General features: G+C 62.4%; 181 protein-coding genes, 1 tRNA gene, 1 other RNA gene and 3 pseudogenes. 112 read left to right on the top strand and 74 right to left on the bottom strand.

Annotated features, from left to right (window positions below; translation table 11 throughout):
- A partial coding sequence (locus ACESWY_RS01965) for a sensor histidine kinase (RefSeq protein ID WP_373092627.1) occupies window positions 1–1,074 on the top strand: 1,074 nt, incomplete at its 5' end.
- 87 nt (window positions 1,075–1,161) lie between these two features.
- Here ACESWY_RS01965 and ACESWY_RS01960 read toward each other — a convergent pair.
- Entirely contained in the window at window positions 1,162–1,413 is a 252-nt protein-coding gene (locus ACESWY_RS01960; RefSeq protein WP_373092625.1) for a histidine kinase dimerization/phospho-acceptor domain-containing protein, read from the bottom strand.
- A 45-nt stretch (window positions 1,414–1,458) separates the two neighbouring features.
- Complete coding sequence (locus tag ACESWY_RS01955) at window positions 1,459–2,094, bottom strand: GyrI-like domain-containing protein (protein WP_373092623.1); 636 nt, start codon at window positions 2,092–2,094, stop codon at window positions 1,459–1,461.
- Window positions 2,095–2,870: 776 nt separating this feature from the next.
- On the opposite strand from ACESWY_RS01955, the gene ACESWY_RS01950 reads away from it, so the two are divergent.
- Window positions 2,871–4,385, top strand: coding sequence for a serine/threonine-protein kinase (locus ACESWY_RS01950; protein ID WP_373092621.1), 1,515 nt, complete (start codon window positions 2,871–2,873; stop codon window positions 4,383–4,385).
- A gap of 682 nt (window positions 4,386–5,067) precedes the next feature.
- Here the strand turns inward: ACESWY_RS01950 and ACESWY_RS01945 are convergent.
- From ACESWY_RS01945 to ACESWY_RS01930, 4 genes are read right to left on the bottom strand one after another with little or no spacing between them, the layout of a single operon-like run.
- Entirely contained in the window at window positions 5,068–5,886 is an 819-nt protein-coding gene (locus ACESWY_RS01945; RefSeq protein WP_373092619.1) for an N-acetylmuramoyl-L-alanine amidase, read from the bottom strand.
- Window positions 5,876–6,013, bottom strand: coding sequence for a hypothetical protein (locus ACESWY_RS01940; protein WP_373092617.1), 138 nt, complete (start codon window positions 6,011–6,013; stop codon window positions 5,876–5,878). Before ACESWY_RS01940 ends, ACESWY_RS01945 begins: the two co-directional genes overlap by 11 nt.
- Window positions 6,006–6,218, bottom strand: coding sequence for a hypothetical protein (locus ACESWY_RS01935; RefSeq protein ID WP_373092615.1), 213 nt, complete (start codon window positions 6,216–6,218; stop codon window positions 6,006–6,008). Before ACESWY_RS01935 ends, ACESWY_RS01940 begins: the two co-directional genes overlap by 8 nt.
- Window positions 6,215–6,433 carry a hypothetical protein gene (locus ACESWY_RS01930; protein ID WP_250787836.1) on the bottom strand — a complete coding sequence of 73 codons (219 nt, stop codon included), beginning with the start codon at window positions 6,431–6,433 and terminating at the stop codon, window positions 6,215–6,217. The genes ACESWY_RS01935 and ACESWY_RS01930 overlap by 4 nt, the downstream gene beginning before the upstream one ends.
- 157 nt (window positions 6,434–6,590) lie before the next feature.
- Between ACESWY_RS01930 and ACESWY_RS01925 the strand changes: the two genes are divergently transcribed.
- Window positions 6,591–6,977, top strand: a complete 387-nt coding sequence (locus tag ACESWY_RS01925; RefSeq protein ID WP_373092613.1) for a hypothetical protein — start codon at window positions 6,591–6,593, stop codon at window positions 6,975–6,977.
- Between the two features lie 135 nt (window positions 6,978–7,112).
- On the opposite strand, the gene ACESWY_RS01920 is transcribed toward ACESWY_RS01925, so the two are convergent.
- Window positions 7,113–7,811, bottom strand: a complete 699-nt coding sequence (locus ACESWY_RS01920) for a hypothetical protein (protein WP_373092611.1) — start codon at window positions 7,809–7,811, stop codon at window positions 7,113–7,115.
- Between the two features lie 867 nt (window positions 7,812–8,678).
- Between ACESWY_RS01920 and ACESWY_RS01915 the strand changes: the two genes are divergently transcribed.
- A complete protein-coding gene (locus ACESWY_RS01915) occupies window positions 8,679–9,350 on the top strand; it encodes a DUF3800 domain-containing protein (protein WP_373092609.1) in 672 nt (223 codons plus the stop codon).
- Between the two features lie 1,430 nt (window positions 9,351–10,780).
- Here ACESWY_RS01915 and ACESWY_RS01910 read toward each other — a convergent pair.
- The gene (locus ACESWY_RS01910; RefSeq protein ID WP_022183977.1) at window positions 10,781–11,233 is read right to left on the bottom strand and encodes a MerR family transcriptional regulator; all 453 of its coding nucleotides are present in this window, start codon (window positions 11,231–11,233) and stop codon (window positions 10,781–10,783) included.
- Window positions 11,234–11,370: 137 nt separating this feature from the next.
- On the opposite strand from ACESWY_RS01910, the gene ACESWY_RS01905 reads away from it, so the two are divergent.
- Both ACESWY_RS01905 and ACESWY_RS01900 read left to right on the top strand, forming a co-directional pair.
- Window positions 11,371–12,270, top strand: a complete 900-nt coding sequence (locus tag ACESWY_RS01905) for an aldo/keto reductase (protein ID WP_220240923.1) — start codon at window positions 11,371–11,373, stop codon at window positions 12,268–12,270.
- Between the two features lie 17 nt (window positions 12,271–12,287).
- Window positions 12,288–12,980, top strand: a complete 693-nt coding sequence (locus ACESWY_RS01900; RefSeq protein WP_373092606.1) for a flavodoxin — start codon at window positions 12,288–12,290, stop codon at window positions 12,978–12,980.
- 576 nt (window positions 12,981–13,556) lie between these two features.
- Here ACESWY_RS01900 and ACESWY_RS01895 read toward each other — a convergent pair.
- Window positions 13,557–14,702, bottom strand: a complete 1,146-nt coding sequence (locus ACESWY_RS01895) for an SAP domain-containing protein (protein WP_373092604.1) — start codon at window positions 14,700–14,702, stop codon at window positions 13,557–13,559.
- 46 nt (window positions 14,703–14,748) lie between these two features.
- On the bottom strand, window positions 14,749–15,234 hold the full coding sequence (locus ACESWY_RS01890; RefSeq protein WP_329934019.1) for a helix-turn-helix domain-containing protein: 486 nt from the start codon (window positions 15,232–15,234) through the stop codon (window positions 14,749–14,751).
- A gap of 212 nt (window positions 15,235–15,446) precedes the next feature.
- Here ACESWY_RS01890 and ACESWY_RS01885 point away from each other — a divergent pair, with 212 nt between their 5' ends.
- From ACESWY_RS01885 to ACESWY_RS01855, 7 genes are all read left to right on the top strand, one after another.
- A complete protein-coding gene (locus tag ACESWY_RS01885; protein ID WP_302855259.1) occupies window positions 15,447–15,683 on the top strand; it encodes a DNA-binding protein in 237 nt (78 codons plus the stop codon).
- Entirely contained in the window at window positions 15,673–16,797 is a 1,125-nt protein-coding gene (locus ACESWY_RS01880) for a site-specific integrase (RefSeq protein ID WP_373092601.1), read from the top strand. The genes ACESWY_RS01885 and ACESWY_RS01880 overlap by 11 nt, the downstream gene beginning before the upstream one ends.
- Window positions 16,790–17,170: a plasmid mobilization protein gene (locus ACESWY_RS01875; protein ID WP_373092599.1), complete on the top strand. Its 381-nt coding sequence runs from the start codon at window positions 16,790–16,792 to the stop codon at window positions 17,168–17,170. Before ACESWY_RS01880 ends, ACESWY_RS01875 begins: the two co-directional genes overlap by 8 nt.
- 2 nt (window positions 17,171–17,172) lie before the next feature.
- On the top strand, window positions 17,173–17,391 hold the full coding sequence (locus tag ACESWY_RS01870; protein WP_373092597.1) for a hypothetical protein: 219 nt from the start codon (window positions 17,173–17,175) through the stop codon (window positions 17,389–17,391).
- A complete protein-coding gene (locus ACESWY_RS01865; RefSeq protein ID WP_373202136.1) occupies window positions 17,379–18,386 on the top strand; it encodes an AAA family ATPase in 1,008 nt (335 codons plus the stop codon). The genes ACESWY_RS01870 and ACESWY_RS01865 overlap by 13 nt, the downstream gene beginning before the upstream one ends.
- A gap of 739 nt (window positions 18,387–19,125) precedes the next feature.
- A complete protein-coding gene (locus tag ACESWY_RS01860; protein WP_129583900.1) occupies window positions 19,126–19,404 on the top strand; it encodes a hypothetical protein in 279 nt (92 codons plus the stop codon).
- 113 nt (window positions 19,405–19,517) lie between these two features.
- On the top strand, window positions 19,518–20,480 hold the full coding sequence (locus tag ACESWY_RS01855; RefSeq protein ID WP_373092592.1) for an Abi family protein: 963 nt from the start codon (window positions 19,518–19,520) through the stop codon (window positions 20,478–20,480).
- Between the two features lie 399 nt (window positions 20,481–20,879).
- On the opposite strand, the gene ACESWY_RS01850 is transcribed toward ACESWY_RS01855, so the two are convergent.
- Both ACESWY_RS01850 and ACESWY_RS01845 read right to left on the bottom strand, forming a co-directional pair.
- Window positions 20,880–21,995, bottom strand: coding sequence for an IS110 family RNA-guided transposase (locus tag ACESWY_RS01850; RefSeq protein ID WP_373092590.1), 1,116 nt, complete (start codon window positions 21,993–21,995; stop codon window positions 20,880–20,882).
- A gap of 636 nt (window positions 21,996–22,631) precedes the next feature.
- Window positions 22,632–23,744 (bottom strand): IS110 family RNA-guided transposase, encoded by a 1,113-nt coding sequence (locus tag ACESWY_RS01845; protein WP_123220200.1) that lies wholly within the window; start codon window positions 23,742–23,744, stop codon window positions 22,632–22,634.
- Between the two features lie 287 nt (window positions 23,745–24,031).
- On the opposite strand from ACESWY_RS01845, the gene rlmN reads away from it, so the two are divergent.
- The 26 genes and pseudogenes from rlmN (at window position 24,032) to ACESWY_RS01715 (ending at window position 48,797) form a co-directional block, all read left to right on the top strand.
- Window positions 24,032–25,021 (top strand): 23S rRNA (adenine(2503)-C(2))-methyltransferase RlmN, encoded by a 990-nt coding sequence (rlmN, locus tag ACESWY_RS01840; RefSeq protein WP_130811360.1) that lies wholly within the window; start codon window positions 24,032–24,034, stop codon window positions 25,019–25,021.
- 537 nt (window positions 25,022–25,558) lie between these two features.
- Complete coding sequence (locus ACESWY_RS01835) at window positions 25,559–26,077, top strand: hypothetical protein (RefSeq protein WP_130811361.1); 519 nt, start codon at window positions 25,559–25,561, stop codon at window positions 26,075–26,077.
- A 2-nt stretch (window positions 26,078–26,079) separates the two neighbouring features.
- Window positions 26,080–26,826, top strand: a complete 747-nt coding sequence (locus tag ACESWY_RS01830) for a hypothetical protein (protein WP_101677790.1) — start codon at window positions 26,080–26,082, stop codon at window positions 26,824–26,826.
- Between the two features lie 581 nt (window positions 26,827–27,407).
- Window positions 27,408–27,626, top strand: a complete 219-nt coding sequence (locus ACESWY_RS01825; RefSeq protein ID WP_101677789.1) for a helix-turn-helix domain-containing protein — start codon at window positions 27,408–27,410, stop codon at window positions 27,624–27,626.
- A gap of 78 nt (window positions 27,627–27,704) precedes the next feature.
- Window positions 27,705–27,953, top strand: a complete 249-nt coding sequence (locus ACESWY_RS01820) for a helix-turn-helix transcriptional regulator (RefSeq protein ID WP_071129839.1) — start codon at window positions 27,705–27,707, stop codon at window positions 27,951–27,953.
- Window positions 27,954–27,958: 5 nt separating this feature from the next.
- Window positions 27,959–28,474: a hypothetical protein gene (locus ACESWY_RS01815; protein WP_075279313.1), complete on the top strand. Its 516-nt coding sequence runs from the start codon at window positions 27,959–27,961 to the stop codon at window positions 28,472–28,474.
- Window positions 28,475–28,488: 14 nt separating this feature from the next.
- Window positions 28,489–29,277: an ATP-binding protein gene (locus ACESWY_RS01810; RefSeq protein WP_073293320.1), complete on the top strand. Its 789-nt coding sequence runs from the start codon at window positions 28,489–28,491 to the stop codon at window positions 29,275–29,277.
- A gap of 201 nt (window positions 29,278–29,478) precedes the next feature.
- The gene (locus ACESWY_RS01805; protein WP_373092585.1) at window positions 29,479–30,012 is read left to right on the top strand and encodes a peptide ABC transporter substrate-binding protein; all 534 of its coding nucleotides are present in this window, start codon (window positions 29,479–29,481) and stop codon (window positions 30,010–30,012) included.
- A gap of 57 nt (window positions 30,013–30,069) precedes the next feature.
- On the top strand, window positions 30,070–30,621 hold the full coding sequence (locus ACESWY_RS01800) for a hypothetical protein (RefSeq protein ID WP_075279311.1): 552 nt from the start codon (window positions 30,070–30,072) through the stop codon (window positions 30,619–30,621).
- Complete coding sequence (locus ACESWY_RS01795) at window positions 30,618–32,435, top strand: VirD4-like conjugal transfer protein, CD1115 family (RefSeq protein WP_373092583.1); 1,818 nt, start codon at window positions 30,618–30,620, stop codon at window positions 32,433–32,435. Before ACESWY_RS01800 ends, ACESWY_RS01795 begins: the two co-directional genes overlap by 4 nt.
- A gap of 83 nt (window positions 32,436–32,518) precedes the next feature.
- Entirely contained in the window at window positions 32,519–32,734 is a 216-nt protein-coding gene (locus ACESWY_RS01790; RefSeq protein ID WP_006234636.1) for a hypothetical protein, read from the top strand.
- A 12-nt stretch (window positions 32,735–32,746) separates the two neighbouring features.
- The gene (locus tag ACESWY_RS01785) at window positions 32,747–33,172 is read left to right on the top strand and encodes a PrgI family protein (RefSeq protein WP_073293314.1); all 426 of its coding nucleotides are present in this window, start codon (window positions 32,747–32,749) and stop codon (window positions 33,170–33,172) included.
- Entirely contained in the window at window positions 33,141–35,618 is a 2,478-nt protein-coding gene (locus ACESWY_RS01780; RefSeq protein WP_373092579.1) for a VirB4-like conjugal transfer ATPase, CD1110 family, read from the top strand. Before ACESWY_RS01785 ends, ACESWY_RS01780 begins: the two co-directional genes overlap by 32 nt.
- Before the next feature lie 2 nt (window positions 35,619–35,620).
- Window positions 35,621–37,222, top strand: a complete 1,602-nt coding sequence (locus ACESWY_RS01775) for an NlpC/P60 family protein (protein WP_373092576.1) — start codon at window positions 35,621–35,623, stop codon at window positions 37,220–37,222.
- 30 nt (window positions 37,223–37,252) lie between these two features.
- Window positions 37,253–37,951 carry a hypothetical protein gene (locus ACESWY_RS01770; RefSeq protein ID WP_373092574.1) on the top strand — a complete coding sequence of 233 codons (699 nt, stop codon included), beginning with the start codon at window positions 37,253–37,255 and terminating at the stop codon, window positions 37,949–37,951.
- Between the two features lie 2 nt (window positions 37,952–37,953).
- Window positions 37,954–38,955 (top strand): VirB6/TrbL-like conjugal transfer protein, CD1112 family, encoded by a 1,002-nt coding sequence (locus ACESWY_RS01765; RefSeq protein WP_373092572.1) that lies wholly within the window; start codon window positions 37,954–37,956, stop codon window positions 38,953–38,955.
- 109 nt (window positions 38,956–39,064) lie between these two features.
- Complete coding sequence (locus ACESWY_RS01760; RefSeq protein WP_373092570.1) at window positions 39,065–39,523, top strand: DNA gyrase; 459 nt, start codon at window positions 39,065–39,067, stop codon at window positions 39,521–39,523.
- Window positions 39,524–39,535: 12 nt separating this feature from the next.
- Window positions 39,536–39,931 (top strand): annotated as a pseudogene (locus ACESWY_RS01755) (thioester domain-containing protein); the annotation flags it as partial.
- 186 nt (window positions 39,932–40,117) lie between these two features.
- Entirely contained in the window at window positions 40,118–42,265 is a 2,148-nt protein-coding gene (locus ACESWY_RS01750; protein WP_373092634.1) for a VaFE repeat-containing surface-anchored protein, read from the top strand.
- A gap of 72 nt (window positions 42,266–42,337) precedes the next feature.
- Entirely contained in the window at window positions 42,338–43,069 is a 732-nt protein-coding gene (locus ACESWY_RS01745) for a class B sortase (protein WP_373092568.1), read from the top strand.
- 238 nt (window positions 43,070–43,307) lie between these two features.
- Window positions 43,308–43,949, top strand: coding sequence for a hypothetical protein (locus ACESWY_RS01740; protein ID WP_199408229.1), 642 nt, complete (start codon window positions 43,308–43,310; stop codon window positions 43,947–43,949).
- A gap of 11 nt (window positions 43,950–43,960) precedes the next feature.
- Window positions 43,961–44,215, top strand: coding sequence for a hypothetical protein (locus ACESWY_RS01735; RefSeq protein ID WP_197736875.1), 255 nt, complete (start codon window positions 43,961–43,963; stop codon window positions 44,213–44,215).
- A 128-nt stretch (window positions 44,216–44,343) separates the two neighbouring features.
- Window positions 44,344–44,940, top strand: coding sequence for a hypothetical protein (locus ACESWY_RS01730; protein WP_199408227.1), 597 nt, complete (start codon window positions 44,344–44,346; stop codon window positions 44,938–44,940).
- Between the two features lie 343 nt (window positions 44,941–45,283).
- Window positions 45,284–46,570 (top strand): MFS transporter, encoded by a 1,287-nt coding sequence (locus ACESWY_RS01725; RefSeq protein ID WP_373092565.1) that lies wholly within the window; start codon window positions 45,284–45,286, stop codon window positions 46,568–46,570.
- A 261-nt stretch (window positions 46,571–46,831) separates the two neighbouring features.
- Window positions 46,832–48,301 (top strand): ribosomal protection-like ABC-F family protein, encoded by a 1,470-nt coding sequence (abc-f, locus tag ACESWY_RS01720; protein WP_346976427.1) that lies wholly within the window; start codon window positions 46,832–46,834, stop codon window positions 48,299–48,301.
- A 28-nt stretch (window positions 48,302–48,329) separates the two neighbouring features.
- Window positions 48,330–48,797: a hypothetical protein gene (locus ACESWY_RS01715; RefSeq protein WP_373202135.1), complete on the top strand. Its 468-nt coding sequence runs from the start codon at window positions 48,330–48,332 to the stop codon at window positions 48,795–48,797.
- A gap of 117 nt (window positions 48,798–48,914) precedes the next feature.
- Here ACESWY_RS01715 and ACESWY_RS01710 read toward each other — a convergent pair whose 3' ends face one another.
- From ACESWY_RS01710 to ACESWY_RS01685, 6 genes are all read right to left on the bottom strand, one after another.
- On the bottom strand, window positions 48,915–49,469 hold the full coding sequence (locus tag ACESWY_RS01710; protein ID WP_373092561.1) for a hypothetical protein: 555 nt from the start codon (window positions 49,467–49,469) through the stop codon (window positions 48,915–48,917).
- Entirely contained in the window at window positions 49,466–50,737 is a 1,272-nt protein-coding gene (locus tag ACESWY_RS01705) for a relaxase/mobilization nuclease domain-containing protein (protein ID WP_373092559.1), read from the bottom strand. The genes ACESWY_RS01710 and ACESWY_RS01705 overlap by 4 nt, the downstream gene beginning before the upstream one ends.
- Entirely contained in the window at window positions 50,725–51,171 is a 447-nt protein-coding gene (locus ACESWY_RS01700) for a CopG family transcriptional regulator (RefSeq protein ID WP_373092557.1), read from the bottom strand. Before ACESWY_RS01700 ends, ACESWY_RS01705 begins: the two co-directional genes overlap by 13 nt.
- A 211-nt stretch (window positions 51,172–51,382) precedes the next feature.
- Complete coding sequence (locus ACESWY_RS01695) at window positions 51,383–52,351, bottom strand: ParB/RepB/Spo0J family partition protein (RefSeq protein ID WP_373092555.1); 969 nt, start codon at window positions 52,349–52,351, stop codon at window positions 51,383–51,385.
- Complete coding sequence (locus ACESWY_RS01690; RefSeq protein ID WP_373092553.1) at window positions 52,326–53,090, bottom strand: ParA family protein; 765 nt, start codon at window positions 53,088–53,090, stop codon at window positions 52,326–52,328. Before ACESWY_RS01690 ends, ACESWY_RS01695 begins: the two co-directional genes overlap by 26 nt.
- Before the next feature lie 203 nt (window positions 53,091–53,293).
- Window positions 53,294–53,665, bottom strand: coding sequence for a YraN family protein (locus ACESWY_RS01685; protein ID WP_152068635.1), 372 nt, complete (start codon window positions 53,663–53,665; stop codon window positions 53,294–53,296).
- Window positions 53,666–54,209: 544 nt separating this feature from the next.
- Between ACESWY_RS01685 and ACESWY_RS01680 the strand changes: the two genes are divergently transcribed.
- A complete protein-coding gene (locus tag ACESWY_RS01680) occupies window positions 54,210–54,602 on the top strand; it encodes a hypothetical protein (protein ID WP_373092550.1) in 393 nt (130 codons plus the stop codon).
- Here ACESWY_RS01680 and ACESWY_RS01675 read toward each other — a convergent pair.
- The 5 genes from ACESWY_RS01675 to ACESWY_RS01655 all read right to left on the bottom strand — a co-directional run bounded on the left by ACESWY_RS01675 (window position 54,560) and on the right by ACESWY_RS01655 (window position 57,974).
- Window positions 54,560–55,555, bottom strand: a complete 996-nt coding sequence (locus ACESWY_RS01675; RefSeq protein WP_373092548.1) for a nucleotidyl transferase AbiEii/AbiGii toxin family protein — start codon at window positions 55,553–55,555, stop codon at window positions 54,560–54,562. The genes ACESWY_RS01680 and ACESWY_RS01675 overlap by 43 nt on opposite strands.
- Window positions 55,539–56,156: a DUF6088 family protein gene (locus ACESWY_RS01670; RefSeq protein WP_288169030.1), complete on the bottom strand. Its 618-nt coding sequence runs from the start codon at window positions 56,154–56,156 to the stop codon at window positions 55,539–55,541. The genes ACESWY_RS01675 and ACESWY_RS01670 overlap by 17 nt, the downstream gene beginning before the upstream one ends.
- A gap of 156 nt (window positions 56,157–56,312) precedes the next feature.
- Entirely contained in the window at window positions 56,313–56,693 is a 381-nt protein-coding gene (locus tag ACESWY_RS01665; RefSeq protein WP_373092545.1) for a plasmid mobilization protein, read from the bottom strand.
- 5 nt (window positions 56,694–56,698) lie between these two features.
- Window positions 56,699–57,769: a site-specific integrase gene (locus tag ACESWY_RS01660; RefSeq protein ID WP_117205508.1), complete on the bottom strand. Its 1,071-nt coding sequence runs from the start codon at window positions 57,767–57,769 to the stop codon at window positions 56,699–56,701.
- 1 nt (window position 57,770) lies between these two features.
- Window positions 57,771–57,974, bottom strand: coding sequence for a hypothetical protein (locus ACESWY_RS01655; protein ID WP_006681531.1), 204 nt, complete (start codon window positions 57,972–57,974; stop codon window positions 57,771–57,773).
- Window positions 57,975–58,114: 140 nt separating this feature from the next.
- Between ACESWY_RS01655 and ACESWY_RS01650 the strand changes: the two genes are divergently transcribed.
- Window positions 58,115–58,528: a helix-turn-helix domain-containing protein gene (locus tag ACESWY_RS01650; RefSeq protein ID WP_117205509.1), complete on the top strand. Its 414-nt coding sequence runs from the start codon at window positions 58,115–58,117 to the stop codon at window positions 58,526–58,528.
- A gap of 617 nt (window positions 58,529–59,145) precedes the next feature.
- Here ACESWY_RS01650 and guaA read toward each other — a convergent pair.
- Window positions 59,146–60,744 carry a glutamine-hydrolyzing GMP synthase gene (gene guaA, locus ACESWY_RS01645; RefSeq protein ID WP_373092541.1) on the bottom strand — a complete coding sequence of 533 codons (1,599 nt, stop codon included), beginning with the start codon at window positions 60,742–60,744 and terminating at the stop codon, window positions 59,146–59,148.
- Window positions 60,745–61,012: 268 nt separating this feature from the next.
- Between guaA and ACESWY_RS01640 the strand changes: the two genes are divergently transcribed.
- The gene (locus ACESWY_RS01640) at window positions 61,013–62,026 is read left to right on the top strand and encodes an asparaginase (RefSeq protein WP_117848079.1); all 1,014 of its coding nucleotides are present in this window, start codon (window positions 61,013–61,015) and stop codon (window positions 62,024–62,026) included.
- 22 nt (window positions 62,027–62,048) lie between these two features.
- Here ACESWY_RS01640 and ACESWY_RS01635 read toward each other — a convergent pair whose 3' ends face one another.
- Window positions 62,049–62,267: a helix-turn-helix domain-containing protein gene (locus ACESWY_RS01635; protein WP_035136926.1), complete on the bottom strand. Its 219-nt coding sequence runs from the start codon at window positions 62,265–62,267 to the stop codon at window positions 62,049–62,051.
- A 76-nt stretch (window positions 62,268–62,343) separates the two neighbouring features.
- Here ACESWY_RS01635 and ACESWY_RS01630 point away from each other — a divergent pair, with 76 nt between their 5' ends.
- A complete protein-coding gene (locus tag ACESWY_RS01630; protein WP_373092538.1) occupies window positions 62,344–62,733 on the top strand; it encodes a hypothetical protein in 390 nt (129 codons plus the stop codon).
- A 9-nt stretch (window positions 62,734–62,742) separates the two neighbouring features.
- On the opposite strand, the gene ACESWY_RS01625 is transcribed toward ACESWY_RS01630, so the two are convergent.
- The 4 genes from ACESWY_RS01625 to ACESWY_RS01610 form a co-directional block, all read right to left on the bottom strand.
- Window positions 62,743–63,126: a DUF1648 domain-containing protein gene (locus ACESWY_RS01625; protein WP_373092536.1), complete on the bottom strand. Its 384-nt coding sequence runs from the start codon at window positions 63,124–63,126 to the stop codon at window positions 62,743–62,745.
- A gap of 11 nt (window positions 63,127–63,137) precedes the next feature.
- Entirely contained in the window at window positions 63,138–64,214 is a 1,077-nt protein-coding gene (gene ychF, locus ACESWY_RS01620; protein ID WP_035136922.1) for a redox-regulated ATPase YchF, read from the bottom strand.
- Window positions 64,215–64,341: 127 nt separating this feature from the next.
- Complete coding sequence (locus ACESWY_RS01615; RefSeq protein ID WP_117848085.1) at window positions 64,342–65,685, bottom strand: 6-phospho-alpha-glucosidase; 1,344 nt, start codon at window positions 65,683–65,685, stop codon at window positions 64,342–64,344.
- 155 nt (window positions 65,686–65,840) lie between these two features.
- Window positions 65,841–67,445 carry an alpha-glucoside-specific PTS transporter subunit IIBC gene (locus ACESWY_RS01610; protein WP_373092632.1) on the bottom strand — a complete coding sequence of 535 codons (1,605 nt, stop codon included), beginning with the start codon at window positions 67,443–67,445 and terminating at the stop codon, window positions 65,841–65,843.
- Between the two features lie 358 nt (window positions 67,446–67,803).
- Between ACESWY_RS01610 and ACESWY_RS01605 the strand changes: the two genes are divergently transcribed.
- A complete protein-coding gene (locus ACESWY_RS01605; protein ID WP_373092533.1) occupies window positions 67,804–68,829 on the top strand; it encodes a zinc-dependent alcohol dehydrogenase family protein in 1,026 nt (341 codons plus the stop codon).
- A 65-nt stretch (window positions 68,830–68,894) separates the two neighbouring features.
- Window positions 68,895–69,650: a GntR family transcriptional regulator gene (locus ACESWY_RS01600; protein WP_347478148.1), complete on the top strand. Its 756-nt coding sequence runs from the start codon at window positions 68,895–68,897 to the stop codon at window positions 69,648–69,650.
- Window positions 69,651–69,781: 131 nt separating this feature from the next.
- On the opposite strand, the gene ACESWY_RS01595 is transcribed toward ACESWY_RS01600, so the two are convergent.
- From ACESWY_RS01595 to ACESWY_RS01580, 4 genes are all read right to left on the bottom strand, one after another.
- Window positions 69,782–71,035 carry a 4Fe-4S binding protein gene (locus ACESWY_RS01595; protein ID WP_347478147.1) on the bottom strand — a complete coding sequence of 418 codons (1,254 nt, stop codon included), beginning with the start codon at window positions 71,033–71,035 and terminating at the stop codon, window positions 69,782–69,784.
- Between the two features lie 151 nt (window positions 71,036–71,186).
- Window positions 71,187–71,693 (bottom strand): iron-containing alcohol dehydrogenase, encoded by a 507-nt coding sequence (locus tag ACESWY_RS01590; RefSeq protein ID WP_373092530.1) that lies wholly within the window; start codon window positions 71,691–71,693, stop codon window positions 71,187–71,189.
- 147 nt (window positions 71,694–71,840) lie between these two features.
- A complete protein-coding gene (locus ACESWY_RS01585) occupies window positions 71,841–72,941 on the bottom strand; it encodes a glycerol dehydrogenase (protein ID WP_373092528.1) in 1,101 nt (366 codons plus the stop codon).
- 78 nt (window positions 72,942–73,019) lie between these two features.
- Complete coding sequence (locus tag ACESWY_RS01580; protein ID WP_006234677.1) at window positions 73,020–74,243, bottom strand: iron-containing alcohol dehydrogenase; 1,224 nt, start codon at window positions 74,241–74,243, stop codon at window positions 73,020–73,022.
- A 500-nt stretch (window positions 74,244–74,743) separates the two neighbouring features.
- Here ACESWY_RS01580 and ACESWY_RS01575 point away from each other — a divergent pair, with 500 nt between their 5' ends.
- The 4 genes from ACESWY_RS01575 (at window position 74,744) to ACESWY_RS01560 (ending at window position 79,263) form a co-directional block, all read left to right on the top strand.
- A complete protein-coding gene (locus ACESWY_RS01575) occupies window positions 74,744–75,820 on the top strand; it encodes a tetratricopeptide repeat protein (RefSeq protein WP_373092525.1) in 1,077 nt (358 codons plus the stop codon).
- Window positions 75,820–76,863, top strand: coding sequence for a hypothetical protein (locus ACESWY_RS01570; RefSeq protein WP_373092523.1), 1,044 nt, complete (start codon window positions 75,820–75,822; stop codon window positions 76,861–76,863). The genes ACESWY_RS01575 and ACESWY_RS01570 overlap by 1 nt, the downstream gene beginning before the upstream one ends.
- Before the next feature lie 45 nt (window positions 76,864–76,908).
- The gene (locus ACESWY_RS01565) at window positions 76,909–79,086 is read left to right on the top strand and encodes a MurT ligase domain-containing protein (RefSeq protein ID WP_373092521.1); all 2,178 of its coding nucleotides are present in this window, start codon (window positions 76,909–76,911) and stop codon (window positions 79,084–79,086) included.
- 100 nt (window positions 79,087–79,186) lie between these two features.
- Window positions 79,187–79,263, top strand: a tRNA-Glu gene (locus tag ACESWY_RS01560).
- Between the two features lie 634 nt (window positions 79,264–79,897).
- Here the strand turns inward: ACESWY_RS01560 and ACESWY_RS01555 are convergent.
- Window positions 79,898–81,985, bottom strand: coding sequence for a glutamine synthetase III family protein (locus ACESWY_RS01555; RefSeq protein WP_373092519.1), 2,088 nt, complete (start codon window positions 81,983–81,985; stop codon window positions 79,898–79,900).
- A 425-nt stretch (window positions 81,986–82,410) separates the two neighbouring features.
- On the opposite strand from ACESWY_RS01555, the gene ACESWY_RS01550 reads away from it, so the two are divergent.
- The 6 genes from ACESWY_RS01550 (at window position 82,411) to ACESWY_RS01525 (ending at window position 89,775) form a co-directional block, all read left to right on the top strand.
- Window positions 82,411–83,283 carry a methylenetetrahydrofolate reductase gene (locus ACESWY_RS01550; protein WP_373092517.1) on the top strand — a complete coding sequence of 291 codons (873 nt, stop codon included), beginning with the start codon at window positions 82,411–82,413 and terminating at the stop codon, window positions 83,281–83,283.
- Complete coding sequence (locus tag ACESWY_RS01545) at window positions 83,283–84,071, top strand: hypothetical protein (RefSeq protein WP_373092515.1); 789 nt, start codon at window positions 83,283–83,285, stop codon at window positions 84,069–84,071. The genes ACESWY_RS01550 and ACESWY_RS01545 overlap by 1 nt, the downstream gene beginning before the upstream one ends.
- Window positions 84,072–84,080: 9 nt before the next feature.
- Window positions 84,081–86,639, top strand: coding sequence for a homocysteine S-methyltransferase family protein (locus ACESWY_RS01540; RefSeq protein ID WP_373092513.1), 2,559 nt, complete (start codon window positions 84,081–84,083; stop codon window positions 86,637–86,639).
- Between the two features lie 108 nt (window positions 86,640–86,747).
- Window positions 86,748–88,112 (top strand): PFL family protein, encoded by a 1,365-nt coding sequence (locus ACESWY_RS01535; protein WP_118205271.1) that lies wholly within the window; start codon window positions 86,748–86,750, stop codon window positions 88,110–88,112.
- Between the two features lie 479 nt (window positions 88,113–88,591).
- Complete coding sequence (locus ACESWY_RS01530; protein ID WP_138111637.1) at window positions 88,592–89,317, top strand: methyltransferase domain-containing protein; 726 nt, start codon at window positions 88,592–88,594, stop codon at window positions 89,315–89,317.
- 158 nt (window positions 89,318–89,475) lie between these two features.
- A complete protein-coding gene (locus ACESWY_RS01525) occupies window positions 89,476–89,775 on the top strand; it encodes a YhbY family RNA-binding protein (RefSeq protein WP_006234690.1) in 300 nt (99 codons plus the stop codon).
- Window positions 89,776–89,844: 69 nt separating this feature from the next.
- Here the strand turns inward: ACESWY_RS01525 and ACESWY_RS01520 are convergent, their stop codons facing one another.
- The 10 genes from ACESWY_RS01520 to ACESWY_RS01475 all read right to left on the bottom strand — a co-directional run bounded on the left by ACESWY_RS01520 (window position 89,845) and on the right by ACESWY_RS01475 (window position 101,715).
- Complete coding sequence (locus ACESWY_RS01520) at window positions 89,845–92,841, bottom strand: AfsR/SARP family transcriptional regulator (protein WP_138111634.1); 2,997 nt, start codon at window positions 92,839–92,841, stop codon at window positions 89,845–89,847.
- 449 nt (window positions 92,842–93,290) lie between these two features.
- Window positions 93,291–94,019, bottom strand: coding sequence for a glucosamine-6-phosphate deaminase (gene nagB, locus ACESWY_RS01515; RefSeq protein WP_373092510.1), 729 nt, complete (start codon window positions 94,017–94,019; stop codon window positions 93,291–93,293).
- 272 nt (window positions 94,020–94,291) lie between these two features.
- Window positions 94,292–94,759 carry a PTS sugar transporter subunit IIA gene (locus tag ACESWY_RS01510; protein ID WP_320676340.1) on the bottom strand — a complete coding sequence of 156 codons (468 nt, stop codon included), beginning with the start codon at window positions 94,757–94,759 and terminating at the stop codon, window positions 94,292–94,294.
- Window positions 94,760–94,860: 101 nt separating this feature from the next.
- Window positions 94,861–96,198 (bottom strand): phosphoglucosamine mutase, encoded by a 1,338-nt coding sequence (gene glmM, locus ACESWY_RS01505; RefSeq protein WP_006234694.1) that lies wholly within the window; start codon window positions 96,196–96,198, stop codon window positions 94,861–94,863.
- A gap of 123 nt (window positions 96,199–96,321) precedes the next feature.
- Window positions 96,322–96,717: a 30S ribosomal protein S9 gene (rpsI, locus tag ACESWY_RS01500; RefSeq protein ID WP_022094634.1), complete on the bottom strand. Its 396-nt coding sequence runs from the start codon at window positions 96,715–96,717 to the stop codon at window positions 96,322–96,324.
- A 2-nt stretch (window positions 96,718–96,719) separates the two neighbouring features.
- Complete coding sequence (gene rplM / locus ACESWY_RS01495; protein ID WP_022094635.1) at window positions 96,720–97,163, bottom strand: 50S ribosomal protein L13; 444 nt, start codon at window positions 97,161–97,163, stop codon at window positions 96,720–96,722.
- Window positions 97,164–97,356: 193 nt separating this feature from the next.
- Window positions 97,357–98,235: a patatin-like phospholipase family protein gene (locus tag ACESWY_RS01490; RefSeq protein ID WP_161115996.1), complete on the bottom strand. Its 879-nt coding sequence runs from the start codon at window positions 98,233–98,235 to the stop codon at window positions 97,357–97,359.
- Between the two features lie 629 nt (window positions 98,236–98,864).
- A complete protein-coding gene (locus ACESWY_RS01485; protein ID WP_373092505.1) occupies window positions 98,865–100,376 on the bottom strand; it encodes a recombinase family protein in 1,512 nt (503 codons plus the stop codon).
- A gap of 2 nt (window positions 100,377–100,378) precedes the next feature.
- Complete coding sequence (locus ACESWY_RS01480; protein WP_373092503.1) at window positions 100,379–101,068, bottom strand: hypothetical protein; 690 nt, start codon at window positions 101,066–101,068, stop codon at window positions 100,379–100,381.
- Between the two features lie 2 nt (window positions 101,069–101,070).
- Entirely contained in the window at window positions 101,071–101,715 is a 645-nt protein-coding gene (locus ACESWY_RS01475) for a LexA family protein (protein WP_373092501.1), read from the bottom strand.
- A 114-nt stretch (window positions 101,716–101,829) separates the two neighbouring features.
- On the opposite strand from ACESWY_RS01475, the gene ACESWY_RS01470 reads away from it, so the two are divergent.
- The 52 genes and pseudogenes from ACESWY_RS01470 to ACESWY_RS01215 all read left to right on the top strand — a co-directional run bounded on the left by ACESWY_RS01470 (window position 101,830) and on the right by ACESWY_RS01215 (window position 134,731).
- Window positions 101,830–102,024: a helix-turn-helix transcriptional regulator gene (locus ACESWY_RS01470; RefSeq protein WP_373092499.1), complete on the top strand. Its 195-nt coding sequence runs from the start codon at window positions 101,830–101,832 to the stop codon at window positions 102,022–102,024.
- 24 nt (window positions 102,025–102,048) lie between these two features.
- On the top strand, window positions 102,049–102,387 hold the full coding sequence (locus ACESWY_RS01465; protein ID WP_373092496.1) for a hypothetical protein: 339 nt from the start codon (window positions 102,049–102,051) through the stop codon (window positions 102,385–102,387).
- Between the two features lie 49 nt (window positions 102,388–102,436).
- Window positions 102,437–102,637 carry a hypothetical protein gene (locus tag ACESWY_RS01460; protein ID WP_117637853.1) on the top strand — a complete coding sequence of 67 codons (201 nt, stop codon included), beginning with the start codon at window positions 102,437–102,439 and terminating at the stop codon, window positions 102,635–102,637.
- Window positions 102,638–102,725: 88 nt separating this feature from the next.
- A complete protein-coding gene (locus ACESWY_RS01455) occupies window positions 102,726–102,926 on the top strand; it encodes a hypothetical protein (protein ID WP_117637854.1) in 201 nt (66 codons plus the stop codon).
- Window positions 102,914–103,312, top strand: a complete 399-nt coding sequence (locus tag ACESWY_RS01450) for a hypothetical protein (RefSeq protein WP_158551308.1) — start codon at window positions 102,914–102,916, stop codon at window positions 103,310–103,312. The genes ACESWY_RS01455 and ACESWY_RS01450 overlap by 13 nt, the downstream gene beginning before the upstream one ends.
- The gene (locus ACESWY_RS01445; protein ID WP_158551309.1) at window positions 103,309–103,674 is read left to right on the top strand and encodes a RusA family crossover junction endodeoxyribonuclease; all 366 of its coding nucleotides are present in this window, start codon (window positions 103,309–103,311) and stop codon (window positions 103,672–103,674) included. Before ACESWY_RS01450 ends, ACESWY_RS01445 begins: the two co-directional genes overlap by 4 nt.
- Window positions 103,671–104,228, top strand: coding sequence for a hypothetical protein (locus ACESWY_RS01440; RefSeq protein ID WP_373092492.1), 558 nt, complete (start codon window positions 103,671–103,673; stop codon window positions 104,226–104,228). Before ACESWY_RS01445 ends, ACESWY_RS01440 begins: the two co-directional genes overlap by 4 nt.
- Before the next feature lie 42 nt (window positions 104,229–104,270).
- On the top strand, window positions 104,271–104,567 hold the full coding sequence (locus tag ACESWY_RS01435; RefSeq protein WP_373092490.1) for a hypothetical protein: 297 nt from the start codon (window positions 104,271–104,273) through the stop codon (window positions 104,565–104,567).
- Window positions 104,555–105,838: a ParB/RepB/Spo0J family partition protein gene (locus ACESWY_RS01430; RefSeq protein WP_373092488.1), complete on the top strand. Its 1,284-nt coding sequence runs from the start codon at window positions 104,555–104,557 to the stop codon at window positions 105,836–105,838. Before ACESWY_RS01435 ends, ACESWY_RS01430 begins: the two co-directional genes overlap by 13 nt.
- Window positions 105,839–106,849 carry a DUF1351 domain-containing protein gene (locus ACESWY_RS01425; protein WP_373092486.1) on the top strand — a complete coding sequence of 337 codons (1,011 nt, stop codon included), beginning with the start codon at window positions 105,839–105,841 and terminating at the stop codon, window positions 106,847–106,849.
- A 1-nt stretch (window position 106,850) separates the two neighbouring features.
- Window positions 106,851–107,423, top strand: coding sequence for an ERF family protein (locus ACESWY_RS01420; protein ID WP_373092484.1), 573 nt, complete (start codon window positions 106,851–106,853; stop codon window positions 107,421–107,423).
- Complete coding sequence (locus ACESWY_RS01415) at window positions 107,424–107,777, top strand: hypothetical protein (RefSeq protein ID WP_117637860.1); 354 nt, start codon at window positions 107,424–107,426, stop codon at window positions 107,775–107,777.
- Window positions 107,774–108,328, top strand: coding sequence for a single-stranded DNA-binding protein (locus tag ACESWY_RS01410; protein ID WP_373092482.1), 555 nt, complete (start codon window positions 107,774–107,776; stop codon window positions 108,326–108,328). Before ACESWY_RS01415 ends, ACESWY_RS01410 begins: the two co-directional genes overlap by 4 nt.
- A 19-nt stretch (window positions 108,329–108,347) precedes the next feature.
- Window positions 108,348–109,049 (top strand): conserved phage C-terminal domain-containing protein, encoded by a 702-nt coding sequence (locus tag ACESWY_RS01405; protein ID WP_117637862.1) that lies wholly within the window; start codon window positions 108,348–108,350, stop codon window positions 109,047–109,049.
- Window positions 109,033–109,761, top strand: coding sequence for an ATP-binding protein (locus ACESWY_RS01400; RefSeq protein WP_373092479.1), 729 nt, complete (start codon window positions 109,033–109,035; stop codon window positions 109,759–109,761). Before ACESWY_RS01405 ends, ACESWY_RS01400 begins: the two co-directional genes overlap by 17 nt.
- Window positions 109,748–110,143, top strand: a complete 396-nt coding sequence (locus ACESWY_RS01395; protein WP_118349165.1) for a hypothetical protein — start codon at window positions 109,748–109,750, stop codon at window positions 110,141–110,143. Before ACESWY_RS01400 ends, ACESWY_RS01395 begins: the two co-directional genes overlap by 14 nt.
- The gene (locus ACESWY_RS01390; protein ID WP_373092477.1) at window positions 110,140–110,388 is read left to right on the top strand and encodes a hypothetical protein; all 249 of its coding nucleotides are present in this window, start codon (window positions 110,140–110,142) and stop codon (window positions 110,386–110,388) included. The genes ACESWY_RS01395 and ACESWY_RS01390 overlap by 4 nt, the downstream gene beginning before the upstream one ends.
- A gap of 11 nt (window positions 110,389–110,399) precedes the next feature.
- Window positions 110,400–110,603: a DUF3110 domain-containing protein gene (locus tag ACESWY_RS01385; protein WP_373092475.1), complete on the top strand. Its 204-nt coding sequence runs from the start codon at window positions 110,400–110,402 to the stop codon at window positions 110,601–110,603.
- Window positions 110,604–110,605: 2 nt separating this feature from the next.
- On the top strand, window positions 110,606–110,797 hold the full coding sequence (locus ACESWY_RS01380) for a hypothetical protein (RefSeq protein WP_373092473.1): 192 nt from the start codon (window positions 110,606–110,608) through the stop codon (window positions 110,795–110,797).
- 2 nt (window positions 110,798–110,799) lie between these two features.
- On the top strand, window positions 110,800–111,306 hold the full coding sequence (locus ACESWY_RS01375; RefSeq protein WP_373092471.1) for a hypothetical protein: 507 nt from the start codon (window positions 110,800–110,802) through the stop codon (window positions 111,304–111,306).
- Window positions 111,307–111,308: 2 nt separating this feature from the next.
- The gene (locus tag ACESWY_RS01370) at window positions 111,309–111,494 is read left to right on the top strand and encodes a hypothetical protein (protein WP_373092469.1); all 186 of its coding nucleotides are present in this window, start codon (window positions 111,309–111,311) and stop codon (window positions 111,492–111,494) included.
- Window positions 111,491–111,712 (top strand): hypothetical protein, encoded by a 222-nt coding sequence (locus ACESWY_RS01365; RefSeq protein WP_373092467.1) that lies wholly within the window; start codon window positions 111,491–111,493, stop codon window positions 111,710–111,712. Before ACESWY_RS01370 ends, ACESWY_RS01365 begins: the two co-directional genes overlap by 4 nt.
- Window positions 111,709–111,843 carry a hypothetical protein gene (locus tag ACESWY_RS01360; RefSeq protein ID WP_264297873.1) on the top strand — a complete coding sequence of 45 codons (135 nt, stop codon included), beginning with the start codon at window positions 111,709–111,711 and terminating at the stop codon, window positions 111,841–111,843. The genes ACESWY_RS01365 and ACESWY_RS01360 overlap by 4 nt, the downstream gene beginning before the upstream one ends.
- Before the next feature lie 112 nt (window positions 111,844–111,955).
- Window positions 111,956–112,387 (top strand): hypothetical protein, encoded by a 432-nt coding sequence (locus ACESWY_RS01355; RefSeq protein WP_117765325.1) that lies wholly within the window; start codon window positions 111,956–111,958, stop codon window positions 112,385–112,387.
- Complete coding sequence (locus ACESWY_RS01350; RefSeq protein ID WP_373092464.1) at window positions 112,371–113,654, top strand: PBSX family phage terminase large subunit; 1,284 nt, start codon at window positions 112,371–112,373, stop codon at window positions 113,652–113,654. The genes ACESWY_RS01355 and ACESWY_RS01350 overlap by 17 nt, the downstream gene beginning before the upstream one ends.
- Before the next feature lie 47 nt (window positions 113,655–113,701).
- The gene (locus ACESWY_RS01345) at window positions 113,702–115,168 is read left to right on the top strand and encodes a phage portal protein (RefSeq protein ID WP_373092462.1); all 1,467 of its coding nucleotides are present in this window, start codon (window positions 113,702–113,704) and stop codon (window positions 115,166–115,168) included.
- A gap of 50 nt (window positions 115,169–115,218) precedes the next feature.
- A complete protein-coding gene (locus ACESWY_RS01340; protein WP_373092460.1) occupies window positions 115,219–116,844 on the top strand; it encodes a phage minor capsid protein in 1,626 nt (541 codons plus the stop codon).
- A complete protein-coding gene (locus ACESWY_RS01335) occupies window positions 116,841–117,041 on the top strand; it encodes a hypothetical protein (protein ID WP_349127273.1) in 201 nt (66 codons plus the stop codon). Before ACESWY_RS01340 ends, ACESWY_RS01335 begins: the two co-directional genes overlap by 4 nt.
- A gap of 202 nt (window positions 117,042–117,243) precedes the next feature.
- On the top strand, window positions 117,244–117,801 hold the full coding sequence (locus tag ACESWY_RS01330) for a phage scaffolding protein (protein WP_373092457.1): 558 nt from the start codon (window positions 117,244–117,246) through the stop codon (window positions 117,799–117,801).
- Window positions 117,802–117,804: 3 nt separating this feature from the next.
- Window positions 117,805–118,686: a hypothetical protein gene (locus ACESWY_RS01325; RefSeq protein WP_373092455.1), complete on the top strand. Its 882-nt coding sequence runs from the start codon at window positions 117,805–117,807 to the stop codon at window positions 118,684–118,686.
- A 14-nt stretch (window positions 118,687–118,700) separates the two neighbouring features.
- Window positions 118,701–118,856, top strand: a complete 156-nt coding sequence (locus tag ACESWY_RS01320) for a hypothetical protein (protein WP_158559642.1) — start codon at window positions 118,701–118,703, stop codon at window positions 118,854–118,856.
- Window positions 118,846–119,205: a hypothetical protein gene (locus ACESWY_RS01315; protein ID WP_117637878.1), complete on the top strand. Its 360-nt coding sequence runs from the start codon at window positions 118,846–118,848 to the stop codon at window positions 119,203–119,205. Before ACESWY_RS01320 ends, ACESWY_RS01315 begins: the two co-directional genes overlap by 11 nt.
- Before the next feature lie 32 nt (window positions 119,206–119,237).
- Complete coding sequence (locus tag ACESWY_RS01310; protein WP_147336073.1) at window positions 119,238–119,531, top strand: putative minor capsid protein; 294 nt, start codon at window positions 119,238–119,240, stop codon at window positions 119,529–119,531.
- Window positions 119,532–119,533: 2 nt separating this feature from the next.
- Window positions 119,534–119,884, top strand: coding sequence for a minor capsid protein (locus tag ACESWY_RS01305; protein ID WP_118349157.1), 351 nt, complete (start codon window positions 119,534–119,536; stop codon window positions 119,882–119,884).
- Between the two features lies 1 nt (window position 119,885).
- Window positions 119,886–120,284 carry a phage tail terminator protein gene (locus tag ACESWY_RS01300; protein WP_161160593.1) on the top strand — a complete coding sequence of 133 codons (399 nt, stop codon included), beginning with the start codon at window positions 119,886–119,888 and terminating at the stop codon, window positions 120,282–120,284.
- A gap of 2 nt (window positions 120,285–120,286) precedes the next feature.
- Window positions 120,287–121,003, top strand: a complete 717-nt coding sequence (locus tag ACESWY_RS01295) for a phage tail tube protein (protein WP_117637882.1) — start codon at window positions 120,287–120,289, stop codon at window positions 121,001–121,003.
- 108 nt (window positions 121,004–121,111) lie between these two features.
- Window positions 121,112–121,615 (top strand): hypothetical protein, encoded by a 504-nt coding sequence (locus tag ACESWY_RS01290; RefSeq protein ID WP_158573936.1) that lies wholly within the window; start codon window positions 121,112–121,114, stop codon window positions 121,613–121,615.
- Window positions 121,615–122,271: a Gp15 family bacteriophage protein gene (locus ACESWY_RS01285; protein ID WP_161160595.1), complete on the top strand. Its 657-nt coding sequence runs from the start codon at window positions 121,615–121,617 to the stop codon at window positions 122,269–122,271. The genes ACESWY_RS01290 and ACESWY_RS01285 overlap by 1 nt, the downstream gene beginning before the upstream one ends.
- 2 nt (window positions 122,272–122,273) lie before the next feature.
- The gene (locus tag ACESWY_RS01280; RefSeq protein WP_373092450.1) at window positions 122,274–124,964 is read left to right on the top strand and encodes a phage tail tape measure protein; all 2,691 of its coding nucleotides are present in this window, start codon (window positions 122,274–122,276) and stop codon (window positions 124,962–124,964) included.
- Complete coding sequence (locus tag ACESWY_RS01275) at window positions 124,961–125,674, top strand: distal tail protein Dit (RefSeq protein ID WP_117637885.1); 714 nt, start codon at window positions 124,961–124,963, stop codon at window positions 125,672–125,674. The genes ACESWY_RS01280 and ACESWY_RS01275 overlap by 4 nt, the downstream gene beginning before the upstream one ends.
- Window positions 125,674–128,226, top strand: a complete 2,553-nt coding sequence (locus ACESWY_RS01270; RefSeq protein WP_373092446.1) for a phage tail spike protein — start codon at window positions 125,674–125,676, stop codon at window positions 128,224–128,226. Before ACESWY_RS01275 ends, ACESWY_RS01270 begins: the two co-directional genes overlap by 1 nt.
- A gap of 21 nt (window positions 128,227–128,247) precedes the next feature.
- Window positions 128,248–128,568, top strand: a complete 321-nt coding sequence (locus ACESWY_RS01265) for a hypothetical protein (RefSeq protein WP_117637887.1) — start codon at window positions 128,248–128,250, stop codon at window positions 128,566–128,568.
- Between the two features lie 3 nt (window positions 128,569–128,571).
- The gene (locus ACESWY_RS01260) at window positions 128,572–129,474 is read left to right on the top strand and encodes a BppU family phage baseplate upper protein (RefSeq protein WP_373092443.1); all 903 of its coding nucleotides are present in this window, start codon (window positions 128,572–128,574) and stop codon (window positions 129,472–129,474) included.
- Window positions 129,475–129,486: 12 nt separating this feature from the next.
- On the top strand, window positions 129,487–130,395 hold the full coding sequence (locus ACESWY_RS01255) for a DUF6273 domain-containing protein (protein ID WP_373202134.1): 909 nt from the start codon (window positions 129,487–129,489) through the stop codon (window positions 130,393–130,395).
- A gap of 105 nt (window positions 130,396–130,500) precedes the next feature.
- Window positions 130,501–130,971: a hypothetical protein gene (locus tag ACESWY_RS01250; protein ID WP_373092439.1), complete on the top strand. Its 471-nt coding sequence runs from the start codon at window positions 130,501–130,503 to the stop codon at window positions 130,969–130,971.
- A gap of 31 nt (window positions 130,972–131,002) precedes the next feature.
- Window positions 131,003–131,143: pseudogene (locus ACESWY_RS01245) on the top strand (DUF6273 domain-containing protein); the annotation flags it as partial.
- Window positions 131,144–131,335: 192 nt separating this feature from the next.
- Window positions 131,336–132,517 (top strand): RNA-directed DNA polymerase, encoded by a 1,182-nt coding sequence (locus tag ACESWY_RS01240; RefSeq protein WP_373092437.1) that lies wholly within the window; start codon window positions 131,336–131,338, stop codon window positions 132,515–132,517.
- An 18-nt stretch (window positions 132,518–132,535) separates the two neighbouring features.
- Window positions 132,536–132,781: a hypothetical protein gene (locus tag ACESWY_RS01235; RefSeq protein WP_117637890.1), complete on the top strand. Its 246-nt coding sequence runs from the start codon at window positions 132,536–132,538 to the stop codon at window positions 132,779–132,781.
- Window positions 132,782–132,867: 86 nt separating this feature from the next.
- A complete protein-coding gene (locus tag ACESWY_RS01230; RefSeq protein WP_117765361.1) occupies window positions 132,868–133,281 on the top strand; it encodes a hypothetical protein in 414 nt (137 codons plus the stop codon).
- Window positions 133,282–133,294: 13 nt separating this feature from the next.
- Complete coding sequence (locus ACESWY_RS01225; RefSeq protein WP_117637892.1) at window positions 133,295–133,600, top strand: hypothetical protein; 306 nt, start codon at window positions 133,295–133,297, stop codon at window positions 133,598–133,600.
- A 3-nt stretch (window positions 133,601–133,603) separates the two neighbouring features.
- Complete coding sequence (locus ACESWY_RS01220; RefSeq protein ID WP_373092434.1) at window positions 133,604–134,416, top strand: N-acetylmuramoyl-L-alanine amidase; 813 nt, start codon at window positions 133,604–133,606, stop codon at window positions 134,414–134,416.
- Window positions 134,417–134,419: 3 nt separating this feature from the next.
- The gene (locus ACESWY_RS01215; RefSeq protein ID WP_117637894.1) at window positions 134,420–134,731 is read left to right on the top strand and encodes a hypothetical protein; all 312 of its coding nucleotides are present in this window, start codon (window positions 134,420–134,422) and stop codon (window positions 134,729–134,731) included.
- Window positions 134,732–134,836: 105 nt separating this feature from the next.
- On the opposite strand, the gene ssrA is transcribed toward ACESWY_RS01215, so the two are convergent.
- Window positions 134,837–135,200, bottom strand: a transfer-messenger RNA (tmRNA) gene (gene ssrA / locus ACESWY_RS01210).
- 237 nt (window positions 135,201–135,437) lie between these two features.
- On the opposite strand from ssrA, the gene ACESWY_RS01205 reads away from it, so the two are divergent.
- Complete coding sequence (locus tag ACESWY_RS01205) at window positions 135,438–135,872, top strand: hypothetical protein (RefSeq protein ID WP_195246026.1); 435 nt, start codon at window positions 135,438–135,440, stop codon at window positions 135,870–135,872.
- Between the two features lie 58 nt (window positions 135,873–135,930).
- Here ACESWY_RS01205 and ACESWY_RS01200 read toward each other — a convergent pair whose 3' ends face one another.
- The 6 genes and pseudogenes from ACESWY_RS01200 to ACESWY_RS01170 form a co-directional block, all read right to left on the bottom strand.
- Window positions 135,931–136,446 carry a type II toxin-antitoxin system VapC family toxin gene (locus ACESWY_RS01200; RefSeq protein WP_373092431.1) on the bottom strand — a complete coding sequence of 172 codons (516 nt, stop codon included), beginning with the start codon at window positions 136,444–136,446 and terminating at the stop codon, window positions 135,931–135,933.
- Window positions 136,443–136,796 carry a hypothetical protein gene (locus ACESWY_RS01195; protein WP_138114193.1) on the bottom strand — a complete coding sequence of 118 codons (354 nt, stop codon included), beginning with the start codon at window positions 136,794–136,796 and terminating at the stop codon, window positions 136,443–136,445. The genes ACESWY_RS01200 and ACESWY_RS01195 overlap by 4 nt, the downstream gene beginning before the upstream one ends.
- 139 nt (window positions 136,797–136,935) lie before the next feature.
- Window positions 136,936–138,951, bottom strand: coding sequence for a heavy metal translocating P-type ATPase (locus tag ACESWY_RS01190; protein ID WP_254668683.1), 2,016 nt, complete (start codon window positions 138,949–138,951; stop codon window positions 136,936–136,938).
- Window positions 138,952–139,029: 78 nt separating this feature from the next.
- Complete coding sequence (locus tag ACESWY_RS01185; RefSeq protein WP_022094642.1) at window positions 139,030–139,275, bottom strand: DUF6110 family protein; 246 nt, start codon at window positions 139,273–139,275, stop codon at window positions 139,030–139,032.
- 187 nt (window positions 139,276–139,462) lie between these two features.
- Window positions 139,463–141,220: pseudogene (locus ACESWY_RS10285) on the bottom strand (ABC transporter ATP-binding protein).
- Entirely contained in the window at window positions 141,221–143,047 is a 1,827-nt protein-coding gene (locus ACESWY_RS01170; RefSeq protein ID WP_373092423.1) for an ABC transporter ATP-binding protein, read from the bottom strand.
- Between the two features lie 114 nt (window positions 143,048–143,161).
- Here ACESWY_RS01170 and ACESWY_RS01165 point away from each other — a divergent pair, with 114 nt between their 5' ends.
- Complete coding sequence (locus ACESWY_RS01165; protein ID WP_373092421.1) at window positions 143,162–144,166, top strand: helix-turn-helix domain-containing protein; 1,005 nt, start codon at window positions 143,162–143,164, stop codon at window positions 144,164–144,166.
- Between the two features lie 222 nt (window positions 144,167–144,388).
- Here the strand turns inward: ACESWY_RS01165 and gatB are convergent, their stop codons facing one another.
- From gatB to ACESWY_RS01095, 14 genes are all read right to left on the bottom strand, one after another.
- Window positions 144,389–146,065, bottom strand: a complete 1,677-nt coding sequence (gene gatB / locus ACESWY_RS01160) for an Asp-tRNA(Asn)/Glu-tRNA(Gln) amidotransferase subunit GatB (RefSeq protein WP_373092629.1) — start codon at window positions 146,063–146,065, stop codon at window positions 144,389–144,391.
- Window positions 146,065–147,579 (bottom strand): Asp-tRNA(Asn)/Glu-tRNA(Gln) amidotransferase subunit GatA, encoded by a 1,515-nt coding sequence (gatA, locus tag ACESWY_RS01155; protein ID WP_373092419.1) that lies wholly within the window; start codon window positions 147,577–147,579, stop codon window positions 146,065–146,067. Before gatA ends, gatB begins: the two co-directional genes overlap by 1 nt.
- Window positions 147,579–147,890: an Asp-tRNA(Asn)/Glu-tRNA(Gln) amidotransferase subunit GatC gene (gene gatC / locus ACESWY_RS01150; RefSeq protein WP_055287082.1), complete on the bottom strand. Its 312-nt coding sequence runs from the start codon at window positions 147,888–147,890 to the stop codon at window positions 147,579–147,581. Before gatC ends, gatA begins: the two co-directional genes overlap by 1 nt.
- A 324-nt stretch (window positions 147,891–148,214) precedes the next feature.
- Window positions 148,215–149,132 (bottom strand): class C sortase, encoded by a 918-nt coding sequence (locus ACESWY_RS01145; protein ID WP_373092417.1) that lies wholly within the window; start codon window positions 149,130–149,132, stop codon window positions 148,215–148,217.
- 564 nt (window positions 149,133–149,696) lie between these two features.
- Window positions 149,697–151,451 (bottom strand): SpaA isopeptide-forming pilin-related protein, encoded by a 1,755-nt coding sequence (locus ACESWY_RS01140; protein ID WP_373092415.1) that lies wholly within the window; start codon window positions 151,449–151,451, stop codon window positions 149,697–149,699.
- 114 nt (window positions 151,452–151,565) lie between these two features.
- The gene (locus ACESWY_RS01135) at window positions 151,566–153,230 is read right to left on the bottom strand and encodes a SpaA isopeptide-forming pilin-related protein (RefSeq protein WP_373092413.1); all 1,665 of its coding nucleotides are present in this window, start codon (window positions 153,228–153,230) and stop codon (window positions 151,566–151,568) included.
- Window positions 153,223–156,528 (bottom strand): SpaA isopeptide-forming pilin-related protein, encoded by a 3,306-nt coding sequence (locus ACESWY_RS01130; RefSeq protein WP_271760632.1) that lies wholly within the window; start codon window positions 156,526–156,528, stop codon window positions 153,223–153,225. The genes ACESWY_RS01135 and ACESWY_RS01130 overlap by 8 nt, the downstream gene beginning before the upstream one ends.
- Window positions 156,529–157,035: 507 nt before the next feature.
- The gene (locus ACESWY_RS01125) at window positions 157,036–157,857 is read right to left on the bottom strand and encodes an HAD family hydrolase (RefSeq protein ID WP_373092410.1); all 822 of its coding nucleotides are present in this window, start codon (window positions 157,855–157,857) and stop codon (window positions 157,036–157,038) included.
- A 225-nt stretch (window positions 157,858–158,082) separates the two neighbouring features.
- Window positions 158,083–159,363: an MFS transporter gene (locus ACESWY_RS01120; RefSeq protein ID WP_373092408.1), complete on the bottom strand. Its 1,281-nt coding sequence runs from the start codon at window positions 159,361–159,363 to the stop codon at window positions 158,083–158,085.
- Between the two features lie 288 nt (window positions 159,364–159,651).
- A complete protein-coding gene (mobB, locus tag ACESWY_RS01115; protein WP_138114143.1) occupies window positions 159,652–160,953 on the bottom strand; it encodes a molybdopterin-guanine dinucleotide biosynthesis protein B in 1,302 nt (433 codons plus the stop codon).
- Window positions 160,954–160,957: 4 nt separating this feature from the next.
- The gene (moaA, locus tag ACESWY_RS01110; RefSeq protein WP_271760628.1) at window positions 160,958–162,013 is read right to left on the bottom strand and encodes a GTP 3',8-cyclase MoaA; all 1,056 of its coding nucleotides are present in this window, start codon (window positions 162,011–162,013) and stop codon (window positions 160,958–160,960) included.
- Window positions 162,014–162,248: 235 nt separating this feature from the next.
- Entirely contained in the window at window positions 162,249–163,286 is a 1,038-nt protein-coding gene (locus tag ACESWY_RS01105) for a putative endonuclease domain-containing protein (protein WP_373092405.1), read from the bottom strand.
- 213 nt (window positions 163,287–163,499) lie between these two features.
- Window positions 163,500–165,398, bottom strand: coding sequence for an ABC transporter ATP-binding protein (locus tag ACESWY_RS01100; protein WP_138114137.1), 1,899 nt, complete (start codon window positions 165,396–165,398; stop codon window positions 163,500–163,502).
- Window positions 165,391–167,220 carry an ABC transporter ATP-binding protein gene (locus ACESWY_RS01095; protein WP_138114134.1) on the bottom strand — a complete coding sequence of 610 codons (1,830 nt, stop codon included), beginning with the start codon at window positions 167,218–167,220 and terminating at the stop codon, window positions 165,391–165,393. The genes ACESWY_RS01100 and ACESWY_RS01095 overlap by 8 nt, the downstream gene beginning before the upstream one ends.
- 259 nt (window positions 167,221–167,479) lie before the next feature.
- Here ACESWY_RS01095 and ACESWY_RS01090 point away from each other — a divergent pair, with 259 nt between their 5' ends.
- Complete coding sequence (locus ACESWY_RS01090) at window positions 167,480–168,826, top strand: MATE family efflux transporter (protein ID WP_195246041.1); 1,347 nt, start codon at window positions 167,480–167,482, stop codon at window positions 168,824–168,826.
- Window positions 168,827–168,966: 140 nt separating this feature from the next.
- Here ACESWY_RS01090 and ACESWY_RS01085 read toward each other — a convergent pair whose 3' ends face one another.
- The 8 genes from ACESWY_RS01085 to ACESWY_RS01050 form a co-directional block, all read right to left on the bottom strand.
- Complete coding sequence (locus ACESWY_RS01085) at window positions 168,967–169,158, bottom strand: hypothetical protein (protein ID WP_050766097.1); 192 nt, start codon at window positions 169,156–169,158, stop codon at window positions 168,967–168,969.
- A gap of 61 nt (window positions 169,159–169,219) precedes the next feature.
- On the bottom strand, window positions 169,220–169,642 hold the full coding sequence (locus ACESWY_RS01080; protein ID WP_373092401.1) for a type II toxin-antitoxin system VapC family toxin: 423 nt from the start codon (window positions 169,640–169,642) through the stop codon (window positions 169,220–169,222).
- Window positions 169,639–170,031, bottom strand: a complete 393-nt coding sequence (locus ACESWY_RS01075; RefSeq protein ID WP_373092399.1) for a type II toxin-antitoxin system Phd/YefM family antitoxin — start codon at window positions 170,029–170,031, stop codon at window positions 169,639–169,641. The genes ACESWY_RS01080 and ACESWY_RS01075 overlap by 4 nt, the downstream gene beginning before the upstream one ends.
- 294 nt (window positions 170,032–170,325) lie before the next feature.
- On the bottom strand, window positions 170,326–172,554 hold the full coding sequence (ligA, locus tag ACESWY_RS01070; RefSeq protein WP_373092397.1) for an NAD-dependent DNA ligase LigA: 2,229 nt from the start codon (window positions 172,552–172,554) through the stop codon (window positions 170,326–170,328).
- Window positions 172,555–173,002: 448 nt separating this feature from the next.
- Window positions 173,003–174,463, bottom strand: coding sequence for a S1C family serine protease (locus ACESWY_RS01065; protein ID WP_373092395.1), 1,461 nt, complete (start codon window positions 174,461–174,463; stop codon window positions 173,003–173,005).
- Between the two features lie 206 nt (window positions 174,464–174,669).
- On the bottom strand, window positions 174,670–175,332 hold the full coding sequence (locus ACESWY_RS01060) for a response regulator transcription factor (RefSeq protein WP_006234733.1): 663 nt from the start codon (window positions 175,330–175,332) through the stop codon (window positions 174,670–174,672).
- Between the two features lie 50 nt (window positions 175,333–175,382).
- Window positions 175,383–176,720 carry a glutamine synthetase family protein gene (locus tag ACESWY_RS01055; RefSeq protein WP_117745685.1) on the bottom strand — a complete coding sequence of 446 codons (1,338 nt, stop codon included), beginning with the start codon at window positions 176,718–176,720 and terminating at the stop codon, window positions 175,383–175,385.
- A 134-nt stretch (window positions 176,721–176,854) separates the two neighbouring features.
- The gene (locus tag ACESWY_RS01050) at window positions 176,855–177,877 is read right to left on the bottom strand and encodes a LacI family DNA-binding transcriptional regulator (RefSeq protein ID WP_373092391.1); all 1,023 of its coding nucleotides are present in this window, start codon (window positions 177,875–177,877) and stop codon (window positions 176,855–176,857) included.
- Window positions 177,878–178,111: 234 nt separating this feature from the next.
- Between ACESWY_RS01050 and ACESWY_RS01045 the strand changes: the two genes are divergently transcribed.
- Both ACESWY_RS01045 and eda read left to right on the top strand, forming a co-directional pair.
- Window positions 178,112–179,146: a PfkB family carbohydrate kinase gene (locus ACESWY_RS01045; RefSeq protein WP_373092389.1), complete on the top strand. Its 1,035-nt coding sequence runs from the start codon at window positions 178,112–178,114 to the stop codon at window positions 179,144–179,146.
- Window positions 179,147–179,400: 254 nt separating this feature from the next.
- A complete protein-coding gene (gene eda / locus ACESWY_RS01040; RefSeq protein ID WP_373092387.1) occupies window positions 179,401–180,048 on the top strand; it encodes a bifunctional 4-hydroxy-2-oxoglutarate aldolase/2-dehydro-3-deoxy-phosphogluconate aldolase in 648 nt (215 codons plus the stop codon).
- A 386-nt stretch (window positions 180,049–180,434) separates the two neighbouring features.
- Here eda and ACESWY_RS01035 read toward each other — a convergent pair whose 3' ends face one another.
- A complete protein-coding gene (locus ACESWY_RS01035) occupies window positions 180,435–181,127 on the bottom strand; it encodes a GntR family transcriptional regulator (RefSeq protein ID WP_195246050.1) in 693 nt (230 codons plus the stop codon).
- Window positions 181,128–181,402 lie beyond the last annotated feature (275 nt).

Here is a 181,402-nt window from a genome sequence, read left to right as displayed (position 1 = left end):
CCGGGCACAGTGGAGATCGAGGGCGGGGGCTCGGGCCTCACCTACGCCGCGTTCCCGCTCAAGGGCGGCGGGGCCTGCGCACTCGTCAGCGAGTACCTGCCGCAGTGGGTCTCGCGCGACCTCGCCGGCATGCTTCCCAACCCGCAGAGCCTCATGCTCGTCGGCGCCGTTGCGGGAAGCGCGCTCGCGCTCGCGCTCGTGGCGCGCCGCGCGAGCCGCGTGATCTCGCGCAAGATGGCGCCGCTCGCGGAGGCGGCGGGGCGCGTCGGCGCGGGGGAGCTCGACTTCGCGGTCGGCAGCACCAACGTGCGCGAGGTGAACGACGTCCTCGCAGCGATGGACGCCATGCGGGCCTCCCTCGCCGAGTCGCTCGAGGCCCGCTGGGCCGCGGAGCGGGGGCAGCGCGAGCAGGTGGCGTCGCTCGCCCACGACCTCAAGACGCCGCTCACCGTGCTGCGCGCCAACGCCGACTTCGTGGCGGAGGAGCTGGAAGACGAGAAAGACGCCGACCTCGCGGCCGCCGCGCGCGACATAGCCGGCGGTGTCGAAAGGCTCGACGGCTACGTGCGCCTGCTCATCGAGGCCTCGCGCGGGTCCGGCGGGGCGGAAAGGGCCCCCATGCGGCCGGCCGAGCTCTGCGAGCAGGTCCTCGCCGAGGCCGCCCAGATCGCCCGGGCGCGAGGCGTGACGCTCGACGCGGCCACGGGCCCTGCCGTCGCGGGCGCGCCCGAGGCCCCGCTCGACCGAACCGCCCTGGCGCGAGCCGCCGCGAACCTCGTGGCCAACGCCGCCGAGCACGCGCGCTCGCGCGTGGCGGTCTCCTGCGACGTCGAGGGCGGCCACCTCGTCATCGAGGTGGCCGACGACGGACCGGGCTTCTCTCCCGCCGCCCTCGAACGCGGCTGCGAGCGCCTCTTCACAGACGACTCCTCCCGCTCCTCGCGCGACGGAGGCCGCCACTACGGGCTCGGCCTCCATGCCGCCTCCGAGGCCGCGAGCGCCCACGGGGGCTCCGTCTCGCTCGCCAACAGTCCCTCGGGCGGCGCGGTGGCCACCATCGCGGTCCCCCTGTGAGGGCCTGACGACTCAGGCCCTCACACCGGCGTGCCTCGCAATCAAACGCTTCCCGGATAATAATGCCCGTTGCAGGGATCGCCCTGGCTAGTCGCCGCCCATGTGCATGAGCATGTCAGCGATGCGAGTCGCCATCTCGTCCGCCGCTGCACGGATGTTGACGACCCAGGATGCAAGGCCGGCCTGATCGGATGCCTCCGCTTCAAGCACGTCGCAGTTCGCGGTCACCGCCATGAGCGGGGTGACAAGGTCGTGCGAGGCGGTGCAAACGAACGCGCGCTCCCGCGCCTCGGCCTCCGCCACCGGTCGCAGGGCGCGTCCCGTTGCCGTCCACGCCACGTTGAGCCCCCCAAAAAGCCGAAGCGATCGGCGTCACTCGCTTCGCTAAATCAACTTTATGGGATGACGGATCACGGTCTTGAGCTTCTCCGGCGCGCACTTGCGCGGGTCGGAGAGGTAAATCTCGTGATGCAGACGGGCTTCGGAGAAGTCGGGGGCGTAGCCCCGTTCCGCCACGAATGCGCGCATGGCGTCTATGGTCGCCGGCTCGTCGTCGTAAGGCCCGGTATGCATGCACTGAACGCAAAGGCCCTCGTCGACCCTCAGCAGCTCGACCGCCGAGAAGTCCAGCTTCTTCTTGGCGGCAGCTTCCGAAACTGCCCAGTCGAAGTCCTCGCGAGTGACGAAATCGGGCAGACGGATGCACGAGATGAAGTTGAAGTCATCCTTCCGCGCATAATCAATCTCGCCATCGGTGCGGTCTTGCCACCAGAAGCCCTCGAGCGGAGGCACGACGAAGTCGAAATAGCCTTCGATCTCTCGCGGGCCCCTCTTCGACATCTTGATGGTATAAGCGACGCCGTAGAGCAGCGGCAACACGTTCTGGTACTCGCCGCCTTCGGCATTGGGATTGCCCTTGCCCCGCACGGCGACGTAGCTCATAGGCGGAACGGTTACGACGCTCGGCTTGCCGGACGGCCTGTAGAGCTCCCTGAACTCCTTCTTGAAATCGTATGCCATCGCAACAAACCTCCCTGAGCTTGGGCTTCCGTCGATATCCGACCAAATATAGCAATGGGCGCGGCTTCGGAAGAGGCCGCGCCCATTGCAGGATATTATAACACAGAATCGAACGTCTGTTCTATTCCCATTCGATGATCCCAGTTCCGCCGTCCCATCATTCCAGTTACGCCCAGTTTTCGGTGCCGTCTCGAGCCAAGTGCCGCCAGGTGACACCATGTCGTGCTTCGTCAACTTCGGGGACAAAAGCTGGAACAGCCTCAAATACTTTTTTCAAACTCAGGACTTTGATTTTTGTTTTGTCCCAAAGAGCGCAGCGGGGCGCCTTAGGAGGCTCGATAGCGCTGAAAACGTCCGTTTTGAAACTCAACCGACCTTTAGCGTGCAAGCCGCCAGCTACAATCGTAGGTGAATTAACGCAGGTGGCTTGCGCGACATTCGCAAAACCCCAGGTCGCAGGTCTTCGCCATCGGCGGGAAAGGTGAGTAGTCTCGGGTGGCTTGCTTATAAGTTAGTGAAATCCTGAAACGTGACAAGACTTATTACACGAATGATGTCGCCAGCTTCGGGATTGCCTCGTCGTCATAATATCCTTTGAGCTAACGAGGATGCCAGCCACGGGGTTGTCGATTTTCTGATGCATTAATAACCAGGCAAAGTCGGATAATCATATGAGCGGAGAGCACAAAAAGATAGCAGCTCATTAAGACAAATATCCTTGGCAGAATGCACTCCGGTGACTAGGATGACGACAGAGGAACGAGGAGGACAGAACGATGCCATCACTCAGCGAGCGGTCGCTCGAATCTATTGCAAAGATGTTCGTGGGCGACGAAGGAGAGCTGTTCCGCTACTTGTCGGGCCCTCAAATAGTGACATTCTTCAATGACCATTTTGACTTCCGGGACATCTACCAAGGTGGCAACGCTCCTACCAGATGGAGATACGCCGCCGGAAAGATAGCCAGTGTTGCATCGAGCGGCCGTCTCGATCGTTTTTTCTCAATCGTTCTTGGATTCAAGTATATGGTCAGTACTTTTGGCTGCGATGAAATCGAAGCCCGAGAAAGGGCGGACAAAGCGAAGAAACGGTTCAACCAAGTACTAATCTCCGACGAGCTTGAGATAGTCGGAACAGACGGCGAGATGAAGCTTGTGGTGATTGATTCGGATCTAATCCCGATCGGGAAAGGCGGCTTTGCCGAGGCGTTCAGGCAAAAGTCAACAGGCAGAGTCCTGAAAAAGCTCATGCCCGAAGTAGCCCTTGATGCAAGAAACCGCCATCGCTTCAAGCGCGAATACGAGATAATGAATGATCTTTCGGAGCTGCCAGGGGTTCTCCGTGTCTTTGATTTCGACGAGAGCAATTGCTCCTACACGATGGAGGCCGGCGAGACCACGCTACTAGAGTTCATGGACAATCCTCTATCCGAGCAAGTCAAGATGTCCATAATCGAACAGATAGTTGGCACCATGGCTGCCATTCACTCGCGCGGATACATTCACCGAGATCTAAGCCCCACGAATATTTTTCTACTGAGCGGCCAACTGAAGATTGCCGATTTCGGGCTTGGAAAGAACTTGAACACACTTTCATCCTACCAAACCACCAACACAAACAATTATGGACAGTGGTTCTACTGTTCACCTGAACAGCTTGTCTATCTAAAAGATGGAGACAAAAGGAGCGATGTCTTTTCCCTGGGCAGGATTATCAACTTCGTGCTCGCCGGACATCCGACAAAAACGAATCATCGTCTTCGACCGCTGGTAGAAAAAGCAACCGCAGACGATCCGTCGAAAAGATACCAGGATGCGGCAGAGTTTTTGAGCGCGATAAAGCGAAGGTTGTCTTCGATAGCAGATGCGGACCGGGAAACGAAACTTGCGGAAAAGGCAGCACGGGGAATCCTCGACGGAGAGGTTGCCGAATGGATTCTCGAAATGACCGATGAGCAGCTGTGCTCACGGGTAGCGTCAAACCCCGCGTTCGCTAAAACGGTTGTCAAATTTACGGAAATCGACAACGGCAATGCGGCCTTTGTCATGGATGCTATCGACCAGGGCATGACGCAAGTCTGCAAGACATGGGAAGACCACGATCCATTTGCCGACATCGCAAAGTCGATTGTTTTAAGCAAGGCGCCATACGACATCAAGGAGCGTGCCTGCCAAACGCTTTCATATGTAGCATGGCAAATCAACCGTTTCCATGCCCAGCATCTGATTGAGGATATTATCACCAGCGGAATAGACCCGATGCTGGAAGACCTTCTCAACGACTCCGTGTAGATTCATTAATGCAGCGCAGGCCTGCGTTCGTCTAGGGAAAACGATACGATAGACGGCATCTTGGTTGCACCCTAGGCCGTTCACCCTTCCGCTCGCTCCCATACAGTTCGATTTCGATAAGCTGAGTCCCAACCGATAGGTACCATTTATCCGGGTGCACCTGGGGGCAACGGGCCGGTAGGCCTGCGCAAGGTCGCTCGCAGAACGCGCAACATCAAACACGACAGAAGAGGCGAACGACAGATGCCGAACTCCGGACGACAGCACCGCGGAAGACGAGCATTCCGACCACAACCGAACGAATCTCAATCCTAGGCAGGCGCCCGCACGGGCGCCTTTTACTTTTCAGGGACTTAGCCGCGAGCTAATCGGAGACCATAGAGCACTTCAAAACGGTTCAGAACGATAATCAACAAAACCGCAGGTAGAATATGCTGTTTTGAAAATCGTCTCTTACACTCCGCAACGCTCGGAAGCGCTCCGTTCAGGATTGTTCGTAACCCCCCGACCGTCCAAACAAAGAGGCGCAGTCCAAACTTGACCTGCGCCTCTCATCAAAAAGTATTATTAGTTGTATATCAATCCAAGCATCCAAGCGATTGGCATGAGAACGGCCGCCGCCAGCAACACAGGGATACAAGCCACGATTGCCAGCCCTCCGCCAGCTCCTCGCGAAACCGCCTCACGAAAGCATCTGGCTCACACAGCGCTGCACGGCGGCGGAGTTGGAGCCCAACCGTCGCTTGCGCTCCTCGCCGTTGCCGTAGTCGCCGTTGATGACGGTGCGTGCCAGCGCGTCGATGTCGACCTCGCCACTGCCGGACGAAGAAGAACCGCCGGAACCACCGCCGGAGAGAATCCGGTTCACCTCGGCCTGCACCTCGAGGTAGCGCGAGCTCAGGGCCCGTTTACGCGCCTCGCCGTTGCCGAACTCCTCGTTGATGACGCGCCACGCCAGGCTCGCCACGTCACCCGAGGGCGCAGAGCCGCCACTGCCGGAAGACCCCGCAGCCACGGTGTCCGAAGACCCGGCGCCTCGGCAGATGCGCGGGCGCAGGGCGGCCCTGCGCCCGGCGGCGATGTAGGGCGCGGGACAGATCTTGCCGGTCACGTCGTAGCGGCGGATGACGCCGCCCTCGGAGATGCCGTAGCGCTTCATGAGGGTCTGCACGAGCCAGGCGAGCTTGCCCGCCTCGACCTCGCTGTAGTCCTCGCTAGCGCTCACGGCCTCGATGCCGACGCTGCGGCAGTTCATGAGCCAGTTGCCGGCGTGCCAGGCGGTGTCGCCCTCGGCCACGCTCTGGTAGATCTCGTCGGTGATGTCGCCCACGAAGTAGCGGGCGGACGACCCCTGCCGCTCGTTGTGCGAGAAGTAGATCGCGTTGTTGCGGGCCGACGCCAGAGTCGCCGTGTAGTGGATCACGATGCGGTCGATGGCGTGCGAGCGCCTGCGCGTCATGCGATCGCTGCCGCACTGCTTGAACAGGATGCTATGCCCCATTGGCGCTGACCTCCTTGAATCCCGCGTCCTCGCCCTCCTCGGGCTTGAAGTCGCTGGGCGTGGCGGGCTCGTAGCCGGGCTCGCGCAACTCCTCCCAGCGCTCCTCCTCGCTTGCGTACTCACTCATCGGAATCGCTCGCCTTTCCCAGCTCGGCAATAACGGGCGAGAGCACGGCCATCACCATGGCCACGCACAGCGCGCGCCGCGTGGGGTCGAGCACGACCACGCCCATGAGCAGGTCGACGTTGGCCACTACGACGCCCAGGACGCCCTGGACGACCGTGCGCATAAAGCGCCACTGCCGCTCGTTGCTCGTCAGAAAACGGTTCATCTGCCGCTCCTCTCCTCAAGCGCGTCAACGTCGCGCCTGACCACGGCCATGTCCTGCTCGAGCTTGTAGGTGCGCTCGATGAGGCAGTTGTGCTTCTCAACGCGCCGCGCGAGCTCGTCAATCTTGAGCTCCATCACCGCGCGGCTTCGCGAGTTCGACGCGATCACCCCGACCTGCGTCACGACGCCGATGAGCGCCACCGCAATAGACTCCACAAGGACCTCCCAGCAGAACATGGACCAACTTCAACGGCCCCATCATCCGCTGCGGTCACAAATCAGCTGGTAGCTGAATCGCTGCTATAAAAAGCGAGGTAAAATAAGAAAAAGCACAGTAACGAATGTTCGAAAGAGTCGCTAACGGGAGGTAGAAATGGAAAGCCGGCTTTACGAGGAGGGGTACAACGAAAGTCTCTTGAGAGCTGTAGCGGCTCTTAACGAAACTCCTGCATCCACGGAAGCAATCCTGGGCCTGTTGCAAAAACACTGGGATTTGCCTCGAGGAGAAGCGGAGCAGCTGTTGTCGCAGGAACGCTACGAAGGATTCTTCCAGCGTGATTTCGCAAGATACCTGACGATGTACGAAGGCTTTTCCGAAGAAAAGGCAAGGGCATATACGACTAGCCACATGAACCTTCTGGCTCTGCGAAAAATCGAAAGGCCGTGGGCTATCGAGTACAACAGGCTTTATCGCCAGATCGAAAAGCAGAAGTCTCAAATAAAGGGGAAGGTTCACCTATCTTCCGAAATCGAGGAGTAAAGCAGTTCTCGCTACACGCCGCCGCATCCCATCGCCTAACCCACACCACGGGGGCGGCGCGCTCACCCCTGGCAGCAGTGCAGGAAGGGCGCCTGCGCAGCCGCCAGGGGTGCCATTATGCTCAGTCCCAAGCCGCTACCCGGCAGTGAGGTAGCCCGTCTGCCCCTCGTGGTCGATGTGGCACATCGCGTACGTCGTCTGCTTAGAGTCGTAGGTCGTGCCGTTGCCACCCACGATGGCCTTGCAGTTGTAGAACGTGGAAGAGCCCGTGCACCCGCTCGGCAGCCCCCAGTCGGCATCGACCAGGATGCGCTCAAGGGCGGTGCAGGCACCGAACGTGTAGAGCATGCTAGAAAGCGACGCCGGACTCATGCCCCGCAGATCGAGCTCGGTGAGCGCGGAGCACGAGTTGAACGTACGGTTCATGTAGGCCACGCCGCACAGGTTCGCCATGCCAGAGACCGAGGTCAGGGCGTTGCAGCTGTAGAACCAGTAGTTCAGGTTCACGTTGGCGACCCTCGATGTGTCGGCGGCGATGGTCACGCGCTTCACGCTCTTGCCGAACGAAGCCCAGGGCGTCGCCTGGATCGCGGTGTACTTGGCGTTGGCGCAAAGCGTGTCGGAGGCCAGCACCTCGCGGCCTGTCGCATCGGCCTTGGCGAACCCGATCTTGAGCTCGCCGTCGGAGAACAGCGTGGCGTTGAGCCAGGTGCGGACTTCGTACTCGGGGTCGGTCAGAACGCCGCCCGCCCCCAGCTTGAGGACGGAGGCGCCGGAGGTCTGGAACGGCACGAAGCCGTCGGTGCCGCCCATTGAGTTCGATTTGAGTTTCACGGGCCCCGAAACGTCCCCGTTTCGGGGCCCGGAGACAAAAATCGCACGTCTACTCACTTGGGATAAATCCTTACTCCCATTCCTCCGAATACCGCCCAGTGCTTTGCCATCTTGAAACACTGGGAGTAAATAGCGAAATAGCAGGTGAAAGGGAGTAAAAGACCAAAGAAAAAGCCTCCGTCCCAACGCGGGAACGGAGGCTAGGAAATCGTTTTTACTCACCGCCGTCGCTGGTGGCTTTGCCATGACTGTCGTACGAAACGAAACTCAGCGGCACGGTGCGGCACTCAAAAATGCAGGTCAGAACCCTATCGGGCTACTCCCACTCGATGGTTTTGGTTCTGCCGTCCCGTCACACCAGTTGCACCCAGTTGTCGGTGCCGTCTCGAGCCGAGTGCCGCCGAATGACGCGACGTCGCGTTTCGTCGACTTCGGGGACAAAAGCTGGGACAACTCCAAAAACTTTTTTCAAACTCAGGACTTTGAGTTTTTGTTTTTGTCCCAAAGGGCACGGCGGGCCGCCTTTGGAGGCTCGATAGCACCCAAAAACGCCCTTTTTGAAACTCAACCGCGCTTTCGCGCGAAAGCCGCCAGCTGCAATCGTAAGTGAATTAACGCGGGTGGCTTACGCACTGTTTGCAAAACCCCAGGTCGCAGGTCTTTGCCATCGGTGGGCAAAGTGAGTAGTCTCGGGTGGCTTGCCCATGAGTCGACGAACGGGCTTTGAGATTCCGCCAACGTCCGGAAACGCTCCGAGTTTCCTTGAATTTTTAGACAGCCCATGGTATAAGGTAATTGGTTTTCCGTTAGGAAGGCTTCCAAGTGCCGGGGACGTTTTCCCCGGCTTTTTTCTTATCCAGGAGAACAATGCGAGAACTCAGCATCTTCGTCGACGAGTCGGGAAGCGACGGCCTCTCCGACCGCCACTACCTGCTCACCGTCGTCATGCACGACCAATCCGAAAACATCGCGGACTCGATCGCGGCATACGAGGGAGCCCTCCGCGCCAAGGGGCTCCCCGACATACCCTTCCATGCGTCGCCGCTCATGAACGGAAAGGACCAGTACTCGGGACTCGATCTGAGGGCGCGCAAGATGCTGCTCGGCTCGTTCCGCGTATTCTTCCGCCACATGCCCGTGAGATACCATACCTTCGCATACGCGACCAAGGAGTTCGCCTCGCTCGAGAAGCTCGCGGGGACGATGCGCAGGGACCTCGTGAACTTCCTGTTCGACAACCTCGCGGAACTTCAGTCCTACGACGCGGTCAAGGTCTACTACGACAACGGCCAGCACTCCATCGCCGAGTCACTCCACCGCGCAATCGAGTACGCGCTGTCGAAGGATGCGGTCGTCTACCGCTCGGCGCAGCCCTCCGAGTACCGCCTCTCGCAGGCGGCGGACTACATCTGCACCATGGAGCTCACCGCGATCAAGTACGCCGAGCATACCGTCACCGCGACGGACGAGAAGTTCTTCGGCAAGTGGTCCGACTTCAAGAAGGGCATTCTTAAGGAGACACGCAGGAAGCTCATCTGACAAGCGCCGTTCGGCTTGTCGCGTTCACAGACGGCGCCCATCAATGCTCATGCGCGGGGTTGTTAGAAGGCCATTTAGCTGCATAATATTGATCAGTTAGAAACCATCTGGTTTGCGGGGCGGGATCGTGAGAGCGATTCTGCCCTTTTTGCTCATACTTTCTTTCTCTCTTGGTCCAATGGATCGGGAACGGCCTGTGAGCACCTGGCTTCGCATCCCTGTCCATCGTTTGCCATCGGCCAAAGCGGGGCGAGTCAACCGCGCCCGTTGCCATTTGTCCCTTCCGAATAACCAATTCCGCTACCGCCCATCGCTATGCCGCTTCCTCCATCCCAAACGCGGACGTCTTCACGGTGAGCCGTCGGCGCGGCTGACGAACTCGATTGCGGACGAAAAGAGGGTTCAAATAAAGAAATCAAACGTTTGAAAATTGCGTATCTACATGCACAAACGCACAATATGGTACATCCCGTGAGCTGACGATACGAGAAAGGAACACCATGGCGAACAACAGCGACAAACAAGGGAGGGCGCTCTTAATTGGCTCATGTATGGAAATAAATGCTGGCAATCCGTTTTCCCAGTTAAGAGACTTGTTTCACCTCAAAACCTATTACGATTGTCATGGAATCAACTGTCATATTGTCGCTAGGAAAGGCGTAATACGCTTTGTTTGATCCGTGCTAAAGACATAAGAAAAGCCCCCTGAACTGGTGTTTTCAGGGGGCGTCGCTTTGTCACGAACTGATACGAATTTGTATCGGTTACTACTCCCACTCGACTGGAAATTCGAGGACTGCTGCAGCTTACTGTATCTCTACTTACTCTTTCATGTTCTGTTGCCTACGCAGTATCCAATTTGTTTGCACTCATTCCGTACTCACGAACAGGATTACTCCCAATGCACTTAAGAGGAAGCTTTCCCGGTGTTTGGGCCTAGGGTTTTAACCAGGTTGCCAGCCAAATCTTAGAGCGAATTCTTACCCTGATCGTTGCCAGCGAAATCTTCAATGATCTCGTCACTTTCCTGACGAACTCGTTGTCCAGTTTCTGCTCCTTGAAGTCGCGAATCGCATCAACGTCCTTCGCGCTCATTTCGCCCAGACACACCTTCTCGAAGGCAAACGCCGAGCCTTCGCCAATGGCTGCGACGATGGCTGCCGCGACGATGGCGTTTATAACTTCTCCTGCAAGGTTGACGCCGGGTATCGCTTTCAGTGCGCTGATCGCGGCCTTGGCCGCAATGCTTTTGTTTGGCTCCGATATAGACCGCGCTTGTCCCAGATGCTCAGCTCACGGCCGCTTATTTGGCAAGCAGACCTATAGCTGCGTTGAAATATTGGTCGAACCATGGTCACGACGATTCCGACATCGAGCCCGCAGTAGCCATAGTACGAAAAGGCGCCCGTGGGTTTTAAAAGGTTGCTATCTCATTTTTCGGGCAGCAAGTTACTGAAGTACTCGGTGCGGCCTGCCAGTACGTCGTCGTAGAAGCCCTGCTTCCAATCGATGTATTCCACGCTGGCCTCTAATTCGGCAATTTGCTCGACAAGCCTGCTGCGTTTTTCGGCCAGCATCGTTTTTCGTTGAGGAATCGATGTCTCACCTTGCAGGCATAGTGCTAGGTATTCCTTCATTTCTTCGATGCTCATGCCGCATCTCTTTAGGCAAATCAGGCTTTTCACCCATTCGACGTCGTGCTTGTCGAACACGCGACGATTGTTTTTATCGCGTTTCACGTTGGGCACGAGCCCCTGGTTACAGTAGAACTTCAGCGTTTGGTACGTCATGTCGGCTTCGCGACATACTTGCATCATCGTGAACAGGTCGCCTGTTGCTTTTGCTCGCTTGGGCGCGTGTTCGTTTTCGCTCGCGTTCGCCATCTTCACGATTCCTTCAAGTTCCAAATAACAATGCTTGACCGTTAGTAACTATCGGTTGTTATAACAGCGTCAGATCAATAAAGCAAGGGGGTTGTGGTAAGGAGTCGCCGCTCCCGATACGCGAGGAAGGAATCAATATGGCAAACGACATGATGTACGTGACGCTTTCGAACGGCGTGAAGATGCCCCAGCTGGGCTACGGCGTGTACCAGGTGACGCAAGACGAGTGCGAGCGCTGCGTGCGCGACGCGCTCGAGGTAGGGTATCGCCATATCGATACGGCGCAAAGCTATTTCAACGAAGAGCAGGTGGGCTCGGCCATCGCTGCCTCGGGCATCGACCGCGGCGATATCTTCCTTACCACCAAGGTGTGGATCGAGCATTTTGGCGAGGGCTCCACGCGCGCGTCGGTCGAGGATTCGCTGCGCAAGCTGAAGACCGACTACATCGACTTGCTGCTGCTCCACCAGCCGTTCGGCGATGTGTTCGGCGCGTGGCGCGATATGGTGAAGCTCTATCAGGAAGGCAAGGTGCGCGCAATCGGCATCTCGAACTTTTACGTTGACCGCATGGTGGAGTTCTGCGAGTTCAACGAAGCGAAGCCGATGGTGAACCAAATGGAGCGCCATCCGCTGAACCAGAATGTCGAGCTGCAGAAATGGGAGACCGAGTACGGCATCGTGCCGGAAGCCTGGGCTCCCTTCGGCGAGGGTCGCGGCGGGTTGTTCGAGAACCCCGTGCTGGTTGAAATCGGCCAGGCTCATGGCAAGACCGCGGCGCAGGTGATGCTTCGTTGGAACCTGCAACGCGGTGTGGTGGTCATTCCGAAGTCGGTTCATCGTGAGCGCATGGAGCAGAACCTCGACGTGTTCGACTTCGAGCTTTCCGCCGAGGAGATGGCGCGCATCGCCGCGCTCGACACTAAAACTTCCAGCTTCTTCAGCCATGCCGACCCCGCTATGGTGCAGTGGTTTGCAAAGATGGTCGAGGAGCGCAAGCATCAGCACGATAGCGCCAAGGAGAAGAAGAGTTGGTAGGAATTACGGGAGGTTTTATGATGAATCGGATTGTTGCACGGCGCGATTTCGTGAAGATGGGCCTGTTGGCGGGTGCGACTATGACGACGGGCGGTCTTCTTTCAGCATGCGCTTCGAATGGAGAGGGCGCAGCGTCGCAGTCGGCAGATGGGCTTGGCGTTGGGTCATCGAGCGGGGCAAACCAGGCGGTGCAGGCCGACCCCGCCACGCCACCGCAACCCGTCGGGGGCAAGGTTCTTGTGGCGTACTACTCGGCGCAGGGCCATACACGTGCTGCAGCTGAGCGCATCGCGGCGGCGACGGGCGGTGACATTTTCGAGATCACGCCCGAGAATCCCTATTCGGACGCCGATTTGGATTGGCGTGACGACAACAGCCGCGTGACGCGCGAACACGACGATCAAAGCCTGCGCGACATTGTGCTGTCTCAGGTCGCACCCGACGCGTTTGAGGAATACGAAACGGTGTTCGTTGGTTATCCCGCCTGGTGGCAGATGGCTGCATGGCCAGTTAACCGTTTCGTGCGCGACAACGACTTCGTGCGTAAGACGGTTATCCCGTTTTGCACCTCGACCTCGTCATCGATGGGCTCAACCCGTCAGACGCTCGAGCAGCTTGCCGGTTCGGGTGAGTGGCTTGATGGTCAGCGTTTTGGCGAAAACCCGCAAGATGGCATGGTTGAAGACTGGGTCGAATCGCTGAACATTTGATAGAGACGTTGCGTCGATTTATTATCGGATACGGAAAAGACGAAGGCAGGGCAGTTTTCTTTTGCCCAGTGATTCGCGATTGATTCGAATCACCTTCGAACAGCGCGACAATCGCCAAAACACTCGTCGCAGGTGGTTTGGCGATTGTCTCTTTTTCGCCATGCTGTCGCATGGTCGCCATAGGGTGTGATGAATGCCGAATCCGCAGAATGACGACGAATTAAAATACCTGTTCAAAGGCATAAAATACCCCGGAAGCATATGCTTCCGGGGTGGAATCATTCTCGTGTTTTGCAAGTGGCTTGATTGGCTATGACCTTCAATGGAACTTTATGAGCCATGGTGAATCATTGCAGGTGGCTTTGCAAAATTAGCCTAGGGTCACTCCCACTCGACTGAGAATTCGTGCGCTGTCGTGGGTTGTGATGCTAGCTGCGCTTTCGTAGCGCCTTATCTTAGCAATGCCCAAATTGCCTGTACCCATACGGTACTCATATGAGCGAAATTACTCGCATACCGCCTTACGGCCGAGGGGAGTGACGCTCTCGGTCTCATCCTTAAATCAAGCATGAGCACCTAATTCGACACAAGCTCCTTGGCTTTCTCCAAGCGAGTATTTAGGTCTTGCCAGTGCTTTTCATTTAGCTTCGGAACGTTCTTTACGCCCAGCTTTAAAATACGGATTTCCTCATCGTACATTTTGTACTTGTGAAACAGTATGGCTGCTTCTTTGTATAGAGCAGGAGCGTCAAAACCCCGTCCTGCAGCAATGCAAAACTGAACAAGCGCCTCATCGTCACGTCCAGCTTTCTTCAACGCAATGCCGTTGAGCTCGGCATCAAGTCCGTCGGCATCTGCTGAGATTTGCTGCTCGATGTAATCCTTGTGCTGGCGCAGAAATTGCACGATGTCTTCTTTGGTTAACGACTTCGGAGGCTCGGCGTCATGCTTAGCCATATTCATGTCAAAACGTTCAAGTTCCAGGTTGCCGACAACCTTCTTCCAATTTCGGGCGTTACCGTCTGGGAAGAGCCGATTCACCGACCAAACGTTAAACTCTCGATCGGACGTCGTGTGCTCGATGGTTTTCCTATCGTGCTTGTGCATGTAGGGTACGTAGCCGTTCGCTTCGAGTTCGTCTCTCCCCAACTCCGTGAGTTGGTATTTGGGGGTATAGGACGGTATGCAAATTTGATCTTCTGGAATATTAGATACGATTCGATCGACAAGATCTGCCTTTTTGCCAGTTGTGGGCAGGCCAGAGTTTTCGAGAATGCCTCTCAACTCTGCAACCTTCAAAGAGCTAAGCGAATGGGCTTTTGGCGCCCATTCCAAGAAGCCGTTGGCCGCGAGGTTTTCTAAAGCGTGCCCAACGTCGCGGATTCCGTACTCGAACCACCAAAAACCAGGGTAGCCACCATTTGGCTTGGGATAGCGGCCGGTCTCGCAATAGCTAAGCAGCATGATTTGAGCAGGGTAAAGCCCTCTTGCGGAGGGTATGGCCGTTCCTTTTCGCTCCTCGAAAGTGATTACTTTGGTTTGCATCATGGAATCGGGATAGGAGTAAAGGGTGCAATAACTATCTTCGCGATAATAAGGAACTTCATCGGAAGAGACAGTACTCGAATCCGCGTAAACCGTTTTTCCCCTAGAGTTACTAGCGCTTCTGTTTGTCGCCGTTGCAGTTTTCCCAAACTTGGATAGAACGTTTAACAATCCCATTATTACCTCAGTGACTGAATCTTTAGCCAACACTCTAATGGTTCAATTACAGCTCTCCGCGAGCCCTTAGATCCATTATGTTGATGCCATTGTCCCAAGTTATTTTCCACTCTTCGTATTCTTCCTGGGTGATTTCCTGGCTCTTGAGCTTGTCGCGCATTTCGCCCCAATCCCTAATGAACTCGGAAAGGTTCTCGCTGTTGGGTTCGCAGCTTATGAAGTATCTGCCATGCTCTTCGTCTTTATACGGCTTCAGCCGCATGCTCTCTTCATTTTGCAAGATGACGTAACAGAACTCGTACTCATTGAGCAGCTCCGGCGCGGTTAGGTACTCGCTGCGGACGCCGAACGCCTTGGCTATGCGGTCGACAATCTCGCGCTTGGGCACGCGGTCGCCCAGCTCGTAGCTGCGGAACGCGCTCTCGGTCACAAATGACTTCTCGGCAGCTTCGCGCTGCGTCCAGCACCGCTTCAATCGCAGGTCGCGGATTCGCCTGCCTAGCAAGGACGAAGGTTCTTTCTTCTTGAGCACGGTTGAGGCCCCTCTCGCGGACTCGTAGGCCAAACGTACGCTGCGGCACCCGGCAACAGCCCGAGGTGCGCAGCGGCAATGGCGCAATTCTAACACCTCACAAGAACGTGAGCAATTTTCTGAGAATCTGTTGACATCACATAAACGTGAGGTTATGTTGACAACATCAAAGCTCACAGATATGTGAGGTCAACTTAGAGATAGGAGCAGAGATGAACGCAAAGCTTATAGGCGTGGACGAGGTGTGCGAGCAGCTGAACGTTTCCCGGGCGTACGCCTACAAGGTGATCCGAAAGCTCAACGCCGAGATGCAGGGGAACGGTTGCCTGGTGGTGCCGGGAAAGGTCAGCCGGAGCTTCTTCGAGGAGCGCTTCTTCGGCGCGGAGGGCCGCGATGCCAGCAGCAAGGCCGAGCCCGAGGCAGGCAAGGGAGGTCGAAATGTCGGTTAGCAAGGACAAAGCCCGAGGCACCTATTACGTGCAGTGCCGGTACCGCGACTGGCAGGGCAAGCAGTGCAAGAAGACCAAACGCGGTTTCACCAGCGAGCGCGCCGCCCGAAAGTGGGAGCACGAGTTCCTGCTGCGTATCGAGGGGGCGCCGACCATGACCTTCGCGGACTTCTACCGAGTCTACCGGGAGGACGTCTCCCCGCGCCTGCGCCGAAGCACCTGGAACACCAAGGCCGCGATGATAGAGACGAAAATCCTGCCCTATTTCGAGGCCAAGCCCATCAACGAGATCGCCTCGACGGACGTCATCGCCTGGGAAAACGAGCTGATGGAGCTGCGGACCAGCAACGGCCTGCCGTTCAGCCCGACCTACCTGCACAGCATCTGCAACCAGTTCTCCGCCATCATGAACCACGCGGTGAAGCACTACGGCCTTGCCTCCAACCCCATGCACAAGGTCGGCAAGATCGGCGAGAAGAACGCCGAAGAGATGCACTTCTGGACCAAGGACGAGTACCTGCGCTTCAGCCGCGGGCTTCGAGACAAGCCCGCATCCCACATGGCGTTCGAGATCCTGTACTGGTGCGGCCTGCGCGTTGGCGAGCTACTGGCGCTCACGCCCCGGGACTTCGATTTCGCGCGCCGCACGGTGTCGGTAACGAAGTCGTACCAGCGCATCGGCCGCGAAGACGTGATTACCGCCCCGAAGACCAAGAAATCGGTGAGGACCATCGTGATGCCCGAGTTCCTGGCCGAGGAGACGCGCGACTACCTTGCCTGCCTTCGCGGCATCGCCGAGGACGAGCGGATATTCCGCCACACCAAGAGCTTCCTGCGCGAGGAGATGCGCCGCGGCTGCAAAGCGTGCGGCATGGAGCCCATCCGCATCCACGACCTGCGCCACAGCCACGTGAGCCTGCTCATCGAGCTCGGCTACTCGGCGCTGGCCATCGCCGACCGCATGGGGCACGAGAGCACCGAGGTGACCATGCGCTACGCGCACCTGTTCCCGAACAAGCAGCAGGAAATGGCTGCCGACCTTGATATACAGCGCGCGGCAAGCGCCGGATACAACCCGATGAGAGCCCTGAAGGAGGCGAAAGACGATGAGTAGGAAGAACCTGGACGAGCACGGGCGCCTGCGCAGCAAGACGGTGTCGTTTCGCGTGTCCCCCGAAGAAGGTCAGAGGCTGGACGCGATCGTGGCCATGAGCGGCCTGACGAAGCAGGACTACATCGTGGCGCGGCTTCTGTGCCAGGAGGTGACCGTGGTGCCCAGCAGCCGCGTGCAGAAGGGCATGGAAGAGGGCATGCAGATGGTCTACTGCGAGCTTTTGCGCTTGGGAGAAGGCTACGAAGTGCAGCCCGAGGTGCTTGACGTGATTCGAATGCTCGCGGCGCTTTTCGAGGGCTTCGGCGGCGAAGGCGCCCACATCGCGCAGTGCTCGCCGCGGAACGCGCTCATTCGCATGGAGCGGGGCGATTAGCGATGTCCTACTTTGAGCGGATGGAGGAGCGGAGGCGCAGGCTGCGCAACCACGGCTTCGAGGGAGAGCCGAGCGGCGAGCAGCTCGTCGACTACGCGCTCTCGCTGGAAGACCGCCTCAACGCCGTATGCGCTGCAACGGGCCTGCGGCTTCGCCAAGATGCCCGCGGCAGATGGTTCGCCGCGGCCGAGCAGGAGGGGTCGGGGCGATGGCCGCGCTAGAGGTGCGCCTTGCAAGCGAGCTCATCCAGGAGCCGCCCGTCGAGGCCGATTGGATAATCGAGGATCTTCTGCGCCTAGGCGGGCACGTCATCGCGGGCTCGCCGAAATGCGGGAAGAGCTGGCTGTGCCTGTCCATCGGCCTGGCTGTAAGCTCGGGAAGCCCGTTCTGGGGCTTCGCCACCAAGAAGTGCGGCGTGCTCTACTTGTGCCTGGAAGACACCTACGAGCGCGTGAAGAAGCGCCTTTGGGCGCTTTCCGACGTGGCGAGCGAGCGCTTCTTCCTAAGCAACGCAGCACCGTGCCTGGGCGAAGGCCTAGTGGAGCAGGTCGGCGGATTCCTGGACGAGAACCCCGACGTGCGCCTGGTGATAGTGGACACCTTCCAGAAGGTGCGCAGGCCGAGCAGCGACAGCCTGTATGCGGCGGACTACCGCGATTTCGGGGCGCTGAAGAAGCTGGCAGATGACCATGCCGCGTGCCTTATCGCCGTGCACCACACGCGCAAGCAGGCCGACAGCGACGTGATGAACACGGTTTCCGGCACCAACGGGATCACGGGGAGCGCCGACAGCACCTGGGTTCTGTCGAGGCCCAACAGGGGCGCCGCCGACGCAACGCTTTCCATTACGGGGCGCGACGTGCAGTTCCAAGAACTGAAGCTGCGGCTTAAGGACTGCATCTGGGAGATGGTGGGCAAAACCAGCGAGGAGGAGCTCGAGGAGCGCGATATCCCCGATTGCGTCATGCGCACGCTCGACTTCATGTCGCGCGGCGTGAGCATCTGGCAGGGAACCATGAGCAACCTCATGGATGCTGCGGGGGTCGAGGGCGTGACGGTCCCCGTGCTGGGCAAGCACCTCGCACAGAACAGCGGCTTCATGCTCTCAAGGGGCGTGCGCTACGCCAAGAAGCACACGAGCGCGGGCCAGCTGGTGACGCTTCAGCGCATAGAGGGTGAAGGCGGTGAAGGCAGTGAAGGGAAACCGGCTATATAGGAATCTGCCGTCATTGCCGTCATTGCCGTCACGGGGCCGTTCGCAAGAGCGGCCCCGTTTTGCATTGCGCGACGGCGGCGGAGCCGCGACTGGCGAGTGCATTGGTGCGACACTGGCAAGCGGTGATTTTTGAGCGGATATGAGCTGATCGATTAATTCAGCAAGTAGCCTATGCCGTCGGACAAATCCTCGGCATAGGAGGACGGCGGCGTCCATTGAGCACCCGTTTGCGGGGGTCCCGCGCCCCTAGGCTCGCTTCCCGTGCGTTTCGCACAAGCCGCAATAACCGGAGCGTCACCTGTATGGTTTAGATTTCTGAATTGGCGTTTGGCGGTTGCTATTTCCGTGAGTGCATTATGAGTGCACAATAAAGAGTGCCAGCAATCTAAGGTATCCTTGTGAGTACGGATTTTAGAGATAGTTGGTAAAAGCGCTGGTGAACCGCACGTTATCGTGCGCTTTGGCAACAAAGCTAATCGCTTGGCTATTATAATTTCGCTCAAACCGCAGTTCAGACAATAAGTCGAAAGGCCTTCGGAACTCTATCCGAAGGCCTTTCGCGTTACATGAGAATCATTGGCTTAGAGGTATTTCAGCGAATCCAGAAGCATCAAAATGCATCAAAACTCACGCCAAAACAACCTCACGATAATGTGCGTAACTATTCCCACTCGATGGCGTCGGTTCTGCCGTCCCGTCACTCCAGTTACACCCAGTTTTCGGCATCGACACGGAACGCGTGCCGCCGAATGACGCGATGTCGCGTTTCGTCGGCTTCGGGGACAAAAGCTGGGACAACCTCAAAAACTTTTTTCAAACTCAGGGCTTTGAGTTTTTGTTTTTGTCCCAAAGTGCGCGGCGGGTCGCCTTTGGAGGCTCGATGGCGCCGAAAACGCCCGTTTTGAAACTCAACCGCCCTTTTGCCCGCAAGCCGCCAGCTGCAATCGCAAGTGAATTAACGCGGGTGGCTTGCGCGCCATTTGCAAAACCCCAGGTCGCAGGTCTTCGCCATTCGTGAACAAAGTGAGTAGTCTCAGGTGGCTTGCTTATGAGTTGGCGAACGGGCCTTCAGGATTCAGGGCAAACATGCTGGTAGAATAGGATTCTCAAATCAATGACAGGAGACCGAGCATGGCCGAACCCCACGATAGGAAGCCGATCCTCACGATCGAGCAGCAGATAGAGCACCTCAAGCAGAAGGGCGTAGCCTTCGAACTGTGTTCCGAGGAAGAGGCCGCGGACTACCTGCGCGACAAGTGCAACTTCTTCAAGCTCGCATCCTACCGCAAACTCTTCTCGAAATACGAGGGAGGCCCGCGCGACGGCCGCTACGTAGACCTCGACTTCGGCCAGCTGCGCCTGCTCGCGGCGCTCGACCAGGAGCTGCGCCACGCCCTGCTCGGCATGACGCTCGACATCGAGCATTTCCAGAAGGTGACACTGCTTCGCGAGATGGAGGACCGTGGAGAGGACGGCTACGCCATCGTGGCCGACTACATGGCATCGCTTACCACTGCAAACAGGGAGTACCGCCTGCGCGAGCTCAAGATGAGCGGCCGCAGCCCCTACAGCTCGAGCCTCTACGCGAAGTACTCCGGCGACATGCCTGCCTGGGCCTTCCTTGAGCTCACCTCGTTCGGCACCCTCATCGACTTCGTGCGCTTCTGCGCCAGGCGATGGGGCGACAGGCGCCTCGAGGCCTCCCACTACGACCTCAAGCGCGTGAAGTCCGTCCGCAACTGCGCCGCGCACGGCTCGTGCCTGATCAACTGCTTCGCCGAGAGGGGCGCCGCCCGGGGCTCGGCGTCCAGCGGCGTCTCCCGAAGGGTCGCCGCCGTGGGGATTCCCAAGGCGACCAGGAGGAAGTGGATGGGGAATACGGCCATGCAGGAGGTCGCGACCGTGCTCGTGGCGCACTCCGGCTTGGTACCCGAGGGCTCCTCGCGCTCGCGCGCCGCATCCGAGCTCGCCGAGATGTTCGCCAGGGCCGACGGCGAAACCGAGGCGCTGCCCGACAAGAGGCCCGACGCCGCAGCTCGCTCCGCGCTCGAGTTCCTTCGCAGGTTGACAGAATCGCTCGGGTTGGTAGAATAGCCTGCAGATAGCAAAACCTTCACGGTTTTAGGGGCGGACTTGCGCAAGCGACTCTGCCCTATTTTTAATATGAGCAGGACAATGTCAAGAGGCAAAATCGGGCCTGCCCCAGCTTTTTGAACTGGAGTCAGGCCCTTTTCTCTATATCGACCCATGCTGCGGCGACTTCGGCGTGTCTTTCCGACGCTCGTCTTTGCAGTTTAATATCCGCCCGTGGCGACTACTCGCTGGGCAATCCGTTGCTACGGCTGAGGCTACCTCGTCGAAACGACAGTCTATGGACGCGGGTGGCGCCTGCGGCGCTCGCAAAAAAAGAGACTGGGGTTCGCCTCAACGGCCTCGGATCGAACCGCGGCATGGGAAGATGGCGCTATGTGTCTTCGTTGGGCTTTCTGCGTCCTATCGCGCCCCCTCGGCCATCGAGCCCACGGCCCAGCACCAGCACGCGAGCTCGCGCGCGGTGGCGACGTTCGCCTTGTTCTTGTGGACCCCGCGCTCCAGCAGGGCAGCGCGCCTCCCGACGAGCCGCCGCACCCCCTTCGACGCATGCCGCCTGGCAGCCGGTTCGGGAGCTTGGCCCGGGGCCGGGTCCTTCGAATGGGGCGAGGCGTTCAGGTAGTGCCACGCCGCCTCCACCATCACTCTCCTCAGATGCTTGTTGCCGGCCTTGGTGATGCCGCCCTGGGCGACCTTTTCCCCGCTGGAGTGCTCGGAGGGGGTGAGCCCGAGCCACGCGGCGAACGACCTCGCGTTCCGGAACCTCGCGAACTCGCCGGCCTCGAAGACGATGTCGGCCGCGGTCATGACGTCGATGCCCTTCAGGCACCGCAGGGAGTCGACCCTCTTCTTCCACCTGGGCCTGGACGCCTCGTCGGCCACCAGCTTCTCCAAGCGCCTCTTGTCTTCCTCGGCCTGCCTCACCGCGTCGACGTAGAAGGCAAGCGTGTCGTTGTCCGCCTTCTCCCTGAAGGATATCCCCTTGATCCAGATCCAGTAGGCCCCCGTCCAGTTGCTCTTGCGCTGGCCGGACGGTGTCTTCTCGTCGAAGACGAGCCCGTGCCGCAGCAGGAACTTGGAGAGCCTCTGCTTTTGGCGCCTCAGGTCCTCCCGGGCGTCGTCCAGGGCGCGCGCCAGGTCGCGGGCGGCCTCGCACTCGTCGTCTGGCACCCACACCTCGACGATGTTGCCCACCGAGAGCATCCTGGCCAGGAACTCCGCGTCGTTGCGGTCGTTCTTCCTGCGCCTGTCGGCGGCGGGCTTTATCATCTTTGACACCGCGCCGATGACGCAGTCGACGCCCAGGGAGGAGAGCTTCTTCTGCAGGTCGAACCCGGTCACGCCCGACTCGTATACGCATCTGGCCCCGGGGTCGATGGACCGGATCCACTCGGCCACGGCGCAGGCATCGTAGCCGAAGGTCGCGGATCTGACCTCTCCGGTCACGACGTCGAGCGCGACCGCCTTGATCGAGCGCGCATGCACGTCCAGGCCTGCAAAAGTGGTAACATTCATCATGAGAGCCCCTTCCATGAGTGTGGCGTGGCCGCCACGGTCGACTAGACACCTTCCATTGTCGGCCTAATCCACGAAAAGTCATGCAGCAGGGGCTCTCAATTTATTGTGTCCTGCTCATATCGTCTATATTCACTCGCTATAGGAGACGGATGATACCTGGGTCAATGACAGAACTGAGAAGCCCGGAATAATGGAGCCAGTTAGAAACCCTCGGGTTTGCGGGGCGGGATCATGAGAGCGATTCTGCCCTATTTTTTTCCTCCGTCTGCCCCAACCAAGTAGTTCGAAGATAGCCTGTAGGTGTCCTCGTGGGCGCCTTTTATAATATGAGCAGGACATTGTCAATAGGCAATGAAGGGCCAAGGGCGATTTCGTTCGCCCTTGGCCCAATCTATCTCCTCCGCAATCCCCGTTGACAGCGCGTGTCGGATCGACGCCCGTCTGGCAGTTTAATATTCGCCCATCGCGCAGAATGCGCCGGTGCATCTCGTTGCTACGGCCGGCCCCTCCGTCTCGTCTGTCTTTTGGCGTGCGTGGCGGCTTCGCCGCCGCACGAAAAAAATCCGAGGATGGAGGCCGACGCCCGTCGAGCCCGGGAATTCCGGGAAAGACCCGGATATGTGCGCGGCGCTCCCGCTAGGCGCCTTCCGCCATTCGGCCCACGGCCCAGCACCAGCAGGCCAGCTCGCGCGCCACCGCGACGTTGGCCACGCTGCTCTGCTTGCCCGCATCGTCCATGGAGCGGCGCCTGTCGACGAGCCGCCTCACGCCCGCGTTGGCGTGTCGCCTGGTCGCTGCGTCGACTACCTGCCCCTTGGCCAGGTCTTTCGGCGACCTCGACGCTCCCTTGTAGTGCCAGGCGGCCTCGACGAGCAGCTTTCTCAGGTGCTTGTTGCCGGCCTTGGTTATCCCGCCGCGGAATCGGGACTCGCCGCTGGAGTGCTCGGAGGGCACCAGGCCCACCCACGCCGCGAAGCCCGACGCCGTGGCGAACCTCGCGAAGCCGTCGGCCTCGCACGCGATCGAAGCCGCGGTGACCGCGTCTATACCCTTGAGGCATTTGAGCGCGTCGCAGGTCGGCTTCCATCTAGGCTGCTGGGCCAGCGACTTGACCTTCGCCTCGAGCGCGGCCTTGGCGGCGTCGGCCTCGCGCACGCGCTCGCAGTAGTGGTCCAGCGTCGCCATGGCGGCGGCGTCCCCGAGGTCGATGCGGCCCACCCACGCCCAGAAATCCCCGGTCCAGCGGTTGCGCCTCTGGCCGGCGGCGTTCCTCTCGTCGTAGACGAGCCCGTGCCTGAGCAGGAACTTCGAAAGCCTCTGCTTGGCGCGCACGGCGTCGTCGCGCGCGTCGGCCAGCGCCCGCGCCAAATCCCGCGCGCCCTCGCACTCGGCATCGGGCACGTGCACCTCGGTGACCACGCCCAGCGCCAGCTGCACCGCGAGGAACTGCGCGTCGCGCCTGTCGGTCTTGCGGCCGCGGTCCGCGGCGGGCTTGTGCATCTTGGAAACGGCTCCGATCACGCAGGCGGCGCCCATCGCGTTCAGCTCGCGGCAAAGGTGGAAGCCCGTCACTCCCGACTCGTAGACGCATCTGGCGGACTGGGGCAGCGAGGACACCCATGAGGCGATCTCGCCGGGCTCGTAGCCGAACGATTTCCTGATCGTCTCGCCCGTTTCCGGGACGAACGCGCAGGCCTTCACCGGCCTGGCATGCACGTCTAGCCCTACGAAAGTGGTAGCATTGCTCATCGGAAGCCCCTTCCATGAATGCGGCGTGGCCGCTGGCGGTTTGGACACCTCTATTGTCGGCCTAATCCGCGGATATGCATGCAGGAGGGGCTTCCAACTTTTTTATGTCCTGCTCATATCGTCTTGTATAGTATTATTAAAAGGGGGAAATGTTTATGTTACATAGCATGCGTATTCGATAAGCATTGAAATCAAAAAAGATTTTTCCCATTTTCAATATGGGCTTTTTTTTTGAAAAATTAGAAATCATAATCAAAAACTCTGAAAAACAAAAGGAAGGATATTAAATGAAACACTTACCTAAAAGTACACTTACGGAAATATTGAATGACCCATACGGATTTACTTACAAAGAAATGTCGGAAGTAATTGGAGAGGATAAAGCAAGAGCCTTATATGCGGAATTGTATAAACAGCCATTTCACAAAAAAAATCTATCAATATCAACAAAAAAAGTCTATAAAAGTAGCGATACTGAAAAGTATGTTTATGAATTGAAAGACAACAGGTATATCGAAACGGTTTTTATTAAACGGCGAGATGGTGGGACTGTTTGCGTAAGTACGCAAGTTGGTTGTTCTGTTGGCTGTATTTTTTGTGAGTCCGGACGCAATGGTTTCGTTCGTAATCTAACACCATCTGAAATTGTGCAGCAGGTCATATTGATACGTCAAAAAGTAAATCGTATCGTTTTTATGGGAATGGGAGAACCTTTATTCAATTACGACAACTTGATTGCAGCAATCCATATTCTTCGAGATAGAAATGGACTTAACTTTCCAACCGACGGCATTACCGTATCAACAGTTGGTCCAGTTAATCAATTAAAAAAATTGCGCGAAGAACATCTAAAAATTCAGTTGACAATATCTTTACATGCAGCAACACAGGCTGCGAGAAACTGCATCATTCCTCATATGCACATGTACGCTATTGAAGATGTTGTTAAGCAAGCATTGTCCTATTCACAAAGGCATAATCGAAAAGTGGTATTTGCGTATTTGCTTTTACCAGGTATAAATGACCGTTCCTCAGATATAAAGCAACTTGCAAAATGGTTTAAGGGCAAAAATGTTATGATTAACGTGCTGCAATACAACCCGACGAGTAATTCAAAAATTAGAGCACCACAAAAACAAGAAATGGTTGCGTTCAAACATCAATTAGAGCAAACAGGACTTGAAGTTACCATGAGAGTTTCTCATGGTAGAAAGATTAAAGCAGCTTGTGGACAGTTAGCTAATACATATAATAAAGCCAAAAAACAACAAAAATAATTTAATTAAAAGAGCCAGACGCACAGACGCAGAGCCGATAATATGCAGTTTGAAATACTGCTGTTATCGGCTCTTTTTTGATTTAATTTGTGCCCCCAATAACCATATTGGAGCAAAATCAGAACTGTTGCTTGTCGTTCTTTGATTTCCGCAGCAGCTTTGAAAAACCAAAGCCGCCGTTTCTTTTTATCTTCTAATGAAATGACGCGGTATCACTGTTAAAAGCGGCGGCTAAAAGGAGGTAGCCGCCATGAAGCACATACCCTATCGACAAAATCCGACGGTCATTGACATATCAAAAAAAGCCCGACCACCGCCGGGGAAATTTCTACCCATGAATATGAACTGTATAATCATATAAATACATTTTTTAATTCCTTTGCGTCCGTTTGCATTTTGCAGACGGGCGCATTTTGCTGTCCTCAAAAAAATTTGAAAAAAGTTTGCTGTTTGAGTTGGCAAAATTTCGGTGCTTCCGTGGAGGGCAGCCGAAAGGGGAACACCAACCCGCCCCCGGGAACGAAAGGGGGTGAGAAAATGAACCCTGCACAATTTGAATGGCAAACGAGATGTGAGTTTAATGCGTACTATAAGGAAGAAGGGCTGCCGTTCGTCCTCGACTACGACGTCTGGCACCGCAAAGACGCCGCTGCAAACGGGATGTTCGACGACGAGGCCTCACCGGAGAACCGCGACTGGCGAGACGAGCACGATGGTATCATCGCCGACACCATTGCCGGCATCCTCTTCAAGGCGCTGCCGGCACATACCATCCCGCCGAAGCTCAGGTTCAGCTATGAGAACGTACCCGCCCTCGACGCCGAGATTCTAAGCGTATACTGCGGGTTCGAAGCCGCGGGGCTCTCGTTCTCCCTGGATTTCGAGCTCAATACCGGCAGGGGCGGCAACCGAGTTCTCCTCGAGCTGGAGCCTGAACCCTCCGCAGGGAACGTAAGCCTCACCTGCGAGGGAATGGACGACGATTTCACAGCCGCTTGGAATCCCGATACCGCAAAGTGGGACAAGCCCCTCCCCGCCAAGCAACAGGGAAAATAGCCATGGGCGCGTATCTGGGCCTGCGCGACAGCTGGTTTTGGGAAGACGACGCAATCCTCGACGCAATCGAGACGCTTCAGGACCAGGCAGACGGCACGTTCTACCCGGCCGAATACGGGCCGGAGGGCCACACGGACATCGCCTGCCCCAACCTTTGGGGCTATCTGATCCCGCAGGAGGAGTCGGAACCGTTCGAGCGCCTTTTCGCGGCACGCGAAGACGAGCAGGTCGCAAAGCTCTACGGGACCCGCTTCGCCTACGCCCGATGGTACAACGGTGCCGACGGCGAACCCAAGGTGGGCTTTCTCCCCGCGCCCGTCTCCCGTGAGGAGCCCCTTGCGGGAGGCGTCGGCAAGAAGGCGACGTGGGCGCGGTTCTGGACGTGGGGACCTGCCCTCGAGGACAACATAGACATGAGCTGCGATCTGGTCACGGGTTGGTGCGAAATCGAGTACGTCTCCAGGAAACGCGACCTTCCCGCCGCCAGATTCAGGGTTGCCGCGGCCAAGCTCGCGCCCTATGCCACCATCGGCGAAGGCGTCCACTATGGCGAGCGCGGGGAAAGCCCGTGGATGATCTACGACGGTTTCTACTGGAGCTACATCCTCGGGACTGACGATGCCGTCCTGCTTAGGGGGACGAGAAGCGGCTCTTCCGAGAAGAGCTACGAGCCCATTCTTTCTCTGTTCCGCTCGATAAGAAGGTCCGCTCGCGGCGTGACGCGCCGGCTTTGGGGATTCGCCATCTAGCAATGGCGGAGAAGAACCCAGCCTAGCAAGGGAATTCTTGTATTGCAGATGGGTTCCAAAAAAGCAACGCAAAGGCCACCGAGCCTTACGGGGCGTCCTTGCGCATACCTTCGCCGTTCGTCTGCTCCCGCTCAGCCGAATCGCCAACCGCAACAGGCCATGTCCCAACGGATGGGTACCATTTATCCGGGTGCACCTGGGGCAACGGGCCGGCAGGCCCGCGCAAGGTCGCTCGCAGAACACGCAACATCAAACACGACAGAAGAGGCGAACGACAGATGCCGGACCCCGGACGACAGCACCGCGGAAGACGAGCATTCCGACCACAACCGAACAATCTTCGATCCTAGGCAGGCGCCCGCATGGGCGCCTTTTTCTTTTCAGGGACTTAGCTGAGAGCTAAGGCACGTGGCTCATGGCCGTTTCGTGGAGGCCCGACCAGCTCGACCCACCTCGACCCGTCTCCGTTCCCGTCGGGCGCGCAGATCGCCATCAGGCGGTTCAATCGTCGCGCAGACGAAGAGGCACACGGTGTCGCGCGGCGTGCCCGCGCGGTGCCGCACGGGAAGATTGGAGGAACCATGGCACGCGCAGCCGAATGCGCCGCGCCCGAGGGAAGCCAGGACCGCGACGAATGGATGACGGTGATCGAGATGCAGGAGTACATGAGGGCGAGCAGAAACAAGGCGTACGACCTCATCTGGTCGGGAGAGATCGACTCGTACAGGCTCGGAAGGAAGCTCCTGGTTTCGAGGGCGTCCGTGGACGCCTACATCGAATCGAGGAGCGGCAGGAAATGACGGCGGCGACCGCCCCGGGAGCCGCCCGCGGCCGGGCACGCGAGGGAGCCTCGAGACGAAAGGAGCTCGAGGACGACCATGACCAAGAGCACTAGCAGGAGCCAGGTGAGGCTCATCGCATCGACCAACGCGATATTCGGCGCCGACGAGGCGTGCGCGATGCTGCGCATCAGCCGCGACGCCATGTACCGGCTCGCAAAAGACCCCGACGACCCGTTCCCAATCCGCTACATCGGCGGCAAGACGCGCGACGGCATCGTGCTGCACGACGAGCTCGTCGCATGGGTCGAGCGCAACAGCGTCGTCGGCTCGCCCAGAAGGGGCTAGCGCCGATGGCGGCCGCAGGCCCGAGGGGGCGCGACGGCCCCTCCCCGCGCGAGTTCACGACGGTACGGCACTTCATGATGGCGGACCTGGGCCTCTCCGGCCTTCCCCTGCTCGTCTACGCGCGCATCTTCGGCTTCTGCGATGCCGGGTGCGGCTACTTCGAGAGCAAGGGCGGCCTGGCCCGGTTCCTCAACGTGCAGGAGCGCAGCGCATACCGCGCCATCCGCGACCTGCTCGAGCAGGGCCTCATCGAGGAATGCGGCGTGCACGCCCCGGCGCGCGGGCACGCAACCAAGCGGTACCGCATCGTGCGCGAGAGGCTGCCGCCCGGAGCGCTGGCAACCCCTGACGATTCGTCAGGGTTCCCGGCGCGAAAGGGTGACGAGATGACAGGGTTCACCGCGAACAAGGATGACGAACCGTCAGGGTTCGCAGCCCGAACCCCTGACGAGATGACAGGGAAACCCCTGACGATATGCCACCCAATAAGCAAAAGGGACAACAAGGACTTCAGAAGATAAGGAAGGGGCGCCCGATGGACCGAGCGGGACTCATCACCCTGGAGCAGGCCCGGGCCGCCGGGCTCTCCTTCGACGAGCCGGAGCCGAGGGCGTGCCCGCACTGCGGCGCCGCCCTCGAGCCGCTCGGCGCAGCGCTGGCGGGCAGGGTCGCCTGGGTCTCCAGCGCCCCCTGCCCGTGCGAGGGCGCAACCAGCGAGCGGGAGGCCGAGGCGCGAAGGCGCGCGGCCCTCGCCGCCAAGGAGGAGGCCGCCCGCCGGGAGAAGGCGCTCGCGCGCGCGGGCATCCCCAGGCGCTACTGGGCCGCCGAGGCCGACCGCCCCGAGTTCGCCGAGTACATCGCCTCGTTCGCCGGCAACGGAGGCGCCGGGCTCTACATACACGGGGGCGTCGGCGCCGGAAAGACGCACGCCGCCTCCGCCATGGCCAGGCTGTTCGCCGAGGCCGGCTACGACGTCGCCTTCACGACGGCCAAGGGCATGCTCGAGCGCGTGAAGGCCACGTTCGACGAGGGCGGCACCGAGGCGGCCGTCGCGCGGTACGCCAAGTGCGACGTCCTCGTGCTCGACGACCTCGGCAAGGAGGACGCGACGGAATGGTCCGTCGGCACCGTGTTCAGCGTGCTCGACGCGCGCTACGAGGACATGCGCCCGACCATCGTCACGTCGAACTATGCGCCGGGCGCGCTGGCGGACAGGCTCGCGAGGCGCGGCGAGCGCGTAACGGCAGAGGCGATCGCGAGCAGGATCTCCCAGACCTGCAGGCCCGTCTACCTGGGCGGAAGGGACAGGCGCCGGCTCGGCTAGCTTGTGCGCTTCCCGTGGAGGCGCGGACGGCTCGACCCAGCTCGACCCATCGCGGGCGGCCCCGCCCTCCGACGCAATTGAAATCGCTATACACGTCTTGGGCGGCGCCGACGCGCCGGCACGCACGCCTGCTCCGACTCGCACCGTGCCCCCATCGCGAGGACGCCGCCCGCCAAGCAACAAACGAAAGGCGGAGGGCCCATGGACGGCTTCGAGAGGATAACCGGCCGCGAGCACGACGGGCTCGTGGAGAAGTGCCAGGAGAACGGCTGGCTCAAGGTCGGCGGCTTCGACTGGCAGGACGACCCGTTCCTCGAGGAGTACCCCTACGAGTTCTCCCGCACGGACAGCGTCGACAGGCTCCGCGAGGCGCTGGGCTCGGGCAACTGGGCCATACGCCAGGGGTTCTGCTACCGCGACCTCGCGTTCATCCAGCAGGTGAACGGCGGCGACGAGTGGTGGGCGCTCAAGCGCGACGGCGACGCGTGGACCGGCTTCGAGAGCTGGAGCTTCGGCGCCATCGCCCAGGAGCCCGAGCGGTTCGAGCGCGCCATGCGCGACATGTGCGAGGCGACGCCGGAGCAGTGCCGCAGCGGCGAGTGGGCCCATCTGCACGAGAAGTCTCCCGAGCCGCTGGCGCAGCGCGCCGCGTCCGCCCGCGAGGCGAGCCGCGCGCACGCCGGGCAGGAAGCCCGCGCCCCAATGGCGCGCGAGAGGGCCGTCGGGGCCGAATAGGGACGACCGGGGCGCGAAGGCGCCCCTTTTTCATCTCGACTGGAAGGGAGGCGCGGGATGGCGAGCGACTACGGGGACGAGGCGGGCGGCAAGCTGCTCGACTGGATGCTGAGGATCGGCCAGGAGGCCGGCGCCGAGGCAATGGCGCGCAGCGCGAGGGAGCTCTCCGAGCGCCTCGCGGGAATCCGCGGGACCATCGCCGGCGGGCGCGCCGAGGCCATCGCGGCCGACGGCGTGCCGACCTACGCGAAGCTCAGCCTCGAGGAGCTCTCTGGGCTTCCCGAGTACGCGACGATCAAGGAGGTCGTCTCCGACAAGCTGCGCGCCGCGTCGGTCGAGCACCACATCATCCCCGGCGAGGGCCGCGACTGGCTGCTCTTCAAGGTGGAGGACGCCCCCGAGGTCGACGAGGCCTTCCGCCAGCTGGAGCAAGAGACGGGCAAGGCCGCTGACCGCGCGAGGGAGCGGCTAGCCGAGATCGCCGAGAGGCGCCAGGAGCCCGAGCGGCTGGCGGAGCGCGCGGAGCGTGCGCGCGAGGCGTCGAGGGCCCACAGCCAGGACATCGGCCGGGACCGCGGCCCGCGCCAGATCGAGGGGCCCGAGAGATGAGGTGGCAGGCGGCGGCCGCGCTGGCCGCGGCCGCGTTCGCCATGGGAGACGCAGCGGCCGCGGCAATAGCGGCGTCGGGCGCGAACCCGATCCTCGACCCGGAGGCCGCCATGGCGGCGATCCCGGCAGCGCTCCGCGCGGGACACGTCTTCTCCGCGGAGGCGCTTCCCCTGTGCGCCGGGACCGCCTGCGCGTGCGGCGCACTTTTCGCCTGGGCCCGCTCACTGGGGACCAAGGGGGCCCGGCGCGACGGCGAGGAGCACGGTAGCTCCAGGTGGGCCACGCGCAAGGACATCGCGCCCTTCGGCGACCCCAAGGACCCCGACAACAACATCATCCTCACCGACAGCGCGCGCATCCGCCTCGTGAGCCGCAGGTTCGACCTCTCCACCGACACCAACGACAACGTGCTCGTGGTTGGAGGACCCGGCACCGGCAAGACGCGCTACTACGTCAAGCCGAACCTCCTGCAGGCCAACGCCAGCTTCTTCGTGACCGACCCGAAGGGCACGCTCATCCGCGAGATGGGCGGCGCGCTGGCGGAGCTCGGCTACGAGATCCGCGCGTTCGACACCATCGACTTCACGCGCTCCATGCGCTTCAACCCCATAGCCTACATAAGCGACGAGGCGGGAGTCATCCGCTTCGCCCGCGGCATCGTCGCCAACACCGAGGGCGAGGCCGACCACAAGGGCGACCCCTACTGGGAGAAGGCCGAGCGCCTGGTCTACACCGCGCTCACGGCCTACCTCGTCATGCACTGCGAGCCCGCCGACCGGAACCTCGACGGGCTGCTCACGCTGCTCTCGCTCGCCGACGCCCGCGACGACCCGGGCTACATGAGCCCGCTCGACATGGTGTTCCGCGAGCTGGAGACCGGCGAGCGCTACGTCAGGCGCGGCGGCGCCTCGGCGGAGGGCGGTTCGCTGCGCGGCTTCGCCGAGGAGGACGGCGCGTGGGAGTGGGTCAAGGTCCGCGAGCCCGCGCCCCCCGACGACTTCGCGCTCGCGAGCTACCGCGAGTTCCGCGTGGCCGCCGGCGACACCATGAAGTCGATGCTCTCGAGCTGCAACGTCCGCCTGAAGCCGCTTTCCATCCGCGCCGTCCGCGACCTCACCTCCAAAGACGAGCTCGACCTCGCCCACATGGGCGACGAGGGCGCGAAGGTCGCGCTCTTCGCGTCTATGAGCGACACCGACTCGACCTTCGACTTCCTGTTCGCCCTGCTCATGGACACAGCCGTGAGCGCGCTTTGCGCCGAGGCGCTCGAGGCGCACGGCGGCTCGCTGCCCACGACGGTGCACTTCGTCTTCGACGAGTTCGCCAACATCGGGCGCATACCAGACTTCGAGCGGACCATCGCCGTCACCCGCAGCAGGAACATCGCCGTCTCGATGATCGTCCAGTCGCTCTCGCAGCTGAAGGAGACCTACGGCGACAACAACGCCGAGACCATCGTGAACGCCTGCGACACGCTGCTCTACCTGGGCGGCAAGGCGAACGAGACCAACGAGGAGATCAGCAAGATGGCCGGCAAGCAGACGGTGGCGAGCGAGACGCAGAGCGACTCGCGGGGCGCCGGCTGGACCCGGACCGTGAACCGCGGCATCTCCGAGCGCGACCTCATACAGCCCGCCGAGGTGGCGCGCATGCCGCGCGAGGACGCGCTCGTGCTCGTGAACGGGTGCATGCCGCTCATGGACCGGAAGTACCGGCTCGAGCGCCACCCGCGCTCGAGCCTGCTCGAGGAGGCCGCGCGCCGCGGCCCGTTTGACTTCGCGGAGTACCGCAGGCGGAAGGACGGCGCCTCGTGACGGGGCCGCGACGGCGCGGGCCTCCCCCGCCGCGGGGGAGGAACAGCAAGGAACATCGTCAACCGAAAGCAAAGGAGAGCAGCATGCTCGCAAACGTCATCAAGCTCGTGTCGGGCTGCGTGACCTTCCTCGGCGGCTTCCTGGTCGTGTGGGGAGCGGTCTCGCTCGGCCTGGCCATCAGGGAGCAGCAGGGCGGCCCGCAGATCGCGACCGCCATTTCCACCATCGCCGGCGGCGCGATCATCATCGCCGCGTCGGTCTACTTCGGGCAGCTGGACACGTCCTGGCTGCCGGCATAGGGGGCGTCGCGGATGGCGCTCCGGATACCGGTGCAGAAGGACATCGGCGAGTACGAGGAGAAGATCGTCGGGAAGATGAGCCTGCGCACGCTCGCATGCGTGTCGCTCGGCTTCGGCAGCGCGGTCGGGGCGGCGGCCTTCGTCCACCTGGGCCTGCACGCCGACGTCGCGGACGCGGCCTTCCCGATCATGCTCTGCAGCATGCCGTTCTGGCTCGCCGGGTTCTGGCGGCCCTTCGGCATGCGCGCCGAGGAGCTGCTGCCGCTTTTGGCGGCACACGAGCTCTCCCCGCAGCTGCTCGCGTACGAGCCCTGCCTCGCCGGGAGCCTCCCCGAGGGCTCGCCGCGCCCGGGCCGCCCGGGACGTCGCGCGAGGCGCAGGGCAAGGAAGAAAGGAGCCGAGCTCTATGAGCCGAGCAAGAAGCAACAAGGAGAATAGGCCGAAGCGCCCGAGCACCCTCGGGCTGCTCCTCGGCGGCACGGGCGGGCGCAAGGACGCCTCGAAGGGCGCGGAGGCCGAGCGGCAGAGGCGCCGCCGGGAGCGCGACCGCTCGCGCGAGATGGCCGCCTACGTCGGCTACGACGCCATGTACAGGGACGGCATCGCCCAGGTGATGCCCGGGGTGTTCAGCCAGACGGTCGAGTTCTCCGACATCAGCTACCAGTCCGCGCGCAAGGAGGCGCGCGAGACGGCCTTCACCGTGATGAGCTCGCTGTTCAACTACTTCCCGGCGGACTCCCACGTGCAGCTCCAGGTAGTGAACGCGCCCATCCCCGCCGACGAGGTCGGCCGCAAGGTCTTCTTCGAGCCCGGGGAGCGCGCCACCGCCGGGCTCGCCGAAGAGTACAACCGGATCCTCAACGACAAGATGCGCGAGGGCGTCTCGAACCTCGTGCGCCACCGCTACCTGACCTACGCCGTGGGCGCCGACGACGTCGACGCCGCGGTGCCCAAGCTCGCGCGCATCCGGGGCGACGTGGAGCAGACGCTCGCGCGCATACGCTGCTCGTCGCGCGCCCTCGACGGCGTCGAGAGGCTCGAGCTTTTGCAGGGGCAGCTGCGCCCGGGGTCGCGCTTCGAGTTCTCCTGGGACAAATTGTCCCCGACGTCGGGAGCGCGCACGAAGGACTTCGTCATGCCCTCCACGCTCGACTTCAAGCCCGAGGGCAGGTCCGACTGCTTCCGCAGCGACGGGCGCTACGGCGCGGTGCTCGCGGTGCGCAGCTTCGGGTCGGTCATCGAGGAGACCTACCTCGCCTCCATCATCGACCTGCCGCTGCCGCTCAACGTGACGCTGCACGTGCAGCCCATCGCGCAGAGCGAGGCGCTCGCGCTCGTGAAGCGCCAGATCGACTGGATGGACAAGGAGATCATCGACGAGCAGATGAGCGCCGTGAAGAAGGGCTACGACTACCAGATCCTGCCGCCCGAGCTGCGCTTCTCGAAGGAGGAGGCCGAGGAGCTGCTCGACTTCCTGCGCAACAAGTCCGAGCGCCTGTTCGTCTACACGGGCCTCGTCTACACCTGGGCCGACAGCCTCGAGGAGCTCGACCGCCGCGTCCAGCAGGTGACGAGCGTCGCGCAGGGCTGCACGATCGGCCTCGAGCCGCTCCACTTCCGGCAGCGCCAGGCTCTCAACTCGGTGCTCCCGCTCGGGGACAACCACGTCACCGTGAGCCGCTACCTCACCACGGGGCAGGTGGCCATGCAGATGCCCTTCGCCAGCCAGAGCCTCGACGAGGCGGGCGGAGGCTACTACGGGCAGTCCAAGGAGAGCGGGAACCTGGTGCTGTGCGACCGCAAGCGCCTGGCGAGCCCCATGGGCTTCGTGTGCGGCAAGCCCGGCTCGGGCAAGAGCTTCTCGGTGAAGCGCGAGATAACCAACACCGTTCTCGCGCACCCCGAGGACGAGGTCGTGATCTTCGACCCGGCCGGCGAGTACGGCAACCTCGTCGGCGCGCTCGGCGGCGCGAACGTCGAGCTCGCCCCGGGATGCTCGGCGGTCCTCAACCCCCTCGACACCGCCGACGTCGCGGACCGCGCCGACGCCGCCAAGCTCGCGTACAAGACCGACGCGGTGCTCGCGCTCTCGAGCGCGCTCATGGCCGAGGGCCGCGAGGGCCTGCCTGAGCGCGACCGCTCGATCATCGCCCGCTGCGTCGGCGAGGCGTACAGGGAGTGCGCGAGGGACGGCCGCCTGCCCACGCTCGGCGACTTCCACGCGGCGCTGCTCGCTCAGCCCGAGCCCGAGGCCGCCGACATCGCGCTGCGCTACGAGCGCTACGTGAAGGGCGCGTTCTCCTTCTTCAACGGCCAGAGCAACGTGGCGCTCGACAACCGCATCACCAACATCGACATGCACGGCCTCGGCCAGAACATGCGCGTGTTCGGCATGATCACGGCGCTCGAGATGGTGCGCAACCGCGTGATGGTAACGCCGCCGCGCCCCAACTACACCTGGCTCTACATCGACGAGGTGCAGAGCCTCTTCGCGCACCCGACGGTGGTCGAGTACTTCGCCCGCCTGTGGCGCGAGGGGCGCAAGTTCGGCCTCATCTGCACCGGCATCAGCCAGAACACGAGCCACATGCTGGCCAACGCCGAGGCCCGCGACATGGTGCTCAACTCCGAGTTCTTCCTGCTGCACAAGCAGTCCACCGCCGACCTCGACGCATGGGCGGAGATGCTCCAGCTCTCCGCCACGGAGCGCGGCTACATCGGCGACGCCGTCAAGCCCGGCGAGGGCCTGCTCATCAGCGCCGGGATCCGCGTGCCCATCACCGACGACTTCCCGAAAGGCCCGCTCTACGACCTGTGGAACACCAAGCCCGCAGAGGTCGCCGAGCGCGAGATGCGCCGGGCGGCGCGAGAGGCGGAGGAATAGGAATGGCCGGCCCGAGCGAGGGCGGCGGGATGCTCGAGGTGGTCGGGGCGCGGCGCCGCGACGTGCTCACCGCGGGCGACGTCGCGGAGACCGAGCGCGACGCCCTGGGAAACGTCTCGGAGGGCGCCGGCCCGCTCGACGAGGCGGGAGGCCCCGCCGCAACGGCGAAGGGGCGCCCTTCCAGGCCCGACGCGCCGGAAGGCGGGCTCGGGGACAAATTGTCCCAACCAGCCGGCGACCGGCGCGCGGCGGCCGCGATGCGCTCGCGCGTCGATGCGGCGAAGCTGGCGATCGCCCGGGAGGCCGTCTCCCAGCTCGACGACTCGGAGGAGCTCGAGGGCGCCTCGGGCATGTACGACGCGGGGCGTGCGGCCAAGAAGGCCGCGGGAGGGCTGCGGCGGAGGAAGGCGAAGAAAGCAGCCCAAGGCAGCCGCAAGGCGGCGACCGCGCTCGGCGCCCCAAAGGGAGGCGCGCGCGGCCCCGAGGCAGCCGGCGCGACCGCCCCGGCCAAGCACCAGGCGGCCCAGGCGGCCGCGCAGGCGTCGGGCGAGGCGGCCCGAGCCGCGGGGTCGAAGGGCGCCGCCTCCGCGATCGCGGGCGCGGTCTCGGGCGCGGCGCCCGCCCTGCTCGGGGCGGTGGCCGGCATCGTGGCCTTCGTCGCCTGCGCGCTCGCCGTCGCGCAGCTGCTGAGCGCGCTGTTCGGCTTCTGGGACGACGCGGCCTCCAAGCGGGGCCTCGAGGGGCTGCCGCCCTACATCACCTACGAGATGGTCGAGGCGGCGCTCGAGTGCCAGGAGGAGTACGGGCACCCGGCGGGCTGCACCATCGCGCAGATCATCCAGGAGTCCGGCCAGGGCGACCGCATGAGCCAGCTCGCAGAGCGCGACCACAACCTCTTCGGCATGAAGTGGTGGTCGGGCTACGCGGGCTGCCCCGAGGTGGCCGGCAAGGCGAACTGGGCCACCAGCGAGGAGTACGTGCCCGGCGAGCACACCCAGATCACGGCGAGCTTCATCCGCTTCACCGGCGACGCCGAGTGCATCCACTTCCGCAGCAGGGTCTTCCTGCAGGCGGAGCGCTACTCGGGCAACGCCCTCATCCGGGAGGCGATCGAGGGGCGCGACTCGGACAGGATGGCCGAGGGGCTCAAGGACGCCGGCTGGGCGACCGACTCGTCCTACGTCGAGTCCCTGAAGTCGATCATGGCGCAATGGGGCCTCTACCGGCTCGACTCCATGACGGTCGAGGACCTGAAGTACCCGGCCGCGAACGGGAACGCGATCGTCGAGGCGGCGTACAGCCAGCTCGGCGTGCCCTACGTGTGGGGAGGCTCGACCCCCGGCAAGGCGCTCGACTGCAGCGGGCTCACGCAGTACTGCTACGCGCAGGCGGGCATCCGCATAAGCCACTACACGGGTTCCCAGTACGAGGAGCTCAGGCGCATACCGCTCTCGGAGGCGAAGCCCGGCGACATCCTCTACCGCTCGGGCCACGTGGCCATCTACATCGGCGACGACAGGTACATACACGAGCCGCGAACGGGCGACGTGTGCCGCATAGCGAGCGGCATCGGCAGCTTCAGCTGCGCGCTCACCGCGAGATAGGAGAAACCAATGCAGGGAAAGTCAAGGGTCATGGCCGCCGTCGCGGCAGGCGCGCTCACCGTGGCGCTCGGCGCGGGCGCGGCGCGCTGCGCCATCGCCCCGCAGGAAGGCGCGCAGGATAGTCCCCAGGAGCAAGAGCAGCCCGCGGCTGCAGGCGCCGACGCGGCAACCGGGAAGGCCGCCTCGGGCGCCGGGGCGCTCTGGAACACCGCATGGACGGGCGCCGACGACCCGACAGCCACGCTGCGGATCGTCGAGGGCGCCATGGTGGAGAGCGCGGGCGGCACCGAGCGCGCCTGGTTCTTCTCGGCCGAGGAGCCCTCCGAGGCCGGCGGCGTGCTCAGCGTGCCCATCGAGGTCAAGGGGACCGGCGACAAGGCGGGAGGGCTCTCGCTCATCCAGGTCTCGGGCGACGGGGACGCCCGCACCCTGGCATGCGACCTCCTGACGCAGGCCTACGCGCTCCAGAAGGCGCAAGACGGAGCGTTCTCCGTGACCGGCACCGACGGCCGCCTCTCCGAGGCGCTGGGCGCGGATGCCGCCGCCATCGAGGAGGCCGTCGCCGGGAAGGCGGCGGAGGTGTCCCCGCAGGCGGCGGGAGCCACCTGGGACAAGGAGGTGTGGCTCGACTACGCCGGGAACGTCGCGTCGACGACCTTCACGCTCGACGACCCCGCCTCGACGGTGGTCACCGTGGTCTCGCGCGGCGGCTCGCTGGAGGCGATGTAGCCGTGCGGGCGCTCGAGGCGCAGCGCCGCAGGGCGTTCGCCGTCTCCGCCGCGGCGGCGTTCGCCCTCTGCGCGCTCCTGCTCGTCCCCGCGCAGCCGGCATACGCCGACATAGCCGGGGACGTCAACGATTGGCTGTGCGGCCTCCTGCGAGACTGCTGCAACTGGATGTTCAAGGCTCAGACGGGCGTGCTCGGGTCGATCGGCGCGAACGGGATCCTCTCGGCCGACTTCGCGCACATGCTCACGAGCTCGAGCGACCTGACCATGCACGACGTCGCCCGGGGCGTATGGCAGGTTGCCATCCTGCCGATCGGGTGCGGGGTGCTCGGCCTGGTCTTCACCCTGAAGCTCATCGAGATCTCCCAGCGCATGGACGGCAGCCAGAGCCTTCCCGGCGTCAAGGAGGTCGTTTTCCTCCTCGTGTTCTTCGCCGTGTTCCTGTTCCTCATGCAGAACAGCTTCGACCTGATGGCGTCGATCTACGAGGTCTGCGGGCTCGCCATCGACCGAGTCGAGGCGCTCTTCGGCGCCGGAGGCGCGCTCGACCTGCCCGAGGCGTCCGTCGTCACCACCGACGACGACATCCCGTCGCTCATCGCCATGCTCGTCGTGAGCCTCATCAGCTGGGTCGTGGTGCTGGCGGCCTACGTCGTCGCCCTCGTGGTCTGCTGGGCCCGCGCGCTCCAGCTCTACATCATGGCCGCGTTCGCCCCGATCCCGCTGGCGTTCCTCGGCATGGACGCCACGCGCCAGATAGGCCTTGGCTACCTGAAGAGCTTCGGGGCGGTCTGCATCGCCGGCGTCATCATCCTCGTGCTGCTCATATCGTTCCCGCTCGTGCTCGGCGGGCTCACCGGGGCGAACCCCGGGACGGGCACCCCGGCCGACGCGGTCGCGAACGGGCTCACCTACGCGCTGCAGTACCTGGCCATGTGCGTGCTGCTCATCCTGGCCCTCGTGAAGAGCGGCTCCTGGGCGCGCGACATCGTGAGCGGCTTCTAGCGGAAAAGCGAGGAAGGGGGCGGTCGCCATGAGATAGGGGCACCGCGCCGGGGCACGCGTCCCGGCGGATGAAGACAAGGACCGATTGAAAACGAAAAGGAGGAAAGACATGGAAGAGAGGAAGAACGTGTACCTCTCGCTGCACAAGAGCTTCGTGCGCGAGGGCATCGAGTACACCGACCGCGCGACCGGCGAGGCCAGGACCTTCAACTCGGCGACCCTTCCCAAGGGCACCGTCGTCGACGGCGTGGACGTGGGAGGCTACGAGTTCAGCCCCATGTTCGTGAACGAGAGCCGCTTCAAGGGGGCCGACTTCCGGGACATACCGCTGCTCGCGAACCGCGAGGTGTGGCTGAGGAAGACGGTGATGGGCCCGGACGGCCGGCCCGAGCTCGACGAGGACGGCCGCGCGGTCAAGGACACCGTGAAGGTCATGCCCGCGCAGCTCAAGGAGGCCGTTGACGCAGGGCGCTCGCGCTACCTCGCGGAGCGCGCCGAGCACGCCCGCCAGGCGAGCCGCGCCGCCGAGCACGAGGCGCCCCGCGCACAGCGAAGCGTCGAGAGATAGGGAGGCGGAAAGATGAACGCAGCGAAAGACTGCACCCTGCAGGAAAAGCTCCTCCGATGCGCCATGGCGCTCATCCTGGCGGCGGGGGCGCTGCTCGCCTCCGTGGCGGCCTCGCCCGCCTACGCCGCGCCGAGCACGGTAGACGTGTCCGTCGGCGGCAAGATCCCCTACGGCGGCTTCGCCACCACGTGGATGAGCGCCGACGGGAACATCGCCTACTGCGCCGAGCCCTCGTCCCCGACGCCCGCGCCGGGCTCCTACTCGACGAGCCCCGTGCCGAGCGGCGACGTGACAGCGGCGATCTGGTACTCGTTCGGCTCTCCCGGCTTCGACGCGTCGATGTTCCCGGGCAGCTGGTACGACGGCGGCGGCTGGGACGACGCGAAGTACGCCGCGGCGAGCCACGTGCTCATCGCCTACGCCTACTCTGGGTCCGAGTCGGCTGCCACGCACGGCACGAGCGCCGAGTTCGCCTCCTGGGCGAAATCCGAGCTGATCGGCGGGACCTTCGCCAAGATGAAGGCGGGCGCCGGCAAGGTATCCGCCGGGTTCGAGGCGTTCTGCGTCAGGACCGGCGGCGGCTCCCAGACGCTCGTGAGCTTCAGCTGGTCCACGGGCGGAGTCAAGGTCGCCAAAACGGACTCCGAGGCGGGCGCGGAGCCCCAGGGCGACGCCTCGCTCGACGGCGCGAGCTTCTCCGTCGTTAACGAGACCGGCCGCTACGTGCTGGTCGGCGGCAAGTACTACGCCGACGGCGAGGTATGCGCCACGATAAAGACCGCGCCCGAGGACGGGTCGCACGTCGCCGCGACCGGCGCCGACGCGCTTCCCGCGGGCAATTACCGCATCGTCGAGTCCGGCGCGCCCGAGGGCTACGACGCCAGCGACGCCTCCGTCGCGTTCGCCGTGAAGGCCGGCGAGATGCGCGACCTCACGGGCGACCCCGTGACCGACGAGGTCTTCCGCGGCGGCGTGCAGGTGACCAAGTCCGACAAGGAGCTGCAGGCGTCCGAGGCGCTCGCGGGCAGCGGCCACAAGGAGGCGCCTGGCGAGCACCCCGGCCTCGACGGGATCGAGTTCACCGTCACGAACCGCTCGGCGCACAAGGTCCTCGTTGACGGCGAGTGGCGCGAGCCGGGCGAGGCCGTGGCCACGCTGACCACCGCATGGAACGACGAGGCCGGCGCCTACACCGCGCAGACCGCGGCCGACGCACTGCCGTACGGGACCTACGACGTGCGGGAGACGGCGACGAACGGGAGCTACCTGCTGACCGACGGCGAGCCCCGCACCTTCGAGGTCCGCACCGGCGGCGAGATCGTGAGCGCCTCCGCGGACGGCGCCGCGCTCGGGTTCCGCGACCAGGTGGTGCGCAACGACCTCGAGCTCTCCAAGAAGAGCGAGTCCGACAACGCCGGCCTCATGGTTCCGTTCGCCATCGAGAACGCGGCCACCGGCGAGACTCACGTGCTGGTCACGGACCGCAACGGCGACGCGTCGACCGCGAGCAGCTGGAACAGGCACTCGAGGGACACCAACGCCAACGACGCCCTGCTCGGCCATGAGGGTCCGATCGAGCCCGCCGAAATGGACCCGAAGGCCGGCATCTGGTTCTCGCTCGGCGAGGACGGCTCCTCGGCGCCGGTCGACGACTCGCTGGCGGCCCTGCCGTACGGCGCCTACACCATGACCGAGCTGCGCTGCGATGCCAACGAGGGCCTCGAGCTCATCACGAGGAGCTTCTGGGTCGATCGCGACTCGACGGTCGCGAAGGCCGTGTGGATGGGCCTCGACGACCAGGAGGGCCCGCGCATCTCCACCACGGCAAAGGACGGGGCGGACGGCGACAAGGACGTCTCGGCCGACGCCGAGGCCAAGGTCGTCGACACCGTCGCCTACGAGGGCCTGAAGGCCGGCGAGGAGTACGAGCTCTCGGCCACCCTCGTCGACAAGGCGACCGGCGAGCCCGTGGCCGACGCCTCGGGCGTGCCCGTGGAGGCCAAGGCCGAGTTCGCCCCCGCGCTCTCGACCGGCAGCCAGGACGTCGAGATCGCCTTCGACGCGAGCCTGCTCGGCGGCCGCGACCTGGTCGCGTTCGAGAGCCTACGCAAGGACGAGGCCGAGGTGGCGTCGCACGCGGACCTCTCCGACGAGGGCCAGACAGTCCACGTCGCCGTCGAGGTGGGCACGCAGGCGGCCGACGCCGCCGACGGCGACCAGGTCATCGAGGCCGGCAAGGCCAAGGTCATCGACACGGTGGCCTACAAGGGCCTCGTCCCCGGCGAGACCTACATCGCCGTGGGCACGCTCATGGACAAGGGCACCGGAGAGCCGTTCCTCGACAAGGACGGCAACGAGGTGACCGCGCGCACGCCCTTCGAGCCCGAGGCACCCTCCGGCACCGTCGAGGTGACCTTCGAGTTCGACACCGAGGGCCTGGCCGAGGGAGACGAGCTCGTCGTCTTCGAGAAGGTCCTGGACTCCGCCGGCAACGTCGTGGCGGCCCACGAGGACATCGACTCCGCCGAGCAGAGCGTCGTCGTGGACAACCCCGGCACGCCCGAGGTCCCCGAGGAGCCCTACGCCAAGACCGGGGCCGACGCCCCCGACGGCACCGGCTACGCCGTGGCCGCGGGCATCGCTCTGGCAGCTGCGGCGGGTGCGGGCGGGGCGCTCGCGTACCGCAAGCGCAAGACGGCCGGCGCAAGCAAGGACGCGGCAGACGAAGAGCCGGAAGAGTAGCGGCGCCGCATCGATACCGAACCGGAGGCCCTGGGCGCTCGCCCGGGGCCTCCCCTGCGAACGGGGGAGGACATGAACAAAGGGAAAGCCGCCACGGCGCTCGCCATTGCCGTGGCGTTGCTGGCGATGGGGGCGCTCGCCGTCCTGCCGCTGTCCGAGAGGAACCCTTACGAGGTGCACGAGGTGCCTACTGCGGAAGAGGACGCGACAATGGAGGCTCAAGAGACGGGAGGCGGCATCGACTGGGACGCCCTTCCCGCCTCCGTCGTCGCTTGGGTGCGCGTGCCGGGCACGACCGTCGACTACCCGATCGTCCAGGGCCGGCCCGAATCGCCCGACTTCTACCTCACGCACGACGCCGGCGGCGAAAGATCCGCGTGGGGCGCTCCCTACATCGACGCCGGGTGCGCGCAGGGTGCCGAGAGCCCGCTCGTCATCGTCTACGGGCACCACATGTCCGACGGCACCATGTTCGCGCCGCTCGCGCAGTACTCGTCGCGCGACTTCGCCGAGGGGCACCGCACCATCCGGGTCTACACCCGCGAGAAGGCGATCGAGCTCGAGGTCTTCGCGGCCGACGTGGTCGACGCGAGCTCGGAGGGCAAGCGGACCGACTTCGCCGACGCGGCGGAGCTCGCCGCCTACCTCGGGGACAAATTGTCCCGGTGCGAGGTCGTCCTGGAAGATTCGGCGGACATCGCGCATGCCTGGGCCTTCGTGACGTGCAGCTACCAGACGAGCAACTCCCGCACCGTGGTCTACGCGAAGGAGGTGGAAACATGGGATTCGCGCCCTTCGGAATAGGGCTCCTCATGGGGCTCCTCACGCTCACGGCCTACGCCTGCTGCGCAGCCGGCGACGACGACCGAGACTAGGACTTGCAGATCGAAACTACAACCGAATATGGCCCTTCGACCCCTTGCCGCTATATCTCGGCAAGGGGTCTTGCATGTGGTGAGATAATTTACGCACTTGATAGAAACAAGACGCTGCCGGCTGCTTCTCGATAAGCTTCCGGTTGTCCATGAATAGAGGTACGCAATTGGGAAAGATTAAGCTGCAAGACGTCAAAAGGGCCATCGACATCGGAAAAGACGTTCTGCCCTTCGTTGAGCCCGCTGTGAACAAATACGGGCCCGCTCTGATCGACTGGGGGCAGCAAAGGGGGAAGCAGGCGGCAGATAGCCTGGGAGAAGCCAGGGACTCATTCCTTTCAAAGGGTCGGGCAATCAAAGACAAGAAGGAGCAGCAAAAGTCACTCGAGGCATCCCGCAAGAAGGCCGTGGCAAGCTCGCTTCCGCCGATCTCCGCAAAAGATTTCTTCGAGAACTTCGAGAACAACGTCTCCAGCGAAGCCGACCTCAGCGATGGGTACATGGCGATCGCCGGCTGCTACGCCGTCGTCACGATGAAATCGGCACGAGAGAAAGACCCTTCCGCCTACGAGGACGTCTATGTCGGTTGCGGCAAATCCATGGGCTTCAGCATATACACACAGCTTTGCGGTTTCGGCAACATCGACGTCTACGCTGACTTCAAGTTCAAAAGACCAATGATGATTCTGCTCTTCCCGTGTGAGGAGAAAGACCTCGAGACCCGCTATGAGGCCCTCGTCAGGGATCTTCAGGCCGAGGGCTCGTACAACAAATGGGACGTCCTGGCGCGTTCCGATGAGGCGAGATAGGCGCTAAGAGCATGAGCGACAAAGAACTTGCGCCAATCAGCGTCGAGGTCGTTCCCGTCGAGGACTTGGAGAACATCAGGCTCGTCGCGAACGCCGATGCGGGCAAAGAGAACAACGTCGGCATCGGAGAGCGGGCGGACGCCATTCTCGGCCTCGCCTCGGACGTCATAGACCTCGTCGAGGAAAACAGCTCTACAAAGTCGAGGTTCCCGAAGGCTACAGCTTTAAGGACCTCGTCGCCTCGAAGAAGGATCCGGAAGCGGTAAGGGCCCTCGTCCGAGACCCGAAAGGTCGCCTGAGCGGCGACGTCTCCCTCAAAGCCGCTGGGGTCAGCCCCGCACAGATCGCCAGCGTCGGCCTTGCCGCAGCGGCGATGGTTGTCGGTCAGGCGTACATGACCGAAATCAGCGACAGCCTCCAGTGCATCGACGCCAAGCTGGAATCGATCGCCTCCATGATCGCCGGCGACCAGAGGGCGAAGGTCAAAAACGCCCTGGACATCGCTAGGACCTACGCAGCCCTTCATGACGATTACCTCCAAAAGCCCGCCGAGGCACGACAGGCGGCAAGAAACGAGATCGAGGGCAGGTACAACGACGTCGGTCAGGTAATCGATTGGATTACCGAGCAACTCGCCGGCATCGAAGACAAGGCCAGGGACGCCGCTGAGCGCGAAAAAGACCTCGAACCGTTGCTTAAAGAGGTCCAATCCTACGAGGCTCAGTTGGGGGTGCGGCGTGGAGTATGGACCACCGGTTTCTCGGCGCGCGCCTCATTTCTCGACAGCGTACACACATTGTTCGCGTTCGGCGCCGCATCCCCTTTTTCCCAGGATCTTTGTTCCGAATTGAGATACAGACGATCAGAGGCTATCCTGCTCATCAGGATGCTTGCATACTTTGATGGTGCGAGTTGCGGACACGCAAGAGCTACGCGTTTGGTTCGTTTTCAGCGGTGTTGGAAGTATCGGCTCAATGAAAAGCCAAGTTGACATTTTCGTGGACCGAGGCTTAGAAATGGCTTTTCTCGCTTGCGCAGACATGGTGCATAAAAGCGTTTTGCTTGGGAATTCTAACGAAATAAATAACCACATAACGTAAATGCAGCCATAGATACAAAAGGAATCGAATGGCCAGAGAGGATTGCCCTTTCCGATGGTCGATTCTTGACAGGCAAACTCAAGCCTCGTTAATATTACATGGTTTGCCAGACCGAATTAACAAAGGAGGGGTGTCGTGGTTGGTCTTTTCCGCACGTGGATGAGCGCCTAGAAAGCGGCGCTGTTGTGGCGTCGCGCTGTTTTTCTGCACGCCATTTCACGATTGGACATAACCATGATATTTGAAACCTCTCGAGGCAGGTCTGCTCTGCTGTGCCATTCATGGCAATTCAAGCTTTGTTTCGTATGGGGCGGGGAGCTCGTTTCGACATTGACGAGTTCGATTCTCCAAATGGGTCTTATTTGGCATCTCGCCCTCACGACAGGGTCGTCTTCTCTCCTCTCCTTAGCATCGTTGGCAGGCTTTCTGCCGATTGCTTTGTTCGGAATCCTTGCGGGCGCCGTTGTCGACAGACTGCCTTTGAAACGTGTCCTCATCGGCGCCGACCTCTTCATTGCCGCGGTGGGTGCCGCCTTGGCGATTGCCTCGTTGGCCGGCAGCTTACCTGCATGGCTAATTCTCATCGCCCTGTTTCTCCGCGCAGTTGGTACTTCGTTCTACACGCCGGCCTCCCAATCTCTCACGCCCCATCTCGCCCCGCCAGAGCATCTCGTTCGCCTATCGGGGGTGACTCAGGCGATTCAGTCCGGCGGATACATTCTTGGCGCCGCGCTTGCAGCAGTGATTTATCCCGTGGCGGGCATTACCGCCATGATTGCCCTCGACGTGCTGGGAGCGCTTTTCGCTTCTCTAGCTGTCCTCGCCGCGCGGATAGACGCAGGAGGACTCGACGAAGCCGACCACAGTTCGTCCTTTTCCAATAAAGTTCGAGAGCTTTTCTCTGAGATTTCGGACGGCTACAAGCTGATTAGAGGGCACAGGGGGTTGTTCGCCCTTCTTTGGTGCGGGTTCGTCTTCGCTTTCGCGTTCTCTCCGCTCGCGGCATTGTTCCCAATAATGACCTTGGGACATTTTGGCGGTAGCACGGGGGATGCTGCTTTGGTGGAAATCCTTTTTTCTGCAGGCATGCTGGCTGGGTCCGGCATCTTGGCGGTTACGGGAGGGTTCCGCAATAGGTCGTTCACCATGGTCGCCGCGATTGCCGGCTTCGGCATTGCCGCAATCGTATCCGGATCGCTCGGCTCGTCGTTGTTCGCTGCTTTCCTGCCGGTGAGCTTTCTTATGGGCGCATGCTCCCCGTTGTACGCGGGAACCCAGACTGCCCTTATGCAGGAGCAGATACCTCCTGAGTACCTAGGCCGCGTTTTCGGCCTCTACGGAACCATCATGGCGTGGGCCATGCCCATGGGCCTCGCGGCCCCCTCCGTTTTTGCGGATCTGCTTGGAGCTCCGTTATGGTTTGTCGGCTCTGGAGCGACCATGGTACTGCTTGCGATGGCTATGCTGCTTGCTCCGAGCGTCCGAAACGTGGGGAAAAGAGATACCGGGCGGATTCAATAGCCCAAGTATTCGAAAAAAAGAGGCAGCAGCCATCGGTTCACGCGTCAGCCTTCAAGCCCTTGCGACGACGAGGTATTGCGCCGGCATCCCACATCGCGCTCCTTATTCGTCGCCAACTATCATTTTCGGATTTGCCGGCTTGCGCAAGGTCAAAACGCTCGCGCCGGCAATTGGGCAAAGGCGAAAAATCGACGTGAGCAATCTTTTTTGGCATGGCTGCGCTTCCAGTAAAAGGCTAATACACAAAAGGCGGTTCAACCTATGGAACTCATAGTCAAAGCTAAAGACATCTTTTTGGAATATGCCGGCCGCGATATCCTGGATATCGAAGAGTTGGAAATCTACTCCTACGATCGCATCGGCTTGGTGGGAGACAATGGCGCAGGCAAAACCAGCCTGCTAAAAATCCTGAGCGGTGATCTTACCATTGCGGACGCCGACGTCAGGCGCTTCGGCAGCATTGCCCTCATCGGCCAACTCGATGAACTCGACCTTGATGCGGCTCAGGACAGTGGTGAGATGCTCTCCCGTCTCAACGTCGCCGGAGTGGCGCAAGAGACGATGAGCGGCGGAGAGGAAACACGCGCCAAGATTGCCTCTGCGCTCTCCCGGCATGCAAGCGCGATCTTTGCTGATGAGCCTACGAGCCACCTCGACCAAGACGGCATCAGCCTTCTCGTCGGGCAGCTCAAGGCATTTGATGGAGCCCTTCTCATTGTGAGCCATGACCGTTATTTTCTCGACCAGGTGGTGGACAAGATCTGGGAGCTCAAAGACGGCGGTATTTCCGAATTCTGGGGTGACTACACCGACTATCTGCGACAGAAAGAAGAAGAGCGCAAAGTTCAGGCGGCTCGATACGAAGAGGCGATGCGCGAGCGCGAGCGCCTTGAAGCCGCCATCGAAAAACAGCGGAAAAAAGCACGGCAGGTCGACGCCAAGCGGAAGGGTGCGAAAAAAAGCAACGAGTATGCAGGTCGATTGGGGCATCAGAAAGCAACCGGCACCAAACAGAAGAGGATGTACCAGGCGGCTAAGGACATGGAGAAGCGCCTCGAAGCGCTCGAAGGGATTGAGGCCCCCGACAGCATTCGCACCGTGCGGTTCCGCCAGAGCAAGGCCCTGGAACTGCATAGTAAATTTCCCATCTCGGCAGACGATTTCAGCTTGAGCTTCGACGGCTGCGTGCTCTATGATCGCGCGAAATTCGAGATACCGCTCGGTGCCAAAGTGGCCATCACCGGTGGCAACGGTACGGGAAAGACCAGCTTGCTGAAGGCAATCGCTCGACGCGCCGACGGTATCAACATCTCTCCCAAGGCAGAGATCGGTTACTTCGAGCAAACAGGCTACAAGTTCGACGCCCGTCAGTCTGCGATCTCGTTCATGCAGGATGGTTGCGAGTACAGCATGACCGAAATCCGAAGCGTCCTCGCCTCTATGGGAATCGGACCGCGTGACCTGGCAAAGGACGTTGGCGTTCTCTCGGGAGGCGAAGTCATCAAGCTGCTGCTCGCGAAGATGCTGCTGGGCAGATACAACATCTTGCTCATGGACGAGCCTGGAAATTACCTGGACATCAAGAGCGCCGAAGCCCTCGAGCAGATGATGAGCGCCTATGCCGGAACGATAGTGTTCGTCTCCCACGATAAGAGGCTGGTCGAGAACGTCGCAGACATTATTTACGAAATAAAGGACACCAAGCTAGTCAAAATCTTTCAGCGCGAATAACCCTAAATGAGCAGGATATATTCCCAGAATGGAGACAAAGGGCCTCGAAGGGGGGGGGTGCCTCCAGGCCCTGTCGGCGCTCGCCATGACGCGCATGTACTACGACGGCAGCATGGACGACCGCAGCGCCCTCATCGAAGAACAGCGGATCCTGGACAAATCTCAGGGCTTTCTGAAAAAGAGGCAGGTCCTCGCAGCGCTCATGGAGATGAAGATCGGGGGCATGAAGGGGGCGCCCATCGCGCTTCCTCGCGGCACCCAGGGGAACGCCCTCAAGAGGCTGGTCTCCCAGACGCCCAGAGCCGCCGCAAAGGAGCAGCTCCTCGAGGCTAAGGTCGAGATGCGCACGAGCCTACGCTCGGGAGAGTCGAAGCTGAGGTCCGAAGCCGAAGATCGAAAAGGCGAGATCGAACGCATCGCAGCGGCATCCCGGACAGCCAGGACGCTGCTCACGGACGGAACCGACTGCTGGCTCATCGACGATAAGAAAGATTAGAAGCCAAGAAGAAGAGGCGGGCAATTGCCCGCCTCTTCTCACATCACCCACTTGAACACGGCGCGGAACAGCCAGACGAAAAAGCCCAGCGTGACCTTAAGCGCCGCCATGAGGAACCTACCAAGCCTCTTCATCGACGTCACCCCAATCTTCCTTGACCTTACGCACGCCCTCCTCGGCGCCCTCTTCCTTCTCTTCCGCGAGCAGCCTCGCCAGCTCGTCGGGCACGCCCGGGACCTCCGCCCTCCCCAGCGCGCGCTGCAGCTCCCTTATCTGCGACTTCAGCGGTTTTGAGGGAGGGCCCACGTGCTCGCGGTAGCAGGCACCGATCGCTGCCGCGTCGCACAGGTACCCCTGCACCCGGGCGAACGCCTCGTCCCCGTCGAGCAGGACGCGGCGGGCGCGCCCCAGCTCGGCCTCCGAGGCCAGCATGAAGCGCCAGCCGCGGGACCTGCGCGCCGCCGGGATGCCGTCCGCGGGCGCGTCGGCGCGCCAGTCGTCGCGCACCTGGTGCCAGTTCGCCGTGAGCCAGAGCCCCTTCTCGGGCTCCTCCCGCATCTCGAGCTCGAACTCCGTGAGCATGTTCGCGCCGGAGAACGGCGACCCCTCCGTGAACGAGAGCGTGTCGAACAGCGTCGTCCTGCCGCCCTCGTACTCTATCCTCACCATCATCTCCGGCCCCTCTCCCTGCGCTGGTCCTGCTGGGCCCGCTGCCGCTCGGCGGCGAGGATGCGCTGTTGCTCGTCCGCTCGGTGGCACTGGCGCGAATTGCCGCTGGCATCGTCGCGCCCTTCACCGTCCCCGTAGCGGGTCTTGAGCGGCATGAGCCCGTTCTCGGCCATGTAGGCGCGGGCGGCCTCGAGGCGACGGTATCCCTCGCCGCCCGCCTGGCCGCGCCGCTCGAGCGTCGCCATCCTGAGCCCGAACTCCTCGATGGACTCGACGTCGAACTTCGCGCACGTCTCGAGCGCCGAGGAGAGCCTGCTCAGCTCCGAGAGGTCGTTGAGCTCGAGGGCTCGCTCGGCGGCCTCGCGGATCCGCGCGGCGCTCGCGTCCGTGGGGCGGTAGGCGCCTTCGCGCTCGAAGCGCCGGCGCAGCATCTCCTTGCCGTAGACGAACCCCAGGCGCTCGCCGGTTACCTTCTTGGACGGTTCCTCCGCCAGGCTGAACACCCAGTCGTCCCGCCGCGCCTTGGCCGAGTTGTCGGCGACGTGCACGCCCAGGGCGTCGAGGATGCCGAAGAACTCCGCCTCGTCGCGCGCCGTGGTCTTGGCGAGCGCGACGCGGGCGCGGATGTCGCCGACCCACGAGTAGCCGCCCGAGCGCATGATCTCCTTCTCGGCCCGGCCCAGGTAGACGCTCCTGCGGCTCCTGGGCCCGCCCGCACCTGCCCGCCCGCGCGCCTTCGACGGAGATTCGGGCGCCCGGTCGTTGGAGAGCCCCGACAGCCCGCGCTCGCGCGCCATGTCCTGCAGGTCTCGGTTGAGGTCCTCGGGGTGCTGGGTCTGCATGCGGTAGCCGGTGCGGAGGTTGGCGTTGTTCACGACGATGTGCGCGTGCGGTATGCCGCGGGCGTTGTCGTCGTGGTAGACGATGGCGATCTCGTGGTCGCCGAAGTGCCTGAGCGCCCACGAGCACGCGAGCTCGCGCAGCGTCGCCAGGTCGATGTCGTCGCCGGGGTCCGGCGAGAGCACGAAGTGCTTGAACGTGCGCGCGGGCTTGCCCCTCCAGGGTGCGTCCGTGCCGAACGCGGCGCGCGTGGCGTCCATCTCGGCGTCCCAGGCGCAGGCCTCCTTGGCGTCTTCCCCCAGCGCGCCGGCGTCGCGCTCGTCGTAGCTCAGGTTGAACAGGTCGCGCGCCAGGGCGCGGCCTCCCTTCTCGAGGTAGCGGCGGATGCCGCCCGTCGAGCCGTGGCCGCTTATCGGCTTCAGGATCGGCATGGCGAGCCCTCCACGAGCGAGTCGGCGCCGATGCGACCGAGCTCCGCCGCCATCTCTCGGGCCGCGGCGTTCACGTCGGCGAGCTCGCGCTCGATCGTCGGGATGCTATCCGCGACGAGGTCGCGGTCGACGTGCCCGTGGCGGGCGTGGAAGTTGATGAGGTTCATCGCGTGCACTGCCTGGTTGTAGTGGTAGCCCCACTTCGTGAGCTCCCGAGACATCGACCAAAGGGCCCTGCGGTCCACGAGTATGCGGTGCTCGTCTCCCGCGTTGGCATCCGTCGACAGCGGTATGCGAACGAGGTAGCGCAGGTACTCCGACTTGCTGAGGCCGGCGCGCTCGCACCGCTCGCAGAGCGCGCCGTAGTCGCCTCCCTCCATGCGGAACGTGACGCGGCGCTCCTTGCCCTTGGCGGCGCCGGCTTCCTCTTCCATGGCGGATTCCTTTCCTCGGGCCCGCCGTGCGGCGGGCGCGTCTCTCTAGGGGCGCGGGGGATCCCCCGCAGGCGGCGGCCGAGCCCGGGCGCCGCCTCTGGGACCGGGCCTCGCGAAAGCGGGCTCTTAAACGGCCCGCGGCATGACGGGTCCGAGGCCGCCCGGTCCCCAAGTGCTATGGACGCCCGACCGAAGTGTCGGACGCCATAGGCTACTTGCTGGATTTCGAATGCGAGGCCCTTCTTCGAACCTTCCGGGCTCCTGCGCCCGACTCCGCGTAGGGCGCGGTCATGAGCGCCATCTCCCGCAGCAGCGAGAGGTCGGCCGCGCTCGGGCTCTCGGGCGGGCTCTCAAGGAAGTCGGCCACGAGCCTCGCTGCCTTGGAGATGCGCCCGTCGGGGCCGGCCTTCGTTTTACTCTCGCTCCTCACGTAGTCGGAGAGCTCCCGCTTGGTGCGCCGCCAGGGCTCCATTGCGGCGTGCATCTCCGCCTGGCGCTCCTTCGGCATGCCCGCGAGCGAGCGCACCGCCTCGGCGCTGAGGTTGCCTCGGTCGGCCTCGGCGGCCCACTCGGGCGAGAGATCCTCGGCGATACGGCGGGCCAGCCTCTCCTCGCGCGCGATGGTCTTGCCGGAGACCTTGCGGCCCGTCTGCCGCTCGATGATGGCGGCCTTCACGTCGTCGACGCGCATGCCGGAAAGCAACGGGTCCTCGGAGCGCAGGCGCACGGCGTCGCCCCTGAGCGCCTCCGTCGCGGCTGCGCGCTCGGTCACGGTGAGCGCGCGGGTGAAGTAGTTCGCGGCGTGGAGCAGCGTCACCGCCCGCTCGTCGTCGATGCCCTCGATCACGCGGCAGGGCATCCTCTCGTAGGCGGGGTCGTCCTTCGCGAGGAGCGCATAGGCGGCCTTGCGCCGGTGCCCGGAGACCATCTGCCACGAGCCGTCGCCGACCTTTCGCACGAGCGGCAGGTCGGTGAGGCCGTCCTTGCGTATGGACTCGGCGAGCTCGGCTATGCCGGCCGGGTCCATGGAGTACGCGGCGTTCGCCGGGTGGTCGGCGATATCGGCCACCGCGATCTCGGACACCGGGTAGCGCCCGCGGGTGCGCGACGCGCCGTCGAGAAGCCCCGTGATGGTGAAGCCCGCGGCCACCTGCCTAGGCGAGCTCACGGCACACCTCATCTGCGAGCGCCTCGTAGTCGCGCGCGGGGCGGCTCCCCGGCTCGAAGGCCGCCACCGGCTTCCATTGCCAGCTGCCCTCGCAGACCTTGCTGCTTGCGTGGATGACCGTCTCGAACTGCTCGCCCGGGAAGAACCCGTCGAGCACGGCCGCACCCGTTGCCTCGGCGTTGGTCATGCGGCCGGGCACGCAGGTGCGGAGAATCTTCCAGCGGGGCGTCGGCATGCGGAGCGCGTCGGCGATGGAGCGCGTCGCCTCCACGGTGAGCGCCGTGCCGCGCATCACGGTGGAGTCGAGCTTCACGGGGATGATGACCATGCCGCTCTCCGCTGCGGCGAGGTAGGCGTTGAAGGCGAGCCTGCGCATCACGGGGCTGCAGTCGATGAGGCAGATCTCGTAGGAGTCCGAGGCGTCGTCGAGGGCGAACTTGAGTCGCTGCTCGCGCAGGAGCATCTCGTTCTGGTCGACGAGGTCGATGGTCGAGGCCACCACGTCGAGGTTCTCCCCGGCGGCGTAGGCGACCTCCTCCACAGGCGCACCGTCGTAGAGCAGCTCGACCGATGTGCGCCGCTCGGATGCGGCCCGGTCGTAGAGGCCGAAGAAGTCGGTTGCCGACGCCTGCGGGTCGAGGTCGACGAGCAGGGTCCGAAGGCCCCGGGCGGCGAAGATCGCCGCCAGGTTCACGGCGGTAGTCGTCTTGCCGACGCCGCCCTTGTAGTTGGATATGGCTATCGTGCGCATGGGTCGCGTCCTCTCTAGCGTGGGGCGCGCCTCGCCGCATCCGGTCCGGCGCGCCCCGAGTCTCGGAGCGTCGGGACAAAACCGTACGGATTTGTCCGACAATCGGAGTGTACCACGAAAACGTACGAATATGTACGCTTTCGTGGTACAAGGGGCGGATTCGGGGAAACCCGGCCCCGGGAGCCCGGGGCCGGGCGCGCCGCCTAGGAGAGCGGCTCCATCTCGCCGAAGCAGTTGACGTGGTGGCGCAGGAGCGCTCGGTTCTCCTTGACGACCATCATCGCCACCTCGTCGAAGCGGACCGGGGTGTCGGCGTAGTCGTCGCCGTTGCCGGCGAGCCACGTTGCCGCCAGCGCCTCGCGCAGCCCGCGCGCCCTGTGGGCCTCGGGGAAGCCGTCCGTCCCGATCCGGACCGTGGCGTCGACGAACACCAGGGTCCCGTCCTCGTCCACCGCCACGAGGTCGATCCCGCCGATGCCCTCGGGCCCCTGCCAGGCCTCGTCGACGATCTCGTAGCCCTTGCGCTCGAGGAAGGCCTTGACCGCGCCCATCGCCTTTTCCTTCATGTCGTTCATGTCTTGCTCCTTAGACTCTGAGGCCCGCCCCTGTGGCGTGCCTTGCGCCGCGTGAGTCGCATGCAGCGCGGGCGCGCCGGCAAGGGAGGAAGCGAAGTCGGGCGTGGTTGTAGAAGTCTCCCGACGGCAGTTTTTCGCGTTGTTCGCGCGCGGAGCGCATGGGGCGAAGAACTCGAAAAAGTGTCGCGGCCCTTGCTGGCCGCCCGCCGGCGTGCGACCCTGCGCGTCCAAGGAGCGCCGGGGCGGGTTTCGGGTCGGAGGGGCGGAGGCGTGCGGTATGGAATCGGGCATGGGCGCCGGGGCTTCCGGACATGGGATGCGATCTGTCGGCGATTGCTGGGGCGCTCGCGAGGGTTACGTCGGGACGTCGCGTGGAGGACGGAGGCGCGTTTCCGAGTCGCGGCGCCGCTACTCTAATCGGGACGGCCTCTCCCGTGCCGCTCACGGTCGATATGCTCACGGGGCCGCTGGCGGCGAGGCAGCTCTCCATGCGGAACGGCTACGGTGCTGCGCAGCACGTCCGTCGGAAGAAGGAGGACGGCTGATGATGGGCATCAACGAGAAGGACGAGCGTCGCGAGCTGCTCGACGCGGTGGCAGATGCGGGAAGGCTGGCGAGGGGGCTGGACCAGCTGCTCGAGTCCATGGCGCGCGGCGACCAGCTGGACCCTCTCGACGTCGAGGGCATACTGGTCCTGAGGTCGATAAGCGAGAGATGCGCCGAGCGCATCGAGGACGCCGCGCGCATCCTGGAGGCTGCAGAACGAGGTCTTTTATGCCGAACTCTCAACGCCGCCCGTCGAAAAGGAACGCTCCGCTCTCGGCGGGGAAGCCGTCGCGTTGCCCGCCCCGCCTCTTCGATTCTGGCAGGCGCCCGGAATTGGGGCGCCCTTGGTCAGCTTAGCCCGTTGATGGTCTCCTCGAGCTCCACCATGTAGGCGACTATCTCATCGATGCTCGGGTAGCTGCCGAACAGCATCGGCCTCATCGAGGCGTAATCGGCTGCCAGCTCGTCGAGCCTGCCCTTTGGAGGGGCGAGCCTGAGCGTGCCGGGCCTCGCATCGGCCAGCTTGGCCCACGGCGTGCGGTAGAACTTCTCTTTGAACCTGACGACCTGTTCGAGGAGGCCAGGCTGCGCTACGGCGCGGCCGAGCACGAACGAGTGGCCGAGGCGGTACATGTCGTAGTAATGGCGGGAGTAGCGCCTGGGCATAGCCTTGCCCTCGGGCCTGTTGGCCTCCTGGTGCAGGATGGTGGCCTTCTCCCAAAACGTGCGCTCGGGACTCGCGGTGCGCACCGTGGTCGACAGCTCGGGCCCGAACGGAACCACGTCCGCCGCGTACGGGGTTATCGCCGCCTCCTCGGAGGGCGACCATGCCGCCATGGGTCCTATCTCCAGCTTGATGGTGTCGAGCGTGCCCGCCGACTCGTAGGAGCGCGGGTAGTCGAAGTACACGTTCTCCTCCTCGGCCCCGCACCTGACGGACGCTTCGGTGCCGAGGGACTCGGAGAGCGTGGCCCTGAGCTTCGGGACGAAGGCGTCGGCCAGGAAGGCGTTCGTGCGCTCGATGCTGTCGGCCTTGAACCGCTCCTGCGCCGAGTTGCTGCGCGGCTCCCACGGTTCGTCCTCGCCGTAGCCCAGGAGTCGCCAATCGAGTATGAGGTCGATGTCCTCCGAGAAGCGCTCGATGAGCCCGAAAGCCTTCGACAGGCTCGTGCCGCCCTTGAACACCATGGACTCGGCGAAGCCGCTTCTGTGGAAAAGGTGGTCCAAGGTGTAGCACACCCAGAAGTCCTTCTCGACGACGGCCGGCGCAAGCGCCATCCTCTGCGCGGCGGCCTCGAAGACCAGCCTGCGCTCGCCGGTCGAGGCCCTAGCGATCCTGTCCATGCTTCGCCTCCCATATCTTCTTCGCGGCGTCGGCGACCCAGGAGGTGAGCCCCGCCGACTCTTCCAGGAACGCGCCGGCCTGCTCTTCCGTGAGGTTGCGCGCGAGCGTTCCGATTTCCTCGTCGCCCACGTTCTCGCGTCCGAGCGCCTTGAGGGCCTGCACGATGGTGCAGGTGATCTGCGAGCAGTCGAGCAGGTCGCGGTTGGCGCGGTGCCGGAGCTCGATATCGTACGGCCCGTACTCGTAGCGCTTGTACGGGCCGCTGCTGACGTAGACGAGCTTTGCGGGCACCTGCGTGTCGAGGCCCAGCGCATTGAGCGCCGCGTCGCCGGACGGTGCGACGATCCACTTGTTGGCACGGGCGACGGCGCGCACGACCTCGTCGGCGCTGGCCGGCACCTCGGTGCCCATGAGCGCGCTGCGCTCCGGCGCGTAGTAGACGCCGCGGATGGCGCGGGCGATCCCTCCCTTTGCATGCAAGCGCCCGAGCGCGTTGGCGGCATTGCGCCGGCCTGCGACGTCGGAGAAGTCGGCGGCTGTGAAGGCCCTGCCGGCGCCGAAGCTCTCTATGCGCTCAGCGATGGCCTCTGCTTCTGTCATAGCGTTCCTCCTTTTTGATGAAAATAGTATATACCTTTTTCATCAAATTGCCTCTGATTGCCTTGGTCGCCCACGCATTGCGCCTGCGGCCCCTCGCCGCGCCGGCACGCGCGCGTGCGCCCGGAAGCGGTTGCGCCTCCCAATCGCGGCCCGGGATTAGCACCGAGACATCCCGAAGAGATCGTCGCTGGGCCCCTTCTCGCGCTTTGCGCGCCTTCCGGGCGGCTGGGCCTCGCCGAGCCCGTTGAAGATCTCCATGACCAGGGCGAGCTGCCTTTGGAGGTCTGCATCGAGCTCGTCGGCGTCGCACACGGCGAGGAGCTGCTCCGCCAGGCTCTTCATGGAGTCGCGCAGCGCCCGTTGCGTCCGCGACGACGGCCTCACGGTTACCTCGGTCCCGGTCAGCCTCGCCATGATGTAGTCCTGCCTGCTCATGCCGCTCCAGGCTGCCATCTCGCATATGAGCTTGTGCTCCTCGGGCGTGCAGCGAAACGCCATCGTCTTGCTGCGCTTGCGGGCGCTGTTCTCGCACGGCATCTTGCTTACCCCCTCGCTCCATCGAGCGCGGCGGCCATCTCGTCCTGCTTCGTGGGGAACAGGTGCGCGTAGCGGTAGGTGATGTCCACCGCCTCGTGGCCCATGCGCTCGGCGATGGCCAGCGCGGAGAAGCCCATCTCGATCAGCAGGCTCACGTGGCTGTGGCGTATGTCGTGTATGCGGATGCGCTTCACGCCCGACGCTTTGCACCCGCGCTCCATCTCGTGGGCCAGGAAGTGCTTGGTCACGGCGAACAGGCGCTCGTCGGGGGCGACATCGTCGCGCATCTCGATGAAGTCCGCCATCTCGTCGCGAAGGAAGGCGGGCATGACGATCGTGCGCACGGACTTGGGCGTCTTGGGGTCGGTCACGGTGTCCACGCCGTGGAGGCTCTGGTACGACTTGTTGATGCGCAGCCGCGAGCTATCCAGCATGAAGTCGGACGGCGTGAGCGCCAGGAGCTCGCCGCAGCGTATGCCCGTCCAGTACAGCAGCTCGAAGGCGTGGAACGACAGCGGCTTGTCCATGACCGCCTCGCTGAACCTCAGGTACTCGTCCTTGGTCCAGAACTGCATCTCGCCGCCCTTCTTCGAGCCTATCTTGTCGACCCTGCGCACCGGGTTGTCGGCAAGGCCGTAGTAGCGCTCAGCGTGGTTGAAGATGGCGTTGAGCTGGTTGTTCACCGTGCGCAGGTACGTCGGCGCCCAGGGCTTCCCGTCGGCGTCCCGGTGCTCGGTGAGCTCGTTCTGCCACCTGATGACGTCGATCGGTCTCACGTCGCACATGCGCATGTCCCCGAAGAACGGCACGAGCTTGTCGTTGATGATGTACTCCTTGGTGATCCACGTGTGCTCGCGTATGCGCGGCTTCACCTCGGAGGCGTACACCTCGACGAACTCGGAGAACGTCATGTCCATGGCCCCGCCGTTAAGGCTCTTGAACTGGCCCTCCCACACTGCGGCCTCCACCTCGGAGGAGAAGCCGCGCTTCGTCTTGTGGCGCTTCGAGCCGCGGGCGTCGCGGTAGTAGCACTGCACGTAGAACGTGCCGTTGTTGTCGTCCTTGTACACGGGCATGTCAGTCCACCTCCGGGAAGTACAGGGCGTCGAAGACGTCGCTTCGAACGCGTCCGCGGATAACCACGCGCCCGCGCGCCTCCTGCTCGGCGTTTATCTTCCTGATCACCTCGTAGGCGCTGCCTTTCTTGATCCTCAGCAGCTCCGCGACCTCGTCGGCGTCCAGCATGTGCGGCCTCGGCGTCTTTGCCACCTTCTCGTCCATGGCTCCTCCTATCAATAGCGTACATATACGTACGGTTTACAGATTCAGAGTAAACGTACGTATCTGTACTGTCAATAGAATTGCGTACATTTGCGTACGCTGGTAAGATGTGCTGGTACGTGATTCCAGGAGGAGGACGCATGTCCGTAGGCGAGAACATAAGGCGGTACCGCAAGTTGCGCGGCATGACGCAGGCGCAGCTCGCCGAGTCCGTCGGGCTGACCGAGGGGGCCGTGCGCCACTACGAGAGCGGCATCCGCGCCGTGAGGCCCGAGCTGCTCGAGTCCATCGCCGCAACGCTCGGCGTGTCCGTCAGCGCCCTCAAGGATTACGGCGTCGAGACCGCGGGCGACCTCATGTCACTGCTCGTTCGGCTCGAGGACTCCTTCGGCATCGTGCCCGCAGGCGACGGGCTGGGCCTCTCCCTGAACGCCAAGGCTCCGCACGCGGCCAAAGCGGCGACGGCGATCAAGCTATGGGCCGAGAAGCGCGCGCAGCTCGAGAACGGCGAGATCGACGCCGACGAGTACGAGGACTGGAAAGCCTCGCTGTAGCGGCTCTCCGCATTTCTCAATCAACGCAACCGAATCAGGACGCCAAGCTAGGCGGTGAGCGCCGCTCGCACCTGCGTATGCTGAGTTTTTACTCCCCATTGCATGCAAAGGCATTCTCGGCGCACCTGGGGAGTAAATGATGCGGTGGCTTACATGGCGGCACACGGCGGTACCCCGTGGCATTTCCCCTGATTACTCCCGCTTTCCTTGACGCGGTGAGATTCTTTACTCCCCATTAACCACCTGGGGAAACGCCGTGCGGAGACTGCCGAAAGGCCGATTGAGTTCGATTTGAGTTTCACGGAGCCCGAAACAGCCCCGTTTGGCCCTCGGGGACAAAAATCGAGCGCCTACTCACTTGGGATAAATCCTTACTCCCATTCCTCCGAATGCCGCACCGTACCTTGCTGTCTTGAAACACGGGGAGTAAATGGCGAAATCGCAGGTGAAAGGGAGTAAAACGGCAAAGAAAAAGCCTCCGTCCCAGCACGGGAACGGAGGCCAGATTATCGTATTTACTCACCAATGTCGCTGGTGGCTTTGCCGTGACTATCGTACGAAACGAAACTCAGCAGCACAGTGCGGCACTCAAAAGTGCAGGTCAGAACCCTGTCAACCTACTCCCACTCGATCGTCGCGGGCGGCTTGGACGTGATGTCGTAGCACACGCGGTTGGCGCCGGGAACCTCGGCCACGATGCGGCCGGAGATGCGGGCCAGCACGTCGTAGGGCAGCTTGGCCCAGTCGGCGGTCATGGCATCGCTGGACTCGACGGCGCGCAGGATGATCGGGCGCTGATAAGTGCGCTCGTCGCCCATAACGCCAACGGACTTGATGTCGGGCAGGACCGCGAAATACTGCCAGCAGCTGTGCTCGGAGTTGCGCTCGCCGGTCTGCTCAAACAGACGCTGGTTGTAGGCGTCGAGCTCCTCGCGCACGATAGCGTCGGCGTTCTTGAGAATCTCGAGCTTCTCCTTGTCGACCGCACCGATGATGCGGATGGCCAGACCCGGGCCCGGGAAAGGCTGGCGGAACACGATGTGACCCGGCAGGCCCAGTGCCAGACCAAGCGCGCGGACCTCGTCCTTAAAGAAGTGGTCGAGCGGCTCAATGAGGTCGAAGTGTACGCCCTCGGGGAACGGGATCAGGTTGTGATGGCTCTTGATGGTGGCCGTCTTGCCGCCCGTCTTGCGAGCGCCGGACTCGATGATGTCGGGGTAGATGGTGCCCTGAGCCAGGTACTTGACCGGCTTGCCATCGGTCTCGAGCCGCTGCGCCACGGCGAAGAACTCTTTCCAGAACTGCGTGCCGATGATGCGGCGCTTCTCCTCGGGCTCGGTCACACCGGCCAGAAGCTCGGCATAACGGTCCTCGGCGTGGACGTGGATAAAGTCGACGTCAAACTGCTTGGTGAAGACCTCCTCAACCTGCTCGGGCTCGCCCTTGCGCAGCAGACCGTGGTTGATGAACACGCAGGTCATCTGCTTGCCCACGGCGCGAGCGCCCAACGCAGCCACGACGGAGGAGTCGACGCCACCGGACAGGGCCAGAATCACGCGGTCGTCGCCGACCTTCTCGCGGAACTCGGCCGTCATGGTCTCGACCAGGTTGTCCATGCTCCAGTTGGGCTCCAGGCCACAGATCTCAAACAGGAAGTTGCTCAGCAGCTGCTGACCGTACTCGGAATGCTTGACCTCGGGGTGGAACTGCGTGGTGAAGATCTTGCGCTCGACGCACTCCATGGCGGCAACCGGGCACACGTCGGTGCTGGCGGTAACGGTAAAGCCCTCGGGCACCTCGGAGACGGCATCGCGGTGGCTCATCCACACGGTCTGCTCCATGGGCGTGGAGTTAAAGAGCTTGGCGCCTGCCGTGCGCGTGATGGTGGCGCGGCCATACTCGCCCACCTCGGAGTGGCCGACCTTGCCACCGAGCGTCACGGCCGTGATCTGATGACCGTAGCAGAAGCCCAGGACGGGAAGGCCCAGGTCAAAGATGGCGGGGTCGATGGACGGAGCGTCCTCGGCATACACAGAAGCCGGGCCGCCGGAAAGGATGAGCGCAGAGACGTTCATCTCGCGAATCTCGTCGGCCGAGATGTCGCAGGGAACGATCTCGGAATACACGTTGAGGTCGCGGACGCGACGGGCAATGAGCTGACCGTACTGCGCACCAAAGTCGAGTACGAGGACCTTTGCGGAAGCCTTTTGATCCATGGTTTCCCCCTCTTGTTGGCGGGGAGCCGGTGCCCACCCGCGCGAATAAACGAAAATTGCTTTCATAGTGTACACGTTATATGGGGTTTCTCGTCCCTCGCAGCCATCAGTGCACGGCAAACGCACGACCAGGGCCCCTATTTGACGGCAATTGAAGTGTTACCAAACGTTACAGATGATGTAATACGTTTGAACATTGGACGCCCTGTGCCACAATACTGCCGAACGACTCCGCCTCTGTGGCGGCAAATACGATAGGAATACTAGCATGAAGCGCATCCTTCTCATCGCCACGGGCGGCACCATCGCATCGACCGAGGACGGTAACGGCCTCTCCCCCGCCCTGACCGGTGAGGAACTCGCCCAGAGCGTCCCCGAGATCTCGGGCCTCTGCGAGCTCGACGTCGTGCAGCCCATGAACATCGACAGCACCAATATGCGCCCGAGCGACTGGATGCGCATCCGCGATGTCATCGTCGAAGGCTATGCCGATCACGACGGCTTTGTGGTCCTGCACGGCACCGACACCATGAGCTACACCGCGGCAGCGCTTTCCTATCTGATTCAGGACAGTCCCAAGCCCATCGTACTCACCGGCTCGCAAAAGCCCATGGGTAACCCCTTTACCGATGCCAAGCTCAACCTGTACCAGAGCCTGCTCTATGCGCTCGACGAGCATTCACACGACGTCTCGATCGTGTTTGGCGGCGTCGCCATTGCCGGCACGCGCGCCCGCAAGCAGCGCACCATGAGCTTTAACGCGTTCATTAGTGTCAACTATCCGCCCATTGCCTACATCCGCAACGACCGCATTGTGCGCAACGGGCTTCACGGCACGCATCAGGGCGAAAACCCGGTGCGTTTCTACGACAGCATCGACCCGCGCGTGTTTGTCCTTAAGCTCACGCCCGGCGTGAACCCGGGTATCCTGGACGCCCTGGCCGATAGTTACGACGCCGTAATCCTTGAGACCTTTGGCATTGGCGGTATTCCCGAGTTCGGCGAGTCCGGCGAATCATTCCAGGAGGCGATTTTCCGCTGGGTCGATTCGGGCCGCACCGTCGTTATGACCACGCAGGTCCCCGAAGAGGGCCTCGATCTGGGCGTTTATGAGGTCGGCCGTGCTTACGCCGATCATCCGGGCATTCTGCGCGGCGACGACATGACCACCGAGACGCTCGTGGCCAAGACCATGTGGGCACTCGGCCAGTCACGCGATGCGGCCGAGATCCAGCGCCTGTTCTACAGCCAAGTCAACCACGACCGCATCCCGATGGCGTAATTCAGTTGTCGACGGGTATCCCCTATTCGATACCCTCGAGAAGCTCTGACACCGTCATGCCGAGTGCGGGTGCGATCTTAAATAGAACCTTGAGCGTGAAATTTGCCGTCCCATCTTCGATTCGGTCGAGGTAGGGTCGGCTGATTCCTGTCGCCACACAAAAATCAACCTTGGAGATACCAAGGTCCCTGCGTGTCTCTTCGACCCGCCTGCCAAGAATCTGTTTCGCACGTTCGTCCATGCAGCCGAGTTTGAAATGGAGCCGAACATAAACGTAAACTATAGTTTACGTTTTGCCGAATACACAGGAGTTTTCTATGTCGGGTTCTTCGGTCCGCATGTACCGAGCCACGCTTCGCACAAACAGCGCGCCGCCCAAGCTCGTCGTCGTTGAAGCTGAATGCCTTTCGCCCGATGAGTGCACAGCATTTGCATTGCTATCAAGTCGCGTCGCCACCGTTCTGGCCCCTTGCCCGGCGCAAGGTGAACTTGCCATTCAATGCCAAACGCACAGCTGCTTGCTCAATCAGGCTGCCGTAATCGCAACCAGCCAACGCGGCCTGCCGCTCCTTCTAGAAGCCGGCATCGCACTCGCCCTTCGTGGCGCCGGATACGAAAACGAGGCCGCCGCCGACGTGGTCTTTCAACCACGATCGAGCGGCGGCCTCGCAGCAGCCATCGAATATGCTTGCAGGCTCGTTGCCTAAAGGCGCATGCTAAAAGCCCAGGCCAAAGCCCGTTCCGGTAATCGCCGAGTACATAAAGTAAACGTTGATCACGTTGAGGAACACACCCGTGATGCAACCGTTACGCAGGTAACGCTCGCACACGATGCGCGCCATGGCGGCGGAGTCATCATTGTTCTTTGCCTGGCGTCCTGCCGTAAAGTACGTCGCCACGCTCAGCAGCAGGTTGAGCACCGGCAGTGCCAGCAACTCATAGCTCTTGCCCCAGCGCGTCGCCTCGCCGGCGGCATTAAACTTCGTTGCCACCTCGGGGCCAATGTTGGGGATAACACACGCCGCTACCACCAGCGGAAGCACTGCAAGCACCAGCAGCGCGATGCCCATGTAGCCGGCTTTTTTGCCATATTTAAACATGCGCGTCGTCCTTACACGTTAAAGCGGAAGTGCACGACGTCGCCATCGGCCATGACATAGTCCTTGCCCTCAATACGCAGCTTGCCGGCGGCCTTGGCGCCCTGCTCGCCGCCGAGCTCGATGTAGTCGTCATAGCCAATGACCTCGGCCTTAATAAAGCCGCGCTCAAAGTCGGTGTGGATGACACCGGCGGCCTGCGGGGCGGTCGCGCCCTGACGAACCGTCCAGGCCTTGACCTCCATCTCGCCGGCCGTAAAGAACGACTGCAGGCCGAGCAGCTTGTAGGCAGCCTGAGCGAGCACGTCCAGGCCGGGCTGCTCCAAGCCCAGGCTCTCCAGGTAGTCGGCGGCGTCCTCGGGATCGAGCTCGGAAAGCTCGGCCTCGATCTTGGCGCAGATAGGCAGCGGCTTGACGCCGTCGATGGGGGCCAGATCGTCGTTGAGCATATCCTCGTCCACGTTGGCCACATACAGGATGGGCTTCATGGTGAGCAGGAACAGGCCCTTGGCGGCGGCACGCTCCTCATCGGTCATCTCCATGGACGCGGCGCGCTTGCCTTCGTTGAGCCAGGCAAGCAGGCGCTTGGCCACCTCGAACTTGGGCATGAGCTCCTTGTCGCGCTTGGCCTCCTTCTCGAGCTTGGGCAGCTGCTTCTCGAGCGTGCCCATGTCGGCCAGGATAAGCTCGGTCATGATGGTATCGGCGTCACCGGCGGGGTCGACGAACTCGCCCGTGCGGCCCACCTCACGCATGACGTTGGGGTCCTTAAAGTAGCGCACGACCTCGCAGATAGCGTCGGTCTCTCGAATGTTGGCCAAGAACTGGTTGCCCAGGCCCTCGCCCTCGTTGGCACCCTTCACCAGGCCAGCGATATCGACGAACTCGACCGTAGCCGGCACAATGCGGCCGGGGTTGACGATGTCGGCGAGCTTTTGCAGGCGGCTATCGGGCACATCGACGATGCCCACATTGGGGTCGATCGTGGCAAACGGGTAGTTGGCGGCAAGGCCGGTCTTTTTGGTAAGCGCGGTGAACAGCGTCGACTTGCCCACGTTGGGCAGGCCCACGATACCGATGGAAAGGGACACGACAGCTCCTTTTGGTACAGGTACTTCAAACCGTATAAGTATAGCGCCGCCGCAGCATCCGGGCGAATCCGGACACCGCGGCGGCGCAAATGAAGCAGAGATGCGTGAGGGTTCGAGACAGTAGTCCTTACTTAAGCTCAGGCCAGAAATCCTTGTTGGCCTCGATGAGCTCGTCCAGGATCTGCTTAGCAACGCTCGCCGAAGGAATGGTCTTGGAGAGCGTGAGTGCCTGCCAGAGCTTCTGGTAGCTGCCCTCGACCCAAGCCTGGACAACGAGCTTCTCAACGGAAACCTGCTGCTCCATCAGGCCCTTCTGGAACTGCGGAATCGGGCCCTGGCAGATCTTCTCAAAGCCGTTGGAACCGACGATGCAAGGCACCTCGACCATGGCCGTCGGGTCGAAGTTGGGCACAGCGCCATCGTTGGGGACGATCAGCAGGAAGCGCTCGAGCGTGTTCTCGGCCAGTGCGCAGGCAAGGTCGACGATGTAGTTGGCATGTACATCCGGCTCAAAGCCGCCGTCCTTGGCAGTACCCTTGGCGATGATGTCGCGGCAAGCGCCAAAGACCTTCTTCTCGCGGCCGTCCATAACCTCATTGGCGCGAGTGTAGTTGGGGTCAGACGTCTCGACGACATAGTCCGGGTACAGGTAGTACTTGAGGTAGGTGTTGGGAATCGTCTCGGGATCGACAGCATAGACATCCTTGGCCTTGCCGAAGGTGTGAATCCAGCTCTCCTCGACATGCTGCTCCTTACCGGCCTCGTGCTCGATGCCGTCCAGGTAGCCGTTCTTAGCCATGTGCTCCTTAATCTGCGGCATGAGGTCGTTGCCATCCTTGTCGTAGATTTTGCTCCACCAACCAAAGTGGTTGAGGCCGTAGTAGCTATACTGCAGCTCGCGACGATCCTTGATGCCGCACATACGGCTCATCTTATCCATGAGGTCGATCGGCATGTCGCAGATGTTGATGATGCGGCTGTTGGGGCGCAGCACGCGGCAGGCCTCGGCGACGATGGCCGCGGGGTTGGAGTAGTTGAGCATCCAGGCGTTGGGGCTGTACTTCTCCATGTAGTCGAGGATCTCGATGACGCCACCGATGGAGCGCATGCCGTAGGCGATACCGCCGGCACCGCAGGTCTCTTGGCCAACGCAGCCGTACTTGAGAGGAATCTTCTCGTCGAGCTCACGCATGGCGTACAGGCCGACGCGGATGTGAGCAAGGACGAAATCGGTCCCGGTGAATGCGGTCTCGGGGTCGGTGGTGTAGCTAAACTCAACCTCGGGGGCGTTCTCGTGGAAGTAGATCTCGCAGGCCTTGGCCACGGTCTCCTGGCGCTCGGCGTTGTTATCGTAGAAGGTCACCTTGTTGACCGGAAAGCGGTCGCGCTCCTCAAGCAGCATCAGAGCGATGCCCGGGGTGAAGGTAGAGCCACCGCCGGCAATGGTCACGGCATAGTTTTTCTTGGACATGATGTCCTCCTCATTCTGGCCGCTTGCTCAATCCATCCCCGTACGCGGCCTGCACGGTTTGGAATTGTTACCTAGAAGTGGAGTTTTTTATCTCTAGAATCGGCCTTGCGGTGCATACCGGCTCTGCAAGGCCGATTGTTTCGATGGACGATGGTTTACAGAAGAGTCTCGAACTTCAGAAGACTCTCGAACTTCTCGCGAACCTGCGGGACGCTAAGGCCGACGATGACCTGGATTGACTGACCTTGGACCACCAAGCCATGCGTACCGATCGCCTTGAAGGAAGCCTCGGGTGCAACGACGCTCTTGTCCTTGACGTTAACGCGCAGACGGGTAGCGCAGTTCGTTACATCGATGATGTTATCCGTGCCACCGAGCAGATCGAGGATGTTCTCGGCAAGCACCAAGCGCTCATCATCTTTACTCTGGGCGGCCGATTTGCCAGCAGCACCGCCCTGCTTTTGCTTGTAGTCGGCCTTGGACTTGAGCTCGACCTCAACATCGTCATCCTCGCGACCGGGGGTCTTAAAGTCGAACTTGACGATCAGGAAACGGAAGACCACAACCCAAAGAGCGGTAAAGCACAGACCGACAAGGATGGAGATGGCGTACTGCAGACCGTGTGCGGCCCAAAGGGGCAGCCAGTCCCACGAGAGCATCGAGATGATGCCGCCGTCGAAGATACCCACGACGCCAAGGAGGTTTTGAGCCATGCAGCCAAGCGCTCCGAGCACGCAGTGGACGACGAACAGGCCGGGCGCGATGAACAGGAAGGTGAAGTCAAGCGGCTCGGTAATACCGCAAAGCATAGCGGTAAGGGTGACGGGAATGAGCAGAGCCTTGACGCGCTGCTTGCGCTCGGGTTTGGCGGTCATATAAAACGCAATGGCGACGCCAAGCGAGCCGAAGACCTTAGTCCAACCAGGGCAGGTATAGGCAGCCCAGGGTGCGGCATCCTTAAGAGCAATGCTCGGATCGGCAGCCAGTTGGGGAAGGATGTTGGCCCAAGCAGCAAAGATGCCGCCGTTGACCGCCGCGTTGTCGTAATAGAACGGCGTATAGATAAAGTGGTGCAGGCCTGTAGGGATCAGCACGCGCTCGAAGAAAGCAAAGACACCCACGCCAAACGTACCGGCGGAAAGGATGAATCCCTGGAAGGCAGAGATAGCAGCCTGAACATGCGGCCACACCAGGCAGGCGATAAGAGCGACCGGAACCATAACGAAGAAACCGATCATATAGATGAACACGGAACCCGAGAACACGCCCAGCCACTCAGGAAGTTCGGTGTCGAAGAACTTGTTATGCAGCATCGTGGCGATACCAGAGATAATGAGCGCGCCCATGATGCCCATGTCAAGCGTTTTGATGCTTGCGATAGTGGCAAGACCAGTACCGCTGCCCGCCTCGACAGAATAGTCGACACCAAAGACAGGGCCCCACTGCCCCAAGATTGTGCTTACAAAGTAGTTGAAGGTAAGGTAGATGGCCAAAGCCTCCATGCAGCAGCGAGCGTTCTGCTTGTTCGCGAGCGAGATTGGCAACGCTACGCAAAACAGCAACGGCATCTGGTTAAAGAGCGTCCAACCACCCTGGAGCAGCACATTCCAGCAATCAAACCAAAGATGGCCCGCAGTGGCCATCTCGCCAAAGATCGCCTCGGTGGTAAACAACGTACCCAGGCCGACGACGATTCCGGAAAATGCGAAAAGAATTGCAGGCGTGTACATTGCACCGCCGAAACGTTGTATCTTTTGCATCATGACGGGGAATCCCCCTCTCTTCATTCGGAGCGCTGCGGTTTTGGCTTCACTCGAGACCGCAGACGCGCCGTTTGCGTGTACCTCGTGCAATAGGACGGGTGGGCCCGCTTCCCTGACTTCTTGCACTTACGTTTTATCACATCACTTATCTATACAAGTTAGCATTAATACTACGGTCGGTAAACGGTTGATTATTGGCCGTAAACGGTATATGTCCAGTATTTCGCCTGCTAAATCTGGCATAGCTGATGGCTGCATTTTAAATTTCTTTTCTACTTGTCTAGATGTGCTTGTCTATATCTATAGACATGCCTATACTTCATTACAACATCCACCGCCACGTTAAGGAGTCACCATGAAAAGCGCGGTCTTCTATGGAAAGCACGACCTCAGAGTCGAGGAATCGGCAAAGCCGGCCGTGGGCAGGCGCGACGTTCTGATCAACGTCAAAGCTTGCGGCGTCTGCGGTACCGACGTTCATATCTATGAAGGCGACAAGGGTGCAGCCGACGTTACCCCGCCCACGATCCTTGGTCATGAGTTTGCGGGCGTTGTCGAGGCCGTGGGCAGCGACGTCGCTGGCTTTAAACCGGGCGATCGCGTGTGCATCGACCCAAACCATCCCTGCGGCTGCTGCGAACCCTGCCGCGACGGAATCAACCACTACTGCGAGCATATGACCGGTTACGGCACCACTGTTAACGGCGGCTTTGCCGAGTACTGCTCCGTCGATATGCAGCAAGTCTACAAGTTGGGCGATCACACCAACTTTGAGCAGGGTGCTATGACCGAGCCCGTCGCCTGCTGCCTGCACGGCATCGATATGTGCAACATCAAGCCCGGCAGCACAGTTGTCGTTATCGGCGGTGGCATGATCGGTCTGCTCATGATGCAGCTTGCTAAAAACGCCGGCGCCACCAAGGTTGTCTTGCTCGAGCCCGTCGAAGGCAAGCGCGAGGTTGCGCTCAAACTCGGCGCCGACCTGGCAATTGATTCCATCCACGAGGACGTCCCGGCCCGCCTGAAGCAGGAGGGCGTCGGCAACGTCGATGTCGTTATCGAGTGTGTTGGCAAGCCCGTCACCATCGAGCAGGCCATCCAGATCGCCGGCCACAAGGCTACGGTCATGATGTTCGGCCTCACCAAGCCCGATGAGACAATCACCGTCAAGCCCTTCGAGGTCTTCCAGAAGGAGCTTGTGCTTACCTCGTCCTACATCAACCCTTATACGCAGCGTCGCGCGCTCGAGCTCATCGACTCTGGCAGGCTCGACGTATCCTCGATGGTCGCCAAGGTGGCTTCCCTCGACGAACTCGGCGCCATCCTGTCAGACCCAGCTCTGCGTGCCATGGGTAAATATATAATCGACCCCAGCAAGTAAATCGATCGGCACCTGCGCGAGCGGTCCTCATCCACCGCTCGCGCACTCAGCTCTAGGAGACCGTCATGGCGCGAGCCATCTTCCAAACTATTTACGACAACGTGAAGCAGTCGATTGACGACGGCACATACGCCTATCAGAGTTATCTGCCTTCGGAGACTGAGCTCACGCAGCTGTTTGACTGTTCGCGCATGACGGTCCGTCGCGCCATCTCGATGCTTGCGGCAGATGGTTACGTGCTCCCCCAGCAAGGCAAAGGCATGCGCGTCATTCGCAACATCAGTGACGAGAAGAGTCGTGGTGGCGGCGGACTCGAGACCTTTAAGGAAATCGCGGTCAACCGAGGCTTTGAGCTCAAGACTGTCACCACCGTCTTTGAGCTCCTCATCTGCAGCAAGGCGCTCTCCAAGATTACTGGGTTTCCCGAAGGCTGTGAGCTCACACGCGCCAAACGCATCCGTTATGCAGACGGACAAGCCGTGTGCTCCGACGACTCCTATTACCTAAGCTCACAGGTACCGGGGCTGACACCCGAGATTGTCAACGACTCGATCTATCGTTACCTCGAAGAAGATCTTGGCATTAAGATTGCCACGGGCAAACGCGATGTAACGATTGAGCATCCCACGCCCGAGGATGCACGCGTGCTCGATCTCGACGACTTTAACGCACTCGCCGTTGTACGCGGGCAGACCTACAACGCCGACGGTATCCTTATGGAATACACCGAGACAAAGCAGGTTCCCAGCTTCTTTTTACTCCACGAAACGGTCACCCGCCGCAATAACGGCAGCGAGACCCATCAGAGCAGTATGAGCTAACCATCTATTAGTTGCGGTGGAATAGTTCCTAGAATGGCCAGCTTAAGGGCAAAACAGGAACTATTCCACCGCAACTTTTTTGGCCGGCGGGGCAGTACCTGTCCCACCGGCCATCATTTACGCTCTTTTAACTAGTCCGCGAGCTTTTCCACCTGGTCGAGCATCTTGTCCAGCTTGGCCTTTGCCTCGGCCTTGACCTTCTCAGCTTCTTCGTGAGCCTTCGCCTTCTGGGCGGCCTTTTCCTCGGCTTCGGGATCGACGACGACCAGATTGGACGCGTCGTGTTCAACAAGCTTGAGCGCATGCTCGGGACAAACCTTGACACAGGCGCCGCAGCCTAAACAATACGTAGACTCCAACGCAAAGCGGCCGCTTCCCACCAAATCGCAGGCGAACGTGGGGCACACGTTGACGCACTCGCCGCACGACGTGCACTTGTCAAAATCGCACTCCGGCGTGCTCACCTGTATGTTCTGGGCAAGCTCGGGATGGTTTTGCAGCGTCGAGAGTACCAGTTGGCGCCCGTGCGTGAGCGAACGGCGACGCTTGGTCGTCGTAGTGCCGCACATGGTGTTGAGCGTGCGCTCCAGCTGGGTAATCTGATGGCGATGGGCCTTGAGCTTTTGCGTCACCGAGGCCAGCGCCGCCGTCGCCGGGTTGAGCTTGGTCACCGTCAGGCCCGTGGTGCGGGCAATCTTTTCCATGTACTCCTTGCGCTCGTACTCGCGGCGCTTATGGCACTTGAGGCTCTTGGGGTCGACCTCCAGGCCCATGCCCGTGCCAGTCCACTCTTCGGCCTTCGCAATCGCCTCGCCCAGAATGTCCTCACCGCCGGTGTTGCGGCATTTATCGCACACACCCAACGGCAGGTACACACTCACGTTGGGATAGTCGGCCAGTACCGAGAACCAGGTCTCGGCAGTAATATCGCCCACGCAGGCAACGACGACCTCGTTCTCACGCGGCATGCGCTTGAGGGCGCGCGTGCAGGTGACGTAGGCGGTCTCGTGGCTCGTAGCAGCAGAGACGATATCGTCATACAGGTTTTTGGGCGCCAGGCGCGGCGAGATGATCGCCTCGGTCGGACAGGCAGCGGCGCACAGGCCGCACTTGCGACAGGAGTCGAGGATCTCGATGGAGTCTTCCTCGACCTCGATAGCGTTGACCGGGCACACGTCCATGCACGCGGTGCAGCCGCTCTTTTCGTTTTTGCAGGTCAGGCATGGAATGGTGTTGCCGCGCGGACGCTCCTTGTAGTCGGCAGGATTCCACTGCGGCGCCGACGGATCGAGTGCATTGGTCACGCCGCCAAGCGGATTTTTAAGAAAGTCGAAACCCTTGCTGATCTCGATAATGTCATCAAACAGATCGTGTTCCTGCGCCATGCGCGGCCCCTCCCTGAGCAGTGCAAACAAGCAAGAGATAATGATACGCCATCGGTCCACGCCTCGGGCAAATTACACGCGGCGCATCTTTGCGGCAAATAGCCCATGGCCTATCGCCGCCCCGATTGCACAAGGTCAATCAAGTGCCAAGCTATGCCTCGCACATGAACTGCACGAGCTTTAGTTTGGTCACCTTGGCCTGTTCGTTAGCCATATTGCGCTCGTTTCTAAAGACCGCATCTGCAACACCCTGCAAATCGGCATCGGAAATCTCGCTGCACGGACCGTCCATCGATGCCGCCGTGGGGCATACGCACAACGGCAACTCGGCATAAAACGCAACGGCCTTGGCGATATCGAGCATTTTGCCGCCGCCAATACCCACTACCATGTCGCAATACTCGGCCTGGGCTTCCTTAGCCATTTCGACAACGGCGTCTTCCGTACACGGACCGTCATAAATCTTAAAGAACGGCTCACTTAGGTCTTCGTCCAGAAATCCATCGACGATCTGCTTGCACAGCCGATCCTCGGTGCCCTGGTCAAACAAGACATAGGCAGCGCAGCCCAACCATGACAAATACCTGCCCTGGCGCGAAAGCTCCCCCGGCCCCTGAACATACCGGCCGGGACCGCCGTAAACCATAGGAAGCGCCATACGAGAATCCACCCTTCATCAAACAACGATTGGTGCAAAGTAACCTGGCCCCTTTGCACCAACTTGGTGCGAAGGGGCCAGGTTAGTTTGCACCATAGCAAAAAGGGGCAAAGCCATCTGTTGGCTTTGCCCCTTCCTTAGCTTGATTTACTCATCCATGAGATAGTAGTGGCCCAGCGCGTCGGCACCCAGGATGGCGTTTGCGACCATCTCGGGCGTCACCTCAAAGGGCATGTTGCACATGGTGTCATCGGGTGCGCAGGCGGCCTCGGCAACAATCATGGCCTGCTCGCGCGTAAGCTCGGCAACGCCAAGTTCCTTCATCGTGACCGGCAGGCCAAGCTCAATGCAGAAGCCCAAGACTTCCTCGAGCTTCTCGGTCGGGGCATCCTCGAGTACCAGCTGGACGATAGTGCCAAAGGCGACCTTCTCGCCGTGATACATGCCGTGGCACTCGGGCAGCATCGTCAGGCCATTGTGGATGGCATGAGCAGCGGCAAGGCCCGAGCTCTCAAAGCCAATGCCCGAAAGCAGCGTATTGGCCTCGATGATGTGCTCGACGGCAGGCGTGAGCGCACCCTTCTCCAGCGCAACCTTGGCCTTGACGCCATCGGCCATGAGCGTCTCATAGCAGAGCTTGGCGAGCGCCAGGCCGGCCATTCCGCCCTTGCCGCCGGCGCAGGTGCCGCCGTCGGCATCGTGCGTCGCCTGAGCCTCGAAATAGGTTGCGAGCGCATCGCCCATACCGGAAACCGTCAGGCGCACCGGGCTCGCCGCGATAACCGTCGTATCCATCAGGACAATGTTGGGGTTTGCCTTAAGGAAGAGGTACTTGTCGAACTGGCCGTCATCGGTGTAAAGCACCGAAAGTGCCGAGCACGGTGCATCGGTCGAGGCAATGGTGGGGCAAATGATAACCGGGGACTCCAGGTAATAGGCGACGGCCTTCGCGGTGTCGAGGATCTTGCCGCCACCGACGCCGACGATGATGTCGCAACCGTTGTCGCGAGCGAGCGCAACCAGGCGATCGACCTCGCCCTTGGAGCACTCGCCGTTAAAGTCCTCAAACAGCAGCTCGGCCTTGGTCTCGGCAAAGCCGCCCTCGATCTTGGCACCGACGCGCTTCTTGCCCGAAGGCGTCACGATGACGAGGGCCTTAGCGCCGAGCGGCTCGACATAGGAGCCGAGCTTGGCGAGCTCGTCCGGACCCTGGATGTACTTGCTGGGGCTATTGAAAATTGCAGCCATAACTATCCCATTCTCTAAAAAAGAAAGGGGCTCCGTACGGATACGTGCGGAGCCCCTCGTTACGATAACAAGAGTCGATTAGAAATCGATGTCGGTGTCGTAGTAGCAGGCCTTGAGGATCTTCTCGAAGTCGGCAGCCTTGGTCTCACGCGGGTTCTCGGGCGTGCAGGCGTCCTGCTCGGCGTTCGCGGCGATCTCGGGCAGCTTGGCGAGGAACTCCTCCTCGGAAACCATCTGCGGGTTCTCGGCGTCGACCTTCACGCCACCATTCGCGTAATCCTTGATGGACTGCGGAATGTTGAGCTGGTCGTTGAGGTCGCGGATCTTCTGGACGAGCGCAGCGATGAGCTCCTCGTTGGTCTCGCCGGGAAGGTGCAGGATCTCCTTGGCCACGTAAGCGTAACGCTCGGCAGCACGGGGATCCTTGGAGTTCCACTGGATGACCTTGCCCAGGTACATGGCGTTAGCGGCACCGTGGATGATGTGGCCGTTCTCGAAGGCAGCACCGGTCTTGTGAGCCATGGAGTGAACGATGCCGAGCAGGCCCGAGGAGAAGGCGATACCGGCGATGCACTGAGCCTCGTGCATGTGCTGACGGGCCTCATGGTCGCCAGCATAGGACTTGGGCAGCCACTCGACGATCTCGCGGATGCCGTGCAGAGCGTTGGCGTCGGTGAACATAGAGGCGCAGGTGGAAACGTAGGCCTCCATGCAGTGGGTCAGAGCATCCATGCCGGTGTGAGCGCACAGCTTGGCGGGCATGGTGTAGGTGAGCTCGGGGTCGACGATGGCGACATCAGGGGTGATGTTGAAGTCGGCCAGCGGGTACTTGATGCCCTTGGCGTAGTCGGTAATGACGGAGAACGCGGTGACCTCGGTAGCGGTGCCGGAGGTAGAGGAGATGGCGCAGAAATGAGCCTTCTGACGCAGCTCAGGGAAGCTGAACGGCTGGATGATGTTGTCGAAGGACTCCTCGGGATACTCGTAGAAGACCCACATGGCCTTAGCGGCATCGATGGGCGAGCCGCCACCGATGGCGATAATCCAGTCGGGCTCGAACTCGCGCATGGCCTCGGCGCCCTTCATGACCGTCTCGATGGACGGGTCGGACTCGACGCCCTCGAACAGCTTGACCTCGAAGCCGCCTTCCTTAAGGTCGTTCTCGACGTCCTGCAGGAACCCGCCGCGGCGCATAGAGCTGCCGCCAGAAACGATGATGGCCTTCTTGCCCTTGAGGTTCTTCACCTCATGGCGAGCGCCCTCACCAAAGTACAGATCGCGAGGATTGGTAAAACGTCCCATACTGTGCCTCCTAAACAAGCCCCTCTTAGACTTGCGTATATAACGGAGCACCCAATTGGCTCCGTTAGGACCGGTTTGCGCGTTGCCGGCGATGACAATGCGCGATGTCTAAACGTCTCAACGCTCAGACAAACACTATTTTACCGTTCTGGTTGGTCAGTTATTCACCTAAAGCCGCCAATGATGAAACGTTTTTTCTATCCCTGAAGACCCTTGTGCGGCATTCATACTCCCAAGCTGGGCAAACGTTTTATCAAGGTTGACTACATATCCCGGGCAGGACTGTGCCCCTCCAAAATATGCACCGTTCGCCGCCAAAAATCGACCGTTTGCGGCACCGTGATACCACTCGGCCGTCCATGGTGCCGACATTTGTGCGACATCCGACTTCGTGGTGCAAAGGTGCAAGTCCAAGTGCGGCACCCCCGGTGTGCCACATGCGGGTAAACTAGAACTTTATATAGAAACATCTGAACCCTAACCGCAGCAAAGGAGGCCCCATGGCATTCGATCCCATTCAAGAGGATTGCCATCGCCTCGTTCTTGAGGCCTTGCGCCGCGACAATATCCCGCTCACCGACGGTGCCGCCGTAGAGCGTCTGATGGAGCAATTCACCCGCAACCCCGCACCGCTCATCGTGCACGACCGCGACCGCGCCGGGCATCTGATTGCCAAGGTAGTCGAGGCCGTCGACTACCGCATTCCCTTTATCCCTGACGATGCCCAGGCAGAGCAGGAAGAGGCAGCTGCCGAGAACATGCTCCGCGAGGCGGCCGCACTCGATCCGGCCAACTGGGATGCCCAGCGCATGCTGACGGCACTCACCGCCGAATCCAACGAGGAATACGTGCAGTATCTGGTGTCCAAGTGCGACGAGGTCGAGCACGACCTAGCGCTCAAAATCGCCTCGGCCCAGGACCCCTACGAGCGCGAGGCCGCAGGCGACCTTACGCGCCGTCCCTATCTGCGCTGGCTTGCCGCCTTGGCATCGCGCGCGCTCATTAGCGGACGCTACCGCATGTCGCTCGAAGCCGCGAATCGCAGCTTGGACTTTGCCCCCAACGATCCCGCCGGCGTCCGCCACACCGCGATGCTCGCCATGGCAAAGCTCGAATACCCCGCCGAGGAGCTCAAGCGCTTTCGCTCCGCTCACTCCGTGCCGTACCTCGCGAATACCCCGCTGCGCCGCCGCCCCAAAGATGCGGAGCGTGACTTGGACCCGTGGACGCTCATCGCGCTGATGAGCGCTGCCTGGCGCGAGCTGGACTACGAGGGTGCCGAACACTACCTGCGTATCCTTGTGCGTTCGTGCCCGCACGCAGCCGAGGCGCTCTACTTCCAAACCGAGTTTCCCGATGGCGTCTATGCCCGCGTCAACGTGGGTGCGGGCTCCACCGACGAGCTTGTCCTTGCGCTGTCCGAGGCGACGCCGGTACTGCAGGAGGGCCTGGGCGCCCCCGACAACGCCAGTTTTGCCGCCTGGGTCGCCACCAACGATATCGTGCGTTCCCAAATCGATGAGCGCATACTGCGGGCGGCCGAGCAGGGTTTGCCGTTTAAGGGAGGAGACCTCTAATGGATCCGAGCGTCTACATCCCCGCCTACCTGGAGCGCACCTATCTGGCGTCGCACCCCGAGCTCACCGATGCAGCACGCGAGCTTGTCCATAACGACATTAGCGCGAATCCCCAAAAGTATGCGCAGTCCGAGCATGCCCAGGCGCTGCTGTCCTATGCCGGCGTTCATCGTCACCTGCTCGACGAGCTCCATCGCATCGAGGACATGGGCAGCGATGAGGAGTTTGAGCAGACGCGCAACCGCCTGTTCGACGATATGCGCGATGAGCTGCTCAAGATTGTCCGCGTCGATGCACTGGCCGTCGACGCGCAGCTGCTCGCCATCATCCTGGCCGACACGCCCGTTGACGCCTGCCTGGGCGACCTAATGAAGCTCGAGGCGACCACGGCCGATTACCTGCAGCAAAGCGTGCCCGGGTTCGACATGGAAGCCCCGCACTACTGGGCCAACAAAGTTTTGACGGACGGCGTGACGGCGGCAGAGCTCACCGTGAGCGAGCCGGCTCTTATCGGGTGGCTCCACACGCTCGAGGCCATCTCGCAGCTGTGCATGGCGAGCGCCCGCTACCGTGCTGCCGCCAACTACGCCCGCCGCGTCCTTAAGGCGGAAGGCTACCCCACCCGAGCCGCAGGCACCGTGTTGCTCGCCCTCGCTCGTCTGGAAGACCAGGACGGCTTTTTTGCCCTGGCCCACCAGCTCGAGGAAGAGATCGGGGCTGACGCGCTCGAGAACTCTCCTTGGTATCTGCTCGCCCGCACCATCCTCTTGTTCAAAACGAACAAGATGCGTCCGGCGGTGCGTGCGCTGCGTGAGTTCGCTAACCGCTGCGAGGGCGGCGCGTTCTTCTTGCTGAATCCCATGTACCAGACACCGTACCTTCCCTGCCGGCCCGAGCCACGTGATCCCTGGGATCTTTCGCACCAGGCCGTTTGGGAAGCGGACGGCATTATCTCGGACACTCCAGACTTTGCCCCCTGGGCCAATGCCTGCGAAGACGCGTCGCAGCTTGCCCAGGAATTTGCGCGCCGCTACGGTTTTTAGTGACGCACTCGACCCGACCATGTCGTTTACGTTAGGAACGGTTTCATGAACCTCCGCTCATCTCTTGCCTGCACCTCGAGCGATATCGCTCGCTGGGGACTGCGCTCTGTCCTTAAGCGCCAGGGCGGCGTACTCCCCGGCCGCATCGCCATGAAGATCGACCCCGAGTTGCTGAACGACCTCGCGGGCCTTGTCGACCGCAGCGTGGTGATCACCGGCACCAACGGCAAGACCACCACCTCCAACCTCATCGCCGACGCCGTTGCCGCCAGCGGCGCCACCGTGGTATGCAACCGCGCCGGCAACAACATGGAGCCGGGCGTGGTGGGCGCACTGCTCGAAGCGCGCAGCGGCCTCAAGCGAGCCGGTGGCGGCAAGCGCGTGGGCGTTTTTGAGTGCGATGAGCTTTACACCGTACGCGTCCTGCCCAAGCTCAAGCCGACGTACTTCGTGCTGCTCAACCTGTTCCGCGACCAGCTGGATCGCTATGGCGAGATCGATCACACCCAGGAGGTCATCGCCCATGCGTTGGAGCTCTCTCCAACGACAACGCTCATCTACAACGCCGACGACCCGCTGTGTGCCGCGATCGCCGCACGCGTTCCCAATGCAAGCATCGCCTTTGGCATCGACGGCGCCACCAACACCGAGTCCGACCGTATTAGCGACTCGCGCTTTTGCTCGCAGTGCAACGCCCCGTTGGAGTACGACTATGTGCAGTATGGTCAACTCGGCGCCTACCATTGCCCCTCGTGCGGTTGGGCACGCCCCGCACTGGTCCGCCGTGTGACGGGCGTGGAGCTCGGCTGCGACGGCTACGGCTTTGACCTGGTCTTTGGATCTGCGTCCGACGCGGCTGCCGTACACATCGCCACGCGCTACAACGGCCTGTACATGGTCTACAACGTTGCCGCTGCATTCTTTGCCGCACATGAGTTAGGCGTGGATACGGCGCACCTGCAGCCCACGCTCGATGCCTACGTCCCCGCCGGCGGACGCATGGGCCGCTGGGATATCGCCGGCCGCACCGTCGAGGCCAACCTGGCCAAGAATCCCGTAGGCTTCGATCGACAGATCCAGTCCATTAAGACGGCGGGCGGCAGACTCTGCGCCTTCTTCCTGAACGACAACGACGCCGACGGCCACGATGTATCGTGGATCTACGACGTCGACTTCGAGCGCATCGCCGACACACCGGGTCTTGTCGCCTTTGCCGGAGGCACGCGTGCGCACGACATGCAGGTACGCCTCAAGTACGCCGGCATCGATGCCGCGATTATCTCGGACGTCGCGCAGGCAATTGGCGCCGTGGCAGACGAGGCCGCCGATGACACCTTCTACGCCGTCGCCAACTACACGGCCTTCCCGCCGCTGGTCAAGGAGCTCGACGGGCTGAAAGGCGCCACCGCCGACGCTGTTGCCGGGCGCGCCGTAGCCCGTGCCGACGGCAGCGCTCTTCCTGTCGGCATCGCGCCAGTCGAGCTTTCGCGCCCGCTGCGCATCGTCTACCTGTATCCCGATGCCCTCAACCTCTACGGCGACGGCGGCAACGTTATCGCCCTCGAGCGTCGCTGCGCCTGGCGCGGCATCCCCGTTCGCGTGGACGAGGTCCGCATGGGCGAGTCGCTCGATCTCACCGACACCGACATCGTCATGATGGGTGGTGGCTCCGACCGCGACCAGCTAGCCGTGGCACACGAGCTGCTCGCCCAAAAAGACAAGGTCGCATCCTATGTTGAGGATGGCGGCTCGCTGCTCGCCATCTGTGGCAGCTATCAGCTGCTCGGCCGTTCGTACTATATGGGCGAGGATCGCATTGAGGGTCTGGGGGTCATTGCCGCCGAAACCGTACGCGGCTCCGACCGCCTGATCGGCAACGTAGCCGTCAAAACCGACCTGGCACCTGAGCCCTTTGTGGGATTCGAGAACCATGGCGGCCGCACGCTTTTGGACGCCGATGCCACGCCGCTCGGAACGTCCGTCGTCACGGGCACCGGCAACAACGGCGACGATGGCTTTGAGGGCCTGATCTACAAGGGCGTCATCGGCACGTACCTGCATGGCCCGGCGCTACCCAAGAACCCCGAGCTCGCCGACTGGTTGATCGCCCATGCCCTCGAGCGCCGTGGCGATGCACAGGCCGCCGCCCTGCTGCCGCTCAAGCCCCTCGACGACACCTACGAGCACGCCGCCCACGACGCCGCCATGAAGCTCCTCCCCTAGCACCTCACCACCACAAAGGGGACAGGCACCTTTGTGGTGGTTTTTCAGTTTGCCAACGATATGTGAACGGCTAAAAAAGTCTGCTATACTCTTTCCCGCTGTCCCCATCGTCTAGCGGCCAAGGACGCCACCCTTTCAAGGTGGATATCGCGGGTTCGAATCCCGCTGGGGGCACCATTTGAATTGAAGAGCCCGTTACCCTCGCGGTAGCGGGCTTTTTGCTACCGATATGCCGGGATTCGAACCCGACAGGGTGCGAAGCTGAGGAAACGCGCAAGCGTTTTCCAGCGCAGCACGCAAGGAGCGGAGCGACGCAGCGGAAGCGGGCGGCGCCAGCCGCACGCGGACATCCCGCTGGGGGCACCATTTGAAACTAGAAGCCCGTTACCCCCGCGGTGGGGCTTTTTGCTACCGATATGCCGGGATTCGAACCCGACAGGGTGCGAATCCCGGCATCATCGCAAGGCCTGTGGTCAAAAAATGGCAAATATGAGTACTGTTACCATTTTAGTTACAGCGATTTCATGCCTTCAGAAGGCGATTTAGCCGTCGGGCGTCCTACGGCGGAATAATTGCAGACGTTTATCGGCTAAGTACTTGGACATATGTTGCGTAACACTACATATTTTGCAAATAAATAATGTTACAGGACTTGTGACAGTACTCATATTTGACGTTTTTTGCCCATAGCCCTTTATACCTAGGCACATCGGCGGCAAAACGGGCTTCAAAGCGTCCTTCGCAAACAAAAAGCCGGGGCCCGCATGATGCGGACCCCGGCTCAATACCGTGACGATATGTCAGTTACGCTCTACACGTAGAACAGGATGTCGTCGTAAGTCGGGACCGGCCAGTAGTCGGCAGCCACGATCTCCTCCATGGCATCCACGGCGGCGCGCAGCGTATCCATAGCGGGAACGACCTCGTGCGCGTACACGTTGGCCTGCTCCTGGCCATCGAGGCCCTCGGCCTTCTGATGCACGGCGTCGAGCGCCTTGATGGAGTCGTTGATGGTGGTGATGCCGTTGCAGAGCTTGTTGAGCGTGTTCTGCTCACACTGCATGGCGGCCTCGGCGCCGGCGGCACGAATAGTCTCAAGGCCCTTAGCGACCTTGGTGGCATAGGCAGTAATGACCGGGCGATAGGTACGACGCGCCTCGCGAACCATCGTGGTAGCCTCGATGTTCATGAGCTTGTTGTACTTCTCGAGCTTGCAGTCGTAGCGGCACTGAGCCTCGGCCTTGGTCAGGACACCCGTCTCCTCGAAGAGCGCGATAGCCTTATCGGAAACAAAGGCGGGCAGGGCATCGGCCGTGGTCTTGTTGTTGGCAAGGCCGCGCTTCTCGGCCTCAATGGGCCACTCGTCGGAGTAACCGTCGCCGGAGAACAGGATGCGCTGGTGATCGGTCAACACCTTCTTGCAGTACTCGAGCGCGGCATCCTGGAACTCATCCTCGGGCGTACCCTCAAGCGCGTCGGCGAAGGACTTGAGCGACTTGGCCACGGCGGCATCGAGCACCAGGTTGGAGTCGGAGACGTTCTGCTCGGAGCCGCAGGCACGGAACTCGAACTTGTTGCCGGTGAAGGCGAACGGGGAGGTGCGGTTGCGGTCGGTGTTGTCCTGCATCAGCTTGGGCAGGGTATCGGCGCCCAGGTCGAGCACGCCGCGCGTGGCATGGACGGAAGCCTTGCCATCGATGATCTTCTCGACGACCTCGGTAAGCTGGTCGCCCAGGAAGATGGACATAATCGCCGGAGGAGCCTCGTTGGCGCCCAGACGATGGTCGTTGCCGGCCGAGGCAACAGAGGCACGCAGGAGCTCCTGATAGTTATCGACGGCCTCGATCACCGCGGTGAGGAAGACGATGAACTGCAGGTTGTCGAGCGGGGTGTCGCCCGGATCGAGCAGGTTCTCGGACTCGGTGCCAAGCGACCAGTTGTTGTGCTTGCCCGAACCATTGATGCCCTCAAAGGGCTTCTCGTGCAGCAGGCAGACCAAGTCGTGGCGGGAGGCGATGAGCTTCATCTTCTCCATCATGACCAGGTTCTGGTCGATGGCCTCGTTGACCTCGCCGTAGACGGGGGCGAGCTCATGCTGGCAGGGTGCGACCTCGTTGTGCTTGGTCTTGGCGGGAATGCCAAGCGCCCACAGTTCATCGTCCAGGTCCTTCATATAGGCCGAGACGGTGGGGCGGATAGCGCCAAAGTAGTGCTCCTCGAGCTCCTGGCCCTTGCATGGAGCAGCACCAAAGAGGGTGCGGCCGGTGATGACCAGGTCCTTGCGCTTGCGGTAAGCGTCCTTCTTGATCAGGAAGTACTCCTGCTCGTCGCCCACGGAAGGAACGACCTTCTTGGGGGTCTTGCCAAACAGCGCCAAAACGCGCTTAGACTCACGCGAGAGCGCGGTCATGGAACGCAGCAGCGGGGTCTTCTTGTCCAGGGCCTCGCCCGTGTAGGAGCAGAAAGCCGTGGGGATGCACAGGACATCGTCCTTGATAAAGGCGGGGCTAGTGGGGTCCCAAGCGGTGTAGCCACGGGCCTCGAAGGTAGCACGCAGGCCGCCGTTGGGGAAGCTCGAGGCATCGGGCTCGCCCTGGATGAGGTTCTTGCCCGTAAACTTGGTAATGGCGGTGCCGTCGTGGTTGGGCTCCAGGAAGCTGTCGTGCTTCTCGGAAGTAATGCCCGAAAGCGGCTGGAACCAGTGCGCGTAGTGCGTCGCGCCCTTGGAGATGGCCCAGACCTTCATGGCATGGGCAACGGCGTTGGCCACATCCAGGTCGAGCGGCTCACCGCCCTCGAGGGTTGCAGCAAGACGCTTCCAAATGTCCTTGGGGAGGTAGTCCTTCATGACTTCCTCAGAGAACACCATGGTCCCGAAGCGGTCAGTAAGATCGGCCATACGGAACTCCCTTCGTATCGGCACCGCGTGAGAAGCGGTGTTGATTACTAACGAACGAGTCATAGCTTAGACTCGCCGTGTTTCCGCGACATTACCGTTATGTTGCTGTCGCGAAACCAATCAATGAGGTTACCCTATCGAGGCGGCGTTGCCACCCTCAACAGCCAATCAACTGTATAAATTGCAGACCTCCCCGCACAGTTTACGGGTAGCTCATTTGCCACGGGCTATAAAGACTGGTACTTGATGCGAAATACCAGTCTTTATAGCCCGTGGCAAAATTAGCCGCTCTGCTATAGGGAAAGCCGATAGCAAGGCATCTTTGATTGGTATCCCCGAATAACGAGTGAAACTCCACCGTGACACAGTGGTGCTGTAGAATCCTTACAACACATCACACTATTACGTATCTAGAGGAGCACGATATGCGCGTCGACGAGGTTTTTAAGCAGGCAGCATCCCAGGGCACCGCGCCCGTTTCGTTTGAGATGTTCCCGCCCAAGGGCGAGCTGACCCTCGACACGGCTCGCGAAGTGGCAGGCAATCTGTGCAAGCTTTCGCCGAGCTTTGTCTCGGTCACCTGCTCGGCCGGCGGCTCGGGCAACGGTGCCACCACCGCCCCCATCGCGCATATGATTTCGAGCGAATTCGACACGCCCTCGGTGGCACACCTTACCTGCGTGGGCCGCTCGCATGCCGATATCGCCGCCAAGATCGACGAGTATCGCGCCGCCGGGGTTGAAAACATCCTGGCCCTGCGTGGTGATCTTCCCGCTGGCGCGACCGAGGACGACAAGCCTGCCTCCGACTACGCCTACGCCCGTGACCTCATCCCCGAGCTCGTCGACGCCGGCTTTTGCGTGGGCGCCGCAGCCTACCCCGAGGGCCACATTGCCTGTGAGGATCTCAACCTCTCGGTCGAACACCTCAAGCAAAAACAGGACGCCGGCGCGAGCTTCTTTGTAACGCAGCTCTTCTTTGATAACGAGTGCTTCTACCGTTTTCGCGAGCTTGCCGACAAGGCCGGCATCACCGTGCCCATTACCGCGGGCATCATGCCGTTTATGGGCAAGTCGCAGATCAGCCGCATGGTCTTTATGTGCGGCGCGTCGCTGCCCTCCCCCGTCATCAAGATTCTCGCCAAGTACGAGAACGACCCCGAGAGCCTGCAGGCAGCCGGTGTAGATTATGCCGCCCGTCAGCTTTGCGACCTCAAGGAGCACGGCGCCGACGGCCTGCACCTGTACACTATGAACCGTCCTGTGATCGCCGCGACCATTATGGAGCGCCTGGGGTAATGGAAAAACCGCACATCGATACAACCGCTGTCGAAGTGCCGGCCGACCTTGCGTCGCCGGCGCTTTACCGTGTCGATGCTGCGCACCATCCCCGTGTCGACCGTGCCGAGATGCTGCGGTATCTGGGTTACGGCGGCCAGCAGATCGAGCCCGAGCTGTCACGACGTATTGAGCTTGTCGTTGAACGTCTGGAACTGGACATTGAGCCCCGTGGCGTGCGCCGCGTGTTTGCCGTCGATGCCACGGGCGTGGACGAACAAAGTGAGCCTTGCATTCGCTTGGTCGGCACCAACGTTGAGCTGCGAGGTCGCGATATCTATCGACATCTCAAAGATGCCCGCTTTGCCGCGCTCATGGCATGTACCCTCGGCATGGACGCCGAGCGTCGCCTGCGCACCACGGGAGCCCAACATCCCCTGGAGGGCGCCGTGCTCGACGCCGCGTGCTCCGCTTACGTAGAAGCCGCCGTCGAGCAGATGGACCAGCAGGTCAAGGCTGCGGCCGCCGCACACGGACTCGTCGGCAACTGGCGCTTTAGTCCCGGCTACGGCGACTGCCCGCTCTCGGCCCAGCGCCCGATCGTCAATGCGCTCAACGCCACGCGGCTCATCGGGCTTACCGTCACCCCCACCAGCCTGCTCATGCCCACCAAGAGCGTGACCGCGGTGATCGGCCTGTTTGATGGCGAGGTCCACGACGCCCAGAGCCGCCCTACCTGCAATATCTGCCGCATGCGCGAGCACTGCCGCTTCCGCGCCGCCCACACCACCTGCTATTCCAGCCATTAGGAGCCATCGATGTTTACCCCGCTTATCACTCATGATCTGGACGGTGCCGCGCTGGCGGCGCCTGTTGATGCCGCACGCCGTAATGGCGCTGCATACAAGACGCGCACGTTTGAAGACCTTCGCATTAAGGACGATCGTCTGCGCGCCGCCATCGAGGGCACGGGGCACCTGCTGTTCGACGGCGGCATGGGCACCATGCTGCAGGCTGCCGGCATGAAGGCCGGCGCCCTGCCCGAGTTGCTCAACTTTGAGGAGCCCCAGGTCATTACCGATATTCAGCGTCAGTACGTCGAGGCCGGCTGTGACGTGATCACCGCCAACACCTTTGGCGCCAACGCGCACAAGCTCGATGGCGCCGCCACCGTGGCAGATGTCTTTGCCGCGGCCGTCACCTGCGCCCGCGCGGCCGGTGCCCACTATGTCGCCGGCGACATCGGCCCCATCGGCGCGCTGCTTCGCCCCTTGGGTACCCTCAGCTTCGACGAGGCCTATGACCTCTTTGCCGAGGAGGTGCGCGCTGGCGTCGCCGCGGGCGTGGACCTCTTTATTATCGAGACTATGACCGACCTGGCAGAGATCAAGGCTGCCGTCCTCGCCTGCCGCGAAAACTCCGACCTGCCCGTCTTTGCCACCATGACCTTTGAGGAAGACGGTCGCACGTTCCTGGGCACAAGCCCCGAGGTGGCCGCCATCACGCTCGATGCCATCGGCGCCGACGTCCTGGGCATTAACTGCAGCCAGGGACCGGCCGAGCTCCGAGGGCTTGCCGCACGTATGCTCACCGTTACCGACAAGCCCGTTATGGTGCAGGCTAATGCGGGACTCCCCCACGTGGACGACGACGGTAACACCGTCTTTGATATCCAGGCCCCCGAGTACGCCGAGGCTGTCGCCGGCATGATCGAGGACGGCGTGAGCGTTGTGGGCGGCTGCTGTGGAACCACGCCGGCGCACATGGCCGCCCTGCGCACGCTTATCGACAATCACACGCCCTGCCCGCGCCACCGCAAGCCCAGCATGTCGGTCACGAGCGCCCAGACGGTCGTGGACCTTCCCTGCGACGGCCACAAGATCGCCGTCATCGGCGAGCGCATCAATCCCACCGGCAAAAAGCGCCTGCAGCAGGCCCTGCGCGACGGCGACCTGGACTACGTTGTGAGCCAGGGCATCAGCCAGCAGGAACAGGGCGCCGACATCCTGGACGTCAACGTGGGCCTGCCCGAGATTGACGAGGTCAAGATCATCCAACAGGCGACTGAACAGCTCCAGGGCTCCACGCTGTTGCCGCTGCAGATCGACTCCACCGATCCCGCAGCCGTCGAGGCCGCTGTGCGCCGCTACGCAGGCAAGCCCATCATCAACTCGGTCAATGGCAAACAGCAGATCATGGATGAGATCTTTCCGCTGGTCGCCCACTACGGCACCAACGTCGTCGGCCTCACGCTCGACGAAGGCGGCATCCCCGATACCGCCGAGGCTCGCTTCGCCATCGCCGAGCGCATCGTGGCCGAGGCTGCCCGCTACGGCATCGGCCCGGACCGCATCCTCATCGACTGCCTGGTCATGACCGCCTCGACCAATCAACGCCAGGCCGAGCAGATCCTGCGCGCCATGTCCCTGTGCAAGGAGCGCCTGGGCGTCAAATGCGCACTCGGCGTGTCGAACATCAGCTTTGGCCTGCCCGCCCGCCCGCTGCTGGGCTCGGTCTTTTTGGCCGCCGCCTTTGGTGCAGGTCTGGACGCCCCCATCATGAACCCGGGTTCCAAGCGCTTTATGGATACCGTCTACAGCTATCGCGTGCTGAGCGTTGAGGATGAGGGCTCGACCGGATACATCGAGCGCTACGCCGGCTGGACCGATCCGTATAAGATTGCCGCAAACCCGGCGGCGGCCCAGGCGGTATCGACCGACGCCGCGCCCGCTGCTGGCACCGCCAGCAGCGACGGCAACGACGACCCGATTCGTCGCATGGTCGTCTCGGGCCGCAAAGGCGAGATCGCGGCCGAGACCGAGCGTCTGCTGGCAGACCACGACGCCATGGACCTCATCAACAATCACTTTATCCCCGCCCTCGACGAGGTTGGCGTCCTCTTTGACCAGGGCAAGTTCTTCTTGCCGCAGCTTATGGCCTCGGCCGAGGCCGCGCGCGTGGGCTTCGACACCATCAAGCGCCTGATGCCCGCCGGCGAGATCGCCGACAAGGGCAAGATCTGCGTGGCCACCGTTAAAGGCGACATCCACGACATCGGTAAGAACATCGTCAAAATGCTGCTCGACAACTACGGCTACACCGTCTTTGACCTAGGCCGCGACGTCGACCCGCAAGAGGTGCTCAAGACCGTACAGGAGCGCGACATCAAGCTCGTCGGCCTTTCGGCGCTTATGACCACCACCGTCGTGGCCATGGAAGAGACCATCAAGCTGCTTCATGCCGAGGTGCCGGGCGTCAAGATCATCGTAGGCGGTGCCGTGCTCACCCCCGAATATGCTAAGCAGATCGGCGCGGACTACTACGCCAAGGACGCCGCCGAAAGCGCTCGTATCGCCGAAGAGGTCTTTGGGCAGTAACACAACGGAAACAACCGAGCACCAAAACGTGCCGCACGCGCCACTTGGCACGTGCGGCACGTTAGAATAGATAAGACTATGCTCGTTTTGGCAGATAGGAGCGCAAGGATGGCGATCACGCCCGCAGAAATCGCGGAAACCCGCGGCATGGTTGAGGAGCAGAACCTCGACATCAGGACCATCACCATGGGTGTTTCGCTCATGGGTTGCGGCGACGAGAACCTCGACCGCATGTGCACGAAGATCTACGACCACGTGACGCACACGGCTGAGCACCTGGTCGAGACCGCCGAGAACCTCGAGCGCGAGTACGGTATCCCCATCGTCAACAAGCGCGTTTCCGTCACCCCGGTGGCGCAAATCGCCGCATGCTGCAAGGATGAGGACCTCACCCCCATCGCGCACGCCCTCGACCGCGCGGCCGAGACACTCGGCATCGATTACCTGGGCGGCTTCTCCGCACTCGTCCAGAAGGGCATCGGCGACGCCGACCGCCGCGTTATCCAGTCCATCCCCCAGGCGCTCGCTACCACCAGCCGCGTCTGCTCCAGTGTCAACGTCGCCAGCCTGCGTGCCGGCATCAACATGGACGCCGTGCTCATGGCGGCTCAGACCATCATCGATGCCGCCAAGCTTACGGCAGATGAGGATTCCGTTGGCGCCTCCAAGTTTGTCTGCTTTGCCAACATGGTCGAGGACTCCCCGTTTATGGCGGGCGCCGTCCACGGCGGTGGCGAGGCCGACGCCGTCATCAACGTAGGCGTCTCGGGCCCCGGCGTTATGGCCGCAGCCCTGGAGACGCTGCCCGATTCCGCATCGATGATGGAAGTCGCCGAGAAGATCAAGCAGACCGCCTTTAAGATCACCCGTGCCGGCGAGCTCATGAGCCGCGAGGCCGCCCATCGCCTGGGTGTCGAGAAGGGCATTGTCGACCTGTCGCTGGCTCCCACGCCCGCCATCGGCGACTCCGTCGCACGCATCCTCGAGATCATCGGTGTTGGCACCTGCGGTGGCCCGGGCACGACCTGCGCGCTCGCCATGCTCAACGACGCCGTCAAGAAGGGCGGCGTCATGGCCAGTTCCAGCGTCGGTGGCCTCTCGGGCGCCTTTATCCCCGTGTCCGAAGACGCCGGCATGATCGCCGCCGTCGAGGCCGGCGCGCTTTCGCTCGAGAAGCTCGAGGCCATGACCTGCGTGTGCTCCGTCGGCCTGGACATGATCGCCATCCCCGGCGACACCCCGGTCGAGACCATCGCCGGCATCATCGCCGACGAGATGGCCATCGGCGTCATCAACAATAAGACCACGGCCGTGCGCGTGATTCCCGCCATCGGCAAGGGCGTGGGCGACTGCGTCGAGTACGGCGGCCTGTTTGGCCGTGCGCCCATCATGCCGGTGAACCCCAACGCCGGCACCGTGCTTGCCCACCGTGGTGGACGCTTCCCGGCACCGCTGAACTCGCTGAAGAACTAGCTGAGGGGGACTGGCGAGGAGCCCCGGGGAGGGCAAATATATAAGGTCGCCTGCTCGGACAGTCCTGACTCGCACGGAGAGCACATTAAGTGCTCTCCGGCTCGTGCGGAACTCGCGATCGACCTTATATATTTGCCCTCCCCGGGGCTCCCGCACAACGGGACCTCGGTTGGGCTCTATCCCGGTTGCAGTTGCTTCGCTCCTGCACCACTAGGCTGGTGCGACGGTTTGGCGTTGGATCGGTTCTTTCTGATATATGCTGGTTGCGGCTCTTCTTTTGGGGGGGAGTCGCTTTTTTGTTGCTAGGAGGTTAGCCCGTGGTTGATGGGGATGCTCGCTCTGAGCTTCTTTCTGCTGATTGGAATCAGGAGTGGATGCGTCTGCAGGCCGCTCGGCATCGGGCTGATGATTCTTTTGAATGGGATAAGCGGGCTCGACATTTTCGACCTCTTGAGACTGCTCCGTATGCCCGGGATTTTATGAAATTGCTGGCTCTTGAGCCTGGTGAATCGGTGCTTGATATGGGGTGTGGGGCTGGGTCGATTGCTATTCCGCTTGCGCAAGACGGGCATCCTGTGATTGCGGCTGATTTCTCCCCCGCCATGCTGGGCACGCTTGATGCCGGCATTGAGTATTACGGGCTCGAGGATCTTATTACGCCGCTTGAGCTTGCTTGGGATGATGACTGGAATTTGGTTGGACCGGTCGCGAAAGCGGTAGATGTTGCCTTTGCCAGTCGCTCTGTCACCACGACCAACCTAAAAGGCGCGCTTGCCAAGCTTGATCGTACGGCTCGTCGGCGTTGTGCTGTCACGATGGTCGCCAACTCCAGCCCGCGCTATGACCTGCACCTGATGAACGCTATCGGTGCCTCGGTTACCCGCAGTAATGGCTTTGTGTATGCCTTCAATATCCTCATTCAGATGGGCGCCCTGCCGCAGGTTACGTACTTTGAATCGCCTCGTCGCGATACCTTCGATAGCCTTGAGGCGGGAGTGGCGGACTTCTCCCGCATGCTCGAGCACGGTAACGAGGATAAGATTGACCGTCTACGCGACTACGTCGCTCAGCATATGATTGAGAATCCCCATGCCGGCGAGCCAGGGTCCAAGGGCGTACCGCAGGGGCGTTACATGCTCGACCACGTCCGCAAGGTCCGTTGGGCGTTTATTGCATGGGAGCCGGTCTCCATACCCCGCCCGTAGCCCATCTAAAGCTTGCATCGTCTTCCCGCCCGGCATCCGCATTCTTTGCGAACTGGGCAAACGCGCTCCACACCGCGCCGTTCCTGCGCTATCGTGGGACAGCTCACGTAGATTAAGGCCCCATTGCGGGGCGCCCCATACATAGAAAGCGAGAACCCATGGCACTGACAGGAGCCCAGGTCAAGCAGCTTCGCAGCATGGCCCATCACCTCAACCCCGCCATCATCATCGGTAAGTCCGATGTCAACGAGGGCACCGTCGAGCAGACGGTTGCCTACCTGGAGAAGCACGAGCTCGTTAAGTGCTCCGTGCTGGACGGCTCCAGCCTTTCTGCCCGCGAGGCCGCCGAAGAGCTCGCTGAGCGCTGCCACGCCGAGGTCGTCCAGGTCATCGGCCGCAAGTTCTCGCTGTATCGCGAGTCCTCACGCAAGGACATCGAGAAGATCAAGCTCGTCTAAGAGCCAATGATCCGGCGAGCCAACACATAGCAAGCTTACGGGTGCCCAAGTACTTTGGGCGCCCGTTTTTTATCGCTCGACCAGCACGCGATTGAGCCGCCCCTCCACCAAGCGCTCGTATAGACGCCGCGTCTCGGGCTCGGGCACGCCATTGACCTGCTCCCTCAGATGGTGCATATGCCCGCTGTATAGCTCGACGATATCGCGCCGCCGCCCCGCCGCACTGTAGACGCGCATGGCGCAGCGCACCATATCCTCGCGCGCCGTTTCCTGCCGAAGCCCCGACTCCGCCAGCCAAATCGCCGACTGCAGATCGTTTTCTTCTAGAGCGGCATTGGCCCCCTTAATCATGCAATCGATGTACTTTGACTGCATAATGCGTCGCATACGCAAAAAGTAGGTGGGATTACAGCCATTGGGAACATACAGCGGTCCGGCATAAAGCTGCTCAATCTTAAGGCACAGTTCAACTAAATGGGGCCCGCGCGCACCCGTGCGATTTCCCAAAACCTCGCGGCTTATCTGGTCAAACAGCCGTACATCGGTCTTGACGTAGTCGCCGTTGAGTCCGATGCATTCATTTTGGATGAGCACGCACGACTTGCCGTCTGGCGTCGGCCCCAAGGCCGACCGCAAGCGCGATATCGTCGAGTACAGGTTGTTGCGGGCGCTATTGAACTCGGCATGGGGCCACAGCTCCATGGCCAGCGTCTCACGATCGACGAGCGCATCCATGCCCAGCGCAAGCCGCTCGGCAAGTGTCGCCGCCTTCTTGCGGCGCCACATTTTGTCCGTGATGGGAAACCCGTCGCGCTCGGCGCGAAACGCACCAAACATGCGAATCTCGATATGGTCGATGGTATCAACGGCTTCAACCTCGCCAGCCTGGAACAGACGCTCGCCCTCCCCTTCCAAATCGTCGCGCAGCGAGTACCGCGACAGCTCGCGCACGGGAAGCTTCTTGCGTATCCTGCCCGCCGGCTCGCCCAGACAATGCATGGCAAGGCGCGCAAAGAGCCGATACGATGGCTCTAGAATCCCCGCACGATTCATGGACATCCAGGCCGCAAGGTCGCTGTCTCGGCCCGCACAGGCCAAATGCAGCGCCACGACCCAGGCTTCTGAGCCACCGACCTGCGTCTTGCTAATATCGAGCAGCTCCGCCTCTTCGCGAACCGATACCAGCGACGTATTGCGCAGATACGCCACGCGCTCCAGCAGCAAAGCGTTTTCGCGCATGTACGTAATCGATTCGTCGGCGAGCTTGAGCACCTGGACCGCACGGAACTTTGCGTTGACTGGCCGCCCCTCCGCCAGCGATTGCCAGCCCTCCAGCAATAGCCCAAACAGCTGAATTTGATTGTCGCGAACACGCACCGCAAAGCGGTCGAGCTCGCCAAACGCCACATCGTCGGTCACGGGCAAGCCCGCGAGCAGGCGCCGCGCCGCCAGCACCATACGCAGCCAAATGGATGGCGCCTTAAGCCCGCGGATATCGAGCGCCTCGAGTATCTGCGCCATCTTGTCATCGCGCTCGTCGGGTTTAGCAAACGAGCCGTCGAACAGCTCCACCAGCATATGGTCGGCCTGTATGAGAATCCCCGCGATGTCGAGCTCGCAATCATAGGCTTTGCGCGCCTTGAGCTTCGCGAGAACATTGCCGTCTTTCGCTCGCTCGGTTAGGTGGCGCTTGACCTCGATATGCGCGGACAGCATGTCGAGCACCTCGCAGGATGTCTGTTCTTGCACAACAGGGTTGGCGGGAAGCCCCAGGTCATTGTCGCCGTAAAAGGCGATAGTGAGCGCCTGTGCTATTTTCCAGGTAGCGGGGTCGAGCTCGCGCGCCGCCTGATCGCCCGCACGTTCGATAACGGACGCCATATACCTTGCGAGCTTTGTATTGCACACGCTGACAGCCGCCAGATACACGCCGAGCGCCTCGGCGGGTGCCGGCTCTTTCTCCTGCTTTTCCGCATTGACCATCGCCGTCGCCGCGCGGCAAATGTCCCCTCCGTGCCCGGTCAGGGCAAGATCGGCCCCATACTGCCCGGCAAGTTCCAACACCACATGGCGGTCCAAGAACGCATCGGCCAGGTCCATAGCCAAATCGCATCGGCCCGCCTTAATCAAAATGCGAGCAGCCCGCGATACAAGTTCGGGACGGATCTCGGCAACGAGCTTTCGCAGCCTCAGGCGCGCGTTGTCCTTAGCGCCCAAACACCTAAAGGTGCGATCAGACGGATCCACGCCAAAAAACGGATAATCGCGCACAAAGATGGACTGGTCGATCATCGAAAGCCTTACACCGCACGCCTCTAGCTCCGCAATGCGACCCTCGCCCATCAGCACCATCAAGCAGGCAACGGTAAACAACAGGTTGTTCTCGAGCGATGCGAGATCTGCCAGCGCCGCACCGTACACGTTGACGATTTCGTTCTCGAGCAACCCGGCAACATCGCCCTGTCCATACATTCCCGTCTGCAGGGCAGATACCAGCTCTGGCACACCCTGCGTGAGCCGATAAAAATCGAGCGATGTACTGATCGAAAACGCCGTAGCCCATGACGAATACTCATAGGCGTGCACCTTGAGCATCTGCGCATTGACTTTTACAGAATCGCCCAACCCGTGGATAAGCAATCGGTTGGAGGGGCGGCAAGTAATAAAGACCCCCGTCCCCGTAGCACGTAAGCTGCGGATTCGATCGATGAGGTCCTCTGTTTCGCGCTGCTCGAGATTGGGCACGTTGTCGATCGCAACGAGCGAATGCGGTTTGTCCTTAAGCTCATCGGCGACAACCTCGAGCTGCATAAAGAGCTCGCGTCCAATCGCGCGGTCGGCCTCGATTATCCGAACCGGCCCTCGCGTGGGATCCGATTTAACTTCCTGCACGTATTGCAGCAATACCGACGTCTTACCAAACCCGTCGGGCGCGTAAAGCAGAACGATTCCTGCCTTGCGCCCTTTAACGATGAGCTCGTTCATCAAGCGATCGCGCCGCACCATATAGCCGCCGCCCGTCGGCATCAACTCGAGGTCGTCCGTATTGCCCAGATCGTTTACCATGCCTGCTCCTCAACTCGACCATATGGACACCGTAGCTGCAGGACCATATGAGCCACCCCGTGAATAGCGCGACTTAGAGTTTTTGGTTGTCTGCCGGTACGTGTTTGGCAAGTTTTTGTACAGCGAGGCCCGATGGTAATTTATCCCCCGACCAATAGGTCTTTGCGCAGGTCAATGCGCTTGCCAGCATGTCCCATCCAATTTGCAGTGTAGCGCAGTCGTCTGTTTTTATTTGAGTTGCGCAACTCGCCTATTCCTCGCTACCGCTTGCGACTCTATAGTGGCAAATGTGCATAGAATCTGGTACGGAATGAATCTCATGATTTAGAGCCCACTCGCCAAGCATGTGGCAAGGTTTCCGTCATGCACACATTACGGCCCGCATCCACTAAAAAGGCCCCCGCAAAGCGAGGGCCTTTTGGAAAGCTATGTAAGATCGCTTGGTCGCGTTACTCGCAGAGCGAAAGAGCGGCCTCGTCAGCAACGACGACGCAATTGGTGTGGAGCTGCAGGATCGAAGCGGGGCACTCGGGCGTAACCGGGCCATAGCACATATCGTGCACAGCCTGAGCCTTGGCCTCACCGTTGGCGACAACCAGGATCATGCGGGCATACATGATGGTCTGGGTGCCCATGGTGTAAGCCTGACGGGGCACATCATCGATGCTGTCGAACAGGCGGCTGTTGGCCTGAATGGTGCTCTCGGTCAGATCGACGCAGTGCGTACCCTTGGAGAAGTGGTCATCGGGCTCGTTGAAGCCAATATGACCGTTATTACCAATGCCGAGCAGCTGCAGATCCGGGTAACCGGCGGCAGCGACGATCTTGTCGTACTCGGAGCAGGCAGCAGCGGCATCGGGGTTGGAGCCATCGGGCACGTGCGTGTTGTTCAGATCAATATTGATGTGATCGAAGAAGTTCTTGCGCATAAAGTAGTGATAGCTCTGGGGATCGTCGTGCGAAAGACCGCGATACTCGTCCAGGTTGTAGGTGCTGACCTCGGCAAAGTCGACGTCGCCCTTCTCGTACCAAGCGGCGAGCTGCTTGTAGGCGCCAATCGGGGTGGAGCCGGTGGCAAGACCCAGTACGCAATCGGGCTTGAGGATAACCTGGGCCGAGATGATATTGGCGGCCTTACGGCTCATATCCTCGTAGTCTTTAGCTTTAATGATCTTCATTACGCGTCCTTTCTCGTACAAAAGAGGCAAGGCTCCCCTTACAAGCACTTGCCCGCGGCCCGCGTCGGCCGCAACCAACGTGTGCGGCCACCAGGGCGAGGTCGCGTAATGTATGTGTCTCGTGTCTAGCCGCGTCGAGGCCCCTGCCCGTCCACGGTGACCCAAAGCTGTTTAGCCTCGGACGTTTCCCATCTTGCCACGGAGGGCGCCCTCTTTCAAGGGCGCCCTCCGTAAACGTGTTTGAATTGTAGGCTAAAGGCCGAGCGCGCTCACTAGCGCTCGCGAGCGACGATGAGTTGGTCCATCTCCTCGACGTGCTCTCCAACGGAGCCCTTAATGCTCGAGAACTCAACGGAGTTGCACACCAAGATGGGAACCGTCACATCGTAGCCCTCGGCAGCAATTGCCTCGCGATCGAACTCGATGAGTACATCGCCCTTATGGACGATGTCACCCACTTGCGCATGTACGGTAAAGTGCTTGCCCTCGAGCTGAACAGTGTCCAAACCAACGTGAATAAGCACGTCCAAGCCATCGACCGTGTTAAGCGCAACGGCGTGTCCCGTGGGAAAAATGGCCTCGACCTTGGCGTCTGCCGGCGCAATCACGCGCGTACCCGTAGGCTGAATCGCCACGCCCTGGCCCAAAAGGCCGGTGGCAAATGTCTGGTCATTGACCTCGGACAACGGAATGACGTCGCCCGAGATGGGAGCATCCAGCGTAAGGACTCGACCACGCATACCAAAAGACCTTAGGACTTTAGTGAACATGATCCCCCTCGGACATACCAATCAACCAAAATAGCTTTAACAGTTTACCACTTGGCACCCGTTTTTGACCATTAGGGAAGTTCGCGCTTGACAACCTCGACGATGTCGTCGACAACACGCTGGGTCAGCTCGTGCGTCTCGGCCTCGGCCATCACGCGGACCAGCGGCTCGGTACCGCTCGGGCGCACCAGAATGCGGCCGCGGCCGTCAAGCTCCTTCTCGGCAGCAGCGACGGCATCCCAGATGGGCTGGCAATCGTCCAGACCAGCCTTGTTGTCGGAATGCACGTTGACGAGCACCTGCGGGTACTTCTTCATGATGCCGGCAAGGTCGGTGAGGGTACGACCGGTGCGCTTGAGCACGGCCAGCAGCTGCAGAGCCGTCACCAGGCCGTCACCGGTGGTGTTATGCTCCAGGAAGATGATGTGGCCGGACTGTTCACCGCCGATGACGGCGCCATCCGCGAGCATGCGCTCCAGAACGTAGCGGTCGCCCACGGCGGTCTGAACCATCTCGAAGCCCTGCTCCTTCATAGCGATGGAGAAGCCCAGGTTGCACATGACGGTCGAAACGATCTCGGAGTTGGCGAGCTTGCCACGAGCGGCGAGGTCGGAACCGCAGATAGCCAGGATGTAGTCACCGTCGATCTCGTTGCCCTCGCTGTCCACGAACAGCACGCGGTCGGCGTCGCCGTCGTGGGCCAGACCAATGTCAGCATGGGTGCGCAGCACGAGCTCGCGCAGGGGCTCGAGGTGCGTAGAGCCACACTCGACATTGATGTCGGTGCCGCAATAATCGGTGTTGATGGCATGGACCGTGGCGCCCAGGCGCTGCAGCGCGGCGGGCGTGGTCTGGCAAGAAGCGCCATGGCCGCAGTCGACGGCAACGACCAGGCCGTCGAGTCTCAGGCCATCAAGCGTATCGATGGCGTGGTCGACATATGCCTTGCGAGCATCCTTCATCTTGATAATGTGGCCCACGCCGGCGCCGGTCGGCAGCGTGTCGGCAGCCATGGCTTCCTCGGACATGACCCAGGCGCTGATCTCTTCCTCGACAGCATCAGGAAGCTTCATGCCCTTGCGGCTAAAGAACTTGATGCCGTTGAACTCCGGCGGATTATGCGAAGCAGAGATGACGATGCCGCCGTCGAGCTCGTTCTGAACGGTGAGCAGCGCCACGGCAGGCGTGGGGATGACGCCGCAGCAATGCGGACGGCCGCCCTCGGCCATAATGCCGGCAGTCAGAGCGCTCTCGAGCATGGTGCCCGAAAGGCGCGTGTCACGGCCGATGCAGATGTCCGGACCAAGGAACTTGGTCGCCGCGCGGCCCAGGCGAAACGCGAGGTCGCAAGAAAGATCGGCGTTGGCGACGCCACGGACGCCGTCGGTACCGAAGATGTTCTGGGGCATAGGATCGCTCCTTCCCTAGCAGGCGATATGCAACCGCCCACCCTAGTCGAAAAAGAAAAGCGGGACCCGCCGAGGAATCGGCAGGCCCCGCTTGTACATTGTATCTCGAAAGGAGATAAAACCTTAGCGCTTGGAGAACTGGGGAGCGCGGCGGGCCTTCTTGAGGCCGTACTTCTTGCGCTCGACCACGCGAGCATCGCGCGTAAGGAAACCGGCCTTCTTGAGGTCAGCACGGTAGTCGCCAGCGTTCAGAAGAGCGCGAGCGATGCCCAGGCGCAGAGCGCCGGACTGACCGGAGATGCCGCCGCCATCGCACAGAGCGATAACGTCGAACTGACCGGCGGTGTCGGTCACCTTGAAGGGAGCAAGGGCGTTCTCAACGAGCTGATGACGGCCGAAATACTGCTCGGCGTCACGCTTGTTGATGGTCACCTTGCCGGTGCCGGGGACGAGACGGACGCGGGCGACGGCGTTCTTACGACGGCCGGTACCCTGGTAGACAACGGTGTTCTCAGCCATCTTTAAGCCTCCAGCTCAATCTTCGTGGGGTTCTGGGCAGCATGCGGATGCTCGGCACCAGCGTAGACCTTAAGCTTGGTCATCTGGGCACGGCCGAGGGTGGTCTTGGGCAGCATACCGCGAACGGCGCGCTCGATGACCTTCTCCGGGTGCTTCTCCATAGCCTGGCGGAAGCTCTCAGCCTTGAGGCCGCCGTTGTAGCCGCTGTGGCGATAATAGGTCTTCGTGTCGGCCTTGTTACCGGTAAGCTGGACCTTATCGGCGTTGATGACGACAACGAAGTCGCCGCAGTCGCTGTTGGGCGTGAACTGGGGCTTGTTCTTACCGCGCAGGATCATTGCGATCTGGGTGGCAAGACGGCCCAGGACAGCACCATCGGCGTCGACGAGAACCCAGTTGCGCTGGACCTCGCCCTGCTTGGCGTAGTGAGTCGATTTCGAAATCACTTAGACTCCTCCATGTACAGTACGTGTTGTTACAGAGATTCACGGGGCTCTGCAAGTAACCCGTCCATATTACCCCGCTCGCCGTACGAGTCAACAGGTATTTTGGCTCCGACCAGAGTTTCTGCACATGTCATCCACGAGCCGTGATTTTCCAGCTCTTTAGCTGTTGTCATTTTTTGAAGGTTCGCCGTCGCTAGCGCTCAACGAACTCTTGGATTTCCGCGAGCAGGCGCCTTGCCTCCTGACGGCCCTGGATATACAGGTCCAAAAGCTTTGCCGAATCGTGCTCGACATGGCCGACCTCGACCAGCTTTTGCGGAGCAACGACCAGCGCACGGCCCTCGCGCTCATACTTCCACAGATGCATGCGCTGGATGTTATAGCGGTCGTGGCGCGTCTCGATAGCCTCGAGCAGATAGGGGTAGTCGGCATAACGCGCACGCGCGGCCGGCAAAAACTCGTAGGGCTTTTTCTCGTACGAACGGTCCTGCGTGACGATGACGACCGCGCGATCGAAGCCCGCCTCCTCCAGCACGTGCTCGATGGGGACCGAATCGGCCACGCCGCCGTCGACGTATTTGTGCCCGTCAATCTCGACCGGCGGCGTCACCAGCGGCAACGAGGTCGATGCGCGCACGGCATCGAGATCAAGTACGGCGCTTTTGACCGGGAGGTACGCGGCGGTTCCGAACAGCATGTCCGTCGCAACGGCGTACATCTCGATGGGACTCGCGTCGAACGTCTCGTTGTCAAAGGGATCCAGGCGGTCCTGGACATCGTTGAAAATAAAGTCGTAACCCACAATAGAGCCCGTGGACGCAAACGACGCGGCGCCCATGAAGCGGTTGTCGTTGCAGAAAGCCAGGTTGATGCGGTTGGCACGGCCGATCTGGTGCGACTTGTAGTTCACGCCGTTGAGGGCGCCGGCCGATACACCGTAGACAGCCGGAATCTCGACGCCAGCCTCCATGAGAACGTCGAGCACGCCCGCGGTAAACTGCCCGCGAAAACTACCGCCCTCCAGGACGAGCGCGACCTTTCCGGCGTTCTTTGCCTTATCTTCTGCAGTCATATCGACCTCCTGCGATTGCGTTTTGGCTTTCTTCTACCCAGTTTTGGGATGGCGAGAGCGCAGGTTTTTTGAGGCGGCAAGTGAAGCGGAAAGTGTGTCCCGTTCTCAGAGCAAATTCCGGGTCTCATTTTCCGCTGAGCCCACCATCAGGAAAATGAATCCCATTCCGAGCTTAGATTCCGGGATGCGCTTTCCGCTTGAGCTGCCATTGGGAAAGCATGTCCCACTCTACGGCGGGATTCCGGGTCGCAGTTTCCGCTTGAGGCGCCATCCGGAAACTACGTCCCAGTCTGAGCGCGGATTCCGGGACACGCTTTCCGCCTGGGCCGCCATTGGGAAAGCGCGTCCCGGTCTGCGTTGCCAAGGCGTTTTCTTTACGCTCGCGCCCTGCATAGAGTTCGATTCTCCGCGGGTAGAGATGACGTTGGCGCGGGGGCATTGTCGGCTGTCATCCGATCGACATCGCATCTGTTTTGGGCTGAGGCATTGCGCGGAGAATCCGCGTATTTACTTCGCAAATACGCACCGGCTTCGGCCGCCTACCGGCGTCCTCGCCCGCGGGCTAAAAACGCTTACGCGTTTTCTTTACGCTCGCGCCCTGCACAGAGTTCGATTCTCCGCGGTACGGACTAGAAATAAAAAGACAGGTAGATATGAATATCTACCTGTCTGTTGCTTATGGTGGAGCTGGCGTTCATTCGGTCGAACACCTCGCCACCTGGACCTATAGCGCCAGGCAGCGACGGATTATCGCCCAAGCCGGCAGAATCGTCAAACGTGAACGCCACACGTAGGCCGTCGTCATCGTCGGGGCCGCCCAGCACCACGCGCGCCACGAACGTGCGCAGGAGCTGCGCGTCGTCCACCTCGGCGGCGGCCATGCCCTCAAGCCAGAACAGCGCGCGGTCGTAGTCAAGGCGGGCGGCCTCAAGGGCCTCGGCCGTGCGCAGCTCGTCCTTGAGGAGCGCCTGCCGCTGCTTCAGCGCGTCTATGCGCTCCTTGCCGCCCGGCGGCGCGATGCCCGACTCGATGGCCGCCCATATGTTGGAGAACGTCGTCTCGATCTTGGCCAGCTCGCCCTTTATGGTCTCGCTCAAGGGCTTCTCGTCGGCGCGCTCCTCCTCGGCGTCGGCCAGCATGCGAGCGATGCGCTCGCGGCTGTCGGCGCTGCCCAGGGCCTCGCGCACGGCGTCGGCCACGCGCTTCTCCACGGCATCGCGGCGCACGGTGCGCCCGCAGCTGCGGCAGCGGTAGTAGTGATAGGGCCTGCCCGACTTGCCCGTGCCGCTGGTGCCGGTCATCAGCCCGCCGTCGCGCCCGTCGTAGAGCTTGCCCGTGAGCGGGAAGTCCCACGCCTCGGTCTTGGCGCGGGGCCTGTGCGAGTCCTCAAGCATCCGTATCACCCTCTCCTCGTCATCCATGGGAACGATGGCGGGCATGCCGCCGGGCACGACCACGCCCGCGTAGCGGTACTCCCCGCCGTTCTCCCGCCGCATCAGTATGCGGCGCACCGTCTGGAAGCGCCACTTGCCGCCGCGCTTGGTGCGGTACGGCTCCCAGGCGCGCACCACGTCGGCCACCGACTTGCCCGACAAGACCATGCGCACGCCCAGGCGGATGGCGGCGGCCTCCTCCTCGTTGACCACGTAGCGCCCGTCCACTATGTCCCAGCCGTAGCGCACGCAGCCGTTGGCCATGCACCGCTCGGCGTTCTTCTGTATGCCGTCGCGTATGCGCTCGCCGTCGAGCGCGCTCTCGTACTCCGCCAGCACCTCCAGCATGCCCAGCTGCAGCACGCCCGCCGAGCCGTCCGAAATGTCCTCGCCCGCGTACAGTATCTCGACGCGGCAGCGGCGCAGCATGATGCGCGCCATGGCCATCTCGTCGCGGTTGCGCATGATTCGAGTGACTTTATATATGACCACGAAATCGAACAGCCCTCGCTTGGCGTCGGCCATCATGCGCTGGAACTCGGCGCGGTCGGTGTTGGTGCCCGTCTGCGCGAAGTCGCAGTACGTGGCCACCACGCGCAGGTCGTTCTCCGCGCAGTAGGCGCGGGACTTCTCCACCTGTATCTCTATGGACTCGCCGCGCTGGTTGTGGCTGGAGAAGCGGGCGTATATCGCCGCACGTCCGCCCATGGCTACCTGCCTAATGTGTAAAGAGTTGGCGGAGTATCGCCTGTCGGACTCGTTTCGCTGATTCGGGAGACGACAAGTTCTCCGTTAACGATTCTGGAGGTCACTATCCAATAGTGGCCGAACGCGGCACCACTCTCGAAGAGAGCGTACTCGCTTTCAATCCTTCCCGGATTCCCGTTCGGCATCAAGCTAGCGGTCATCCTGATATGAGCTCTCGGCGCCCTGGGTTTGCGCATCATCCCGGAATCGTATTCAAACCGGAACGGAAACTTCGACACCCGACCGGTTTTTTCCGTAAACGGGATGCACCGAATAGCGCAAAGCGGAAAACGCAACAAGCATTTATAGGAATCCGATAAATCAGGCATAGGAACGGAAAACTCTGGAAAAGTAGCAAGGGAGTGAGCATCAGCAAGCAAGCTGTTGGCCTGACGAACAAGAGCCTCAACTCTCGGAACGTCTTGCGGAGCAATGCTGAACATATCGCGCATACGCTCGGTTAAAGTCGTCCTGATCGCTGGTCTTCCTTTGAACTCATAGGGGAAGTCGGGAAACTGGTCAGCCCATTCCGGCTGAAACTCGTCAAATAGTTCGTCGTAGTTCGACTTCGGGAGTTCCAGACATTCGGGAACATAGGAAACCGGCTCGGCCGTCCTCCTCCCCTTTTGCTTCATAAAACCAAACAGGCCCATGGCTACTCCATCTCGTTGGAGGCTTGGAACCACACCACCGTGCCGATCACGCGCACGGGGCCGTCGTCCATGCCGAAAATCATGTCCTCGTAGTCCTCGAAACTATCGGCCGACAGCATCAGCTTGGTGCTGCCCTTGTACCAGCGGCGCATGACCGCGCGGTAGTCCTCCGTCTCCACCACGGCTATGGAGCCGTTGGAGGGCTGGCGGTCGGGGTCGACCAGCACGTGGCTGCCCTCGGGTATGACTCGGTTCATGCAGTCGCCCTCGACCTCAAGGGCGAACGCGCGCGGGTGCCCAGCACACACCGAAGCGGGCACCTCCACGCGGTGGGCAACCTCCTCCTCGTCGGCGAGCAATCCGGCATGCACGCGCCCGAGCGTGAGCAGGGGCACGGTCGCGCTGCTGGCCACTACGGGGATGGCGCCGGAGGGCAAAACTGCGCCACCGGCTTCCTCGTCAATAACCTCGCCTTTACTGATATTGAAATAATCAGCAATACGCTGAACAGCTCCCATACGAGGCACTGCTCGCCCGTTTTCCCACTGAGATACAGCCATAGCGGAGACGGCAGCAACCTTGCCGAACTCCTCCTGCGTCATGTCGTGCTGCGTTCTAATCCTTCGGATGTTCTCGGCTATGCTCACGTGTCCTCCTCCCGCTGCACCGTTAAAATCTTTTTACAGAATATGACAAATCTTCTTTACAGTCACTATATGTTTGGCTATAGTCTTAGGCATACCAAACGAGGAGGTGATTCGATGGAATTGGTTGATGCGCGCAAGAAGGCACGGTACTCACAGGAAGCCGTTGCTGGCCTTCTCGGCATCTCACGGCCCACGTACGCAAAGATGGAGAGCAATCCCGATAGCGTGACTATCGAGGACGCCAAAAGATTGGCGAAGCTTTTCGGCGTACGTGTAGCCGATATTTTTTTCGGCAGCAACGATAGTTAAACCTATAGCGTAAGGAGAAGCATCATGACCAACGCAAGCCACCAGCCCGAGTTCGTAGCCGGTATCGTCGGCAAAACGCTCGACTGCATCATCGACAACCGCAAGCGCGTGGCCGTCGACTTCGAGCTGGCCGAGAACGGCTGCATGGAGGAGACGCACTGCAGCCTCAAGCGCCGCATCACGGCCATGTGGGGCTTCCAGACGAGCGGCATCGAGCTTCTGGAGGCGAGCACGACCTGGTTCGAGCTCGGCGGCATGCAGTTCAACGTCTACAGCTCCGTGCAGTTCAGCGTGAACGGCAAGGGCTGGAGCACCGACTTCAAGACCATCGTGCGCGACACCGCGTACGACGAGAAGGAGTAGGCCATGCTGAACGAGGTGACCGTACGGGGGGGGGTTCACCGCCCTCAACGTGAAGAGCGGCAAGTGCGTGCTGCAGTTTGAGCTGGACCCGAAGTTCCGTGACTTCATCCCCAAGCTGGTGGAGTTCACGGGGCAGATGCTCAACATCCACGTGTACGACGACCAGGAGGTGATGTTCGTGGATAGGGACACCGGTGAGGTCGCCTACGAGGACGCCCCGCTGCTTCTGCCGGGCGTCGCGGGCGAATGACCCCGATACAGCGCGCCATGTGCGACGAGTGCGCCGCCATGATGCGCGAGTTCTACAAGGACCCAGAGAACGAGAGGAAGTTCCAGGAATGGAAAAGATCAAGGGAAAGAGGGTGCGCGTCGCAGCCGGCAAGCGAAAGACGCGCACCGCAACGGTTCACTTCCGAACCGAGACCAGTGTAACACCCGAGCAGCGCCGCGAGAGGCTGCAGGCCGTTTTCGCCGCCCTGTTCGTCTGCGCGTGCATCGCCGCCACATGGGCGCTGGAGGCAACAGTATGGCCGAGGTAGACGCCAAGGCCCAGGCCCTCGTGGCCAAGGCGTGCGGCTGGGTTGCCTCGAACCCCGATACATGGGCGAAGCTGCGCCGCATCTGCTACCGCCTGATGCTGGAGGGCCACGTCATCCAGCGCGACAACGTGTACACCCTGGCGTGCCAGAACGGCATGACCGTGAGCGAGGCCAGCGAGTTCAAGCGCGACCACAACCTGTGGAGCGTGCTGTCCCGCTACATGGTGCTGCAGCGCCCCTCCATGCTGGCCGCCGTGAGCTTCCGCCGCACGCCGGTGGACTCCGTGGACCTGGTGGGCACGTGGGAGGCCATCGTGGGCCCAGCCGTTTTCGCCGCCTCAACGCTAACCGAGGCGCAGGGCATCTACGACAGGGGCGCTCAATGAGGTGCACCGTCACGGTCGAGGGCCGAATGCCGAGCCTGAACGACTACATCAGCGCCGAGCGCGCCAACCGCTACAAGGCGGCGGCCATGAAGAAGCGCGAGACGGCGCGCGTGAGGGCGGCGGCCATGCAGCAGCGCGCGCCGCGCTTCGAGCGCCGGGTGACCGTGCGCACCACGTTCTACGAGCCCGACATGCGCCGCGACGCCGACAACGTGGGCTTCGCGCGCAAGTTCGTGCTCGACGGCCTGGTGGCGGCGGGCGTAATCAAGGACGACTCCCGCAAGTACGTGGAGCAGTGCCCCGACAGGGTGCTCACCGACAGGGCGCGCCCCCGCGTGGTCGTGGAGGTGAGCGACGAGTGACCCGCCGCGACAAGGGCAAGGCCCACAGGGCGTGGCGCAAGGCCGACCTCGACCGCATAGCCGAGCTGGCGGGCAAGGTTCCCGCCCGCGAGATACGCCGCGAGCTGCGGCTGTCCAAGAACCAGCTGGACAACGCGCGGCGCGTGATCAACGCGAGCGGCGGCCACGTGTCCCTGCGCTGCTACCGCCACCGCCTAGAGCTGTGTCCGTCGTGCGGGTGCCGCAGGGCCACCCTGGGCAAGGACGGCATCTGCGAGCCGTGCCGCCGCCAGCAGCAGCTTGAGGCCATAGAGGCCCGCATAGCCGAGCTGCTGCCCCAGCTGACCCTTGAGGAGCGCCGCATCTACGAGCGCACCGAGTGCGGCCGCGAGAGCCGCGCCGACCCCATGCCGCAGGCCCCGGACACCTCGGGCATGAGCCGCTACGCCGCCGACAAGGCGGCCGAGGGGCACGACGAGGCCATGGAGCGGTGGCTGTGCCGCTACCTGTACCGCAGGGTCAAGGCGGCGCAGAAGCGCAAGGAGCGCATAGAGAAAAAAGTTCCGAAATCTTGAAAAGTTTTTATCACTTTTAGTTTTCCCAGTTAGGAGACGCAAATGCTCACAGAAATCATCGGCAAGGCCGTGGCGGGAAAGACCGTGGACGGCATCATGAGGCGCATCGGGCGCGCCGTCCCCATGCCCGAGCCGGGCGACGGCGGCTTCGACGCCGCCATGCGCCAGGCGTTCAACATGGGGGCCGCCTGCATGGCCGCGCAAATCAAGAACGGCCCCGTGCCCACCAAGCGCATCGCGCTCATGGGCGAGGTCGCCCGCGTGGCGTGCCGCGCCCGCCTGGTCGGCATGGAGTGCCGCGTGGTCGTTGACGAGGAGGGGCGCGCATGCAATCGCTAGAGGAGGTCGCCATCTGCGACGTGTACCCCTACGAGCGCGCCGACGGCGAGCCGATGAACCCGCGCGACTTCACCACCAAGGAGAGCGCCGAGCACATCGCGGGCCTGGCCGCGCAGTTCAAGGCCAACCGCCTCAACCCCGGCCAGCCCGTCATGAAGCCCATCCTGTACAAAGAGGGCGGCATCTACTGGATCATCGACGGCGAATGCCGCGTGCGCGCCATGATGGCCATCGGCACCGAGCGTTTCCTCGCCGAGGTCTACGATGACCTGGACGACGCCGAGCTGGCGCGCGTGGAGGCCGCCAAGGCCATGGTGGAGACCGACGCCAAGCTGGGGCTGACCGCCGAGGAGAAGTCGCGCGGCGTGCAGACCATGCTGGCGCTCGACATTCCCGACGAGGAGGTGGCCGTGGCCGCCCGCACCGACGCGGGCACCGTGGCCAAGGCGCGCCGCGCCGCCCGCAGGGTGCAGGACGCCGCCTACGACATGACGCTCGACCGCCTGGCCGCCATAGCCGAGTTCGAGGGCGATGACGAGGCTGTGGCCGAGCTGCGCGACTGCAAGCAGTCCGAATGGCAGCGCGTGTACGCGAGCCTGAAGTCCAGGGCCGAGCAGAGGCGCAACCGCGCCGAGGTGGTGGCGGTGCTTGCCGACGCGGGCGTCGAGTTCGTCGACGAATGCCCCGAGGGCTTCGCCGCGTGCCGCACGTTTTCCGACTACCGCCCCGACCTGGCGGCGCTGGACGCCTACGTGGCCGACAACGCGGGCGCGGGGCTTCTGGCCGAGGAGACGTCGTTCGGCGTGACCCTGCTGGCGCCGGTGGCCGAGGGGGCCGACGAGGCCGCACAGGCCGCAGCCCAGCGCAAGGCCGACTTCCAGGCCGCCTACGAGGACGGCGCGAAGGCCCGCCGCGAGTGGCTTGCCGCCCACGCGGGCGACCTCAAGTCGATGCGCCGCACGGCTCTGGCGCTGACCGCGTTCGCCATGGAGGCCGAGGCCGTGGAATCGTTCGAGGAGCTGCTGGGCCGACCCATCGACCGCACGCCCACCGAGCTGGCCGCGGCCATGGGCTGGCGGGCAGCGTGGAACATGAGCGGCTGGACGGCCTGGAGCCTCATGGAAGGCGGCAGCTCCGTGTACCTCAACCGAGCGACGGTCGAGAACGTGACCATCATCTACGAGGCCATGAAGGCCGACGGCTACGAGCCGAACGCGGCCGAGACGGAAACCTACGAGGCGTGCATGGCGCGCCTGGGAAGCGAGGAGTAAATGAGCGAAGCAGTTGAGGCCGAGATCATCGAGCCCGAGGAGGCGTCAGAGCTGACCGTGGCGTACTCCCCCGCCGTGATCGAGGCCAACTTCGACGCCCTGGAGGCGCACGTGCGCAGGCTGGTGGCCGACTACGAGGGCGCGACCTACGACATGGGCAAGGACGAGAACGTGAAGGCCGCCAAGCGCGACCGCGCCTACCTCAACGGCATCGCCAAGGAGATAGACGAGCGCCGCAAGGCCGTGAGCCGCGAGTACACGAAGCCCCTGGCCGCATTCGAGGACAGGTGCAAGGCCGTGGCGGGCATCGCGAAGCAGGCAGCCGGCGGCATCAAGGCGCAGCTGGACGAGGCCGAGGAGGAGCGCCAGCTGCGCGCGTACGCCAAGCTGCGGGAGCACTACGAGGAGTTCGCCGGGCTGCTGGCCCCCGTCGTGCCCTATGAGCGTTTCCACGAGAAGCAGTGGACCAACAAGACCTTCGGCGAGGTGAAGGCATTCAAGGCCCTGGAGGCCAAGGTAGAGCGCCTGGCCCAGGACTGGGAAACCCTCAAGGCGCAGTTCCAGGGCGAGCCGTTCTACGACGAGGCCGAGCGCGAGCTGTTCGCCACCCTGGACCTGGGCGCGGCCATAACGGCGGCGCACAAGGCCGAGGAGGAGCGCCGGCGCATCGCCGAGCTGAAGGCGGCCATGGAGCCGGAACCCGTGGAAGAGCCCGAACCCGAACCCGAAGCGGTGCCCGAGCCCGCGGAATGCCAGCCCGCAGAGTTCCCGCAGCCGCTTGAGCAGATGCCCGAGCCGCAGCCCGCGCCCATGCCCGCCCCGGTGCCGCCAGCGCCGCCCGCACCGGCACCCGTGGCCATGGCGGGCGACCCGTGGACGGTCGTGGTGCCGTGCGCCACGCGCGAGCAGATGCAGGGCGTCGCGGCGGCCCTCAAGGCGCAGGGCGTCGTGGGCACCATCATGCACGGCACGGTGGGCCAGGTTTACGAGCGAATGAACGGAGGCTACTAGCATGACCCAGGAACAGCAGTCCATCGACCTCATGGCGGCCGTTGCCCGCGTGCAGCGCGCCGTGGTGGTGCCCAAGGCCAAGTACAACGCTTTCGGCAAGTTCAGCTACCGCAGCTACGAGGACATAGTGGCCGCGCTGAAGGAGCCGTGCGCCAAGGAGGGCCTGGCGTTCTTCATGACCGACGAGCTGGTGCAGATAGGCGACCGCTACTACGTGAAGTCCACGGCGTGCGTGTTCCCCGCCGAGGGCGGCGATGGCCTGCTGCAGGTGAGCGCCTACGCCCGCGAGGACGAGCACAAGAAGGGCTCGGACGACGCCCAGGTGACCGGCATGGCGTCGAGCTACGCCCGCAAGTACGCGCTGTGCGGCGCGTTCGCCATCGACGGGCAGAGCGATCCCGACGCCATGGAGGAGCAGCCCGCGCCCGAGGAGAAGCAGCCGCCCGCAGACGGCCCCTTCACGGCCCACTGCCGCAGCTGCGGGGCGCGCTACCAGTTCGCCAGCATGCCGCAGTACATGGAGTTCGTGGCCAACAGCCCGTGCTGCCCGCGCCCCGATTGGCAGGTGGAGTAGATGCAGGCGCTCACCGAGGAGCTGGACGAGCTGACCGACAGGCTGGAGGCCGAGCTGAAGACCTGCAAGGAGTCGGGCTGCCAGTACGCCGAGAACGAGGCCGAGTACCGCAAGGCCCTGCGCATCGCCATCCTGAACGAGCGCCAGAAGGGCACGCCCGTCACCATCATCGGCGACGTGTGCCGGGGCCAGGAGCAGATAGCGGAGGCCAAGCGCCGCCGCGACTGCTCCGAGGCCATCTACAAGGCCTCGCAGGAGGCCATCAACGTAATCAAGCTGCGTATCCGCATGGTAGACGCGCAGATCACCCGCATCTGGAACAGCGGGGACGTAACCCAAGGAGGGTATCTATGAGCATCAACCGCGTGTGCATATCCGGCAACCTGACCCGCGACCCCGTGCTGCGCTCCACGTCTGGCGGCATGTCCGTGCTGTCCATGGGCGTGGCCGTCAACGACCGCCGCAAGAACCAGCAGACCGGGCAGTGGGAGGACTACCCGAACTTCGTGGACTGCACGCTGTTCGGCACCCGCGGCGAGAAGCTGGCGCAGTACCTCGCCAAAGGCAGCAAGGTGGCCATCGAGGGCAAGCTGCGCTACCGCAGCTGGAACGACCAGCAGACCGGCCAGAAGCGCAGCGCGCTGGAGGTCGTGGTGGACGAGCTGGAGTTCATGAGCGGCCAGCAACATCAGCAGGGCTACGCGCCGCAGCAGTACGCGCCCCAGGCGGCCCCGCAAGCGCCGCAGGCCCGCACGTACGGCCAGGGACGCCCCGCCCCGGCACCTGCGCCGCAGCAGCCCGCCTACGCGCCGCAGCCGGCCACTCAGCAGGCGTACGCGCCGCAGCAGCCCGCGCCGCAGCAGCAGGCCATGCCCGATCTGTACGACGAGGATATCCCGTTTTAGGGAAGGCGACGGCGACACTATGGGCATGGTTATACACGACGACTTCTGGGCGGCCGCGCAGGCCATGCCCGAGAAGCAGCGCGCGCCATTCATCTACGCCATCGTCGAGTACCGGTTCACGGGCAAGGAGCCGCAGGGCAGCCCCGCGTGGCTGCCTACCTTCCTGGTGCTCAAGGGCAGGCTCGACATGGGCGACGAGAAGAGCGAGCGCGCAAGGAAGGCGGCCAACGCCCGCTGGGGCAACAGGCCGGGGAAGGAAGACGCGGTGGACGATGCGGCGGCACGGGCGCAAGCCGATGCGCAAGCACATGCGGGAGCATATGCGGATACAGATGCAGTAGCACATGCGCAAGCAGATGCGGATGCACATGCAGGCGCATCGAGTTGCGGCAATGCAGAGGTTGAGGTTGAGGTTGAGTATATAGATAACCCCTTAATCCCCTTTGACGAAATCGTGCATGCGCTCAACGAGGCAGCCGGCACCCGCTACCGCTCAAGCAGCGCCAAGACCCGCAGGCTGATACACGCCCGCTGGGCCGAGGGCTACCGCCTCCCCGACTTCCTGGCCGTCATCGACACGATGGCAGCCGAGTGGGCGGGCGACCCGAAGATGGCCAAGTACCTGCGGCCCTCCACGCTGTTCTCGCCGAAGTTCGAGGACTACGTGAACCGCGGCCCGAGGACCCGGAAGGAGGCCGACGGCTATGCCGAGTACGACTGAGTGCCCCCACTGCGGGGCGCAGCTGGAGGTCCGCTACGTGGTGCTGGCTGGCCGCCGCACCTTCTGCGGCTGGAAGCCGTGCGGCTGCCCGGGTGCCGTGGCGGAGCGCGACGAGCGTTCGCGCCTTGAGGCCAGGGCCAAGGCCGAGGAGGCCGCAGCCAAACGCCGCCGGGCCTACGAGCGGGCCGGAATCAAGCCCCGCTTCATGACAGCCGCCTCCCCCATGGCCGAGGGCATTGCCGCGAAGGTTGAGCAAGGGCGCGGGGCGTACATCTGCGGCCCCGTGGGAACCGGCAAGACCCACCTGGCGAGCGCCGTGGCGCGGCTCCTGGTGGACGGCGGCACCAGCGTGAGGGTGACCGACATGTTGGGCGTGCTGGCCGCCATCAAGGGCACCTACGGCGGCGACGGCACCGAGGACGGCGTGCTGTCCAAGCTCTCCCGCGTGGGGTGCCTGGTGCTGGACGACCTGGGCAAGGAGTCCCCCACCGACTGGACGCTGGGGCAGGTGTTCCGCGTCGTGAACGACAGGTACGAGAACATGAGGCCGGTCATCGTGACCACGCAGTACGGCAAGGGCGACCTCATACGCCGCCTGGCCAAGAACGGCGACGAGGAGACGGCGGTGGCCATCGTGAGCCGCCTGTCGGAGATGTGCGACAAGTACGAGCTGCAAGGCAAGGACAGGAGGCTATCGAATGGCAAACGTTGACACGCTGCCCGAGATCCTGCGCCCCCTCATGGAGGGGCCGAGCATCGAGACGCCCAGGTGCGCCGTGTGCGGCGCGCCGTGGCCGCTCAACCGCCACCACATCGTGAGGCGCGGGGCGGGCAAGCTGTTCCGCGACGGGCGCGAGGTTCCCAAGCCCACGGTGATGCTGTGCGGCAGCGGCAACGGCAGCGGCTGCCACGGGCTGGCGCACGCCAACCGGCTGCACTTCCGCTGGGTCAGGGCCGAGCAGAGGTTCAACCGCCCCGCCCCGCCGGGCTCGGGGCACTGGGAGTACCTGCTGCTGCCGGAACCGACCAAGTACGCGGACGCCCTGGCCATGGACGGCTGGGGGCGGCTGCCGAGGGGCAGGCGGTGCATGTGAGCGGGTACGAGCCTTCAAGTGGGTGGAACCTCCCGCCCGGGTGCTTCGAGTCCGACCCCAGGGCACCGTGGAACCGGCCCGACCCGTGGGAGGGCCGCACGTGCCGCGAGTGCCGATTCTGCGGGCACGTGCAGGGCGCTGGCGGCGAGGCAGTGTGCACCTGCGACGCCATGACCGGCGGCGGCCCCGACGTGGAGGCGGTAGACGAGACAAGCGAGGCATGCGAGTGCTTCGAGTTCGAATAGGAGACGAAACGATGAAGAAGATCTACGCGGTGGCCACGGAGAGCGACGTGGTGCTGGCGTTCGAGAGCAGATCGGACGCAGACGAGTACGCAGGCGAGCACGACGGCATTGCGGTGCTGCCGGTGCCGTGCGTGGGGGCCTACGAGTACCCCAGCGAGAAGTCGGCCACCGACTGGGACCGAATCGCCGACGCTCTGCCGAAGGGAGGCGAGTAGCCATGAAGGTGTACATGTGCGCATGCGAACGCTGCGGCAAGGAGGTGCCGGTGACCCTGAAGGGTTGCGCCAGGATGGTGCTGAGGAACAGCGCGCGAATCGACGGCAAGGCAAGGGCCCTGTGCCCGGAGTGCGCCGAGAGCCTGCGGGCGTGGTTCCTCGCAGGCGCGGCGAAGCCGGAAGGAAGGGAGTAGCCATGGGCATCATCTGCGAGGCCTGCGGGCGCGATATCGACGCCCTGGGGCAGGACAACATGGGCGTAGACGCGCCGCTGTGCGAGGACTGCTGGGGCGAGCAGCAGAGCTACGCGAACGACATTCGCCGTGAGGTTCGCAACCTGAGGTTCGAGAACGCCCGGTTGCGCGAGAAGCTGGACGCCGCGATGACCGAAGAGACGGCCGTGCAGAACCTGCGCAAGGGCATCGAGACGGCCTACGAGGTGAGCCGCGAGCGCGCCCTGGCGCTCACGAAGCTGGACGAGTGCGAGCTGTGGCTGGGGCGCTGCGTGCCGAAGGAGACGGCGGCGCCGACGCTCAAGGGCGCGGCCCAGGAGGCCGCCATGCCGTGCCTGAAGGACGACGAGGTGCGCGGCTTCGCGATGCCCGGCGTGAACGTGGAGGTGAAGGCCGAGGTAACGGCCGAGGAGCTGGCCAAGAGCCTGCGCGAGGCCATGAAGCCGGCCATGCGGATGGCGGTGGAGTAGCCATGGAACAGCAGACCGAGAAGCCGAAGCGCCGACCCAGTATCGAGGTACGCTGCCCGAAGTGCGGCATGCGCGAGATCTGGCACCACCTGCCCAAGGGCGGCGACCGCTGCCGCTGGTGCGGCCACCTGTTCGAGGACTTCACCTACCGCAAGGTCGGGCAGAGCGCGAAGGAGGGGGCGCGATGACGAACTGGGAGCACCTTTTCGGCACGCCCGAGCGGGCCATCCACACGGAGACGGAGTTCCACTCGTGGCCCTTCTTCATCGCCGTGTATAAGACGAGCCGCATGAGCAGCTGCACTACCAGCAAGCGGCTGCTGGCCAGCTTCTGCGAGGAGGCCGACTACCTGGAATGGCTCAAGGCCGAGTACGACGACGGCACCGTCGAGTGGGAGGAGCGATGAACCGCCCGGGATGCAACTGGGGGTGCCTGCTGTTCATAGCGGCGGCAATCGCCATAGACGCGGCGGCCATCTACGCCATAAGGGCGCTGGCGCTCGGGCTCATGGCCATGGCCGTGGCGGCGTGCGGATAGGGGCAACCGAATACGGAAACAGGCAGAGGGCCGTCCTTCGGGGCGGCCTTTTCCGTGCCCGGCGACACGCTTGCGACCATATAGGCCGAGAGATAAGGGAAGGAGGCCGCAGGTGCCAAAGAAGGACAAGCCGCTCACGGCGAAGCAGGAGGCATTCGCCCGCGAGATGGCCAAGCCCCGCGCCAAGCAGCAGGACGCGTACCGCGCGGCCTACGACTGCAAGCGCATGAACTACAACTCGATAAGCTGCGCCGCCTCCAAGCTGATGCGAGACCCACGAATCGCGCACAGAATCCAGGAAATCCGAGACGCGGCCGCCAAGGACTGCCGCTGGGAGCTGCAGGACGCCGCCGCGCCGCTGTTCGAGGTGCTGGACGGCGCGCTGCCCATCTTCCGCCGCCAGGCGGCCGAGGGCAGCATCAACGGCGACGCGCGCCTGGCCATAACCGAGAGCGTGAAGCTGCTCAACGACATGTTCGGCGTGGACGGCGCGAAGGCCGCCATGGCGGAGGCGGGGGTGACCATCGTTGACGACCTCGGTTAGGCTCTCGGACGTCGTGGCCTCCGTGTTCGCTGCCGTGTGGCGCTCCATCAAGGCGCACGAGTTCACGCACTACTGGTTCAAGGGCGGGCGCAACTCCACCAAGTCGTCGTTCATATCCATCGCCATCGTGCTGCTGATCATGCTCAACCCGGAGGCCAACGCCGTCGTGCTGCGCAAGGTCGGCAACACGCTGCGCACGTCCGTGTACGAGCAGATAGGCTGGGCGTGCGACGTGCTGGGCGTGGCGCACCTGTTCGACTTCGGCCTGTCCCCCATGGAAGTGACGTACCGCCCCACCGGGCAGGTCATACGCTTTGTGGGATGCGACAAGCCGAAGAAGCTGAAGTCCGCGAAGTTCCGCACCGGCTACTGCGCCGTGGTGTGGTTCGAGGAGGTAGACGAGTTCGACGGCATGGACGAGGTGCGCAGCGTGCTGGCCACGTTCCTGCGCGGCGGCGACATGTTCTGGGTGTTCTACAGCTACAACCCTCCCCGCTCGGCTCGCAACTGGGTGAACAAGGAGGCGCGCGACCTGGAGGCCCACCCGGGCGAGGACGGGCGCTTCATATGCCACACCACGTACCTGGACGTCATAGACGAGCACCCCGAGTGGATAAGCGCCGCCGCGCTGGCGGAGGCCGAGCGCAGCCGCCGCAAGACGCCCGAGTCCTACCGCTGGCAATGGCTCGGCGAGGTCATCGGCACGGGCTCCGAGGTGTTCCCCGACAAGCTGCTGGACATACGCCCCATAACGGACGAGGAGCGCGCGTCCATCTCGCTGCGCTCGTTCGGCGTGGACGCGGGCAGCGTCCACCCGTGGGTGTTCATAGAGGCGGGTTACGACGAGAACGAGCGCGTGCTGTACCTGCTGGACGAGGAGAGCCGCCAGGGCACCGAGGCAATCGACGTCAAGACCGCCGAGGTGGTGGCGGCCAAGCTGCAGGCGGCCGAGGACCCCGCCGCCGACGTGTGGTGCGACAGCGCGGCGCGCGGCATGATCCTCTACTACCAGGAGCAGGGCATCGGCGCGCAGAAATCGCTCAAGCAGGGCCTGAACGCGCCCAAGAACCGCATCAGGTGGATGCAGAACCTTACGCGCATAGTCATCGACCCCGACCGCTGTCCGCTCGCCGCCAAGGAGTTCCCCGAGTTCGAGTACGTGTCGAACGGGCAGGGCGACATAACCGAGACACTGCCGAAGGTGAACGACGACGCGATAGACGCGGCGGGCTACGCCGCAGGACTGTGGATAAGGAGCAACCTCTGATGGAGAAGCGAGGCAACACGGGCTACGCCGAGGCGTGGCTGCGCCGCATGGGATACCAGCCGGACACCCGCATGCAGGGCATGGTGGGCGTCTGGTTCGGCTGGTTCGCGGCGAACAACGGCTGGTACCACTACAGCGAGCGGCGCGGCTTCCGCGTGTACAAGCGCGAGCGCGCCAGCCTGCACCCGGCGGCGCTCGTGGCCGACGAGTGGGCCAGTCTGCTCATGAACGAGAGCACGATCATCTCCAGCACGAGCGACGAGCGCCGCGCGTGGATGGCGCGATACTTCGCCAACCCCACGACAACGGGCGGGGACGGCCAGGAGGCGACGGAGGGCAACGCGCCGGCGCAGCAGCCCACGGAGGACAGCGGCGCGCCCTCCTCGTTCGCCATGGACAACGCCGACTTCATAGCACGTGCGTTCGCCATGGGGACCGGCGCGTGGGTCATCGAGCCGCGAGGGGTGACCGACAGCGCCTACACGCCCGACGCCGAGCTGCGCATCGTGCGCTACGACGCCACGCAGATAGTCCCGCTCACGTGGAGCGCCGACGACTGCACGCAGTGCGCGTTCGTGGGCCGCGTGGAGGTCGCCGGGCGCGACTACGACCAGTGCCAGGCCCACGTGCTCAAGGGCGGCACCTATCACATCCTCACGCAGCTGTTCGACACCCGCACGCACAAGCAGGTGACGGTCGAGGGCATCAGCGCCGACATGGACACGCGCTGCACCCGCCCACTTTTCGCGCTGGTGCGCCCCGCCGTGTCGAACCGCTTCTACGACTACTGCGCGATGGGCGCGAGCGTGTACTGCAACGCCGTGGGGGCCATGAAGGTGGTCGACGAGGCCGCCACCTCCCTGCTCGACCACATTCGCGTAGGCCGCCCGCGCACGTTCGTGGACAAGACCCTCATAGAGTCCAAGACCGACAAGGGGCCGGACGGCAGCCTCACGAAGACCTACTACGCCTTCGGCGAGGCCGACGACACCATCTTCAGCATGAACCCCGGCGACGAGGGGTCGGCCAAGATTCAGACCGTTCAGAGCGACCTCAAGGCCGACGAGAACGCCAGCGCCATCAACACGGGCCTGCGCCTGCTGTCGGTGGCGTGCGGCTTCGGCAACGGCTACTTCTCCTGGGAGTCGCACACGGGCCTGAAGACCGCCAAGGAGGTGGCGGCCGACAACTCGCAGCTGATGCGATCCATCCACCGGCACGAGAACGCCCTGCGCAAGTCCATCGTGCGCCTCGTGAACGGCATGGCCGACGCGTGCCGCAGCATCAAGGGCGAGGCCGTGCCCTACGGCGACGTCACCGTGGACTTCGACGACTCCATCATCAGCGACACGCAGAGCGCGCGCGAGATGGCCATGAGCGAGGTCGGCGCGGGCATCATGGCCCCGTGGGAGTACCGCCGCCGCTTCTACGGCGAGACCAGCAACGAGGCCAAGGCCAACGTGCCCGAGCAGCAGGGCGGCGCGTTCGATATGCTGGGCGACGGGCTCGCCTGATGCTGGGGCCGGACTACATAGAGCACTTCACCGACGCAGCGCAGGGGGCCATGGACGAATACGCCCTGCGCCTGGTGTGCATCTACGCCGCGCTCATAGGCTCCATCGACTTCGAGGGCGACAGCGCCTACTCGCAGGCCGCCCGCAAGGCGGCGCTTGCCGCCAAGGACGTGCAGAAGGCCATGAACGAGGAGGGCCGCAGAGCCGCGCGCGAGGCTGCCAAGGCTGCGGCCGAGGCCGTGGCCAAGAGCGCCGAGGCCGACCTGGCCACGCTGGGCACGGCCATGGGCGCGCTGTCCAAGACGATGCAGTGGAGGCTGCACAACTCCGCGCGGGCCACGGCGGCGGGAGTGCAGGACGTCGTGAGCCGCGACAACCTGAAGATGCCCGCCAACGTGCAGCGCGCCTACCTCGAAGTCGTGGCGCAGGCCGTGGCTCGGGTGAACTCGGGCATGGCGGGCTACGAGCAGGCCACCCGCGAGGCCGTGCTGAAGCTGGCGCGGCGCGGCGTGTCCGTCGTGGACTACAAGAGCGGGGCGTGGGCGCAGGCCGACGTGGCCATGCGCCGCCACATCCGCACCCAAGCGGTGCAGGCGGGCAGCCGCAACACGCTGGAGCTGCTTGAGGAGACCGGGCACGACCTCGTGCAGACCTCCTCGCACGGCGGGGCGCGCGAGAGCCACGCCAAGTGGCAGGGCCGCGTGTTCAGCCTGTCGGGCAAGTCCAAGAAGTACCCGCCGTTCTACCGCGAGACGGGCTACGGCTCTGTCGATGGCCTGTGCGGCGCGAACTGCAAGCATGACTTCGGCATCTACGTGGAGGGCCAGCCGCTGCGCTACGAGCGCGACCCCGACGGAGGCGACGAGAAGCGCGAGAAGCGATACCAGGCCAGCCAACAGCAGCGCGCCATCGAGCGCGAGGTGCGCACCACGAGGCGCGAGGCCGCCGCGCTCGAAGCGGCTGGCATCGACAACACCAAGGAGCGCATGAAGCTGAGCAGACTCCAGCAGAAGCGCCGCGACCTCGTGACGAAGTACCCGCACCTGAACGCAGAGCACGGGCGCGAGAACCCCTACGAGACGGGCAGCAAGGTGTACGCCCTCACCCGCCAGAAGGTGAGCCGCACGGCCTACATGGCGCACCCGAACACCAAGGCGCTCATAGCCGAGGCAGGCGTGAGCCAGAAGCGCGTGGGCGAACTGGTCAAGGCCAGCGGCGATGGCTTCGAGCTGAAAACCGCAGCAGAGCGCCGCGCGGCGCTGGACAATGCCATCAAGCGCGCCAAGGCCGAGAAGGAACGCGACCGGCGCGTGGCGAACGCCGCAGCCATGGAGGTGCACGCAGACAAGCAGGCCAAGCACATCGCGGGCAGCCGCCAGCACGAGCAGTACGTTGCGAACCTGAAGCGCAAGGGCGGCGCGTACAAGGAGCCGAGCGGCATCACGGTGACGCTTGAGGAGGTGCGCGACCTCATAGCGAAGCATGCGGGCACGGGCACGGCGCAGACCACCAGAAGCGGCAAATGGAGCGGGCGCGAAACATGCGACGCCGGGCGTGTGATCGGCTACGTGATAGGCGATAATGGGGAGCACATACCGACGACGCGCTTCACCATCCACTACGCCGACGGCGACGTGCACATAGTCCCGACCAAACCAGAGGAGGCACAGCAATGAACCTGAGCGAAACGCTGAAATACTACGGCAAGCAGGTGCGGGTGACGTGCACCGACGGCGAGGAGTACCGGGGCAGGTACGACTGGTACCAAAGCGACGCCGAATCGCTAGACGAGCCCAATGCCATCGGCATAGAGGGCGCGGGCATCATCACCGAGATACCCATCGACGAGGTGGCGAGCATCGCCGCCCTGTAGCGAAGCAACGGCAACCGAACAGCGACACGGCATCAAGGCCGCCCACCACGGGCGGCCTTTTCTTTTGCCTGGCGACACCTCGGGGAAGATGCAGGCACGCGATGGGGCGGCGACAACATGCCCCGCACGCGACCACGGCGACAACGGTGGGCCATCCAAGCGCGCAGGGAAGCGCGACAACCAAACACGGAAGGAGCAAGCGATGGCTGAAGACAACAAGCCCCAGGGAAACGAGGGCGGCGAAGGCCAGCAGGCCGAGCCCCAGAAGGAGGTCGTGTCCTACGCGAAGTACAAGCGCGAGACCGACGAGTACCAGGAGCAGGTGAAGGCCCTCAAGGCCGAGCTGGAGCAGCGCGACAAGCAGATCGAGGAGTTCACCTCCAAGGCGGGCAACGCCGAGGAGCTGCAGGCCGCGCTCGACAAGGCCAAGGCCGACAACGAGGCGTACAAGGCCGACGCCGAGAAGCGCGAGGCCGACATGCGCCGCGACTTCGCCATCGACACCAAGCTGGCGCAGATGGGGGTGCGCAACGCCAAGGCGGCGCGCGCGATCATCCCGAACATCGCTGACGCGAAGCTGGACGAGCAGGGCAACCTCACGGGCATCGACTTCGAGGCCCTGAAGAAGGATAACGCCTACATGTTCACCGACCAGCCCCGCGAGAGCGCGGGCGGCGACCCCAAGGGCGGCGCAGGCTCCGACGGCCTGGCCGACTTCCGCGCAGCTTTCGGACTCACCGACGAATCTTCAAAGGAGTAAATCATGCCAAACAGCATCGAGCTGCCCAAGGGCTACGAGAACGTGCTCATGGAGGCGTACCGCAAGGAATCCCTGACCGCAGTGCTTGAGAGCGCCGCGCCGCAGGGCAATATCGCGCAGATGGAGCAGCTGGGCGAGTTCTACTACCCCGTCTACTCCATGGGCGGCCTGGGCGACGTGCAGGCCAACGGGCGACTGCCGCAGAACAGCGGCGCGTCCCTGACTTGGAAGCCAATCAGCGCCAACTACGACCGCGGCACCATCCTGGAAATCGACCAGAAAGTGGACGCCCAGTCCTTCAACCTGGCGTTCGGCAACGCCGCCGCGCACTTCAACCGCACCAAGGTGGTGCCCGAGGGAGACGCGTTCGTGTTCTCCACGCTGTGCGCAGGCACCGGCATCACCAAGGAGCAGAAGACCTACGCCGACGGCGCGGACATGCTCAAGGGCCTGAACGCCGCCATGTGCGACATGGACGAGAAGGAGGTGCCGGAAGAGGGCCGCGTGCTGTTCATCACCCCAACCCTGCTGGGTATGGTGAAGGACCTGGACACCACCAAGTCCCGAGAGGCGCTGGACGGCTTCTCCTCCATCGTGAAGGTGCCGCAGTCCCGCTTCTACAGCGCCATCGACCTTTTGGACGGCGCCACCAAGGACGAGGAGATCGGCCACTACAAGAAGGGCACCGGCGCGGTGGACATGAACTTCCTCATCGTCCACAAGGACGCCGTGGTGCTGCGCTGGAACTTCGCGCGCGGCAAGGTCATCGACGCCGAAGACAACCAGCAGGGCTTCGGCCACCTGTTCAAGTACCGCAAGTACGGCGTGTGCGGCGTCCGCGAGAACCTGGCGCACTACATCACCGCAGGCATGAAGGCCGCGTAGGAAGGAGGCGCGACATGCGCACAGTTGGACTGGCCTTCGAGAAGGAGGCCCCGAAGAAGGCCAAGCCCGCCAAGGGCAAGGCAGAAAAGCCCGAGGCGAAGGCCGCAGACGAGCAGCCCGCCAAGGGCAAGGCGGAAAAGCCCGAGGCGGCCGAGGACGATGGAAACTAGAGCCCCGACCCACGAGGACTACCTGGCAGCCGGGCGCGGGGAGCTGTCCGCCGAGGAGTTCAAGGCGGCGCTCCCCCACGCCACGGCAGCCGTGCGCGACCTGATCTTCCCCAACGAGCCGGATGGCTCCGAGGAGTGGGCGCGCGCGGTCATGGCGGCCTGCGAGGTCGACGCCGCGTACGGATGCTCGGGCGGCATCATGGAGGGCGGCGGCTTTACCGTCGGCTCGTTCTCGTGGAACCCCGGTACCGAAGGGGCCAGCACCTACCGCAGCGACATGGAGGCCGCCGTCCGCCGCGAGCTGCTTGGAACGCCGCTGCTCTACGCGGGCATCGGGGGTACCAGATGATGCGGGTGCCGCGCTCGGCGCGGCCCTCCACCATGTCCGTCAAGGTGCCCAGGGAGGGCGGCTACGGCGGCGAGTTCGAGCAGCCCGTCGAGGTGCGCCGCGTGCGCTTCGAGCCCGTCTCGGCGTGGCTCGTGCGCGAGTACGCCCTGGGCGACGGCGCGCAGGGCCTCGTGATAGCAGACGGCGCGGACAGCCCCGGCATGTTCGACGTGCCCGTGGGCAGCCGCGTGAGCATCGACGGGGGCGAGTGGATGAACGTGGCGAGGTGCACGCCCCGCCGCGCGTTCGGCACCCGTCCCCACCACTGGGAACTGGAGGTGAGGTAGCCATGCCCGCAGCAGTTACGGTCGACCTGACCAAGCTCATGAAGCGTTTCAGCGCGAAGGAGCTGGAGGCCAAGCAGGTGAAGTTCGCCATGAGCGTGGCCGAGGACATGAACGCGTTCACGCCAGAGGACACCAAGCGCATGCACAACTCCATGCAGGCCGCCTCCGACTTCAGGCAGGGGCTCGTCATATGGGACGCCGACTACGCCGCCTACGTGCGCGACCTGCCCGACAGCTCCATCAAGCACGGCAAGAACCCGAGGGCCAAGGCCGACTGGCCGAAGGCCGCGAAGGAAGCGCACGGCGAGGACTGGGAGCGTCTGGCCGTCGACCTCCTGACCGAGGGGGCGTGACATGGCCCCGGACGTGATGGAGGCGGCGAAGGCCGCCATAGAGGCCCTGGGCTACGGCCCGGTGCTCCTCACCCGCCTGGCAGCATCGCGCGGCCACGACGACGCGGTGGTGCTGAGGCCCATGCCCACGGCCGACGCGGTGCGCCACATGGACGGCACCCGCCGTGTCGGATACGTGCTGCAGGTCATCGTGAAGGACACCTCCGAGGCCAAGGCCATGGGCGACGCCTACGACCTGGCCGACGCGTTGGACGGGGCCGACCTGTCGTCGCCCACCGGCTCCTACGGCTTCACCAGCGCGGCGCTGTACACAGAGCCGCAGGAGATAACGCCGCCGGAGGGCGGGCCGTACCTGTGGGAGTTCCGAATCAAAGCGACCATAACCATAGAGAAGGGATAACGATGGCAAAGAACCAAGACCTGGGCTTCGCGCCCAACTACATGAGCGCGCTGGAGATCGACACTACGCCAGACGCGGCCAGCCCCACGTGGGCCATCTTCTCGCGCGGCATCACCGAGGTGAAGCCGACCACCAACGAGACCACCGAGACCAAGGACTACTACGACGGCTACGGCACTCCCACCGACAAGGTGAAGAGCGTGCAGCCGCAGTACGAGGTCACAGGCGACCGCTGCTACGGCGACCCCGCGCAGGACTTCGTTGCCAGCCTGGCGCTTGAGACCGGCGAGGGCCGCACGGGCCACTTCCGCCACACCGACCCCAACGGCGACGTGGTGGAGGGCGACTGCACCTACCTGGGCCTGACCGTCGGCTCGCAGCAGGGCGCGGCGTCCGACCCCGGCGCGTTCTCCTGCACAATCTCGGGCGCTGGCGCTATGCGCTACATCCCCGCCAACAAGCTCAAGCAGCCCACGGGCGTCACCTGCACCGCGCCGACCGGCCCGGCCGTGGGCAAGTCCATGAAGCTCGCGCCGACCGTCACGCCCGCCGAGGCGAACGCCAAGTGCTTCTTCGCATCGGGCAACACCGACGTGGCCACCGTCGACAGCGACGGCAACGTGACGGGCGTGGCCGCAGGCGAGGCGGTCATCACCGTGCGCTGTGCGTCCAAGCCGAGCATCTGCACGCAGGTGAAGGTCACCGTGGCGGCGAAGTAGCCGCAGGCGACACCAGACATAACCTCCTGGACATGGGGGCGCGGGCTAGTGAGCGGCCCGCGCCCCTTTTCTATGCCCGACGCTCACCGCTCACGAAAGGGGCAACAAATGGAACTTCTGAAAAACATCCGCGCGTACGAGGACGTGTTCTTCGAGGACCCCGAGGAGAACCCCGACACGCCGCGCTTCCGCGTGTGGTTCGACGACAAGCACATCGAGGAGTACCTGGCCAAGGTCGGCAACGCCATCGACCGCGCGCAGGCCAACGAGCAGATGGCCCGCGAGGCCGACACCCCCGAGAAGGCGGCCGAGGCCAACGCCGCGCAGGCCCGCCTCATGAAGCGCACCATCTCGGCGTTCATCGGCACCGAGGGCTGGGAGCAGCTGCTCGCGTGGATGGGCGGCGACGAGGGCCCCATCGCGCCCGAGGAGAACATCCGCATCCTGGGCGAGGTCTTCGCCACGTTCCTCAACATGTTGGCGCGCCACGCGACCAGCGAGCAGCTGATGGCGTGCGGCCTTGCATACAGCGAGCGCGCCGATCAGGTCCAGGCGCTCAACCGCGCCCAGCGCCGCGCCAAGGCCAAGCGCAAGAAGAAGGGCGGCAAGTAATGCTGCCAGCCGCGCTCACGGCCGAGCGGGTGCGGCTGCCCGACGGCACGAGCGCCACGCGCTACCCGTGGAACGGCGAGGAGGTGCTGGTGCGCGACGACGCGCTCACGATCATCCGCGTCATCGAGGTGCTGACCGACGAGGGCAAGTCCGACGACCAGCGCCGGGACGAGTTCCTGGCGCTGTTCTTCGTGGACTGGGCGGACGCGTGGTGCGCATGCGACTACGACGCCGCCGAGTTCGTGCGGATGCGCGACGCGGCGGTATGGGACATGTGCGGGCTCGACCTGACCGGCGACCGCCCGCACGAGACCCCGCTGTGGGACTTGGAGGAGGACGCGGCGCGCATACGCACCAGCTTCCGCCAGGCCTACGGCATCGAGTGGGACGAGGTGCGCGGTCGCATCAGCTTTGCCGAGTTCGTGGCACTCGTGGGCGGCTGCCCGCAGGACACGCCGCTCGGCGCGGCCATCCACTACCGCAACCCGGCGACCAAGCCGAAGCCAACCAAATACAACAGGCAGGAGGTCGAGGCCTGGAACGCCGCCCACAAGGCGTTCGAACTCGGCAAAGGCCGCAGCTCACACGGCTCTGAGGAAGGAAGCGACGCGGCGATGCGCGATGTGTTCGCCGCGCTCAAGAGAGCGACGAGGTGAGCATGGACGGCAACGTCATCATCAAAGCGGTGCTCGACACCGTTGACGTATCCAAGAACATCAAGGCCCTGGAGCGCGACCTCCAGGGCATCTCCTGGAAGAACATAACCGAGGGCGACGAGAAGGCCGCGAAGCTGTCGTCCTCGTTCAAGAAGGCCGGCACGGCCGCCACGGTGACGCTGACCGCGCCCGTGGTGGCCGCCGGCAAGGCCGTATTCGGCGTGGCCAGCGACTACGAGCAGGCCAACGCCCGCATAGCCGCCGCGTTCGGCGTGTCCGGCGAGGAGGCCGAGCGTTTCAGCAGCATAGGCAAGCGCATATACGAGGGTGGCTGGGGCCAGTCCCTGGACGAGGTCAACGATGCGCTGATCCAGTGCAAGTCCACCCTTCGCGACGTGTCCGACGAGGACCTGCAGACCGTCACCACCAACGCACTCATGCTGTCGGACACCTTCGGCGCAGACGTGAACGAGTCCATACGCGGCACCAACGCCCTCATGGAGGGCTTCGGGCTGTCCGCCACCGAGGCCAGCGACCTGCTGACGGCGGGCATGCAGCGCGGCCTGAACTACACCGACGAGCTGGGCGACAACCTGAGCGAATACTCCGTGCGATGGGGCGAGGCGGGAATGAGCGCCAGCGAGTACTTCTCGCTGCTCGAAGCGGGCACGTCCAACGGCGCGTACAACCTGGACAAGGTGGGCGACTACCTCAACGAGTTCCTGACGGCGCTGTCCGACGGCCGCATGGAGGAATCCATCGGCTCGTTCAGCGAGGGCACGCAGGAGGTCTTCGAGAACTTCAAGAACGGCAGCGCCACCGCCGAGGACATGCTGCAGGCGGTGCTGGGCGACCTGACGCAGATGCCCAACGAGTACGACAAGGCCGCGTTGGCCTCCACCCTGTGGTCCTCGCTCGGCGAGGACAACGCCATGGGCATGATCGAGTCCCTGGCGGGCGTGCAGGACAGCTTCGGCGACGTGGCGGGCGCTGCGCAGCAGGCCCAGGAGGCCGCCTCCGACAGCTTCGCCGTGAAATCGCAGGAGGCCATGCGCGAGCTGCAGGGCTCCATCGAGCCGCTTGGCGAGCCACTGCTCAACATCGCCACCAACGTGGCGGGTGTCGTCAAGTCGTTCTCCGAGTGGTTCGCCGGCATCGGCGAGGGCGGCCAGACCGCCGTGCTGGCGATCGCCACGATAGCGGCCGCCATAGGCCCCGTGCTGTCGACGGTCGGCACCGTCGTGGACACCGTGCCGAAAATCGGAGCGGCCTTCCAGGTGGTCGGCAAGCTGGGCACCGGCGCGCTAGGGCTCATAGCCGCGCACCCCGTGGTAGCGGCCATAGCGGCCATCATCGCCGCCGTGGTGCTGCTGTGGAACAACTGCGAGGAGTTCCGCGACGCGGTGACCGCCGTGTGGGATGCCGTGTGCGCCGCGTTCGAGGTGGCCACCCAGGTGGCGGGCGACGTGGCCCAAAGCGTCGGCGAGTTCTTCTCGCAGCTCGGCGAGACGCTGGGCGGCGTGTGGGACGGCATCTGCTCCACGGTGCAGGGGGCCATCGACGCCATAGCCGGGTTCTTCCAAGGCCTGGCCGGCACCGCCTCGTCCATCTGGGACGGCATCTGCAACGTGGTGCAGGTCGCCGTGATGCTGCTGGGCGAGATTCTGAACCTGGCCATCGAGACGCTGCTCATACCCTGGAACTTCATCTGGGAGAACTTCGGCGGGCAGCTGACGGCGGCATGGAACGCAATCTGCAGCGCGGTGGGAAGCTACATCGACGCGGTGAGCCAGGTCATCACCGACGTAGTGACGGCGCTCTCCGAATGGTGGGGCGCGACGTGGGAAGGCATCAGCGGCACCGCCAGCGCCATATGGGAGGCCATCTACGGCGCGGTGAGCGCATACATCCAGTACGTTAGCGACGTGATAGGCGCAGCCCTTTTGGTCATCCAGGGCGTGTGGGACACGGTGTGGGGCGCGGTGAGCTCCACCGCCTCCAGCATATGGGATGCCATCAGCTCGGCGATAGGCGCGGCCATCAATGCCATCAGCTCCACCATATCGGCGGTGCTGTCGGCAATTCAGGCGGTGTGGGACTCCATATGGGGGGCCGTGAGCAGCACGGCGTCGAGCGTGTGGGGCGGCATCAGCTCCACCATATCCAGCATCGTGAACGGCATCCGCGACACGATCTCCAGTGTGTTTAACGCCGCCAAGGACACCGCGAGCAGCGTGTGGAACTCCATCAAGAGCGCCATCGAGACGCCGATACAGAACGCCCGCGACACCGTGCGCAACGTCATCGACTCCATCAAGGGGTTCTTCAACTTCTCGTGGTCGCTGCCCCACCTGAAGCTGCCGCACCTGTCCATCTCCGGCAGCTTCAGCATCGTCCCGCCGAGCGTGCCGCATTTCGGCATCGACTGGTACGCCAAGGGCGGCGTGTTCAACGGCCCCAGCGTCATCGGCGTCGGCGAGGCGGGCCCCGAGGGCGTGGTGCCGTTCAACGAGCGCGGCGCGCGCCCGCTGGCCGAGGGCATCGCCAAGCTGCTCGACGGCAAGGGCGGCGCGGCCCATGGCGACACGAACGTAACAATCAACCTGTACGCGACCGTGCGGGAGGAGGCCGACATCGAGAAAATCTCCCGCCAGATAGCCAAGGAAATCAAACGGCAGGAGTGCTTCGCATGATATACAACGGCTTCGACTTCGCGCCGTGGTTCGACACCCGGCTCGTGACCCGCTCGCTGCTGCCCGAGTACGAAATCGCCACGCGCGACGTGCCCGGGCAGCCCGGCTCGCGCTTCATGCGCGCAGAGCTGAAACCCCTGACGATAGACGTGGCGGCGGCCTGGAGGGCACGCCCCGCCGACGACATGGCGGCCCTTCGCCGCCTCATGGCCTCGCGCCTGCTGTGCCTCAAGGAGGCCGAGCTGTGGCTGGACGACGAGAGGCACCTGGGCCTGCGCTACATGGCCGTGCTGACCTCGCCGGGCGCGCTCGACACGTTGTGGCACACCGGCGAGGCCACGCTGACGTTCACGGCATACGACCCCGTGGCCTACGGGGCCGAGGGGCGCGCAACCGTGTCGGGCACCTCGGGCGTGCAGGTGGGCGGGACGTTCCGCACCTACCCCACCGTGACCGTCAGGCCCGGCGGCAGCACGTCGGCGCTGCGGCTGACGAACATGGGCACGGGCGAGTTCGTGCAGATCGACAAGGCGGTGACGGCATCGAGCGCGGTGGTCATCGACATGGCCGCCCCGCAGGCCACGGTGGACGGCAGCCCCGCGCCCGTGACCTTCGAGAGTGACTTCTTCCCGCTGGAGCCGGGGGCCAACAGCCTCAAGCTGTCCAGCGGCACCGCGACGGTACAGTGGACGGAAAGGTACGTGGGCTGATGATTCTGTGGGCATGCGACCGCTGGGAGGCGTACAAGGGACCCATCAAGACGCTGTTCGAGTGCGAGGACACGCGCGAGGTCAACGGCGAGAACGCCCTGAGCATCACAACGCTGGCGCGCCTGGACAAGGGCGACCGCCTGGTGTGGCGCGACCTCAAGGGCCGCTGGCACGAGAACATCGTGGACGGCGTGGAAGAGGAGCGCGCAAGCGCGGGCATCCTCTACACGTACTACTGCCCGACCTCGGCGCAAATCGAGCTCCTGGGCGACTACCTGGAGGACAAGCGCCCCTACGACGTGAGCGCCTACGCCGCGCTGGCCTCGGCGCTGTCCTCCTCGCGCTGGCAGGTCGGAACCGTGGCCGACCTCGGGCAGGCCGGCACGAACTTCTACCACACCAACGCATGGGCGGCCATCCACGACGTGGCAGACACTTGGGGCGGCGAGCTGTCGTTCGAAATCCAGGTGAGCGGCACCAAGGTGACCGCACGCCGCGTGTGCATGGCCAAGCAGGTCGGCGAGGACAACGGCAAGCGGTTCACCTACGCCAAGGACCTCGTGAGCGTCAAGCGCAGCGTGGACGAGGGCAACGTGTGTACCGCCCTGTACGGCTACGGCAAGTCCCTGCAGGCCGCCGACGAGGACGGCAACCTGACGGGCGGCTACGATCGCAAGCTGACCTTCGGCGACGTGAACGGCGGGCAGAACTGGGTGGGGTCGGCCGACGCGCTGGCGCGCTGGGGACGGCCCGACGGCAAGGGCGGCAAGGCGCACGTGTTCGGCGACGTGGAGTTCTCCGACTGCGAGGACGCCGACGAGCTGAAGAAGCTCACCGAGGCGCAGCTGGCGAAGTCGTGCGTGCCCACCGTGTCCTACACCGTGGACGCCACGGCGCTTGCGCGCGCCGGCGAGGGCTTCGAGGGCGCGGACGAGGGCGACCTGGTGACCGTGGTGGACAAGGTGTACGACCCGCCGCTGCGCGTGCGCACACGCATCACCAAGGTGGTGGAGGACCAGCTGCGCCCCGGCGAGGTCACCTACACGTTCGGCAACTACCAGACCGTGGCCGAGCTGATGGCCGCCCAGAAGTCCAGCGCAAAGAGCACGGCTTCGAGCATCCGCGCCACCGTGGCCGACGCCGTGAACGCGTCGAACAAGGCATCGACCGGCAAATGGGGCGAGAGCCTGGCGGCCTCCGAGGAGCGCCAGAAGGCGTACACCAAGGAGGTAGGCGGCGCGGCCAAGGACTACACCGACGAGGTGAAGGATGCACTAGACAAGGCGCTCAAGGAGTACGCCGACAACGGGGACACCACCCTAGAGGAAGCCCTCAAGAAGTATTCCGACGACGGCAACCTGTCCCTTGAGGAGGTGCTCAAGCTCTACACTGACACCACGGTGGAGCAGAGCGAGAGCGTGCTCAAGAAGATAGACGAGGCCAACAAGGAGTACCTGGAAGGCGTCACCAACTCGCTGGACGAACGCCTGACGAGCGCCGAGGGCGAGGTTGAGGGCCTGCAGAACCAGCTCGACCAGCTGCCGACGGATATCCGCAAGAAGATCGTGGAAATGCTCAACAGCGAGATAAACACCACGGGCGGCTGGGTGTACGAGGAGCCCGGCCAGGGCATCCTGGTGTACGACAAGAAGCCCGAGAGCGCCACCAAGTGCGTCAAGATAGGCGGCGGAATCATCGGCGTGGCCAACTCCAAGTACTCCAGCGGCGCGTGGAAGTGGCGCACGGCCATAACCGGCGACGGCGTGACCGCCGACGAGCTGACCACTGGCCGCATCAAGGGCGGGAACTCCTACTGGGACCTCGACAGCGGGGCCTTCTACCTGCGCGACGGCTCCATCTTCATGACCGACAGCAACGGCAACAAGGTCTACATCAACGCCACCAACGGCTTCCAGATATACGACAAGAACGGTTCCATCATCGCGGGCACCGTGCTGGTGGGCAGCACCTCCATGTTCCGCTGCAACATGGTCGGCACGTCGTCCACCAACTACATCACCACCGGCACGACGACGAACAACCACCCGGGAGCGTCGTTCGTGAACGGCTCGACCGAGTACTGCACCGTCGAGGCCGTCCACGCGAAGGACAGCCACACGGCGAGCTCGACCGATGGCGTGGGCATATCCACCTGCGGCTACGGCTTCCTGGCAGTCAACCGCTACTACCGCCAGACGTGGCTGACGACACCATACTACGCAGGCTATATGAGCCATCCCGACGAGCAGCTGTACATGAGGAGCGGCAACAGCAGCGCGGGCGGCTCGGCGTACGTGAGGCTGCAGGAGAACTCCAGCAACTACGTGTACCTGGATAGCAGCCGCGCAGACATTGGGTCGTCGGGCACCGCCAGGATACTCGCCCCGAAGTTCGCCATAGGAACCAGTCCGAGCAGCGGCGGCACCTACGGGTACACGGGCTCCACGCAGTTCATCGGGTGCATCACCAACAACGGCAACAAATGGACGTGGGGCACCATCAACGTGGTGAACGGAATCATCACCGGCATGAGCAGCATCACGGGAAACTAGACCAGCGAGAGAGGAAACGGAATGTTCTACCACCTTGTGCAGCAGCCCGAAGCGCCGCAGGCGCTCGACGGCGCGCCGAAGCCGCCCGAGGCGCTTCCGGTGTTCGAGTGCATCAGCGACCCGGCCACGGCGCGGGCCATCGTGGAATCGGAAGACGTGTTCGAGTTCGACGGCAAGGGCGGCTTCACGCTCGTGTCCAGCCCAGTGGCCGTCATGGACGCGGAAGGCGGCGAGGCCAACGCCGTGGACTTCTCGGCGCTCACCGACGAGGAGATATGCGGGGTCCACAGAGCGCAGCCCGGCGACATATCGCGGACACTTGCGGCCGAAGGAAAGGAATGAGGCATGGCAACGCACGAGCTTACGCTCAACCTCAAGAAGACCAACATAGCGCCGCCCGTCATCACCGTGCACCAGGGCGACAGCGCCGAGGTCCTGAAGGCCGCCATCTACGACGGCGACAAGAAGGCGGCCCTGACGGGCTGCAAGGTGCACCTCATGGCTGCGAAGCCCGACCACACCTACGTGGAGCAGCAGTTCACTGGCATCAGCGACAACGTGGCCACCGTAACGGTCGACCCCGCCGTCTTCGGCGTGGCCGGGCTGCTCAAGGTGTGCTACGTGCGCGTGCGGAACGCGGCAGGGCTGGACGCCACCACCGAGAACGTCCTGGTGAACGTGCTGCCCTCGGCGAGCGCGTCGGGCGAGATATCCGGCCCGTACGTCGATGCGGTGGAGGCGATCATCGCGAACCTCGAAGGGCAGCTAGCCGACGTGAGCGCGCTGAACGCGCAGATGCAGAAGGCCGAGGCCTCCCGCGCGAGCGCGGAAAACCAGCGCGCCACGAACGAGAAGGCACGCCAGACCGCCGAAACCAAGCGCGCAGAGGCCGAGAAGAAGCGAGCCACGGCGGAAAGCGACCGCGTGACCGAGGCGTCGCAGCTGAAGACGGCCTCGCAAACCGCCACGGCTGCGGCAAACGGCGCGGCCTCGAACGCCGACGCGGCGGCAAACATCGCCCTGCAGATAGCCAACAGCGTGGCGCAGGGCAGCGCGGGCAGCTCGGACATGGCCAAGCAGAAGCAGCAGATAGCCGACCTGTACGGCAAGCTGGCCGACGCCACGGACGCGTTCATCTACGACGACGGCACCGTGTACTGCCCCGCCTCCAAGGCCAGTGCATCTGGCAGCACCATCACGTTCGGGAGCACCTGCACGGCGTCCGGCACAACCCTCAACCTCAAGTAGAAAGGCAACGAAATGGCACAAGCGAAAACCCTGTCGGTGGGCGGCATCGGCTACGAGGTCATCGACGATACCGCGCGCAGCAACGCGCAGACGGCGCTCAACAACGCCGAGTACAACCGCCAGGGCCAAATCGGCAAGTACGGCGGGCAGAACATCGCCACCATCCTGGCGGGAGAGATCGGCAGCGGCAGCGTGTACGACGCGCTGCACAAGCGAGCCGCCAACGGCAACTTCGCGGGCCTGCGCGTGGGCGACTACCTGGACGTGCCGCTTGTGAGCGCATCCGCCGTCACCACACAGCAATCTGTGCGGTTCCTGCTTGCCCACATCGACCCGTACCTTTACTGCGGCGACAACAGCAAGGGGCACCATATCGCGTTCGTGGCGTCCGCTCCCGTGCCCGTAGCCAAGACCGTGACCGGCGCGGCAAACGACAGCTTCCTGATGTGGAACACCACCAACACGAACCAGGGCACCGCCGACCAGAAATGCCCCTACCTCAACAGCAACCTCAAGGCGTGGGAGACGGCCTTCGAGGCGTGCCTGCCCGAGGGACTGACCAAGTACCTGCTTACCCAGCGCGTGCTGCTTGAGGAGCGGTACAGCGCCAGCGGCGCGCTCAACGACTCCAACTCGTGGAGCTGGCAGGACATCGGCAAGGTGTGGTCGCCCTCCGAGATGGAGGTGTACGGCTGCCCGGTGTGGGGCACCAAGGGCTACAGCGTGGGCTTCGACTGCCAGTTCGACCTGTTCCGCGATACCGCGCACCGCTTGAACGGAATTCGGTACGCGTGGTGGCTGCGTTCCGTTGCGTCGGGCTCCGCGTCCTGCGTGTGCTATGTCGGCTACAGCGGCTATGCCAACTACGCCTCGGCGGCGCTCGTCTGGGTTCGCCCCCGCCCCGGCTTCCTCGTCGGCTAGCCAGCCGAGTGCTCTATACTTCTCTTTCGATGCGACCGCCTTGCGCGGTCGCATCCCTGCCCGCGCAGCGGGCCGTTTTTTTCGCCACTATTTCCGGGAGGTGCCATGAGCGGCGTCTACCAGCGCAACCGCGAGGTGTCCGAGTACAAGTTCTTCACGCAGGCCATCGCCATCCGCGTGGAGGTCAACAAGCTGATGGCGTCCTCCTCCGTGGTTCCGAAGGCCTACCGTCTGCTGAACGCGGTGCCGACCGTGGAGACGGCGCGCAGCATCGTGTACAACGTCAACCGCGCCGACTGCTTCTACCCCAACACCTCGTTCAACGCGCTGGAGAGGAAACGCTACCTGACGCTGGCCATAGCTGACTGCGAGCAGCTGATGCTGGACATGCAGTGCCTCATGGATATCGGCCTGCCCGTGAACGCCAACCGCTTCGAAGAGCTGGCGGCCATGGTCGAGGAGGAGATCAAGCTGCTGAAGGGCGCGCGCAAGAACGTGCGCGTGACGGGCAAGAAGTCCACCGAGGAGCGCATAGCCGAGGCCGAGGCCGAGCTAGAGCGCCTGCGTTCGCTATAATGGGCGGCGGTCGCGCCTTGTTTATCGGTACAATTGGTGGCTGCGTTCCGTTGCGTCGGGCTCCGCGTCCTACGTGTGCTATGTCAACAACAACGGCAATGCCAACTACAACTCGGCGACGAACGTCTGGGTTCGCCCCCGCCCCGGATTCCCTTATTGCCAGACCGAGTAGGCCCCAGGGCCGAAAGCAGAGCGCGAAGAGGAAGGAAGGCGCGACCGTCGGGCATGCGCCCGTAAATGCGCACCCCGCGAGGGTGGCCGGACGCTGCTTGCATGGCGCGGCGCTCCGTGGCTTCGCCGCGTTTCATGGCCATACCTCAAGCGGCTTCCAGAGCCACATTGCAAGCCGCGCGGGGTGCCTCCTGTGAACTCCGAGCAAAGGCGGGCGGCGCGCCGCAAGCGCCGCGAGGAGAAGCGCGCGCAGGCCAAGGCCGAGCGCGTCAAGGCGTGCACGCTTGATACCGTGGCCGACCTCAACAGCCTGTGCAAGGCATCGAAGCAGGCCGCGCGGGGCGTCATGTGGAAGTCGTCCACGCAGAGGTACATGAGAAGCTACCTGCGCAACGCCGTCCTGTCCCGCCGCGACCTTTTGGAGGGGCGCGACATATGCCGGGGCTTCATACGGTTCGACCTGTGGGAGCGAGGAAAGCTGCGCCATATCAGCGCCGTACACTTCCCCGAGCGCGTGGTACAGAAGTCCCTGGCACAAAACGCGCTCGTGCCCGCGATCGTGCCCACCCTCATAGCCGCCAACTCCGCGAACATAAAGGGGCGCGGCACCGACTACGCCCTGAAGCTGCTCAAGCGCCACCTGGCCGACCACTGGAGGCGGCACGGCCGCGAGGGCTACATCCTCCTGGGCGACTTCTCCGACTACTTCGCGCGCATAGCGCACCAACCCGTCAAAGACCAGGTGGCCTCCGCGCTGCTAGATCCGCGCGTGGTCGCCTTGGAGCACCGCCTGATAGACGCGCAGGGCGATGTGGGCCTGGGGCTGGGCAGCGAGCCGAACCAGATATGCGCCGTGGCCCACCCCAACCGCATCGACCACTATGTGACCGAGATGCTGCGCCCCGAGTCTTACGGGCGCTACATGGATGACTTCTACCTGATACACGAGTCCAAGGACTACTTGCAGGTGTGCCTGCTGCTGATAGAGGGCAAATGCGCCGAGCTGGGCATCGAGCTGAACCCGCGCAAGACGCGCGTTGTGAAGCTCACGCGCGGGTTCACGTGGCTGAAGAAGCGCATCTTCTACACGGAGACGGGCCGCATAGTCGTGAAGCCGTGCCGAGACTCCATAACGCGGGAGCGCCGCAAGCTCAAGAAGATGGCCCGCATGGTCGCCGATGGCATCATGACCCCCGAGCAGGTGGAGCAGAGCTACCAGAGCTGGCGCGGAGGCATGAAGCGGCTGGACGCGCACCGCAGCGTGCGGGCCATGGACGCGCTGTACCGCAGCCTGTTCGGAAATCCCGCGGGGGGGGGTTGCTCAATGCAATCCAAACCTGGAGGCGACACGGATGGGAACATGCCCCTACCCTAGCAACGGAAGGAGCGACCCATGACGGAACAGGAAATCGCCGGGGAGATCAACGGCTACAAACAGCAGCTTGAGCAGAGCGACTACAAGGTCATGAAGGCGGTGGAGCGCATCTTCTCCGCATCGTCCATCACCGACCTGCTCTCGGCCATCGCCGCAGCTGCCAAGGAGGTGGCCGAGATCATCTCGCAGCGCCAGACGTGGCGCGACCGCATCAACGAGCTGGAAGCCATGGAGCCCGACCAGCCGGAAGCGCCGCAGGAGTAGCGAGCGCCCCTTCGGGGGCGCTTTTCTTTTGCCCGGCGACACCTCGCGGACAATCGCGGCAGCGATTCGAGGAGGTGAGAAAACGAATGACCGACGTGCTGGAAATCTTCGCGCCGTACGGCCCCGGGTCGCTTTTCGGCGCGCTGCTCGTCCTAGTGGTCCTGTACTTCGGCAAGCAGTTCCTTGAAGAGTTCAAGGCCCAGAACGAGCGCAAGGCGAACATCGACCTCAAGCGCGAAGAGCGAAAGCAGGACGAGGTGAACGAGCGGGCGCAGCGCGACCGCGAGCGCAGCCAGATGGAGGGCCGCATCGCCGCGCAGATGGAGCGCAGCAACGCGCTGATGGAGGCTATGAAGGCGCTCATGGAGTCCGTCGTGACCTCCAACGAGGTGCTGCACGCCGACCTGGCGAACAGCCAGGCGCGCAGCCAGGGTATGGCGGCGAAGGTCGACCACATCGCCGACCGCGTTGACCTGCTCTACAAGGAATCGGCTCGATAGAAAGGAATCCGAAATGACAGAAATGCAAGCAATCGCAGCCATCGTGCTGTCTTTCGCCGTGCCGTTCGCGGTGCAGTTGATCAAGACCGAGGCCATGACCGGCAAGGCCGCGCGCATCCTGGCGCTGGGCTGCTCGCTCCTGGCGGGCGTCGTGACCGGCTTCGTGGGCGGCGTGCCCGCAGACCCGGGCGCATGGGTCACGTGCGCCTTCGCCGTGGTAGGCGGCGTGCAGGCGGCCTACACGCTGTTCAAGTCGGTGGGCATCACATCCAAGTGGCTCGACGCCCTGTTGGGCGTGACCGTAGGCGGGAAGGAGTAGGCAATGGCTAAACTGTTCATCATCTGCGGCCACGGCGCTGGCGACCCCGGCTGCTGCGCAGGCGGCTATACCGAGGCCGAGCGCGTTCGCGCCCTGGGCCAGCGAATCAAGGAACTGGGCGGTTCCGAGGTCGAGCTGGGCGATACGTCCCGCAACTGGTACGCCGACGGCGGGCTTAACCGCCTGAGCACCGACGCGCCAGTGGTGGAGCTGCACATGGACGCCAGCGGCATCGCCACGGCCCACGGCGCGCACGTCATCATCAAGGAGGGCTTTGAGCCTGACGAGTACGACAATGCGCTGGCCGACAAGCTGGCGGCGTTCATGCCCGGGCGCTCCGAGAAGCTGGTGCGCCGTTCCGACCTCGCGAACCCGAACCGAGCCGCCGCGCGCGGCATCAACTACCGCCTGTGCGAGAACGGCTTCATCGACAACGACGGCGACCGCGAGAAGTTCAACGGCAACCTGGACGAGCTGGCGCGCATCTACCTGGAATGCTTCGGCATCACTGCTGGAAGCGCCCCCGCAGCCGTCCCGCAGCCGCAGCCTGCGCAGCAGGAAACGACCGAGAACTTCGGCGGCACCTACCGCTGCACTGTGGACTACCTGCGCGTGCGCGACGCCCCCGGCCTGGGCGGCACCGAGGTGGCGCACTATTCCAGCGGCGAGACCGTGACGCTGGATAACTGGTACAAGATCGCCGACGGCTACGTGTGGGGCCGATACACGGGCTACAGCGGCGCAACGCGCTACATCGCCGTGGGCAAGGCCACGGGCAAGCCAGAGGCCGATGACTATCTGGTGAAGGTGGGATAGGCCATGCCGTACCCGAGCCCCGCAGACGAGGAGCGCAACGGCGGGTGCGGCCCCATCCTCGCGGCGGTCGTCCTGCTGTTCATCGTCCTGGCCGCCGCCAGCTGCGCGTCGCAGGCCATGGGAGCGCAAGACGTGACCGTGAGGCAAGCCCGCACGGACGGCCCCATATACGACCTGCCCGAGGGCATCGGCCAGGAAATCGTGTGCGACGAGCACAACCGCGAGTACCTGCTGCTTACCACCGAGCAGGGCGGCGTGTTCCTCATGCCGTACATGGACGAGGACGGCGAGCAGGAGATCATGCCGCAGGCCTAGAACGCAAAGAAGCCGCCCCGTATGGAGCGGCTTCTTTCTATCTGACGAGCAATACGAACGCCCGCCTAACGACGAACACGCGTATGTGTTCGCCTACTGAACAGTTGGTGGAGGCGCGGAGAATCGAACTCCGGTCCACGAAAGCCCCCTGATTGGCATCTCCAAGCTCAGTCGCTGGTTTAGTCTCGGACGCTTTGCGCGCAGCGACACGCTCGCGGCGTCCTAACCGGTTCGGTCTTAGCCTGCGCCATACCGATTACGTGCGCAGGAGCATTCCCCTAAAATGACGTCGCGCCGGTGTCGGGGAAATCACCGGGTTGACGCGCCGCTATAAACTAAGCAGCGAGAGCCATAGGCTCAAAAGAAGAGTTGTTGTCAATTCAATTTGACGGTACCCCTGTTTAACGAGGCGAGGAGACCTCGGCTTGCTTCCTCTCTCAGAGCTATCGTGTCGAAACCAGTCGCCCCCGAATGTCGGGAAAGTCTGGATGGCATTGGGCACGAGCGCCCAACACCCGTCGACTTTTCAAGGAACATGCGGGGCGAGCCCCGCTTGTGGAGTGTTATCTTACCACGTTCTGAAAGCGGACAGCTGTTCTATGCACGAGCTGTGAAGACCCCAATGTGCGCCGCACTTCGCACTTTTGCTACCGATCGCGTCACGTATATTTTCGCCAAGCGAAATTGACCCGTCGAAAGGACCGTTATGGATACCAAGCAGCAACTCGTCAATGCCCTCGCAGGCCTGGGCTCAACCATTACCGAAGCTATGGATGTCATCGAAGGCTTTGTCCCCTGCGGACATCCCGCCCTCACGGTATCGAACGCACTCGTTGCGCTGGACGCCGACGATAATGCAGCTCTCGCCCAGCAGCTTGAGACCGTCGAGAGCTTTATCGACCACGTGAGCGAGAACCGCGGCGTGGCCGCCCACCACGGCATCGAGGTCGAGCTCGCAGGTCCCAAAGCCGATCTGTTCGCAGCAATCCGCGAGGCAGGCACCCTTATGCAGACCGCAGGCGTCAAGAACACCCAGGTCAACGAGTGGGTCTACCGCAGCCTGGCAGCGCTAAACGATTCCGACGAAAAGGCAGCCGAGCAGCTCGCAGAAAGTCCCACCATTAAGGCCGAGCTTTTGTAAATAGCAGACGCGGGCCCCTTGGCGCATCGTCGTCCAAGAGACCCGCAAACAGTTCGCGTCAACCGATAGCCGCGCCGCTGCGTTCGGCCAAAGCAAGAATCGGCATCATTTGACGAGGTGTCTTTGCTGCAAGATCGGCATGTTCGAGCAGTTTGCGATCGTTGGTCACCAAGTAATCAACCTGGGCGCGTTTGCATGCGGCGAGCACCAAGTTGTCCTCGTAATCGCGATGGAGCGTCAGATATTTGTCGGCCAGCCAAAGGTCCGATGCATCAGCGCCCACGGCCGTAGCGTTTTCGGTCATATTCCGAACAAACGCCAACGCCGCATCGCCAATTGCACGGGCAGACGCCTCGTCGAGTGCTCCCCCGCTGGCAAGAACGCTACGCTTCAGCTCGTGTTGGACAACGTACAGTACGTCCTTGGCGATATGGACCGGAAAGAACAGCAACGCCCCCGTCTCCGTCGCCTGCCCAATAAACGCACGCGCGGCAAACGACTCGGCATGGTCGACGCAAAACGAATCAACCCATACGTTGGCGTCCACCATTATTTTGAGGGGAGCCCCGCTCACAGGATCATCCCCTTTTGGCGATAGCGCTCGTCCATGGCTTCGGAATAGATTGTGTCCCAACCGCGATCGTCGGATACGGGCGACGTAGCGATGCCCAAATCTGCATAAAGCCGGTCTGCCGCTGCCCACGACGCGGCGAACGGAGTATCGGGCGCGACGGTCTGCTGCCGGTCGTCGACGGCCGCAAGCACTTCCTCGCACTGCCCGCCACCCTGCGCGACCTTGGCCACGACCTTTTTGATGAGCTCGGGCAGCGAGACGCCCGAAAGCCGCAGCGCTTCCTCGGCGCGCTCTTTAACCGAGCGATCTACGCGAACATTCACCTGTGCCATGCTGCCAACGGTAGCCATCTCAACCTCACCTTCAGCATTTACTAGCATTGCTAGCACGAGCATATATCCGAGCTAACATATCGTCAAACAAAAGAAGGCCTGCACCCTGACGGCTGCGGTGCCGCCCGAATGCAGGCCATATACTCAATCGAAAACGCTAACGCAGGTACGCCTTTGCGTTGCCCAGGCTGTAGGCGATCGTTGAGCCGTTGTGCAGCAGTGACGACGTCTGCGGAGTGATCATGCCGGTAATACCCAATGCCAACAGCGCCGAGTTGGTGAGCATCACCTTGGAATACGAACTCGACAGACGGTCGATAAGCCCCTGACTCATGCGGCGCAGGCGCACGATTGCGGCCAGATCTGTATCGGTCAGGATGATATCGGCGACCTCCTTGGCGATGTCGCTTCCACCGCCCATGGCCAGACCCACATCGGCCAGACCCAGCGCCGGTGAGTCGTTGACGCCGTCGCCCACCATGGCAACGTGGCGCCCCTCGCCCTTAATGCGCTCCACATACGCGTACTTGTCCTCGGGCAGCAGCTCGGCCTTAAACTCGTCGACACCTGCCTCGCGAGCAATGCGCTCGGCCGTGCGCTCCGAGTCGCCCGTGAGCATGACCACGTGCTTAACGCCCAACGCGTGCAAGTCGGCGATGGCCTCGCGGACCCCGGGCTTAAGCGGGTCCTCGATACCGAGCACGCCCACAACGGTGCCGTCGACCGCCAGATACAGCGGCGACAGGCCCTGCATCTGGGACTCGATGCGCTCCTTTATGTCGGACTCGAGCTGCGCGCCCTCATCCTCAAACACAAAGTGTGCCGAGCCGATAATCGCGCGACGTCCTTCGATGGACGAAGCGATGCCGTGTGCCACGATGTACTCGACGGCAGCATGGCGCTCGCGGTGCTCGAGCCCGCGCTCGCGGGCGGCGTTGACCACGGCACGCGCCACCGGATGCGGGAAATGCTCCTCCAAGCAAGCGGAAAGGCGCAGGACCTCATCCTCGCTCCAGCCATCGGTGGTGAGCACGCAGGCAAGACGCGGCTGTGCCTCGGTGAGCGTGCCGGTCTTATCAAACACAATGGTGTCGGCCTTGGCAAACGACTCAAAGTACTTCGCACCCTTGACCATGACGCCCATCTTGGCAGCATCGCTCATGGCAGTCATGACGGCGACGGAACCCGTGAGTTTGAGTGCGCACGAGTAGTCGACCATCAGCGCCGCTGAGGTCTTGATGAGGCTGCGCGTGGTGAGCGCAACCAGGCCCGCGAGCAGGAAGTTCCATGGGACGATCTTGTTGGCGAGGTCCTCCATGTGCGACTGACCCTCGGACTTGAGCGAGTCGGCCGTCTGCACGAGCGAGACGATCGAGCGGAGCTTGGTCTGAGCCGTGTTGGCGCGCACACGCACCAAGATGCTGCCATCTTCCACAACGGTGCCGGCGAACACGTCGTCGCCCACGCTGCGCTCGACGGCCAGCGGTTCGCCGGTCAGGGTCGCCTGGTTGACCATAGCGCTCCCCTGCTCGACCACGCCGTCGATACAGATAGACATGCCGGTGCGCACGGCGACCAAATCGCCGGGTTCAAGCTCGGTGGCGGCAACGCTTACCTCGGTGTCGCCGACGACCTTTTGCGCCTTGTCGGGCACATCGAGCAGCGAGTTGATGAGTTCGTTTTCGCTCATGGCGCGGGTGTAGTCCTCGAGCAGCTCACCCACGTTGAGCAGGAACATCGTCTGGCCCGCGGTGTCGACATCACGTTTGACGAACGAAATGCCGATGGCCGAAGCGTCAAGCACAGGAACGGTTAGGCGCGGCTGCGCCAGCTCATGAAGGGCAGCGCGCAAAAATGCCATGTAACCGGCCACGACAAACACCGCACGCAGAGGCGTCGGCAAGAACCAGCGGCGCGCGTAGTGGGCGCCGATAAGTGTGGCAAGATCCATGACGAGCTTGTGCTTGCGTGGCTCAAGCTGCATCACATAACCCGTCTTTGCGTCGGCAATGGCCTGGGCATCGAGCGCACACAAAGCGTCGAGCACGCCCGCACGACACTGCTCATCATATTCGAGCGCCATCTGGCCAATACGGCCGTAAACGCGCACCTTGTGCACGCCGTCGATGTCGCCGCTGAGCTTAAGAAGCGCATCGAGATCACTCTCTGGCACAGGACCCGCCAACTGAAGGCGGGTCCTGCCGGGGATCTCGCTAATAATCGAGAATCTCATAGCTTGTGCCTGGGAGCGTTACTCGGCTGCCTCGTCAGCAGCGGCCTCGCTCTGGGTGATGTAGGCAGCCTCGGCAACCATGTCATCGACATTGGCCTTGGCCTGCTCGACCATGTCCTGGTAGCAGTTCTTGACGCGCATACCGCACGCGATGCCCTGCACGCAGGCATTCTTGACCGGAGCGCTGGTAAGCAGCTTGATGCCGGCCGTGCCAAGCAGAAAACCGCCACCGACAAGCAGGGTATTGAACGTCGACTTCTTCATGTTGTTTCTCCCTTTTGCCGCATTGGACGCGGCACGGTGCCTCAGCACCCGAGTAAACAAGTTTGCTCGAGCACACTTTTGGAAAATAGTTTAGTTTATCTAACTATTAAGTTCAACAATGGTTAACTTTTTGGAAACTATGGGGGTGAACTCAATATGACAAAGGGACTGCCCCTTTGTCATATTCCTACAGCTGCCAGTCCGCCGCCTCCTTTTGCAGCGCAACCATGCGGGCGAATTCTCCACCTGCCGCCTTGAGCTGCGCCGGGGTGCCCTGTTCGGCAACCACTCCATTCTTGAGCACAACGATTTTGTCGGCATTTTCCACCGTACGCATACGGTGGGCAATAACGATAACCGTCTTACCTGCAAGCAGACGGGAGAGTGCCTGCTGTACCACGGTCTCGTTCTCCACATCCAAGCTTGCCGTCGCCTCGTCCAACAGCACGATGGGTGCGTCTTTGAGCAGCGCGCGGGCGATGGAGATGCGCTGGCGCTCGCCACCGGACAGCTTGGAGCCGTTCTCGCCGATCATGGTGTCGTAGCCCTGCGGCATGCGGCACACAAACTCGTCGCAGTTGGCGGCACGCGCGGCCGCAAGCACTTCCTCATCGGTGGCATCACGACGCCCGAGGCGGATGTTTCCCATCACCGTGTCGTCAAAGAGCAGCACGTCTTGGAACACGATAGCGTAGTCGCGCAGGAGTACCTCGGGATCGACGCCCGCAACATCCACACCGCCCACGGTAACCTTGCCCGCAGTGGCATCCCAAAAGCGCGCGGCCAGGCGGCTCACCGTAGACTTACCGGAACCCGAAGGACCGACCAGCGCCGTAACTTCGCCTTCCTTGGCGGTAAAGCTCACATCGGTAAGAACTTTCTCGCCGGCGCGGCCGTCCTCGCCCGCACCATAGCCAAATGCCACGTGATCGAACACCACATCGTGACCCGCGGGCTCAAATTTCTCGCTGCCCCGCGCCACAGGCTCTTCCATGATGGAACGCATGCGCTTGGCAGACGACTCGGCGGCAAACAGCTCGGACATTAACATTAACGCCTGGTCAAAGGGCGCATAGATACGGCTCACCATAAGCAAGAAGGCAAACATCACCAAATAGTCGACCCGCCCCGAGGCAACCATCGCGGCACCCGTTACCAGCGTGGAAGCGACCCCCAGACGCAAAATGACAAAGGCAGAGTTGACCAAAAGCCCGTTAACGAGTTCTCCCTAAGTGGTCTCGCGCTCCTCGTCATCGATCACGGCACCGAGTCCCTCAAGATAATAGGCCTCCTGGTTGGTAGCGCGGATCTCGCGCACACAATCGAGCGTCTCCTGGATCGCCTCGGTGACTTTGACCTTCTCGGCGCGAACACGGTCGAACACCGGGACCATGGGGCCGCGCGTCAAATACAGCACGGCAAAGGCCACGGGAACGCTCCAGAACGCCGTGATCGCCAACTGCCAGCAAAAGAACAGCGATGCTGCGAACACAATAGCGCTTGCGATAATGGCGCCCCAAAGCTCTCCCAACACGTGGCTGTAGGCATGTTCCATGGTCTGGACATCGCCCATGATGGTCTCGGTTAAATCGGCCAGATCACGACGACCGAAAAACGACAGCGGCAGTTTGCGCAAGCGTTCGGCGATCTCCATACGCTGCTTGCCGCACTCCTCGTAAAAGATGCAGTAGGTGTAGTAATACTGTTGCCAGTTAGCGGCAAAGAGCAACACGAAAAAGACCAGGAGGCCGCCCACGATCGGCAGGGCATCCGGCAGGTCAGCGCCAGTGGCGAGATGTTCGACAAAACCGGCCATGACCAGGAATAAAAAGCCCATGCCGGCCATGGTAATAAGATTGGTGAGCGTGGTCCAGAAAATGCCGCGCTTTACGCCGGCGACGCCTTTATCGGATAGGAAATACTTCTTTTGGAATGAGGCGAACATTTAGGCCTCGCCTCCCTTCGTGACGGCGGCATCCGCGGTCGCTGCAGTGATTTTCCAGCTCGCGGCCTGTTCGTATTCGGCCCACATCTTGGCATACAAACCCTCTTGGGACAGCAACTCGGCATGAGTACCCGACTCCTGCACCCTGCCCTGGTTGAGCACCACGATTTGATCTGCGCCCACTACAGTCGAGAGTCGATGAGCAATCATAATGACCGTGCGACCCGCCGCCAGCTTGCTAAAGGCGCGCTGGATGAGCGCCTCGTTCTCGGGGTCGGCAAACGCCGTGGCCTCATCGAGCATCACGATAGGCGCGTCTTTAAGGATCGCGCGGGCGAGGGCCACGCGCTGGACCTCGCCGCCCGAAAGATATGCTCCGCCGGCACCGAGCATGGTATTGATGCCCTGTGGGAGCTTGGCCACAATGTCGTCGCACTGAGCTGAGGAGAGGGCCGCACGCACTTCGTCGTCAGTGGCCGTAGGCTTGGAGGCGCGTACGTTGTCGGCAAGTGTTTGCCGGAACAGCTGGTTGGTCTGGAACACGAAGGCGACCTGGTCCATAAGCTCGTGCGGATCCATATCGCGAACGTCCACACCACCTACGAGCACTCGACCCGAGGAAACATCCCAAAAACGCGGAATCAGGCTTGCGCAGGTTGACTTACCGCCACCCGAGGGACCCACCAGGGCGAGGGTGCCACCAGCGGGAACGCTGAAACTTACATGGCTAACGGCGGGTGCTTCGGCACCCTCGTACGTAAAGCTCACGTCCTCAAATCGCACGTCGCCGCCGGCAGGGTGCTTGGGTTGGGCGGGCACGGAGAGCTGCTTGGAATCCATGACGCTTCGAATACGAGCCAGCGAATCGGCACTCATCTGAGAGGCCTCGCCCACAAACATGAGCTTGGTCATAGCCGTCGGTACCACGGCCGAAAATATCGCGTAAAACGTGAAGTTGGTCATAAAATGCGCGAAGTCCGTCTCGCCTGGCGCCAACAGCAACGCCATGGGCAATAGGAATGCCACAAGACCATTGAGCGCGGTAAGGTTGAGTACCTGCGGACCTCGGCAGAACGTGCCCGCATAGTTTTGTGCCATGTCGGCGTATTCGGCGATCGCATCGTGGAAGGCCTTAAAGGAGTAGACCGTCTGCTGAAACACCTTGACCACGGGGATGCCACGTACGTATTCGGTTCCGGTCTTGTTCATCTTGACCAGCGCTCCCATGTAGGCCTTCATGAACTCGGCGCCTTTGCCGCTCATCATGGTGGCCATGGCGCCAAACGAAACGACGACCGAGATAAGGCATGCCGCCCCCAAACGCCAATCGAGCGCGAAAAGCAGCACGAGCAGGCCTGCGACCATGGCGGTGGCGCCTGCGATATCGGGCAGCATGTGTGCGAGCAAAGTCTCGGTGGAGGCGGCGCATCCGTCTACAATACGGCGCAGCTCACCGGTGGCGTGCGTGTCAAAGTAGCCAAGCGGCAGCTTAAGCAGGTGCTCGCTCGTAGTCTTGCGGATATTGGACGCGCAGCGAAACGCGGACAGATGCGTGCACATGAGCCCCACGAAATAAGCTACGATGCTTGCCAGCGCAAACCCCACGGCCCACCAGCCATACGTCGCGATGTCGCAGGCTTCGCTCCAGTTAGGTGCCACGGCGATCAGATCGCGCGCGACAAGCCAAATGCACACGTACGGGCCAAAGCTCAGCAGCTGCGAGAGCGCCGAGAGCGCCATGCCCAAATACGTTAGGAATTTACGGTCGCCGGCATATGCAAGCAGCTCGCCGATACCGCCGCCTTCCCTTTTTGATCCCTTTGCCATGAGATTCCTTTCTAACGGCTTGAGAGTTAACCGTAATGAACTTATCATTGATGTGTTAGCCATGGCTCACAATTAAGCCAGGCATGGACGTTTCTGCAAAGGAAAGGGACGCTTTTGCAAATACGGCGGGCAGCGACCGACATAACCGAGCTCTACGCACCGCAATTTGAGCAGTTTGGCCTGGAGCTTACCGGCAAGGGCGCCGTCTTTACCGGCGAGGTGGCAAACGACCGGGCGCACGGCCGCGCATGGATCATGCCTCTCTCCCCCACCTGCATCGTCATGGAGCATTTCATAACCCCGACGCACGATATGTACCTGGCCGAATACACACCCGAGCCATACGCCTGTGTGAGCGAGGTCAGCGCGCCCACACTTACATGCATGCCCGAGGCTGGCATAACGCCCGCGAACCTTAAACCATTGCATGGACCGTGGCCAAACAATGCCGTTTGCAGCTTTATCCAAAACAACTGTGGCGAGGAGTTAAGCCCGCTGTTTGCGGGGCAGCTCTATCACTCGCGCTCGGTGCTCTTTTTGCCTGGATATTTTGACGAACTGGAACACCGCTATCCCACCGAGTTCGTGGGAATCTTTGAGGCGTTTGCCGAGCCATGGCACGAGGAAGCGACGTCTGCCATCTGCCACACGCTGCGCCGGATTAACGAGGACCGCGCCCGCACCGTAGGCGGACACGTCTATATGCAGGGCATCGTGGAGACCATGGTCGCGGAGCTCGCCTGTTCGTGCGCGGCCCACAAGCAGGCGCGGCAGGCGGCAGGCACACGCGTCAGCATAACCATTGCCGAAGAAGCAACGGCAATGATTGAGCGCGCGCTCGACAAAGGCAGACATGTGGGTATCAACGAGGTGGCCGAGAGGCTCTACACAAGCCGCTCCAAACTATGCGCCACCTTTAAGGCCCAAACTGGCGAGTCCCTGGGCGCCTACATTCGCAGACGCCGTATGGAGCGAGCACAGGACCTTTTGGCCGATAGCGCGCTCACAATAGCGCAGGTGGCAGAGCGTCTAGGCTACCCTCAACAGGCCGCCTTCGCCCAAGCCTTCAAGCAACACACCGGCACCACCCCCACCACCTGGCGCTCCCAACATATATAAAGAATGAGGGCGCCAACGGCGACCTCATTCACTCTATTCCATTCAGCCCCACCTGACCCGAACGGCCGAGTCGTCTGGCCGGGGAAGTCCCGAGTCGCCGGGGTGTTTGCTCCAAATGAGTTCCGCATGCAAAGAAGGCCACTTAATGTGGCCTTCGTCTTGCGCAGGACTGTTCGAAATTTTGAGGAAGCACCCGCCCTGCCGGGGCTCCCGGGTTCCCGTTTACGAGAGCGACGTTCTCAGCAACTCGTTGAAGAGCTTCGGGTTGCCCTTGCCGCGGCTCGCCTTCATGCACTGGCCCACCAAAAAGCCGATGACCTTCTGGTTGCCGTCACGATACTGCTGCGCCTGGTCGGCACAGTTTGCCAACACCTCGTCCACAATCGGCTGCAGCGCGCCGGCATCGCTCACCTGACGCATACCGCGCTCGTCGACGATCTTGTTGGGGTCGTCGCCGGTCTGGGCCATAACCTCAAAGACCTCGTGCGCCTGGTTGGAGCTGATGGCATCGGTCGCCAGCAGCTTGGCAAGGGCTGCCACCTGAGCCGGCGCGATGCCGGACTCGGCCAGCGAGACACCCGCACCCTTAAGGTAGGCGATCATCTCGTTCACCAGCAGGTTTGCGACCGTCTGTGCCTCCTTGCCAGCCATACCGGCAGCGGCCGCCTCAAAGAACTCGGCAAACTCGGGGTCGCCGGCGATCTGCTCGGCATCGGCCGCCTTAATGCCAAAGTCGGCCTCAAAACGGGCGCGCTTGGCATCGGGCAGCTCGGGGATCTCGTCACGGCAGCGGTCGATGAACTCTTCGTCCAGATCGAACGGCGCCAGGTCGGGATCGGGGAACAGGCGATAGTCGTCGGCCGTCTCCTTCACACGCATGACCACGGTGCGCTTGCGGCTGGGCTCCCAGTGGCGGGTCTCCTGATAGATGATGCCGCCCTCCTCGAGCACCTCTGCCTGACGGCAGATCTCATAAGCAAGGCCATCGTGCAGGCTCTTAAACGAGTTGAGGTTCTTGAGCTCGGTCTTGGTGCCCAGCTTGGTCTCGCCGCGGCGGCGCAGCGACACGTTGCCGTCGCAGCGCATGGAGCCCTTCTCCATGGAGCAGTCCGAAATGCCCAGCGTCACAAAGATGCGACGGAGCTTTTCCATAAACAGGCGAGCCTCCTCGGGCGTGCGCAAGTCGGGCTCAGTCACGAGCTCAATCAAAGGCGTGCCGCAGCGGTTGTAGTCGACGAGCGACTCAGCCGCGGCGGTAATGCGGCCCTCGGCGCCGCCCACATGGACCATCTTGGCGGCGTCCTCCTCCATGTGAATGCGCAGGATGCGGATGGGCACCGTGTAGGAACCGTCCTCGCGACGCTCAGGCATCTGCAAGTTGGACGCATCGTAGCTGGCCAGGTGGCCGGCGCGCTGGTTGCCCTCGCGCATGGTCGACGTCATGGACGTGGACAGGCCCTCGGCGTTGGCCGAGGCGCTCGCCAGACTCTGCGCCTCGGCCTCACCAAACGCGCAGTCGGGGCGCTCGGCGGCACCGCGACCTGTCACGTCAAGATCCAGGTGACCGTACATGGCAAAGGCGACCGGACCCTGCGTGGTCTGGAAGTTCTTGGCCATGTCGGGATAAAAGTAGTGCTTGCGGTAGAACATCGAGTGGCGCTGGATCTCGCAGCTGGTGGCGAGACCGGCCTTGACGATGCTCTCGATGGCGCGCTTGTTGGGCACCGGCAGGGCACCGGGCAGGCCCAGGCACACCGGGCACACGTTGGCGTTGGGCTCGTCATCGTGGCTGAGCTTGCAGTTGCAGAACATCTTGGTATCGAGTGCGGTGAGCTCGGTATGGATCTCCAGGCCGATCACGGCCTCCCAATCCTGCAGAACCTCGGAAAGCTCCTTCATCACAGCTCGCCTCCCTTCCCGGCAAAATCGGGCGCGACGGAAAGCGCGGGCGCACCCGTGGCGGCATCGGCAAAGCCGCGCTCCAGGGCGCGGGCAAACGTGAGCAGCTGACGGTCCTTAAACGCCGGACCCACCAGCTGGGCAGAAACGGGCAGCTGAGTATCCTCGCCCAGGCCCAGCGGCACCGAGATACCACCGTTGCCGCAGATGTTGAGCGAGATGGTGTACAGGTCGGAGAGGTACATCTGCGTGGGGTCGCTGATCTCGCCAAACTTAAAGGCCGTGCGCGGCGAGGCGGGCATGAGGATGGTGTCCACCTTGGCATACGCGGCGTCGTAGTCCTGCGTGATGAGCGTGCGGGCCTTCTGCGCAGCGTAGTAGTACTTGTCGTACACGCCCGAGCTCAGCAGGTAGGCGCCGAGCATCTGACGGCGCTTGGCCTCAGCGCCAAAGCCGTGAGCGCGCGACAGCGAGCTCTGGTCGGACAGGTTGGCGCAGCCCTCCTCCTGATAGCCGTAGCGAATGCCGTCGAAGCGGGCCAGGTTGGAGAACGCCTCGGCCGGGCCGATGACGTAGTAGGCGGCGATGGCGGCGTCCAGGTGCGGAAGGTCGACCTCGACCAGCTCGGCGCCTTGGTTCTGCAGCTCCTGCGCGGCGCGCTGAACAGCGGCCTTGACCTCGGGCGTTAGGCCCTCGGCCTCCATAAACGCAGGGATGATGCCCACGCGCTTGCCCTCGATGCTGTCGTTGAGGTGCTCGGTAAAGTCGACGGCGCAATCCTGGCTGGTGCAGTCGTACGGATCGTGGCCCGCGCCGGTAAGCGCGTTCATGGCCAGCGCGACATCCTCGACCGTGCGGCCAAAGGGGCCCACTTGGTCGAGCGACGAGCCAAAGGCAACCACGCCGTAACGGCTCACAGCGCCATACGTGGGCTTAAAGCCCACCACGCCGCACAGCGACGCCGGCTGGCGGATGGAGCCGCCGGTATCCGAGCCCAGCGAGAGCGCGACCTCGCCCGCGGCGACGGCGGCAGCGGAGCCACCCGAAGAGCCGCCGGGCACGCGCTCGGTATCCCAGGGGTTGTTGGTGCGGTGGAACGCCGAGCTCTCGGTGGAGCTGCCAAAGGCAAACTCGTCCATGTTGGCCTTGCCCATGGGCAGGCAGCCGGCATCGAGCATGCGCTGGACACAGGTGGCGGTGTAGACGCTCTGGTAGTCCTCGAGCATGCGCGAAGCGCAGGTGGTGCGCGTGCCCACGAGGTTCATGTTGTCCTTAATGGCCAGCGGCACGCCCGCAAGCGGGGGCAGCGGCTTGCCTGCGGCACGGTCGGCATCCACGCGCGCGGCGGCCTCGAGTGCAAGCTCGGGCGCCACCTGCAGGAATGCCTGGACCCCGCCCTCGCGCGCCTCGATGGCGGCAAGGGATGCCTGGGCCACCTCGGTAGCGGTAAAGTCGCCGGCGGCAACGCCCGCGGCGATCTGGGCGGCGGTAAGGGAATCGAAGCTCTGCGCCATTACTCGCTCTCCCCCTCTCCCAAAATGGACGGCACGCGGAAGTAGCGGTCGCGCGCGCTGCCGGCGTTTTCGAGCGCGACGTCGAGCGGCAGGTCGCGCTCGGGCTCGCGCAGGTCATCGCCCATCACGTTGGACAGGCTTCCGATAGGATGGAACGTGGGCTCCACGTCGGGCAAGTCATATTGCAAGACGGGCTCGAGCATCTGGACGGCGTCGTTCAGGTAGGACGTCATCTGGGTGAGCTCGTCGTCGGTCAGTGCGATCTTTGCGTACTCGGCGATGCCGCGCACGTCTTTCTCGCTGAGTGCCATAGGCGCTCCCTTCCGCATAACAGATAAACCGCTCTAGTATACAAGGCAACGCCGCTTGGAGCAGGTGCTTTACCTAAATGCAGCGAAAACGTAACGAGGGCGGCGGTTGACAGGCGGCGGGCCGACGGTTCTGCAGCGAAACCGCACCGTCCATAGCGAAAACCGTCTCGCCCACAACGAAGACCGTCCCGCCCACAGCGAAAACCATCACAACATTCGACGCTTTTCGTCAAAATCGCGATTTTCGTCGAATGTTGTGATGGTTTGGAAGTCCCGACCACCACAAAGGTGCCTGTCCCCTTTGTGGTGGTTCTGAAGAATGTCTTATGCCGAGGCCTTGGCCTTGCGGCGCTTGCGGACCGCGTGGATCACGATGTCCAGCAGCAACAGCACAATGGCAACGACCACGATAAGCACGGCAAACTCGCGCTTGCCCCAGTGGCGACCAGCCAGCGACTTTTGCTTGTCGACGTCCTTCTTGCTGTACTTGGTGCGCACGCAGTGCACCAGCAGGCGATGGTCGTTCACGCCGTAGGGCGTGCAGGTGACGAGCGTCACCTTGTCCGCTCCGGGCTCGATGGTCAGCGACTCCATCTCCTCGGGCAGCACCACCTCGGAGTCCACCATCTTGTAGGCGAGCGTCTTGTTCATGGTGTGCAGCAGCACCAGGTCGCCGGGCTCCAGCGAATGGATGTCGTCGAACATGCTCAAGTTGCGCATGCCCGAGTGCGCGGTGAGCACGCAATGCGTCGAGGTGCCGCCCACTGGCAGGCTCGTGCCCTCCAGGTGGCCGACGCCCGCCATAAGGACTTCCTCACTCGTGCCGTGGTAGATGGGCATGCTCACGTCGATGGAGGGGATTTCGACCCAGCTCATCATGGGGTCGCGGTCAAAGATAAGTTGCTGAGCGTAGGGCTCGATCTGGTCGGCGGGGAGCTCGGTGGCCTCGCCCGCCAGCTGCTCGTTAAAGGAGCGCGCCTGAAGCAGAATGCGCTCGCGCTCTTCGGCAGACAGCGCGTCCACGGTGCTGGACACCGTGCTGATCTGGTTGAACACGCCCGAGGCTTCGAGCCGGTCCAAGATCCACGGCCAGGTCATAAGGCCCACGCCAATAAGGATGATGACGATGGTGATGAGCCGGTCGGCCCAGCGCGGCAACCGCTTGCGACGGCGCTTGGGCTTTTGTTGAGGTTTGGGCTGAGGGCTTGAGCCGCCGTTGTCCGCGGCGTTATTGCTCTTCATATGTTTGGCGCCCTGCACCATCGCCGGTCACTCCTCTACAGCTCAGGTTGTCTAAACAAATAATAGCCGAATTGCGAGCTCATGCGCCGGACAACGCAGCTAAACAGCATTGCGCGGCGCGAGCATGGGCCCGCATTTGCGTTTTCAAAATGTCCCGAATCGGCGGGGCGATTCGGGATACAATGACAATAGGAAACGATGCATCCCGCGTAAGTGTACGAGAGCGCGGGCGGCCTAGTTTTCAGCTTTTGTTAAATGCCCGGGATCCGACCCCCGGGCATTCTTATTTGCGCTTGCTGCGGCGCAAATGCCTTCTACCGTCCGCACCGCGCGTGCGCCTACGGACCTTAAACCGAACCTCATACGAGTCAAGAAACGCGATGACGGATGAGTCCGCATCGGACGGTGGAGGCTGCCTGTGTTGTCCAAAAAACGGGGCAGACTCCAGTGCGGAGTCTGCCCCGAAAAGAGAATGGCAAAGCAAGAACGTGGATGGACGAGAAGAGTGTCCGCAAGTCTCATGGCCATCACATCCCACCTGCCAAAGGGATGGGTGAGCGAGCGTTACTCCTGCTCGGACTCCTCAGTCTGCTTACGGCTGCGGATGAGGTGCGCCACGCCGATGCACAGCACCGCGCCACCAGCGATCCAAGTGAAGGTCACGCCGTTAAGGCCGGTCAGCGGGAGGTTGGAGCCCTTCTTGTCAACGATGGTGAAGCTGAGCTTGCCGACTTCAGCTTTCGCGGAGCCCTCCTGAACAACATCTTGACCTGCCACAATGGCGCTCGTCGTGTCGGGCGTCACATTCGTACCGTCCTGATTGAGCGTGCGGCTGATAGTAAAGGTCACGCCGTTTGCCGCGGAATTGTTGTAGCCAGGCGCAGGCTTAACCTCCGTGAGGATATAGGTGCCCTCATCGAGGCCGACAACGTTGATCTTGCCTTGGGAGGTGGTGGTCAGTATTGCTTCATTCTCATTTGACGTCGTGGTGCCGTCGGCCTTGATAAATTTGCCGGTGCCTTGCTCCTTCAGCGTGAATTCGACGTCTTTGAGAGTCTTGGGGTTGCCGGCCTCATCATTATCGCTGCCAACCTTGGTAACGTCGATACCATAGGTGTAGTCGTAGGCCGGATGGTCAACCGTGGTACCGGTGCCATTGGTGTGCGGGTTGTTGGAATAGGTCAACTTGACATTGTTCACCTGGGCCTTGCCGAGCATATCCGCGTTAATCTTGCCAGCAACCAGTTTTGCCTCATAGTTCACATAGACTGTCGAACCACCGTCAACGTTGATGAGATTGCCAGCCTTATCCTTTGCTTCTTTGAGGTTCTCGAAGGAAACAGTGAGCGTATTCGTGCTTTCCCCCGGGACATAGGTCGCACTGTAGCAAGCGGGATCCACGACTGAATCGTCAATCTTGACCTCAACGACTGGGTTACCACCCTGAAGCTCTGGAACCATCGTGGAGGGGAGCTCGTCAGTGAAAGTGTAGCTGTACTTGACATACGTGTTAATGTTGCTAGCCACAGTGCCGGCAAGCTGATATTCAACAGGCTGTTCAGCAGCGGAGTCGGCAGCCTTGTTGGCTGCGGTAAAAACATCCTTGCTATCGTCCGTAACAAACTTGCCGTTCTTGTCATCCTTTACGGCCTTGGTCACGTTGGGGACGTCCTTCTTGGGGGCCACGTTAACGTCAGAGCCACCGACGATGGTGAAAATCGGCGAGGTATACGCATCAGTATTGCCATTAGCACCGTTGGTCGTACTGGGCGTATCGGTCACGAAAAGCCAGTAGCCATTATCAAGATCCTTAAAGCTACCTTTGGTGGAATCGCTTGGCTTTGTCCACGTGAGGGTCTCGTCCCCTTCCAAGGCCTTGGCAATCAAGTCAAGAGTTGTGCCAGTATCAACCGCCGTAGTCTCTCCAAAATTAGAGCCCTGAGTCGTGCTGATGAACTCCGCCCACGTCTGGGCGTCAGCATCTACTTCAGGTGCTCCAGTAACGTCTTTGAGCGCAGTCGTAACGAGGGTTTTCACATTACCCGGAGCCCACTGAATATCGGAAAGAGTCTTAGCGGCCGAGCCATCCCAGCTCCCATCGCCCTTCTGATCCTGCGTGACCTTCGCGGTGAAGATCTGAATGCCCTTGAATGTCGTGCCGGTGTATGTTTCGTCGGTGATAGCCACCTTACCCTTCTCCGTGGCCACCGTCGGCGTGCCCGCCGCAAACGCCATGGTCACCGGGGCCATGACGCCGCCGAAGCTCAGGGCTGCTGTGAGGCCGGCGGTTACTGCCAGGCGTGCGATGTTCTTACTCATACTCATCTTCTTTTCCTCTGCTTTCTGCTCGAATTCCATTTGATCTAAATCTGTCTGTCTGTGTCTTAGCATCTACTTCGCTACGTCTCGCCCCGCTCTCTGTGGGGCTGCCAGCTACTCTTTATGGCTGCCACCTTCCCGTTTGACCAGGAGCGCGACCACGATGAGCGCGGCTCCGGCGACCGCTGCGGCGGCCGCGGCGTACATTGCCATATCGCCAGTCGAGGGCATAAAGCCTCCGGTGGTAATGCTAGGAGGTGTGCCGGTGGGCGTATTGATGAGCGACGCCTCCAGGCTGCCCGTCGACCCGTCCGCGCTGTCGGCGCGCAGGGGCGACTCGGCCGTGATGGTGAGCTTGGGCTTGGCGGCGGCCACCTGGTCGACGTCCAGGCCCTCGGCCTTGACCGTCACAGAGCGCGTGCCCTCAAAGGCGGTGTAGCCCTTGGGCGCCTTGAGCTCGCGAACCTCCAGCTTGCCCGAGTCCACGCCCGAGACGGCCACGCGGCCGTCCTCGCCCGTGGTGACGGTGGCCTTGCCCTCCGCATCCCACGTGCCGTCGGCCGCTAGCGTGCGACCGCGGTCGTCGGCGATGCTCAGGACCGCCCCGGCAAGCGGCTTGTCGCCGTCGCTGCCGCGCTTGGTGAGCGCGAGATCCCAGGTGTAGGCGCACGCATCGTCGCTCGGCGTGCGGGCAAAGCCCGCGTCGCCGGACTGGTCGGTAAAGGGAGAGCGCGGGTAGCGCAGGTAGACCTCGTTGGGGTTGCCCTTCGCGATGCCGTGGTTGCACGCGCTGTTGAGCGGCGCGTTGTACACGGCGACCACGCGGGCGCCCGCGGCGAAGGCGTCGGCCCCGCCGAGCGCGGCGATCAGGTCGCCGGTGCGCACGGTGAAGGTCTTACCGTCGACCGAGACCCCGCACTGGGCCGTGATGTCGGTCCAGCCCTTCGCGGGCTCGGTGCCGGCGCGGCCGTCCTTGCCGGTCGAGACGGCGTCAAAGCCGCCGTCCGCGCCCGCCGCCACGTACACGCGCACGCTCGCGGCGACCTTGGAGGGGTCGAGCCCCGCGCTCATGGTGTCGACGAACCGCACCGTATAGGTGTCGTAGGCCGTGAGCCCCGCCGGGACCGTGGCCGAGAGGCGCCAGTACAGGTCGTCGGCGACCGTGGCATCGGCGGCCTTCTGCCAGGCGGCGGTGCCGTCCTCCAGCACGTGCTTGGCCACCTTGGGCGTCGCGGCCTTGGGCTTGACACTGACGGCGCTGCCGCCCACCAGAACCATGATCGGAGCGGTGCCGACCTCGTCCTGGCCGATGGCGTCGTCGTCGGCGACGATGAGCCAGTAGCCGCTGGGCAGCTGGGTCGTCGTGCCCGCGTTAAGGGCCACGGACGCGGCGCCAGAGCGCTGAAGGGAACGAGCGAGCTGTGCGCTCAGCGCGCTCGTAAGGTGGGAATCGGTGTTGAGCCACTCGGCAGCTTCCTGCGCGGTGGTCTGGGAATTGGGCATGCCGGCGCTGTGCAGCACAGGCAGTGCGGCGTCGCGCGCGGCGTCGCTTGCCCAGGTGAGGTCGGTGGCGATCTTGGCGTCGCTGTCGCCGTCGACGACGTTGGCGCTAAAGATCTGGTAGGCGTCGTAGCTGCTCGCCACGGTGCCGCTCACCGTGATGGAACCGGTCGAGGTCGGCGCGGCCTGCGCGGAAGCGGGGAACACAACCGCGCAGGTGCCGACCACGAGGGCAAGCAGCGCAAACAAGATCGGGAAGGAGCAAACTTTCTTATTCACGACGCTCACCTCCCTTCGCATTCGCCTTGCGACGAATGTGCATCCAGGCTGCAGCAGCGCAAAGCACCGCCGCGCCGGCAAGGTACGTCAGAGTGACGCCCGACATACCAGAAAGGGGCAAAGAGGTGGAGTAGGTGTTGGTGAAGGTGGAGGCGGGAATGGCGTCGGGCGCGGCGGCGGAGGGTTCAACCACGACGCCCTGCCCGTTCTCGCCAAGGGTGTTGCCCATGTCGTCCTTCATCTGCGTAACGGTGGTAGAGGTGGTAAGACCGGTGTACTTGCCAGTGGTCTCATTCATGACGGCCTTCACCGTGACGGCAACCTGGTACTCGGCCTTGGAGTAGCGGAGCTTATCGATGGCACCGGTGGTAGGCGCGACCTCCTTCACCGTGTAGGTGTAGGTCCTGGCGTAGTCATCCGCCGTACCGGGGGTATCGGACAGGTGCGACTTGTTGAACGTCATGGCGCCAAAGGTCGCCGTGATGTTGTTGGGCTTGGCGGCGTCGGTCTCCCCTGCTGCGGGTGCAATGGAGAGGTCTGCCGGGTTAGGAATGGGCACGTTGGTTGCGTAATCCCCCGTAGCCTCGATGTTGAAGTCGAACGCAACGTATTTCCCGCTGGAATCCTTCGGCCAGTCCGTATTACGGACGGACTTAGTCACCGGGATTTCCACGGACGTGGTGGTGAGAGAATCGGAGATGTACGTAGTGCCCTCAACAATGCTCGGTTTCTTTCCCTCGGTCCACGCAATGGAACCGTCCGCCTTGGACACCGTGAACTCGTAGGTTGTCTGGTTCAGCTCGTAGCCAAACGGCGCCTGGGTCTCCGTGAGCGTGTACGTGCCCGGCAGCAGACCCTCGAGCTTGAACTTGCCATCGGCGGGATCAGAATCTGCCCACTTGTTGCTGACAGCTTCCGCATTCGTATCGTTATCAATCACAGTCAGGGATGCAGCGTCCGGAATTTCGGCACCATCGGCATCCTTTACCTTGGTAAGCGCCCACTCGGAACCAGCCAAAGGAGTGTGTCCCGTGTCGCTCTCCTCAACCTTGGTCCAAGACACCGTACCGGTGATCTTGGTGTTGGAGATGGCGCCCGTGGTGTTGGAATCATCGAATGAAACGAGCTTATTTCCGTTCACCGTGTCCACATGACCCTGAACATAGTTCACCTGCTCGCCGGTGTTGTTCATGGTTGCGTAGTAGATGGTGTCCGACTTCTGATAACCAGCCGGCGCCTTGACCTCGCGAATGTAGTACGTGAAGTAGTCTTTATCGTTGGGATCGCCAATTTTGGCCTTCTGATTCAAATAGTTGAACTGAAGCTCGCCATCATCCGAAGAGTAATCATTGGCACCGCCATCCGTTACCGTAACGATGGGATACGTTTCATTCTTGGCATCATCGACAGTGCCGTATATCGTCCACGAGGAACCAGAAAGCGGCGTCATGCCGTCCGCAGCGTCGACCTTGCTCCACGCAATGGCAGAGCCGTCCGGTGTATACGACCCAGACCACGGGAAGTTGTGACGCTCCTGATCCATATCGATGACGGAAGCCGAGTTACCCTCGAGATTTGTGAAGTTGTACGCGATCTTAGGGTTGTTCATCATGAAATCTTCGCCCACGTACACACGACCGTTGGTGGTCACATGGTCGTCGAAGCTTCCGTTGGGAACGAGAATCGATCCGAGCATAGCAGCGGCGGGGTCATCGTCGGTCCACTTGCCGTCCCCGCCGCCATTGCCCCAGTCGCTTCTACCCTCGCCCGCAATGCCACCACGGATGGTGAGGCTCGTGGTATCGACAAAATTCCACATGATGGACTGGGAGGCCAGCGAGTATTTCGCGCGAAGGTCTTTATCGGCGTTACTCTCATAACCGCGAGATATTTCTGTATCGCCCCACCAGAAGCGCCAGCCATTGTGGAACTCGACAGGACCAGCACCTGTAACGTTCACGACAATGGATGCGCCTTCGGGGACATTGGTGAACTTAAAGTCGACGCCGCGGTAGTAGACGCCATCCTTCAAGTTGGAGAGCTCGGAACCGGCAATGGTGAAGACCTGTTGCATAGAAGTTCCATCGCCGGTAAAGGTGATAAGTCGCTCGGTGTTGCAAATCTTATAGTTCGGGATTCTGGTATCAAGCGCACCGGAAACAGACTTCTCACTACCATCGAAAGTGAGTGTATAGCTTGTTCCCTTGTTATCGTACTTGTTGATTGCGTAGCTGTTGTCGCTAATTGCGGAACCATCCGTAACTGTGCCGGTATTTGCAAACGAGGCGAGCTGTTTCGATAGCTTCGAGAGGTATCCATCTGCACCGTTGTAGCTCGAATAATCGTTACCGTTAACATTAGTCAAATCAACATTTTGATTGAACAGGTCGCTCTTCAGAGCATCCGAGCCCTCGAACCAATTACCTTGCTTTTTCACGACAGACTGGCGCCCGTTGTTAGCATTCGAATCCCAATAGGAATAGGTAATGGGACCGGCGATCTGCGCGGTATAGTCATAGCCAGGGTGGGAGTCAGTCTTTGTCGCCTTGCCGACCCAAGCACCCTTGGTCCAAGCACCAACCGTCGCAGCATCTGAGGTCGTTCCCTGACCGGTATTCATGTTCTCAATCAAGCTGTTTATGCCGGCGACCGCAAGCACCGTGCTTCCCTCCCTGGGACGAAACTGCGATCCAAAACCAACGGTGCCGAAACGGAAGCCCTGGCCGCCCCAACTCTCCTTGATAGGATTCATGGCCAGTTTGCCGTGGACCACGGTAAGGCCCTCCGCCTCAGCGGCATATGAGCCGGTGGGGGCGTTATTCGCATCAAGAGTGCTAATTTTGTTCGGCTTACCACCGATGTACATGTCGCGGCCGACGTAGGTGGCCACGCCGGGATCGGGGGTGGAGATATCGATATTCGTACCGATACCGATAGACGTGGGAACATAAATTCCCTTCTCCACGGTGGCCGTCGCTCTCGCTGAAGCCGCATTCGCACTCTGAGCCTGCTCAACACTATTTGAAGAGCCAGCCTCGCCGCCATCGGTCTCGTTGCTATTCTGGTTTTCGGCATCCTCGCTGGTGTTATCTACAGCAGCGGACTCACTTGAGGAACCCCCCCCCGTTACAGTTTCCTCGGTAGAAACTGTCTGGGTGTCGTTGGCGATGGCCTGCGAGATCGGGGGCATAACGAGCGACAGTACCAGGCTCAAAACGGAAGCTCCGCACAAAACACCTGCTAGTACACGATGTGCCGTTTTATTGTTCTGCTTAGATTTATCTGAATTTGCTGTCATCGATGTCTCCTCCCCAAGAGACTGCGATCTTGCTCTTTCACTATCAAACGTATCTGCGCAATCTGTAATTGCGCACGCTTAGTAACACATAATTGTAACGATTGTTTGAACATCTGAGCAACAAAACCGATAGTTTTGTAGCGAATTCTCAATTCTCTTGACATTTGCTCAGATTTACCTTCGTTTATTCGCTATCTATTTTTTGTTTCTACTGGTAATTTAGTTGCCCATCATTTTTTAATGGCATTAGATTTATTTGCACAACATTTTGCTCAAGAGCAAACGTCCCGCCCACGGTCAAAAATCGACCGTGGGCGGTAGGTCATTTAACCGGAAGGAATACCCCACCAAACTGATGAGAATATCTTTAACCCATCGGTGGTTAGAAGCGTGATGTTCAGACAACTATATTTGAATTTTCGCGCAGATTTCAGGCATTAATTCGCCCAAATCGCCTGAGGCCACCACAAAGGCGCCTGTCCCCATTGCGGTGGTTCTCCCCCTGCGCTACAGCAGATGTTCCTCGATAAAGATCGCGATGCCGTCTTTGTCGTTGCTCGCGGTTACAAAGTCGGCGGCGGCACGGGTGGCGGCGCTGCCGTTTGCCATGGCCACGCCCACGCCGGCGTCAGCCACCATGCAGGTGTCGTTGTCCGCATCGCCAAACACGCAGATGTTCTGGAGCTCCATGTCGTTGAGCTCCGCCACGCGCACAAGGCCGCGCGTCTTAGACACGCGCGGATCCATGAACTCGTAGAGCCGCTGCGTGGTTTGCAGAGCCGCCGCCTTAACGGTGTCGTCGGCAAACGTCGACGCCCGCTCGATGACCCGCGGCATTACCTCGGGCGCCATGGTAAACATCACCTTGGGCTGCGGCTCGCGCAAAAACTCGGCAAAATCGACCACCTGGTAGGGCACGCCGTCGACGCGCGACAGGTGCTCGACGCACGCATTGCTCTCGGGCACATAGAACACGCCGTCTCGGGGGCAGACGGGCGTTGCCGGAAGGTCCGCCATGTGCTTACAGATGCGCGCGATGGTCTCGCCTGGCAGTGGATAGCTCAGCTCGTTGATGTCGTGCGCACGGTCGATGACCTCGGCGCCACCGCAGCCCACGAGCACGTCCACCAGGCCTTCGATGCCCCAGGGCTCGTACATGGCCTCGGTCGCGTGGGCGTCGCGTCCGGTGCACAAGCCAAAAAGCACGCCGCGCTCGCGTAGGGCGCGAATCGCCGCCACGGTGCGCGGGGACACCGTGTGCCCGCTCGTGAGCAGCGTGCCGTCGATATCGCAGAACACGGCTTTGATGTGGGTGAAGGTGGCGTCCATGGGAGGCCTTTCTGGGTTGTGCGGCGGTGCTGAATGTGGTCGGAAATGGTGTACATGGTATACCAAGGCGCAGGCGCGGCCTGCCAAAGCAAAAACCACCACAAAGATGCCTGGCCCCTTTGTGGTGGCCGGACTCGCAGGATGGCCTGGCCCGGGGCGCAAACCATCACAACATTCGACGTTTTTCGGCAAAATCGCGATTTTCATCGAATGTTGTGATGGTTTTTACTGCTTTGCGGCACGATCCAAATGCCGGCGTCCAACCAGCAGCAGCGCCGCGGGAACCGCCGTCACGGCCATGCCCGCCCCCACGAGTGTCTGTTGTACGCCAAATTTTGCCGCCAGCCACGGTGCAACCGCCAGAGGGGCCACGCCGGCGAACATATTGCCAAAGCCCATGACCGAATTGACGCGGCCAAGCTGCTCGAGCGGAGCCGTCGTTTGCACGATGGTGTTGTGGAGCGGGTTGACGACACCCCAAGCTATGCCCAGGGCGATCTGGCCGACGAGGGCCACGCCCACGTACGGCGTCCCCACATAGAGCAGGCTTCCCAGGCCCACGGACATAAGCGCCACGAGCAGCGTTTTAAGGTTGACCAGGTGCGGCGGCAAGCGGAGCGCGAGCACGGCACCCAGCACCGCGCCCACGCCCGAAGCCGACGAGAGCCAGCCCATCCACTCAACGCCGACGCGTAGGACATCGCGATAGAAAAACGACTCGAGCGGATCGAAGGCTCCGTAGCCAAAGTTCGAGAGAAAAATAATGCAGAAAAGTAGCGCGAGGACGCTGTTGGTGAAGACTGTCTTGATGCTGGCTGCGAAGGTGGCGCGGGCGGACGTGCTGGGGTTGGAGCTTTGTCCCGCACGCTCCCCTTCCTCTGTCGAATCGGCATCCGCATGCCCGGCGACATGGCTGGTCTGCGGCCTAAAGCCCCAACCGACGACGAACGCCAGCACGGTAAAGAGCATCATAAGCACGAACACCGCACGCGACGACGCAGCCGCCGCGACAAAGCCGCCCAGCGTGGGACCAACGATGATACTCACGTTTGAAAACATGGCGATGGCGGAGTTGATGTCTTTGAGCTCGACAGGATCGTCGGTGAGGTAAGCCGGATAGGATGTGGCGATGGGCTGGGCGAATCCCATCGTAAAGCCCAGAAACACCGCGCCGAGCAGGACGACGCCGGTCGCGCTACCAAAGGCGATGATTGCCGTGCCAGTTGCGAGCGTGCCGACGATGCTCAGCAAGAAATGGCGGCGCGGACCCCATGCGTCGAGCGCAGCGCCGCCCGCAAAGGATCCCAGGATCACGAAAACGTTCATGAACAGGACGGCCAGCGATGTCGCGACGACCGAGGCATCGTCCGCATAGGTAAGCGTTCCGATGACGCCGATAAAGTAGCTGGTCTGAAACCCGGTGTAGATGAGAAAGCGCATCGCTACCAGGCGCTTGGCCTGCATGGACAGCGAAGGTTGAGGTTTTGAGAGAAGAGATGCGAGCATGGAGACTCCTTGTTTCATACGAATACGGGCGGTGGGTATTCGCCACCGTCTGTCAAATCAATCTATCCGCATGAAACATTAAGGACGCATCAGGACCCTTCTCTCCGTTTTTCGCTCAGTATGAACTACTTGGTAGATTGTAAGGCATGTCCCAACCATCTACCAAAGCAAAACCACCACAAAGGTGCCTGGCCCCCTTTGTGGTGGAAATGACGTTTGCCCAGATAAAACCTGCCAAAACAAACCTGTCCCTTTTTGGCAGGTTATGGCAGCGCAGCGAGCCGGCCCTTAAAGGTGATCTTGGATAAGATCACAGATGGCTCGGGCGTCGTTGATGTTGATGGCTCGGGTCGCAAAGCCGGCGTCGAAGGCCTGACGTGCCAGGGCTTCGTTGCAGGCAAGGGCCAGCGTGTGACCGTCGACCAGGTCGAGCGAGCTCTTGCCGCGCAGACGGTCGACACCGGAGCGCGCGACCACGATGTTGTCGAAGCCCTCGGTCTTGTAGCCCTCGATGATCACCACGTCGACATCGTTGTAGCGCGACAGCAGCTCGCGCGCGGGCATCTCGTCCTCCTCGCGCGTATCGGCGTACTCCGCCCAGCGCGTGGCGCAGATGAGTCCCACGTGCTTGGATCCGGCCTGGTGATGGCGCCACGTATCCTTAGCGGGCACATCGATATCAAAGCCATGATGCCCATGATGCTTGAGCGAACCCACGCGCAGGCCGCGGCGAGTGAGCTCGGCAATGACCTTCTCGACAAGTGTGGTCTTGCCCGAGTTTTGATAGCCGATAAACGCGATCGCAGGGACGGCCGGTGCCGGAGCTGCGGGCGCGACGGCGACGGATGCGCTCGCGGGTGCGGCACCGTCAGCGGCCACGGCCTCAACAGCAGCGGCCTGACGCTCTGCACGATTCCACACGCCCGAGCGGCCACCCTCCTTGTGCAACAGGCGCACGTCGACGATCTCCATGCCGCGATCGATGGCTTTGCACATGTCGTAGATCGTAAGGCATGCAGCGCTCGCTCCGGTCAGGGCCTCCATCTCGATACCCGTCTTGCCCGTCACGCCCGCCGTAACCAGTACGTGAAAGCCAACCTGCCCGTCCGTGCGCGCCGGTGCCCAGCCCTCGGGCACGTCCTCAGCCGGCGTCCCCGCCGGAGCGATGGGCGCAATGTCGCACTTGCTCTTGGTAATGAGCAACGGATGGCACATGGGGATGATGTCACTCGTGCGCTTGATGGCCATGATGCCCGCCACACGCGCGCAGGCAAGCACGTCGCCCTTTTTGGCGCGGTCCTGCAGCACCATGGCCTGCGTCTCGGGGTGCATGAGGATGGTGCCCTCGGCGATAGCAATGCGATGGGTCTCGGCCTTGTCTGACACGTCGACCATGCGCACCTCACCCCTGGCGTCCACGTGCGTCAGCTCGTCGCGACGGGCGTCGCGGGCGGGCTCGGTGGCAGCACTGGCAGTCGGCTGTGCGGACGCGTCGGCGTTACCAGCATTCGCCGCAGCCGTGCCTTTGTGGGCAGACATCGCGGCCCTGCGAGCGGCCTTGGTGGCATCGGCGTACCTGCTCTTGGCCATATGATCATCCTCCGATTTGGGACATAAATCGTTGCGTGCCCTCAATTATCGCGTGTTCCTGCGGTTTGTGGGCCACGGCATCGCGCCAAATCGAAAGTACCTGCATATCATCACCACGGCGCAGGGCGTCGCGCACCGAATACTCGGCATCACTGAACAGGCACGGACGCACGTTGCCATCGGCCGTCAGGCGCAGACGGTTGCAATTCGCACAAAAATGGTTGGACATGGCGCTAATGAAACCGACCGTTCCCGTCGCGCCAGGAAAGTGCCAATAGCGCGCAGGGCCCGCGCCGGCAGGAGCGTCGTTGATGCCGAGCGGCTCGAGCTCGCCCAGCCCCGCCGCGGCTGCCCCGGCATTGATGCGCGCCCGCAACTCGTCACTCGGCACGGTGTCGCTCGCGTCCCACAGCTCGGGATTGAGCGCGGGCGCGTGAGGGTCTACAGCACAATGTGAGCTCGTACGTTCGTCGCCAATGGGCATGTATTCGATAAAGCGCAGGTGGATGGGGCGGTCGACGGTCAGCCGTGCAAGGGCCGCCACATCCTGGTTGAGTCGGCGCACCACAACGCAGTTGACCTTAACGGGTTCAAAGCCCCAAGCCAGCGCCGCGTCGATGCCAGCCATGGTCTGCTCGAGCCGACCCAGGCGCGTGATTTTTCCAAACAGCGTAGGGTCGAGTGTATCGAGCGAAATGTTGACGCGGTTAAGACCGGCGTCTTTGAGCTGCGGCGCCAACTTGGGCAGCAGGGCACCGTTGGTGGTGAGCGAGATGTCCTCGATCTGCGGAATCGCGCGGATGTCACGAATGAGCGGAATGATACGGCGGCTGACCAGCGGCTCGCCGCCCGTCAGGCGCACGCGGCGAATGCCCTCCCCCGCCACCAAGCGCACAAAGCGGGCGATTTCCTCGGCACTGAGCAGCTCGTCGTGTGCACGGGGCGCCACGCCATCGGCCGGCATGCAATAGATGCAGCGGAAATTGCACTTGTCGGTAACGGCAATGCGCAGGTAGTTGATGTCGCGGCCAAAGCCGTCATGTTGCACGTGCCCGTCCACGCGGCCCTCCCCTCACGCGGCGTTTTATTCTTCGGAAAACATAATACCCCACGAGAGAATTATGCCGACACCCGTACGACAGGACAGGTCGCTTCGAGCAAGACCGGCTTCCCAAGCCCATCCTCAGCATACAAACCATCACAACATTCGATGCTTTTCCCGTTTTTGGCGATAAACGTCGAATGTTGTGATGGCTTGCCTGCCCACGGCACCCCGTAGAAGGACCAAAACGCCCCTAAAGGCCGCCGTCCCAGTGTCGAATCACGAATTCTCGCAGGTCGTTTTGACGTTTCTGGAACGCTTCGCTTCGGTCGCACTTAAGGCCCATAGCGAGCGCGATAGCGTTCATCGCCCGGTGCAATTGCAGCTGGTGGGCAAACTGAGTCCCGGTGAGGACGATCATCCTAAAGCCCAGCGCGCTCAGCACGGCCATACGCTCCGCATCCGACGCGCTGCGCTGTTTATCAAGATGGTCCGAGCCGTTGTATTCAATCCCTGTACCGCTCGCAGGCGCATATACGTCGATCTCGAAATACCCGGCCTTTGCGAGATACTTGAACTCGTTGGGAACATCGACCCGATGGTTGAGCTCGATCTTGGCATATCCCAGCCCTCCCTGGGAACGTTTCGCGACGACCATGATTGCGGTGGCCGTCTCCATGGGCGATCGCGCGCCATCGTGCACGCGCTTGAGCACGGCGGCCGCGCGTTTCACGCCTCGACGCGAAGGATTCTGCTCGCAAAAAGCACGCAGGTCGGCGACGGCATATCGCTGCGAGGCCTCGACATAATCATCGCTCGACAGATGGTTAAGGTGATACCGAGCACACACTTCAAATCCGTACTCAAGCTGCTCGAGCTCGCTCATCCACGAGCCCGCCTGGACAAGGCATATGGCCTCATCAACCACCAGAAGACCCTCTGCCACCTCGATAAGATGATCCGAAGGTGTGGGCGCCCCAAACACATGGCGTCGGAGACCCGCCGGCCGAGAGCGTTCAAAATCGAAGCTAACCAGCGTATCAATACGGCCGAGTTCCTCTTGAGGAATACCAAGTGAGACCAGATAGTCGGCGACAATCTCGACCGCTGCAGATATCCTCAATCCCTTGGCATCGAGCCCCAATTTGGGGAGGCTCGCAGTCGGCTCCACCTCGCCAGCAAATGAGCCTTCGTCGTATAGGCTGCTTGCCCGTGAGAGCGGCTCTAACGGGCGCGCCGCGTTGTGGTACAGCCAGGCAGTCTTATGGGACAGGACGATCGGCAAGTCCATGAGCTCTCCAATGGGTCGGATAACCAACCTTATTCCCCTGCTCACGGATTCGCACACTTCCACGTACAAGAAAGCATTCCACCCGTACGAGCGACAGAAAAACCGTCCCAAAAATCGATGCTTTTCTTCAATATCGAGAAAAACATCGATAATTGGGACGGTTTAGGGCGAGGTGAGAGGTCGGAGGGCCAGAGCAAGCCGCACTCCGACGGGTTAATCCAGCTCTTTTAAGCCATGCGCTAGCTGCCAGTACTCGCCGCGCTGGGCGAGCAATTCCTCGTGGGTGCCGCGCTCGATGATGCGGCCATGTTCGAGGACCATGATGGCGTCGGCGTCGCGGACGGTGGACAGGCGGTGCGCAATCATAAATGTGGTGCGGCCGCGCATGATGCGGTCCATGCCGCGCTCGATGAGCTTTTCGGTGCGCGTGTCGATGGAGCTTGTTGCCTCGTCCAGGATAAGCACCGGCGGGTCGGCCACGGCCACGCGCGCGATGGCGAGCAGCTGGCGCTGGCCCTGAGACAAGTTGGCGCCATCGGCCGTGACCGGTGTGTCGTAGCCTTGCGGCAGGCGACGGATAAACGAGTCGGCGCAGGCGGCCTCGGCGGCGGCACGCACCTCCTCGTCGGTCGCGTCGAGCTTGCCAAAGCGGATGTTCTGCGCAATGGTGCCGCTAAACAGGTGCGTATCCTGCAGCACAATGCCGAGCGACCCGCGCAAGCTGGCCTTGGCGATATGCTTGACGTCGATGCCGTCGTACGTAATCTCGCCGTCATCGACCTCATAGAAGCGGTTGATGAGGTTAGTGATGGTCGTCTTTCCGGCGCCCGTCGAGCCAACAAAGGCGATCTTTTGCCCCGGCTTGGCGAACAGGTTGAGATCCGTGAGCACGCGGGTGCCCGGCACGTAAGAAAAGTCCACGGCATGGAAGCGCACGTCGCCGGCGAGCGGGACCAGACCGGTAACAAGCTCGGTACCGTCGGCTGCCACCGCACGACCCGATTCACCAACGGCGGCCACATCGTGCAGATGTCCATACGTGCCCACACCCTGGCCCTCGGGAATCTTCCACGCCCACGCGGCGTCGCCCGTCTGCACCAGCTCCACGCAGCCCTCGTCCACCTCGGGCTTAAGGTCCATGGCGGCAAACAGGCGCTCGGCACCGGCCAGCGCGTTGAGTAAGAAGTTGCCCAGCTGCGTAAACTGGTTGATGGGCATGGCCGCCTGGCGCACAAAGACCAGGTAGCTCGCGAGTGCACCCACGTCGACAAGTCCCTTGATGCAGAGCATGCCGCCCGCCACGGCGACGATGGCGTAGTTGACGTAGCCGATCACCACGGTCATGGGCACCATCGAGTTGGCGTAGGCCTGCGCGGCGCCACCGGTGCGGCGCAGCTCCTGGTTGCGCGCGTCAAAACCTGCCACGTTGGCCTGCTCGTGGTTGAAGACCTTGATGACCTTTTGGCCCGAGACCATCTCCTCGACATATCCATCCAAGTCGCCGAGCGATGCCTGCTGGGCGGCAAAAAAGCGCTTGGAGCGGATACCCGAGTAGCGCGCGTACAGCACGATGGCCGCGTCGCACACGAGCGTGATAATCGTGAGCTGCCAGTTGAGGATGATGAGCATGGCCGTGGTGCCGATCACCTGAATGCTCGCCTGAATCACGTTGGCAAAGCTGTTGTTGAGCGCCTCGGAGACGGTGTCGACGTCGTTGGTGAAAAAGCTCATGATGTCGCCCAAGCGCGTACTGTCGAAATAGCTGAGCGGCAGCGTCTGAATGTGCGCGAACAGGTCGCGACGGATGTCGGACACCACGCGTTGGGCCGCGCGCACCATGATCTGCGAGTAGCCTAGGGCCGAGAGCACGCCCGCGGCGTAGATGATCGCCGTTACGATGACCTGCTTGGTGAGCAGCTCCTCACCGCCCGTGGCCAGGCCGTTGACGATGGGGCGCACCATGTAGGTGCCGGCGAGGCTCGCGATGGCCGCGACGGAGGCAAGCATACCCACCGCCAGCAGCGAGAACTTGGCATGGCCCATGTAAGAGAGCAAACGGCGCACAGTGCGCTTGAGGTCGGCCGGGCGCGCTTGGGCTGCGGTCTTAGGCATGGCGCTCGCCCCCTTCCAAGGGTAATCTGCTGGGGACGGAGGAAAACGGATTATTCGCGCAGCCATCGTCGCTGCCGTCGCCGGCGTCTACGTTCCCCGCAAACTCCATCTGCGAGGCGTAAATCTCCTGGTAGATGTTGTCGCCCGCTAGCAGTTCCTCGTGCGTGCCCACGCCGTGGACACGACCGTCGTCCAGCACCACAATGCGATCGGCATCCATAACGCTCGCGATGCGCTGGGCGATGATGAGCACGGTCGTATCGGGGATCCGAGCGATGTGCTCGCGAATCTTAGCGTCGGTCGCCATATCGACCGCGCTGGTGGAGTCATCAAAAATGAGCACGCGCGGATGCTTGAGCAGCGTGCGCGCGATGCACAGACGTTGCTTCTGACCACCCGAGACACCGGCGCCGCCTTGGCCCAACTCGCCGTCCAGCCCGCCGATGCGATCAAGGAACTCGTCCACGCACGCTGCGCGGCAAGCCGCGAGGAGCTCATCGTCCGACGCCTGCGGATTGCCCCACTGCAGGTTCTCGCGCACGGTGCCCGTGAACAACACGTTCTTTTGCAGCACAATGCCCACGGCGTCGCGCAAGGCGACCAGGTCGTAGTCGCGCACGTCGTGTCCGCCCACAAGTACGACGCCCTCGGTGGCGTCGTACAGACGCGCAATCAGCTGCACAATCGAGCTCTTACCCGAGCCCGTGCCGCCGAGGATGCCCACCGTCGAGCCGCTCTCGACGCGAAGGTCGATATGCTCGAGCACATCCTCGGCTGCATCCGCGCGGTATTTAAAGGAAACGTCGCGAAACTCGACACTGCCGTCCGCTGGCGCCGCAGTCGCGAGGTCTCCCGCAGGGTTGGCGATAAAGGGCTCCTCATCGAGCACCCCTGCGATACGGCCCACACTCGTGAGAGCGCGCGTGAGCAGCAAAAACACGTTGGAAATCATCATGAGCGAGTTCATGATCAGCAGCACGTAGCTCATAAAGCCCGTGAGAGAGCCCACGCCCAGCTTGCCGGCGAGAATCATGCGGCCGCCAATCCACAGGATGGAGAGCGCAGCCACGTACATCGACAGCTGAAACACCGGCAGGTTGAGCACGGCGGTGCCGAAGGTCTTGGTCGCCGTGCCGGCGAGCTCGGTATTGACGGTGTCAAACTTGTCGCACTCGTGCTCGGCGCGCACGTAAGCCTTCACGGCGCGCACGGCGGTAAGGTCCTCTTGCACCACGCCGTTAAGGTGGTCCATCGAGGTCTGGAGTTGGCGGTAGAGCGGACTGACGCGATAGGTGATGACACCCAGCACGATTGCCAGCACGGGCAAGATGATCGCAAAGACGGTGGCGAGCGGGCGCGACAGCATCAGCGCGTAGATAAGGCCGACGATAAGCGTCACCGGGCCGCGCACCATAGGGCGAAAGCCGTTGCTCACAGCATTTTGGATAACGGTGATGTCCGTGGTCATGCGAGTGACGAGCGAGCTGGCGTCGTAGTTGTCCAGGTTACCAAAAGCGAGCGTCTGAATCTTTTTGTACTCGGCCTCGCGCAGGTTAGCGCCTAGGCCCGAGGCAACGCGGGCGGACGTGTGTGCATAACCCAAGCCCAGTACCAGCGAAAGCGCAGCGCACACCAACATGTACGCGCCCTGCAGCAGCATGTAGTTGATATCACCCGCAGGCACGCCCACATCGATGATGTTGGCCATGATGACCGGGATAAACAGCTCGAGCACCGTCTCGACCGACACAAAGAACACGCCGAGAATGGCATCGCGACGGTATGCCCCTAGATAAGAAAACAGTATTTTGAGATTGCGCACGCAGGTTCAACCCCCATCAAACGTTGTTCGCAAACGCACGTATTATTGCGCGCCGAATAATGGTGTCAAGTATTCCGAAATCGTTTTCTGCAAGGTTAGCGCCGGCGGCGAGTTCTCGTGATGTGTGTCCATATTCACTCGGAATAATGGTGCGCGAGACTTTTTTCGCTCCGGCGTCAACACAAACCTTGACTCTACAATCGTTGTAGGGTTTTCACTACACTGGTAGCTAAACGAACCAAGCCAGAAAGCCCCGCCCATGGAACACGACCTCACACGCGGCAATGTCCTTAAGACCATCGCGGTCTTTGCCCTGCCCTATATGCTCTCGTACTTTTTGCAGATGCTCTACGGCATGGCCGACCTGTACATGATGGGGCAGTTTAGCGGCGCCGCCGGCATCACCGCCGTGGGTAATGGCGCGCAGACGCTCTATATCATTACCGTGACGCTCGTGGGCCTGGCCATGGGAACGACGGTCATCGTCGGCCACGCCGTGGGCTCGCGTCGCTTCGACCGCGCCGAGACCGCCATCGGCAACACCATCACGCTCTTTATGGGTGTCTCGGTGGTGCTGGCCGCTATCCTGCTCGCACTGTGCCCGCAAATCGTGGCGCTCATTGGCACGCCGGCCGAGGCAGTCGAAGGAACCGCCGCCTACCTGCGTATCTGCTTTGTCGGCATTCCGTTTATCGCCGCATACAACATTCTTTCGGCCATCTTTCGCGGGCTGGGCGATTCGCGCTCGCCCATGTACGTGATCGGCGTGGCGTGCATCATTAACATCGCGCTCGATTTTCTGTTTATCGGGCACATGGGGCTCGGCCCCGTGGGCGCGGCGCTCGGCACGGTAACCGCCCAGACGGCCAGCGTTGCCCTCGCACTCGTGTGGCTCAAGAGCCGCCGCACGAACATCCACGTTAAGCGCAGCGACCTGCGCCCCCAGCCCGAGGTGCTCGGCAGCATTCTTAAGATCGGCGTGCCCGTGGCCGTGCAGGACGGCTGCATCCAGGTGGCGTTTATGTTCATCACCGTCATTGCCAACCACCGAGGGCTCGTCGACGCCGCCGCCGTGGGCCTGGTCGAGAAGATGATCAGCTTTTTGTTCATTGTGCCGAGTTCCATGGGTGCCACCGTCAGCGCGCTCACGGCGCAAAACGCCGGCGCGGGCAAGGGCGACCGCGCATGTCAGGTGCTTAAAGACGCCATGACGATCTCGGTGGTGTACGGCTGCCTGATCACGGTGCTGATGTGGCTGGTGGCGCCGGCGTTTATCGGCTTTTTTGCCAAGGACTCTGCGGTGGTCGCGGCCGGCACCGGCTATATGCGCAGCTATATTTTCGACGCGATTTTTGCCGGCATCCACATTTGCTTTAGCGGCTTTTTCGCTGCGTATGGCAAGAGCTACATCGGCTTTGCGCACAACGTGCTGGCCGTGGCGCTCATTCGCGTGCCGGGCGCGTGGCTGCTGTCGAACGCCTATTCCGACACGCTGTTTCCCATGGGCATCGCTTCGCCGTGCGGGTCGATTCTGTCGGCAGTCATCTGTGTTGTCGCGTTTACCGTGCTCAACCGACGCGGGGCTTTTGACAAGTTGGCAGCGTAGCGGGGCAACGCGAAATCGCCCTTATCGACGACATCATCAGCGACGACCCGGCGACCCAAGTGACGTGGATCGCGGTGCCGGTTGCCCCGTCCAGATAAGAACTGCCTAGAAAACGTTCGGCTGAAGGCAGAATCTTGACGTTATAGGCCATATTTTGCCTCAAGGTCATCGAGAGCCTCAAAGGCATCACGCGCCGTGCCAGCAGCACGCTCCCGCTCGGCCACAGCTATACGAGCCATCAGACGAGCCTTAGCCTGTTCCTGAACCATGAGGTCGTAGTCCTCGGATCGAAGTACAACAAATTTGCTATAGCCGTTTTTTGTAACAGTCACTGGACCAGGAGCCTCCCAACAAGCTCGCTAAACGCCGGGGACAGTCCCCGATATGGCGGTTTTACTCCTCCGGAATCGGAAACGCACGGATGAACTCTGCAGGCGAGAAGGTCTTGATGGTCGAGCGCACAAAAGCGGCGCGGTCACGCGTGATGATAAAGTCCACGCCGGCACGCTCGGCCATCGCACGGATACAGCCGTCCTCAAAGTCCGGCTCATCGGAATAGGCGGAGGTAAAACAAGCTTCTTGGTCGAGAGGCTCTAACGAGTAGCTCTTAAGGCAGTCGCGCACTACCTCGCGGGCGCGCGCCTCGCCTGCCTGTTTAGTGAGAATGTAGTACACGTCCTTGAGAGAGCAGGCCGAAACAACGCCCTCGATAAGCCCCACGTCAACGAGCCCCTTGATCGTTTGCGCCGCTGCGTGCTCCGGCCGGCCCGGAAGCACGCAATCGAGCAGAAAATTGGTATCGAGAAATGCCCTCATAGGTAGCGCTCCCTCGCGACGCGCTTTTCATCTTCAACCGTCATCGTATCGAGCGGCGTTCCCTTTGGCATGTTAGCCACGATATCGAGATACTCCTGGTAGTCCTCATTCTCCGCGAGCATCTCACGGATCTCCTTCCAGGTGATCTTGGGATGCCACATCGTACCCACGTCGCGCTTGGGCTTGCCCGTGTCGCACGTCGGTTTTGCGCCCCCACGCTCCTGGGCAGCGTCATATTCCACTGCAACCGGGCCTTGATAGTCGAGCGGCACGATCTTGAACAACGGCTTGCTCCGCTTGAAGACCACAACCTCCTCGCCCTCATTGGCAACCTTTTCGGCCACCTGCGTAAGGTTTTGGCGCAGTTCCGAAAACGCGACGGTAACCATAACTGCTCCTCTCAACATATATCTTCACTGCTAAGTATACACGTTAATGTTAATGTTTATATATAAAGACCGCCGCAATGGAGAACCGTCATTGTGAGGTCCCTCTGCCCTGCATGAATCTCTTATCGCTCTGGGACGGCACCGGTTCGCAGGATCGCCCTCATCGACAATATCGTCAGCGACGACCCCGCGACCTACGTGACGCAGATCACGGTGCCGGTTGCCCCGTCCAAATAAGAACCGCCCGGAAGGCATCGTGCTTCCGGGCGGTTCTTCAATTTGGTTATCGATGCGCTAAGCCTCCGGCACCTCGCCGGTAGCCAGGATCTGCTCGAGTGCGTCCTCGTCCAGCACGGGTACGCCCAGCTGCTCGGCTTTGGTGAGCTTGGAGCCCGCTTTGGGGCCGGCGACTAGATAGCTCGTCTTCTTTGAAACACTGCCCGAGACCTTGGCACCAAGCACCTTGAGCGCCGCGCCTGCCTCGTCGCGCGTGCGGTTGACGAGCGTGCCGGTGAGCACGAAGGTCAGGCCCGCGAGCGGCTGTGCGTCGGCGAGCTCGCCCGCCACGCCAGCGTCGGCCGCGGCTTGCGCGTGTGCGGCGCCCAGGTCGACCTCGAGCGAAAGGCCCGCCTGGCGCAGGCGCTCCAGCACGGCAAGGTTCTCGGGCACGGCCAGGAACTGCTTGACGCTCGCCGCAATCTTGGGACCGATGCCCTCGCACTCGGCAATATCCTCTTCGCTCGCCAAGATAAGCTTGTCAATCGACAGGAATCGCTCGGCGATGACCTCGCCCACGCTCTTGCCCACGTGGCGTATACCCAGGGCAAACAGCACGCGACCGAGTGGCTGGCTCTTGGACTTGTTGAGCTCGGCAATGATTTTCTCGGCCGTCTTGAGGCCTACCGGAATGGGGTCGCCCTTCTTGACGCCCTTTTTGCTGTTGGAGCTGGCATAAGTGCGCCCCGTGTCCAGGCCGGCGATGTCGTCGACTGTGAGCTGGTAGAAGTCCGCGACATCGTGGATCAGCCCGGCGGCAATCATCTTGTCGACGATCTCGTCGCCCAGGCCGTCAACATCCATGCAACCGCGGCTCACCCAGTGGAGCAGGCGCTCCTTAAGCTGTGCGGGACAATCGATGGAGACGCAACGATAAGCGACCTCGCCGTCCTCGTGGACCACGGGGCTACCGCACACGGGGCAGACCTCGGGCATGTGCCAGTCGACCGAATCGGCCGGGCGTTTATCGAGCACCGGGCCCACGACCTCGGGGATCACGTCGCCCGCCTTATGCACGATGATAGTGTCGCCCTCGCGCACGTTTTTGCGACGGATCTCGTCGATGTTGTGCAGCGTGGCGCGCGCGATGGTGGAGCCGGCGACCGTCACCGGGTCGAACTCGGCGACCGGCGTGAGCACACCGGTGCGGCCCACCTGGATGCGAATTTCGCGCAGGATGGTCTGCTTTTCCTCGGGCGGGAACTTAAAGGCAATGGCCCAGCGCGGCGCGCGGGCGGTAAAGCCCAGATCGAGCTGTTGCTGAAAGCTGTCCACCTTTACGACCACGCCGTCGATGTCGTAATCCAGGTCGCCGCGGTGCTCGAGCGCCTGGGCACAGAACTCGTGAACCTCGGCGGGCGTGGCGCAACGAGCCACGTTGGGGTTGACACTAAAGCCAGCGCTACGCAGCCAGTCGAGAAACTCGCGCTGGCTGTGGACGTGCAGCGGGTCGGTATCGGCGATGGCATAGATAAAGGTGGCCAGGTCGCGCCGCGCCGTGACCTTGGGATCCTTTTGGCGCAGGCTGCCGGCGGCGGCGTTGCGCGGGTTGGCGAAGGGGTCGCGGCCCTCGGCATCGGCCTCTTCATTCAGACGAACAAAGCTGCCCTTGGGCATGTAGACCTCGCCGCGTACCTCAATGGTGCGCTCGCGGTCGGCGCCCATGTGGGCGAGCGCCGGCTCGGACAGGTGCATGGGCACATCCTTGATGGTGCGCACGTTGAGCGACACGTCCTCGCCCGTGGTGCCATCGCCACGTGTGGCCGCACGTACGAAGGTGCCGTTTTGGTAGGTAAGGGCCACGCCCAGGCCGTCGATCTTAAGCTCGCAGGTATAGGTGACGCTACCGGCACCGAGCGCATCCTCAGCGCGCTGAAGCCATGCGTCGAGCTCGTCCAGGTCCATGGCATCGTCCATGGAATACATGCGTGCCATGTGCGTGACCGGCGTAAACTGCTCGCTCACGTAGCCGCCCACGCGCTGGGTATAGCTGTCGGGCGTCACCAGATCGGGATAAGCCGCCTCAATTTCCTGCAACTCAACGAGCATTTTGTCAAAGGCGGCATCCGTGATCTCGGGCGCATCGAGCATGTAGTAGCGATAGGCGTGGTAATCGAGCTCGTGGCGCAGCTCGGCCGCACGCGCTGCCGCCTGGGCACGGGCGTCGACCGGTGCGGTGGCATCCGCGCTCGCGGGCGTTTCGGTATCGATGTCCACGCCGTCACCAAACAGGCTCGATTGCTCCATAGCGGCACTCCTTCGCTCGATTTCAAACGGATACTAGAGTACCACCGGTCGCAATGAGGCCGAATAGCGGTCTCGAACCGCACCGAATCGGCAGCCGCCAGACTGGAGTGGACAGTTAGTTCAGATACGTATAAATCCTAGAGCTGAATCAGGCACGAACACCCCTGTTTCAACTAATTTGGGCTCCTCGAGACCATGTAAACGTCCCGCTCTCCCTTCCAAACACCCATTCGAGCCCCATCCCAATCAAAAATTGCTCAAAACGCATCCCAAGCTGCCCCAGATTTATACGTATCTGAACTAACTGTCCAGACCATTCCGGACCAGGCCTCTTGTCAGCCCCAAGCGATCCGTTTTCCTCCGTCCCCAACGGATCAATAAGAAAAGAGGGGCTGTCCCACACTTGGCGGGACAGCCCCTCTGGCTTCGGCATATGCGAAACGGCTCGCTAGTAGCCCTGGCCGTAGCCCTGGCCCTGACCCTGCTGGCCCAGCAGCTCCTCCAGGTACTGGCGCAGCTGCTCGTCGGTAATACCGCCGTTGCCGGTGTCGGTCGAGCTGTCGTCCTGCTGCTGGTTCTGCAACTCCTCATCGGAGCCCAGCTCAACCGTGACCTTCTTCTCGTCCTTGCCGCGCATAAGCGTGATCTCGACCTTCTCGCCCACCTCGTGGCTGCGCAGTGCGATGATCAGGCCATCGGCGCTCGTGATCTCGTCGTCGCCCAGCTTGGTGATGACGTCGCCCTCCTGAATTCCGGCCTTAGCAGCAGGACCATCCTCAACGACGCTCGCCACATACGCGCCGCTATCGGTGCTCAGCTTGTTGGTGCGGGCGTTAAGCGCATTGACGCTCGAAAGTGTGGCGCCCAGATACGGATGAACCGGCGTCTTGCCGCCGATGATCTGGTCGGCAATGTTCTTGGCGTAGTTAACGGGAATAGCAAAGCCCACGCCCGAGCTGGAGCCCGAATAGCTCTCGATGAGCGAGTTGATGCCCACCAGCTCACCATTGTCGTTAACGAGCGCGCCACCCGAGTTGCCCGGGTTGATGGCGGCATCGGTCTGGATCATGTTGGCATAGATGGTGTTACCGCTGGTAGAGCTCATGGCCGTGGAGCGATACAGCGCCGACACGATACCCGTGGAGACAGACTGCTCGTTGCCGAACGGCGAGCCGATTGCCATGACCCACTCGCCCACGTTGAGCTTGGAGGAGTCGCCGATCTCGATTGGCGTGAGCTTGGAAGCGTCGGCGTCCTTGAGCTTGATGACGGCCAGGTCGCTCGAGGCGTCGTTGCCCACGAACTCGGCCTCGTACGTGGTTCCGTCGTCCATGGTAACCACGTACTGGTCATAGCCATCGACCACATGGTTGTTGGTGAGGATGTGGCCCTCGGTATCGAGCACAACGCCCGAACCGACGCTGCCCGAGCCATCCGACTCGTCAGCAGACTGCGAAAGCGAGCCATTCTGGCTGCCGCTCGAAGTGGCAGTGATGGAAACGACGGAGGGCAGAGCCTTGGCGGAAACGGCCTCGGCCAGCGTAGTATCCTCGGAGTCAATGGTGATCTTTTGCGTCGACGAACCCGAAGCACCCGCCGTCACGGCATTCTTTCCGCCGCCAATGTTGAGCGTGCCACTCATAATGAGCGCGATGACCAACAGGGCGCCGCATGCGCAGCCGGCGAGTGCTGTAATAAAGATCGGCAGCTTTTTGGTCTTGGTCTTGACCACCGTGTGCTTGTTCACGACCTGTTGGCCGCCCAGCGGCTGGCCGGTCTGTGTGTCGTAAGCCTGCACGTAGGGAATGTTGCTACCGGCAGGCGTCGACTCCACCTGCACACGCGGCTGCTGCTGGGTCTCGCCAGCGTTGCCCGCATCCCGGGGACGCTGGGAATCGTTCTCGCTCATAGCTGCGATCCTTTCGTCAAATAACCAAAGGCCCGCCAAACATGTGGCGGGCCATCATTGTTCACGTTGAGTTGTACCCCAATATGCGGGCGAACGTGTATGAGAACGCAATCTTTTAGGAAGGCTTAAGTTCTGTTGCAGGCCCGAAAGGACCCGGCCCACGGCAAAACCACCACAAAGGTGCCTGTCCCCTTTGTGGTGGAAATCTAGTCCTTAAACAGATAGCCAACGCCGCGGACGGTGGTGATGTGCGCCGCTATCTGCGGGCCCACCTTGGAGCGGATGCGTCGGATGTGCACGTCGACGGTGCGCGTGCCGCCGCAGTACTCAAAGCCCCACACGCGGTGCAGCAGCACCTCGCGGCTGTAGGCGCGGTTGGGGTGCGTCGCCAAAAAACTCAGCAGCGAGTACTCCATCAGCGTCAGGTCGATGGGCTCGTTATCGAGCGTCACCTGGTAGGTAGCCAAGTTGATCTCGAGGTTGTCAATGTTGAGCACATCGTCGGCGGTAACGGTCTCCTCCTCGCCCATCAGGCGCTGCGCGCGAGCCTTGAGCTCGTTGGGCGTCGCCGTGGGGCATACAAAGTCGGCATGCGCGTGATTCGGCAGACGCAGGGTGCCGAGCGCCTCGTCGTCGACAATCACCAACATGGGAACGCCGCCGCGGTCGTCGAGCCATTTGGCAATCTGATCGATGCGGTCGCTGCGGATGCCATCGGAATCGAGGATCAGCAGGTCAAAGTCGTGCGCTGCGGTCGGCGAATCGGGGGTTGCCAGGCTCACCTCGACACCCAGGGTGGTCGTCAAGCTGCGGGCAAACTCGTGGAAGCGCGTCGTGCGCGCCATGAACAGGGCACTCTTTTCGGACATATCGGCCTCCAAAGAAATGAGCTCAATCGTACTGGAACAAGCCAGCGCGATTAGGAGTTCGCCAGGTAGTGCTTGATCTCCCACTCGGTGATCGTAGACTCAAACTTATGCCACTCGTCACGCTTCTTTTTGAGGAAGAAGCTGTGGATGTGCTCGCCGAGGGCATCCTTCATAAACTGCGAGTCCTCAAATACGTCGAGCGCCTCTTTGAGCGAGCGCGGCAGCGGCGTATAACCGGCCTCGAGCATCTGACGGTCGGTAAGCTTGAGCGTCTCGGCCGTGGCCTCGGGCGGGAGTTCCAGCTTGCGCTCGATGCCGTCGAGACCGGCCGCCAGCGTGACGGCGTTGACCAGGTACGGGTTGGCCATGGGGTCGGGGCTACGAAGCTCGATGCGCGTGGACAGCTGCTTGCCGGGCTTGTAGACCGGAATGCGGACCATACTCGCGCGGTTGCGCAGGCCCCACGTGGCGTACTGCGGCACGGAGTCGCCGCCCGTGGTGATGCGCTTGTACGAGTTGACCGTGGGGTTAGTGATGGCGCTGATCTCGCGCGCGTGCGCCAGAATGCCGGCCATGTAGTGTTTGGCGATGTCGGAAAGATGGTACTTCTCGTCGTCCTCGCCCCAAAAGACGTTGTTGCCGTCGTGGTCGAATAGCGACTGGCACAGGAACATAGCACTGCCGTCCTCGCCTGCCAACGGTTTGGGCATAAAGGAGGCGTGGCAACCGCTCTCGTAGGCCTGCTGTTTAATGATGAGTTTGGCCGTGGTGATGGCGTCGGACATGCTCAGGGCCTCGGCGTGGCGCAGGCTCATGCCGTGCTGCGAGCGGCCGGCGGCGTGGAAGGTGTACTCCACGGGCACGGACATCTTCTCGAGCGTGAGGACCGTGTTGCGGCGCAGGTCGCGGGCGGCATCGCTCACCGAAAGATCGAAGTAGCCCACGTTGTCGAGCGGCTCGGGCGTGTGCTCGTCGGGGAAGTAGTAATACTCCAGCTCGGCACCCACGTTGAGCAGGTAGCCAGCCTTCTCGGCCTTGCGGAACATGCGGCGCAGGGCATCGCGCGGGTCGCCGGCAAACGGCTTGCGATCGGGAGTGCACACGTCGCAGAACACGCGAGCGACGCCGTTGTGGCTCGGGCGCCACGGCAGAATCTGGAAGGTCGAAGCATCGGGGAATGCGAGCATGTCGGCTTCCTCGGGCGTGGCAAAGCCCTCGATGGCGGAGCCGTCAAAGCCAATACCCTCCTCAAAAGCGACCTCGAGGTCCTCGGGGCTAATGGCAAAGTTCTTGAGGCGGCCGAGAATGTCGACAAACCACAGACGCACAAAGCGGATGTCACGCTGCTCTACGGAGCGGAGTACGTAATCGATGTTCTGCTGGTTCATGTCGCTCCCCTTTCTTTCGGGCGGGTTTCGACTGGTCTATATCGCAGATACTATCGCAGAAAAATGTTTCCGCAGGGTTAAAGCGTATCAAGCGCTCAAAAAACGTGTGTGAACAGGCAGTTGCGAACGAATGGTTAGCGCGAGGTTGATGCGCGATGTTCGATGTGGCCGGGAATCTCGATGCGTTTGGGCGCCAGCTTTGCGGCCTCGCCCACCGTAGTGGTAACAACGTCAATGCGCTCGGAGAGGCGCTCGACCACGCGCTCGGCGATGGTAAGGGTGTCTTGCGCGGCCGTGGTCACGCCGCCAAAGAGCACATGGTTCCAGGGGTAGTCATCAAACGTCGCGATTTTGAGCCCCGCCGGCAGCGAGGGACCAAGCTGCGCCAGCGCCTCGGTCAGACGCAGGAAAACCAGGCCGTTGACAGCAATGAGGCCGAGCTTTTTGCCTGCATAGCCGCGGATGGTCTCGTCCAAGCGGCCGACGCCCGAGGCGCCACCGTCGGCCAGAGTGACGACCTCACCCGCAAGGCCGCGTCGCGAAAGTTCGTCGGCAAAGGCCTCGGCGCGCTCTCGACGCACGGGGCTATCGTCGCTTGCCTCGGTGAGCAGGCACAGGCGCTCGCTGCCCGCAGCGGCCAAGGCGTCTACCAAGCCGGCGACTAGCTCACGGTTGTTAGATGTCACCAGATCGACACCGCCGTCGGCAACGTCGCGGTCGAGCAGCACAACGGGCAGGCGCCCCGCTGCCGCGGCGATCGCCTCGTCATTGCCTCCGCAGGTGTTGACGACCAGACCGTCCACGCCAGCATCGATAAGTCTGGCGAGCGACTCGGCCTCCTTAGCGGGGTCGTTGCCGCTAATGGCCGTCATGAGCGAGCAGCCGCGCGCGGCGGCGCTGGCGGAAAGGCCCTCGAGCATAGCGCTGGAGAACGGGTTGGCGATGTCGGCCAGGATCACGCCGATGAGGTTGGTGCGCGAGCTGCGCAGATTGCGCGCGGCAGCACGTGGGCGATAGCCGGTGCGCTCGATAACCGCCGCGATGCGAGCGCGGGTTTCCTCGGTCATCTGCCCGGGGCGGTTGTTGAGATAGCGCGAGACCGTGGCCGGGCTCACGCCCGCCTCGGCGGCAATGTCCTTGATTCTCATCTGCGCCATAGCGCACCCCGTTTCCCAATTGTCGGCGGTCTGAGCCATTTTAGGCATTTTTTAAAAATCTCGGTTGCAAAACGCTGTAGGTGAGTATACTACAACTCGAAACGAAACCGATTTCGTAAACCGATTTCGGAAAGCGTTGGCACGGAGGTGCAAAGATGTACCCTACCGTCTTGGCACCTCCGTGCCAACGCCATATCAAAGGTGTACGCACGAGCAAGAAGGAGCTGCGCGACCATGGGTAAAACGGTTCTTACCTTCGGCGAGATCATGATGAGGCTCTCGCCCAAAGACCATCTGCGCATTGAGCAGGCGACCGAGTTTGACGTCCGCTACGGCGGCGCCGAGGCAAACACCGCGCTTTCCCTGGCTTACCAAGGCGACAAGGCCGCTTACGTCTCCGTTGTCCCGGCCAACCGTCTGGGCGAGTGTGCTCTGCGTTCGCTTAAGGCTTACGACGTCGACACCACGCGCGTCGTGCGTCAGGGCGACCGTCTTGGCTCCTATGTGTTTGAGGTCGGTGCCTCGCAGCGCGGCAATGGTTGCGTCTACGACCGCAAGTACTCTGCCATCAACATGGCCAAGCGTGACGTCTTTGACTGGGACGAGATCCTCAAGGGCATCGATGTCTTCTATTTCTCCGGCGTGACGCCCGCTGTCTCCGACGAGATGGCCGCTGCGTGCAAAGATGCCCTCACCGCTTGCCGCGCCAAGGGCATCACCACCGTGTGCGACGTCAACTATCGCGGCAAGATGTGGTCGCCCGAAAAGTCGCAGGCCACCATGAAGGAGCTCCTGCCGCTCGTCGACATCTGCATCGCCAACGACGAGGATGCGCCCGCCGGCCTCGGCATGACCTGCGTCTCTGGTTCCCTTGCCCATGGCATCGAGGAGCGCGACACCTACGTCGAGATGGCCCGTCAGATCTGCGCCGAGTACGGCTGCAAAAAGGTCGCCTCGGTCGTCCGCAACATCTCTTGCGTCGAGCGCTCCATCTGGATGGGCATGCTCTTTGACGCCGAGAGCGGCGAGCACTGGTTCTCCCCTGCTCACGACGTGCACGTGCTCGAGGGCGTTGCCGCCGGCGACGCTTTCAACGCTGGCCTCGTCCATGCCCTCATCAACGACTTTGACCCGCAGGACGCCGTCAACTACGCGATTGCAGCCTCGATCCTCAAGCTCACCATCAAGGGCGATTCCAACTTGGTGACCGCAGACGAGATCGCAGCCGTGGCATCCGCCGCCGACGGTGGCACCCGCGTCGCGCGCTAGTCCGTCTCCATTCCGCGGGCCGCAGCTTTCCAATCCCATACCTCTGCGGCCCGCTCCCCGATTCCTCCGGCCGGGCAAAACCACCAGTCCCATTCCGATTTTGCCTGGCATTCCCTACACGACTGGTCGAGCAGCCGGTTTTGGAATTGCTTGTGACCCCAAGCAGTGCCTCCGATAACCAATCCAAAATCGGCTCCTGACCAGCACATTTGGCAATCACGCGCCCATGCGCGCCACACATCGAAAGGAACATCATGTTCAATCAGTTCTACACCACGCTTGAGTCCCTGGGCATCGTGCCGGTCGTTGTGCTCGACAAGGTCGAGGACGCCGCTCCGCTCGCCCACGCCCTTATGGCAGCTGGCATGAAGTCCGCCGAGGTCACCTTCCGCACCGCCTGCGCCGCCGAGTGCATCGCCGCTATGGCCGAGGCCGAGCCCGAGATGTGCGTTGGCGCCGGCACTGTCCTGACCGTCGAGCAGGTTGAGCAGGCACGCGCAGCCGGTGCCAAGTTCATCGTCTCCCCGGGTTACAACGAGGACGTCGTGAAGCACTGCATCGACATCGACCTGCCCGTCCTTCCCGGCACCGTGACCCCCTCCGAGGTCACCGCAGCCGAGAACCTGGGCCTCAAGGTCACCAAGTTCTTCCCCGCGTCCCAGTATGGCGGCCTGAACACCATCAAGGCCCTCGCCGCTCCGTTTGTCGGTCACCGCTTTATGCCTACCGGCGGCGTGAGCACCGCCAACGTCGAGGAGTACCTGAGCTCCTCCGCCATCATCGCCTGCGGTGGCACCTGGATGGTTAAGCCGGCCCTGTTTGCCGACGGCGACTTCTCCAAGGTCGAGCAGATTGCCCGCGAGGCCATGGACGTCGTCAAAAAGGTCCGCGGCCAGGTTTAGCTCTCTATCGTGAAAGGGGGCGTGCCCTAGACCTCGCCCCCTTTCTTTTAAAACGGCTCGGAAGCGCGCCGTTTCCGTCACGAGCAAGAACCAAAACCGTCTTGTATGCTGATAGAACGTGACGGAAGCGACACGCCCCCGAGCCGCTTTGCCTACTCGGCTGGCAGTCGCACTCAACTAAGACACTTCGACAAAAGCCGAACCATCAAAACAGCTGCGGCACCGTCTGGAGGAATGGACCCTTGCTTCCGGTCTTTTCCTCCAAGCGGCGCCGCAGCGTTTTCGTGCCCCGATGTGCCCCGGCACTTGCGGTGGAATACGGACTGCTTACACCATCAGAGCCGCAAAACAATCCCTATTTCACCGCAACTAATGAAGAGAACGAGTTAGATGGCCGAGTCTTTGGACAGCTCAAAATAGTCAGGATGTAAGGCGATAACCGGGCCCTGCTCCTCGGGCATCAGGTGCAGGTGTGTCTCGGCCAGATAGCTCGCCGTGTCGGTATCGCCCTTTTTAATGGCCTCGAGAATTCGGCGATGCTGCCGACGAATCGGCTCCCAATCCAGATCCTGAGAGACCATACGCAACCAGTTGTATCGCTCAAAATGCGTATTGACGCTCTTCATCCAATCCCACAACATGTGGCGGCCGGCAATCTCAAAACACGTCTCATGGAACAGGTTGTCCAGATCGAAAAAGCGACGCGTTTCGCTATGGTCGAGCGACTCGGACTCGGCAAGAATCTGCTCGAGCCGATGCTTTTGCTCGGGCGTGGCGGCCGAACAGCATTTAATAAGCACGCTTCTCTCGAGCTTCTCACGCAAGAAGCAGGCGTTTTCGGCGTGTTCCATGCTGATCTTAGAGACGTAGGTGCCGCTTTTGGGGCGCGTTTCCACCAGCTCCTGCTCACGCAGGCGTACAAAGGACTCGCGAATGGGCGTGCGCCCGATTCCCGTCTCCTTTTCCAGACCAATCGCCGAAAGGCGCGTGCCGGGCTTGAGCTCGGCATAGATGATCTTGGAGCGCAATGCGTTGTATGCCTGATCTTGCAGGCTCTGATAATGCTGGTGTTGTTCCATAAAGCCCTCGGATAAGTCCTCGGTTAGTCGAATACCACCATGCAATACTATCGCATCGACACGCCCCAGCTCCCAATCAGTCTTTTTGGGACGGGGCTTTTTGGCTACCCTGAGCCGCAGGTCGGCCCCTTGCCACAAAAGTGGCCCATCTACTACGTTAACACGGATAGCCTCGGCCATACCGAAAACCGTGAAAACAAAACCGACGCTCCTATAAGTTGTCAAGAGGCAGTTTGCGGGAGCGTTCTCTCCAATTCGCACAGGAGCTCGTAATA

Source organism: Collinsella aerofaciens ATCC 25986 (assembly GCF_964237925.1).
Classification (GTDB): Bacteria; Actinomycetota; Coriobacteriia; order Coriobacteriales; family Coriobacteriaceae; genus Collinsella; species Collinsella aerofaciens_BJ.
The sequence above is the reverse complement of the archived record's forward strand: the minus strand, read 5'-3'. Positions and strand labels throughout refer to the sequence as shown.

Excerpts from the sequence above, each read along its gene's own strand:
- ACESWY_RS01725 (WP_373092565.1), top strand. The coding sequence starts at position 45,284 with ATGATATTTGAAACCTCTCGAGGCAGGTCTGCTCTGCTGTGCCATTCA.
- ACESWY_RS01935 (WP_373092615.1), bottom strand. The coding sequence starts at position 6,218 with ATGAACCGTTTTCTGACGAGCAACGAGCGGCAGTGGCGCTTTATGCGC.
- ACESWY_RS01900 (WP_373092606.1), top strand. The coding sequence starts at position 12,288 with ATGATGAATCGGATTGTTGCACGGCGCGATTTCGTGAAGATGGGCCTG.
- ACESWY_RS01130 (WP_271760632.1), bottom strand. The coding sequence starts at position 156,528 with ATGACAGCAAATTCAGATAAATCTAAGCAGAACAATAAAACGGCACAT.
- ACESWY_RS01610 (WP_373092632.1), bottom strand. The coding sequence starts at position 67,445 with ATGCAAAAGATACAACGTTTCGGCGGTGCAATGTACACGCCTGCAATT.
- ACESWY_RS01605 (WP_373092533.1), top strand. The coding sequence starts at position 67,804 with ATGAAAAGCGCGGTCTTCTATGGAAAGCACGACCTCAGAGTCGAGGAA.
- ACESWY_RS01075 (WP_373092399.1), bottom strand. The coding sequence starts at position 170,031 with ATGGTTACCGTCGCGTTTTCGGAACTGCGCCAAAACCTTACGCAGGTG.
- ACESWY_RS01255 (WP_373202134.1), top strand. The coding sequence starts at position 129,487 with ATGGCACAAGCGAAAACCCTGTCGGTGGGCGGCATCGGCTACGAGGTC.
- ACESWY_RS01845 (WP_123220200.1), bottom strand. The coding sequence starts at position 23,744 with ATGAGCAATGCTACCACTTTCGTAGGGCTAGACGTGCATGCCAGGCCG.
- ACESWY_RS01205 (WP_195246026.1), top strand. The coding sequence starts at position 135,438 with ATGGATACCAAGCAGCAACTCGTCAATGCCCTCGCAGGCCTGGGCTCA.
- ACESWY_RS01450 (WP_158551308.1), top strand. The coding sequence starts at position 102,914 with ATGGCCGAGGTAGACGCCAAGGCCCAGGCCCTCGTGGCCAAGGCGTGC.
- ACESWY_RS01215 (WP_117637894.1), top strand. The coding sequence starts at position 134,420 with ATGCCGTACCCGAGCCCCGCAGACGAGGAGCGCAACGGCGGGTGCGGC.
- ACESWY_RS01335 (WP_349127273.1), top strand. The coding sequence starts at position 116,841 with ATGAACCTGAGCGAAACGCTGAAATACTACGGCAAGCAGGTGCGGGTG.
- ACESWY_RS01815 (WP_075279313.1), top strand. The coding sequence starts at position 27,959 with ATGGCGGCCGCAGGCCCGAGGGGGCGCGACGGCCCCTCCCCGCGCGAG.
- ACESWY_RS01775 (WP_373092576.1), top strand. The coding sequence starts at position 35,621 with ATGGCCGGCCCGAGCGAGGGCGGCGGGATGCTCGAGGTGGTCGGGGCG.
- ACESWY_RS01120 (WP_373092408.1), bottom strand. The coding sequence starts at position 159,363 with ATGCTCGCATCTCTTCTCTCAAAACCTCAACCTTCGCTGTCCATGCAG.
- ACESWY_RS01545 (WP_373092515.1), top strand. The coding sequence starts at position 83,283 with ATGGAAAAACCGCACATCGATACAACCGCTGTCGAAGTGCCGGCCGAC.
- ACESWY_RS01275 (WP_117637885.1), top strand. The coding sequence starts at position 124,961 with ATGATATACAACGGCTTCGACTTCGCGCCGTGGTTCGACACCCGGCTC.
- ACESWY_RS01655 (WP_006681531.1), bottom strand. The coding sequence starts at position 57,974 with ATGGACGAGAAGGTGGCAAAGACGCCGAGGCCGCACATGCTGGACGCC.
- ACESWY_RS01670 (WP_288169030.1), bottom strand. The coding sequence starts at position 56,156 with ATGACAGAAGCAGAGGCCATCGCTGAGCGCATAGAGAGCTTCGGCGCC.
- ACESWY_RS01365 (WP_373092467.1), top strand. The coding sequence starts at position 111,491 with ATGACGAACTGGGAGCACCTTTTCGGCACGCCCGAGCGGGCCATCCAC.
- ACESWY_RS01885 (WP_302855259.1), top strand. The coding sequence starts at position 15,447 with ATGAACGCAAAGCTTATAGGCGTGGACGAGGTGTGCGAGCAGCTGAAC.
- ACESWY_RS01760 (WP_373092570.1), top strand. The coding sequence starts at position 39,065 with ATGGAAGAGAGGAAGAACGTGTACCTCTCGCTGCACAAGAGCTTCGTG.
- glmM (WP_006234694.1), bottom strand. The coding sequence starts at position 96,198 with ATGCCCCAGAACATCTTCGGTACCGACGGCGTCCGTGGCGTCGCCAAC.
- ACESWY_RS01590 (WP_373092530.1), bottom strand. The coding sequence starts at position 71,693 with ATGGCGCTTCCTATGGTTTACGGCGGTCCCGGCCGGTATGTTCAGGGG.
- ACESWY_RS01875 (WP_373092599.1), top strand. The coding sequence starts at position 16,790 with ATGAGTAGGAAGAACCTGGACGAGCACGGGCGCCTGCGCAGCAAGACG.
- ACESWY_RS01195 (WP_138114193.1), bottom strand. The coding sequence starts at position 136,796 with ATGGCTACCGTTGGCAGCATGGCACAGGTGAATGTTCGCGTAGATCGC.
- ACESWY_RS01280 (WP_373092450.1), top strand. The coding sequence starts at position 122,274 with ATGGACGGCAACGTCATCATCAAAGCGGTGCTCGACACCGTTGACGTA.
- ACESWY_RS01585 (WP_373092528.1), bottom strand. The coding sequence starts at position 72,941 with ATGGCTGCAATTTTCAATAGCCCCAGCAAGTACATCCAGGGTCCGGAC.
- ACESWY_RS01220 (WP_373092434.1), top strand. The coding sequence starts at position 133,604 with ATGGCTAAACTGTTCATCATCTGCGGCCACGGCGCTGGCGACCCCGGC.
- ACESWY_RS01525 (WP_006234690.1), top strand. The coding sequence starts at position 89,476 with ATGGCACTGACAGGAGCCCAGGTCAAGCAGCTTCGCAGCATGGCCCAT.
- ACESWY_RS01415 (WP_117637860.1), top strand. The coding sequence starts at position 107,424 with ATGCAGGCGCTCACCGAGGAGCTGGACGAGCTGACCGACAGGCTGGAG.
- ACESWY_RS01445 (WP_158551309.1), top strand. The coding sequence starts at position 103,309 with ATGAGGTGCACCGTCACGGTCGAGGGCCGAATGCCGAGCCTGAACGAC.
- ACESWY_RS01490 (WP_161115996.1), bottom strand. The coding sequence starts at position 98,235 with ATGACTGCAGAAGATAAGGCAAAGAACGCCGGAAAGGTCGCGCTCGTC.
- ACESWY_RS01530 (WP_138111637.1), top strand. The coding sequence starts at position 88,592 with ATGAAATTGCTGGCTCTTGAGCCTGGTGAATCGGTGCTTGATATGGGG.
- ACESWY_RS01185 (WP_022094642.1), bottom strand. The coding sequence starts at position 139,275 with ATGAAGAAGTCGACGTTCAATACCCTGCTTGTCGGTGGCGGTTTTCTG.
- ACESWY_RS01090 (WP_195246041.1), top strand. The coding sequence starts at position 167,480 with ATGGAACACGACCTCACACGCGGCAATGTCCTTAAGACCATCGCGGTC.
- ACESWY_RS01640 (WP_117848079.1), top strand. The coding sequence starts at position 61,013 with ATGAAGCGCATCCTTCTCATCGCCACGGGCGGCACCATCGCATCGACC.
- ACESWY_RS01465 (WP_373092496.1), top strand. The coding sequence starts at position 102,049 with ATGACCAACGCAAGCCACCAGCCCGAGTTCGTAGCCGGTATCGTCGGC.
- ACESWY_RS01540 (WP_373092513.1), top strand. The coding sequence starts at position 84,081 with ATGTTTACCCCGCTTATCACTCATGATCTGGACGGTGCCGCGCTGGCG.
- ACESWY_RS01405 (WP_117637862.1), top strand. The coding sequence starts at position 108,348 with ATGGGCATGGTTATACACGACGACTTCTGGGCGGCCGCGCAGGCCATG.
- ACESWY_RS01950 (WP_373092621.1), top strand. The coding sequence starts at position 2,871 with ATGCCATCACTCAGCGAGCGGTCGCTCGAATCTATTGCAAAGATGTTC.
- ACESWY_RS01105 (WP_373092405.1), bottom strand. The coding sequence starts at position 163,286 with ATGGACTTGCCGATCGTCCTGTCCCATAAGACTGCCTGGCTGTACCAC.
- ACESWY_RS01235 (WP_117637890.1), top strand. The coding sequence starts at position 132,536 with ATGACGGAACAGGAAATCGCCGGGGAGATCAACGGCTACAAACAGCAG.
- rpsI (WP_022094634.1), bottom strand. The coding sequence starts at position 96,717 with ATGGCTGAGAACACCGTTGTCTACCAGGGTACCGGCCGTCGTAAGAAC.
- gatC (WP_055287082.1), bottom strand. The coding sequence starts at position 147,890 with ATGGCACTCAGCGAGAAAGACGTGCGCGGCATCGCCGAGTACGCAAAG.
- ACESWY_RS01065 (WP_373092395.1), bottom strand. The coding sequence starts at position 174,463 with ATGAGCGAGAACGATTCCCAGCGTCCCCGGGATGCGGGCAACGCTGGC.
- ACESWY_RS01535 (WP_118205271.1), top strand. The coding sequence starts at position 86,748 with ATGGCGATCACGCCCGCAGAAATCGCGGAAACCCGCGGCATGGTTGAG.
- ACESWY_RS01625 (WP_373092536.1), bottom strand. The coding sequence starts at position 63,126 with ATGTTTAAATATGGCAAAAAAGCCGGCTACATGGGCATCGCGCTGCTG.
- ACESWY_RS01705 (WP_373092559.1), bottom strand. The coding sequence starts at position 50,737 with ATGCCGATCCTGAAGCCGATAAGCGGCCACGGCTCGACGGGCGGCATC.
- ACESWY_RS01330 (WP_373092457.1), top strand. The coding sequence starts at position 117,244 with ATGGCTGAAGACAACAAGCCCCAGGGAAACGAGGGCGGCGAAGGCCAG.
- ACESWY_RS01310 (WP_147336073.1), top strand. The coding sequence starts at position 119,238 with ATGTCCGTCAAGGTGCCCAGGGAGGGCGGCTACGGCGGCGAGTTCGAG.
- ACESWY_RS01810 (WP_073293320.1), top strand. The coding sequence starts at position 28,489 with ATGGACCGAGCGGGACTCATCACCCTGGAGCAGGCCCGGGCCGCCGGG.
- ACESWY_RS01600 (WP_347478148.1), top strand. The coding sequence starts at position 68,895 with ATGGCGCGAGCCATCTTCCAAACTATTTACGACAACGTGAAGCAGTCG.
- ACESWY_RS01035 (WP_195246050.1), bottom strand. The coding sequence starts at position 181,127 with ATGGAACAACACCAGCATTATCAGAGCCTGCAAGATCAGGCATACAAC.
- ACESWY_RS01060 (WP_006234733.1), bottom strand. The coding sequence starts at position 175,332 with ATGTCCGAAAAGAGTGCCCTGTTCATGGCGCGCACGACGCGCTTCCAC.
- ACESWY_RS01870 (WP_373092597.1), top strand. The coding sequence starts at position 17,173 with ATGTCCTACTTTGAGCGGATGGAGGAGCGGAGGCGCAGGCTGCGCAAC.
- ACESWY_RS01825 (WP_101677789.1), top strand. The coding sequence starts at position 27,408 with ATGGCACGCGCAGCCGAATGCGCCGCGCCCGAGGGAAGCCAGGACCGC.
- ACESWY_RS01730 (WP_199408227.1), top strand. The coding sequence starts at position 44,344 with ATGACCGAAATCAGCGACAGCCTCCAGTGCATCGACGCCAAGCTGGAA.
- ACESWY_RS01690 (WP_373092553.1), bottom strand. The coding sequence starts at position 53,090 with ATGCGCACGATAGCCATATCCAACTACAAGGGCGGCGTCGGCAAGACG.
- rlmN (WP_130811360.1), top strand. The coding sequence starts at position 24,032 with ATGAAACACTTACCTAAAAGTACACTTACGGAAATATTGAATGACCCA.
- ACESWY_RS01675 (WP_373092548.1), bottom strand. The coding sequence starts at position 55,555 with ATGGACAGGATCGCTAGGGCCTCGACCGGCGAGCGCAGGCTGGTCTTC.
- ACESWY_RS01145 (WP_373092417.1), bottom strand. The coding sequence starts at position 149,132 with ATGAAGAGCAATAACGCCGCGGACAACGGCGGCTCAAGCCCTCAGCCC.
- ACESWY_RS01680 (WP_373092550.1), top strand. The coding sequence starts at position 54,210 with ATGATGGGCATCAACGAGAAGGACGAGCGTCGCGAGCTGCTCGACGCG.
- ACESWY_RS01400 (WP_373092479.1), top strand. The coding sequence starts at position 109,033 with ATGCCGAGTACGACTGAGTGCCCCCACTGCGGGGCGCAGCTGGAGGTC.
- ACESWY_RS01945 (WP_373092619.1), bottom strand. The coding sequence starts at position 5,886 with ATGGGGCATAGCATCCTGTTCAAGCAGTGCGGCAGCGATCGCATGACG.
- ACESWY_RS01595 (WP_347478147.1), bottom strand. The coding sequence starts at position 71,035 with ATGGCGCAGGAACACGATCTGTTTGATGACATTATCGAGATCAGCAAG.
- ACESWY_RS01050 (WP_373092391.1), bottom strand. The coding sequence starts at position 177,877 with ATGGCGCAGATGAGAATCAAGGACATTGCCGCCGAGGCGGGCGTGAGC.
- ACESWY_RS01955 (WP_373092623.1), bottom strand. The coding sequence starts at position 2,094 with ATGGCATACGATTTCAAGAAGGAGTTCAGGGAGCTCTACAGGCCGTCC.
- ACESWY_RS01140 (WP_373092415.1), bottom strand. The coding sequence starts at position 151,451 with ATGAGTAAGAACATCGCACGCCTGGCAGTAACCGCCGGCCTCACAGCA.
- ACESWY_RS01805 (WP_373092585.1), top strand. The coding sequence starts at position 29,479 with ATGGACGGCTTCGAGAGGATAACCGGCCGCGAGCACGACGGGCTCGTG.
- ACESWY_RS01910 (WP_022183977.1), bottom strand. The coding sequence starts at position 11,233 with ATGGCGAACGCGAGCGAAAACGAACACGCGCCCAAGCGAGCAAAAGCA.
- ACESWY_RS01580 (WP_006234677.1), bottom strand. The coding sequence starts at position 74,243 with ATGGGACGTTTTACCAATCCTCGCGATCTGTACTTTGGTGAGGGCGCT.
- ACESWY_RS01790 (WP_006234636.1), top strand. The coding sequence starts at position 32,519 with ATGCTCGCAAACGTCATCAAGCTCGTGTCGGGCTGCGTGACCTTCCTC.
- ACESWY_RS01345 (WP_373092462.1), top strand. The coding sequence starts at position 113,702 with ATGGGATACCAGCCGGACACCCGCATGCAGGGCATGGTGGGCGTCTGG.
- abc-f (WP_346976427.1), top strand. The coding sequence starts at position 46,832 with ATGGAACTCATAGTCAAAGCTAAAGACATCTTTTTGGAATATGCCGGC.
- ACESWY_RS01940 (WP_373092617.1), bottom strand. The coding sequence starts at position 6,013 with ATGAGTGAGTACGCAAGCGAGGAGGAGCGCTGGGAGGAGTTGCGCGAG.
- ACESWY_RS01285 (WP_161160595.1), top strand. The coding sequence starts at position 121,615 with ATGCTGCCAGCCGCGCTCACGGCCGAGCGGGTGCGGCTGCCCGACGGC.
- ACESWY_RS01340 (WP_373092460.1), top strand. The coding sequence starts at position 115,219 with ATGGACGAATACGCCCTGCGCCTGGTGTGCATCTACGCCGCGCTCATA.
- ACESWY_RS01435 (WP_373092490.1), top strand. The coding sequence starts at position 104,271 with ATGCTCACAGAAATCATCGGCAAGGCCGTGGCGGGAAAGACCGTGGAC.
- ACESWY_RS01710 (WP_373092561.1), bottom strand. The coding sequence starts at position 49,469 with ATGATGGTGAGGATAGAGTACGAGGGCGGCAGGACGACGCTGTTCGAC.
- ACESWY_RS01270 (WP_373092446.1), top strand. The coding sequence starts at position 125,674 with ATGATTCTGTGGGCATGCGACCGCTGGGAGGCGTACAAGGGACCCATC.
- ACESWY_RS01795 (WP_373092583.1), top strand. The coding sequence starts at position 30,618 with ATGAGGTGGCAGGCGGCGGCCGCGCTGGCCGCGGCCGCGTTCGCCATG.
- ACESWY_RS01665 (WP_373092545.1), bottom strand. The coding sequence starts at position 56,693 with ATGCCGTGCGAGAACAGCGCCCGCAAGCGCAGCAAGACGATGGCGTTT.
- ACESWY_RS01100 (WP_138114137.1), bottom strand. The coding sequence starts at position 165,398 with ATGCCTAAGACCGCAGCCCAAGCGCGCCCGGCCGACCTCAAGCGCACT.
- ACESWY_RS01230 (WP_117765361.1), top strand. The coding sequence starts at position 132,868 with ATGACCGACGTGCTGGAAATCTTCGCGCCGTACGGCCCCGGGTCGCTT.
- ACESWY_RS01700 (WP_373092557.1), bottom strand. The coding sequence starts at position 51,171 with ATGGAAGAGGAAGCCGGCGCCGCCAAGGGCAAGGAGCGCCGCGTCACG.
- ACESWY_RS01055 (WP_117745685.1), bottom strand. The coding sequence starts at position 176,720 with ATGAACCAGCAGAACATCGATTACGTACTCCGCTCCGTAGAGCAGCGT.
- ACESWY_RS01915 (WP_373092609.1), top strand. The coding sequence starts at position 8,679 with ATGCGAGAACTCAGCATCTTCGTCGACGAGTCGGGAAGCGACGGCCTC.
- ACESWY_RS01880 (WP_373092601.1), top strand. The coding sequence starts at position 15,673 with ATGTCGGTTAGCAAGGACAAAGCCCGAGGCACCTATTACGTGCAGTGC.
- ACESWY_RS01635 (WP_035136926.1), bottom strand. The coding sequence starts at position 62,267 with ATGGACGAACGTGCGAAACAGATTCTTGGCAGGCGGGTCGAAGAGACA.
- ACESWY_RS01850 (WP_373092590.1), bottom strand. The coding sequence starts at position 21,995 with ATGATGAATGTTACCACTTTTGCAGGCCTGGACGTGCATGCGCGCTCG.
- guaA (WP_373092541.1), bottom strand. The coding sequence starts at position 60,744 with ATGGATCAAAAGGCTTCCGCAAAGGTCCTCGTACTCGACTTTGGTGCG.
- ACESWY_RS01565 (WP_373092521.1), top strand. The coding sequence starts at position 76,909 with ATGAACCTCCGCTCATCTCTTGCCTGCACCTCGAGCGATATCGCTCGC.
- mobB (WP_138114143.1), bottom strand. The coding sequence starts at position 160,953 with ATGGCCAAGAGCAGGTACGCCGATGCCACCAAGGCCGCTCGCAGGGCC.
- ACESWY_RS01575 (WP_373092525.1), top strand. The coding sequence starts at position 74,744 with ATGGCATTCGATCCCATTCAAGAGGATTGCCATCGCCTCGTTCTTGAG.
- ACESWY_RS01820 (WP_071129839.1), top strand. The coding sequence starts at position 27,705 with ATGACCAAGAGCACTAGCAGGAGCCAGGTGAGGCTCATCGCATCGACC.
- ACESWY_RS01830 (WP_101677790.1), top strand. The coding sequence starts at position 26,080 with ATGGGCGCGTATCTGGGCCTGCGCGACAGCTGGTTTTGGGAAGACGAC.
- ACESWY_RS01290 (WP_158573936.1), top strand. The coding sequence starts at position 121,112 with ATGGAACTTCTGAAAAACATCCGCGCGTACGAGGACGTGTTCTTCGAG.
- ACESWY_RS01045 (WP_373092389.1), top strand. The coding sequence starts at position 178,112 with ATGGGTAAAACGGTTCTTACCTTCGGCGAGATCATGATGAGGCTCTCG.
- ACESWY_RS01425 (WP_373092486.1), top strand. The coding sequence starts at position 105,839 with ATGAGCGAAGCAGTTGAGGCCGAGATCATCGAGCCCGAGGAGGCGTCA.
- ACESWY_RS01895 (WP_373092604.1), bottom strand. The coding sequence starts at position 14,702 with ATGGGATTGTTAAACGTTCTATCCAAGTTTGGGAAAACTGCAACGGCG.
- ACESWY_RS01320 (WP_158559642.1), top strand. The coding sequence starts at position 118,701 with ATGCGCACAGTTGGACTGGCCTTCGAGAAGGAGGCCCCGAAGAAGGCC.
- ACESWY_RS01550 (WP_373092517.1), top strand. The coding sequence starts at position 82,411 with ATGCGCGTCGACGAGGTTTTTAAGCAGGCAGCATCCCAGGGCACCGCG.
- ACESWY_RS01420 (WP_373092484.1), top strand. The coding sequence starts at position 106,851 with ATGACCCAGGAACAGCAGTCCATCGACCTCATGGCGGCCGTTGCCCGC.
- ACESWY_RS01510 (WP_320676340.1), bottom strand. The coding sequence starts at position 94,759 with ATGCGTGGTCGAGTCCTTACGCTGGATGCTCCCATCTCGGGCGACGTC.
- ACESWY_RS01785 (WP_073293314.1), top strand. The coding sequence starts at position 32,747 with ATGGCGCTCCGGATACCGGTGCAGAAGGACATCGGCGAGTACGAGGAG.
- ACESWY_RS01305 (WP_118349157.1), top strand. The coding sequence starts at position 119,534 with ATGCCCGCAGCAGTTACGGTCGACCTGACCAAGCTCATGAAGCGTTTC.
- ACESWY_RS01360 (WP_264297873.1), top strand. The coding sequence starts at position 111,709 with ATGAACCGCCCGGGATGCAACTGGGGGTGCCTGCTGTTCATAGCGGCG.
- ACESWY_RS01835 (WP_130811361.1), top strand. The coding sequence starts at position 25,559 with ATGAACCCTGCACAATTTGAATGGCAAACGAGATGTGAGTTTAATGCG.
- ACESWY_RS01170 (WP_373092423.1), bottom strand. The coding sequence starts at position 143,047 with ATGGCAAAGGGATCAAAAAGGGAAGGCGGCGGTATCGGCGAGCTGCTT.
- nagB (WP_373092510.1), bottom strand. The coding sequence starts at position 94,019 with ATGAAGATCATTAAAGCTAAAGACTACGAGGATATGAGCCGTAAGGCC.
- ACESWY_RS01395 (WP_118349165.1), top strand. The coding sequence starts at position 109,748 with ATGGCAAACGTTGACACGCTGCCCGAGATCCTGCGCCCCCTCATGGAG.
- ACESWY_RS01385 (WP_373092475.1), top strand. The coding sequence starts at position 110,400 with ATGAAGAAGATCTACGCGGTGGCCACGGAGAGCGACGTGGTGCTGGCG.
- ACESWY_RS01250 (WP_373092439.1), top strand. The coding sequence starts at position 130,501 with ATGAGCGGCGTCTACCAGCGCAACCGCGAGGTGTCCGAGTACAAGTTC.
- ACESWY_RS01570 (WP_373092523.1), top strand. The coding sequence starts at position 75,820 with ATGGATCCGAGCGTCTACATCCCCGCCTACCTGGAGCGCACCTATCTG.
- ACESWY_RS01315 (WP_117637878.1), top strand. The coding sequence starts at position 118,846 with ATGGAAACTAGAGCCCCGACCCACGAGGACTACCTGGCAGCCGGGCGC.
- ACESWY_RS01430 (WP_373092488.1), top strand. The coding sequence starts at position 104,555 with ATGCAATCGCTAGAGGAGGTCGCCATCTGCGACGTGTACCCCTACGAG.
- ACESWY_RS01695 (WP_373092555.1), bottom strand. The coding sequence starts at position 52,351 with ATGAGGTGTGCCGTGAGCTCGCCTAGGCAGGTGGCCGCGGGCTTCACC.
- ACESWY_RS01520 (WP_138111634.1), bottom strand. The coding sequence starts at position 92,841 with ATGGTAAACGATCTGGGCAATACGGACGACCTCGAGTTGATGCCGACG.
- ACESWY_RS01125 (WP_373092410.1), bottom strand. The coding sequence starts at position 157,857 with ATGGACGCCACCTTCACCCACATCAAAGCCGTGTTCTGCGATATCGAC.
- ACESWY_RS01370 (WP_373092469.1), top strand. The coding sequence starts at position 111,309 with ATGGAACAGCAGACCGAGAAGCCGAAGCGCCGACCCAGTATCGAGGTA.
- ligA (WP_373092397.1), bottom strand. The coding sequence starts at position 172,554 with ATGGAGCAATCGAGCCTGTTTGGTGACGGCGTGGACATCGATACCGAA.
- ACESWY_RS01865 (WP_373202136.1), top strand. The coding sequence starts at position 17,379 with ATGGCCGCGCTAGAGGTGCGCCTTGCAAGCGAGCTCATCCAGGAGCCG.
- ACESWY_RS01225 (WP_117637892.1), top strand. The coding sequence starts at position 133,295 with ATGACAGAAATGCAAGCAATCGCAGCCATCGTGCTGTCTTTCGCCGTG.
- ACESWY_RS01685 (WP_152068635.1), bottom strand. The coding sequence starts at position 53,665 with ATGAACGACATGAAGGAAAAGGCGATGGGCGCGGTCAAGGCCTTCCTC.
- ACESWY_RS01770 (WP_373092574.1), top strand. The coding sequence starts at position 37,253 with ATGGCCGCCGTCGCGGCAGGCGCGCTCACCGTGGCGCTCGGCGCGGGC.
- ACESWY_RS01735 (WP_197736875.1), top strand. The coding sequence starts at position 43,961 with ATGAGCGACAAAGAACTTGCGCCAATCAGCGTCGAGGTCGTTCCCGTC.
- ACESWY_RS01260 (WP_373092443.1), top strand. The coding sequence starts at position 128,572 with ATGGCAACGCACGAGCTTACGCTCAACCTCAAGAAGACCAACATAGCG.
- ACESWY_RS01555 (WP_373092519.1), bottom strand. The coding sequence starts at position 81,985 with ATGGCCGATCTTACTGACCGCTTCGGGACCATGGTGTTCTCTGAGGAA.
- ACESWY_RS01480 (WP_373092503.1), bottom strand. The coding sequence starts at position 101,068 with ATGGGCCTGTTTGGTTTTATGAAGCAAAAGGGGAGGAGGACGGCCGAG.
- ACESWY_RS01265 (WP_117637887.1), top strand. The coding sequence starts at position 128,248 with ATGTTCTACCACCTTGTGCAGCAGCCCGAAGCGCCGCAGGCGCTCGAC.
- ACESWY_RS01650 (WP_117205509.1), top strand. The coding sequence starts at position 58,115 with ATGTCCGTAGGCGAGAACATAAGGCGGTACCGCAAGTTGCGCGGCATG.
- ACESWY_RS01485 (WP_373092505.1), bottom strand. The coding sequence starts at position 100,376 with ATGGGCGGACGTGCGGCGATATACGCCCGCTTCTCCAGCCACAACCAG.
- ACESWY_RS01630 (WP_373092538.1), top strand. The coding sequence starts at position 62,344 with ATGTCGGGTTCTTCGGTCCGCATGTACCGAGCCACGCTTCGCACAAAC.
- ACESWY_RS01410 (WP_373092482.1), top strand. The coding sequence starts at position 107,774 with ATGAGCATCAACCGCGTGTGCATATCCGGCAACCTGACCCGCGACCCC.
- ACESWY_RS01800 (WP_075279311.1), top strand. The coding sequence starts at position 30,070 with ATGGCGAGCGACTACGGGGACGAGGCGGGCGGCAAGCTGCTCGACTGG.
- ACESWY_RS01615 (WP_117848085.1), bottom strand. The coding sequence starts at position 65,685 with ATGTCCAAGAAAAACTATGCCGTGACCATTGCCGGCGGTGGCTCTACC.
- ACESWY_RS01380 (WP_373092473.1), top strand. The coding sequence starts at position 110,606 with ATGAAGGTGTACATGTGCGCATGCGAACGCTGCGGCAAGGAGGTGCCG.
- ACESWY_RS01080 (WP_373092401.1), bottom strand. The coding sequence starts at position 169,642 with ATGAGGGCATTTCTCGATACCAATTTTCTGCTCGATTGCGTGCTTCCG.
- ACESWY_RS01660 (WP_117205508.1), bottom strand. The coding sequence starts at position 57,769 with ATGCCCGTGTACAAGGACGACAACAACGGCACGTTCTACGTGCAGTGC.
- ACESWY_RS01325 (WP_373092455.1), top strand. The coding sequence starts at position 117,805 with ATGCCAAACAGCATCGAGCTGCCCAAGGGCTACGAGAACGTGCTCATG.
- eda (WP_373092387.1), top strand. The coding sequence starts at position 179,401 with ATGTTCAATCAGTTCTACACCACGCTTGAGTCCCTGGGCATCGTGCCG.
- ACESWY_RS01925 (WP_373092613.1), top strand. The coding sequence starts at position 6,591 with ATGGAAAGCCGGCTTTACGAGGAGGGGTACAACGAAAGTCTCTTGAGA.
- ACESWY_RS01295 (WP_117637882.1), top strand. The coding sequence starts at position 120,287 with ATGGCAAAGAACCAAGACCTGGGCTTCGCGCCCAACTACATGAGCGCG.
- ACESWY_RS01780 (WP_373092579.1), top strand. The coding sequence starts at position 33,141 with ATGAGCCGAGCAAGAAGCAACAAGGAGAATAGGCCGAAGCGCCCGAGC.
- ACESWY_RS01855 (WP_373092592.1), top strand. The coding sequence starts at position 19,518 with ATGGCCGAACCCCACGATAGGAAGCCGATCCTCACGATCGAGCAGCAG.
- ACESWY_RS01470 (WP_373092499.1), top strand. The coding sequence starts at position 101,830 with ATGGAATTGGTTGATGCGCGCAAGAAGGCACGGTACTCACAGGAAGCC.
- ACESWY_RS01455 (WP_117637854.1), top strand. The coding sequence starts at position 102,726 with ATGGAAAAGATCAAGGGAAAGAGGGTGCGCGTCGCAGCCGGCAAGCGA.
- ACESWY_RS01300 (WP_161160593.1), top strand. The coding sequence starts at position 119,886 with ATGGCCCCGGACGTGATGGAGGCGGCGAAGGCCGCCATAGAGGCCCTG.
- ACESWY_RS01745 (WP_373092568.1), top strand. The coding sequence starts at position 42,338 with ATGAACAAAGGGAAAGCCGCCACGGCGCTCGCCATTGCCGTGGCGTTG.
- ACESWY_RS01715 (WP_373202135.1), top strand. The coding sequence starts at position 48,330 with ATGGAGACAAAGGGCCTCGAAGGGGGGGGGTGCCTCCAGGCCCTGTCG.
- ACESWY_RS01905 (WP_220240923.1), top strand. The coding sequence starts at position 11,371 with ATGGCAAACGACATGATGTACGTGACGCTTTCGAACGGCGTGAAGATG.
- ACESWY_RS01375 (WP_373092471.1), top strand. The coding sequence starts at position 110,800 with ATGGGCATCATCTGCGAGGCCTGCGGGCGCGATATCGACGCCCTGGGG.
- gatA (WP_373092419.1), bottom strand. The coding sequence starts at position 147,579 with ATGGCGCAGAGCTTCGATTCCCTTACCGCCGCCCAGATCGCCGCGGGC.
- gatB (WP_373092629.1), bottom strand. The coding sequence starts at position 146,065 with ATGAAGGAGCTTTCCGAGGTTCTGCAGGATTGGGAGGCCGTGATCGGC.